General features: G+C 60.8%; 222 protein-coding genes, 2 tRNA genes and 1 other RNA gene (2 of these 225 running past the window's edge). 107 read left to right on the forward strand and 118 right to left on the reverse strand.

What is annotated here, in order from left to right; all coding sequences use genetic code 11:
- Both AC1D17_RS03565 and AC1D17_RS03570 read left to right on the forward strand, forming a co-directional pair.
- Nucleotides 1–2,654, forward strand: partial view of a sarcosine oxidase subunit alpha gene (locus tag AC1D17_RS03565; RefSeq protein WP_477564049.1) — the 3' portion only. The gene continues 340 nt to the left of window position 1, outside the view; 2,654 of the gene's 2,994 nt are visible here — the last part of the coding sequence; the start codon falls outside the window, past its left edge; the stop codon is at nt 2,652–2,654.
- Nucleotides 2,647–3,204 (forward strand): sarcosine oxidase subunit gamma, encoded by a 558-nt coding sequence (locus AC1D17_RS03570; RefSeq protein WP_477564050.1) that lies wholly within the window; start codon nt 2,647–2,649, stop codon nt 3,202–3,204. The genes AC1D17_RS03565 and AC1D17_RS03570 overlap by 8 nt, the downstream gene beginning before the upstream one ends.
- 24 nt (nt 3,205–3,228) lie before the next feature.
- Here AC1D17_RS03570 and AC1D17_RS03575 read toward each other — a convergent pair whose 3' ends face one another.
- From AC1D17_RS03575 to glgX, 3 genes are all read right to left on the reverse strand, one after another.
- Nucleotides 3,229–3,813, reverse strand: a complete 585-nt coding sequence (locus tag AC1D17_RS03575; protein WP_477564051.1) for a hypothetical protein — start codon at nt 3,811–3,813, stop codon at nt 3,229–3,231.
- Nucleotides 3,806–4,294 carry a MaoC family dehydratase gene (locus AC1D17_RS03580; protein WP_264220148.1) on the reverse strand — a complete coding sequence of 163 codons (489 nt, stop codon included), beginning with the start codon at nt 4,292–4,294 and terminating at the stop codon, nt 3,806–3,808. Before AC1D17_RS03580 ends, AC1D17_RS03575 begins: the two co-directional genes overlap by 8 nt.
- A gap of 84 nt (nt 4,295–4,378) precedes the next feature.
- Nucleotides 4,379–6,349: a glycogen debranching protein GlgX gene (gene glgX / locus AC1D17_RS03585; RefSeq protein WP_477564052.1), complete on the reverse strand. Its 1,971-nt coding sequence runs from the start codon at nt 6,347–6,349 to the stop codon at nt 4,379–4,381.
- Nucleotides 6,350–6,592: 243 nt separating this feature from the next.
- On the opposite strand from glgX, the gene AC1D17_RS03590 reads away from it, so the two are divergent.
- The gene (locus tag AC1D17_RS03590) at nt 6,593–7,504 is read left to right on the forward strand and encodes an aldo/keto reductase (RefSeq protein WP_477564053.1); all 912 of its coding nucleotides are present in this window, start codon (nt 6,593–6,595) and stop codon (nt 7,502–7,504) included.
- 11 nt (nt 7,505–7,515) lie between these two features.
- On the opposite strand, the gene AC1D17_RS03595 is transcribed toward AC1D17_RS03590, so the two are convergent.
- From AC1D17_RS03595 to AC1D17_RS03660, 14 genes are all read right to left on the reverse strand, one after another.
- Nucleotides 7,516–7,725 carry a hypothetical protein gene (locus AC1D17_RS03595; protein WP_477564054.1) on the reverse strand — a complete coding sequence of 70 codons (210 nt, stop codon included), beginning with the start codon at nt 7,723–7,725 and terminating at the stop codon, nt 7,516–7,518.
- 88 nt (nt 7,726–7,813) lie between these two features.
- Nucleotides 7,814–9,442 carry an alpha-D-glucose phosphate-specific phosphoglucomutase gene (locus AC1D17_RS03600; RefSeq protein WP_477564055.1) on the reverse strand — a complete coding sequence of 543 codons (1,629 nt, stop codon included), beginning with the start codon at nt 9,440–9,442 and terminating at the stop codon, nt 7,814–7,816.
- Between the two features lie 5 nt (nt 9,443–9,447).
- Entirely contained in the window at nt 9,448–10,887 is a 1,440-nt protein-coding gene (gene glgA, locus AC1D17_RS03605; protein WP_477564056.1) for a glycogen synthase GlgA, read from the reverse strand.
- Nucleotides 10,888–10,889: 2 nt separating this feature from the next.
- On the reverse strand, nt 10,890–12,149 hold the full coding sequence (gene glgC, locus AC1D17_RS03610; protein WP_477564057.1) for a glucose-1-phosphate adenylyltransferase: 1,260 nt from the start codon (nt 12,147–12,149) through the stop codon (nt 10,890–10,892).
- 123 nt (nt 12,150–12,272) lie between these two features.
- The gene (gene glgB, locus AC1D17_RS03615; RefSeq protein WP_477564058.1) at nt 12,273–14,483 is read right to left on the reverse strand and encodes a 1,4-alpha-glucan branching protein GlgB; all 2,211 of its coding nucleotides are present in this window, start codon (nt 14,481–14,483) and stop codon (nt 12,273–12,275) included.
- Nucleotides 14,480–16,945 carry a glycogen/starch/alpha-glucan phosphorylase gene (locus AC1D17_RS03620; RefSeq protein ID WP_477564059.1) on the reverse strand — a complete coding sequence of 822 codons (2,466 nt, stop codon included), beginning with the start codon at nt 16,943–16,945 and terminating at the stop codon, nt 14,480–14,482. Before AC1D17_RS03620 ends, glgB begins: the two co-directional genes overlap by 4 nt.
- Nucleotides 16,946–17,168: 223 nt before the next feature.
- Entirely contained in the window at nt 17,169–18,332 is a 1,164-nt protein-coding gene (locus AC1D17_RS03625) for a VWA domain-containing protein (protein ID WP_477564060.1), read from the reverse strand.
- 249 nt (nt 18,333–18,581) lie between these two features.
- Complete coding sequence (locus AC1D17_RS03630) at nt 18,582–19,460, reverse strand: transglutaminase family protein (protein ID WP_477564061.1); 879 nt, start codon at nt 19,458–19,460, stop codon at nt 18,582–18,584.
- 37 nt (nt 19,461–19,497) lie between these two features.
- Nucleotides 19,498–21,912, reverse strand: coding sequence for a circularly permuted type 2 ATP-grasp protein (locus tag AC1D17_RS03635; RefSeq protein WP_477564062.1), 2,415 nt, complete (start codon nt 21,910–21,912; stop codon nt 19,498–19,500).
- Between the two features lie 7 nt (nt 21,913–21,919).
- The gene (locus tag AC1D17_RS03640) at nt 21,920–25,249 is read right to left on the reverse strand and encodes a transglutaminase family protein (protein WP_477564063.1); all 3,330 of its coding nucleotides are present in this window, start codon (nt 25,247–25,249) and stop codon (nt 21,920–21,922) included.
- A gap of 158 nt (nt 25,250–25,407) precedes the next feature.
- Nucleotides 25,408–26,088 (reverse strand): redoxin domain-containing protein, encoded by a 681-nt coding sequence (locus AC1D17_RS03645; RefSeq protein WP_477564064.1) that lies wholly within the window; start codon nt 26,086–26,088, stop codon nt 25,408–25,410.
- A gap of 214 nt (nt 26,089–26,302) precedes the next feature.
- On the reverse strand, nt 26,303–27,076 hold the full coding sequence (locus AC1D17_RS03650) for a VOC family protein (RefSeq protein ID WP_477564065.1): 774 nt from the start codon (nt 27,074–27,076) through the stop codon (nt 26,303–26,305).
- Nucleotides 27,077–27,135: 59 nt separating this feature from the next.
- Nucleotides 27,136–27,615, reverse strand: coding sequence for a DUF1579 domain-containing protein (locus AC1D17_RS03655; protein ID WP_477564066.1), 480 nt, complete (start codon nt 27,613–27,615; stop codon nt 27,136–27,138).
- Between the two features lie 36 nt (nt 27,616–27,651).
- Nucleotides 27,652–28,383, reverse strand: coding sequence for a DUF899 domain-containing protein (locus AC1D17_RS03660; protein WP_477564067.1), 732 nt, complete (start codon nt 28,381–28,383; stop codon nt 27,652–27,654).
- A 72-nt stretch (nt 28,384–28,455) separates the two neighbouring features.
- Between AC1D17_RS03660 and AC1D17_RS03665 the strand changes: the two genes are divergently transcribed.
- From AC1D17_RS03665 to AC1D17_RS03675, 3 genes are all read left to right on the forward strand, one after another.
- A complete protein-coding gene (locus AC1D17_RS03665; RefSeq protein WP_477564068.1) occupies nt 28,456–28,902 on the forward strand; it encodes a MarR family winged helix-turn-helix transcriptional regulator in 447 nt (148 codons plus the stop codon).
- A gap of 60 nt (nt 28,903–28,962) precedes the next feature.
- Nucleotides 28,963–29,361 carry a VOC family protein gene (locus AC1D17_RS03670; protein WP_477564069.1) on the forward strand — a complete coding sequence of 133 codons (399 nt, stop codon included), beginning with the start codon at nt 28,963–28,965 and terminating at the stop codon, nt 29,359–29,361.
- Nucleotides 29,362–29,520: 159 nt separating this feature from the next.
- On the forward strand, nt 29,521–30,258 hold the full coding sequence (locus tag AC1D17_RS03675) for a class I SAM-dependent methyltransferase (RefSeq protein WP_477564070.1): 738 nt from the start codon (nt 29,521–29,523) through the stop codon (nt 30,256–30,258).
- Nucleotides 30,259–30,514: 256 nt separating this feature from the next.
- Here AC1D17_RS03675 and AC1D17_RS03680 read toward each other — a convergent pair whose 3' ends face one another.
- A complete protein-coding gene (locus AC1D17_RS03680; protein ID WP_477564071.1) occupies nt 30,515–30,970 on the reverse strand; it encodes a MarR family winged helix-turn-helix transcriptional regulator in 456 nt (151 codons plus the stop codon).
- Between the two features lie 84 nt (nt 30,971–31,054).
- Between AC1D17_RS03680 and AC1D17_RS03685 the strand changes: the two genes are divergently transcribed.
- Nucleotides 31,055–31,459 (forward strand): GFA family protein, encoded by a 405-nt coding sequence (locus AC1D17_RS03685; protein ID WP_477564072.1) that lies wholly within the window; start codon nt 31,055–31,057, stop codon nt 31,457–31,459.
- A 180-nt stretch (nt 31,460–31,639) separates the two neighbouring features.
- Here the strand turns inward: AC1D17_RS03685 and ilvD are convergent, their stop codons facing one another.
- The 5 genes from ilvD to cpdR1 all read right to left on the reverse strand — a co-directional run bounded on the left by ilvD (nt 31,640) and on the right by cpdR1 (nt 34,829).
- Nucleotides 31,640–33,484 (reverse strand): dihydroxy-acid dehydratase, encoded by a 1,845-nt coding sequence (ilvD, locus tag AC1D17_RS03690; RefSeq protein ID WP_477564073.1) that lies wholly within the window; start codon nt 33,482–33,484, stop codon nt 31,640–31,642.
- Between the two features lie 142 nt (nt 33,485–33,626).
- A complete protein-coding gene (locus AC1D17_RS03695) occupies nt 33,627–33,875 on the reverse strand; it encodes a hypothetical protein (protein ID WP_477564074.1) in 249 nt (82 codons plus the stop codon).
- A gap of 61 nt (nt 33,876–33,936) precedes the next feature.
- Entirely contained in the window at nt 33,937–34,125 is a 189-nt protein-coding gene (locus AC1D17_RS03700) for a hypothetical protein (protein WP_477564075.1), read from the reverse strand.
- A 171-nt stretch (nt 34,126–34,296) separates the two neighbouring features.
- Nucleotides 34,297–34,371 (reverse strand) — tRNA-Val (locus AC1D17_RS03705).
- A gap of 95 nt (nt 34,372–34,466) precedes the next feature.
- A complete protein-coding gene (cpdR1, locus tag AC1D17_RS03710) occupies nt 34,467–34,829 on the reverse strand; it encodes a response regulator CpdR1 (RefSeq protein ID WP_018327941.1) in 363 nt (120 codons plus the stop codon).
- Between the two features lie 195 nt (nt 34,830–35,024).
- Here cpdR1 and AC1D17_RS03715 point away from each other — a divergent pair, with 195 nt between their 5' ends.
- Nucleotides 35,025–35,909, forward strand: coding sequence for an N-formylglutamate amidohydrolase (locus tag AC1D17_RS03715; protein ID WP_477564076.1), 885 nt, complete (start codon nt 35,025–35,027; stop codon nt 35,907–35,909).
- Between the two features lie 151 nt (nt 35,910–36,060).
- Here the strand turns inward: AC1D17_RS03715 and AC1D17_RS03720 are convergent, their stop codons facing one another.
- On the reverse strand, nt 36,061–36,264 hold the full coding sequence (locus AC1D17_RS03720; RefSeq protein WP_477564077.1) for a hypothetical protein: 204 nt from the start codon (nt 36,262–36,264) through the stop codon (nt 36,061–36,063).
- A gap of 41 nt (nt 36,265–36,305) precedes the next feature.
- Here AC1D17_RS03720 and hisN point away from each other — a divergent pair, with 41 nt between their 5' ends.
- Nucleotides 36,306–37,079 (forward strand): histidinol-phosphatase, encoded by a 774-nt coding sequence (gene hisN / locus AC1D17_RS03725; protein ID WP_477564078.1) that lies wholly within the window; start codon nt 36,306–36,308, stop codon nt 37,077–37,079.
- A 17-nt stretch (nt 37,080–37,096) separates the two neighbouring features.
- On the opposite strand, the gene AC1D17_RS03730 is transcribed toward hisN, so the two are convergent.
- Complete coding sequence (locus AC1D17_RS03730; RefSeq protein WP_477564079.1) at nt 37,097–38,074, reverse strand: alpha/beta fold hydrolase; 978 nt, start codon at nt 38,072–38,074, stop codon at nt 37,097–37,099.
- A 322-nt stretch (nt 38,075–38,396) separates the two neighbouring features.
- Nucleotides 38,397–38,573, reverse strand: coding sequence for a hypothetical protein (locus AC1D17_RS03735; protein ID WP_477564080.1), 177 nt, complete (start codon nt 38,571–38,573; stop codon nt 38,397–38,399).
- A gap of 58 nt (nt 38,574–38,631) precedes the next feature.
- Between AC1D17_RS03735 and AC1D17_RS03740 the strand changes: the two genes are divergently transcribed.
- Nucleotides 38,632–39,108 (forward strand): Hsp20 family protein, encoded by a 477-nt coding sequence (locus tag AC1D17_RS03740; protein WP_264220175.1) that lies wholly within the window; start codon nt 38,632–38,634, stop codon nt 39,106–39,108.
- A 53-nt stretch (nt 39,109–39,161) separates the two neighbouring features.
- Here AC1D17_RS03740 and AC1D17_RS03745 read toward each other — a convergent pair whose 3' ends face one another.
- Entirely contained in the window at nt 39,162–40,160 is a 999-nt protein-coding gene (locus AC1D17_RS03745) for a bile acid:sodium symporter family protein (RefSeq protein WP_477564081.1), read from the reverse strand.
- A 98-nt stretch (nt 40,161–40,258) separates the two neighbouring features.
- Between AC1D17_RS03745 and AC1D17_RS03750 the strand changes: the two genes are divergently transcribed.
- On the forward strand, nt 40,259–41,137 hold the full coding sequence (locus tag AC1D17_RS03750) for a LysR substrate-binding domain-containing protein (RefSeq protein ID WP_477564082.1): 879 nt from the start codon (nt 40,259–40,261) through the stop codon (nt 41,135–41,137).
- Here AC1D17_RS03750 and AC1D17_RS03755 read toward each other — a convergent pair whose 3' ends face one another.
- Complete coding sequence (locus AC1D17_RS03755) at nt 41,138–42,184, reverse strand: threonine aldolase family protein (protein WP_477564083.1); 1,047 nt, start codon at nt 42,182–42,184, stop codon at nt 41,138–41,140.
- Nucleotides 42,185–42,751: 567 nt separating this feature from the next.
- Here AC1D17_RS03755 and gltB point away from each other — a divergent pair.
- Together gltB and AC1D17_RS03765 are read left to right on the forward strand one after the other, a co-directional pair.
- The gene (gene gltB / locus AC1D17_RS03760) at nt 42,752–47,473 is read left to right on the forward strand and encodes a glutamate synthase large subunit (RefSeq protein ID WP_477564084.1); all 4,722 of its coding nucleotides are present in this window, start codon (nt 42,752–42,754) and stop codon (nt 47,471–47,473) included.
- A gap of 183 nt (nt 47,474–47,656) precedes the next feature.
- The gene (locus AC1D17_RS03765) at nt 47,657–49,111 is read left to right on the forward strand and encodes a glutamate synthase subunit beta (RefSeq protein ID WP_477564085.1); all 1,455 of its coding nucleotides are present in this window, start codon (nt 47,657–47,659) and stop codon (nt 49,109–49,111) included.
- Nucleotides 49,112–49,183: 72 nt separating this feature from the next.
- Here AC1D17_RS03765 and AC1D17_RS03770 read toward each other — a convergent pair whose 3' ends face one another.
- Together AC1D17_RS03770 and AC1D17_RS03775 are read right to left on the reverse strand one after the other, a co-directional pair.
- Nucleotides 49,184–50,404, reverse strand: a complete 1,221-nt coding sequence (locus AC1D17_RS03770) for an SGNH/GDSL hydrolase family protein (protein ID WP_477564086.1) — start codon at nt 50,402–50,404, stop codon at nt 49,184–49,186.
- 189 nt (nt 50,405–50,593) lie between these two features.
- Complete coding sequence (locus tag AC1D17_RS03775; RefSeq protein WP_477564087.1) at nt 50,594–51,814, reverse strand: lytic murein transglycosylase; 1,221 nt, start codon at nt 51,812–51,814, stop codon at nt 50,594–50,596.
- Nucleotides 51,815–52,117: 303 nt separating this feature from the next.
- Between AC1D17_RS03775 and galU the strand changes: the two genes are divergently transcribed.
- Nucleotides 52,118–53,005: a UTP--glucose-1-phosphate uridylyltransferase GalU gene (gene galU, locus AC1D17_RS03780; protein ID WP_477564088.1), complete on the forward strand. Its 888-nt coding sequence runs from the start codon at nt 52,118–52,120 to the stop codon at nt 53,003–53,005.
- Nucleotides 53,006–53,070: 65 nt separating this feature from the next.
- Here the strand turns inward: galU and AC1D17_RS03785 are convergent, their stop codons facing one another.
- From AC1D17_RS03785 to AC1D17_RS03795, 3 genes are all read right to left on the reverse strand, one after another.
- A complete protein-coding gene (locus tag AC1D17_RS03785) occupies nt 53,071–54,540 on the reverse strand; it encodes an outer membrane beta-barrel protein (RefSeq protein ID WP_477564089.1) in 1,470 nt (489 codons plus the stop codon).
- A gap of 94 nt (nt 54,541–54,634) precedes the next feature.
- Nucleotides 54,635–55,093, reverse strand: a complete 459-nt coding sequence (locus AC1D17_RS03790) for an NfeD family protein (RefSeq protein WP_477564090.1) — start codon at nt 55,091–55,093, stop codon at nt 54,635–54,637.
- 3 nt (nt 55,094–55,096) lie between these two features.
- Complete coding sequence (locus AC1D17_RS03795) at nt 55,097–56,104, reverse strand: SPFH domain-containing protein (RefSeq protein WP_477564091.1); 1,008 nt, start codon at nt 56,102–56,104, stop codon at nt 55,097–55,099.
- A gap of 155 nt (nt 56,105–56,259) precedes the next feature.
- On the opposite strand from AC1D17_RS03795, the gene queC reads away from it, so the two are divergent.
- From queC to queE, 3 genes are read left to right on the forward strand one after another with little or no spacing between them, the layout of a single operon-like run.
- The gene (queC, locus tag AC1D17_RS03800) at nt 56,260–56,970 is read left to right on the forward strand and encodes a 7-cyano-7-deazaguanine synthase QueC (RefSeq protein ID WP_477564092.1); all 711 of its coding nucleotides are present in this window, start codon (nt 56,260–56,262) and stop codon (nt 56,968–56,970) included.
- Nucleotides 56,970–57,326, forward strand: a complete 357-nt coding sequence (gene queD / locus AC1D17_RS03805) for a 6-carboxytetrahydropterin synthase QueD (RefSeq protein ID WP_477564093.1) — start codon at nt 56,970–56,972, stop codon at nt 57,324–57,326. The genes queC and queD overlap by 1 nt, the downstream gene beginning before the upstream one ends.
- Nucleotides 57,323–58,063, forward strand: coding sequence for a 7-carboxy-7-deazaguanine synthase QueE (gene queE / locus AC1D17_RS03810; protein ID WP_477564094.1), 741 nt, complete (start codon nt 57,323–57,325; stop codon nt 58,061–58,063). The genes queD and queE overlap by 4 nt, the downstream gene beginning before the upstream one ends.
- Here queE and hemH read toward each other — a convergent pair.
- The 9 genes from hemH to hmgA all read right to left on the reverse strand — a co-directional run bounded on the left by hemH (nt 58,060) and on the right by hmgA (nt 68,194).
- Nucleotides 58,060–59,091: a ferrochelatase gene (gene hemH / locus AC1D17_RS03815; RefSeq protein ID WP_477564095.1), complete on the reverse strand. Its 1,032-nt coding sequence runs from the start codon at nt 59,089–59,091 to the stop codon at nt 58,060–58,062. The two genes, queE and hemH, sit on opposite strands and share 4 nt — an antisense overlap.
- Nucleotides 59,092–59,240: 149 nt before the next feature.
- The gene (locus tag AC1D17_RS03820) at nt 59,241–61,115 is read right to left on the reverse strand and encodes a 5'-nucleotidase C-terminal domain-containing protein (RefSeq protein ID WP_477564096.1); all 1,875 of its coding nucleotides are present in this window, start codon (nt 61,113–61,115) and stop codon (nt 59,241–59,243) included.
- A gap of 345 nt (nt 61,116–61,460) precedes the next feature.
- Nucleotides 61,461–61,832: an outer membrane lipoprotein Omp10 gene (gene omp10, locus AC1D17_RS03825; RefSeq protein WP_477564097.1), complete on the reverse strand. Its 372-nt coding sequence runs from the start codon at nt 61,830–61,832 to the stop codon at nt 61,461–61,463.
- A 174-nt stretch (nt 61,833–62,006) separates the two neighbouring features.
- Nucleotides 62,007–63,458 (reverse strand): homospermidine synthase, encoded by a 1,452-nt coding sequence (locus AC1D17_RS03830; protein WP_477564098.1) that lies wholly within the window; start codon nt 63,456–63,458, stop codon nt 62,007–62,009.
- 327 nt (nt 63,459–63,785) lie between these two features.
- Nucleotides 63,786–64,124 (reverse strand): hypothetical protein, encoded by a 339-nt coding sequence (locus tag AC1D17_RS03835; RefSeq protein ID WP_477564099.1) that lies wholly within the window; start codon nt 64,122–64,124, stop codon nt 63,786–63,788.
- 156 nt (nt 64,125–64,280) lie between these two features.
- Nucleotides 64,281–64,928 carry a maleylacetoacetate isomerase gene (maiA, locus tag AC1D17_RS03840; RefSeq protein ID WP_477564100.1) on the reverse strand — a complete coding sequence of 216 codons (648 nt, stop codon included), beginning with the start codon at nt 64,926–64,928 and terminating at the stop codon, nt 64,281–64,283.
- Between the two features lie 10 nt (nt 64,929–64,938).
- Nucleotides 64,939–65,955, reverse strand: coding sequence for a fumarylacetoacetate hydrolase family protein (locus AC1D17_RS03845; RefSeq protein ID WP_477564101.1), 1,017 nt, complete (start codon nt 65,953–65,955; stop codon nt 64,939–64,941).
- Entirely contained in the window at nt 65,952–66,836 is an 885-nt protein-coding gene (locus tag AC1D17_RS03850) for an MBL fold metallo-hydrolase (protein WP_477564102.1), read from the reverse strand. Before AC1D17_RS03850 ends, AC1D17_RS03845 begins: the two co-directional genes overlap by 4 nt.
- Nucleotides 66,833–68,194, reverse strand: a complete 1,362-nt coding sequence (gene hmgA, locus AC1D17_RS03855) for a homogentisate 1,2-dioxygenase (RefSeq protein WP_477564103.1) — start codon at nt 68,192–68,194, stop codon at nt 66,833–66,835. The genes AC1D17_RS03850 and hmgA overlap by 4 nt, the downstream gene beginning before the upstream one ends.
- A gap of 67 nt (nt 68,195–68,261) precedes the next feature.
- Here hmgA and AC1D17_RS03860 point away from each other — a divergent pair, with 67 nt between their 5' ends.
- Nucleotides 68,262–68,723, forward strand: coding sequence for a MarR family winged helix-turn-helix transcriptional regulator (locus AC1D17_RS03860; RefSeq protein ID WP_477564104.1), 462 nt, complete (start codon nt 68,262–68,264; stop codon nt 68,721–68,723).
- On the opposite strand, the gene AC1D17_RS03865 is transcribed toward AC1D17_RS03860, so the two are convergent.
- On the reverse strand, nt 68,720–69,199 hold the full coding sequence (locus tag AC1D17_RS03865) for an Lrp/AsnC family transcriptional regulator (RefSeq protein WP_477564105.1): 480 nt from the start codon (nt 69,197–69,199) through the stop codon (nt 68,720–68,722). The two genes, AC1D17_RS03860 and AC1D17_RS03865, sit on opposite strands and share 4 nt — an antisense overlap.
- A 130-nt stretch (nt 69,200–69,329) precedes the next feature.
- Here AC1D17_RS03865 and hppD point away from each other — a divergent pair, with 130 nt between their 5' ends.
- Nucleotides 69,330–70,445 carry a 4-hydroxyphenylpyruvate dioxygenase gene (hppD, locus tag AC1D17_RS03870; RefSeq protein WP_477564106.1) on the forward strand — a complete coding sequence of 372 codons (1,116 nt, stop codon included), beginning with the start codon at nt 69,330–69,332 and terminating at the stop codon, nt 70,443–70,445.
- 290 nt (nt 70,446–70,735) lie between these two features.
- A complete protein-coding gene (locus AC1D17_RS03875; RefSeq protein WP_477564107.1) occupies nt 70,736–71,644 on the forward strand; it encodes a GGDEF domain-containing protein in 909 nt (302 codons plus the stop codon).
- Between the two features lie 7 nt (nt 71,645–71,651).
- Here AC1D17_RS03875 and AC1D17_RS03880 read toward each other — a convergent pair whose 3' ends face one another.
- The 4 genes from AC1D17_RS03880 to AC1D17_RS03895 all read right to left on the reverse strand — a co-directional run bounded on the left by AC1D17_RS03880 (nt 71,652) and on the right by AC1D17_RS03895 (nt 75,874).
- The gene (locus AC1D17_RS03880) at nt 71,652–71,936 is read right to left on the reverse strand and encodes a YciI family protein (protein WP_477564108.1); all 285 of its coding nucleotides are present in this window, start codon (nt 71,934–71,936) and stop codon (nt 71,652–71,654) included.
- 2 nt (nt 71,937–71,938) lie between these two features.
- The gene (locus tag AC1D17_RS03885; protein ID WP_477564109.1) at nt 71,939–72,667 is read right to left on the reverse strand and encodes an aminotransferase class IV family protein; all 729 of its coding nucleotides are present in this window, start codon (nt 72,665–72,667) and stop codon (nt 71,939–71,941) included.
- A complete protein-coding gene (locus AC1D17_RS03890; RefSeq protein ID WP_477564261.1) occupies nt 72,664–73,821 on the reverse strand; it encodes an aminodeoxychorismate synthase component I in 1,158 nt (385 codons plus the stop codon). The genes AC1D17_RS03885 and AC1D17_RS03890 overlap by 4 nt, the downstream gene beginning before the upstream one ends.
- Nucleotides 73,822–74,011: 190 nt before the next feature.
- Nucleotides 74,012–75,874 carry a M3 family oligoendopeptidase gene (locus AC1D17_RS03895; protein ID WP_477564110.1) on the reverse strand — a complete coding sequence of 621 codons (1,863 nt, stop codon included), beginning with the start codon at nt 75,872–75,874 and terminating at the stop codon, nt 74,012–74,014.
- Nucleotides 75,875–76,078: 204 nt separating this feature from the next.
- Here AC1D17_RS03895 and AC1D17_RS03900 point away from each other — a divergent pair, with 204 nt between their 5' ends.
- From AC1D17_RS03900 to msrA, 4 genes are all read left to right on the forward strand, one after another.
- A complete protein-coding gene (locus tag AC1D17_RS03900; RefSeq protein WP_477564111.1) occupies nt 76,079–77,626 on the forward strand; it encodes a sigma-54-dependent transcriptional regulator in 1,548 nt (515 codons plus the stop codon).
- A 184-nt stretch (nt 77,627–77,810) separates the two neighbouring features.
- Complete coding sequence (locus AC1D17_RS03905; protein WP_477564112.1) at nt 77,811–79,676, forward strand: peptidoglycan L,D-endopeptidase MepK; 1,866 nt, start codon at nt 77,811–77,813, stop codon at nt 79,674–79,676.
- Nucleotides 79,677–79,989: 313 nt separating this feature from the next.
- A complete protein-coding gene (msrB, locus tag AC1D17_RS03910; protein ID WP_477564113.1) occupies nt 79,990–80,436 on the forward strand; it encodes a peptide-methionine (R)-S-oxide reductase MsrB in 447 nt (148 codons plus the stop codon).
- On the forward strand, nt 80,436–80,954 hold the full coding sequence (msrA, locus tag AC1D17_RS03915) for a peptide-methionine (S)-S-oxide reductase MsrA (protein WP_477564114.1): 519 nt from the start codon (nt 80,436–80,438) through the stop codon (nt 80,952–80,954). Before msrB ends, msrA begins: the two co-directional genes overlap by 1 nt.
- Before the next feature lie 124 nt (nt 80,955–81,078).
- Here the strand turns inward: msrA and AC1D17_RS03920 are convergent, their stop codons facing one another.
- From AC1D17_RS03920 to AC1D17_RS03930, 3 genes are all read right to left on the reverse strand, one after another.
- Nucleotides 81,079–81,342 (reverse strand): DUF2312 domain-containing protein, encoded by a 264-nt coding sequence (locus AC1D17_RS03920; protein ID WP_018327905.1) that lies wholly within the window; start codon nt 81,340–81,342, stop codon nt 81,079–81,081.
- Between the two features lie 139 nt (nt 81,343–81,481).
- The gene (locus AC1D17_RS03925) at nt 81,482–81,787 is read right to left on the reverse strand and encodes a DUF1244 domain-containing protein (RefSeq protein WP_477564115.1); all 306 of its coding nucleotides are present in this window, start codon (nt 81,785–81,787) and stop codon (nt 81,482–81,484) included.
- 18 nt (nt 81,788–81,805) lie between these two features.
- The gene (locus AC1D17_RS03930; protein ID WP_477564116.1) at nt 81,806–82,600 is read right to left on the reverse strand and encodes an N-formylglutamate amidohydrolase; all 795 of its coding nucleotides are present in this window, start codon (nt 82,598–82,600) and stop codon (nt 81,806–81,808) included.
- 246 nt (nt 82,601–82,846) lie between these two features.
- Between AC1D17_RS03930 and AC1D17_RS03935 the strand changes: the two genes are divergently transcribed.
- Nucleotides 82,847–83,269 carry a DUF1036 domain-containing protein gene (locus AC1D17_RS03935; RefSeq protein ID WP_477564262.1) on the forward strand — a complete coding sequence of 141 codons (423 nt, stop codon included), beginning with the start codon at nt 82,847–82,849 and terminating at the stop codon, nt 83,267–83,269.
- Nucleotides 83,269–84,708, forward strand: a complete 1,440-nt coding sequence (pyk, locus tag AC1D17_RS03940; RefSeq protein WP_477564117.1) for a pyruvate kinase — start codon at nt 83,269–83,271, stop codon at nt 84,706–84,708. The genes AC1D17_RS03935 and pyk overlap by 1 nt, the downstream gene beginning before the upstream one ends.
- Before the next feature lie 123 nt (nt 84,709–84,831).
- Here pyk and AC1D17_RS03945 read toward each other — a convergent pair whose 3' ends face one another.
- The 5 genes from AC1D17_RS03945 to AC1D17_RS03965 all read right to left on the reverse strand — a co-directional run bounded on the left by AC1D17_RS03945 (nt 84,832) and on the right by AC1D17_RS03965 (nt 87,794).
- Complete coding sequence (locus AC1D17_RS03945) at nt 84,832–85,446, reverse strand: tetratricopeptide repeat protein (RefSeq protein WP_477564263.1); 615 nt, start codon at nt 85,444–85,446, stop codon at nt 84,832–84,834.
- Between the two features lie 149 nt (nt 85,447–85,595).
- Nucleotides 85,596–85,721 carry a type B 50S ribosomal protein L36 gene (gene ykgO, locus AC1D17_RS03950; RefSeq protein ID WP_034855034.1) on the reverse strand — a complete coding sequence of 42 codons (126 nt, stop codon included), beginning with the start codon at nt 85,719–85,721 and terminating at the stop codon, nt 85,596–85,598.
- Nucleotides 85,722–85,960: 239 nt separating this feature from the next.
- Entirely contained in the window at nt 85,961–87,010 is a 1,050-nt protein-coding gene (locus AC1D17_RS03955; protein WP_477564118.1) for a 5-(carboxyamino)imidazole ribonucleotide synthase, read from the reverse strand.
- Nucleotides 87,007–87,471 (reverse strand): 5-(carboxyamino)imidazole ribonucleotide mutase, encoded by a 465-nt coding sequence (gene purE, locus AC1D17_RS03960; RefSeq protein ID WP_112839518.1) that lies wholly within the window; start codon nt 87,469–87,471, stop codon nt 87,007–87,009. Before purE ends, AC1D17_RS03955 begins: the two co-directional genes overlap by 4 nt.
- A 119-nt stretch (nt 87,472–87,590) precedes the next feature.
- Nucleotides 87,591–87,794, reverse strand: coding sequence for a YdcH family protein (locus AC1D17_RS03965; protein WP_264220212.1), 204 nt, complete (start codon nt 87,792–87,794; stop codon nt 87,591–87,593).
- Between the two features lie 211 nt (nt 87,795–88,005).
- Between AC1D17_RS03965 and AC1D17_RS03970 the strand changes: the two genes are divergently transcribed.
- On the forward strand, nt 88,006–88,179 hold the full coding sequence (locus AC1D17_RS03970) for a YdcH family protein (protein WP_264220213.1): 174 nt from the start codon (nt 88,006–88,008) through the stop codon (nt 88,177–88,179).
- Nucleotides 88,180–88,376: 197 nt separating this feature from the next.
- Here the strand turns inward: AC1D17_RS03970 and AC1D17_RS03975 are convergent, their stop codons facing one another.
- Nucleotides 88,377–88,637 carry an ArsR/SmtB family transcription factor gene (locus AC1D17_RS03975; protein ID WP_477564119.1) on the reverse strand — a complete coding sequence of 87 codons (261 nt, stop codon included), beginning with the start codon at nt 88,635–88,637 and terminating at the stop codon, nt 88,377–88,379.
- Nucleotides 88,638–88,753: 116 nt separating this feature from the next.
- Nucleotides 88,754–89,530, reverse strand: coding sequence for a sulfite exporter TauE/SafE family protein (locus AC1D17_RS03980; RefSeq protein ID WP_477564120.1), 777 nt, complete (start codon nt 89,528–89,530; stop codon nt 88,754–88,756).
- A gap of 102 nt (nt 89,531–89,632) precedes the next feature.
- Here AC1D17_RS03980 and AC1D17_RS03985 point away from each other — a divergent pair, with 102 nt between their 5' ends.
- The 7 genes from AC1D17_RS03985 to AC1D17_RS04015 all read left to right on the forward strand — a co-directional run bounded on the left by AC1D17_RS03985 (nt 89,633) and on the right by AC1D17_RS04015 (nt 97,201).
- The gene (locus AC1D17_RS03985; RefSeq protein WP_477564121.1) at nt 89,633–90,286 is read left to right on the forward strand and encodes a thiamine phosphate synthase; all 654 of its coding nucleotides are present in this window, start codon (nt 89,633–89,635) and stop codon (nt 90,284–90,286) included.
- Between the two features lie 9 nt (nt 90,287–90,295).
- A complete protein-coding gene (locus AC1D17_RS03990; RefSeq protein WP_477564122.1) occupies nt 90,296–91,498 on the forward strand; it encodes a tetratricopeptide repeat protein in 1,203 nt (400 codons plus the stop codon).
- Between the two features lie 105 nt (nt 91,499–91,603).
- Nucleotides 91,604–92,167: an elongation factor P gene (gene efp, locus AC1D17_RS03995; RefSeq protein WP_060639376.1), complete on the forward strand. Its 564-nt coding sequence runs from the start codon at nt 91,604–91,606 to the stop codon at nt 92,165–92,167.
- Nucleotides 92,168–92,236: 69 nt separating this feature from the next.
- Entirely contained in the window at nt 92,237–93,037 is an 801-nt protein-coding gene (locus AC1D17_RS04000) for an inositol monophosphatase family protein (protein ID WP_477564123.1), read from the forward strand.
- A 256-nt stretch (nt 93,038–93,293) separates the two neighbouring features.
- Complete coding sequence (locus AC1D17_RS04005; protein WP_477564124.1) at nt 93,294–94,397, forward strand: MotA/TolQ/ExbB proton channel family protein; 1,104 nt, start codon at nt 93,294–93,296, stop codon at nt 94,395–94,397.
- The gene (locus AC1D17_RS04010; RefSeq protein ID WP_477564125.1) at nt 94,397–95,428 is read left to right on the forward strand and encodes a peptidoglycan -binding protein; all 1,032 of its coding nucleotides are present in this window, start codon (nt 94,397–94,399) and stop codon (nt 95,426–95,428) included. The genes AC1D17_RS04005 and AC1D17_RS04010 overlap by 1 nt, the downstream gene beginning before the upstream one ends.
- 129 nt (nt 95,429–95,557) lie before the next feature.
- A complete protein-coding gene (locus AC1D17_RS04015) occupies nt 95,558–97,201 on the forward strand; it encodes an FAD-binding dehydrogenase (protein ID WP_477564126.1) in 1,644 nt (547 codons plus the stop codon).
- Between the two features lie 48 nt (nt 97,202–97,249).
- Here AC1D17_RS04015 and AC1D17_RS04020 read toward each other — a convergent pair whose 3' ends face one another.
- Both AC1D17_RS04020 and AC1D17_RS04025 read right to left on the reverse strand, forming a co-directional pair.
- Nucleotides 97,250–98,233 carry a Bug family tripartite tricarboxylate transporter substrate binding protein gene (locus AC1D17_RS04020; protein WP_477564127.1) on the reverse strand — a complete coding sequence of 328 codons (984 nt, stop codon included), beginning with the start codon at nt 98,231–98,233 and terminating at the stop codon, nt 97,250–97,252.
- A gap of 119 nt (nt 98,234–98,352) precedes the next feature.
- Nucleotides 98,353–100,158: an ABC transporter ATP-binding protein/permease gene (locus AC1D17_RS04025; RefSeq protein WP_477564128.1), complete on the reverse strand. Its 1,806-nt coding sequence runs from the start codon at nt 100,156–100,158 to the stop codon at nt 98,353–98,355.
- A 217-nt stretch (nt 100,159–100,375) separates the two neighbouring features.
- Here AC1D17_RS04025 and rpmE point away from each other — a divergent pair, with 217 nt between their 5' ends.
- The 8 genes from rpmE to AC1D17_RS04065 all read left to right on the forward strand — a co-directional run bounded on the left by rpmE (nt 100,376) and on the right by AC1D17_RS04065 (nt 104,967).
- Entirely contained in the window at nt 100,376–100,597 is a 222-nt protein-coding gene (gene rpmE / locus AC1D17_RS04030; RefSeq protein WP_264220223.1) for a 50S ribosomal protein L31, read from the forward strand.
- A 171-nt stretch (nt 100,598–100,768) separates the two neighbouring features.
- A complete protein-coding gene (locus tag AC1D17_RS04035) occupies nt 100,769–101,098 on the forward strand; it encodes an ArsR/SmtB family transcription factor (protein ID WP_477564264.1) in 330 nt (109 codons plus the stop codon).
- The gene (locus AC1D17_RS04040; RefSeq protein ID WP_477564129.1) at nt 101,095–101,577 is read left to right on the forward strand and encodes an SRPBCC family protein; all 483 of its coding nucleotides are present in this window, start codon (nt 101,095–101,097) and stop codon (nt 101,575–101,577) included. The genes AC1D17_RS04035 and AC1D17_RS04040 overlap by 4 nt, the downstream gene beginning before the upstream one ends.
- A 180-nt stretch (nt 101,578–101,757) precedes the next feature.
- The gene (locus tag AC1D17_RS04045; protein ID WP_477564130.1) at nt 101,758–102,174 is read left to right on the forward strand and encodes a GFA family protein; all 417 of its coding nucleotides are present in this window, start codon (nt 101,758–101,760) and stop codon (nt 102,172–102,174) included.
- Nucleotides 102,175–102,336: 162 nt separating this feature from the next.
- Nucleotides 102,337–102,981, forward strand: a complete 645-nt coding sequence (locus AC1D17_RS04050; RefSeq protein WP_264220227.1) for a lysophospholipid acyltransferase family protein — start codon at nt 102,337–102,339, stop codon at nt 102,979–102,981.
- Entirely contained in the window at nt 102,978–103,928 is a 951-nt protein-coding gene (locus AC1D17_RS04055) for a phosphatidate cytidylyltransferase (RefSeq protein WP_477564131.1), read from the forward strand. Before AC1D17_RS04050 ends, AC1D17_RS04055 begins: the two co-directional genes overlap by 4 nt.
- Before the next feature lie 5 nt (nt 103,929–103,933).
- The gene (locus AC1D17_RS04060) at nt 103,934–104,320 is read left to right on the forward strand and encodes a hypothetical protein (protein WP_477564265.1); all 387 of its coding nucleotides are present in this window, start codon (nt 103,934–103,936) and stop codon (nt 104,318–104,320) included.
- Nucleotides 104,317–104,967 carry a CDP-alcohol phosphatidyltransferase family protein gene (locus tag AC1D17_RS04065; protein WP_477564132.1) on the forward strand — a complete coding sequence of 217 codons (651 nt, stop codon included), beginning with the start codon at nt 104,317–104,319 and terminating at the stop codon, nt 104,965–104,967. The genes AC1D17_RS04060 and AC1D17_RS04065 overlap by 4 nt, the downstream gene beginning before the upstream one ends.
- A gap of 74 nt (nt 104,968–105,041) precedes the next feature.
- Here the strand turns inward: AC1D17_RS04065 and rcdA are convergent, their stop codons facing one another.
- The 3 genes from rcdA to AC1D17_RS04080 form a co-directional block, all read right to left on the reverse strand.
- Nucleotides 105,042–105,560, reverse strand: coding sequence for a protease adaptor protein RcdA (gene rcdA, locus AC1D17_RS04070; protein WP_264220230.1), 519 nt, complete (start codon nt 105,558–105,560; stop codon nt 105,042–105,044).
- A gap of 382 nt (nt 105,561–105,942) precedes the next feature.
- On the reverse strand, nt 105,943–106,134 hold the full coding sequence (locus AC1D17_RS04075) for a DUF1192 domain-containing protein (RefSeq protein WP_477564133.1): 192 nt from the start codon (nt 106,132–106,134) through the stop codon (nt 105,943–105,945).
- A complete protein-coding gene (locus tag AC1D17_RS04080; protein ID WP_477564134.1) occupies nt 106,131–107,411 on the reverse strand; it encodes an MFS transporter in 1,281 nt (426 codons plus the stop codon). The genes AC1D17_RS04075 and AC1D17_RS04080 overlap by 4 nt, the downstream gene beginning before the upstream one ends.
- Nucleotides 107,412–107,590: 179 nt before the next feature.
- On the opposite strand from AC1D17_RS04080, the gene AC1D17_RS04085 reads away from it, so the two are divergent.
- Nucleotides 107,591–107,746 (forward strand): hypothetical protein, encoded by a 156-nt coding sequence (locus AC1D17_RS04085; RefSeq protein ID WP_477564135.1) that lies wholly within the window; start codon nt 107,591–107,593, stop codon nt 107,744–107,746.
- Nucleotides 107,747–107,845: 99 nt separating this feature from the next.
- Here the strand turns inward: AC1D17_RS04085 and AC1D17_RS04090 are convergent, their stop codons facing one another.
- The 6 genes from AC1D17_RS04090 to tkt form a co-directional block, all read right to left on the reverse strand.
- Nucleotides 107,846–108,766: a PhzF family phenazine biosynthesis protein gene (locus tag AC1D17_RS04090; protein WP_477564136.1), complete on the reverse strand. Its 921-nt coding sequence runs from the start codon at nt 108,764–108,766 to the stop codon at nt 107,846–107,848.
- Nucleotides 108,767–108,994: 228 nt separating this feature from the next.
- A complete protein-coding gene (locus tag AC1D17_RS04095) occupies nt 108,995–110,020 on the reverse strand; it encodes a class I fructose-bisphosphate aldolase (RefSeq protein WP_477564137.1) in 1,026 nt (341 codons plus the stop codon).
- Nucleotides 110,021–110,228: 208 nt separating this feature from the next.
- Nucleotides 110,229–111,428, reverse strand: coding sequence for a phosphoglycerate kinase (locus tag AC1D17_RS04100; protein ID WP_477564138.1), 1,200 nt, complete (start codon nt 111,426–111,428; stop codon nt 110,229–110,231).
- A 13-nt stretch (nt 111,429–111,441) separates the two neighbouring features.
- The gene (locus AC1D17_RS04105; RefSeq protein ID WP_477564139.1) at nt 111,442–112,005 is read right to left on the reverse strand and encodes a putative glycolipid-binding domain-containing protein; all 564 of its coding nucleotides are present in this window, start codon (nt 112,003–112,005) and stop codon (nt 111,442–111,444) included.
- Between the two features lie 4 nt (nt 112,006–112,009).
- Nucleotides 112,010–113,020: a type I glyceraldehyde-3-phosphate dehydrogenase gene (gap, locus tag AC1D17_RS04110; protein ID WP_477564140.1), complete on the reverse strand. Its 1,011-nt coding sequence runs from the start codon at nt 113,018–113,020 to the stop codon at nt 112,010–112,012.
- Nucleotides 113,021–113,092: 72 nt separating this feature from the next.
- Entirely contained in the window at nt 113,093–115,075 is a 1,983-nt protein-coding gene (tkt, locus tag AC1D17_RS04115) for a transketolase (RefSeq protein ID WP_477564141.1), read from the reverse strand.
- A gap of 339 nt (nt 115,076–115,414) precedes the next feature.
- Here tkt and AC1D17_RS04120 point away from each other — a divergent pair, with 339 nt between their 5' ends.
- The 4 genes from AC1D17_RS04120 to AC1D17_RS04135 all read left to right on the forward strand — a co-directional run bounded on the left by AC1D17_RS04120 (nt 115,415) and on the right by AC1D17_RS04135 (nt 116,705).
- Nucleotides 115,415–115,687: a DUF4164 domain-containing protein gene (locus AC1D17_RS04120; RefSeq protein WP_477564142.1), complete on the forward strand. Its 273-nt coding sequence runs from the start codon at nt 115,415–115,417 to the stop codon at nt 115,685–115,687.
- 31 nt (nt 115,688–115,718) lie between these two features.
- On the forward strand, nt 115,719–116,096 hold the full coding sequence (locus AC1D17_RS04125; RefSeq protein WP_477564143.1) for a cell division protein ZapA: 378 nt from the start codon (nt 115,719–115,721) through the stop codon (nt 116,094–116,096).
- 60 nt (nt 116,097–116,156) lie between these two features.
- A non-coding RNA gene (gene ssrS, locus AC1D17_RS04130) (6S RNA) lies at nt 116,157–116,316 on the forward strand.
- Between the two features lie 170 nt (nt 116,317–116,486).
- The gene (locus tag AC1D17_RS04135) at nt 116,487–116,705 is read left to right on the forward strand and encodes a hypothetical protein (protein ID WP_477564144.1); all 219 of its coding nucleotides are present in this window, start codon (nt 116,487–116,489) and stop codon (nt 116,703–116,705) included.
- A gap of 236 nt (nt 116,706–116,941) precedes the next feature.
- Here AC1D17_RS04135 and AC1D17_RS04140 read toward each other — a convergent pair whose 3' ends face one another.
- Complete coding sequence (locus AC1D17_RS04140; RefSeq protein ID WP_477564145.1) at nt 116,942–117,814, reverse strand: LysR family transcriptional regulator; 873 nt, start codon at nt 117,812–117,814, stop codon at nt 116,942–116,944.
- A 320-nt stretch (nt 117,815–118,134) separates the two neighbouring features.
- Nucleotides 118,135–118,347 (reverse strand): transcriptional regulator, encoded by a 213-nt coding sequence (locus AC1D17_RS04145; RefSeq protein ID WP_477564146.1) that lies wholly within the window; start codon nt 118,345–118,347, stop codon nt 118,135–118,137.
- 283 nt (nt 118,348–118,630) lie between these two features.
- Between AC1D17_RS04145 and AC1D17_RS04150 the strand changes: the two genes are divergently transcribed.
- The 5 genes from AC1D17_RS04150 (at nt 118,631) to AC1D17_RS04170 (ending at nt 121,923) form a co-directional block, all read left to right on the forward strand.
- A complete protein-coding gene (locus tag AC1D17_RS04150; RefSeq protein ID WP_477564147.1) occupies nt 118,631–119,242 on the forward strand; it encodes a 5-formyltetrahydrofolate cyclo-ligase in 612 nt (203 codons plus the stop codon).
- Nucleotides 119,220–120,044 carry a TIGR00282 family metallophosphoesterase gene (locus AC1D17_RS04155; protein WP_477564148.1) on the forward strand — a complete coding sequence of 275 codons (825 nt, stop codon included), beginning with the start codon at nt 119,220–119,222 and terminating at the stop codon, nt 120,042–120,044. The genes AC1D17_RS04150 and AC1D17_RS04155 overlap by 23 nt, the downstream gene beginning before the upstream one ends.
- Before the next feature lie 96 nt (nt 120,045–120,140).
- Nucleotides 120,141–120,620, forward strand: a complete 480-nt coding sequence (locus tag AC1D17_RS04160; protein WP_477564149.1) for a hypothetical protein — start codon at nt 120,141–120,143, stop codon at nt 120,618–120,620.
- Nucleotides 120,621–120,722: 102 nt separating this feature from the next.
- The gene (locus AC1D17_RS04165) at nt 120,723–121,469 is read left to right on the forward strand and encodes a YebC/PmpR family DNA-binding transcriptional regulator (RefSeq protein ID WP_477564150.1); all 747 of its coding nucleotides are present in this window, start codon (nt 120,723–120,725) and stop codon (nt 121,467–121,469) included.
- 97 nt (nt 121,470–121,566) lie between these two features.
- Complete coding sequence (locus AC1D17_RS04170) at nt 121,567–121,923, forward strand: cupin domain-containing protein (protein WP_477564151.1); 357 nt, start codon at nt 121,567–121,569, stop codon at nt 121,921–121,923.
- Between the two features lie 168 nt (nt 121,924–122,091).
- Here AC1D17_RS04170 and AC1D17_RS04175 read toward each other — a convergent pair whose 3' ends face one another.
- Complete coding sequence (locus AC1D17_RS04175; RefSeq protein WP_477564152.1) at nt 122,092–123,000, reverse strand: SDR family oxidoreductase; 909 nt, start codon at nt 122,998–123,000, stop codon at nt 122,092–122,094.
- 89 nt (nt 123,001–123,089) lie between these two features.
- Between AC1D17_RS04175 and AC1D17_RS04180 the strand changes: the two genes are divergently transcribed.
- The gene (locus AC1D17_RS04180) at nt 123,090–123,656 is read left to right on the forward strand and encodes a TetR family transcriptional regulator (protein ID WP_477564266.1); all 567 of its coding nucleotides are present in this window, start codon (nt 123,090–123,092) and stop codon (nt 123,654–123,656) included.
- 16 nt (nt 123,657–123,672) lie between these two features.
- Here AC1D17_RS04180 and AC1D17_RS04185 read toward each other — a convergent pair whose 3' ends face one another.
- Complete coding sequence (locus tag AC1D17_RS04185; RefSeq protein ID WP_477564153.1) at nt 123,673–124,674, reverse strand: LLM class flavin-dependent oxidoreductase; 1,002 nt, start codon at nt 124,672–124,674, stop codon at nt 123,673–123,675.
- Between the two features lie 177 nt (nt 124,675–124,851).
- Here AC1D17_RS04185 and ruvC point away from each other — a divergent pair, with 177 nt between their 5' ends.
- From ruvC to AC1D17_RS04225, 8 genes are read left to right on the forward strand one after another with little or no spacing between them, the layout of a single operon-like run.
- Nucleotides 124,852–125,364 (forward strand): crossover junction endodeoxyribonuclease RuvC, encoded by a 513-nt coding sequence (gene ruvC / locus AC1D17_RS04190; protein WP_477564267.1) that lies wholly within the window; start codon nt 124,852–124,854, stop codon nt 125,362–125,364.
- 55 nt (nt 125,365–125,419) lie between these two features.
- Complete coding sequence (locus tag AC1D17_RS04195) at nt 125,420–125,686, forward strand: AbrB/MazE/SpoVT family DNA-binding domain-containing protein (RefSeq protein WP_477564154.1); 267 nt, start codon at nt 125,420–125,422, stop codon at nt 125,684–125,686.
- A complete protein-coding gene (locus tag AC1D17_RS04200) occupies nt 125,664–126,083 on the forward strand; it encodes a type II toxin-antitoxin system VapC family toxin (protein WP_477564155.1) in 420 nt (139 codons plus the stop codon). Before AC1D17_RS04195 ends, AC1D17_RS04200 begins: the two co-directional genes overlap by 23 nt.
- Nucleotides 126,084–126,096: 13 nt before the next feature.
- Entirely contained in the window at nt 126,097–126,714 is a 618-nt protein-coding gene (gene ruvA, locus AC1D17_RS04205) for a Holliday junction branch migration protein RuvA (protein WP_477564156.1), read from the forward strand.
- Entirely contained in the window at nt 126,711–127,073 is a 363-nt protein-coding gene (locus tag AC1D17_RS04210) for an AbrB/MazE/SpoVT family DNA-binding domain-containing protein (protein WP_477564157.1), read from the forward strand. Before ruvA ends, AC1D17_RS04210 begins: the two co-directional genes overlap by 4 nt.
- The gene (locus tag AC1D17_RS04215; protein WP_477564158.1) at nt 127,070–127,474 is read left to right on the forward strand and encodes a PIN domain-containing protein; all 405 of its coding nucleotides are present in this window, start codon (nt 127,070–127,072) and stop codon (nt 127,472–127,474) included. Before AC1D17_RS04210 ends, AC1D17_RS04215 begins: the two co-directional genes overlap by 4 nt.
- Nucleotides 127,471–128,511 (forward strand): Holliday junction branch migration DNA helicase RuvB, encoded by a 1,041-nt coding sequence (gene ruvB / locus AC1D17_RS04220; protein ID WP_477564159.1) that lies wholly within the window; start codon nt 127,471–127,473, stop codon nt 128,509–128,511. The genes AC1D17_RS04215 and ruvB overlap by 4 nt, the downstream gene beginning before the upstream one ends.
- The gene (locus tag AC1D17_RS04225) at nt 128,512–129,384 is read left to right on the forward strand and encodes a metallophosphoesterase (RefSeq protein WP_477564160.1); all 873 of its coding nucleotides are present in this window, start codon (nt 128,512–128,514) and stop codon (nt 129,382–129,384) included. It abuts the gene before it with no gap.
- A gap of 18 nt (nt 129,385–129,402) precedes the next feature.
- Here the strand turns inward: AC1D17_RS04225 and AC1D17_RS04230 are convergent, their stop codons facing one another.
- From AC1D17_RS04230 to AC1D17_RS04240, 3 genes are read right to left on the reverse strand one after another with little or no spacing between them, the layout of a single operon-like run.
- Complete coding sequence (locus AC1D17_RS04230) at nt 129,403–130,290, reverse strand: NAD-dependent epimerase/dehydratase family protein (protein ID WP_477564161.1); 888 nt, start codon at nt 130,288–130,290, stop codon at nt 129,403–129,405.
- A 13-nt stretch (nt 130,291–130,303) separates the two neighbouring features.
- Nucleotides 130,304–131,176, reverse strand: coding sequence for a glycosyltransferase (locus tag AC1D17_RS04235; protein WP_477564162.1), 873 nt, complete (start codon nt 131,174–131,176; stop codon nt 130,304–130,306).
- Nucleotides 131,173–132,393, reverse strand: coding sequence for an NAD-dependent epimerase/dehydratase family protein (locus AC1D17_RS04240; protein WP_477564163.1), 1,221 nt, complete (start codon nt 132,391–132,393; stop codon nt 131,173–131,175). The genes AC1D17_RS04235 and AC1D17_RS04240 overlap by 4 nt, the downstream gene beginning before the upstream one ends.
- A gap of 126 nt (nt 132,394–132,519) precedes the next feature.
- On the opposite strand from AC1D17_RS04240, the gene ybgC reads away from it, so the two are divergent.
- The gene (gene ybgC / locus AC1D17_RS04245; RefSeq protein ID WP_477564164.1) at nt 132,520–132,963 is read left to right on the forward strand and encodes a tol-pal system-associated acyl-CoA thioesterase; all 444 of its coding nucleotides are present in this window, start codon (nt 132,520–132,522) and stop codon (nt 132,961–132,963) included.
- A gap of 35 nt (nt 132,964–132,998) precedes the next feature.
- On the opposite strand, the gene ligD is transcribed toward ybgC, so the two are convergent.
- Both ligD and AC1D17_RS04255 read right to left on the reverse strand, forming a co-directional pair.
- The gene (gene ligD, locus AC1D17_RS04250) at nt 132,999–135,593 is read right to left on the reverse strand and encodes a DNA ligase D (protein WP_477564165.1); all 2,595 of its coding nucleotides are present in this window, start codon (nt 135,591–135,593) and stop codon (nt 132,999–133,001) included.
- A 238-nt stretch (nt 135,594–135,831) separates the two neighbouring features.
- Nucleotides 135,832–136,104, reverse strand: a complete 273-nt coding sequence (locus AC1D17_RS04255) for a hypothetical protein (RefSeq protein WP_477564166.1) — start codon at nt 136,102–136,104, stop codon at nt 135,832–135,834.
- A 308-nt stretch (nt 136,105–136,412) separates the two neighbouring features.
- On the opposite strand from AC1D17_RS04255, the gene tolQ reads away from it, so the two are divergent.
- The 5 genes from tolQ (at nt 136,413) to pal (ending at nt 140,767) form a co-directional block, all read left to right on the forward strand.
- Complete coding sequence (tolQ, locus tag AC1D17_RS04260; RefSeq protein ID WP_264220267.1) at nt 136,413–137,132, forward strand: protein TolQ; 720 nt, start codon at nt 136,413–136,415, stop codon at nt 137,130–137,132.
- A gap of 46 nt (nt 137,133–137,178) precedes the next feature.
- Nucleotides 137,179–137,640 carry a protein TolR gene (gene tolR, locus AC1D17_RS04265; RefSeq protein WP_477564167.1) on the forward strand — a complete coding sequence of 154 codons (462 nt, stop codon included), beginning with the start codon at nt 137,179–137,181 and terminating at the stop codon, nt 137,638–137,640.
- A gap of 10 nt (nt 137,641–137,650) precedes the next feature.
- Nucleotides 137,651–138,718, forward strand: a complete 1,068-nt coding sequence (locus AC1D17_RS04270) for a cell envelope integrity TolA family protein (protein WP_477564168.1) — start codon at nt 137,651–137,653, stop codon at nt 138,716–138,718.
- Between the two features lie 38 nt (nt 138,719–138,756).
- The gene (tolB, locus tag AC1D17_RS04275; RefSeq protein ID WP_477564169.1) at nt 138,757–140,061 is read left to right on the forward strand and encodes a Tol-Pal system beta propeller repeat protein TolB; all 1,305 of its coding nucleotides are present in this window, start codon (nt 138,757–138,759) and stop codon (nt 140,059–140,061) included.
- Between the two features lie 181 nt (nt 140,062–140,242).
- Entirely contained in the window at nt 140,243–140,767 is a 525-nt protein-coding gene (gene pal / locus AC1D17_RS04280; RefSeq protein ID WP_264220271.1) for a peptidoglycan-associated lipoprotein Pal, read from the forward strand.
- A gap of 85 nt (nt 140,768–140,852) precedes the next feature.
- On the opposite strand, the gene AC1D17_RS04285 is transcribed toward pal, so the two are convergent.
- Nucleotides 140,853–141,698 carry an alpha/beta fold hydrolase gene (locus AC1D17_RS04285; protein ID WP_477564170.1) on the reverse strand — a complete coding sequence of 282 codons (846 nt, stop codon included), beginning with the start codon at nt 141,696–141,698 and terminating at the stop codon, nt 140,853–140,855.
- A gap of 320 nt (nt 141,699–142,018) precedes the next feature.
- Between AC1D17_RS04285 and ybgF the strand changes: the two genes are divergently transcribed.
- The 9 genes from ybgF to AC1D17_RS04330 all read left to right on the forward strand — a co-directional run bounded on the left by ybgF (nt 142,019) and on the right by AC1D17_RS04330 (nt 153,835).
- A complete protein-coding gene (gene ybgF / locus AC1D17_RS04290; RefSeq protein WP_477564171.1) occupies nt 142,019–143,014 on the forward strand; it encodes a tol-pal system protein YbgF in 996 nt (331 codons plus the stop codon).
- Between the two features lie 76 nt (nt 143,015–143,090).
- Nucleotides 143,091–144,395 carry a tRNA lysidine(34) synthetase TilS gene (tilS, locus tag AC1D17_RS04295; protein ID WP_477564268.1) on the forward strand — a complete coding sequence of 435 codons (1,305 nt, stop codon included), beginning with the start codon at nt 143,091–143,093 and terminating at the stop codon, nt 144,393–144,395.
- Nucleotides 144,396–144,496: 101 nt separating this feature from the next.
- Nucleotides 144,497–146,437, forward strand: a complete 1,941-nt coding sequence (gene ftsH, locus AC1D17_RS04300; protein WP_477564172.1) for an ATP-dependent zinc metalloprotease FtsH — start codon at nt 144,497–144,499, stop codon at nt 146,435–146,437.
- 370 nt (nt 146,438–146,807) lie between these two features.
- Nucleotides 146,808–148,160, forward strand: coding sequence for a phosphoglucosamine mutase (glmM, locus tag AC1D17_RS04305; RefSeq protein ID WP_477564173.1), 1,353 nt, complete (start codon nt 146,808–146,810; stop codon nt 148,158–148,160).
- A 232-nt stretch (nt 148,161–148,392) separates the two neighbouring features.
- Nucleotides 148,393–149,211 carry an outer membrane protein gene (locus AC1D17_RS04310; protein WP_477564174.1) on the forward strand — a complete coding sequence of 273 codons (819 nt, stop codon included), beginning with the start codon at nt 148,393–148,395 and terminating at the stop codon, nt 149,209–149,211.
- Nucleotides 149,212–149,448: 237 nt separating this feature from the next.
- Nucleotides 149,449–150,213: an outer membrane protein gene (locus AC1D17_RS04315; RefSeq protein WP_477564269.1), complete on the forward strand. Its 765-nt coding sequence runs from the start codon at nt 149,449–149,451 to the stop codon at nt 150,211–150,213.
- A 153-nt stretch (nt 150,214–150,366) separates the two neighbouring features.
- Nucleotides 150,367–151,545 carry a phosphoserine transaminase gene (locus tag AC1D17_RS04320; protein ID WP_477564175.1) on the forward strand — a complete coding sequence of 393 codons (1,179 nt, stop codon included), beginning with the start codon at nt 150,367–150,369 and terminating at the stop codon, nt 151,543–151,545.
- Between the two features lie 78 nt (nt 151,546–151,623).
- Nucleotides 151,624–153,219 (forward strand): phosphoglycerate dehydrogenase, encoded by a 1,596-nt coding sequence (gene serA, locus AC1D17_RS04325; RefSeq protein WP_477564176.1) that lies wholly within the window; start codon nt 151,624–151,626, stop codon nt 153,217–153,219.
- 88 nt (nt 153,220–153,307) lie between these two features.
- Entirely contained in the window at nt 153,308–153,835 is a 528-nt protein-coding gene (locus AC1D17_RS04330; RefSeq protein WP_477564177.1) for a GNAT family N-acetyltransferase, read from the forward strand.
- Between the two features lie 8 nt (nt 153,836–153,843).
- Here AC1D17_RS04330 and AC1D17_RS04335 read toward each other — a convergent pair whose 3' ends face one another.
- A complete protein-coding gene (locus tag AC1D17_RS04335; protein ID WP_477564178.1) occupies nt 153,844–154,755 on the reverse strand; it encodes a DMT family transporter in 912 nt (303 codons plus the stop codon).
- 459 nt (nt 154,756–155,214) lie between these two features.
- Between AC1D17_RS04335 and AC1D17_RS04340 the strand changes: the two genes are divergently transcribed.
- Nucleotides 155,215–156,513 (forward strand): adenylosuccinate synthase, encoded by a 1,299-nt coding sequence (locus AC1D17_RS04340; protein ID WP_477564179.1) that lies wholly within the window; start codon nt 155,215–155,217, stop codon nt 156,511–156,513.
- 62 nt (nt 156,514–156,575) lie between these two features.
- Nucleotides 156,576–158,864, forward strand: coding sequence for a hypothetical protein (locus AC1D17_RS04345; RefSeq protein WP_477564180.1), 2,289 nt, complete (start codon nt 156,576–156,578; stop codon nt 158,862–158,864).
- Nucleotides 158,865–158,954: 90 nt separating this feature from the next.
- On the opposite strand, the gene rpoH is transcribed toward AC1D17_RS04345, so the two are convergent.
- The 5 genes from rpoH to AC1D17_RS04370 form a co-directional block, all read right to left on the reverse strand.
- Nucleotides 158,955–159,860 (reverse strand): RNA polymerase sigma factor RpoH, encoded by a 906-nt coding sequence (gene rpoH / locus AC1D17_RS04350; RefSeq protein ID WP_477564181.1) that lies wholly within the window; start codon nt 159,858–159,860, stop codon nt 158,955–158,957.
- Nucleotides 159,861–160,164: 304 nt separating this feature from the next.
- Nucleotides 160,165–160,497 carry a DUF1127 domain-containing protein gene (locus AC1D17_RS04355; RefSeq protein WP_477564182.1) on the reverse strand — a complete coding sequence of 111 codons (333 nt, stop codon included), beginning with the start codon at nt 160,495–160,497 and terminating at the stop codon, nt 160,165–160,167.
- A 67-nt stretch (nt 160,498–160,564) separates the two neighbouring features.
- Nucleotides 160,565–160,726 carry a hypothetical protein gene (locus tag AC1D17_RS04360; protein ID WP_477564183.1) on the reverse strand — a complete coding sequence of 54 codons (162 nt, stop codon included), beginning with the start codon at nt 160,724–160,726 and terminating at the stop codon, nt 160,565–160,567.
- A 105-nt stretch (nt 160,727–160,831) separates the two neighbouring features.
- Nucleotides 160,832–161,662: a helix-turn-helix transcriptional regulator gene (locus AC1D17_RS04365; protein WP_477564184.1), complete on the reverse strand. Its 831-nt coding sequence runs from the start codon at nt 161,660–161,662 to the stop codon at nt 160,832–160,834.
- 62 nt (nt 161,663–161,724) lie between these two features.
- Nucleotides 161,725–162,747: an RluA family pseudouridine synthase gene (locus AC1D17_RS04370; protein WP_477564185.1), complete on the reverse strand. Its 1,023-nt coding sequence runs from the start codon at nt 162,745–162,747 to the stop codon at nt 161,725–161,727.
- Between the two features lie 31 nt (nt 162,748–162,778).
- Between AC1D17_RS04370 and AC1D17_RS04375 the strand changes: the two genes are divergently transcribed.
- On the forward strand, nt 162,779–163,162 hold the full coding sequence (locus tag AC1D17_RS04375) for a hypothetical protein (protein ID WP_477564186.1): 384 nt from the start codon (nt 162,779–162,781) through the stop codon (nt 163,160–163,162).
- Nucleotides 163,163–163,174: 12 nt separating this feature from the next.
- Nucleotides 163,175–163,996: a TrmH family RNA methyltransferase gene (locus AC1D17_RS04380; protein WP_477564187.1), complete on the forward strand. Its 822-nt coding sequence runs from the start codon at nt 163,175–163,177 to the stop codon at nt 163,994–163,996.
- 9 nt (nt 163,997–164,005) lie between these two features.
- On the opposite strand, the gene AC1D17_RS04385 is transcribed toward AC1D17_RS04380, so the two are convergent.
- Nucleotides 164,006–165,208 (reverse strand): hypothetical protein, encoded by a 1,203-nt coding sequence (locus AC1D17_RS04385; protein WP_477564188.1) that lies wholly within the window; start codon nt 165,206–165,208, stop codon nt 164,006–164,008.
- 273 nt (nt 165,209–165,481) lie between these two features.
- On the reverse strand, nt 165,482–166,072 hold the full coding sequence (locus AC1D17_RS04390) for a DUF1134 domain-containing protein (RefSeq protein WP_477564189.1): 591 nt from the start codon (nt 166,070–166,072) through the stop codon (nt 165,482–165,484).
- A gap of 268 nt (nt 166,073–166,340) precedes the next feature.
- Between AC1D17_RS04390 and chpT the strand changes: the two genes are divergently transcribed.
- The gene (gene chpT, locus AC1D17_RS04395) at nt 166,341–166,988 is read left to right on the forward strand and encodes a histidine phosphotransferase ChpT (protein WP_477564190.1); all 648 of its coding nucleotides are present in this window, start codon (nt 166,341–166,343) and stop codon (nt 166,986–166,988) included.
- Nucleotides 166,989–167,152: 164 nt separating this feature from the next.
- Complete coding sequence (locus tag AC1D17_RS04400; RefSeq protein ID WP_477564191.1) at nt 167,153–167,515, forward strand: response regulator; 363 nt, start codon at nt 167,153–167,155, stop codon at nt 167,513–167,515.
- 219 nt (nt 167,516–167,734) lie between these two features.
- On the opposite strand, the gene ctrA is transcribed toward AC1D17_RS04400, so the two are convergent.
- On the reverse strand, nt 167,735–168,433 hold the full coding sequence (gene ctrA, locus AC1D17_RS04405) for a response regulator transcription factor CtrA (RefSeq protein ID WP_037163974.1): 699 nt from the start codon (nt 168,431–168,433) through the stop codon (nt 167,735–167,737).
- A gap of 441 nt (nt 168,434–168,874) precedes the next feature.
- Between ctrA and AC1D17_RS04410 the strand changes: the two genes are divergently transcribed.
- Complete coding sequence (locus tag AC1D17_RS04410) at nt 168,875–169,225, forward strand: hypothetical protein (RefSeq protein ID WP_037099811.1); 351 nt, start codon at nt 168,875–168,877, stop codon at nt 169,223–169,225.
- A gap of 122 nt (nt 169,226–169,347) precedes the next feature.
- On the opposite strand, the gene AC1D17_RS04415 is transcribed toward AC1D17_RS04410, so the two are convergent.
- Together AC1D17_RS04415 and sciP are read right to left on the reverse strand one after the other, a co-directional pair.
- Nucleotides 169,348–169,629, reverse strand: coding sequence for a GNAT family N-acetyltransferase (locus tag AC1D17_RS04415; RefSeq protein ID WP_477564192.1), 282 nt, complete (start codon nt 169,627–169,629; stop codon nt 169,348–169,350).
- Nucleotides 169,630–169,765: 136 nt separating this feature from the next.
- A complete protein-coding gene (gene sciP, locus AC1D17_RS04420; RefSeq protein WP_004430042.1) occupies nt 169,766–170,041 on the reverse strand; it encodes a CtrA inhibitor SciP in 276 nt (91 codons plus the stop codon).
- Between the two features lie 514 nt (nt 170,042–170,555).
- On the opposite strand from sciP, the gene AC1D17_RS04425 reads away from it, so the two are divergent.
- From AC1D17_RS04425 to AC1D17_RS04435, 3 genes are all read left to right on the forward strand, one after another.
- Entirely contained in the window at nt 170,556–171,302 is a 747-nt protein-coding gene (locus AC1D17_RS04425; protein WP_477564193.1) for a helix-turn-helix transcriptional regulator, read from the forward strand.
- Nucleotides 171,303–171,491: 189 nt separating this feature from the next.
- Nucleotides 171,492–172,715: a tRNA 2-thiouridine(34) synthase MnmA gene (mnmA, locus tag AC1D17_RS04430; RefSeq protein WP_477564194.1), complete on the forward strand. Its 1,224-nt coding sequence runs from the start codon at nt 171,492–171,494 to the stop codon at nt 172,713–172,715.
- A gap of 170 nt (nt 172,716–172,885) precedes the next feature.
- A tRNA-Met gene (locus AC1D17_RS04435) sits at nt 172,886–172,962 on the forward strand.
- Nucleotides 172,963–173,239: 277 nt separating this feature from the next.
- On the opposite strand, the gene AC1D17_RS04440 is transcribed toward AC1D17_RS04435, so the two are convergent.
- Both AC1D17_RS04440 and AC1D17_RS04445 read right to left on the reverse strand, forming a co-directional pair.
- Nucleotides 173,240–174,598, reverse strand: coding sequence for a calcium-binding protein (locus AC1D17_RS04440; protein WP_477564195.1), 1,359 nt, complete (start codon nt 174,596–174,598; stop codon nt 173,240–173,242).
- 167 nt (nt 174,599–174,765) lie between these two features.
- Nucleotides 174,766–175,788: a glycosyltransferase family protein gene (locus AC1D17_RS04445; RefSeq protein WP_477564196.1), complete on the reverse strand. Its 1,023-nt coding sequence runs from the start codon at nt 175,786–175,788 to the stop codon at nt 174,766–174,768.
- 143 nt (nt 175,789–175,931) lie between these two features.
- Here AC1D17_RS04445 and AC1D17_RS04450 point away from each other — a divergent pair, with 143 nt between their 5' ends.
- Complete coding sequence (locus tag AC1D17_RS04450) at nt 175,932–177,623, forward strand: O-linked N-acetylglucosamine transferase, SPINDLY family protein (protein ID WP_477564197.1); 1,692 nt, start codon at nt 175,932–175,934, stop codon at nt 177,621–177,623.
- A 133-nt stretch (nt 177,624–177,756) separates the two neighbouring features.
- Here the strand turns inward: AC1D17_RS04450 and AC1D17_RS04455 are convergent, their stop codons facing one another.
- Nucleotides 177,757–178,692: an AraC family transcriptional regulator gene (locus AC1D17_RS04455; protein ID WP_477564198.1), complete on the reverse strand. Its 936-nt coding sequence runs from the start codon at nt 178,690–178,692 to the stop codon at nt 177,757–177,759.
- A gap of 237 nt (nt 178,693–178,929) precedes the next feature.
- Here AC1D17_RS04455 and AC1D17_RS04460 point away from each other — a divergent pair, with 237 nt between their 5' ends.
- On the forward strand, nt 178,930–179,970 hold the full coding sequence (locus AC1D17_RS04460; protein ID WP_477564199.1) for an NAD(P)-dependent alcohol dehydrogenase: 1,041 nt from the start codon (nt 178,930–178,932) through the stop codon (nt 179,968–179,970).
- A 66-nt stretch (nt 179,971–180,036) separates the two neighbouring features.
- On the opposite strand, the gene AC1D17_RS04465 is transcribed toward AC1D17_RS04460, so the two are convergent.
- The 3 genes from AC1D17_RS04465 to AC1D17_RS04475 all read right to left on the reverse strand — a co-directional run bounded on the left by AC1D17_RS04465 (nt 180,037) and on the right by AC1D17_RS04475 (nt 182,196).
- Entirely contained in the window at nt 180,037–180,399 is a 363-nt protein-coding gene (locus AC1D17_RS04465) for a hypothetical protein (protein ID WP_477564200.1), read from the reverse strand.
- A 135-nt stretch (nt 180,400–180,534) separates the two neighbouring features.
- On the reverse strand, nt 180,535–180,999 hold the full coding sequence (locus AC1D17_RS04470; RefSeq protein ID WP_477564201.1) for an Lrp/AsnC ligand binding domain-containing protein: 465 nt from the start codon (nt 180,997–180,999) through the stop codon (nt 180,535–180,537).
- 33 nt (nt 181,000–181,032) lie between these two features.
- Entirely contained in the window at nt 181,033–182,196 is a 1,164-nt protein-coding gene (locus AC1D17_RS04475) for a M20 aminoacylase family protein (RefSeq protein WP_477564202.1), read from the reverse strand.
- 142 nt (nt 182,197–182,338) lie between these two features.
- Here AC1D17_RS04475 and AC1D17_RS04480 point away from each other — a divergent pair, with 142 nt between their 5' ends.
- The 3 genes from AC1D17_RS04480 to AC1D17_RS04490 are packed head-to-tail and all read left to right on the forward strand — an operon-like array spanning nt 182,339 to nt 185,413.
- Entirely contained in the window at nt 182,339–183,466 is a 1,128-nt protein-coding gene (locus AC1D17_RS04480) for a D-alanyl-D-alanine carboxypeptidase family protein (RefSeq protein ID WP_477564203.1), read from the forward strand.
- Nucleotides 183,467–183,494: 28 nt separating this feature from the next.
- The gene (locus AC1D17_RS04485; protein WP_477564204.1) at nt 183,495–184,655 is read left to right on the forward strand and encodes a CobW family GTP-binding protein; all 1,161 of its coding nucleotides are present in this window, start codon (nt 183,495–183,497) and stop codon (nt 184,653–184,655) included.
- Nucleotides 184,656–184,675: 20 nt separating this feature from the next.
- Nucleotides 184,676–185,413, forward strand: a complete 738-nt coding sequence (locus AC1D17_RS04490) for a DUF930 domain-containing protein (RefSeq protein ID WP_477564205.1) — start codon at nt 184,676–184,678, stop codon at nt 185,411–185,413.
- 14 nt (nt 185,414–185,427) lie between these two features.
- Here AC1D17_RS04490 and AC1D17_RS04495 read toward each other — a convergent pair whose 3' ends face one another.
- The 7 genes from AC1D17_RS04495 to AC1D17_RS04525 all read right to left on the reverse strand — a co-directional run bounded on the left by AC1D17_RS04495 (nt 185,428) and on the right by AC1D17_RS04525 (nt 191,482).
- A complete protein-coding gene (locus tag AC1D17_RS04495) occupies nt 185,428–186,690 on the reverse strand; it encodes an RNA polymerase sigma factor (RefSeq protein WP_477564206.1) in 1,263 nt (420 codons plus the stop codon).
- A gap of 174 nt (nt 186,691–186,864) precedes the next feature.
- Nucleotides 186,865–187,287 carry a YciI family protein gene (locus AC1D17_RS04500; RefSeq protein ID WP_477564207.1) on the reverse strand — a complete coding sequence of 141 codons (423 nt, stop codon included), beginning with the start codon at nt 187,285–187,287 and terminating at the stop codon, nt 186,865–186,867.
- A gap of 169 nt (nt 187,288–187,456) precedes the next feature.
- Nucleotides 187,457–187,687: a sulfurtransferase TusA family protein gene (locus AC1D17_RS04505; protein WP_477564208.1), complete on the reverse strand. Its 231-nt coding sequence runs from the start codon at nt 187,685–187,687 to the stop codon at nt 187,457–187,459.
- On the reverse strand, nt 187,687–189,150 hold the full coding sequence (locus AC1D17_RS04510) for a L,D-transpeptidase family protein (protein WP_477564209.1): 1,464 nt from the start codon (nt 189,148–189,150) through the stop codon (nt 187,687–187,689). Before AC1D17_RS04510 ends, AC1D17_RS04505 begins: the two co-directional genes overlap by 1 nt.
- Before the next feature lie 196 nt (nt 189,151–189,346).
- The gene (locus AC1D17_RS04515; protein WP_477564210.1) at nt 189,347–190,300 is read right to left on the reverse strand and encodes an acetyl-CoA carboxylase carboxyltransferase subunit alpha; all 954 of its coding nucleotides are present in this window, start codon (nt 190,298–190,300) and stop codon (nt 189,347–189,349) included.
- A 79-nt stretch (nt 190,301–190,379) separates the two neighbouring features.
- Nucleotides 190,380–191,336: a site-specific tyrosine recombinase XerD gene (gene xerD, locus AC1D17_RS04520; RefSeq protein ID WP_477564211.1), complete on the reverse strand. Its 957-nt coding sequence runs from the start codon at nt 191,334–191,336 to the stop codon at nt 190,380–190,382.
- A complete protein-coding gene (locus AC1D17_RS04525) occupies nt 191,333–191,482 on the reverse strand; it encodes a hypothetical protein (RefSeq protein WP_477564212.1) in 150 nt (49 codons plus the stop codon). The genes xerD and AC1D17_RS04525 overlap by 4 nt, the downstream gene beginning before the upstream one ends.
- A 156-nt stretch (nt 191,483–191,638) precedes the next feature.
- Between AC1D17_RS04525 and AC1D17_RS04530 the strand changes: the two genes are divergently transcribed.
- The 3 genes from AC1D17_RS04530 to AC1D17_RS04540 are packed head-to-tail and all read left to right on the forward strand — an operon-like array spanning nt 191,639 to nt 194,686.
- The gene (locus AC1D17_RS04530) at nt 191,639–192,217 is read left to right on the forward strand and encodes a shikimate kinase (protein ID WP_477564213.1); all 579 of its coding nucleotides are present in this window, start codon (nt 191,639–191,641) and stop codon (nt 192,215–192,217) included.
- A 4-nt stretch (nt 192,218–192,221) separates the two neighbouring features.
- Entirely contained in the window at nt 192,222–193,355 is a 1,134-nt protein-coding gene (aroB, locus tag AC1D17_RS04535; protein ID WP_477564214.1) for a 3-dehydroquinate synthase, read from the forward strand.
- Nucleotides 193,352–194,686, forward strand: coding sequence for an HlyC/CorC family transporter (locus AC1D17_RS04540; protein WP_477564215.1), 1,335 nt, complete (start codon nt 193,352–193,354; stop codon nt 194,684–194,686). Before aroB ends, AC1D17_RS04540 begins: the two co-directional genes overlap by 4 nt.
- A 24-nt stretch (nt 194,687–194,710) precedes the next feature.
- Here AC1D17_RS04540 and AC1D17_RS04545 read toward each other — a convergent pair whose 3' ends face one another.
- Entirely contained in the window at nt 194,711–196,273 is a 1,563-nt protein-coding gene (locus AC1D17_RS04545) for a caspase family protein (RefSeq protein ID WP_477564216.1), read from the reverse strand.
- A 141-nt stretch (nt 196,274–196,414) separates the two neighbouring features.
- Entirely contained in the window at nt 196,415–196,696 is a 282-nt protein-coding gene (locus AC1D17_RS04550; RefSeq protein ID WP_264220313.1) for a BolA family protein, read from the reverse strand.
- Between the two features lie 151 nt (nt 196,697–196,847).
- Between AC1D17_RS04550 and AC1D17_RS04555 the strand changes: the two genes are divergently transcribed.
- The 4 genes from AC1D17_RS04555 (at nt 196,848) to AC1D17_RS04570 (ending at nt 201,630) form a co-directional block, all read left to right on the forward strand.
- Nucleotides 196,848–197,483 (forward strand): J domain-containing protein, encoded by a 636-nt coding sequence (locus AC1D17_RS04555; protein WP_477564270.1) that lies wholly within the window; start codon nt 196,848–196,850, stop codon nt 197,481–197,483.
- 92 nt (nt 197,484–197,575) lie between these two features.
- Nucleotides 197,576–198,571 carry a cobaltochelatase subunit CobS gene (gene cobS / locus AC1D17_RS04560; protein WP_477564217.1) on the forward strand — a complete coding sequence of 332 codons (996 nt, stop codon included), beginning with the start codon at nt 197,576–197,578 and terminating at the stop codon, nt 198,569–198,571.
- Between the two features lie 3 nt (nt 198,572–198,574).
- Nucleotides 198,575–200,479, forward strand: coding sequence for a cobaltochelatase subunit CobT (gene cobT / locus AC1D17_RS04565; RefSeq protein WP_477564218.1), 1,905 nt, complete (start codon nt 198,575–198,577; stop codon nt 200,477–200,479).
- A 95-nt stretch (nt 200,480–200,574) separates the two neighbouring features.
- Nucleotides 200,575–201,630, forward strand: a complete 1,056-nt coding sequence (locus tag AC1D17_RS04570; RefSeq protein WP_477564219.1) for an esterase-like activity of phytase family protein — start codon at nt 200,575–200,577, stop codon at nt 201,628–201,630.
- A gap of 36 nt (nt 201,631–201,666) precedes the next feature.
- Here the strand turns inward: AC1D17_RS04570 and AC1D17_RS04575 are convergent, their stop codons facing one another.
- Both AC1D17_RS04575 and rpmB read right to left on the reverse strand, forming a co-directional pair.
- Nucleotides 201,667–202,305, reverse strand: a complete 639-nt coding sequence (locus AC1D17_RS04575) for a queuosine precursor transporter (RefSeq protein WP_477564220.1) — start codon at nt 202,303–202,305, stop codon at nt 201,667–201,669.
- 163 nt (nt 202,306–202,468) lie between these two features.
- Complete coding sequence (rpmB, locus tag AC1D17_RS04580; protein ID WP_037099739.1) at nt 202,469–202,771, reverse strand: 50S ribosomal protein L28; 303 nt, start codon at nt 202,769–202,771, stop codon at nt 202,469–202,471.
- 353 nt (nt 202,772–203,124) lie between these two features.
- Here rpmB and AC1D17_RS04585 point away from each other — a divergent pair, with 353 nt between their 5' ends.
- Both AC1D17_RS04585 and yddG read left to right on the forward strand, forming a co-directional pair.
- Nucleotides 203,125–203,901 carry a DUF3108 domain-containing protein gene (locus AC1D17_RS04585; RefSeq protein ID WP_477564221.1) on the forward strand — a complete coding sequence of 259 codons (777 nt, stop codon included), beginning with the start codon at nt 203,125–203,127 and terminating at the stop codon, nt 203,899–203,901.
- A gap of 42 nt (nt 203,902–203,943) precedes the next feature.
- Nucleotides 203,944–204,834 carry an aromatic amino acid exporter YddG gene (yddG, locus tag AC1D17_RS04590; protein WP_477564222.1) on the forward strand — a complete coding sequence of 297 codons (891 nt, stop codon included), beginning with the start codon at nt 203,944–203,946 and terminating at the stop codon, nt 204,832–204,834.
- Nucleotides 204,835–204,869: 35 nt separating this feature from the next.
- On the opposite strand, the gene AC1D17_RS04595 is transcribed toward yddG, so the two are convergent.
- Complete coding sequence (locus AC1D17_RS04595) at nt 204,870–205,313, reverse strand: cupin domain-containing protein (RefSeq protein WP_477564223.1); 444 nt, start codon at nt 205,311–205,313, stop codon at nt 204,870–204,872.
- Nucleotides 205,313–206,083 (reverse strand): hydroxyacylglutathione hydrolase, encoded by a 771-nt coding sequence (gene gloB, locus AC1D17_RS04600; protein ID WP_477564224.1) that lies wholly within the window; start codon nt 206,081–206,083, stop codon nt 205,313–205,315. Before gloB ends, AC1D17_RS04595 begins: the two co-directional genes overlap by 1 nt.
- A 352-nt stretch (nt 206,084–206,435) precedes the next feature.
- Here gloB and AC1D17_RS04605 point away from each other — a divergent pair, with 352 nt between their 5' ends.
- The 3 genes from AC1D17_RS04605 to AC1D17_RS04615 all read left to right on the forward strand — a co-directional run bounded on the left by AC1D17_RS04605 (nt 206,436) and on the right by AC1D17_RS04615 (nt 209,314).
- Nucleotides 206,436–207,206: a class I SAM-dependent methyltransferase gene (locus AC1D17_RS04605; protein ID WP_477564225.1), complete on the forward strand. Its 771-nt coding sequence runs from the start codon at nt 206,436–206,438 to the stop codon at nt 207,204–207,206.
- Nucleotides 207,207–207,284: 78 nt separating this feature from the next.
- The gene (gene hisC, locus AC1D17_RS04610; protein ID WP_477564226.1) at nt 207,285–208,391 is read left to right on the forward strand and encodes a histidinol-phosphate transaminase; all 1,107 of its coding nucleotides are present in this window, start codon (nt 207,285–207,287) and stop codon (nt 208,389–208,391) included.
- A complete protein-coding gene (locus tag AC1D17_RS04615) occupies nt 208,388–209,314 on the forward strand; it encodes a prephenate/arogenate dehydrogenase family protein (RefSeq protein WP_477564227.1) in 927 nt (308 codons plus the stop codon). Before hisC ends, AC1D17_RS04615 begins: the two co-directional genes overlap by 4 nt.
- Nucleotides 209,315–209,465: 151 nt before the next feature.
- On the opposite strand, the gene AC1D17_RS04620 is transcribed toward AC1D17_RS04615, so the two are convergent.
- Nucleotides 209,466–210,509: a DUF2125 domain-containing protein gene (locus tag AC1D17_RS04620; RefSeq protein WP_477564228.1), complete on the reverse strand. Its 1,044-nt coding sequence runs from the start codon at nt 210,507–210,509 to the stop codon at nt 209,466–209,468.
- A 204-nt stretch (nt 210,510–210,713) separates the two neighbouring features.
- Between AC1D17_RS04620 and AC1D17_RS04625 the strand changes: the two genes are divergently transcribed.
- Nucleotides 210,714–211,253, forward strand: a complete 540-nt coding sequence (locus AC1D17_RS04625; RefSeq protein ID WP_264220326.1) for a gamma-glutamylcyclotransferase — start codon at nt 210,714–210,716, stop codon at nt 211,251–211,253.
- On the opposite strand, the gene AC1D17_RS04630 is transcribed toward AC1D17_RS04625, so the two are convergent.
- The 4 genes from AC1D17_RS04630 to ftsE all read right to left on the reverse strand — a co-directional run bounded on the left by AC1D17_RS04630 (nt 211,250) and on the right by ftsE (nt 214,582).
- On the reverse strand, nt 211,250–212,035 hold the full coding sequence (locus AC1D17_RS04630) for a lysophospholipid acyltransferase family protein (RefSeq protein ID WP_477564229.1): 786 nt from the start codon (nt 212,033–212,035) through the stop codon (nt 211,250–211,252). The genes AC1D17_RS04625 and AC1D17_RS04630 overlap by 4 nt on opposite strands.
- Before the next feature lie 92 nt (nt 212,036–212,127).
- On the reverse strand, nt 212,128–212,826 hold the full coding sequence (locus tag AC1D17_RS04635) for a YdcF family protein (RefSeq protein WP_477564230.1): 699 nt from the start codon (nt 212,824–212,826) through the stop codon (nt 212,128–212,130).
- 93 nt (nt 212,827–212,919) lie between these two features.
- On the reverse strand, nt 212,920–213,930 hold the full coding sequence (locus AC1D17_RS04640; protein ID WP_477564231.1) for a cell division protein FtsX: 1,011 nt from the start codon (nt 213,928–213,930) through the stop codon (nt 212,920–212,922).
- Nucleotides 213,923–214,582 (reverse strand): cell division ATP-binding protein FtsE, encoded by a 660-nt coding sequence (ftsE, locus tag AC1D17_RS04645; RefSeq protein WP_477564232.1) that lies wholly within the window; start codon nt 214,580–214,582, stop codon nt 213,923–213,925. Before ftsE ends, AC1D17_RS04640 begins: the two co-directional genes overlap by 8 nt.
- A 107-nt stretch (nt 214,583–214,689) precedes the next feature.
- Here ftsE and AC1D17_RS04650 point away from each other — a divergent pair, with 107 nt between their 5' ends.
- From AC1D17_RS04650 to AC1D17_RS04660, 3 genes are all read left to right on the forward strand, one after another.
- Nucleotides 214,690–215,532: a hypothetical protein gene (locus AC1D17_RS04650; RefSeq protein ID WP_477564233.1), complete on the forward strand. Its 843-nt coding sequence runs from the start codon at nt 214,690–214,692 to the stop codon at nt 215,530–215,532.
- 68 nt (nt 215,533–215,600) lie between these two features.
- Nucleotides 215,601–216,146 (forward strand): hypoxanthine phosphoribosyltransferase, encoded by a 546-nt coding sequence (hpt, locus tag AC1D17_RS04655; protein WP_264220331.1) that lies wholly within the window; start codon nt 215,601–215,603, stop codon nt 216,144–216,146.
- Nucleotides 216,147–216,306: 160 nt separating this feature from the next.
- Nucleotides 216,307–216,666: a response regulator gene (locus AC1D17_RS04660; RefSeq protein ID WP_477564234.1), complete on the forward strand. Its 360-nt coding sequence runs from the start codon at nt 216,307–216,309 to the stop codon at nt 216,664–216,666.
- Nucleotides 216,667–216,810: 144 nt separating this feature from the next.
- On the opposite strand, the gene AC1D17_RS04665 is transcribed toward AC1D17_RS04660, so the two are convergent.
- The 5 genes from AC1D17_RS04665 to argH form a co-directional block, all read right to left on the reverse strand.
- On the reverse strand, nt 216,811–217,401 hold the full coding sequence (locus AC1D17_RS04665) for a hypothetical protein (RefSeq protein ID WP_477564235.1): 591 nt from the start codon (nt 217,399–217,401) through the stop codon (nt 216,811–216,813).
- A gap of 16 nt (nt 217,402–217,417) precedes the next feature.
- A complete protein-coding gene (locus tag AC1D17_RS04670; RefSeq protein WP_477564236.1) occupies nt 217,418–220,051 on the reverse strand; it encodes a TIGR02302 family protein in 2,634 nt (877 codons plus the stop codon).
- Between the two features lie 144 nt (nt 220,052–220,195).
- Nucleotides 220,196–221,464: a diaminopimelate decarboxylase gene (gene lysA, locus AC1D17_RS04675; RefSeq protein WP_477564237.1), complete on the reverse strand. Its 1,269-nt coding sequence runs from the start codon at nt 221,462–221,464 to the stop codon at nt 220,196–220,198.
- Between the two features lie 12 nt (nt 221,465–221,476).
- Nucleotides 221,477–221,671, reverse strand: coding sequence for an LPS translocon maturation chaperone LptM (gene lptM, locus AC1D17_RS04680; protein ID WP_477564238.1), 195 nt, complete (start codon nt 221,669–221,671; stop codon nt 221,477–221,479).
- Between the two features lie 94 nt (nt 221,672–221,765).
- Nucleotides 221,766–222,944: the 3' portion of an argininosuccinate lyase gene (gene argH / locus AC1D17_RS04685; RefSeq protein ID WP_477564239.1), read on the reverse strand. Its footprint extends 225 nt past the window's final position; only the last 1,179 of its 1,404 coding nucleotides appear in the window; its start codon lies beyond the right edge, outside the window — the gene reads right to left on this strand; it ends in the stop codon at nt 221,766–221,768.

The following is a 222,944-nucleotide window of genomic DNA, read 5'->3' on the forward strand; positions in this document are numbered from 1 at the left end:
TCAACAATCTGCTGGCGCCGTTCTTTGCGGCCGGCTTCTACTACAAGACCTTCATGTGGCCGAAGCAGGCCTGGAAGCATGTCTATGAACCGCAGATTCGGGCTGCTGCCGGTCTCGGCGTCTCGCCGACCGAGGACGATACCGACCATTACTCCAGCCGCTACGCCCATTGCGACGTGCTGGTGATCGGCGCCGGTGTTGCCGGACTGTCTGCAGCACTTGCCGCTGCCAAGACCGGTGCCCGCGTCATCATCTGCGACGAGCAGCCGGAAGCCGGCGGTGCGCTGCATTACGACAAGAGCGTCACGATCGATGGTCAGGACGGCTTCACCTGGGCGCAAGCGACGGCCGCCAATCTGGCGAAAATGGACAACGTTACCGTTTTGCCGCGCACGACGGCATTCGGCTACTACGCCCAAAACTTCGTCGGCCTCAACGAGCGCGTCACCGAACACCTGGCCAAGCCTGACAAGAAGCTGCCGCGCGAACGCCTCTGGCAGGTCCGTGCCAAGCGCGTCATCATCGCCACCGGCGCTATCGAGCGCCATATGGTGTTCGCCAACAACGACCGGCCCGGCATCATGCTGGCGTCGGCGGCGCGTACCTTCCTGAACCATTTCGGCGTCACCGTCGGCAAGAAGATCGGCGTCTATACGGCCAACGATTCGGCTTACGAAGCCGCCTTCGACCTGAAGCGCGCCGGCATCACCGTCGCCGCCATCGTCGACAGCCGCGAGAAGCCGGGCGAGGCGGTTCTTGCCGAGGCACGCTCGCTTGGTATTGAAGTTCTGGCTGGTCATGCAGTCGTCGATACCGGCGGCAAGCTCAGGGTCTCGTCCATGTCGGTTGCCCGCAATGGCGGCGGTTCGGCTCGCAAGATCGCCATCGATGCGCTGCTGGTGTCGGCCGGGTGGACGCCGTCGGTGCACATGTTCTCCCAGTCGCGCGGCAAGGTCGCCTACGACAACGAGACGCAGCGCTTCCTGCCCGGAACCTATGCGCAGGATTGCCTGTCTGTCGGCGCCTGCAACGGCACCAATGACCTGCAGGCCACCATCGAGGAATCGCTGGCGGCAGGCGAGCTGATGTCGAATGCATCCGGTTTCACGGCCTCAGAAAAGGTGGCCCTTCAGGGCGTGAATGCCTTTTCCTGGACCGGCGGGATGGCTGGAGCCGCCGAAGGTGCCGGTGCCGATACGACGGTCAAGGCCTTCATCGACTTCCAGAACGACGTTTGCGCCAAGGATATCCGCCTTGCCGTGCGCGAAGGCATGCACTCGATCGAGCATATCAAGCGCTTCACCACGAACGGCATGGCGACCGATCAGGGCAAGCTGTCCAACATCCACGGTCTGGCGATCGCTGCCGAAACGCTCGGTCGCGAAATCCCGAAGGTCGGCCTCACGACGTTCCGCGCGCCCTATACGCCGGTAACTTTCGGAACGCTGATCAACCATTCGCGCGGCGAGCTGTTCGACCCGACCCGCAAGACGCCGATGCATGCCCTGGAAGAAGCCCAGGGCGCGGTGTTCGAGGATGTCGGCCAGTGGAAGCGGGCCTGGTACTATCCGCGCGCCGGCGAGGACATGCATCAGGCGGTCAACCGCGAATGCAAGACCGTGCGCGACGTCGCAGGCATCTTCGACGCCTCGACGCTCGGCAAGATCGAAGTGGTCGGCCCGGATGCGGCGCAGTTCCTCAACCTGATCTATACCAACAGCTGGGACACGCTGAAGCCCGGCCGCTGCCGCTATGGCATCATGCTGCGCGAGGATGGTTTCGTCTATGACGACGGGGTCGTCGGCCGCATGGCGGAGGACCGCTTCCACGTGACGACGACGACCGGCGGTGCTGCCCGCGTCATGAACCACATGGAAGATTATCTGCAGACCGAATTCCCGCATCTGAACGTCTGGCTGACCTCTGCCACCGAACAGTGGGCCGTCATCGCGGTACAGGGACCGAAGGCCCGCGAGATCATCGAGCCGCTGGTCGAAGGCATCGATCTTTCGAACGAGGCGTTTCCGCATATGAGCGTCCGTGAAGGCAAGATCTGTGGCGTGCCGACCCGGTTGTTCCGCATGTCCTTCACCGGCGAAACCGGCTTCGAAGTGAACGTGCCCGCCGACTTCGGCCCGGCCGTCTGGGCGGCGATCTATGAGCGGGCTGAAGCACTTGGCGCTTGCGCCTATGGCACCGAGGCGATGCATATCCTGCGCGCCGAAAAGGGCTATATCATCGTCGGACAGGATACGGACGGTACCGTGACCCCGGACGACGCGTCGCTCGGCTGGGCTGTCGGCAAGAAGAAGACCGACTTTGTCGGCATTCGCGGCCTGCGCCGTCCCGACCTGGTGGCTGACGGCCGCAAGCAGCTCGTTGGTCTTTTGACCAAGGATCCGAACGTGGTGCTGGAAGAAGGCGCGCAGATTGTTGCCGATCCGAACCAGGCGTTGCCGATGACGATGATCGGGCATGTGACTTCGGCTTATTGGTCGGAAAACTGCGGCCGCTCCATTGCTCTGGCGCTGGTTGCCGGTGGCAAGGCGAAGATCGGGCAGACGCTCTATGTGCCGATGCCCGACAAGACGATTGCCGTCGAGGTGAGCGACATGGTGTTCTTTGACAAGGAAGGAGGCCGCATCAATGGCTGATCTGATTGAAGCGGCAACCCGCACTCTGCCGTTGTCCGGCTTCCACGGCGGTTCCGCTGCTGCAGTGCTTTCCGTTGCAACGCCTGCAACCCGGATTTCGCTACGGGCCAAGCCTGATGCCGTTTCGGCGCTTTCGGGCGCCCTTGGCCTGTCGCTCCCGATGAAGGCGAAGACATCGGCCTCCTTAAACGGGCGCCATGCGCTGTGGCTCGGCCCCGACGAGTGGCTTGTTATCGATGAGAACGAGGCCGACCTGATGGCGGCTGTGGCGTCGAGCAATGTGCTGCATTCGGCCACCGACATTTCCCATCGCAACACGGCCGTCCTCGTCAAGGGCCGCGGTGCCGAAGTGGCTGTTAACGGCGGGTGCCCGCAGGATCTGTCTCTGGCGGCCTTCCCGGTCGGCGCCTGCTCGCGCACCGTTCTGGCCAAGGCCGAAATCGTGCTTCTGCGTACAGCCGAGGATGCGTTCCGGGTCGAATGCTGGCGTTCGTTTGCGCCTTACGTTTCGGGGCTTCTGAATGAGGCTGCCGAGGACGCGGGGAATTGATCGTCACGCTGGGAACCATGAGGATCACCCAGCTGTGAAACATAAGGGTGGTTCAGATTCTGAATCACCCATTATTACAACGACAAAAGTATCGCCTATTTTCACTTGGTGAACTTTTGTCAGTGCCTTGAGCATCGTGACGGCGTTGCTTAGTGTTTCTTTTGGGTTGTTTTCTGCGGTGACATTATTGTTGTGTTTGAACTCGTGTAATAACGGATGACAGCTTCTGTAGGCTTCAAAAATTTCCGCTGGTGTGGGGATTCGACCCTCGACAGGACGTGATTGATGAAATCTGGTCTCTGGGTTTATCTCTATATGGATGGGTGTTGGAAAACAGTTTCTATCGATTCTTACAACGTAATTTATGATCTTATCTGCCGAGTATTCTTTTAAATATTTTTTTACGACGCCATTCTCTTTGAAGTTGAGCGCCAAAAGACAGGCGTAAGCTAAAGCCTCACATATCTTCCTGATCTGAAGTGCAATAGTTTCGGTTTCAAGAATAGATATCTCTTTCTTTGCTAATATTTTCTCAGATTGCACTAGTCGCTGTTTTATTAATCCCATGTAGAAATTGTAATCTTTTCCCAGTTGTGTCGCGTCAGGCATCGGCCGGCCGGTCCTTCGGGTCGAACTGGATGATGGTCAGCCAGTTGGCGGTGAGGGCAGGCTTGCGTTCGCCCTCGATATCGACGGTGACGTCGTAGGTGACCATCAGCATGCCGGCGCCGCGGAAACGGGCCTCGGCCATGGTGAAGCGGCCGCGCACCTTGGCGCCGCTTTTCACCGGCGTCATGAAACGCACCTTGTCGAAACCGTAGTTGATGCCCATCGTCTGCTCGCGCACCCGCGGCAGGCAATTGTAGTTCATCGCCGAGAGGAGAGACAGCGACAGGAACCCGTGCGCAATGGTGCCGCCGAAAGGGGTTTCGGCTGCGGCGCGGACCGGGTCGGTGTGGATGAACTGGTGATCATCGGTGGCGTCGGCAAAGCCGTCGATGGTCTTTTGCGTCACCGTGATCCAGTCGGAGATTCCGATCTCCTTGCCGACCAGATCCTTGACGTCAGACAGCGAAATTTCCTGCGGCATTCTCTTTTCCGATCAAAAACATCCCCCCTGCGTCTCTATATGCCTCTCTTGAGAAAAACGGCAATCAGGCAGGGTAGTCTGGGCTCATAAAATTTCGACGTGGAAACCGACACTTCGCGCGGCGGCCATGCCGATACCGGCATTGGACGAGGCAAGCAGGCTCTGCCAGCCGTATCCCTGCCGGACCGGCAGATGGACCGGATGCGGAGCGTGACTTCGGTTGATCGCGACGGCAAGCCGGGTGCGCCTGTTCTGCACAGCGTCGCCGGTTGACAGCAGCATCACCAGATGGTCGGTCGTGGCGCCCTCCCAGTCGCTGGCCGTCATCGGCTGACCGTCGAACCGCAGCCACTCGACATCGCCGTTTCCGGTGAAGAACACGGTTTCACTAAAAACATCGAAACGGGTGCGGATTTGCGACAGTGTTGCCGTATGGGCAATCAGCGTATCGTCAAGCGCCGCCCAATCGACCCAGGTGATGGCGTTGTCCTGGCAATAGGCATTGTTGTTGCCGCGCTGGCTGCGGCCGCCCTCGTCGCCGGCAGTCAGCATGATTGCACCGCGCGTGGCAAACAGAGTGGACAGCAGAGCCATGACATCGCGGCGGCGGAAGGCCTGCACCTGCGGGTCGCCGGTCGCGCCTTCAACACCATTGTTCCAGGAATGGTTTTCGTTATGGCCGTCGCGATTGTCCTCGCCATTCGCCTCATTGTGCTTGCCGGCATAGGAGACGAGATCCATCAGCGTGAAGCCGTCATGGGCAGCGATGAAGTTGACGCTGCGGGTCTGCTGAGCGCCATTGCGGGAAAAAATGCTGGACGAACCGGCCAAGGCCGTCGCGAGGTCGCCGATGGTATGGCTGTCGCCGCGCCAGGTGCGGCGCAGGTCATCGCGAGCCCGGTCGTTCCATTCGAGGAAGTCGGCCGGGAAATTGCCGAGCTGGTAGCCGCCGGGGCCGATATCCCAGGGTTCGGCGATCAGCAAGCGGTCTTTGAGGACGGGATCGGTGCGCATTTCGGTGAGCAGGGCGGCATCGCTGCTGAAGCCGTTGATGTCGCGGCCGAGGATCGAGCCGAGATCGAAGCGGAAGCCGTCGATGCCTGCGGAGAGGACGAAGTGGCGCAGGCTGTCGAGGATGAGCTGGCGCACAGCCGGATGATCGCAGGCGATGGTGTTGCCGCAGCCGGTGTCGTTGACCAATACGCCGGATTGGCCGGTGGCGTAGCGGTAATAGGTGTGGTTGTCGAGGCCGCGCATGGAAAGCGTCGCGCCGAAGCGGTCGCTTTCGCCGGAATGGTTGAAGACGAGATCGAGAATGGTGCCGATGCCTTCGGCATGAAGCGCTGCAACGGTTTCGCGCAGCTCGGTCATTCCGCCCGGGACAAGACGCGGGTCGAGCGCCATGAAGGCGATGGGGTTGTAGCCCCAGCCGTTGGAGAGACCGAGCGGCGGCAGATGGCGCTCGTCGATCCAGGCGGTGATCGGCATCAGCTCAATGGCGGAGACGCCGATGCGCTTCAGATGGGCGATGACTGCGGGATGGGCGAGTGCCGCGACGGTGCCGCGCTGGTTTTCGGGCACATTCGGATGCAGCATGGTGAAGGGGCGCACCGCGACCTCGTAGATCAGGCCGCCGGTCCGGAAAAGCGGAGCTTGATGCTGCGCGCTCTGCGGTTCGGTCACGATCGCCTTGGGGACAAGATCGGCGGTATCGTCGCCGAAGGTCGACAGGCGGGGATCATGGCGAAAGGGGCGGTCGAGTTCGCGGGCGTAGGGATCGACAAGCAGTTTGGCGGGATCGAACCAGAGGCCCTGGCCGGGGTCATAGGTTCCTGAGGCGCGAAAACCGTAACGGGTGCCGGCGGGCGCATCCGCGACGGTCAGGCTATAGATGCCATCCTCGCCGCGCTGCATCGGCAGACGGCGCAGTTCGCGGTTGCCGGTCGCATCGTAGAGGCAGAGCTCCATGTTGCCAGCGCTGCCGGACCGGACCGAAAACGTCGTGCCGCTTTCGTTGAGCGTGGCGCCGAGGAGGGAAGCGGGCGGGTTCGGCATCGAGGTCACCTTGGGATGAGCGGGGGAGGCGCAGGCGGTTTCGTATCAGATTGGTTTGACAGTGATTTGTCTCTGCTTTCGGGTGTGTTGCAAGCGGTAATCTTCTACCCTCCCCTTGAGGGGGCAAGGGTGGTTTCGTGTCCGACCGTTGTGCCGGGTTTCCCGGGCCTCTATAGGTTAGGGACTGCGGCCGTGAACTGGCCATCGCCCATTTCAGAAAAACCGCCAAGTGAGTGCCTTATCATGTCATCCCGCATCAAGATTCATCGTGACGGCCCGGAATTTTCGCGGCTGGTCTGGGGCGCCTTTCGCATTGCAGACAACCCGGAAACGAGCACGGTCGCCTCGATCGCCCGCACGGTCGACATGTGCCTCGATGCCGGGATCACAACAATCGATCATGCGGATATCTATGGCGGTTACCGCGTCGAGGCGCTGTTCGGTGAGATGCTGGCCAGCCGTCCTGATCTGCGCAACCGGATCGAACTGGTGACGAAATGCGGCATCGCGCTGACCGGCCCGGCGCGGCCGGAGCACCGCGTCAAGCATTATAACAGCACGGCTACTCATATCCGCCGGTCGCTGGAAAACTCGCTGCGCAATCTGAAGGTCGATCATGTCGATCTGCTTCTGCTGCACCGGCCCGACCCGCTGATGGATGCCGCCGAAGTGGCCGAGGTTTTGGAAGCGCTGGTTGCCGAAGGCAAGACGCGGGCTGTGGGTGTTTCGAACTATACGCCCTCGCAATTTGTAATGTTGCAGTCGAAGCTTCCCATTCCGCTAATGGCAAACCAGATCGAGCTTTCGGTTACGCATACCGCGCCGCTCTATGATGGGACGCTGAACGAATGCGTCAATTACGGGATCGCGCCGATGGCCTGGTCGCCGCTGGGTGGCGGGCGCCTGTTCGACAAGGAGAAAGGCAATCCGCAGCTCGTCGACCTGTTGACCAGTCTTGCGACCCAATATGGCGTGCCTGGTGCTGGAACGGTCGCGCTTGCGTGGCTGCTGCGCTTGCCGTCAAAACCACTGCCAATCATCGGCTCTACCGATCCTGCGCGGGTGCAGGCGCTGGCGCGGGCAACGGAGATCGAGTTTGATCTGCAGGACTGGTTTCAGGTTCTGGAAGTGGCGAGCGGGCGGCCGGTGCCGTAAGGCCGGTTACTTCAGCCGAGCAGCTTTACCAGCTGCCAGTCGCCGTTGGCGTCCTTCTCGACGCGCTTGTTGCCGCGATAGCAGCGCAGCTTGCCGGCCTGCTTGTCCATGACGAGGCGGGTCGGTGTGGATTTGGACTTGCCGTTTTCGCCGATGGCGGCGGCAAGTGCTTCCTTGAATTTACCGGCCTTGTAGAGGGCGACAAGATCGTCGTCTGTCATTGTCGCGTTTCCTTGTGTGTCTCCGGCAACCATTGAGCCGGATCGGGAGGGCGCAGCGAGTCACCACGCCCTCCCTTAGAGCATTCGGTCAGGTAATGACAGTCGGTTCGGTGCGGCCGGTGCGGGACTTGATGCCGGCGATCTGGTCGGCAACCGCGATCAGGTCGGCAAGGGCCTCCTGGGTGTCGAAGTCGTGGCGCGAGGCGTCGGGCTCGTAGCGTTCGATATAGACGCGCAGCGTTGCCCCCGAGGTGCCGGTGCCCGACAGGCGGAAGACGACGCGGGAGCCGCCTTGGAACAGGATGCGGATGCCCTGGTTGTTGCTGACCGACTTGTCGATCGGGTCGTTGTAGGAGAAGTCGTCGGCGGCGGCGACCTTGAGCTTGCCGAAGGTCTTGCCCGGCAGGGTGGCGAGCTGGTCGCGCAGCGCCGTCACCAGGCCGTTTGCCGCATCCGAATCGACTTCTTCGTAGTCGTGGCGGGAATAGTAGTTACGGCCATAGGTGGTCCAATGCTGGCGGGCGATATCCTGGACGCTTTCCATGCGCACGGCGAGGATGTTGAGCCAGAGCAGGACCGCCCAGAGGCCATCTTTTTCGCGCACGTGGTTGGAGCCGGTGCCGGCACTTTCCTCGCCGCAGATGGTAACGAGGCCGGCATCCATCAGGTTGCCGAAGAACTTCCAGCCGGTCGGCGTTTCGAACATGCCGATGCCGAGTTTTTCGGCGACCCGGTCGGCGGCGGCACTGGTCGGCATCGAGCGGGCGATGCCGGCAAGACCCTTGGAATAGCCGGGCGCGAGGCTGGCATTGGCAGCGAGCATGGCAAGACTATCGGACGGGGTGATGAAGATGCCCTTGCCGATGATCAGGTTACGGTCGCCGTCGCCATCGGACGCAGCGCCAAAGTCCGGGGCGTCGTCGCTCATCATTTCTTCGTAAAGCGCGCGCGCATGGACGAGGTTCGGGTCGGGATGGTGGCCGCCGAAATCGGGCAGCGGAATGAAGTTCAGCACCGAGCCCTTGGCCGCACCCAGCCGGTTTTCGAGGATTTCCTTGGCATATGGGCCGGTGACGGCGCTCATGGCGTCAAAGACGATGCGGAAACCGCCGCCGATCAGATTGCGGATTGCGCGGAAATCGAACAGCTTTTCCATCAGTTCGGCATAGTCGGCGACCGGATCGATCACCACGACTTCCATGCCTGCGACGTCCTGGCTGCCTTCCAAATCGAGATTGATGTCGGCGACCTCGGCGATCTTGTAGGTCTCGATCGTGCGGGTGCCGGCATAGATGGCGTCGGTGACTTTTTCAGGGGCCGGGCCGCCATTGCCGATATTGTACTTGATGCCGAAATCCTCGGTCGGGCCGCCCGGATTGTGGCTGGCCGACAGCACGATGCCGCCGAAGGCCTTGTACTTGCGGATGACATTGGAGGCGGCCGGTGTCGACAGGATGCCGCCACGGCCGACGAGGATGCGGCCGAAGCCGTTGGCGGCGGCCATCTTGATGGCGATCTGAATGACGTCGCGATTGTAGTAGCGGCCGTCGCCGCCGATCACCAGGGTTTCGCCCCTGAAGCCGTCCAGACTGTTGAAAATCGACTGAATGAAATTCTCGGCATAGTTCTTCTGCTGGAAGACCGGCACCTTCTTGCGCAGGCCCGAAGTCCCGGGCTTCTGGTCCATATAGGGGGTGGTCTGAACGGTTCTGATCATGGGTCTTAGCCTTTCGCAAGAAGACTGGAATAGAGATCGGCATACCGATGCGCGCTCATATCCCAGGAAACGTCTGATTTCATACCCTGGGCCTGAAGGCGAGCCCAGACTTTCGGTTGCCGGTAGATGGCAAAGGCGCGCCGAATCGCCTGACGCAAACTCGCAGCCGAAACCGGCGAGAATTGGAAGCCGGTAGCGACTTTTGCAGCAAGAGCCGCCTCGTTGGCGTCGATGATCGTATCGGCAAGTCCGCCGGTATGGGCAACGATCGGCACGCAGCCGTAGCGCAGGCCGTAGAGCTGGGTGAGGCCGCAGGGCTCGAAGCGCGACGGGATGAGGATGGCGTCGCTGCCTGCCTGCATCAGGTGTGATAAGGGTTCGTTATAGCCGATCACCATGCCGACGCGGCCGGGATGGCGGGCAGCGGCAGCGATGAAGGCGCTTTCGAGCGACGGATCGCCGGAGCCGAGCACGGCCAGCTTGCCGCCATTGTGGACGATGTCGTCGATCACCTCTGCGAGCACGTCCATGCCCTTCTGCCAGGTCAAACGGCTGACGACGCAGAAGATCGGGCCGGGCGCATTGTCGAAGCCGAATTGGGCCGACAGCGCCTTGCGGTTGACCTCGCGCTTCTTCAGCGAGCTCGCCCCGTAGTTTTCGGTGACGTACTTGTCCGTCTGCGGATCCCAGACATCGGCATCGATGCCGTTGACGATGCCGTGCAGGCTGGACAGGCGGGCCGTCAGCAGGCCGTCGAGGCCCATGCCGAATTCGGGGGTGAGGATTTCCTGGGCATAGGACGGGCTGACGGTGGTGATGACACTCGCTGCCTGCAGACCGCCCTTGAGGAAGCCGACATCGCCGAAATATTCGACATAGCTCATCGAAAAGGCTTCCGGCGGCAAAGCCAGCTCCGGAAAGATATCCGGGCCGAACTGCCCCTGGAAGGCGATGTTGTGGATAGTCAGTACTGTCGGGGTCGCATGCGCCGCGCCGAAGCGCATGTAGACCGGTGTCAGCGCCGCCTGCCAGTCATGGACATGGACGAGATCCGGTTTCCAGCTCGGCAGAAGCCCGCCGGCGATCTCGGCGGCCGTCAAGGACAGGGCTGCGAAGCGGCGGAAGTTGTCGGTGTAGTCCAGCCCCGCTTTGTCGACATAGGGGCCGCCGTCACGATCGAACAGTTCCGGTACGTCGAGCACGAGAAGGTCGAGCCCCTCGTGTTCGACGGCAAGGATCGAGGCGGGGTTACCGAAGAGATTGTCGAAGCCGCCGATCTTCTGCGGCTTCTTGATCTTCTGCATCACGCCGGGATAGCCGGGCATGAGGGTGCGCATGCGGACGCCGTGCGGTTTCAGGGCCGCCGGCAAGGCGCCCGCCACATCGGCGAGGCCCCCTGTCTTGATCAGCGGAAAGACTTCCGATGCGACGGACAGAACCTCCATTCTCACATGCCCAGCTTGTCGATCATCGTCTGGGTGATCAGGCACACGCCGTTTTCCGAACGGCGGAAGCGTTTGGCATCGAATTCCGGGTCTTCGCCGACGACGAGGCCTTCCGGGATGACGACGCGGCTGTCGATGACGACATTGCTCAGCTGCGTATGCCGGCCGATCCTGACGTTCGGCAGGATGACGGCGCCATCGAGGCGGGAATAGGAATTTACCCGCACGCCGGTAAACAGCATGGAGCGGTTGAGCGAAGCGCCGGAAATGATGCAATCGCCGGAAACGAGCGAGGAGGTGGCCGACCCGCGGCGATCTTCGTCGTCATGGACGAATTTTGCCGGCGGCTTGATCTCGGCGAACGTCCAGATCGGCCAGGTGCCGTCGTAGATGTCGAGTTCCGGCGTGACGTGGGTGAGGTCGATATTGGCCTGCCAGTAGGCGTCGATCGTGCCGACATCGCGCCAGTAGGCTTCGCGCTCGAAATCGGAACGAACGCAGGACCGGTTGAAGCGGTGGGCGACGGCTTTGCCATGCTGGACGATATAGGGGATGATGTCCTTGCCGAAGTCACGCGAGGAGGACGGATCGGCGGCGTCGCGGCGGAGCACATCCATCAGGAACTTGGTGTGGAAAACGTAGATGCCCATCGAGGCCAGCGCCATCTCCGGATTGCCGGGGATGCCCGGCGGGTCGGCAGGCTTTTCGACGAAGGCGATGATCTGGTCCTTTTCATCGACATGCATGACGCCGAAGCCGGTCGCTTCCATGCGCGGCACTTCCAGGCAGCCGATGGTGACGTCGGCACCGGAATCGACATGCTGCTGCAGCATGAGCTCATAGTCCATCTTGTAGACATGGTCGCCGGCCAGGATGACCATGTATTCGACGCCGTGATCCTCGATAATGTCGATGTTCTGATAGACGGCGTCGGCGGTGCCTTCGTACCACTGGGTCTCGGAGACGCGCTGGGAGGCGGGCAGGATATCGAAGCTTTCGTTTCGCTCGGGACGCAGGAAGTTCCAGCCGCGCTGCAAGTGGCGGATCAGCGAATGCGCCTTGTATTGCGTCGCGACGCCGATGCGGCGGATGCCCGAGTTCAGCGCGTTGGAGAGCGCGAAATCGATGATGCGGGCCTTGCCGCCGAAATAGACCGCGGGCTTGGCGCGGCGATCGGTCAGTTCCTTCAGGCGGCTGCCGCGGCCGCCGGCAAGGACATAGGCCATTGCATCACGGGCGAGGGGCTGGGTGCGTTTTTCCATTGAATTTCCTCCCGATAGTATGGTTCCCCGGAGCGCTATGGCCGCTCGTTCGGAACTGTGTCCTCTCCAATATTCTTCTGACGCACGACTTTGGCAGGTCTTGGGAGCCCGCCTTGCCGTGCGCTAATCCTGCTCCAGCATCAATGTCGCCAGGGGCGGCAAGGTGATGGTGGCGGTCGTGATGCCTGCACTGTTTTTCTTTGCCTGAACGGCTCCTCCGTTGCCTTTGCCGCTGCCGCCGTAGATCTCGGCGTCGCTGTTGAGGATTTCCTTCCACCGCCCTTCCACCGGCAGCGGTATCGTGTAGTTTTCCCGGTAGACCGGGGTGAAGTTGCTGATGACGGCAATGGTTTTTTCGCCCGGCGCCTTGCGCAGCCAGGCAAAGACCGAATTCTCGCGGTCATCGGCGATCAGCCATTCGAAGCCGTCGCCCTCGCAGTCGCGCGCATGCAATGCCGCCTTGTTGCGGTAGGTACCGTTTAGGTCCCGCACCAGCCGGCGCATGCCTTCGTGAAGAGGATATTCGAGCAGGTTCCAATCGAGCGACCGGTCTTCCGCCCATTCCTGCCACTGGGCGAATTCCTGGCCCATGAACAAGAGCTTCTTGCCCGGATAACCCCACATGAAGCCGTAATAGGCTCTGAGGTTGGCGAATTTCTGCCAGTCGTCGCCGGCCATCTTGGCAATCAGCGAACCCTTGCCGTGCACGACCTCGTCATGGGAAAGCGGCAGCACGAAATTTTCGCTGAACGCGTAGAGCAGGCCGAAGGTCAGGTCGTTGTGGTGGTGCTTGCGATGGATCGGCTCGCGCTGCAGATATTGCAGCGTGTCATGCATGAAGCCCATGTTCCACTTGAAGCCGAAGCCGAGGCCGCCAGCATGGACAGGAGCGGAAACCTTCGGCCAGGAGGTGGATTCCTCGGCAATGGTGATGATGCCGGGATGGCTGCCGTAGACTTGCTTGTTCATCGTCTGCAGGAAGCGGACGGTATCGAGGTTCTCGTTGCCGCCGTACTCGTTCGGCACCCATTCGCCGTGCTTGCGCGAATAGTCGAGATAGAGCATCGAGGCGACCGCATCGACCCGTAAACCGTCCAGATGGAATTTTTCAGCCCAGTAGAGCGCATTGTTGACGAGGTAGGAAAACACCTCGGCGCGGCCGAAATTGTAGATCGCGGTGTTCCAATCGGGATGGTAGCCCTGACGCGGGTCCTCATGCTCGTATAACGCGGTGCCGTCGAACCAGCGAAGGCCGTGGGCATCGGTCGGGAAATGCGCAGGCACCCAATCCAGAATAACGCCGAGACCGACTTTGTGGGCGCCGTTGACGAAGCGGGCAAAACCTTCCGGTTCGCCGAAGCGGGCGGTTGGCGCGTAGAGGCCCGTGGTCTGGTATCCCCAGGACGGATCATAGGGATATTCGGTAATCGGCAGGAATTCGATATGGGTGAAGCCCATGTCGATGCAGTAGGGGATCAGGCGTTCCGCCAGTTCGTCCCAGGTCAGCATGTCGCCATTGTCGCGGCGCCGCCAGGAGGCGGCGTGAACCTCGTAGATCGAAATCGGCTGTCGCCGCGCATCGACGCCGGCCCAATGCGCACGGTGTGCCTCGTCCTGCCAGACCTGCTCGATCTCTCCCGTCGTCATCGACGCATTCTGCGGTCGCAGTTCCGAGCGGCGGGCAAAGGGATCGGCCTTCAGGGGCAGCAGTTCGCCGTTCTTGCCGACGATCTCGTATTTGTAGATCGCGCCGGATTGGACGTCGGGCACGAAGATTTCCCAGATGCCGGTGTCCTGGCGCAGCCGCATGACATGGCGGCGGCCGTCCCAGTCGTTGAAATCGCCGACGACCGAGACGCGCTTGGCGTTCGGTGCCCAGACGGCGAAATGAAAGCCATCGGCGCCGTCATGCCTGATCGGATGCGCGCCCATCTTGTCGAACAGCCGCAAATGAGAGCCTTCGCGGATGTAGTAATCATCCATCGGCCCAAGCACCGGGCCGAAGCTGTAGGGATCGGTGACGGCCCATTCGCCGCCGCCATTGCGGGCGCGGTAGCGGACCGGCTGGATCTTCTTGACGGCGATCTGGCCTTCGAAGAAACCGGCATCGTCACGCCGTGTCAGTGTGCCGATCTCCTTGCCGGCCAGTGTTTCGGCGGTCACAGCTTCGGCGCCGGGGATGAAACAGCGGGCGACGAACTCCTTTCCCGCCGGATGGACGCCGAGGGCGGCGAACGGATTTGCATGAGTGCCAGCGAGGATCGCCGCAATCTCTTCCGCCGACAGACTGGCTGGCGCAACGGCAGGCGTGGCGTCTTTCGGCACTGATGTCATCCGGCTCTCCAAATTTCCCCGGCATATTGCCGGATTGTACGGTCAGAGGAGAACCAGCCCATGCGCGCGGTGTTGCGGATGGTCTTGGAATACCAGCTGGCCGTGTCCGTCCAGATTGCGTCTACCTCACGCTGCGCCTTGGCATAGGCATCGAAATCGGCCGCCACCATGAACCAGTCGTGATTGTAGATGCCGTCGATCAGGCCGGTGAAGCGGTTGCGGTCATCGGGGGAGAACACGCCGGAGGAAATCGCATTGAGGGCCTGCGACAGTTCCCGCGATTGCTCGATGATGGCACGGGGATTGTGACCCTCGGCGCGCACCTTGGCGACTTCGTTCGCCGTCATCCCGAAGATCTTGATGTTCTCCTCACCGACCCAGTCACGCATTTCGACATTGGCGCCGTCCAACGTTCCAATGGTCAGCGCACCGTTCAACGCGAACTTCATGTTCCCGGTTCCAGACGCTTCCATGCCGGCGGTCGAAATCTGTTCCGACAGGTCGGCGGCCGGCACCATGATCTCGGCCAGCGAGACATTGTAATTGGGAATGAAAACGATCTTCAAAAGGCCGCGCACCGACGGGTCATTGTTGATGACCCTGGCTACGTCATTGGCCAGCTTGATGATCAGCTTGGCATTGTGATAGCTCGGCGCCGCCTTGCCGGCGAACAATTTGACACGCGGTACCCAGTCCAGCTCCGGATGCGAGCGGATCTGGTCGTAGAGCGAGATCGCCTCGATGATGTTGAGGAGCTGACGCTTGTATTCGTGGATACGCTTGATCTGGATGTCGAACATCGCCGACGGGTCGAGCCGGATGCCCATGCGGCTCTGTACCAGCTGGGCAAGCTTGACCTTGTTGGCGCGCTTGATCCCGGCAAATTTTTCCTGGAAATCCGGCTTGTCAGCGAAGGGATCCAGCGCCTGCAGGGCTTCCGTATTGTCCATGAACTCATCGCCGATCGCATCGCGGATCAGCGTGACTAGTTCGGGGTTGCACTGCATCAGCCAGCGGCGCGGCGTGATGCCGTTGGTCTTGTTGTTGATGCGCTCAGGATAAAGCCGGTGCAGGTCGGCAAACACCGTTTCCTTCATCAGCTCGGTGTGCAGGGCCGACACGCCGTTGATCGAGTGGGAACCGACAAAGGCAAGGTTGCCCATGCGCACGCGCCGGTCGCCGCTCTCGTCGATCAGCGAAATATTGCGGACTTCCTGATCGGTATGGGCCTTCTGCTTGCGGGCCTCGAGCAGGATCTTGGCGTTGATCGCATAGACGATCTGCATATGGCGCGGCAAAAGTCGCTCGAACAGCGGCACCGGCCAGGTTTCCAAGGCTTCCGGCAGAAGCGTGTGGTTGGTGTAGGAGAACGTGTGACGGGCGATATCCCAGGCGGCCTCGAAATCCATGCCGTGAACGTCTGTCAGGAGGCGGACCAGTTCGGCGACGGAGACGGCGGGATGGGTATCGTTAAGCTGGATCGCCACCTTGTCGGCGAGCGAGGTGAAATCCGGATATTGCTGCAGATGACGGCGCAGGATGTCCTGCAGCGAGGCCGACGAGAAGAAGAACTCCTGGCGCAGGCGCAATTCCTGACCAGCAGGCGTCGCATCGGCCGGATAAAGCACGCGGGCAAGGCTTTCGGCCTTGTTGCTTTCACGCAGCGCGCCAATGTGGTCGCCGGCATTGAAGGCGTCGAGCAGGATCGGATCGATCGGGTGTGCGGTCCACAGGCGCAGCGTGTTGACGCGCTTGGCGCGCCACCCGACGACAGGCGTATCGCAAGCGGTGGCGATAACGCGCTCGGCCGGCTTCCAGACGTAGCGGGTGACTTCCTCATCGACGTTGACAGTTTCAACCGAACCGCCGAAGCCGATTTCGTAGGAGCTTTCACGGCGTTCGAACTCCCACGGATTGCCGTGGGCAAGCCAGGTTTCCGGAAGCTCCACCTGCCAGCCATCGGCCATCTGCTGGCGGAACAGGCCGTGGACGTAGCGGATGCCGTAGCCATAGGCGGGGATATCGACGGTTGCCATGCTCTCCATGAAACAGGCAGCAAGACGCCCGAGGCCGCCATTGCCAAGAGCCGCATCCGGCTCAAGCGTCGCAATCACATCGAGATCGACGCCGAAGGAGGCAAGCGCTTCACGCAATTCGTCCATCAGGCCGATATTGGTGACGGCATCACGCATGAGGCGGCCGATGAGGAATTCGAGCGACAGGTAGTACACGCGCTTGGCATCGGTGGCGTAGGTCTTGCGGGTCGATTCCATCCAGTTGTCGGTGATGCGGTCGCGCACGACCAGGATGGCAGCCGTCAGCCAGTCATGCGGCTTGGCGACCTTTGGGTCCTTGCCGATACGATAGGTGAGACGTTCGATGATTTCCTGGGCGAGGACTTCAGAGCTCGAGGCGCGGGGAGCAGCGCTCGGAATCTTTTCGTTGGACAAACGATCGATCATGAAAAAGGCTTACCCTCTGCTTGCGGTTTGGGAGACCGGAGGCGAACACCAACGGGGCATATGAGCGATTTATGCACCGATACGAAGCGCTTGCAATAGCGTTTTCAATAAGATGAAAATTGCAGGAGAGGGTGGCTTCGAAACGGCTTGCGAATTGCCGAATGAGACGAAAAAACCCGCCCCGATGTCTCGGAACGGGTTTTCGGTTGTCGCGGGAAAGCGGCTACTGCGTCAGGCGAACGGTCATTGCCGAGGCTTTTTCGCCGATATATTTGAACGCGGCGTTCAACTGGTCCGCATTCTCGGCCGCGAAGTAGTGCCCGGTTGTGGTCGCGCAGTAGCTCAGCAGTGCCTGACCGCGCGAAGGCGCCATGAAGGCAACCGTAAAGACCTGAATGTTGGCTGTTCTGGCATCGTCACACCATTTTTTCGTCTCGGTGTCGGCCGACGTGTAGTTATTGTCACCGTCCGTCATGAAGACGATATATTTTGTCGGGACCTGCTTGTTTTTGACAAAGTGGGCGGCGTTCTCGACCATTTCCGTTTCATTTTTTTTCAGGACCAGCTTCTGGTAAGCGGTCTTGAAGGCGCTACCGGAATCCGTGCCGCCGGTTGCCGTAAGCGCATTGACGTAGGTCATGACGCTATCGGTACCCCATACCAGGTCGGTCTGTGTCTGCATCGAGGCGTTGTAGGAAACTGCGCCGGTTCTCACCAGTGAGTTGCTTGGGTCGGCGGTCTTCAAATAGGTGGTCAGGCTTTCGGTGGCGTCCTTCAGCGCTTCGATCTTGGTGGTGTAGTTGGGAACATCGCGCTGGCATTTCCGCTTTTTACCGCAGTCGTAATTTTCAACCTTGGTTGGATTGTCCTTATCGACGGTCGCCGTGTCTTCGGCCATGGAGCCGGAACGGTCCAGCACCAGGAACATCGACAATGCATTCTTCGTTTCCGAAGAACTCAGGGACTTGCTGACCGCGCTGATTTGGGCGGTCTCCTGGCCGAGAAGCCGGGTCAGAGGGTTGAGCGGAAGTTTGTAGTTCGACGATATATCGACGGTATAGGCCTTGCTGTTGCCGACGGTGTTGGTCGCCTGCTTTTCAACAATGTTGATCTTGGTGTTGTTGATAAATGCCGCGTCGAAGGCAGCAAGCTCCTCGGGGGTCATGTCGGCCGTCCGGGAGTTTTTCAATTGGGACTTCAGAAAATCCTGGGCGAGTTTCGTTGCATTTTCGATGCTCATTCCTTCATTGATGAGCGCGGACGATGCGGCAAGGGCTGCCGTGTCCGTTGCGTCCTGCAGCTGGTTCTTGGCCACCATCATGTTTGCCATGTCGATGGCGACGCCGCCCGCAGCGAACAGGACCGGAATTACCAGTGCTCCCATCATGGCAAAATTGCCGCCGCGGTCGCTGATGAAATTTGAACAGGACTGAAGGAATTTCGATCGCTTTATCATTTTCGCCACTCGAAACAGAGGTTGCCATCTTTTGATGGAGCGGTTTCTATTCCGTAAGCATTACGAACCCGTTCAGCTTATGGGTTGCAATTAAGTACAATTCTAATTGCCCCGCGAAGGCAGGCGGTTCATCCTGTTTTAGGTGTGCGAAAAAGACACGGCGGGCTTTCCCGTTCCGGGTCATTGCAGCGGAATGACGTCCACAGCCTGCTCGGTCTTGTGCGAACCGTAGCTTTTCAGGACACCGATGACAGGGGCGACGTCGCTGTAGTCGCGGCCATGGCCGACGACGATATGATCCAATCCGGCAAAAATATTGTTGGTCGGGTCGAGTTCGAGCCAGCCGGAGGTGTTTCCGCACCAGAAACGGACCCAGGCATGCATGGCATCGGCCCCTTCCAGACGCTCCTTGCCCGGCGGCGGGATGGTTCTGAGGAAACCGCTGACATAGCCGGCGGGGATGCCAAGGCTGCGCAAGGCAATGATCATCACATGGGTGAAATCCTGGCAGACGCCGCGTTTCAGCGTGAAGGCCTCGCGCGGCGTGGTATCGACGGTGGTCGCCTTCGGATCGTAGACGAAGTCCTTGTGGATCTGAGCGCAAATAGCGGTGGCGATCTGGCGGATCGTCATGCCCGGCCTGGCGATGCCACGGGCATAGGCCGATATCGCCGGGTCTTCGGGAAGGCGGGGGCTTGCACCGAGGAAATGATGCGGCGAATTGGCGTCGAGCGACCAGACATTGGCAAGCTCGGCGGGAACGCCGGCAAGGCCCGGCGAAAAATCGGCGGTCAGCAGCTGGGCTTCAAGCTGGACGCGGGCCTGCATGCGGATCACCAGCTTTTCATGTTGCTTGCGAAACAGGATCGAGGTCGAGGGATTGGCGAAGAAATCGACGCTGTCGCGCCGTTCCTCGGGCGCTGGTGTGCAGGTAACGGTGCCGGCAATGAGGCGCTGGCGATCGGGAAGCGACGGGGGCAGGACGCGCACGACATGCCGGCCGCCGGAAACCGGGACTTCGTAGGTGTAGGTGATCCGCAGGTTGATGTCGTAGAGCATGGAACTCTCAGTTTCGGCGCAAGAGGTGTGTCATATCCTATCCAAGATAGGTTTGCGCGAGGATGTCGGAGAAGCGTCCGAGTTCCTGTTCCAGATTGTTGTAAACAGCGGAGTTCATCGCTTCGGGTGTCATGACGGCAAGGCCGGCGTGCAGCCGCATCGCTTCGCGATAGAAGGGCGACATCTGGCCGTTGCGATAGGCGTTCGGCAGTTGCTCGACCTCCGTCTTGATCTCGTTCAGCTGGTAGAGGATCGAGCGCGGGTTGAGCGGGTCGAGCGCCAGAAGGTCGGTGACCGTCAGCGAGGCCGTGTTGACATTGTAGCGGCGGCGATGGGTCATGACGCTGTCGCCGATTTCCAGGAGCATGTCATAGGCGCCATCCGGCGCGTCCTCGCCGGACAGATGGCCGAGCAGCCTGGTCATGTGCAGGCCGCGTTCGAGGTAACGGCCGATCGAGAGAAACCGCCAGCCGGTGAAGCGGTACATGTTTTCATGGACGAGACCGGCAAAGCCTGCGAGCTTGCGCAAGAGCACCGTCATCGCATGGGTGGCATCGTCGCCGGCCTGGACTGTCGACTGGAATTTGCGCGCGGTCTTGGCGAGATCGTTGAGCGCCAGCCAGCCATCGGCGGAAAAGCGGTCGCGGATATTGCTGGCGGAAAAAAGGGCGCTGTTGATATTGGCCATCAGGCTGTCGGGAACCGGCTGTCTGGTATCGATGTCGAGCACGGCCAGATAGTCGGTGATATCCTTCAGCAGCGGCATTTCGGTATTGGCGGTTTCGGCAAAGCGGCCGTGCCAGGCGCGCAGGATGCGCAGCGCGCCTTCGGCCCGCTCGATATAACGGCCGAGCCAGAAGAGATTGTCGGCCGCCCGGCTCGGCAGGCTGCCGGGCATGATGCGGATGAAGCTTTCCTCGGCCGGCAGAAGCGTCATCTGCTCGACAGGCTTCTGGCTGACGATCCAGACGTCTGCGGCAGACCCACCGGCCTGCATAGCGATGGCGGCGGCATCGGCGCCGGAACCGATGCGGGCAAATCCGCCCGGCATGACCTGCCAGCCGTCGCGGGTGCGGGCGACATAGACGCGCAGGCTCATCGGCCGCGGCGTCAGCTTGCCGTTGATCCAGGCGGGCGTGGTCGAAAGGGTGACGACTTCCTGCCCGACGAGTTTTGGGCCTTCGGTCTGCAGCCAGTCGGCCACCGATGTCCTTGCCGTATCGCGCAATGACGAGCCGAGCACGGATAGGCCGTTATCGTCGAAGAAGGGCCTCGTGGAATAGGCTGGGCCGATGACCATTTTCTCGATATTTTGGGCGACCTGATCGCGTTCCGGCTGTTGACCGCACCACCAGGTGGCGATGCTTGGCAAGACAGGGTCTTCGCCGAGCAAACGGCGGCAGATGGTCGGCATGAAGGCGAGGAAGGCGCGGGTTTCGAGAATGCCGGAGCCGAGCGAATTGACGATGGAGAGCGAGCCGGAACGCAGCGCCTCGACAATGCCGGGGGTGCCGATATGCGAGCTCTGATTCAGTTCCAAGGGATCGGCAAAAGCGGCATCGAGACGGCGCCAGAGGACGCCGACGGGCTTCAGGCCAGCCACGGTTCGGACCATGACGCGGCCATCGACAACGGTCAGGTCTTCGCCTTCAAGCAGCATGAAGCCGAGATAGCGGGCGATATAGGCATGTTCGAAATAGGTCTCGTTGGCAACGCCCGGCGTCAGGACGGCGATGCGATCGTCAGGCTGCTTCTTGCGCGATTGCAACTCGTCGCGGAAGGCGCCGAAGAAGCCGGCGAGGCGATGGACATGGGTTTCGGCATAGAGATCGGAGAAGGCACGGGTGGTGGCGACGCGGTTTTCCAGCGCAAAACCGGCCCCTGACGGTGCCTCGGTACGGTCCGACAGCACCCACCAATTGCCATCCGGACCACGGCCGATTTCGAAGGAGCAGAAATGCAGGAAATGACCGTCGGCAGGCATGACGCCGACCATCGGGCGCAGGAATTCCGGATTGGACGCAACCAGCGACGGCGGCAGGAAACCTTCGGCGACCAGCCGGTTGGGGCCGTAAATGTCGGCGGCGATGTGCTCAAGCAATTCGGCGCGCTGGATGAGGCCTTTCGAGACGGCCTGCCATTCGGTGTCGTCGATCAGAACCGGTACATGGGAAAGAGGCCAGTTGCGCTCCGAATTCTCCTTGGTGCCATAGGCCCGGTAGAACACGCCGGCATCGCGCAGATAGCGGTCGGCGCGGGCGAAGCGGTTGGAAAGCTCGGTCTCGTCCATGCGGCCGATGGAGGAGAGAAAGTGCCGCCAGACCGGCCGGACATTGCCATGCGTATCGAGCATTTCATCGGCAATACCGGGGAGCGCGCGATAACCGAAGACCGGATCGTCGCCGATCCGGTCCTCGCTGCGTTTCACCTGTGCCGTCTGCTTCTTTGACATCGAAGTCCTATATGCCTGCCGGACGCCGTAAATCGCGCGTCAGGGGAAATTCTGCCGATGGGGCTTCCGGCGTGAGCGCGTAAGCGCCGGCCGTGTGCCCCCACGGCTCGAAACGTGCCAGCCTGCGGGCCTCCGCCTCGTTGCCGTTCACCGGAAACGTGTCGTAGCTGCGCCCGCCCGGATGGGCAACATGATAGATGCAGCCGCCGATCGAACGTTTCGACCATGTATCATAAATGTCGAATGTAAGTGGCGTGTTAACCGGCAAAACCGGGTGCAAACCCGACGCCGGCTGCCAGGCCTTGTAGCGCACGCCGGCGACGGCGACGCCGTTGAAGCCGGTCTTGGTCAGCGGCAGCGCCCGGCCGTTGCAGGCGACGGTATAGCGTTCCGGATTGGCGGTTTCGAGCTTCACCTGCAGCCGCTCGACGGAACTGTCGACATAACGCACAGTGCCGCCGGGTGCCCCTTCCTCGCCCATGACATGCCAGGGCTCCAGCGCCTGGCGCAGTTCCAGCTTGGCGCCTTCGTATTCCACCTCGCCGCAGAACGGGAACCGGAACTCCAGCTGGGCTTCGAACCATTCCGGGCGGATGTCAAAGCCGTTGGCGCGCAGGTCATTGAGAACGTCGAGGAAATCCTGCCAGACATAATGCGGCAGCATGAAGCGGTCGTGCAGCGCCGTGCCCCAGCGCACCAGCTTGCCTTCGGCCGGATTTTGCCAGTAGCGGGCGATCAGCGCCCGTACCAGAAGCTGCTGGGCAAGCGACATGCGCGCATTCGGCGGCATCTCGAAGCCGCGGAATTCGACGAGACCGAGGCGTCCGGTCGGACCGTCCGGGGAAAACAGCTTGTCGATGCAGATTTCCGCGCGATGGGTATTGCCGGTGACGTCGGTCAAAAGATTGCGGAACAGCCGGTCGACCATCCAGGGCAAAGGCTGCTCAGCCGTGCCCGGCAACGGCACCTGCGCCATGGCGATTTCCAGCTCATACAACGTGTCGTGCCGTGCCTCGTCGATGCGCGGCGCCTGGCTGGTCGGGCCGATGAACATGCCGGAAAACAGGTAGGACATCGACGGGTGGCGCTGCCAGTGAAGGATCAGGCTTTTCAAAAGATCCGGCCGGCGCAGGAAGGGGCTGTTGTTGGGATTGTCGCCGCCGACCACGACATGGTTGCCGCCGCCGGTGCCGGTGTGGCGGCCGTCGATCATGAACTTGTCGGCGCCAAGACGGGTGAGGCGGGCTTCCTCATAGATCGCCGTGGTGATGGCGACGCAATCGGCCCAGTTGGAGGCCGGATGGATGTTGACCTCGATGACGCCCGGATCGGGTGCGACGCGCATGACGTTGATGCGCTCGTCCTGCGGCGGCGAATAGCCTTCGATATGGATCGGTAGTCCAAGATCGGCGGCTGCCTTTTCGGCTGCTGCGATCAGGTCGAGATAGTCCTCGATCCGCTCGACCGGGGGCATGAAGACGCACAGACGGCCGTCGCGCGGCTCGACGCTCATGGCGGTGCGCACGGCGCCGCGGATGTCACCGGCGGAGCCTGCGATATTCTGCTCGTTGCGGTCCTGCTGCGGTTCGCTCGCCTTGCGCGATGCCTGCGCCAGCGTTCGGGCCGGTGCGCTGTAGTCGGGCAGCGGGCTACGCGGGATCGATGGATCGGCCTGGTGGATATAGGGATACTGCGACGGGGGCACATAGGGCAGGGTGCCGAGCGGCATGCGGAAGCCGATCGGGCTGTCGCCGGGGATCAGGAAGATCTTGCCGCGGCGGGTGCGCCAGCGCTCGCTGACCCATCGGCGTCCATCGGCCTTGGCGTTCCATGCCTGGACGGGAAGAATATAACCGGTTGCGGTCGTCAGGCCGCGCTCGAACACCTTGGCGATGCGGGCGCGTTCTTCCGGGCTTTCCAGCTTGGAGTTGGACGGGTCGACATTTTCCGGCAGGCTGCCTTCCTTGATGATCCATTCTGCCGGATCCTCGAAGGCGGGAATGATCATGCCGGGCTCGATATCAAGCGCGGCGGCGATGCCCGTGAGAAGTGCCTCAGCCTCCTTGTCGGTGACCTCGGTGTCATGCCCCTCGGCGGCGATCAGTTCCGGATTGTGCCAGATTGGCATGCCGTCCTTGCGCCAATAGAGCGAGAAGGTCCAGCGCGGCAGGCTTTCACCCGGATACCACTTGCCCTGTCCGTAATGCAGGAAACCGCCCGGCGCGAAACGTTCGCGCAGGCGCCGGATCAGTTCGTCGGCCTTGTCGCGCTTGGTCGGGCCGACGGCGCCGGTGTTCCATTCCTCCGATTCGAAGTCGTCAATCGACACGAAAGTCGGTTCGCCGCCCATGGTGAGGCGGACGTCGGCGCTATTCAGCACCTTGTCGACATGCTCGCCGAGCGCATTCAACGCCTGCCAGCTTTCCTCGGAAAACGGCTTGGTGATGCGCGGATGTTCAGCCACACGGCTGACGGTCATGGCGAAATCGAATTCGGTATTGGCATCGCCATAGAGACCGCCGGAGATCGGCGCCGCATTGCGGTAATGCGGGGTGGCGGCCAGCGGAATGTGGCTTTCACCGGTGAGCAGGCCGGAAGTGGGATCAAGCCCGACCCAGCCGGCGCCGGGAATATAGACTTCGCACCACGCGTGCAGGTCGGTGAAATCGACCTCGGTGCCGGACGGACCGTCGAGCGCTTTCAGGTCCGGCGCGAGCTGGATCAGGTAGCCGGAGACGAAGCGGGCGGCCAGCCCGAGATTGCGCAGGATCTGGACGAGCAGCCAGCTGGAATCGCGGCAGGAACCGAGCGCCAGTTGCAGCGTCTCCTCCGGCGTCTGCACGCCGGGCTCCATGCGGATGACGTAGTTGACCTTCTGCTGCAGGCGGGCGTTCAGCCCGACGATGAAATCGATTGTGCGCGCCGGCGTCAGGTCGATCGTGTCGATATAGGCCTGCAGTGCCGGGCTCATCGGCTCGGGCTGCATGTAGATCTTCAGGTCGTCGCGGATGTCTTGCGGATAGGTGAAGGGGAAGGTCTCGGCCTCTTCCTCGATGAAGAAGTCAAAGGGATTGTAGACCGTCATGTCGGCGACGAGATCGACCTCGATCTTCAACTCCGTGACCGGATCGGGGAAAACATAGCGGGAGAGGTAGTTGCCGTAGGGGTCCTGCTGCAGCGTGACGAAGTGATTTTCCGGAGTGACCTTGAGCGAGTGGCTGATGACCTTGGTCTTGGAGTGAGCCGCCGGCTTCAGCCGGATGATCTGGGGACCGAGCCGTACCGGCTTGTCATATTTGTAGTGGGTCAGGTGATAGATGCTTGCTTTGATCGCCATGCGGATTTTTATCCCCTCGATGGTAGGTCTTTGCCACCATTGGGGGGATTTTGTGCAATGCGAAGTAAGATTGCAAGGCGCAATTCCCGGCGGGAAGATTCATTTCCTCTAAGGGTATTGAATGCGCGGTGTAAGGGCAGGGGGCGGTGCACGGCTGGTCAGTGTCCAAGACTGGCAACGGCGGCGATGATCTCCGCTGCGGCCGGGAAGGTGCCGAGACTATTCGGCCCGTCGCGCGCCTCGATTTGCGCCCAGCCGACGATGCCGGCCGCATCGACCAGGAAGTGCCCGACGAGCTGCGTACCGTGGTTCGCAAGGATCGCATGATCCGCTTCGTCAAGCTCGAAGCCGTCCTTGGCGTTGAGGACGACGTTGGCTTCCATCGGGTGTAAGGGTTCCGGCAGTTCGCCGGTAGGGTTGATGCGTGCCGCCTTAAATTGCGCCATGGTCGTGCTGTGGGGCCATTCGGGCCGCTCACTGCTGTCATTTGGCAGGAACTCGCCGCGCGGCACGCCGAAGGCGCGGTGCGTGCGACAATCGGGGTCGCACAGAAGCATGACCGGCGTCGGCTGGTAGCGGAAATACAGGCGGGCGCGTTCCACCGGCGTGTTGATCACGGCCAGGATCTCTACGCCTGCGGCGCGCAGGGCAGGCTGTAGGCCGGCAAGCTGCCCAAGCTGACGCCGGCAGAACGGGCAGTGCAGGCCGCGAAAGAAGCCAATCAGGAACGAGCGGCCAAGCAGGCTGTCGAGTGAGACCAATCCGTCGAAGTTGGCCGCGGGAAGGACGAATGCCGGCGCCGGCTCACCCGGCTGCAGCGGGCGCATCTGGTCTCCCATGGGACATTTCCCTTTTTGTGCCGTTCAAGTGAACGACGGAAATTCAACCATATCACGTGTTGCAGGTCGGCACCGCGCTCAATGTTGATGCCGCCAAGTGTGGTTCAGCGCTGCACTCCTGGGTGACATGCATTCGCCAGTGGCTTTAACCCATTAGCGCGAAGACGCACCGGCAGTGATCTGCCGGTGCGCGCAGAGACATGGGAGCGGCGTTTCAGCGCTTCGTCGCCACAAGATTGAAATGGGCGCCTTGCGGATCGACGCAGTTGACCACCCAGGAGCCGCCGGGGACTTCCATCGGGCCGTTGACGACTTTGCCGCCCTTTGCGGTTGACCGTGCGATGGCGGCATCGAGGGCGTCGACGTTAAAGTAAAAGCCCCAATAGGGCGGTGCCGGGACGGTGGCGGGCTTCGTCATCATGCCGCCGATCTGGGCGCCGCCGTGGGAAAAGATCTGGTAGACGCCCATTTCCCCCATATCCATCGCCTCGTCCTTCCCCCAGCCGAACATCTTCTGGTAGAAGGGGAATTCCACTGCGAGGTCGCCGGCCATCAGCTCATGCCAGCCGATATTGCCATTGGCATTCTGCGCCAGCTCGGGCATCTCGCCGCCGGCGCCCTTGAACAGGGCGAATACCGCGCCGTGCGGATCGGCGACGATGGCGAAGCGGCCGATCGTCGGAATATCCTCGGGCTGGCGATGCACCATGCCGCCCAGTTCGGCGATCTTCCTTGCCGCGGCATCGACATCATCGACGCCGATATAACCGACCCAGGCGGGCGGTGCGTTCATCTTCAAGGCGCCCTCAGGCATCGTCATCAGACCAGCGACGCGCACGTCACCCGCCTTGAACAGCGTGTAGTTGGCGTCGGGCATGCCGGAATCGACGGAGCCCCAGCCCACGACGTTGTCGTAGAATGCTTCCGCCGCCTTGGTATCGGTGGTCATCAGTTCGTACCAGACGAACGCGCCATGTCCCTTGCTCATTGAACTTCTCCCTTTTGATGTTTGTGGCCATCTGGCCGGAAAAACGCGGTTCTGAATGCTCAAATACGGCTGTAATTGCACGACATGATCGGTTTCCACGTGCCGTCGGCAAGCCGGATGCGGGACGAGAAATTGCGGGTGTTCTCGTCCTTGATCGTGATGATGTCCTGGTAACTAGCGGTCCGCCCGGCATTGTCCAGATCGGGGCCTTCGCAGTCGAGCGTCAGAACCTTGCCGGTCTGATCGAGCGTGCCTTCGTAGACCCAAAGGTTCGCCATGGCGGAACTGATGAAGGATCCGACATATCGCTTCTTTGCCGGGTCGTAGCCCAACGACAGGATATTGGTCGCCGAACTGCCATCCGGCATCGTGCCGGCGGCCTCCGCGACCACCCAGGTGCCACTGAGCGAGCGGGCGATCTCCTCCCATGCGCCGCCTTCGCCCTGATGGCCGCTTCCCTCCGGGGGATCGAAAGTGAGGCGCCACCTGCCCGTCAACTGTTGCAGCCAGCGGTGTTCGTCAACAAGCTCTGCCTTCATCGCCTCTTTCTCCTCGCGATTGCCGGTCAGATCGTGTCAGGCGCAGCAGGATTGCGCTTTGGGCTGCGCATCATATTCATCGTGACGCTTCACGAAACTCAACGTTGACGTTTCGTTGCGGCCCTTTGGTGCCCGGTCGAGGATCATCAGCGTGGTGAGGATTTCCTCACCGCCGCGGGCGTAGTCGGAATAGGTATGATAGACATTGCCGGCCTCGTCACGGATGAAGGCGCTCATGCCCGGCAGTTCGTCATTGGCATCGTCGCCGGACATTTCGCGGAAATTGTAGAAGACCTTGCCGCTCTCCAGCTCTTCCTTGGTGAAGGAGACATGGTAGTCGAAATTGAAATCGCTGCCGAAGGAGGAGACCCAGGGGAATTTCCAGCCCATGCGCTTCTTGTAGGCTTCGATCTTGCCGAGCGGCGCGCGCGAGACGCAGACATAGGTCACGTCGTGATTGTTGAGATGGGCAAGCGTGCCGTCGATATGGTCGGCAAGGAAGGAGCAGCCCGGGCAGCCGGCCTCCCAGTCGGGGCCGAACATGAAATGGTAGATCATCAGCTGGCTGCGGCCGTCGAACAGGTCGGCCAGGGTCTTTTTGCCGGCCGGCGTGTCGAATGTGTAGGTCTTGTCGACCTTGACCCACGGCATTTTTTGCCGTTCGGCGCGGATCTTGTCGCGCAGTTTCGTCTCTTCCTTTTCGGTGACGAGCAGCGCCCGGCGGGCCTCAAGCCATTCATCGCGGGATACAACCGGATTGCTCAACATCGTTCATTCCTCCTCAGAAAATCGTGTTTCATTCCGCTTGACTAAATACGTTGATATCAACATTATTATGACATGTCAAAGCCTGTCGTGATTCCTTTCGAAACCACCCTTCATGTGCGCGACACATGCCTGTGTCTTCATGTGCAGCGCGCGGCGCGGGCATTGGCGCGCAAGTTCGACGAGGCCTTGAGGCCGCTTGACCTGACCAACGGACAGTTTTCACTGCTGATGTCGCTCAATCGTCCGGAGCCGCCGGGCATGGGGCCGGTTGCGCATCTGCTTGCGATGGACCGTACCACGCTGACGGCGGCACTGAAGCCGCTGGAAAAGCGCGGACTTCTGGAAACGATGACCGATGCCAAGGATCGCCGGTTGCGGCGGATGCGATTGACGCCGGCAGGCCATGCCCTACTTTCCCGGGCGATGCCGGTGTGGACGAGGACCCATAAGGACGTCGATGACGCGCTGGGCGAGGGCCGGCCGGACCGGTTGCGATCGGACCTTCTTGCGCTTGCCTGAGCGCCGATTTCCTGTCCGCTCGAGGGCGGACAATCCCCAAAACCAATGAGGAGACTGCCGATGAGGATGATTTTCGTGAACCTGCCGGTCAAGGACGTCTCGCGTTCGAAGGCGTTTTTCGGCGGGCTCGGGTTTCGTTTCAACCCGGATTTTTCCAGCGACGATACGCTGTGCATGATCGTCGAGGAAAACATCTTCGTCATGTTGATGCACGAGGCGCGCTTCAAGGAATTCATCATCGACGAGATCAGCGACACCGGCAAGGTGACGGAAGTGCTGACGGCGCTGTCTGCCGGCAGCCGCCAGGAGGTGGATGAGACGCTGGCCAAGGCACTGTCGCTCGGCGGCAAGGCCTGGCGGCCGGTGATGGACTACGGCTTCATGTATGGCTGCAGCTTCCAGGACCCCGACGGCCATGTCTGGGAACTGGCCTATATGGAGCCGCAAGCTGCGAATTGACGGTGGGTCGGCGTCTTCGATTGCCTCCGAGTGTTCGCGGGTGGTTTGGAGGCGAAAACTCTCCTCCCTCTTCCCGTGCCGGTCACAAAGGGCCGGCATGACAAGGCAAAGCAAAGCGTGTCAGTAACTGTCCGCTGACTGCACAAGAATTGGTGAAGCATGACCCAGAACGTCTACGACAACCCCGAATTCTTCGAAGGCTACAGCCGGCTCGGCCGCTCGGTCGAGGGGCTCGATGGGGCGGCGGAATGGGCGTCAATCCGGGCGCTGCTGCCGGATTTGAAGGGCAAGCGGATCGTCGATCTCGGCTGTGGTTTTGGCTGGTTCTGTCGGTTTGCCTGGGAGGAGGGGGCTGCAAGCGTGCTCGGCTTCGATGTGTCGGAGAACATGCTGGCGCGGGCGCGGACAATGTCCGACCCGGCGATCGGCTATGCCAAGGCCGATCTTGAGGTGCTGGAACTGCCAAAAGCATCCTTGGATCTCGTCTATAGTTCGCTCGCCTTTCACTACCTCAAGGATCTCGATGCGCTGCTCGCCCGCGTCCACGCGGCGCTGGTGCCCGGCGGCCAGCTGGTGTTTTCGATCGAGCATCCGATCTACATGGCACCGGCGCATCCCGGCTGGTCGAAGGATGCTGATGGGCGCGCCACCTGGCCGGTCAACGGCTATCTCGATGAAGGCCCGCGCACGACGGACTGGCTGGCCAAGGGCGTCGTGAAGCAGCACCGGACGATGGGAACGCTCCTCAATATCCTGATCGGCCTCGGCTTCACGCTGCTGCATGTCGAGGAATGGGGGCCGTCGCTTGAACAGGTCACCGTCCATCCCGAATGGGCGGAAGAGCGCGAGCGGCCGATGTTCCTCCTGGTTTCCGCGCGTAATACCAAGTCTCGATGATAGAGACCTATAGGATGGCCGATGGCCGGTCTCTGGCTAGGCGCGGTGGGCAGCGCGATGCCGCCGCATCGGGCAAGCGCCGCAACAACGCCAGTGACCGGCCATCGGCCACCTTCGGCAGGCTTCTCGGCTTTTCTGGCGGCGTCGAGATCCTTGACCGATGCATATGCATCGCTCCGCGGACCTCTCCTAGCCAGAAAAGCCGATCGAGCCTGTCCTATAGGTTTCTATCATCGAGACTTGGTATAAGTAACGGCTAACGTTTGGTCTTGACCAGGCCGTCGAGGATGCGCGTCAGGACCGCCGTCGTAGCCTCTAGATCGCCCGGGCCGATCTCCGCGCCGAGCGCATTTGCCCAGGCTGCCTGCCGGGTCTGGATGTCGTGCAGCACGGCCTGTCCCGCCTCGGTCAGCACCAAGAGCTTGGCGCGCTGGTGGGCCGGGTTGTCCTCGTAGCGTACCAGGCCTTCCGCCTCCAGAACATCGGCAATGCGCTGCACGCCCTGGCGTGCGAGGCCGAGCACCCGGCCGATCTCAGCCACCGGCATACTGGCATGGCTTGCCGCTGCCAGCACCTGCCAGCGGGCGCTGCTCTGGCCGGCCGGTTTTGCCAGCGCGTCACCCGCCGCCGTCAGATGCGAGGCAAGCCGGATGACGGATATCGAGAAAAGGGCGAACGCGTCGCCTGCAGCAGTTCGATCGGTTTTTTTCATATTGACAACATATTGTCATTCTGTAGGATGTGAATATGACAACAGATTGTCATATAGTACGGCTTCAGGCAAGGGAGGGCGGATATGAAAATGACCTATAAGGGAAGCTGCCATTGCGGCGGGATACGCTATGAGGCCGATATCGATCTCGACGCGGGGACCGGCAAGTGCAACTGCTCGATCTGCTGGAAACGGCGCTACTGGGGCGCGATCGTCAAGCCCGAAGACTTCCGCCTGCAGACGGATGAGACGGGGATCGCCGACTACCAGTTCGGCAGCAACAGCGTGCATCACCGCTTCTGCCGGACCTGCGGCATCGCCGCCTATGGCCACGGCTATATCGAGGAAATCGGCGGCGCCTATTATTCCGTCAACGTTGCGGCACTGGATGATCTTGATCCGGCCGTTCTCGCCGCGGCCCCGGTGAAATACATGGACGGACGCAACAACAACTGGTTCCATGCACCCGCCGAAACGCGGCATCTGTAGCGATCGATACCGCCGGGGAATGGGTAACACGGCCCGTTCCATATCTGCGCCCGTCGATTGTTGGCAGGCGGGGCTGGTTTGGGCATGCCAGGACAATTCCCGAGGCAGGAAAAAGAGCACCCCCGGATCCGCCGGGATCCGGGGGTGCGTAGATCGTTGATGAAGGCCTGTCGGCTCTTTTCAGCCGAGGTCGCCGAGATCGCGCACCGCGCCGCGGTCTGCCGAGGTGGCGAAGGCGGCGTAGGCTTTCAGCGCCGTGGTGACCTTGCGCTTGCGCTGTTCGACCGGTTTCCAGCCCTTGGCGTCTTGTTCGGTGCGGCGGGCGGCGATTTCAGCTTCGTCGACGCGCAAAGAGATCGTCCGGTTGGGAATGTCGATATCGATCATGTCGCCTTCGCGCACGATGCCGATCAGGCCGCCATTGGCGGCTTCCGGCGAGACGTGGCCGATGGAGAGACCGGATGTGCCGCCCGAGAAGCGGCCGTCAGTGATCAGCGCGCAGGCTTTGCCCAGCCCCTTCGATTTCAGGTAGCTGGTCGGATAGAGCATTTCCTGCATGCCCGGTCCGCCCTTGGGGCCCTCATAGCGGATGACGACAACGTCACCGGCCTTGACCTCGTTGGCAAGGATCGCCTTGACGGAGGAATCCTGGCTTTCGAAAACGCGGGCGGGGCCGGAGAACTTCAGGATCGATTCGTCCACGCCAGCCGTCTTCACGATACAGCCGTTGATGGCGATGTTGCCCTTGAGGACAGCCAGGCCGCCATCCTTGGAGAACGGATGCTGGGCATCGCGGATGACGCCCTTTTCGCGGTCGAGATCGAGTTCCTTCCAGCGGGCGCTCTGGCTGAAGGCGACCTGCGTCGGCACGCCTCCGGGTGCTGCACTGAACAGTTCCAGTGCTGCCGGATTGTCGGTGACGGCGATGTCCCACTGCGACAGGGCGTCGCCAAGGGTCTTTGCATGTACCGTCGGCAGGCCGGCGTTGAGCAGTCCGGCGCGGTTGAGTTCGCCCAGGATCGCCATGATGCCGCCGGCCCGGTGCACGTCTTCCATATGGACGTCGGCCTTGGCCGGCGCGACCTTGGAGAGGCAGGGAACTTTACGCGACAGACGGTCGATATCGTCCATGGTGAAATCGACTTCGCCTTCGTGGGCGGCAGCCAGGATGTGCAGCACGGTGTTGGTCGAGCCGCCCATGGCGATATCGAGCGCCATGGCATTCTCGAAGGCACCTTTCGAGGCAATGGTGCGCGGCAGGGCGGTTTCGTCGTCCTGTTCATAGTAGCGCTTGGCGAGGCCAACGATGCGGCGGCCGGCTTCCAGGAACAGTTTTTCGCGGTCGGAATGGGTCGCCAGCGTCGAGCCGTTGCCGGGCAGGGACAGGCCGAGGGCCTCGGTCAGACAGTTCATCGAATTGGCGGTGAACATGCCGGAGCAGGAGCCGCAGGTCGGGCAGGCGGAGCGCTCGATGGTTTTGACGTCCTCGTCGGACATCTTGTCGTCGGCTGCGGCGACCATGGCATCGACCAGATCGAGCGCATGGATCTTGCCGTCGGAGAGCAGGACCTTGCCGGCTTCCATCGGGCCGCCGGAAACGAAGATCGTCGGAATGTTGAGGCGCAGCGACGCCATCAGCATGCCGGGGGTGATCTTGTCGCAGTTGGAAATGCAGACCATCGCATCGGCGCAGTGGGCGTTGACCATATACTCGACGCTATCGGCGATGATCTCGCGCGAGGGCAGCGAATAGAGCATGCCGTCATGGCCCATGGCGATGCCGTCATCGACGGCGATGGTGTTGAATTCCTTGGCGACGCCGCCATTGGCTTCGATCTCGCGCGCAACCAGCTGGCCAAGGTCCTTCAGGTGGACGTGGCCGGGCACGAACTGGGTGAACGAATTCACCACGGCAATAATCGGCTTGCCGAAATCGCCATCCTTCATGCCCGTCGCGCGCCAAAGGCCGCGAGCGCCGGCCATATTGCGGCCGTGGGTGGTGGTGCGGGAGCGATAGGCAGGCATGGACGTCTTCCTTGATCTTGTCTGGGGTAACGGCAGATATAGGGTTCACGGGCCGCAAGTGCAGCGGTTCCTATCGCAAAACTGCGCCCGCGTCACGAATTTCGTAACAATATTTCGTGTTTTTTGGACGGCGGTGGCGCGGTCATCCTGTCTGAATTGCGCGCAATAATTGTCTATAGTGAAGTTGCGCACCTTTAAATTGCATATTTGGCCCGATATGCCGAATTTGCCGGGCGCGGTGGCCGGTATTGCTGCTCAACTGATTGATTCCGAAGAATAACGGTGCCTGCCTACCTCGTTTGGGTGATGCGGCGCGCGGCGTTTCATTCTCTATTGTCAGGTGCTGGACACTTTGCAACCCGGCAATTTCATCACGTAAACCATTGTACAAATCCCCTCCCCGGAAACGGGAGGGGATTTTCAGTCTGGACCCTCATTTATCGGACGAGGCTCTATACCAGCGGGCTTTTGCGTCCGGCGAGGTGGTCCCTGTTGAGCGCTTCCATGATGTCCTTCGCATCGTCCTGGTCGAGGCCGGTCAGATCGCGGCCGTCCGAGGCTGCGGGCAGGCGTGTGACGATGTCTATGACGGTCCAGGTGCCGTTCTTTTCCTGGCGAAGATCATAACGTGGTTCGTTCACAGGTAAACGTGTCCTTGATGGCGGCGTTCCATTGAGGGGGCTTCCGGCGCCGCCTCATGATCCGGACGGCCAGCGGCAAAGTCAACCGGCCTGCCGATGTATAGGAAAACGCCGGGTTTGCACCAAATGAAAAAGGCCTTCCGGTTTCCCGAAAGGCCTTTAGAAACTGGATGGTGGGCGTGACAGGGATTGAACCTGTGACCCCTACGATGTCAACGTAGTGCTCTCCCGCTGAGCTACACGCCCATCCGATGTCGGCGCATAGACCATAAACCTCCTGGGGCGTCAATAGGCTTTTTTCGGCTTTTTGACAGGAAGTTTTGCGGCCCTTGCGGCGCAGCCTATGCGGCCAGCATCTTGTTCACTTCGTCCACAAGATCGCGCAGATGGAAGGGCTTGGACAGGACCTTGGCGTCCTTGGGAGCTTTCGAATCAGGGTTCAGCGCCACAGCGGCAAAGCCGGTGATGAACATGACCTTCAGATCCGGATCGAGTTCAGTCGCCCGGCGGGCGAGCTCGATGCCGTCCATTTCCGGCATGACGATGTCGGTCAGAAGAAGCGAAAACGGCTCTTCGCGCAGCCGGTCGTAGGCGCTGGCGCCATTGTCGAACGACAATACCTTGTAGCCGGCCTTTTCCAGGGCTTTCACCAGGAACCGGCGCATGTCGTTATCGTCTTCGGCGAGGAGAATTTTTGGACTCATGGATTAAAGCCGTTGCACCTTACGTGTCGATGTCGGGAATTGCGATCACATCATGAAACCGCATGTGGGTAAATATCCGGTGAAGACCTGGGGACAAGCCCCGTTCACAGGCAGGAAACGACTATGGACATGATTGCTGCCTGCTGGCAACATACACCAAGCATCAAGATTGTGACATGGTAAAAAAGGGCTGCGATGACGCAGAACGTCAGCGAAACCGAACAGTTCGAAGTTCGCGAGCCGGAAATGCAGCGCATTCCCTTTGTGTTCAATTCGCCCCATAGCGGCAGGGTTTACAGCCGTTCTTTTCTTGATCAATCCCGTTTGGACGATATGTCGATCCGCCGTTCGGAAGACCATTTCGTCGATGAACTGTTTCATTCCGTGACGGATCTGGGCGCCCCGCTGCTGCTCGCGCACTTCCCGCGCGCCTTTCTCGACGTCAACCGCGAACCTTACGAACTCGATCCGCGCATGTTCAACGGACCGTTGCCGCCGCATGCTAACATCAGCTCGATGCGGGTGGCCGGCGGTCTCGGTACCGTGCCGCGGCTGGTGGCGGAAAACATGGAAATCTACCGTGGCCGCTTTCCGGTCTCCGAAGCGCTGGAGCGGATCGAAACCATCTACAAGCCCTATCATGCCTGTTTGCGGCGGCTGATTGCCCGCACGCATGTGCAGTTCGGGCTGGCGGTGCTGATCGATTGTCATTCGATGCCGGGCAATATCCGGCTGGCCGGAACGGGCCAGCGGCCGGATTTCATCATCGGTGACCGCTACGGCACCAGCGCCTCGGCCGATCTGTCGCGCGCGGCAGTGTCGCTGCTGGAAGATCTCGGGTTTTCCGTTGCCCGCAACAAGCCCTATGCCGGCGGCTTCATTACCGAGCATTATGGCCGGCCGGCGCGCGGGCTGCACGCGCTGCAGATCGAGATCAATCGCGGTCTCTATGTCGATGAGGCAACGCTTGAGAAGAAGAAGGATTTCCCAATGCTGGCGCAGGCTATCGGGATGTTTCTCGCCGGGCTTGCGATGCATGTGGAAACCTACACGCCCGGCACGTCGCTTGCTGCCGAATAGCGGCCGTCCATTCCCTGACAACATGTACGTGGCGTCAGGTCAAAAAAAACCGCGCTTGTGGCGCGGCTAAGTCTAGGGAGGAAACACCCAAGGAGGGTATTTACAGCCACAAGTGACTGTAGGAAAAAATTAATATTGCAGCGCACAATTGTCAAGCAAGGTTTGGCCATAATTGGTGCGCCGCGTCAAAGCGCAAAGCCGCTGAATGACGCAAAACCTCCTGTTTTGCTGCGGTTTTCTGATTTTTGAGGCGCGTTCTTCGAAATTCCAGGGCAGACTGCCTTCGCATCGGCCAATCCACGCGATTTTCATCGATTTTTTCACCGATGACTTCTTTTTCAAAAAAATGTGCCATAAGCACATCCAGCCTTCATTTCCTGATCTTTGTGAGGTTTCATGCTGCCGGACCGTGAATTTTTCGACCGCCTTGCCGATGCTGCAAAGGCGCAAACCCTGCCGCGCTTTCGCACCGGCATCAGCGTCGCCAACAAAGAAGCTGCCGGGTTCGATCCGGTAACCGAAGGCGATCGCGCCGCCGAGACGGCGATCCGCGCATTGATCGAGGCGCATTTCCCGGATCATGGCATTCTCGGCGAAGAATTCGGCAATGTCGGCCTCGACCGTGATTATGTCTGGGTGATCGATCCGATCGACGGCACCCGCGCCTTCATTTCCGGCCTGCCGGTCTGGGGTACGCTGATCGGCCTCTATCACAAGGGCAAGGCAGTGATGGGGCTGATGGACCAGCCGTTTACCGGCGAGCGTTATTTCGCCGATGGCAAGGCCACGCATTATCGCGGACCGGGCGAAAACAAGGTGATCTCAACGCGACCCTGCGCCGATCTTGGCCAAGCGATCCTGTTCACCACCTCGCCGCATCTTTATACCGGCGACATCAAGACCCGCTTCGAGGCGGTGCAGAGCAAGGTACAACTGGCCCGTTACGGGTGCGATTGCTATGCCTTCGCCCTGCTCGCCGCCGGTCATATCGATCTCGTCATAGAATGCGGCCTGAAGCCCTACGATGTCGGCGGGATCATTCCACTGATCGAACAGGCGGGCGGCATCGTCACCGACTGGAACGGCGGCCCGGCGGAAATGGGCGGCGAAATTGTCGCGGCCGGCAGCGCCGAAATCCATGCGCAGGCTCTTGCCATCCTCAAGGGTTAACAGCTGGAAATTTGGTTCTAGGCCGACAGGTCCTCGTCTTCCATCATCGCCATGTCCGCGGTGCTGCCGGGGACGAATGCCTCGATGGCGGCGATCGCCTGGGCGCGATAATGGTCGGCTTCCTGGAAGAGTTCGTGGCGGGCGCCGTCGATCGGAATCATGTGACCGGCGCGAAAATTGCGGGCGAGATTTTCCACGGCCAGATGCGGCACCAGCCTGTCCTGCGTCGGAGCCAGAATGATGGTCGGCACGCGGATCTGGGTCAGGTGCTCGCGGCTTGCGATGCGTTTGATCGCCTTGAAGGTTTCATGCAGCCAGCGGGCGGTGGGTGGCCCGAGCGCCAGTTCGGGGTGCATGTCGGTCAGCGCCTTGTTGCGGGCAAAACGTTTTGCATCCGATGTCAAAAGGTTCTGTGAGAACGGCAGCGAACTCCTGTCGCGCATCAGCGGCAGGAAACCGAGGCCGCAGACGCTGAAGACTGCCGCCATGAAACTGATCATGCCATGCCCGACCTTCTGGCCGCCGAGTGCCACGAAGGGAGCGGCGATGGCCAGCCGGTCGATTCGGCTGGCGAGCATCGGCGCCTGCGACAAGGCCACCAGTGCACCCATCGAATGGGCCAGCATGAAGAAGGGCAGGCGGGTATCGGGCAGGACGATCTTTTCGAGGAAGATATTGAGATCGCGTTCATAATCGGAAAAGCGGCGGACATGGCCGCGGCGCGGCTGTTTCAACAGGCGCTCGGAACCGGCCTGGCCGCGCCAGTCGAACGTTGCTACCCATAGGCCCCGCGCGGTGAGTTCGCCGATCGTTTCGGCATATTTCTCGATCGATTCGTTGCGTCCCTGCAGCAGCACGACGGTGCCCTTGGCGATCGGCGCATCCGACTTGAAGACCGCATAGCGGATCTTGCGATTGCCCACGCCCTCGAAGAAGCCGACGGTGTGATTGCCGGGGATCGGATTGTCCGGGGTGGAATGAAGCGTCGGCATCATGAGCGGGTCCGTGTCCGGCAAGTCTTTGTGAAGGTGCTATGGGCGGCACAAGAGTGCACCGGCAATGCACCGGATTTGTGATGGCCTATCCTTGAACGATACCGATTAAGGAACGGTGCAGGCCAGACAACAGGGATAGGCGAGGCCGTCCGGCCGGTCAAAGAAAATGGACTGGAAAAGGGACCCGGCAAAAAGGGGCCGGAAACGGTGGGGGACTGATTACCGTTCCCGGCCAGAGACAGTCGGTCAGGCGAGGACAGACAGCGTGTGGGAGAAGGGACGTTCACCGCCGCTGCCTGCCTCGCGGGCCGATGATGGTGTTTTACCGTCCTGAAGCTGAATGGTTGCGGAACCGGCCGTTCATCCTGCGTTTATCGGCGGATGGTTGTTGGCGGGCGGCGTTTCGATCTTGTTTTGCCGGGGTCTTGAAGGCCGCAAAAACAATTCCCATTTCATCGTTACGGGCGCCGAAGCCGGGCTCGTCCACCGGTTCTGCCATCGCCGCTTACGGGATGACAGAACCAAGATCGCACACCAGTTGCTCAAAAGAGGACATCATGCGTCACGTTGATTTTTCCCCCCTTTACCGTTCCACGGTCGGTTTCGACCGTCTCTTCACCATGCTCGACAGTCTCGGCCAGCCGGACCAGTCACAGACCTATCCGCCCTACAATATCGAGCGGACCGGCGAGAGCACCTACCGGATCACCATGGCCGTTGCCGGTTTTGACGAAAGCGAACTTTCGATCGAAGCCCGTGAGCACACTTTGACCGTCAAGGGTGAGAAGAGCGAAGAAAAGGCAAGCGACAACCAGTTCCTGTATCGCGGCATCGCCAAGCGCGCTTTCGAGCGCCGCTTCCAGCTCGCCGACCACGTGGAAATCCAGTCCGCTTCGCTGAAGAACGGCCTGCTTCACATCGACCTCCTGCGCGAGATCCCGGAAGCCGCCAAGCCGCGCCGCATCGACATCGTTGCCGCGCAGTCGGCGCCGAAGCAGATCGAAGCAACCCAGGTCAGCGGCAGCACCAGCTAAGCGCTTGCACCTGATCGAGGATTGCAGAACGGCGCCCGAAAGGGCGCCGTTTCTTATTGTGCGGCTGCCTGAACGATCGCTTCGGCCGCGCGACGCCGGCCGCGTTCGGCATATTTCTGGGCAATCACCGCGCAGGCCATCAGCTGGATCTGGTGGAACAGCATCAAGGGCAGGACGATGCTGCCGATACCCTGGCCGGCGAAGATGACGTTGGCCATGGGCACGCCGCTGGCAAGGCTCTTCTTCGAGCCGCAGAAGGTGATGGCAATTTCGTCTTCCTTCGAAAAGCCGAGCAGGCGGCTGCCATACATCGTGATGACGAGCACAGTTGCAAGAAGCGCGATGTCAACGGTGACGACGACTGCGACGTCGCGGATGGAGAATGTGCTCCAGATATTTTCGGTCACCGCATCGCTGAAGGCGAGATAGACGACCATCAGGATCGAGCCGCGATCGACCGGCATCAAAAGCTTTTTGCGGGCGCGGATGAAATTGCCGATCCATGGCTGGAGCACCTGGCCGAGGATGAACGGGGCGAGCAATTGCAGCAGGATCTGTTCCAGCGCATCGAAGGAAAAGCCCCCATGGCCACCGGTCGCAAACAACAGGCCGACCAGCAGCGGCGTGAGGAACATGCCGAAAATATTGGAGGCGGACGCGGCGCAGATGGCGGCGGGAACATTGCCGCCGGCCATCGAGGTGAAGGCGATCGACGATTGGACGGTCGAAGGCAAGACACAGAGGAAGAGAATGCCGGCATAGAGCGCGGGCGGCAACAGGGTTGGCGGCAGCAAGCCGACGGCAAGGCCGAGCAGCGGAAAGAGCACGAAGGTCGAGGCCAGGATGACGAGGTGAAGCCGCCAGTGCAGCAGGCCTGCGACCACGACGTCACGCGAAAGCCGGGCGCCGTGCAGGAAGAACAGAAGGCCGATGGCGATCTTTGTCGCGAGGCCGAACCATTCGGCAGGTTCGCCCGAAATCGGCAGCAGCGATGCAAGGATTACCGTGCAGACGAGAAGGATGGTGAAGGTATCGGGCAGGAAGCGGCGCATACTGGTCGTCCGGATAATGAATGGAAGCTGATGGCGGCATCATTGTCATTGTGATATCGAATGCAAGAAATAACGATTATCACAAATCAGGATGACCAATGCTCGATCTGGTGCAGCTTCGCAGTTTCCTTGCGGTCGAACAGATGGCCAGCTTCACGCTGGCGGCCGAGCGGCTGGGGCTCGGGCAGTCGACGGTCAGCCAGCATATCCGCCGGCTGGAAGCCGATCTCGGCCGCAAGCTTGTCGAGCGCGACACGCATCGTGTGTCGCTGACAGCCGACGGCGAGGCGCTGCTTGGTCCGGCCAGGGCCATGCTGTCGCTGGATGGACAGGTGAAATCGCTGTTTGCCGAGCGCAGCCTGCACGGCCGGCTGCATCTTGGCGTCTCGGAAGATTTTGTCATGAGCCGTTTGCCGGCGGTTCTTGAGGATTTTACCCGGGCACATGCGTCGGTCGATCTGGAGCTGACCGTGGCTTTGAGCGGCACGCTCTACCAGATGCAGGATGAAGGCGCGCTCGATCTGGTGCTGGCCAAGCGGCGGATCGGCGATGCACGCGGCCAGCTGGTCTATCGCGAGCCGCTGGTCTGGCTGGCGCGGGATCCGGAGCGGGTGATGCGCGGCGATGTCCTGCCGCTCATCGCCTTTCCGCCGCCGAGCATCACCCGCAGCGTTGCGTTGGAGGCGCTCGAGCGAGTGGGCGTGCAGTGGCGGATCGTCTGTACCTGCGGCAGTCTCAGTGGCCTGACGGCTGCTGCCCGCGCTGGAATGGGTGTCCTGGTACAGCCGCGCAGCATGGCGCCAGCCGGTCTGCGGGAGATCGCCTCGGAGAGGCTGCCGCGGCTCGAGGACGTGGAGTTCGTGCTGGTGGCGCGGCGCGGCGCGGACAGGGCGCTGGTGAAGGCCCTGTCCGGCGAGATATTGACCACGGTCGGCGGCCTCCAGGCGACTACCGCGGCAGGCAAAGCGGCGCTCTGATCACAGGGCTTTCAGGAACTGGTTCACGTCATCAGCCGTCGTCGCGAAGCTGGTGACCAGGCGGTAGAGGCCTTCATCCGCAGCAACGGAATTTGACAACGTGTGCGGCACGGGCCAGTCGTAGAAGACGGCGCCATCGGCCTGAAGCTTTGCCGCAGTCTCCTTTTTCAGGATAACGAACAGCTCGTTGGAACCGCTCGGCCAGGCGAGCCGCGCGCTGTTTGATCGCTCGATGCCCCTTGCCAGCTGGTTTGCCATGCCGTTGGCGTGCCGGGCGAGATCGAGCCAGAGACCGCCTTCGAGATAGGCGTCGAACTGCGCGGCGATGAAGCGTGATTTCGAGAAGAGCTGGGCGGAGCGCTTGCGCAGATAGTGCATCTGCTGAGCCTTGGCGGGATCGAACAGGATCAGCGCTTCCGCACACCAGCAGCCGTTCTTGGTGCCGCCGAAGGAGAGAAGATCGACGCCGCGCTTCCAGGTCATCTCGGCCGGCGTGGTGCCGAGCGTTACCAGCGCGTTGGCGAAGCGGGCGCCGTCCATGTGCAGCGGCAGATGGAATTTCCTGGCAATGGCCGCGATCGTGTCGATTTCATCAAGGCCATAGACCGTGCCGGCTTCGGTTGCCTGGGTTATCGTGATCGCCATCGGCTGGCCGCCATGGACGAAGCCGGGCGGGAAGCGCTTGATTTCGGTTTCCAGTTTCAGCGGGTCGATCTTGCCGATGAGGCCATCGACCGGGGCAAGCTTGGCGCCATGCGAAAAAAACTCCGGGGCGCCGCATTCATCGACATTCACATGCGCCTCGCGGTGGCAGAAGACGTGACCGCCGGGACGGTTGGTGCTGGCGAGCGCCAGCGAGTTGGCGGCTGTTCCGGTAGCGACGAAGAACACGGCGACATCGCGCTCGAACACCTCCGACAGCGTCTTCTCGACCTTCTTGTCAAGGTCGCCCGTGCCATAGGCCGACGCAAAGCCTCCGGCCGCCTTGACGAGGCTTTCGGCAATCACGGGATGGGCGCCCGCCCAGTTGTCGGAGGAAAAGATCATCGATGCGGTCCTGTGTTTTCGGGGGAGATGGCGTCCCGTTTGGCTTGGTTCTTGAAGACCATACGGATGCCACGGTGGCAATCAATCCATCCAAGGCGAGATAAGGACAATGTCAGACCAGTTTGAAACCAAATTGAAGAAAAGAAGGCGTTGCCGAAACAAAATTACAAAAACACGAAATTAACCGCAATGTTCGGTAAAATCAGGTCGAATATTTTGCATTAGTGGTCTTGCAGAGGAGGGTGCTTTCTGGCATAGAGCCTATGAAATAGGACAGCAAGACTGTCCTATTTCGGTCTCAAGACCGGAAGGACGCCGGAAAGCCCGCCTGATGCGGCTACTGGCTGACGATTGTAGACCGCGCCGGAGGCTTTCTTGTCCGGGCCGGCGGGACAGTCGCGATGGTCGCGAGCACTCTGTGCCTGATGCAGTCAATGCTTCATTTGCGACCGGATCAGGATCATGCAACGATAATGCCGGTGCCGGCCTCGACGGGTAACTTGCCCGCAAAAGCCTGCCCGGACTGCGGAAATATCCGGCCGTGCCGGGTTAACAGGAGGGAAGACGATGACGGACTTTACGCCATCCACCGTAACTGGTCTCAACATTGCGCGCCAAACGGCGACGGTTGAGAAAAACACCGCATTTCCGGGCCTGCCGAAAAAACAGGGTCTCTACGACCCGAGCAACGAGCATGACGCCTGCGGCGTCGGCTTTGTCGCGCATATGAAGGGCCAGAAGTCCCACCAGATCGTTAAGGACGGCCTGTTCATCCTGGAAAACCTGACGCATCGCGGTGCCGTCGGCGCCGATCCGCTGATGGGCGATGGCGCGGGTATTCTCGTGCAGATCCCAGACCGCTTCTTCCGCGAGGAAATGGCTCTGCAGGGCGTCATCCTGCCAAAGGCGGGAGAATACGCGGTCGGCTACATGTTCATGCCGCAGGACGAGGCGCAGATCGCCCATTTCAAGCAAGTGATCGCCGATGTTGTCGCCGAGGAAGGCCAGACCCTGCTTGGTTTTCGCGAGGTGCCTGTCGATAATGCATCGCTTTCCAAGGCGGAGCATATTGCCGCGACCGAGCCGCACCACGTGCAGGTCTTCATCGGTGCCGGCCGCGACGCTGCGACCAATGCCGAGTTCGAGCGCCGCCTGTTTACGCTCCGCAAGGTCATCTCCAACCGCATCTACGATGCTTTCGAAGGTGCCGAGACCGGTTTCTACCCGGTATCGCTGTCGTCGAAGACCATCGTCTACAAGGGCATGTTCCTAGCCTATCAGGTCGCTGCCTATTTCAAGGATCTGGCCGACCCGCGCTTTGAATCGGCTGTCGCCCTCGTGCATCAGCGCTTTTCGACCAACACTTTCCCGTCGTGGAAGCTGGCGCATCCCTACCGCATGGTTGCCCACAACGGCGAAATCAACACGCTGCGCGCCAACGTCAACTGGATGGCCGCGCGCCAGGCATCCGTATCCTCGCCGCTGTTTGGCGACGATATCTCCAAGCTGTGGCCGATCTCCTATGAAGGCCAGTCGGATACGGCCTGTTTCGATAATGCGCTCGAATTCCTCGTGCAGGGCGGCTACCCGCTGTCGCATGCCGTGATGATGCTGATCCCGGAAGCCTGGGCAGGCAACCAGCTGATGGCGGCCGAGCGCAAGGCATTCTACGAATATCATGCCGCTCTGATGGAGCCGTGGGATGGTCCCGCCGCCGTCTGCTTTACCGACGGCAAGCAGATTGGCGCGACGCTCGACCGCAACGGCCTGCGCCCGGCGCGTTTCCTCGTCACCGACGACGACCGCGTCATCCTTGCTTCAGAGGCCGGCACCTTGCCGGTGAAGGAAGAGAGCATCATCAAGAAGTGGCGCCTGCAGCCGGGCAAGATGCTCCTGATCGACATGGAAGAAGGCCGGATCATCTCCGATGAGGAGTTGAAGTCGACTCTTGCCAACCAGCATCCGTACCGTCAGTGGCTGGCCAATACCCAGCTCATTCTCGAAGACCTGAAGCCGGTCGAGCCCCGGGCGCTGCGCCGCGACGTGTCGCTGCTCGATCGCCAGCAGGCGTTCGGCTACACGCAGGAGGACACCAAGATCCTGATGTCGCCGATGGCGACGACCGGCCAGGAAGCCATCGGCTCGATGGGCACCGATACGCCGATCTCGGCGATGTCGGACAAGACCAAGCTGCTCTATACCTATTTCAAGCAGAACTTCGCGCAGGTCACCAATCCGCCGATCGACCCGATCCGTGAAGAACTGGTGATGAGCCTTGTCTCGTTCATCGGCCCGCGCCCGAACCTGCTCGACCATGCCGGCATGGCCCATGCCAAGCGGCTGGAAGTGCGTCAGCCTATCCTGACCAATGGCGATCTCGAAAAGATCCGCTCCATCGGCCACACGGAAGACCGTTTCGACACCAAGACGCTCGACTTCACCTACGACGTGGCGCGCGGCGCCGAAGGCATGCCGGAAATTCTCGACCGGCTGTGCGAGCGGGCGGAAGCGGCCGTTAAAGGCGGTTACAACATCATCGTGCTCTCCGACCGCCAGATCGGCCCGGACCGCGTGGCGATCCCGGCACTCCTGGCAACCGCGGCCGTGCACCATCACCTGATCCGCAAGGGGCTTCGTACCTCCGTCGGTCTCGTCGTTGAATCCGGCGAGCCGCGTGAAGTGCATCATTTTTGCCTGCTGGCGGGTTATGGCGCGGAAGCGATCAACCCATACCTCGCCTTCGATACGCTGACCGACATGCACAAGCGCGGCGAGTTCCCGAAGGAAGTCGATGGCAGCGAAGTCGTCTATCGCTACATCAAGGCAGTCGGCAAGGGCATCCTCAAGGTCATGTCCAAGATGGGCATCTCGACCTACCAGTCCTATTGCGGCGGCCAGATTTTCGACGCGATCGGTTTGAATTCGGAACTGATCGACAGGTATTTCTTCGGCACGGCAACCCAGATCGAAGGTATCGGCCTTGACGAGATCGCCAAGGAAACCTTCAACCGCCATCAGGCGGCCTTCGGTGCCGATCCGCTGTTGAAGAACACGCTCGATATCGGCGGCGAGTATGCCTACCGCATGCGCGGCGAAGGCCATGCCTGGTCGCCGGATGCGGTTGCTTCGCTGCAGCACGCCGTGCGCGGCAATGCCGAAGATCGCTACCGCGAATTCGCCGACATGGTGAATGGCGCGGCATTGCGGATGAACACCATTCGCGGGCTGTTTTCGATCAAGGGCGCCGATACCATCGGCCGCAAGCCGATCCCGATCGAAGAGGTCGAGCCGGCCGCGGATATCGTCAAGCGGTTCTCGACCGGCGCCATGTCGTTCGGATCGATCTCGCGTGAGGCCCACACGACCTTGGCCGTTGCCATGAACAGCATCGGCGGCAAGTCGAACACCGGCGAGGGCGGCGAAGAGGCCGACCGCTATTTTCCGCTCTATGACGGTTCGCCGAACCCCGAGCGCTCCGCCATCAAGCAGGTGGCGTCCGGCCGTTTCGGCGTAACGACCGAGTATCTGGTCAATGCGGACATGCTGCAAATCAAGGTGGCGCAGGGTGCCAAGCCCGGCGAAGGCGGCCAGCTGCCCGGCCACAAGGTGGATGCGACCGTTGCCAAGACCCGTCATTCGACGCCGGGCGTCGGCCTGATCTCGCCGCCGCCGCACCATGACATCTATTCGATCGAAGATCTGGCGCAGCTGATCTACGACCTGAAGAACGTCAATCCGGCAGCCGACATCTCCGTCAAGCTGGTCTCCGAAGTCGGCGTCGGCACGGTAGCGGCCGGCGTTGCCAAGGCGCGCGCCGATCATATCACTATCTCCGGTTATGACGGCGGCACGGGTGCGTCGCCGCTGACCTCGCTGAAGCATGCGGGCAGCCCATGGGAAATCGGGCTTGCCGAAACCCATCAGACACTGGTGCTGAACGGCCTGCGTTCACGCATCGCGCTACAGGTCGACGGCGGTCTGAAGACCGGCCGCGACGTCATCATCGGTGCGCTTCTGGGAGCCGACGAATTCGGCTTCTCGACGGCGCCTTTGATTGCCGCCGGCTGCATCATGATGCGCAAATGCCATCTCAACACCTGTCCGGTGGGCGTGGCGACGCAGGACCCGGTCCTGCGCAAGCGCTTCAAGGGCGCGCCGGAACATGTGGTCAACTACTTCTTCTTCGTCGCCGAAGAAGTGCGCGAAATCCTGGCGTCGCTTGGCTTTGCCAAGTTCGACGACGTCATCGGCCTGTCCGAATTGCTCGAAAAGGACGCAATGATCTCGCACTGGAAGGCCAATGGTCTCGACTTCTCCCGCATCTTCCACAAGGTCGATGCGCCGAAGGAAAAGACCTATTGGACCGAGAGGCAGAACCATCCGATCCACGACATTCTCGACCGCCAGCTGATTGCGGCAGCACAGCCGGCACTGGAATCGAAGACGCCTGTGACGATCGAGGTCGATATCAAGAACGTTGACCGCTCGGCCGGTGCGATGCTCTCGGGCGAAGTCGCCAAGCGCTACCGCCACAAGGGGTTGAAGGACGATACGATCACGGTGAAGCTCACCGGCACGGCGGGCCAGTCGTTCGGGGCATTCCTCGCCAACGGCATCACCTTTGAGCTCATCGGTGACGGCAACGACTATGTCGGCAAGGGTCTTTCGGGTGGCCGCATCGTCGTGCGTCCGCCGGTAAACTCCAAGATCGTCGCCGCCAAGTCGATCATTGTCGGCAACACGGTGCTTTACGGGGCGATCTCGGGCGAGTGCTATTTCAACGGCGTCGCCGGCGAACGCTTTGCCGTGCGCAACTCGGGCGCCATCGCGGTTGTCGAGGGCGTGGGCGACCATGGCTGCGAATACATGACCGGCGGTGTGGTCGTGGTGCTCGGTGAAACCGGCCGCAACTTCGCAGCCGGCATGTCGGGCGGTGTCGCCTACGTGCTGGACGAGAGCGACGATTTCCCGAAACGCTGCAACATGGCGATGGTCGAGCTCGAGCCGGTTCCGGAAGAGGACGACATGCTGGAGAAACTGCATCATCACGGCGGCGACCTGATGCACAAGGGCATGGTCGATGTCTCCGGCGACATGACGCGTCATGACGACGAGCGGCTCTACCAGCTGATCTCCAACCATCTGCACTATACGGGCTCGCCGCGCGCCAAGGAAATCCTTGATCACTGGGTCGAGTTCCGTCCGAAATTCCGCAAGGTCATGCCGGTCGAATACCGCCGTGCGCTTGAGGAAATGGAGCGCATGCGGATGGGCATCGCGGCGGAGTAACGTCGCGTGGTGCCGTCATTCATCGGGTGATTTCGGCCGGTGTCGCGGTCGCTGTTCCAGCGGTCGCGTTCATGGTGAACGGCGAGATCAATTTGGAATTCATCGTGCTGGGGGCGCTGATCGGCTTCGGCTTCTGGTACTGGGGTCCCACGTGGCCCCCGCTATGAAATAAGGGACGAGTAGATGGGCAAGGTTACAGGCTTCATGGAAATCGACCGGCAGCTGGCAAAGTATCAGCCGGCATCGGACCGCATTCGGCATTTCCGCGAATTCACAATCCCGATGTCGGACCCGGAAGTGCAGAAACAGGCGGCGCGCTGCATGGACTGTGGCATCCCCTATTGCCATGGCCCGACCGGCTGCCCGGTGCACAACCAGATCCCCGACTGGAACGATCTGGTCTATAACGGCAACTGGGACGAGGCGATCCGCAACCTGCACTCGACCAATAACTTTCCGGAATTCACCGGCCGCATTTGCCCGGCGCCGTGCGAGGAAGCCTGCACGCTGAACCTGGAAGACGCCCCCGTGGCGATCAAGACCGTCGAGCAGGCCATCGCCGACAAGGCCTATGAAATGGGCTATATCGTGCCGCAGCCGGCTGTCGTGAAGACCGGCAGACGCGTGGCGGTCATCGGTTCTGGCCCGGCCGGCATGGCCGCGGCCCAGCAGCTGGCCCGCGCCGGTCACGAGGTCCACGTCTATGAGCGGGAGAGCAAGCCCGGCGGCCTTCTGCGCTACGGCATCCCGGACTTCAAGATGGAAAAGAACTTCATCGATCGCCGCGTCGACCAGATGCGCGGCGAAGGCGTCACCTTCCATTGCGGCGTCAATGTCGGGGTCGATCGTACCGTTGATAGCCTGACCGCCGAACACGATGCCGTGCTTTATTGCGGCGGTTCGGAAACTCCGCGCGACGCTGGTATTCCCGGTGTCGAATTTATCGGCGTGCATGACGCGATGCCCTATCTCGTCCAGCAGAACCGCCGCGTCGGCCGCGAAAACATCGACAGCGTCGGCTGGCCTTCGAACCCGATCCTGGCCGGTGGCAAGCATATCGTCGTCGTCGGCGGTGGCGATACCGCGTCCGACTGCGTTGGCACGGCCTTCCGGCAGGGCGCCGTCAAGGTCACCCAGCTCGACATCCGCCCGCAGCCGCCGGAAAAGGAAGACAAGCTCGCCGTCTGGCCGTTCTGGGCCACCAAGATGCGCACCTCGTCATCGCAGGCCGAAGGCGCCGTGCGCGAATTTCAGGTGGCAACGCTCGAGTTCGTCGGCGAGGACGGCGTGCTGACCGGCGTCAAGTGCTGTCAGGTTGACGAGCGCCGCAAGCCGATCCCCGGCACGGAATTCGTCATCAAGGCTGATCTGGCCTTCATCGCCATCGGTTTCAGTGGTCCGTTCACCGACAGCGTCCTGAAGGATCTCAGCGGCAAGCTGACGATCAACACCGACCGCCGCGGTTCGACCAACGTCGTTGCCAACGACAAGGACTACAAGACCTCCGTGGACAAGCTCTGGGTTGCAGGCGACGTCCGCCGTGGCCAGTCGCTGGTTGTCTGGGCAATCCGCGAAGGCCGCCAGGCGGCACGCGCCATCGACGAAGCGCTGATGGGCTCGACGGTCCTGCCGCAGTAAGGCAAGGCTGACATAGGGTTCGATCTGTCACCTAGAGGCTCCGCACGATGCGGGGCCTTTTTCGCGAACAGCTCAATTCCTGATGACGGGATTGCTGATAACCGTCTCCGGTTTTGCCAGCCGGAAGTCGTCCACACGCCCCGGCGGCGCATCCGCGACCTCGCCTTTTTCAACAAGACGGTCACGTGGGCTTTTGCCGTTGCTGGTCAGCGCCGCGCCGCCACCGAGAAGAGCGGCGCTGCCGTCCAGATCGGGATCGTCAAGGCTAATCGGCTGGGTCTGGATGATGTCCTCGTTGGCCGTGGGGACGGCAACGACGAGGTCCTTCATGCCATCAGCGCCGGGAATGTCCTGAGCCGAGGCAGCGGCGTCGCCCAAAAGCTTGCGGATATCCTTTTCGACATAGAAGGCAAGTTTGCGTTTTCCGGCCTTGGTGAGGTTGATACCGTCCGATCCGCGCAGGCGAACCTGCTGACCGTTGATGTCGGAGCCGGTCATGACGAACTTCCCGGCTTCATCGACGAAGCCGTCCCAGATGTCGACGAAGGTGCCGCCGGCCTTCTCCGTTTCGGTGCGGAAGATACCGTTCAGGGTGACCATGTCGGCGGTCATCGATGCAGACTGGAAGGGCGGCATGCCGACCCAGAGCAGCGGCGTCTTGTCCTTGCGGGCCAGTGCTGCGAACGTTTCGGTGCGGCGGGTATATTCGGCAAGCCAGCGGTCGCTGCGGAATTTCTCCTTCAGCCCGTCGATCGACATCTGCTGGCGTTCGTTGGCGCCGAGGCTGATGATGATCAAAGCAGGTTTTGTTTCCGCGACGTAAGCCGGCAGGTTCTCCTGCCAGTTGAAATAATCGGTGCGCACCAGGCCGGATGAGCCGTTGGCGCGGGTTTCAATGACGATGCCGGGTGTGGTTTCGAACGCGGTCTTCAGGCCATCGCCGAGGCTGCCGGCCATGAAGTCGCCGACGACCAGCACCTTCTTGGCCGTCTCCAGCTTTTCGACGACGACGGGAGCTGGCTCGACCCGGGCGGGTTTTGCCTTCTGCTGCGTCTTTCGCGCCTTGGGGCGTTGCTGCGGCTGTCTCTGCCGGGGCTCGTAGATCGGAACGTCGTCATAGACGGGGGGCGGTTGCCTGCGGCCGAACCCGAACAGCATGTCGAGAATGGTCCGGCGCTCCTGCGCTTGCGCCTGGCGCGGCGGTTCCACGACGAACGCGGTCAAGCCGATCGCGATGACGATCAGGCCGTTGAGCAGCCGGTGAAGGCCGTTGCTCATGTCTCTGCCGCTCATGCACCTGTTCCGCACTGTTTTGGCCTGCAGTAAATTTAAAGTGTTACAGCGCCGCGCGTCATGTATGACGCGCGGCGTTGTAGAATGTCTTTCCGCCAGCGCGCAACGTCTCTCTTTGGAAAGGCGTTGCCAGCAAGGATGCATGCGGATTGCGCCGCAATTGAGAGCATCTGGCGCCCCTGATCGGGACTATTTCCGCAAGGCCTTCAGCAGGTTCTGGGTGGGTTCTCCGTCGGGTGACAGGCCATTGCGGTTCTGGAAAGCCTGGATGGCGGCCTTGGAGCCGGAGCCGAAATTGCCATCGACCTCGCCGTCGTAATAGCCGAGTTCCTTCAGGCGGGACTGCAGCTCGAACTTCTGCTTGATATCGAGCGAACCGTCCGGACGGCTCCAGGCCTGCTGCATGCCGCCATAGCCGGCGATCTCGTCTGCCAGAAGGCCGACGCCGAGCGCATAGGAGTCCGAGGCATTGTAGCGCTTGATGACGAAGAAATTCTTGGTCATGAGGAAGCCGGGGCCGGCGCCGCCGCCGGGCATTTTCAGTTCAGCGCGCGTATCGCCGTTGCGGAACGCCTTGCCGTTCGGCCGGGTGAACCCGAGCGCTGCCCATTGGGCGACCGTCTTTGTCTGGCCGGCATACTGGCTGCCGTTCTGCGGCGGCGACACTTCGTAGCCCCAGGTCTGTCCCGGCTGCCAGCCGTTCTTCTTCAACAGGTTGGCCGCTGTCGCCAAGGCGTCCGGCACCGAGTTCCAGATGTCCTTGCGACCATTGCCATCCGCATCGACCGCATAGAGCAGGTAGCTGGTTGGAATGAACTGCGTATGCCCCATGGCGCCGGCCCAGGAGCCGTTCAGGTCACGCGGGCTGATATCGCCGTTCTGGAGGATCTTCAAAGCTGCGATCAATTGCGTTTTGGCATATTTGGCGCGTTTCGGATCGGCATAGGCAAGCGTGGCCAGAGCGCGCGGCACGTAATGCAGGCGCTCGTCCTTTTCCAGGACGGCACCGTAGTTGGATTCCATCGACCAGATAGCCAGGAGCACGCTCCTGTCGATGCCGAAATGGCGCTCCAGGGCAGCGAGGGTGCGCGCGTGCTTGGCCGCCATTTCCTGGCCGACCTTGCGCGTGTAGGGATTGACGCGGCTGTCGATATATTCCCAGATCTTGTGCTTGAACTCGGGCTGATAGGCCGCCTTCTCCAGCACATCCGGATCGGGCGTCTTGACGCCGGCAAAAGCCTGCCGGTAGGTCGCCTTGGTGATGCCGCTCTTGGCTGCGGTCGCATAGAAGCTGTTGATCCAGGTCTCGAAGCCCGCGTCGGCCGAGGCTGTCGACGGGGAAAACAGGGCTGCGGCTGTCATGAATGCGGCGGCAGCACAGCGAAGAAGAGTGTCTCGGGTCTTTGTCATCAGCTGTCGTTTCCGTTGGTCGGCGCTCTGCAGCGATCAGGAGGGCGATCGGCCGTGCGCAAATTTACAGTCTTAGAGCCAGCTTCATGCATGGGGTTCATGCATGTGGTTCCATTTTCGGGCCGTTCAGCCAATGAGGCAACTGCCAGAACCGGAATCTTACGAAAATGAAGTCAACAAATTCTTTACCATGAATGGGTGGTACCGTCTTCCTTTGCAAAAAAATAGCAAATTGACGTTTAATCCCTATTGCTGCAAACCGGTTCCGTTTTAAATCACAGTGCCGTGATCCTGGAGACGTCAATGACTGACAAGCGTAAAGTCCGTAAAGCTGTTTTCCCCGTCGCTGGTCTTGGAACCCGGTTCCTGCCCGCGACCAAAGCCGTTCCCAAGGAAATGCTGACGGTCGTTGACAAGCCGGTGATCCAGTATGTCGTGGACGAGGCACTGGATGCGGGCATCGAGCACCTGATTTTCGTCACCGGCCGCAGCAAGGCGGTGATCGAGGATTACTTCGATATTCAGGTCGAACTGGAACAGACGCTGCGCGAGCGCAACAAGACGGCGGAATTGACGCTTCTGGAAGGCATTCTTCCGGTCGCCGGAAGCACCAGCTTTACCCGCCAGCAGTCGCCGCTCGGTCTCGGCCATGCCGTCTGGTGCGCGCGCGAACTCGTTGGCGACGAACCCTTTGCGCTGCTTTTGCCCGACATGATCATGCAAGCCGAGAAGGGCTGCCTCAAGGGTATGGTCGAGCTCTACGAGCAGAGCGGCGGCAACGTCATCGCCGTGGAGGAATGTGCCCCCGACCAGGCCCACAAGTATGGGATCGTCGGCGCCGGCGAGAAGGTCGGCGACGGGTTCAAGATCACCAAGATGGTCGAGAAGCCGGCACCGGGCACGGCACCGTCGAACTTCTTCATCAACGGCCGCTATATCCTGCAACCGGAAATCTTCTCGATCCTCGCTACCCAGGAGCGTGGTGCCGGCAACGAAATTCAGCTGACCGACGGCATGCTGAAGCTTGCCCAGACACAGGATTTCGCCGGGTACCATTTCCGTGGCAATACCTATGACTGCGGCATGAAAGAGGGCTTTATCCTGGCCAACGTCGCCTTCGCGCTGGCGCGTGGCGATATCCGACCAGGCGTGGAAGGCCCCTTGAAGGCCTTGCTTCAGGGCCTGAAGTAAGCCTGCCGATAGACGAAAAAGCGTCCGCTGACGAAAACCTCAGCGGGCGCTTTTTGTTTTCGGGATCAGCGGCGCAGTGTCAGCCCGACGCCGACGCGCGCGACATTGGTTGCCGGGCCGCTGTCGCGGGTGGTGTGTTCGTAACTGACGTCGCCGGTCAGGGCGAGGTAGCGGTTCAGGTCCCAGGTGAGGCCGGCACCCGTCAGCCAGACCTTTTCGTCGTCCGAACTGCCGCTGGGGAAATTGCGGAGGGTCAGGCTATTGGATAGCCGTGCCACGAGCGCGGTGCGCAGTTCATGGGTTGCCCTGCTGCTCAGCGTATAGACCATGGCGCCGCTTTCGCCGGCGGTCGTCGATGGTTCGATACCAGTCGAGATACCGTAAGCGATATCGGTGCCGCGCTGCGGCGACCAGTTGATCAGACCGTCGATGGTGAATCCCTTCAGCTCGTCGAGGCGATTGTCGTCGAACCGGTAGGTTTGATACCCGAGCGCGATCTCGCCATTGAGCTTTTCGCCGAGATCGGCCTCGATCCCGGCGCGGGCGCCGTAGCTGTCATAGGATCGCTCGAAGCCGAGCGTGTCCCGGCGCAGGTCATAGATCGATTTCCCCGCTGACGCCTCGATGAACGGAACAAGGGCCGGCGACAATTCGTAGCCGACGCGCACGGTGAGCGCGCCTGCATTGCGGTTTCTGTCCTTCATCGACAGCGTGCCGCCATTGTCAAGTTCGGCGTCGCCATAGACGTAGCGGTCGAAATCGATCTTGGCGGAGCCACGCAGGATGCCGAAATCGCGCTCAATACCGGCGCCGAGCGTATATTGGTCGATGCCCGACTGGACGCTGGCATTGCTGATCGCGTTCGGATCGGTCGAATCCTCGCGTTCGAAATGATAGCCGGCCTTCAGCGTCCCGGTTGTCTGTTCGGAGAGATCGAGGCGCAGGGCGGCTTCGACGTCGGCCGTCGGTTCTGTCTCGCCGGTGCCGGAGACATTGTGCTGCCATGTGCCTTCGCCGGTGACCGTCAGCTGGTGGCGGGACCAGTCGGAGGTGAGCGTGCCTTTCAGGCCGGTTTCCAGATAGCTGCGGTTTTCCTTCGAATTGCCGGTCTTGTTGCTTTCGAAATTGTAGCTCTGGCCAAGCGTCGGTTTCAGGGTGAAGCTGCCAAGCCGGATACCTTGAGCCTCGTTGCGGTCGATATCGAGCTGTGATCTGAGCCCATCGACGGTGTTTTCGCGCAGGTTGGTGCGGGCCATGTCCTCGTCGACCGTGGGGTCGTTGAGCAGCGGTTCGCCGGCATCGGTGCTGATCGAGCCGGTGGTGATCGCTGCATCCTGCGCAGGCGCGGCGCCGGGAAGGGTCACGGCATTGGACGTGGCTGTGCCGGTTGCCGTTGCTTCGCCCGATCCGGGAAGAAGCGTTTGGGCGGACACACCATTGGGTAAAACCAGCGCACAGCCGGCCATCAGCCAGGCCGCAGCGGCTACCGGGCGCGCGAGGTTCGTCCTCTTCGTGCGTTGAGTGAATGGCGTCATCTGCCGAATGCCCGGAAATCCGTTTACCAGTGTTGAGCAACCGTAAACGGATGTGGTTAACCATTCCTTTCCGAAACGGCATTCGGCTTTATTTTCAGGCGCTTTCGACGGTCAGCCGATTGCCGTCACTGCCGATCACCCTGACGCGCGCGCCAGCCGGCAGGTCCGGCCCGTTGACAGTCCATGTCGTGTCGTCGAGCCTGATCCGGCCCCGGCCTTCGGTGATTGGCGTTTCAAGCACGGCGGTGCGGCCGACGAGGCGGGCGCCGCGCTGGTTGAGGAGCGGTTCGTCCGATGTGCCGCCGGAGCGAGCAAGCAATCCGCGCCCGACGAAAACCGCGGCGACGGAAAGAACGGCGAAGAGCACCAGCTGTGCCTGCCAGACCCAGAAGCCTGCGTCCCAGAGCAGAAGCGAGACGGCGCCGGTGAGAATAGCGGCAATGCCGATCCAGACGAGGAACACACCGGGCGCCACCACTTCGGCTGCGAGCAGCGCGAGACCAAGCACCCACCAGCTCCATGGACCAAGTTCAAGGATGATGCGCTCGATCATGGATCAGCTTTCCTTCCGGGGCGTCTCGAAAGGGTTGCGGACCGGTTCCGGGCGCGGCGTCGTCTGCCGCACCGGTGCCGGCGAACTGCCGCCATCGCCGAACACTTCCCTTGCGATCGCCCCGATACCCCCAAGCGAGCCTATCAGCGACGAGGCTTCCATCGGCATCAGCACGATCTTCGAGTTCGGCGCGGTGCCGATCGAGGCCATCGCTTCGGTGTATTTCTGCGCGACGAAATAGTTGACGGCCTGCACATTGCCGGCGGCGATCGCTTCCGAGACCATTTTCGTTGCTTTGGCTTCTGCTTCCGCCAGTCGCTCGCGTGCTTCCGCGTTGCGGTAAGCTGCCTCGCGCTGGCCTTCAGCCTGGAGGATCGCCGATTGCTTGGCGCCCTCGGCGCGCAGGATCTGCGCATTGCGTGCGCCTTCGGCTTCCAGTACCAGCGCGCGCTTCTCGCGCTCAGCCTTCATCTGCCGGGCCATGGCATCGACAAGATCCTTCGGCGGCTGGATATCCTTGATCTCGACGCGAGTGACCTTGATACCCCAGGGGCCGACTGCCTCATCGACGACATGCAATAGCTTGTCGTTGATGGCGTCGCGGTTGGACAGAAGCTCGTCGAGGTCCATCGAGCCCATGACGGAACGGATGTTGGTCATGGTGAGATTGAGAATGGCGCTTTGCAGATCGGAGACCTGATAGGCGGCCTCGGCGGCGTTCAGCACCTGGAAAAAGGCCACGGCATCGGCCGACACGCTGGCATTGTCGCGGGTGATGACCTCCTGCGTCGGCACGTTCAACACCTGCTCCATCACGTTCATTCTGGCGCCAATGCCGTCGATGAAGGGGATGATGATGTTCAGTCCCGGCTCAAGGGTTTTCGTATAGCGTCCAAAACGTTCAACAGTGTAGCGATAGCCTTGCGGTACTGTTTTGACACCCTTGAAGATCAGAAGAACGGCTAGAACGACCAGTCCAACAACGGCGATATCCAGTCCGGCCAGAGGCATCCGGTTTCTCCCTTAATGGTTTGTTTCGCCACACTCTACGCAACCGGCGCCAAGAAGCCAGCGGATTTCCCCATTCACAAAGCCTGCTTTTTAGCCTAAAGAGCGCCCATTCGCTTACCGGTCGCAGCCTACCCGGTCAAAACAAGGACTAGAATATGAAAACCATCGTGATCTGCTCCGGCGGATTGGACTCCGTTTCGCTTGCCCACAAAGTGGCAGCCGAACATACGCTTGCTGCGCTTCTCTCCTTCGACTATGGCCAGCGCCACAAGAAGGAACTGGATTTTGCCGCCGCCTGCGCCGTGCGGCTGAACGTGCCGCATCACATCATCGACATCGGTGCGATCGGCGCCCATCTGACCGGGTCGGCACTAACAGACGATATTGCCGTTCCGGACGGGCATTACGCCGAAGAGACGATGAAGGCGACGGTCGTGCCCAATCGCAACGCCATCATGCTGGCGATTGCTTTCGGGGTCGCTGCCGCGCAGAAGGCGGATGCCGTTGCAACCGCCGTGCATGGCGGCGATCACTTCATCTATCCCGATTGCCGTCCGGGGTTCATCGATGCGTTCCAGACCATGCAGAACCACGCGACCGAAGGCTATGCCGCAGTCACGCTCTATGCGCCTTACGTGAACGGATCGAAGGCCGACATCGTCACGGACGGTGCCAAGAACGGTACGCCATTTGCTGAAACCTGGTCCTGCTACAAGGGCGGTGCGCGCCATTGCGGGCGATGCGGCACCTGCGTGGAGCGGCGGGAGGCCTTTCATCTGGCCGGTATTGCCGATCCGACGGACTACGAGGATGCCGATTTCTGGGTCTCGGCCACCGGTGGGTTTGCTGCGGCGGAGGTAAAGTGATGTTTCGCATCAGCAAGGAATTCCATTTCTCCGCCTCGCACCAGCTCACCAGTCTTCCGGCCGACCATCAATGTGCGCGGCTGCACGGACATAATTATGTGGTCGTGGTCGAGCTTGCCGCTGAAGAGCTGAACGAACACGGCTTCGTGCGCGACTATCACGAGCTGTCGCCGCTTAAGCACTACATCGACGAAACCTTCGATCATCGCCATCTCAACGATGTTCTCGGCCATGACCGGGTGACGGCTGAGTATCTGGCGCGGCATTTTTACGACTGGTGCAAGGCGCGCCTGCCGGAGACGGCAGCGGTGAAGGTTAGCGAAACGCCCAAGACATGGGCGGAATACCGGCCATGACGGCGAAGTCTGGAGCCGGCCTTATTCGCGTGTCGGAGATGTTTGGCCCGACGATCCAGGGCGAGGGCGTCTTGATCGGCCTGCCGACCGTCTTCGTGCGCACCGGTGGCTGCGATTATCGCTGCTTATGGTGCGACAGCCTGCATGCCGTGGACAGCCGTTATCGCGACGACTGGGCGCCGATGACGCCACAGGCGGTATGGGACGAGGTGAAGCGGCTTTCGGGTGGCGTGCCGGTGATGGTGTCTCTGTCGGGTGGCAATCCGGCGATCCAGCCGCTTGGCGCCGTGATCACGCTCGGGCACCATGAGGATTACCGTTTCGCGTTGGAAACGCAGGGCTCCGTGGCGAAAGACTGGTTTGCCGATCTCGATGTGCTGGTCCTCAGCCCCAAGCCGCCATCCAGCGGTATGGAAACGGACTGGTCTTTATTTGACAGCTGTCTTGAGGCCGCCCGCGGGCGGCCGGAAACAGTGCTGAAAATAGTTGTCTTCGACGAGGCGGACTATGCCTACGCACGCGCCGCTGCGGCGCGCTATCCGCAGCTGCCGGTCTATCTTCAACCGGGCAATCACACGCCGCCTAATGGCGATGAGGCAGATGCCGGCATCGACATGGATGGCATCGCCGAGCGCATGCTCTGGCTGGTGGACAAGGTGACACATGACCGCTGGTTCGACGCCCGGGTGCTGCCGCAGCTGCATGTGCTTTTGTGGGGCAACAGGCGCGGGGTTTAAACCCAGCCCATCAGTTCCCGGCGCACCACATGTTCCAGCACGGTCATGCCGCCCTCGCTGTCATTCAGGCAGGGTATGTGGGCAAACTTCTCGCCGCCCGCATGGTGGAAGGTCTCCGCGGCTTCCACCGCGATTTCCTCCAGCGTTTCCAGGCAGTCCGAAACGAAGCCCGGATTGATCACGGCGATGCGTTTGACGCCGTCCTTGCCGAGTTTCTCGACGGTCTTGTCGGTATAGGGCTGCAGCCACTCCTCAGGTCCGAAGCGGGATTGGAAGGTGACCTGCAGCTTCTGTTTGGACCAGCCGAGCTTTTCGCGCAGCAGCCGCGCCGTTTTCTGACATTGACAGTAGTAGGGATCGCCCTTGTCGAAATAGGATTGCGGGATGCCGTGGAAGGATGTCAGCACCACCTCCGGCTCCCAGTCGAGCGTTGCGAGATGGCCGGTGATCGAATTGGCCAGCGCCTCGATGTAGACCGGATCATCATGGTAAGGTGCTGCGGTGCGCAGGGCAGGCTGCCAGCGCATTTTCAGCAAAGCCTTGAAGGCCTCGTCGTTGACGGTCGCAGTGGTCGCAGCCGCATATTGCGGATAGAGCGGGAACAGAAGGATTTTTTCGCAGCCGTCCTTCTGCAGCTCTTCCATCTTGGACCTGATCGACGGCTGGCCGTAGCGCATCGCCCAATCGACGCGGACATTCGCCAAGCCAGCGAAGGATTTCGCCATGGTCTCCGCCTGGTTGCGGGTATAGGTGCGCAGGTAGCTCTCGTTCAGCTCCTTGTTCCAGATAGTCTCATAGGCCTTGCCGACCTTGGCGGGCCTGGTGTTGAGCACGATGCCGAACAGGATCGGGTACCAGAACAACGGCGACCACTCGATCACCCGCCGGTCCATCAGGAATTGCTTGAGATAGCGCCGCATCGACACCTTGTCGGTGCCGTCGGGCGTGCCGAGATTGACCAGCAGCACACCCACCTTGCCAGACTTGACGGATGGATGCTTCGGGGCGGTCTCGGTGGCGAGGGTCATGACATATCCTGCAATGGACTACAGCGCCGCGCGTCATGGATGACACGCAAATGTCGCTGTAGCGTTTCAAATTTGCTGCATGCCGTTCTTAAAAAGAAAAACCGGCCCGGGAAACCCCGGACCGGCTGTTTGGCAAGAGACATATTGTCTTATTTGGCCGGAATCGTCAGCTCCCTGCCGATTTCCAGCCGCTTCGGAGCCGGATTGCCGTTGGCCTTGGCAATCGTCTTCCACAGTTCGCCATTGCCATAGACGGCCTTGGCCAGATCCCAGAGCGTGTCGCCCTTGGCGATGACATGCTTGCTTTCGGCGGTTGCCGCTGCGTCCGCAGTCGGCTTGGCTTGGGGGGTCGCCGTGTCTGTCGCGGCAGGCTTGGTGTCGGTGCCTGTCTGCGTCGATGGTTCTGCCGGGGCCGCAGCGGCAATTTCGGTGATGCGGCCGTCGGTCATCGGCTTGTAGGGATTATTGGCGGTCAGGTAGTCGGCAAGAACCGTCTCAAGCCCCGGACCGTAATCATAGGCATTCTCGGCCTTGGTCTTGAAGATGCTGTAGCCGTCGCCGCCATTGCGCATGAAGTTGTTGCTGACGACGTTGTAGGTCTTGGCCGCATCGAGCGGTACATAGGCTTCGCCTTCCTTGACCTCGACGACAGAGAGCCGGCTGCCAACCGGGCGGGATTTATCGAAGGAGAACTTCATGCCGGCCACCTGCGGGAAGCGGCCGCCGGCTTCCTCGATCTGGCTCAGGCCGTTTTCCAGAGCGGCGCTGATGTCGGCACCCTTGATCTGGAAGGTCGCAACCGTGTTCTGGAACGGCAGGACGGTAATCGCCTCGCCCATCGACACATCGCCGGCGTCAATCGAGGCACGCAGGCCGCCGCCATTGGTGATGGCGATGGTCACGCCCTGGCCCTTGACGCGGTCGAGCATGGCGTCCGCCACCAGGTCGCCCATCTCGCATTCCTTGGCGCGGCAGGATTCGCGGCTGCCGTCGATCGGTGCTTCGGTCTTGCCGATGATCTTCGTCTTCAGCTCCTCGATCGGCTTGCCGAGCTCCTTGATACGGGCAAGGATTGTTTCGTCCGGCTTGAACTTGGAATCGATCAAGATCGGATCGCCCTTGGCGGTTTTGACGACGCCGTTATCGTCGAAATTGACGTTGAGATCGCCGAGATACTTGCTGTAGGAACCTGCCTGGACGACCGGAACCTTATAGCCGCCGGGATTGTCGACCATCGTCGGATAAGGGCCTTCGGCCTTCTCGTCGGTGTTGGACAACAGGCTGTGCGAATGGCCGCCGACGACGATATCGACATCTGGAATCTTGGCAATGACGGCGAGATCGCGCGGATAGCCGACATGGGTGAGCGCGATGATCTTGTTGACGCCCTGTTTCTTCAGGTCCTCAACGGCGGTGGTGATGGTATCGACATCAAGCCCGATCAGCACATTGTCGCCCGGCGAGGAGATTTCTGGCGTGTCATTTGTGACGGCGCCGACGATGCCGATCTTCTGGCCGCCAACATCGAGCACCAGCGAAGGCTTGATACGATCAACCAGCTTGGACTTGTAACCGGCGAGAACGTTTGACGAGATGACCGGGAAGGTGACCTTGTCGAGGAAGGGGATCAGGCCCTCTTCACCTTCGTCGAACTCGTGGTTGCCGATGGTCATGGCGTCGAACTTCATCAGGTTGAGGAATTCGGCTTCGGCAGCGCCCTTATAGGTCGTGAAGAACAGCGAACCTTGGAAGTTATCGCCGGCGTTCAGCAAAAGCACGTTCTTGCCGGTCAATTCCTGCCGCTTCTGGTCGATCGCCACTTTCAGCCGGGCCGCGCCGCCGAAGCATTCGTTCTTGCCTTCCTCCTCGGCCGAGCAGGTGGAATCGAACTTGTTGATCGATTCGATGCGCGAGTGGAAATCGTTGATATGCAGGATGTTCAATTCATAATCGGCGAAGGCGGCACCGGACGAAAGCGCAAGGATCGAGGCTGTCATCAGCCCAGCTCGCAATTGTCTGATCATGGATGTCTCCTGTTCTGGCGTTTATTGTCGGCATAATAGAGCATTGTCGTGACACTTGGCGTCAAAGTGGATGGTTTCATTTGGTTGCACCGACATCAAGCCCTAAATCGATCTGGCCCTGCGGCGCCTTCCGGCAAGGTTAAAATTGGTGGCCGCGCGCAAAAACGCCGCTGGAGCACTCCGCGGCGGTTTTCCCGGTCGATGCTGAGACGCCCAAGACAACGGTGGACTTGGCTGCCGCCCGGATCGATGCATCCTGAAAAAGAAAACCCTCCGAGCGCTGGGCTTGGAGGGTTTTGGTGTTCGTGGCCGTGAAACGGTCAACTGGCAGTTTCGAGCCTTGGCTTAGATTTTGCGGGACAGAGAGAACTGCGCGCCGGAATCCGTGGTGCAATTGAGCTGCGACATCGAGACCATGGCGCAATTGACCTTGGACTGGGTGTTGCGGACCATCGAGGTCATGTTGATCTCGACCAGCTTCGGCGACAGATTGATATAATTGCCGGAAGCCAGGACTTGGTTGGTGTCTGTGGTGCGGGTCGTGAAGGTTCCGCCCGAGAACGTCGACACGATGCCGTTCGGATCGACCCATGCGCCTTCGACGCCGGCCGGTGCCACCTGGCCACTTTGCGGCAGCTCGCGCACTTCTCGCGGGCCCATGCAGGATGCCAGCGCCGCTGCTGCGGACAGAAGGGTCAGGATTGCGATCGGCTTCATATGTGTCTCCCGGATGCTGCGCGGAAAGCTGTCTTGCGATTGAAAAAACCATGCCGTGATCAGGAGTTGAATGCAAGAGTGGGGCATGAGCACGGCGGGTATTATTCGATCTTCAACGAAAAACGCCCGGAGATCGCTCCCCGGGCGTTAAATATTGAAGCGTAATCAGTCGGTTCAGCGAACGAGGATGTTCTTGAACTGCCACGGATCCTTGGTGTCGAGCTCTTCCGGGAACAGGCCCGGACGGCCGTCGAGCGGGGTCCAGTCGGTGTAGTGGCCTTCAACCGGACCGAGGTACGGCGTCTGCACTTCGAGGCAACGCTTGTAGTCGATCTCGTCAGCTTCGACGATGCCGGCGGTCGGGTTTTCAAGGGCCCAGACCATGCCGGAGAGAACAGCCGAGGTCACCTGCAGGCCGGTTGCGTTCTGGTACGGCGCGATGCGGCGGGTTTCCTCCAGCGACAGGCGCGAACCATACCAGTAAGCGTTCTTGTCGTGGCCATAGAGCAGGACGCCGAGTTCGTCGATGCCGTCCTCGAGTTCGTCCTCGTTGAGAACGTGATGGACCGGCTGCGAATTGCCGCCATTGCCGAACATTTCATGCAGCGACAGCACCGCGTCGTTGGCCGGATGATAGGCGTAGTGGCAGGTCGGACGGAACGTCACGTCGCCGTCCTTGTCCTTCACCGTGAAGTAGTCGGCAATCGAGATCGATTCATTGTGGGTGACGAGGAAGCCGTATTGCGGGCCCGGGGTCGGGCACCAGGTGCGGACGCGGGTGTTGGCACCCGGCTGCTCCAGATAGATTGCCGCCTGGCAACCCTTCTTGTGCTTCTTGGCGTTCTTCGGCATCCATTCTTCATGGGTGCCCCAGCCGAGTTCGGCAGGCTGCAGACCTTCGGAAATGAAACCTTCGACCGACCAGGTATTCCAGAAGACGTTGAGCGGCTTCGGATGCTTGGTGCGCTGGGTGTCGCGCTCGGCGATGTGGATGCCCTTGACGCCGGTCTTCTTCATCAGCTTGGCCCAGCCTTCGCGGTCATGCTGATCGGGCTCTTCGAACTTCAGGTCAAGATCGTTGGCAAGGTTTACCAGCGCCTGCTTGACGAACCAGGAGACCATGCCGGGGTTTGCGCCGCAGGTCGAAATGGCGGTTGCGCCGCCCGGGTTCTTGAACTTTTCCTTGCGCAGCGTTTCGCGCAGCGCGTAGTTCGTGCGGTCCGCGTTCTTCATGCTCTTGTCGAAATAGAAGCCGAGCCAGGGCTCGATAACCGTGTCGATGTAAAGGACGTCGAGCTTGCGGCAGAGCTTCATCAGATCGACCGAGCCGGTATCGACCGACAGGTTGACGCAGAAGCCCTGGCCGCCGCCTTCAGTGAGAAGCGGCTTCAGGAGATCCTTGTAGTTGTCCTTGGTGACGTATTCCTTGATGTGGCGGACGCCATGCTTGGCCAGGATTTCCATGTCGGCAGCATCGTCGCGCGGGTCGATGACAACCATCCGGCTTTTGTCGAATTTGAAGTGGCGCTCGATCAGGGGCAGGGTGCCGCGGCCGATGGAGCCGAAGCCGATCATCACGATCGGTCCGGTGATTTCGCCGTAAACCGGGTAGGTCGTTTCTGCCATTTTGCTTTTTCTCCTGGGACGGGTTCGTTTGACTGTGTTTAACCGGCTGATTTCGCCCTGTCATTCCTTGAATGGCCCTAGAGCATAGATTTCTGTCACAATAAAGAGCCGGGCTGTGCCAGATTGGGCGGGAGCAACCGGTCGTTGCCACAAGCGACGATATGGCGCAACGCGGATTAAGCCGGCCGGGCTTCAAGATGTTGGGAAGATGGAGCTGGAGCTGCGAGAGCAGCAGGTTGCCTGATTGAAGCCCCGTCCTGCGAGGGGTGAAAATCCATGCAGTTGTTAGGTTCCCATGCTCCGCGGACTGCGGGCCACGGAGCAGTTTCAGCGTGTCTGGCCAAAGTCCGGCACTTCCGTCTTCAGTCCAGGAACGATCGGGAGTGTTTCCCAGGCTTCACCGGCAAAGACCACGCAGCTTTGACCGTTGAGGTTGGTGACCAGCATGGTCCAGGTCCCGCTCTGGGAAACAAAGACCTCCAGTATTGCGGCCTGGTTTATGAGGCCGACCGCCTGAAGGGTCTCGGCATAGTGGGTGCTCAGGCTTTCGACGACTGTGGACCGTTTTGCACAGTTGAGCACCGGCTGCGCTGCCAGCGGATGGGCTGTCATAGCAACAGCAATTGCTGCGGTTCCAACGAGGTTTCGGATCGTGTTGCGTAGCATGACGCACCTCCTTTGCCGGTAACCTGGCCGAAGAGGAGATTGCGTCTGACCTGTCCTGCCGGGGTCGGCACTTCTATGGTCGGAACCTAACGCGACACGCGTAAAAGGTGCCGCCACAACTGCATTATGACAGAAAATACATTATTTTTCAAAATATTAATTCGATCCCGGTGCGCTCCTATCGGGATGGGCTGCCGCAAACGCAGGAAGCGCCTCGCACCGCTTGGCGATTGCCGTGACGCGTCTGCAGGCGGAAAGATCGACCTTCCAGCGGTGGGCATTGTAGAGCTGTGGTACGAGGCAGAGATCAGCCATGGTCGGCTGATCGCCATGACAGAATTCGCCGGTATGCGGGCCGTCGAGCAGGCGCTCGAAGGCAGCCAAGCCTTCGCCGATGAACTTGCGCATCCAGGCGGATCGGGCTGCGTCCGGATCGCTCGATTGCTGCATGACATGAAAGACAACGCCGAGATTGCAGACCGGGTGGATGTCCACGGCGATGGCATAGGACAGTGCCCGGACGCGGTGGCGTCCCAGCGGATCGGAAGGCAGAAGGCCGGTGTTCGGCCGCGTCTCCGAAAGATATTCGATGATGGCAAGGGACTGCGTCAGCATGTGGCCATCGACCTGCAGGGCTGGAACCAGCCCCTGCGGATTTCGCGCGAGGTGCTCCGCCTGCTTGTGTTCCCCGGCCAAAAGATCGACAGGGACGGCGCTATAGGGGATCGCCAGCATGTTGAGGGCGATGCGCACCCGGTAGCTGGCCGAGGAGCGCCAGTAGTCGAATAGAACCGTATCGCTCATCGAAGCCGCCTCAAACTTTTTCATATTTCGCCACGGTCTGCTCGATCGCGCCGAAAATCGAGTGTCCCGTCCTGTCCTTCATTTCGATGCGGACAGTATCGCCAAAATGCATGAACGGTGTGATGGGGGCGCCTTTCTCGATGGTTTCGATGGTGCGGATCTCGGCGATGCAGGAATAACCGGCGCCGCCCTCTAAAACCGTCTTGCCCGGCCCGCCATCGAGCTTGTTGGAGACAGTGCCCGAACCGATGATCGTGCCGGCGCAGAGCGGCCGGGTTTTTGCTGCATGGGCAACGAGCTGGCCGAAATCGAAGGTCATGTCGATGCCGGCATTGGCGCGGCCGAAGGGCTTGCCATTGAGATCGACAAGCAGCGGCAGATGCAGCTTGCCGCCGTCCCAGGCGTCGCCGAGTTCCTCCGGCGTCACGGCAACCGGCGAGAATGCCGAGGACGGTTTGGACTGGAAGAAGCCGAAGCCCTTGGCGAGTTCCGCCGGGATCAGCCCGCGCAGGGAGACGTCGTTGACCAGCATGATCAGCCGGATCGCCCCTCGCGCTTGATCAAGCGTTGCGCCCATTGGCACGTCATCGACGATAACGGCGATTTCGGCTTCCATGTCGATGCCGTAGGTCTCGTCCGCCATGACGATCGGATCGCGCGGACTAAGGAAAGAGTCCGAACCGCCCTGATACATCAAGGGCTCGGTCCAGAATGTTGCCGGCATCTCGGCATTGCGGGCCTTGCGCACCAGCTCGACGTGATTGACGTAGGCGGAGCCGTCCGCCCACTGATAGGCGCGCGGCAGGGGAGAGAGCGCGTCATGTTCGTGGAAGCGCTCAGAAGGCACCGACCCGTGCTCCAGACTCTCGGCAAGCGCTTCGAGATGTGGCGCGATGCGCTGCCAATTGTCGAGCGCCGCCTGGAGCGTGGGGACGAGGAATGACGCCTCGGTATAGCGTGTGAGATCGCGCGAGACGACCGCCAGCTTTCCGTCGCGTGTTCCGTTTTTGAGTGAGGCAAGCTTCATCTGGCGCCCTTTCCTTGCAGTATTCCATTAGGCAATCGGAGTTCGGTCCCGTCGCGAGCGATCGTCAATTCGCCGCCCCAGTTGGTACGCACGGCGGCACGCCAGTCGTCTTCGCTGATCTCGGGATCATCGGCGGGAATAAGATGATGCAGGACGAGATGCTTGACTTCGGCCTGCGATGCGATGCGAGCGGCGTCCTGGGCCAGCGTGTGACTGGCGAAGAGATGCTTCCTCAGACGGGCGCCGTTTCCGGTCCGCTCGACCAGCCTGTCGACGCCCTTCTCCAACATGGCCTCGTGGACCAGAATGTCGGCTCCCACGGCAAACGCTGCGAGGCCCTCGAAATAGGCCGTATCTGCGGAGAAGACCACGCTTCTTCCGCCATGGTCGAAGCGCAGGGCAAAGCACTCGCTCACCGGCGGATGCTCGACCCTGACCGCAGTGACCACAAACCCGCCGGCGTCGAGAACCGCTCCTTCGGTGAATTCCTCGATCCGGACAAGATCGCGGATGTCGGGGCGCCCTTCGTCGTCGATGCGGATTTCGATGTCGAACTCCAGCGACTGGACGAATTTTTGCCAGTAGTGGTCCGTCCCGGCGGGTCCGTAAACCGTCACCGGCCCGGCAAGCCCGGCCGTCCAGGCGGTGTGCACAAGCGGCCCGAGCTCCAGCACATGGTCCGAATGGAGATGGGTGATGAAGACAAGATCGAGCGACTTCAGGTTTACCCCGGCCTCTGTCAACGCCCGGGTCACGCCAAGGCCGCAGTCGATCACGATGCTTCGTCCGCCGATTTCCAGCAGGGACGATGTCGGCCAAGGGCCGCCCGGGCGCAGCGCCGGGCCGCCTTTGGTTCCAAGCAGAACCAGTCTATCGGTCAAGACCAGTCTCCCTCGGGCGTGCCGTTGAAGCGCTTCTTCAGGTCCGTCCAGCATTCGAGATAATTGTCCTGTAGCGTTTCGAGTTCGGCGGCGTAGTGGGTCAGTTGTTGCGGGTAGCGGGTCTCGAACATGAAGGCCATGGTATGATCGAGCTTCACCGGCTTGAGATCGGTGCTGGAAGCTTTTTCGAAGCCCGGCGCGTCCGGCCCATGCGGCAGCATCATGTTGTGCAGGCTCATGCCGCCGGGCACGAAGCCCTCTTCCTTGGCGTCGTACTGGCCGTGGATCAGGCCCATGAATTCGCTCATGATATTGCGATGATACCACGGCGGGCGGAACGTATGTTCGGCCACCAGCCAGCGCGGTGGGAAGATGACGAAATCGACATTGGCGGTGCCGGATTCCTCCGTCGGTGCCGTCAGTACCGTGAAGATCGATGGGTCCGGATGATCGAACAGGATGGCGCCGACCGGCGAGAAGGTGCGCAAATCATATTTGAACGGCGCATAGTTGCCGTGCCAGGCGATCACGTCGAGCGGCGAGTGGCCGATCTCGGTGACGTAGAACTTGCCGCACCATTTCACGTGCACACGGCAAGGCGTTTCCTTGTCCTCGTAGGCCGCCACCGGCGTCTTGAAGTCGCGCGGATTGGCAAGGCAGTTGGCACCGATCGGGCCGCGATCCGGCAGGGTGAATTTGGCGCCGTAGTTCTCGCAGATATAGCCGCGCCATTCGGAGCCTTCGCCGAGGCGCGAGACCTTGAACATCATGCCGCGCGGGATGAGGCAGATTTCTGAGGGCTCAACGTCCATGATGCCCATTTCGGTGAACACGCGGATGGTGCCGAGCTGCGGCACGACCAGCAGTTCGCCATCGGCATTGAAGAAATAGTCGTCGATCATGTCGTCATTGAAGATATAGGCATGGGCGGCCATGCCGACCTGGGTCATGACGTCGCCGGCGGCGGTCATCGTGCGGATGCCGGAGAGGAAATTGAGTTTTTCGGACGGAGCCGGGATCGGGTTCCAGCGCAATTGGCAGAGCGGCAGCGAATGGTCGTCGAGGCAGGGCGCCGATTTCCAGAAGGGATAGCTGGCATTGGAAAAGCGGCGCGTATGGCGCACGCTCGGACGGATGCGGTAGAGCCAAGAGCGCTCGTTGGTACCGCGCGGTGCCGTGAAAGGCGAGCCGGAAAGCTGCTCGGCATAGAGGCCATAGTTGCATTTCTGCGGGCTGTTCTGGCCTTGCGGCAGAGCACCGGGAAGGGATTCCGTCTCGAAGTCGTTGCCGAAGCCCGGCATGTATTGCGGGCTGTTGGCCACCGCATCGACAGCAGTCGTCCGGATTTTCTCCAGCATGGCTTGATCCTCCTCCAGGTATATGGTTACAAATGTAACTGTCTATTTTGTAACTATCAAGGAACCCATGAGCCCCGGGAATGTCACAGGCGATTTCGATCTCGAACAGTTCCTGCCGTTCCGTCTCAATCGCGCGGCGGAGTTCATCGCCCTGCGCTTTGCCGCCGCCTACAAGGCCGAGTATGGCCTGACGCGGCCGGAATGGCGCACGCTGGCCGCCTTAGGCAGTTCCGGCCGGATGACGGCAACCGAGGTCGGCGTCCATTCGACCATGCACAAGACCAAGGTCAGCCGTGCCGTGTTTGCGCTGGAGGAGCGCCGCTGGCTGAAGCGGACACAGGATGAGGACGACCGGCGTTCCGAACATCTGGAACTGACGGCTGCCGGGGCAAAGGCGTACCTCGACCTGACGCGGCTGGCGCGCGACTATTCGGCGGAACTGTCCGAACTTGTGGGGCAGGAGGGTTTGCTCGCGCTTTCCTCAGGGCTGACTGCGGTCGAAAAGGCTATGGCGAAGAAGCCTCGTTAAAGTCTGCTGCGCTGGCGTACCGGCAGTCCTTCAAAATCCTTCAGCGTCGCCAGAACAATCGACGTCTTGACATGCTGCACGCTGTCATGCGGCAACAGCACGTCGTTGACGAAATGGGCAAGCCCGGCCAGGTCCGGCGTCACCACCTTGAGGTGATAGTCCATCTCACCGGTCAGCGCGTAGCACTCCAGCACCTCCGGCAGATCGGCGATCAGCGCTGCGAAACGCTTGGCATTGTCGCGGTTGTGGGTGGCGAGCGTGACGGCGATGACGATCAGCAGATCGAGCCCCAGCCGGCCGCGATCGAGGACGGCCCGGTAGGACTGGATAAAGCCTTCGGTCTCCAGCCGCGCCCGCCGCCTGGAACATTGCGATGGCGACAGCGCGATCCGTTCCGACAGTTCGTTATTGGTCAGACGGCCATCGCCCTGCAGTTCGGAGAGGATTTTCAGGTCATACCCATCCAGCTGTTCCATCTGTGCGCTAATCCTCTAAAATTCGCATGATCCGTGCGTAGATTTTGCCAAATGGCGCAAGAATGCAAGCACAATGCATGGAATTTCCGTCATCATGGCCTTCAAAGTAAGACGTTCAGAGGAGAGAACGATGGGCCCCTTCCCGCATGATGCACCGCCGACCGGCATCACCACCGAAAACCCGGCTGGCACCGACGGTTTCGAGTTTGTCGAATTCGCCCATCCCGAGCCTGAAAAGCTGCACGAGCTGTTCACCCGCATGGGCTATTCCTGCGTTGCCAGGCACCGCACCAAGGACATCAGCGTCTGGCGCCAGGGTGACATCAACTACCTGCTGAATGCCGAGCCCGGCAGCCATGCCATGCGCTTCGTCGGCGATCACGGCCCCTGCGCGCCGTCGATGGCCTGGCGTGTCGTCGATGCGAAGCATGCTTTCGATCACGCCGTCGCCAAGGGTGCGACGCCCTATGAGGGCAACGACAAGGCACTTGACGTTCCGGCAATCGTCGGCATCGGTGGTTCGCTGCTCTATTTCATCGAAACCTACGGCAAAAAGGGCTCGCCCTATGAAGCCGAGTTCGAATGGCTGGGCGAACGCGATCCCAAGCCCGAAGGCGTCGGCTTCTATTACCTCGACCACCTGACCCACAACGTCTATCGCGGCAACATGGACAAGTGGTGGGACTTCTACCGCGAACTGTTCGGCTTCAAGCAGATACATTTCTTCAACATCGATGGCCGCATTACCGGTCTGACGAGCCGGGCGATCACCTCGCCTTGTGGCAAGATTCGCATTCCGCTGAACGAGTCCAAGGACGATACCAGCCAGATCGAGGAATATCTGCGCAAGTACAAGGGCGAGGGCATCCAGCACATCGCCGTTGGAACCGACGGCATCTACGAGGCGACCGACAAGCTGGCCACCAATGGCCTGAAGTTCATGCCGGGACCGCCGGATACCTACTACGAACTGTCGCATGACCGCGTGAACGGCCATGACGAGCCGATCGAACGGATGAAGCAGCACGGCATCCTGATCGACGGCGAAGGCGTGGTGGATGGCGGCATGACCCGCATCCTCTTGCAGATCTTCTCGAAGACGGTGATCGGGCCGATCTTCTTCGAGTTCATCCAGCGCAAGGGCGATGAAGGGTTCGGCGAAGGCAACTTCCGTGCTTTGTTCGAATCGATCGAGGCTGACCAGATTCGCCGCGGCGTGTTGAAACCGGTGGCGGCTGCCGAGTAAATTTGCGCTGTTTATCAAAAGCCTCGCCGATTTCGAACCGGCGGGGCTTTTTCACGTTTGACGTGTGTGGCATCCTCCGCTAGGCGCCCATTCGGCGTCATCGGGACGGCAGAGGATGTTGATATCGATTTCCGGTACCATTGTTTCGATTTGAAGCAGCTGGAAGGATTTCGTTAAGCATGAGGTAAGCATAAGGACCGCCCATAGGGGGCAGTCTTACAATCCGCATTAATTTGGCGTGATAACCGATAGGGCTGGTATCTTGAATGCGGTGATACGGAATCAGTGCGATGGATGACTTACAGGCGAGACTGGCGTCACTGCGGGATGACACTCAAGCCTTTATCGCGCTTTACGATCAGCGGGATCGCCTGCGTTATGCCAACCGGGCTTTTCGCGCGGCCTTTGGGCTGGAAGAGACGGAAACGCCGCTCTGGCCGGACCTGATGCGGCGCAATCATGCTCTCAGCCGCGGCACAGTCATCAGCGTGCCGGATTTTGAGGCCTGGATCGTCTCGGCGCAATCGCGGCGTGGCAAGGTCCCGTTCAGGGCCTTCGAGACCGATCTTGTCGATGGCCGCTGGCTGTGGATGACCGAGACCGTCGACCGCAGCGGCTGGATGCTGTGCATCGCCAACGACATCACCCATCTGCGCGCCGACGAACGCGCCCTCAGGCAGGATCGCGATTTTGCGCTGAAGGCGTCGCAGACAGACGAACTGACCGGCATTTCCAACCGCCGCTACATGATGGCGCAGTTGGAACACATGATCTGCAGCCAGCCGGCAGACGGTCCGGTCAGCGGCTGCATCTCCATTCTCGATATCGATTTCTTCAAGGGCATCAACGATCTCTACGGCCATCAAACCGGTGACGACATCCTTTTGGATTTCGCCCGGCGCCTCCATCCGATCGTCCGGCGGCACGATTGTTTCGGGCGCATCGGCGGCGAGGAGTTCATGCTGATCTTCCCGGAAACGACGCTGGCCGAAGGCGAATGGATCGTCCACCGGGTGCTGGAGGCGGTGCGCACGGCCCGCCCGCTGCTGTCGGTGCCGCTGTTTTCCTATACCTGCTCGGCCGGCATTGCTGCCTTGCAGCCGGGCGAAACGGCGAAGGAGCTCTATGCACGCGCCGATGCGGCCCTTTACAATGCCAAGCATTCCGGACGGGACCGGATGGCGGTTGGCGCGCGCTGATTTGGTATTATTGCGTCAGTTCTTCAAGGCCGGGTGCGGTCCGGGTCACCGCCACCTCGGTGATCTCGTACTTGGCAACACCATGGAGGGTGAATGGGTCCGCTGCCACGATCGCCTCGATTTCGGCCCGGTTGCCGCGCGCAAAGATCACGCCGCCGGTGCGTGGGTTCTTCCGCCCCGATGCAAGGAAAATACCCCTGTCATAGCCGTTCTTTACCCAGTCCATGTGCGGTTCGATATGACGATCCACCTCAAGGAGTTCGGCCGTGTAGGTCAGCGACAGGATGAACATGGTCAGTTCCCCGGTAAGAGTTGGGCGCGGATCAGCCCGCGCAGCGAGTTACCCATATAGAGTGTGCCGGTTTGCAGGTCTGCCAGCGTCAGGCGCTGGACGCGGGCGCGGCGCGCGCAGATCATTTCGGTTCGCAGGACACCCGCCAGCAGACCGCAGGCGATCGGCGGTGTCTTCAGAATACCTGAGCCGTCATCGAGAAAGATCGAAGTAATGGTTCCCTCGCAGGGCTCGCCCTTCTCGTTGAGCAGCAGGACTTCATCAGCCTCTGCCGCCGGATATTCGGCGCGGGCTGCCTCATAGATGTCGCGCCGGGTGGTTTTGTGGCGCAGCAGTTTATTGGTGGAATCGAGACGTGCCGCGGCGATCGCGACGCGCCACACGGTTTCTTCCGGCAACGGGGAGAACGCTGCGGTGGTGATGGCGATTTCGCCGGCGGGGCTGAGCGTCAGTCGGACGCGGAGGGGGGCTCGGTCTCTGGCTGTCTTGCCGGGGTTACCCTCCTCCGTCGGCCGGGCCGATATCTCCCCCTCAAGGGGGGCGATGTCCGAAAGGGCAGAGGGGGGCACGTTTTCCCCAAGCACATCCGAAAGCTTTTCCGCCGCCTTGTCCGCCCCCGCAAACCCCAACCGTCCTGCCGAGCGCTTCAGCCGGGCGAGATGCAGCCGCAGGCGGATGATGCCGGTTCCCGGTTCCCATCGCATCGTTTCGATCAGCGAGAAATCGCTCATCGGTCGATCCAGGTATCGCCGACAGCGAAGCGGGCTTTGAGCAGGCATTCCTCATATTCGGCTTCGGCAGTTGAATCGAAGACGATGCCCCCGCCGACATTGAAGATGGCCTGGCCGTCCGGAAAAAGAGACAGCGTGCGGATGGCGACGTTGAAACGCATCGTACCGTCAGGCGCGATGAAGCCGATCGAGCCGCAATAGGCATCGCGGGGCCCGTCTTCGAGATCGTGCAGGATTTCCATCGCCCGCATTTTGGGCGCGCCGGTCACCGAGCCGCAGGGAAAGAGCGCCTCGAAAATCTCGGCAATGCCGATATCGGGCAGCAGTTTTGCGCGGACATGGCTGACCATCTGGTGCACGGTCGGATAGGTCTCGATGTCGAACAGCTTTGGCACATCGAGTGTGCCCACCTCTGTTATGCGAGAAATGTCATTGCGCAACAGATCGACGATCATGCGGTTTTCGGCCTGGGATTTTGGGTCTTCCCGCATTTCGCGGATCAGGTCCTGATCCTCCGCAGGCGTTGCGCCGCGCCGCGCCGTGCCCTTCATCGGATGCGTCTCGATCCAGCCGTCCTTGTCGATGCGGAAGAACAATTCGGGCGAGCGCGACAGGAGGATAGGCCCCCCGAGCGAAACCAGCGCGCCGTATTTCACCGGCTGCCGTTCGATCAGCGACCAGAACGCGGCCAGCGGATCGCCATTCCAGCGGGCGTTCACCTGCATGGTCAGGTTGGCCTGATAACAATCGCCCTGCCGTAGATGCTGGTGCAGCCGGTCGAAGCGCTTCTTGTAGGCGTCGAAGTTCCAGCTGGCGCGGGGCTCGCTGATGAAGGCTTCGTTCTCGATGCGGCGCCGTGGTTCTGCAAATGCACTGTGTTCAGCGGGGCCATCGAACACGCCAAATGACATCAGCGGCGTGCGGCGGTTTTCCTCGGCGAAGGGGGCGAGTTTTTTCTCGAACAGGTGCCCCGCCTCGTAGCTCATGAAGCCGGCCAGCCATTTGCCAGCCTTGTGGGCGGCTTCCATGTCCTTGAGGCCGCGCCAGAATTCCGCCTTCGTATGCGCCGTGATGACACGCAACGGCTCGGCAAAGACCGTCGTCCTGTCTTCGCTGTCGTCCCGGAACAGGACATAGGGGCCGGTGTCGGTCATGCTTTTCACGCTGGCGTCCGCATGCGTCTTCGGGTCAAGCCCGAGGATGACGGAGAATGAAGGCGCCGATGGGGCTCCGGCAGCAGGTTTCCAGCCAGCCAAGTCCGCGTATCGTCATCCTCGGGCCTGACCCGAGGCTCCATGCCGGCATGCGCAAAGCACCCTGTCATCGTCAGTCCCTGCTTAAAAATTACGCCTGGCTATCAAGCGCTTCCAGCTCGTCGATCAGCCCTTCCAGCATCGACAGGCCCTGTGCCCAGAACGACGGGTCGGTGGCGTCCAGCCCGAAAGGCGCGAGCAGTTCGGAATGATGCTTGGTGCCGCCAGCCTTCAGGAGCTCGAAATACTTCTGCTGGAAACCGGTTTCCGCTTGTCCGTAGACGGCATAGAGCGAGTTTACCAGGCAATCGCCGAAGGCATAGGCGTAGACGTAGAACGGCGAGTGGATGAAATGGGGGATATAGGCCCAGTAGGTCTCGTAGCCCTCGGAAATCCGGATGGCCGGCCCAAGGCTTTCCTCCTGCACCGACAGCCAGAGCTGGCCGATATCCTCGGCGGTCAGCTCGCCTTGCTTGCGGGAGGTGTGAACCTTGCGCTCGAATTCATAAAAGGCAATCTGGCGCACGACCGTGTTGATCATGTCCTCGACCTTCTGGGCGAGCATGGCCTTGCGTTCGCGCTTGTCCTTGGTCTTGTCGAGAAGGGCGCGGAAGGTCAGCATTTCGCCGAAGACGGAGGCGGTTTCGGCCAGCGTCAGCGGCGTCGAGGCCATCAGCGCGCCCTGACCGCCGGCCAGAACCTGATGAACGCCATGGCCGAGTTCATGGGCAAGAGTCATCACGTCGCGCGGTTTGCCCATGTAGTTGACCAGCACGTAAGGGTGCGCCGACGGTACGGTCGGGTGCGCGAAGGCGCCCGGCGCTTTGCCAGGGCGTACCGGCGCATCGATCCAGCTGCCGTCGAAGAAGCGGCGGGCGATATCGGCCATCTCCGGCGCAAAGCCGCTATAGGCCGACAGCACGGTTTCCTTGGCTTCGTTCCACGGGATCAGCCTTGCCGGCGTTTCTGGCAGCGGCGCGTTGCGGTCCCAGAAGTCCATCTGTTCCATACCGAGCCACTTGGCCTTCATCGCATAATAGCGGTGCGACAGGCGCGGATAGGCTTGCCTGACGGCGGCGGCGAGTGCATCGACCACGTCGCGCTCGACGCGATTGGCGAGATGGCGGCTGTCGGCGATGTCGGTAAAGCCGCGCCAGCGGTCGGAGATTTCCTTGTCCTTGGCGAGCGTATTGGTGATCAGCGTGAAGGTGCGGATATTGTCCTTGAAGGTCTTGGCGAGCGCCGCGGCGGCTTTTTTCCGCGTCGCCGGATCGGCTTCCTGCAGCATGCTCAGCGTCACTTCGAGCGGCAGTGCCTCGCCATCGACGTCGAAGGTCAACGACGCCATGGTCTCGTCGAATAGGCGGTTGAAGGCGCTGGCGCCGGTCATGGATTTTTCGAGGAACAGCTGCTCGATCTTGTCGTCGAGCTGGTAGGGCTTGTCCATGCGCAGATCGACGATCCAGGGCTTGTAATGCGCCGCCAGCGCATCGGTTTCGAGCGCTTTATCGATGACGGCGTCTTCGATCCGGTTCATTTCCAGCGCGAAGAACAGCAGGTGGCTTGCCATGTCGGTGAGCTTGGCCTGGGCGTCGCCATAGAGCTTGCCATTGGCCGGATTGGAGGTGTCGGAGAAATAGGTGAGGCCGGCGAAGGAGCCGATCTTGCCCATCAGGTCCTCGAGCACTTCGTATTCCCGCACTGCCGCGCCGATGCCGCCATCACCGGCAAGCGTTGCTGCATTGGCCAGCTTGCCCTTCCATTTGGTCTCGAACGCCTTGGCGAGTGCGTCTGCCTTTTCGAGGTCGCCGAGATATTCCGTTGAGGTCGCCGAGGGGTAGAGATCTTCCAGCTTCCAGGAGGGCAGGTCGCCAAGTTCGGCCGCATGTGCACCGCCCGCCGAAGCGGCCATGGTGATGCGCGAAGATGTCTGGGAGCCGGGAAAATGATGCATGGACGGTCACTCTTTTTGTCGATGCCGGCCCGGATTCGAGCGGCGAAGCAGAGGGCGGATATGGGGCCATGACCTAACGTCGGCAATGGATAAAATGCAAGCATTTCTCAAAAGAGGATTTTCAGGCCTTTCTGACAGGAATGCTTCTCACGATACGGCACATGATGTGGCGATCGGGTTCTACGCGGAAAGCAGGAGGCCTTCATGACATCCCAAATTCTCGTCATCGATGACGATCCGGTCCAGCGCCGGCTGCTGACGAACATGATCGAGCGCCTCGGTCATATAGCCCATCTCGCCGACAATGGCCGCAGCGGACTTGAACTGCTGGAGCGCAAGCGCGGGCTCATCAGCGTCATCCTGCTCGACCTGATGATGCCGGAAATGAATGGCCACGGTTTTCTCGAAGCGATCGCCGAGCGCGGTATCGATACGCCGGTCATCGTGCAGACAGGGCAGGGCGGTATCGAAACCGTGGTTCTTGCCATGCAGGCCGGCGCCTTCGATTTCGTCGTCAAGCCGGTGTCGCCCGAGCGGCTCTCGGTCGCCATCACCAACGCGCTGAAAATGGACCACCGCGAAAGCAGGGGCCGTGCGCCGAAACGCTCGCGCAGCGGTTCCGTCGGCTTCGACGATATCGTTTCGGCAAGCCCGGCGATGATCCGTGTGCTCGATCTTGCCCGGCGCGCGGCGCAGTCCAATATCCCGATCGTGCTTGAAGGTGAATCCGGCGTCGGCAAGGAAATGGTCGCCCGCGCCATCCAGCATGCGAGCGAACGCGCCAGCAAGCCGTTCGTCACGGTCAATTGCGGCGCTATCCCGCACAATCTGGTCGAGAGCATTCTCTTCGGCCACGAGAAGGGCGCCTTTACCGGCGCCACCGAAAAACACGCCGGCAAGTTTGCCGATGCCGACGGCGGCACGCTGTTTCTTGACGAGATCGGCGACCTGCCGCTCGAGGTTCAGGTCAAGCTGCTCAGGGCCGTCCAGCAGGGCGAGATCGAAACGGTCGGCGCCCGCCATCCGCAGAAGGTCAATGTCCGGCTGATCTCGGCCACCAACAAGGACCTGATCAACGAGGTGCGCGAAGGGCGCTTCCGCGAAGATCTCTATTACCGGCTGAATGTCTTCCCGATCGCTATTCCGGCTCTGCGCAGGCGCAAGGAAGATATCCCGGTTCTGGTGCGCACGTTTGTCGAGCGGTTTGCGCTGGAGCAGAGACTTGCGTCGCCGCTTACTGTTTCGAGCGGCGCCATGGCGCTTCTCACCGCCTATGACTGGCCGGGCAATATCCGCCAGCTGGAAAATGCTATCTTCCGGGCCGTCGTTCTTGCCGAAGGTGGCGAATTGACGGTGAAGGATTTCCCGCAGATCGCCACCCAGATCCCCGGCTACGTCGTTGCGGAGAAGGCGGGCTTTACCTGGGAGGAAACCGGGCCGGCAAGAATACCGGCCGCCGAGGCCAGTTACCTGCCGCCGGTCTACCCGCATTTCAGCGCCGCCGACAAGACGGACTTGCGGAATGCGGCGCCGGATCAACATCCCGACAATGCAATTGCGAGCGTCGATGATGGCGGAAATGTGCGAAAACTGGCCGACGTGGAAGAAGAACTGATTCGGTTCGCGCTGAAATTCTACCGTGGACAGATGAGCCAGGTGGCCCGCAAACTCGGCATCGGGCGCTCGACACTGTACCGTAAACTCAAGGATTATGGCATTAATCCGGACGATCCGTTCAGCGAGGCCGCATAAAACTAGGGATAACAATCCGTAACGATCCGTCGCATTTGGCTGTTGTCGTTTAGACCTTGTTAGTGAACCATTCACTATATTATAAGGATAACCGATGACTGTGGCATATTTGCCATGCTGTGACCGCAATTGACAGTCATCTGAGCAGCCACGGGACGCATTGTCCGTCGGACGGGGATTGAGTTTGCAAAATTTGTTCGGATTCAAGAAGCCTGACGGCTCCGTGATAGCCAGCTTTTGCGCCGCGGTTGCCGGTAAAGTGCCGCGTGTTCTCGCATCGCTTCTGATTGCAGCGTCCATGGTCACGCCTGGCTTTGCGCCGCCCGTCGAGGCGGCAGGCCAGACGCGCACGCTCAAGCTCTATTTCATCCATACCCAGGAAAAGGCATCGATCACCTTCAAGCGCAATGGCCGCTACGATGCCAAGGGCCTGCAGGAGATCAATCGCTTCCTGCGCGACTGGCGCCGCAACGAGCCGACGAAGATGGACCCGCGTCTTCTCGATCTCGTCTGGGAAGTCTATCAAAAGAGCGGTTCGCGCGATTATATCCACGTCGTCTCGGCGTATCGCTCGCCGGCCACCAACGGTATGCTGCGGTCGCGCTCCAAGGGCGTCGCCAAGAAAAGCCAGCATATGCTCGGCAAGGCGATGGATTTCTATCTGCCCGACGTCAAGTTGAAGAACCTGCGCGAAATCGGCATGAAGTTCCAGGTCGGCGGCGTCGGCTATTATCCGACGTCAGGCTCGCCCTTCGTGCACATGGATGTCGGCGGCGTTCGCGCCTGGCCGCGCATGAGCCGCACCGAACTCGCCCGTCTTTTCCCCGATGGCAAGACCATGCACGTTCCGGCCGATGGCAAGCCGCTGCCCGGCTACGAACTGGCAGTTGCAGACTACAAGCGACGCGTCGGTGACAGCGCCATCGAAGTAGCAGGCGGCGGCGCCAAGGGCCCTGGCGACAAGGATACCAAGCGCAAGGGCAATCTGTTCGCCATGCTGTTCGGCGGTGGCGGCGACGAGGATGAAGAACCAAACGCAATCGCCAGCGCCGATCTTGAAGGCGCTGACGAGCAGCCGGCGGCCAAAGCCCCGGCGGCCAAAGTCACGCAGGTTGCCGCGACCGAGCAGGCTCTCCCTGGCGTAGACAACTCCATTGCGCAGACGGCCGCCCAACAGGCGGATGCTGCTGCGCCCGTTCCCGGTGTCCGCCCCGCCTTCAAGGATGCCGACGCCGGCATTCAGACGGCACTGGTTGCGCCGACCAAGGAAACCTCGCAGGAGGCTTGGGCCGCGGCTTTGCCGGAACCGGCAGCCACCGAAAGCGAATATGCCGATCTGACCGCCTACAAGATTCCGGTGCCCCAGATGCTCGGCAAGCGCGGTTCCAACGGCGATGCCGGCAGCGATACGCTGATGGCATCGACCGACCCGAATGCGGCGGTGTTGCCTGACGATGTTGCAGCGCTCGGCTTTGTACCCGTGCCCGGCGTGCGGCCCGCAGGTGAGGAAGCGTTGATGGCCGTGGCAGACGCCGATGTGGCCGTCCCGTCTTCTGCTGAACGGGTGCAGCCGCAGGCCGTCGCTCTGGCGCAGCAACCGGTGGAAGCCGTTGCCGAGGCGCAGACGCGGGTAGCCTTGGCGCAGCCGACGGAGCAACAGCAGCCGGTGGAAATGGCTGCGTTCGTGCCGCAATCGGACGCCGCAGCGCGCGCCGCAGTCTTTGACGATGCGTTCGAGGCCAATATCGAAGCGCCGGCCAAGGGCAAGCGCCCGAAGAAGCAGGAGGCCGATGCGGCAACGCGTTCGTCCGTGCGCACCGAGCCGAAGCTGACGCAACAGATCATTTCTTCCTGGGCTTTGACCAACGGCCGCATGGCGACCCTGTCCAAGCCGGTCAAGGCACCGCGCTTCGTCAGCAAGAGCCTGCGCGCTTCGCCAACGACGGTCTATTCTGCCGGATTCACCAACGATGCGGTGGCGGTCGACACGGCCCGGTTCAGCGGCAATGCCGTCAACTTCCTGGAAGTGAAGAAGTTCAGTACCAACTGAAACGACCGGCAAGACAACAAGCAAGGCCCGCTATCGACAGCGGGCTTTTTGCGTTTCTCCACTTGTGCCATGGACCCGCGGCATCACACGCCGGAATCACGCGAATGTGTGCATGATGTGTGGACCGGAAAGGGTTTCCGTCTCTGACGGGTGTGGCAAACGCACATTCACTTTCCTATATGCGCCTCATCTCTTTCGCTGGCCGCGCGTTTCTATCTCGCTGTAGTTCTCTGCACGACGTGTTACGCATGCAATCGAAGCCCGGAAAAGATGATCCCGTTTGTAACGGACAGAACGGACAAGGAGTGTGCGAATGCCGAAGTACAGCAAGACACCGGAAGCGATTTCGAAATTGTCTCCGGAACAGTATCGCGTCACGCAGGAGAATGGCACGGAGCGGCCGGGTACCGGGCTCTATAACGATAACAAGAAGCCGGGCATCTATGTCGATATCGTTTCGGGCGAACCGCTGTTTGCGTCCTCCGACAAGTTTGAATCCGGCTGTGGCTGGCCGAGCTTCACCAAACCGATCGAACCGGCTCACGTTGCCGAGCTGCGCGACGTGTCGCATGGAATGGTTCGTGTCGAGGTTCGCTCCGCGCACGGCGACAGCCATCTAGGGCATGTGTTTACCGACGGTCCGCGCGACCGCGGCGGGCTGCGCTACTGCATCAACTCGGCCTCACTCCGTTTTGTCCCCCGCGACAAGATGGAAGCGGAAGGCTATGGTGATTATCTCGCTCAGGTGGAGGATATTTGATGACAACGGAACGCGCAGTACTGGCCGGCGGCTGCTTCTGGGGCATGCAGGACCTCATTCGCCGTTATGATGGCGTGATCTCGACACGGGTCGGCTACACCGGCGGCGACGTCAGGAACGCCACCTACCGCAATCATGGCAGCCATGCCGAAGGGATCGAAATCACTTTTGATCCGTCACGGATCAGCTATCGGGACCTGTTGGAATTCTTTTTCCAGATCCATGATCCGTCGACGGCCAACCGCCAGGGCAACGACAGGGGCGCCAGCTATCGTTCGGCGATCTATTACACCAGCGACGAGCAGAAGCGGGTTGCCCTGGAGACCATTGCCGATGTCGATGCGTCCGGCCTGTGGCCCGGCAAGGTGGTGACGGAAGTGGAGCCTGTTGGCGACTTCTGGGAAGCGGAGCCGGAGCACCAGGATTATCTGGAACGCATTCCAAATGGCTATACCTGCCATTTCATCCGTCCGGGCTGGAAGCTGCCGCGGCGTGAGAAGAGCAGCGACGCGGCCTGAGGCGTTTGTGGCCGCTCATCTTCCTGTCGTTCCATAATGATAAAAGGCCGGTCGAGACCGGCCTTTTTGATGATCAATGCCCATCAGCCATCTGGATCAGGGCATCATCTGCGGTGATAAAAGTTTATTCCGCTTCCGGCGCGTCGATCATGCCCAGCGCTGCGAGATAGGTGTCGAGGATGGCTTCCTGTTCCATGCGCTCGTCCTTGTCCTGCTTGCGGATCGCGATGACCTTTTTCAGGATCTTCGTATCGAAACCGGTTCCCTTTGCTTCGCCGTAGACATCCTTGATGTCGTCGGCGATGGTCTTCTTTTCTTCTTCCAGCCGCTCGATGCGCTCGATGAACGAACGAAGCTGGTCGCGTGCGACGCCGTGGGCATCCGACATGGTGTTCTCCTTGTTGGGGATATCAATGAGGGTGGGACTGAATTTGCCAGGCTGTGACCTGCCGCGAAGTGCGGTCGAGGTCAAGTGACATTGCGCAACAGCGTGCGGATTTCCGAGCCTGAGCAGGCGGCGGCGGACGTTACTCCTTGGGCTTGCTTGCTTCGAAGGCGGCCTTCTGTTCGCCGGATGCCTCCCGCTGGTTCAGCGTCCGCCATTCCTCGTAGGGCATGCCGTAGATGATCTCGCGCGATGCTTCCTTGTCCATGTCGATGCCTGCAGCATTGGCTGCGTCGCGGTACCAGTTGGACAGGCAGTTGCGGCAAAAGCCGGCAAGGTTCATCAGGTCGATATTCTGCACATCGCTGCGTTCGCGCAGATGGGAAACGAGACGGCGAAAGGCGGCGGCTTCGAATTCAAGCTGTTGTTGTGGCGTAAGGTCACTCATCGTCGTCTCTTTCAGCTGTCAGAACGCATAGGGTCCGGTGCGCGACGGATAACGCCTGATTTCGTGTAATTCGGGGCGGGCGTTCAAATTTTCAAGGATGGGTCCAAGCCGGGCGTCCCATTCAGCGACACCGCTATCGTCGCCGATCAGGTCCTGACGCACCTCGATGAGCGCATGGGCAAGGCCGGTTTCCATGCAATGGCGAAACATCGTGTCACCGCGCAGGGCGCCGTCATAGGGCTCGTTATCGCCAACCAGGATGTCGCCGGCAACCTCAAGCGCTTCGATCAGCGGCGTGACCGCGCGCGGATCGCTGTCCCAGAGGACGGCGGCATGCCAGGGCCGGGGCACGCCTTTCCAGGCGGGCGTGTAGGAATGAATGGAGATGACCAGCGGCGCCTTGCGGCTTGCTGTGCCAACGGCGGCGATGGTCTGCGAAACGGCGCGGTGATACGGGCGGTGGAACCTGTTGAGGCGCGCTTCCCATTCTTCCGGGCTGATCGGATGGTTGCCGGGGATGATGGCGCCGTCGGAAATCTTCATGATCAGCGTCGGATCGTCCTCGCCCCGGTTCGGATCGATCAGCAACCGCGAAAAACAGCTGAGAACGGCGGGAACATTCAATCGCGCAGCCAGACGGCGCACCAGCGCCTCGACGCCGATGTCATAGGCAATGTGACGGCCGAATGCGCTTTCAGGTAGGCCTAGCCGCCCATATTCCGGCGGCAACCGGTTGGTGGCGTGATCGGCAAGAATGACCAGTCCGGTAGCCGGGTCGCCTTCAATGATTTCAAAAGGTGATGTTTGGAGCATACAGTATCAACTTGTTTCATCCTTGACAAAATCTGATGGCATGCTGTGGGCGATATCGCAAGCCAATGGCGGATTTGCGATGTTTCGATCAACAAAAAGCCGGATGTAATCGATTAGAGTCGCGTTGACATTCAAGCCCCACCGTCGCAAGAAAGTCCCTCGACAAATCGCAACGGAGACCCAGTGGAAACCGTGTCCAGATATCCTCTTTCCAGGCTGACTCTGCGGAACTGGTCCTTAAGCACCATTCTCCTCTTCGTTCTAACCGCGTTTTCGCCGGCCCTGATCTCAAGTCAAGCCCGCGCGGAGTTCCGCGTTTGCAATGGCACTCAGAATCTGGTCGGCGTGGCTATCGGCTATCGCGCCAAGGAAGGCTGGATTACGGAAGGCTGGTGGCAAGTCCCCGCGACCACTTGCGCGACCCTGATCGAGGGCGAACTCCAATCACGATACTATTACCTCTATGCTGAAGATGCGGCCCGCGGCGGACGCTGGACGGGTGACGTCAATATGTGCGTTGCCGAAAACGAGTTCAAAGTGACCGGCGTGCAGGATTGCTTCGCGCGCGGTTTTCAGCGGATGGGGTTCAAGGAATACGACACGGGGCGTCAGGGAAGCTGGATGGTTCAGTTGTCCGATACCCCAGGCACCCAGGAAAGCCACAACTGATGAAGCGGAATAGAAAAGTCAAAATCCTCGCAACGCTCGGACCGGCATCGGGCGAAGAAGAGATGATCCAGAAGCTGCACGAGGCGGGGGCTGATCTTTTCCGGATCAACATGAGCCATGCCAGCCACGACATGATGCGCACGCTGATCAAGCGCATCCGCAGTGTCGAGGCGCGCTGTGGCCGTCCGATCGGCATTCTGGCCGACCTTCAGGGACCGAAACTGCGCGTCGGCAAGTTCGCCGCAGGCAAGGTCGATCTGGTCCCCGGCCAGACGTTTACACTCGACAACAAGGACGAGCCGGGCGACGCGACCCGTGTCTACCTTCCGCACCCGGAAATCCTTGAATCGGTCAAGGCCGGCCACCGGCTCCTGATCGATGACGGCAAGCTGCACCTTCGGGCTGACAAGGCCGATGGCAAGAGTATCGTCTGCACGGTCGTCGCCGGCACAAGGATTTCCGATCGCAAGGGCGTCAGCCTTCCCGATACGCTGCTGAGTGTCGGCGCGCTGACGGAAAAGGACCGTGCCGACCTCGACGCCGTGCTCGAAACCGACGATGTCGATTGGGTCGCCCTGTCGTTCATCCAGCGTCCGGAAGATCTTTCCGAAGTGCGCAAGGTCTCGCGCGGTCGCGTCGGCCTGATGTCGAAGATCGAAAAGCCGCAGGCAATCGATCGGATCGACGAAATCATCGAGCTTTCCGATGCGCTGATGGTTGCCCGTGGCGACCTTGGCGTGGAAATGCCGCTTGAAGCCGTTCCCGGCCTGCAGAAGCAGCTGATCCGCGCTGCCCGCCGCGCCGGCAAGCCGGTCGTTGTCGCCACCCAGATGCTGGAATCGATGATTTCGGCTCCGGTCCCGACCCGCGCCGAAGTGTCCGATGTTGCAACCGCCGTGTTCGAAGGTGCTGACGCGATCATGCTGTCGGCTGAATCGGCTTCCGGCGATTATCCGGTGGAATCGGTTGCTACCATGGCATCGATTGCCAGCAAGATCGAAACCGATCCGCACTATCCGGGCATCATTTACGCCCAGCGTACTCCGCCGGAAGCAACCGGCGCCGATGCGATTTCGCTGGCTGCCCACCAGATCGCCGAGACCCTGAACCTTTCGGCCATCGTCTGTTACACGTCGTCCGGCACGACCGGCCTGCGCGCGGCGCGCGAGCGTCCGCAGGTTCCGATCCTTGCCCTCTCGCCGGTGATCCAGACGGCACGCCGCCTGGCCGTGGTCTGGGGCCTGCACTGCGTGGTCACCTCCGATGCGACCGATCTTGACGACATGGTCAACCGCGCCTGCCGCATCGTTGCGACCGAAGGTTTTGGCAAGCCGGGCGACCGGGTGATCATTTCGGCCGGCGTGCCGCTCGGAACGCCGGGCGCCACCAACATGCTGCGCATCGCCTATATCGGCTCTGACGGCCTCAGTGGCGTTTGAGCAGGCCTTGAACGCGAGAAAAAGCCGCCGGAGCGATCCGGCGGCTTTTTTTATCTCTGCGCGTGCAGGTGAGAGGGTGACGCTAACGGGGTACGCGCCCTGCGGTTTCACCGCAAAGCCAAATTATGTGCGATTTCCGGCCAGCTTTTCCTCGAGGTCGCCAAGCTGCTCCTGTGCCTGGCGGTCGGCTGGATAGAGGTCGAGGAATTGCTCCAAGGCGCGTAGCGCCAGCTCATCCTGTCCGGCGGATGTGAGGATCGCGGCCATTCCGGCAAGGGCTCCGAAATGACGGGGCTCGATCGCCAGAACCTGGTTGATGTCGGACATGGATTTGCGGTAGTTGCCCATCCGGAAATGCAGCGTGGCGCGCTGGTTCCAGCCTTCGACATAGTGCGGTGCCAGCGTGATGACCTGGTCGAAAATATCCAGCGCCGTTGCCTGGCGGTTGGTCTCGACGGCCTTGGATGCCCATTGCATCAGGAGATTGACGGTGGCGCTGCCGGAATCCTGCCACTCCACGCGGATCTGGTTGGAAATCTCGCGCGCCTTGTCCGGGTCGCGTTCCCGCTTCAATTCGGCAAAAAGCGTGTCGAGGCGCTGCTTGGGTGTCGTCAACTCGGACGTCACCGATGCCTGGCCTGCGTCGGCGGTAAGCGCGGGCGGAGCGCTGGCGACGGATGCAGCCAGCACGCTGCCGAGAATCAAACACGAAGACATGAGTTTAGCCATGGCAGATATGGTAGTCCGCCATGGCTGAAGATCAAATCAAATTTGAGGCATCAAACGGATGAACCGGGAAGCTGGCTTTCTTCAAAGCAAGCCTGTCCGGACGCACTCAATCCACGCAAGACCGTTCCGAAAGTCAAGACTTCCGGCGCCCGCGTTGATCAGCCCTGACGGGCCTTGAAGCGCGGGTTCAGCTTGTTGATGATGTAGACGCGACCCTTGCGGCGAACCAGACGGTTCTCGCGATGACGGGCCTTCAGCGACTTAAGCGAATTTTTGATCTTCATTTTTCTGATCCGCAGTTTCGGCGACTTTAAATTCGCCGGTCTTTAACAATCAAAAGCGCGCTTGCAGACCGTTAAGGCCGAGCGCGCTCTTAGGGTGGCAGGCAAATAACCCGGCATCGTAAAAGTGTCAACCACAGAGCGCCTGTTTTCGCAGCGGTTGACGGCTTTTCTGTGGGTTAATACCAAGTCTCGACGATTGAAACCTATAGATCTCTATCGTCGAGACTTGATGTAAACCCTCAGGCAAGCCAGGTAACATGGCCCATTTTGCGCCCTGGCCGCGCTTCTGTCTTGCCGTAAAGGTGAATCAGCGTATTGGGCTTGGCAAGCCAAACCGGCAGCTCGTCGATGTCGTCGCCGATCAGGTTCTGCATCACGCAATCCGAGTGACGGGAGCCATCCGACAGAGCCAATCCGGTAACGGCGCGGATGTGCTGCTCGAACTGCGAGACCACGCAGGCGGCTTCCGTCCAGTGGCCGGAATTGTGGACGCGCGGGGCGATCTCGTTGGCGATCAGCGCGCCGTCCGGAAGAACGAAGAATTCCATGCCGATGACGCCGACATAATCAAGCGCCGTCAGAACCGCTGTGGCGGCAAGCCGTGCAGCCTCTGCCGTTGCCCCGTTGATCGAGGCCGGGACGGTCGAGGTGTGGAGGATGCCGTTGCGATGGATGTTTTCGGCCGGGTCGTAGCAGGCGATCGTGCCGTCGGTGCCGCGCGCGGCGATGATCGAGATTTCACGCTCGAACGGCACGAAGCTTTCAAGAATGGACGGAACGCCGCCGAGCGCCAGATAGGCGCCGGCCGGATCGTCGCTCCCGCTGCGGAATACACGCTGGCCCTTGCCGTCATAACCGAGGCGGCGGGTTTTCAGCACACCTTTGCCGGAGAAGTCGGCGAGCGCCTGCTCAAGGTCGTCCTGGCTGTCGATCGCGTGAAAACGCGCGGTCTGAATGCCGCAACCGTTGAGGAACTGTTTTTCGGTCACCCGGTCCTGCGAGACTTCCAGCGCCTTCGGAGGCGGAAAGACGGGGAGGGAGCGGGCAAGACGGTCGGCTGCATCAACGGGAACATTCTCGAACTCGTAGGTGACCACATCGCAGGCGGCAGCGAGCTGTTCGAGTGCTGCTGCATCGTCATAGGCAGCAACGATCTGGCCGTTGGCGACTTGTGCTGCCGGACAGTCGGCCTGCGGTTCCAGAATGATGGTGCGGAAATTCAGCCGCGCCGCGGCCATGGCAAGCATGCGGCCGAGCTGGCCGCCACCGATGATGCCGATCGTTCTCATGCCTTATCCACGGGGTATTCGGCAACTGCAGCGCTCTGCTGTTCGCGCCAGTCGTCGAGGCGGTCAGCCAGATCGGGGTCGCTCAGGGCGAGAACAGCGGCCGCAAGCAGGGCCGCATTGACGGCGCCTGCGCGGCCGATTGCGAGCGTGCCGACGGGAATGCCGGCCGGCATCTGGACGATGGACAGGAGGCTGTCCTGACCCGAAAGGGCCTTGGACTGGACGGGAACGCCGAAAACGGGAAGGGGCGTCATCGCCGCCGTCATGCCCGGCAGGTGAGCGGCACCGCCGGCACCGGCGATGATCACCTTGAAGCCCTCGTCCCGGGCGCCTCTGGCAAAGTTGATCAACCTGTCCACCGTGCGATGTGCCGAAACGATGCGGGCATCATAGGCGATGTCGAGGGCGTCGAGCGTGTCGGCGGCATTCTTCATGGTTTCCCAGTCGGACTGGCTTCCCATGATGATGGCGACGGGCGGGGTGGCTGCTTTCGTCACGTTGTTCGTTCCGCTTTGTTACAAGGCCGAAGGTCCGGCCGGAGCGTTCGCAGCGTATCCTTAGCCAGGACACGCAAAAGGCTTCAGGCGATGATATCGGGAATGATCTGGTCCTCGATCTTGGTGATCTTGTCCTTGATGACCAGTTTCTTCTTTTTCATCCGCTGGATGCGCAGGGCGTCACAGCCTGTCTGGATCATGGCATTGATCGCAACATCATAGTCTTCATGTTCCTGCCTCAGACGCGCTACGCTCAGTCTGAGTTCGGCCTGATCCTGATCTGGCATGCAATGTTCCCCGTCAGTGCCGGCAGCAGATAGTCTGCTATCCGCATAAATCGAGCGTCGCTCTAGCACAGAATTGTTGGTAACGGGAAGTTATCCTTCGCCATGAATTCGCCTTCGACAAATGAAAAATAGCATGGCACACTATCTCGGTTAATACGTGGAACACCCGGCATCTACCGATCGGGTGCAAGCAAAAGGAAGGGACTGCCACATGACCATTGAGGCTCATCTTGCAACGCTTGAGAAAAAACATGGTGTACTGGAGCAGGAGCTCCATTCGGCCCTGACCCAGCCGTCCGTCCAGGATCAGCACATCGCTGACATCAAGCGTCGGAAGCTGCGCTTGAAGGATGAAATCGAAAAGATTCGTTCTTCATCCCACTGATTACGTAAATCCAATCTCATTCATCGGGAGACTTGTGTTCCAGCGCATATATTGATCACCGAAAAGCCAAAAACGAAGGGTGAAGGCCGGTTTCGAGCGCTGTTGATATGTGGAGTTGGTTGGTGCGGACATGACGTTCGCCAAAATTCCGCAAGTATTGAGTTTCCCGATGACTGGCCCTTCGCGGCCGAAATCCCTCACGACCAGAACTGATCCAGCCAGAGATTGACCCGGTCAAAGCCCCGCTTGTTGATGGCGTAAATCCGTTTCGTGCCGCTGGCCGACACGGAAACGAGGTTGGAGTCGAGCAACGCCTTCAGATGCTGCGATACGGCAGGACGGCTGATCGGCAACCCCTCAGCCAGTTCGTTCACCGTGCGTGGCGCGCGCCGCAATTCCTCCAGCAGATATCGCCGGTTCGGATCCGAGATCGCATCGAAGGGATCAGCGTGTGACATAGGCAAAAGCTAGGAGAAATCAGGCCGTCCGGCAAGCAAATTGTGCAATGCGGCATAGAAATTTTGCCTCGCAGTATGCAAGCGCGGCGTGCAGGATTTCAGTCGGCGGTTGGGCGCTATCCCGTGGCAAGCGCGGCAAGTCCGTCATAGACGAGCTTCGACCCGGCCAAGAATGCCATCGTATACATGAACGGATAAAATACCTGCGGCTGCATCCGGCGGACCACCCACGCACCGGCCATGGTTGCCAGCATCGCCAGCGGAAACAGCGTTAGCGACGTCGTCAGGTTGCTGAGATCCAGCTGCCCGAGCGCGAAATAGGGAATGAGCTTGATGGCGTTGAGGATGGCGAAGAACCGGACGATCGTGCCGGTATATTCGCGCGGCGGCAATTTCAGCGGCAGGGCGTAGATTTGGAACGGCGGGCCGCCGGCATGGGCGACAAAGCTGCCGTAACCTGCAAAGGCTCCGAAAAAAGTTGCCTGAACCGGTCTTTGCGGCTTGGCCGGTGTGATGATGCCCCGCCGGGTGCGCCAGATATTATAGACATAGCGCAGCACGAAAAGCATGGTGATCGCCCCGATGATCAACCGCAGCGCATCGCGCGGCACATAGGCTGCGGTTGCCCAGCCGATGACGATGCCGACAAGGGCGCCGGGCAGCAGGATCGTGAGGGTCTTCATGTCGCCGTGCTTTCGCCATGTCCAAAGCGCGACCAGATCTGCGGCAATCAGGATAGGCAAAAGGAGGGCCGCCGCCTGTACCGGCGAGACGGCCAGCGACAGAAGTGGCACGCCCATCAGCGAAAGCGCCTCGCCCATACCGCCCTTACTGAAGCCGACGAGCAGGACCGCCGGAATGGCAATAGCATAGAAGTGGAAATCGGGAAGCATGGGTATCGGTTGATCCTTTTGCTCGCAGGGTCTATCGCTTTTGCAGATCGAAATCGAGTAGGGATGGTGCGCGATCGCGCATTTGCCGGAAACAGAGACATTATGAGCAATACAGACAATCGCTGCCGCCTCGTCCTCATCGTGCCGGATATGGCAGATGTCGACAGCCGCGCGCAAATCTTGAGCGGCGCGCTGCGTGGCGGCGACGTGGCCTCGGTGATCGTGCCGCAATACGGGCTGGACGATCACACCTTCCAGAAACATGCCGAAGTGCTGGTGCCGTTGATCCAGGACGCGGGCGCCGCAGCGCTGATTGCGGGTGACACGCGGGTTGCGGGCCGGGTGAAGGCGGATGGCCTGCACGTCACCGGCAATGCCGCCGATCTTGCTGAAGCGATGGAAAAGTTTTCGCCCAAGCTGATCGTCGGCGGCGGCAATGCGGCCGACCGTCACCACGCGCTGGAAATCGGGGAAATCCGCCCGGATTACGTGTTCTTCGGCAAGCTTGACGGCGATATCAAGCCGGAAGCGCATCCGAAGAATGTGGCGCTGGCCGAATGGTGGGCCTCGATGATCGAAATCCCCTGCATCGTCATGGGCGGTACCGATCCGGAATCCGTGCTCGCCGTTGCCGAAAGCGGCGCGGAGTTCGTCGCACTGCGTCTGGCTGTGTTTGCGGAGCCGGAACAGGCCCCGGCCATTGTTGCGAGCGTCAATGCGCTTCTTGACGAAAAAGCGCCACGGTTTGAAGCTTAAGACATTTTCATGCTCAACCGCCCTTATCCATCGCTGCGCCGAATTCCTCTCCTTTTGCTGGGAGTTGCCCTTCTGGCGTTGCCTTCCGCCCTCCACGCCGACGATGCGCTGCCGGGCGTGAACGACGTTGCGCCGGCCGTTGGGCAGGACGAAAACGACGCGGGCGTGGTTGCCAAGCGTGGCCGCATCACACCGTTCAACGGTGCGGCCCTGCCGGAGGGCGAAGTCCCGCCATTGCAGTCTCCCGAGGAGGCCAGGAAGGCGGATGACGAGGCGAAGAAGGCCGATGCGAAAAAGCTGGAGCCTTCGACCGGCGTCAATGTGCTGGAGCGAATGGGTGCCGAACTGCCGGCCCTGCCGCAGGAAAAGCCGTTTGCAGGCAAGGCCGACGACGCCTATGGCGCGTTCCAGCGCGGCTACTATCTGACGGCGATGGAACTGGCTTTGCCACGGGCGCAGCTGGGTGACGCGGCAGCGCAGACGCTGGTCGCGGAAATCTTCTCGCAAGGGCTCGGCGTGGCCCGCAACAAAAAGGATGCGGCGTTCTGGTATGGCCAGGCGGCCAATTCCGGCGATCCCGCGGCCATGTTCAAATACGCTCTTTTGTTGATGGAAGGCCGCGACGTTGCGCGCGACAAGAAGAAGTCGGAAGAGCTGATGAAGAAGGCTGCCGATCTCGGCAATTCTTCCGCGCAATTCAACTATGGTCAGCTGCTGGTCGCCGACATGCCAGGCGAAAAAGGCTTGAAGGCAGCACTTCCTTATTATGAGAAATCGGCCGAGCAGGGCATTGCCGATGCGCAATATGCGCTGTCGCAAATCTATCTGAATGTCGATGGCATCGATGACAACAAGCGGGCGACGGCGCGCGACTGGTTGCAGAGGGCAGCGAAGGCCGGGTTCGATACCGCCCAGCTCGATCTTGCCATCTGGATGGTCGACGGTATTGGCGGCGACCGCAATCTCGAGGAAGGCTTCAAGTGGATGTCGCGGGCGGCCGGAGGCGGCAATGTGGTGGCGCAGAACAAGCTTTCGCATCTCTATGTCAACGCAATAGGCACGCGGCCCGACCCGATCGAGGCTGCCAAATGGTATGTATTGTCGCGCCGCGCCGGGCTGAAGGACGCGGCTCTCGAGGATTTCTACCTGGGGCTTACGGATGAACAGCAGAAGGCGGCGCTCAGCGCTGCCAACAAATACCGCTCGTCCTGATCCTGTTTTTGCTGCAAGACTTGAACTTTCGGGGGTTTTGTGGTCTTGAAGCGCCGGATTGGCTGGCCGTCAGGGCGGCTCTCGGTTCTTTAGGGAATACTCCCCATGAAAATCAACGGTAACGAAATTCGCCCCGGCAGCGTGGTTGAGCACAATGGCGGCCTTTGGGCTGCGGTGAAGTGCAATACCGTCAAGCCCGGCAAGGGCGGCGCTTTCAATCAGGTCGAACTGAAGAACCTGATCGATGGCACCAAGCTGAACGAGCGTTTTCGCTCGTCGGAAACCGTTGAACTCGTCAGCCTTGAACTCAAGGATTTCCAGTTCCTCTATGAACAGGGCGATGCGCTGGTGTTCATGGACAATGAGAGCTATGAACAGCTGGAGTTGCAGAAGGATTTTGTCGGCGATCGCGCCACCTTCCTGCAGGACGGCATGATGGTGACGGTCAAGCTTTACGACGAGAAGCCGATCGGCATCTCGCTGCCGGACCAGGTGGTTCTGACGATCGCGGAAGCCGATCCGGTGGTGAAGGGGCAGACGGCAGCGTCCTCCTACAAGCCGGCGATCATGGAAAATGGCGTTCGCGTCATGGTTCCGCCGTTCGTCGAGACTGGAGAGCGCATTCTGGTCGATACCAATGAAATTACCTATCTCCGCCGCGCGGACTGATCCGCAGCGGCATATCTGAATTTCTCCGGCCGTTCCTGCGGCCGGTTTTCTGTTCCGAAGGAAAGCCAAATGGCACGCTCAGCTCTTCTTAATGTCATGGTTCAGGCCGCGTTCAAGGCCGGCAAGTCCCTGGCGCGCGATTTCGGCGAAGTGCAGAACCTGCAGGTCTCGCTGAAGGGGCCTGGCGATTATGTCTCGCAGGCTGACCGCAAGGCGGAAAAGCTGATCCGCGAGGAGCTTTTGAAGGCCCGCCCGACCTATGGCTTCCTCGGCGAGGAAAGCGAAGAGATCATCGGCACCGACGGCGCGCATCGCTGGATCGTCGATCCCTTGGATGGCACCACCAACTTTCTGCACGGCATTCCGCATTTCGCGATTTCGGTGGCGCTTGAGCGTCAGGGCGAAGTTGTCGCCGCTGTCATCCTCAATCCGGCGACCGACGAGCTCTATACGGCTGAGCGTGGCGGCGGAGCCTTCCTCAACGACCGCCGTCTGCGCGTCGCTGCCCGCAAGAACCTCTCCGATGCGGTGATCGGTACGGGCACGCCGCATCTGGGCGTTGCCAATCATGGCACCTACCTGGTCGAACTGCGCCACGTCATGGGCGAAGTTGCCGGCGTGCGCCGCATGGGCGCTGCCTCGCTTGATCTCGCCTATGTCGCGGCCGGCCGGTTCGACGGTTTCTGGGAACGCGGCTTGATGCCCTGGGATCTGGCTGCGGGCATCCTTTTGATTCGCGAAGCCGGCGGCTGGGTTGCCGATATCGACGGCGGCAACAAGCCGATGGACGACGGTTCCATCGTTGCGGGCAACGAATATATCCGCAAGGCCTTGCACGACGTGCTGCACCGTCCCCTTCCGGGCAAATAAGCACAGAGCGGTCTGAACCGGCGGCTGTTTCATCCTGTTGATGGCGCCGGTTTGTTTCCCTTTGGCGCAAAGTTCCTCTCCAGCGCCGCGCGTCATTCATGACGCCCAAGGGTCGCTGTAGCACTTTAAATTTGCTGCATAACTTTTCTTAAATCGATTCCGATTTAAGAAATTATGCAGTAGTCTCCGCCCAGCGGCGCCCTACCTGTTTTCACAGGCAAGGCTGCAGCACTGGTGAACCGGAGAGTAGAGCCCCATGGCGAAATTGGAACTGTCGGGATGGGATGCCGGCGGAAGTTTGAACGAGGGGTACAATCCCAATAAGCTGTCGAGCCCGATGGTCTTCTTCTGGATCATGGTGATCTTCCTGATCATCGTCGGGTTCGTGGCAGCCATCCTGTTTCGCCAGGCGCAGGCGGCTTTCCACAGTAACCCGGGTCTGAACGGCCTGATTTTCGGCGTTTTGCTGATCGGCATTCTCCTGGTCTTCAATCATGTTTTCAGCTTGCGGCCGGAAGTCCGCTGGTTCAATTCCTTCCGTGCCGCCGGCAGTGCCGAGAAGGTCGGCCGCGATCCTGTGCTTCTGGCCCCGATGCGGGCGCTGATCGGTCAGCGCCATTCCATGTCGATCTCGACGACGGCGCTGCGGTCTATTCTCGATTCGATTGCCACCCGGCTCGACGAATCACGCGATACTTCGCGATACCTGATCGGCCTTCTGGTCTTTCTCGGTCTGCTCGGCACCTTCTGGGGTCTGCTCGGCACGATCGGCTCAATCAACACGGTCATCCAGTCGCTCGATGCCGGCACGGGAAGCACCGAGGATGTCCTTGCCGCCCTTAAAACCGGCCTGTCTGCGCCTTTGACCGGCATGGGCACGGCGTTCTCGACATCGCTCTTCGGTCTCTCCGGATCGTTGATCCTCGGCTTTCTCGACCTGCAGGCGGGCCGCGCGCAAAACCGCTTTTATACCGAGCTGGAAAACTGGCTGTCATCGGTGACCGATGTCAGCTCCGACCAACTGACGGTTTCGGGGAAACCCGGCACTGCACCTGCCGAGGAGCTTCGCCAGTTGACGGAGCAGCTGGCCCGGCTCAATCAGGACGGCGGCATGAACCAGCGCACGACGGCCGCGATGGCCAGTCTGGCGGAAGGCATTCAGGGCCTGGTGAAAAACATGCGCGGCGAACAGCAGATGCTGCGCGACTGGATCGAAGCGCAGCAGGAGGAAGCAAAGTCGATGCGCAAGACGCTCGACAAGCTTTCGGCACGCATCGGACAAGCGGACAAGATTTCGGCGCATCCGGATAGAACGCCACCCAGGCTTGCCCGCGTAGAAGACACCGGAGGGAATGACTGATGGCACTGGCGCGCAAGGGCCGCAGCCAGAGGACTGTTGATTACTGGCCGGGCTTTGTCGATGCCCTGTCGACGCTGTTGCTGTCCATCATGTTCCTGCTCTGCGTCTTTGTGCTGGGGCAGTTTCTGCTTAGCCGCGAAATCAGCGGCAAGGACGATGTGCTCAACCGGCTGAACAGCCAGATCAACGAACTGACCCAACTTCTGGCATTGGAAAAGGGCGGCAAGCAGGATCTTGAGGATTCCCTAGCCAATCTGCAGGCATCGCTGGCAACGTCGGAAGGCGAGCGCTCGCGGCTACAGGCGCTGTTGGAGCAGGGAGCCGGCAGTTCCGATACCGCAAACCGGCAGATCACGGACCTGACGGGTAAGCTCGATGCCGAAAAGCAGGTGAGCACCCGGGCAATGAGCCAGATCGATCTGCTCAACCAGCAGATTGCCGCTCTGCGCAGCCAGATTGCCGCCATCGAAGGGGCGCTGCAAGCGTCCGAGGCCAAGGACACGGCATCGCAGACGAAGATCGCCGATCTCGGCCGCCGCCTGAACGTGGCGCTGGCGCAGCGTGTCCAGGAACTCAACCGCTACCGTTCCGACTTTTTCGGGCGGCTGCGTGAAATCCTGTCCGACCGCGAGAACATTCGTATCGTCGGCGACCGCTTCGTCTTCCAGTCGGAAGTGCTGTTTCCGTCCGGTGGCAATGAACTGAACCCGGCAGGGCAGGAAGAGATGGCCAAACTTGCCACGGCCCTGCTCGATCTTGCCAAGGAAATTCCCTCCGAGATCAACTGGGTGCTCCGCGTCGACGGGCATACGGACAATGTCCCGCTTTCCGGTACGGGACGTTATATCGACAACTGGGAGCTTTCGTCGGCGCGCGCGACCTCCGTCGTCAAATACCTGATCTCGCGCGGCGTTCCGGCAGACCGGCTGGTTGCCGCCGGTTTCGGTGAGTTCCAACCGATCGCCGAGGGCGACAGTGCGGAGGCGCGCTCCCAGAATCGCCGTATCGAGTTGAAGCTGACCGAGAAGTGATTGCCTTGGCTGCCGGTTAACGCGGCATCCTGCAAGCCCGTGCCCCCTGTTTCCGCCAGCGTTTCATCGTTGCCCTGACGTTTACGTGTGCGTAATCTCCGATGAGGGTGGAATTGCAGGAGGATGACGATGGATTGCGATGTTCTGGTGATCGGGGCAGGGCTTGCGGGCCTTGTGACGGCTGTGGAGGCTGCCGATCGCGGCCTGCGGGTCATCGTGCTTGACCAGGAAGGCGAGCAGAATCTCGGCGGTCAGGCCTTCTGGTCGCTGGGCGGGCTTCTGTTTGTCGATAGTCCCGAGCAGCGCCGGATGCGCATTCGCGACACACTCGATCTGGCGCGCCAGGACTGGATGGGGTCTGCGCAATTCGATCGACCCGAGGATTTCTGGCCGCGCCGCTGGGCGGAGGCCTATCTCGATTTTGCCGCGGGCGAAAAGCGTGCCTGGCTTCATCGGCAGGGCATGCGCTGGTTTCCTGTTGTCGGTTGGGCAGAGCGCGGCGGCGGGCTGGCCGATGGCCACGGAAATTCGGTGCCGCGGTTCCATGTGACATGGGGAACGGGGCCGGGCGTGCTGGCGCCGTTCATCGCACGGGCACGGGCGTTGGAGGCACGGGGGCACATTCGCTTCCGCTTCCGCCATCAGGTGGATGAATTGATCCTGAGCGGTGGCGCTGTTACCGGCGCACGTGGCTCGGTGCTCAAGAACGACGACGTGCCGCGCGGCCAGCGCAGTTCCCGCGAGGTGGTCGACGAATTCTGGTTCGAGGCCGGCGCCGTCGTCGTCGCATCCGGCGGCATCGGTGGCAATCATGATATGGTGCGCCGGCAATGGCCGGTCGATCGCCTCGGTCCACCACCGGACTTCATGGTCAGCGGTGTGCCGGATTATGTCGACGGGCGCATGGTGGAAATCGCCGAGCATGCCCGCGGCTCGGTGATCAACAAGGACCGCATGTGGCACTATACCGAGGGTCTTCGAAATTTCGATCCGGTCTGGCCGAATCACGGTATCCGCATCCTGCCCGGCCCATCCTCGTTCTGGTGCGATGCCGACGGCAACCGGTTTGCTTCACCCGCCATGCCGGGCTTCGACACGCTTGGCACGTTGAAAGCGATCCGCAGGAGTGGAGCCGACTACAGCTGGTTCATCCTGACCAAGGCGATCATCAAGAAGGAGTTCGCGCTGTCCGGCTCCGAGCAGAACCCGGATTTGACGAACAAGGACATTCCGCTGCTGCTGAAGAGGCTCGGCAAGAATCCGCCGGGGCCGGTGAAGGCTTTCATGGACAAGGGCGAGGATTTTATCGTTCGCGATCGGCTGGACGATCTGGTCGAGGCCATGAACACCCTGAGCGGCGAGAGGCGGCTTTCGCTGGAACACCTGCGTGGCCAGATCGAGGCGCGCGACCGCGAGATCGGCAATCCCTTCTCTAAGGATGCCCAGGTCACGGCCATCCGGGGTGCGCGAAACTATCTCGGCGACCGGTTGATGCGGACCGCCAAGCCTCACCGGCTTCTCGATCCGAAGGCCGGACCGCTGATTGCCGTGCGGCTCAATATCCTCACCCGGAAAACGCTGGGCGGTCTGCAGACGGATCTGAATGGCCGGGTGCTGGAGCTGTCAGGCGAGCCGGTGCCGGGGCTCTATGCGGCTGGTGAAGTCGCGGGTTTCGGCGGCGGCGGCATGCATGGTTATAACGCGCTCGAAGGCACGTTTCTTGGCGGTTGCCTGTTTTCGGGGCGAGTTGCCGGGCGCAGCGCCTGCGCCTGATCGGCGCGTGGAAACCGCTCCCCGGATTGACAGGGGAGCGGCTGAGGATCAATCCAGATGGACGTCAGCGTCCTTGACGACCGGACCCCATTTTGCCAGTTCGGCCGTCACATGGGTGGCCAGTTCTTCCGGCGTCGAGGCGACGATGGTGGCGCTGAAATCCTTCATCTTTTCGGCCACCGTCGGGTCCGCCAAAGCCTTTTTCGCCGCAGCATTCAGCCGGTCGATGGCTTCCTTCGGCGTGCCGGCCGGGGCAAATAGTGCATTCCAGGTATAGGTCTCGTAGCCGGGAATGGTCTCGGCGATCGTCGGCACATCCGGGAAGGAGGGGGCACGCTCCTTCGTTGTCACGGCCAAGGCCCGCAAGGTGCCGGACTTGATGTGACCGGAGGACGACGGCAGGTTGTCGAACATGACCGGCACCTGGTTGCCGATGACGTCGTTCAGCGCCGGGCCGGATCCCTTGTACGGCACGTGCTGCATGCTGACACCGGCCATTTTCTTGAACAGTTCGCCGGAAAGATGCAGCGGCGTGCCGTTTCCGGACGAGGCGTAGGAGTATTGGTCCGGCGCTGCCTTCAGCAAGGCCACGAGTTCAGCGACGGTCTTGGCTGGCAGTTCCGGGTTAACCACGAGCACGTTGGGCACCAGCACCAGCAGCGAGACCGGCGCAAAGTCCTTCTCCGGGTCGTAGGGCTTGGTCTTCAAAATCAACGGATTGAGCGCGTGGGTCGCCACCGTTCCCATCAGGATCGTATAGCCATCGGGTTCAGCCCGGGCCACGCGGTCGGCGCCGAGATTGCCGCCGGCGCCCGCGACGTTTTCAACCACGACCTGCTGGCCGAGATCGTCAGACATTTTCTGCCCGATGATGCGGGCAACGACGTCGGTCGAGCCGCCGGCGGCAAACGGTACCACCAGGGTCACCGGACGATCGGGGAATTCCTGTGCCTGTGCCGCCGTACCAAGGGCAAGCGCTGACACTGCCACCACTGCAAGGCCAAGTGCCGTCCGCCGTTTTAAAGACGTCATTCCAATCTCCTCCCAAAGCGTTCCTGTCCGGAAACAACACGAAGGCCGTTTCCGCGGGAAACAATAGGGCGGGATGTCCCAAGAGCAACCTTGGGGCAGGGATTTAACGGTTAAACACGTCAGCCGAGCGTGATGACGTTGCTTGCCTCCGGCGAATCATAGTCGAACTGCAGCCGGGCGAGCTTGGCGTAGAGCCCGCCTTGACGGACGAGGGAGGCGTGCGTGCCTTCCTCGACGATCTTGCCCTGATCCATGACGAGGATACGGTCCGCCTTTAGCACGGTTGCCAGGCGATGGGCGATGACAAGCGTTGTCCGTTCGCGCATCAGTCCATCCAGCGCCTTCTGGACCAGCGTCTCGCTTTCGGCGTCGAGCGCGGAGGTCGCCTCGTCGAGCAGAAGCACGGGTGCGTCTTTCAGGATCGCGCGGGCAATGGCGATGCGCTGCCGCTGGCCGCCCGACAGCGTGATGCCGCGTTCGCCGACCTGCGTGTCGTAGCCGTGGTCGAGCCTGGCGATGAATTCGTCGGCCTGGGCGGCGACGGCTGCGGCCTTTACCATCTCACGCGATGCCGATGGCAGGCCGAACGCGATGTTGTCGTGGATCGAAGCCGCAAAGATCGTCACGTCCTGCGGCACGATGGCGATGCGGCGGCGCAAGGCTTGCGGATCGACGGCGCGGATATCGGCGCCATCCACGCAGATTGCACCCTTTACCGGATCGTAGAACCTCAGAAGCAGGGAGAAGACAGTGCTCTTGCCGGCGCCGGACGGGCCGACGATGGCAACCGTTTCGCCCGGCTTGATAGCAAAGCTCAGACCCTTGACGCTTTTGTAATTGGGTCTTGAGGGGTAGGCAAAGTGAACGTCGTTGAAGGTCACGGCGCCCTGTGCCGGTTCCGGCATCGCAAGCGGATCGGCCGGTGCGGTTATGTCAGGCTGCTCCGCCAGCAATTCGCTCAGGCGCTCGGCGGCGCCCGCGGCCTGGGAGAGTTCGCCCCAGACTTCCGAAAGCGCGCCGAGGCTGCCTGCGGCAAAGACCGAGTAGAGCAGGAACTGGCCGAGTGTTCCGGCCGACAGCGCGCCTGAGAGCACGTCCTGCGCGCCGAACCACAACACGGCAACGACGCTGCCGAAGATCATGGTGATGGCAAAAGCCGTGAGGATGGAGCGGGCCTTGATGGCGGAGCGTGCCGCCTCATAGGCGCTTTCGACAGCGCTGCCGTAACGGGCCTGTGCCACGGCTTCGCCGTTGAACGCCTGGACGGTGCGGGCGGCCGAAATCGCTTCGCCGGCATAGGCCGAGGCGGTAGCCAGCGTATCCTGCGCCTCGCGCGACCGGCGCCGTACCGAGCGGCCAAAACCGACCAGCGGGAAGACGATGACGGGAATGGCTGCGATCACCAGGCTCGACAGTTTCGGGCTGGTATAGACCATCATGCCGATGGCCCCGAGACACAGGATGGTATTGCGCAGCGCCACGGACGCCGTCGCGCCGACGGCGGACTTGATCTGTGTCGTATCGGCGGTCAGCCGCGAGACGATCTCGCCGGACTGGTTGACATCGAAGAAGGAGGGGGAAAGCCGAGTGACATGGTCGAAGACGTCGCGGCGCAGGTCAGAGACGATGCGTTCGCCGAGCGTGATGACGAAGTAGTAGCGGGCCGCACTCGCCAGAGCCAGAATGATCGCGAGGATCATCAGCATCGAAAAGTAGGTGTTGATGAAGCCGGAATCGGAATTCGAGAAGCCGTGGTCGATCATCCGGCGCACGGCCATCGGCAGCGTCAGGGTCGTCACGGCAGCAACGACCAGCGAAATGCCGGCGCCTATGACGAGATTGCGATAGCGCTGGATATACGGCAGCAGCTTGACCAGCGGGCGGACCGACTTCCGTCCCGCCGGTTGAACGACCTCATTCGACACATGACCTCCAATACCGGAAGAAGCTGCAAAACTCGCATGAGTCTTCTCCGGCGGTACTTGTTATCCTAATGACCATCATGTATAGGCACGGCATCAAATTGGGAAGCCGTGGTCCCTTCAGTGGTCTGCGGCTTCATTTACGTGTTCGGTCCCCATGCCGCAATGGCCCGCAAATGGCTTGCGACAATTGGACCCTGGAACTTGCAGGAAGATTGTTATGAAGGCTGATATCCATCCCGCTTACCACATGATCAAAGTCGTCATGACAGACGGCACCTCCTACGAAACCCGCTCGACCTGGGGTTCGGAAGGTCAGACCATGAACCTCGAAATCGACCCGAAGTCGCATCCGGCATGGACCGGTGGCAACCAGCAGATGATGGACCGCGGCGGCCGCGTTTCCAAGTTCAAGAAGCGCTTCGAAGGCCTCGGCCTCTAAGCTTTTCCTGCTGGAACATGACTTTGAGAAGCCCGGTTTTCCCGGGCTTTTTTGCGTTTGGGGCCGACGTCACGCCCCTCCTGAGCGGCAGTACTTTCCAGCCGCAGTGTCCCGATCCCAAAAAAAACAATAGTGTTGACTAATCAATTAGTGTCGGCTATTTGAATGGGCATGTTAGAAGCTGCCCACATCACCACTGTCCTGCGCACCCTCGCTGATCCGACGCGGCGCGCCGTTTTCGAGCGGGTCGTCGGTTGCGACGAAATAACCGTGGTCGAGCTGACGCGCGGCAGCGGCGTGACGCAGGGCGCCATCTCGCAGCATCTCAAGTCGCTGAAGTTGGCCGGCCTTGTCGTCGAGCGTCCGGAAGGCCGCAACGTCTATTATCGGGCCCGGCCGGAAGGTCTCGAACCGCTTGCCGATTGGATGAGCCATTACGGCGTCTTCTGGCGCGACCGCTTTGCCAATCTTAGAACCTTGCTCAAGGAGATCGATCCATGAACGATGCTGCGTTGAAATCCGATATTCAGGATATTGTCGTCGATGAGGTCTTTCCGCATGCGCCGGAAACGATCTGGAAGGCATTGACATCAGGCGACCTGATCGCCCGCTGGATGATGCCGCCGACGGGGTTCGCTGCGGTTGAGGGTACGCACTTTACCTACCAGACGACGCCCGCCGGTGAATGGGACGGTATCATCCGTTGCCAGGTATTGCAGGTGATTCCGAACCAGCGCCTGGCTTATGCCTGGAAGGGCGGGCACGCCGGAAACGCCGGCTACGGCTCGCTGCTCGATACCGTCGTTACATGGATGCTTACCAAAGCTGAAAGCGGCACCCGCGTCCGCCTTGTCCACTCCGGCTTTGTGCTGCCGAAGAATGATACTGCTTACCAGCACATGAGCAACGGCTGGAGGAAGGTCGTCAGAAATCTGGATGCTGTTGCCGCTGAACAGGATGGTACGAACCCCCTGCAGTGACAGTGTCGCGGAGTAACCGCGCCTTGGGCAGGTCTGGCTGCTGACGTTTCGTCCTGCGCGCTTCGCTGAAATCATAATACCGCTGCCGAAACGAGGCTTCCCGGTCTGTCCGGAAGCCTCGAATGAGAACCTGTGCGCGGGCAATATTTACTTTCCAACTGCATCTTGAGGAGAAGAGAGATGAGCAAGGCTTTTAAGGGTGGATGCGCGTGCGGCGCGATCCGGTATGAAATCACCGCAGAACCGGTTTTCATGAACGAGTGCCAGTGCCGGGACTGCCAGCACAGGAGCGGAACGGGACACGGCTCCTACCTGACATTCGCCGGCAGGAAGGATGTAAAGCTTGAAGGGGAGGCGACAGAATGGGAGGTCGCCGGCGATAGCGGCGGTATCAAGAGCCACGCCTTTTGCCCCACCTGCGGCGCGCCGGTCTATCTGACCTTCGCAGCGATGCCGGATTTCTTCACGGTTCATGCGGCAAGCCTTGACGATCCAGGCCGGTTTAAACCGCAAGTGGTGACTTACAATCTGCGCGGTTATGCGTGGGATCATCTCGATCCGGCTCTGCCGAAATTCGAAAAAATGCCACCGGCCTAAAATCACTCGGCTTCGGTGGCAGGTGGGCGGCGGGCTTGAGGTTTTGCCCGCCTGCCCGGCTTACCATGCGTTGCATCTGAAGCATGAAAGAGTGCTTCCCTCACGGCGCAACCGCCGCTAGAGTTCCATCAGCGTCACTAAGTTGACGGGGGTGGGGTCCGGATGAAGATTTTGTTTGCGGAGATCGCTGCGGCGGCCTTCGTTCTGTTTGCCCGCGCGATCACTGCGGTTCGTGCCATCTGGCCGGAGCATGGATTGCCGTCGCGGCCATGCGTCTATTTTGCCAATCATTCCAGCCACGGCGATTTCGTCCTGGTCTGGGCGGTGCTGCCGCCGAGACTGCGCAATCAGGCCCGTCCGGTGGCCGGGGCTGAATACTGGCTGAAATCCAAGGTGAGCACATTCATCGGCCGGGATGTCTTCAACGCCGTGCTGATCGAGCGTGAGCGGGAGAAGCGGACGCAGGATCCGATCGAGCTGATGACCACGGCAATCGATGACGGTTCGTCGCTGATCCTCTTTCCAGAGGGCACGCGAAACCTGACCGATGCGCGGCTCCTTCCCTTCAAAAGCGGCCTCTTTCATCTGGTTTCGGCGCGCCCGGACGTCGATCTCGTGCCGGTGTGGATCAACAATCTCAACCGCGTCATGCCGAAAGGCGAGATCGTGCCGATCCCGCTGATCTGCACCGTCACCTTCGGCGATGCCCTGCGTTTGACGCCCAACGAGGGCAAGGACGTCTTTCTTGAGCGAATGCAGGCCGCGCTTTTGGCGTTATCTCCAAAACCATTAGGAAGCGGCGAATGAATACGGCAAGCTCTGACCTTCTCACTCTGGTCCTCGGTATCGTCGGCGTCCTGATCTTCGCGTCTGCGGTCGGCTATATGCTGCAGCGGCGCTTTTCCGCCAATGGGCCGAATGCTGCGGTGGAAAACCTCAACGCCCGCATCAAGGCCTGGTGGATCATGGTCATCCTGATCGGCATCGCTTTCATCGCGGGCCGGATCGGCGTCCTGGTTCTCTTCGCCTTCTGTTCGTTTGCCGCTCTGCGGGAATTCGTCACCCTGATCAATACCCGGCGTGCCGATCATTGGGCGCTGGCCTCGGCCTTCTTCGTCGTCCTGCCGATCCAGTACTACCTGCTCTGGGCGAAAGAGTATGGCATCTTCGCCATCTTCATTCCGGTCTACGCCTTCCTGTTGATGCCGATCATTTCCGTGTTGAGGGGCGATACCGAGCGTTTCCTCCTTCGCGTCGCCGAGGTGCAATGGGCGCTGATGATCTGCGTTTTCTGCGCCTCGCATGTGCCGGCACTGCTGACCCTCACCATTCCCGGCTTCGAGGGGCGCAATGTGCTTCTGATCGCCTTCCTGGTGATTGTCGTGCAGTTGAGCGATGTGCTGCAATATGTCTGGGGCAAGCTGTTCGGGCGCACCAAGATCGCCCCGAACCTGTCGCCGTCGAAGACGGTTGAGGGCTTTGTGGGCGGTGTGGCGAGCGCCACCTTGATTGGTGCATCGCTGTGGTGGATCACGCCGTTTACGCCGTTCCAGGCGGGCCTCCTTGCCCTCATCATCACCCTCATGGGCTTTTTCGGCGGTCTGGTGATGTCGGCGGTCAAGCGTGACCGCGGCGTCAAGGACTGGGGCAATCTTATCGAAGGCCACGGCGGGCTGATCGACAGGCTGGATTCCGTCGTCTTTTCGGCGCCGATCTTTTTCCACATCGTGCGCTACTGGTGGTCGCTCTCGTGACGACGATGCTCCGGCGGTGGGCAGGCAGCGGTGCGGTGCATGCACTCATCGCCTTTCTGGCCATGGGCGGCTGGGCGGTCTTTGCCAACCGCGGTCATGCCATGCCGCAGCCGCTTTATTCCGGGCTTCTGCAGGGCGCGCTGTCGGCCTGCCTGACACTATTCCTGAAATCCGTGGTTGACGCCCTGTCCAAACGCTTCAACGGCCTCGCGCGATTGTGGGCGCCGCCACTCTTGGCCTGCCTCGGCTCTGCAAGCCTGCTTACGGCGCTGCATGCATTGATCGGGACGCCCGAAATTGCCAGCACAATCGCGGTGCCGCTGCTGGTGTCGACCAGCTACGCATCGATCTACAATTATTCGATTTCCAACAGAAAAGGTGCGGGAACATGACGGATACGGGCGACAGGCGGCCTCTGGCAAGCCGCAACACCCGATGGGCCGGTGCCATCGCCCGATGGCTGGCAGCCCGGGCGATCACGCCCAACCAGATTTCCCAGGCTAGCATGGTGGCCGCCGCGCTGGCCGGCGGCACCTTCGTGCTGGCCGGGCAGAGTTCGGGCAGCTTGCGGATTGTTTGCCTGCTCCTGGCGATCCTGTTCTGCCAGCTCCGGCTCTTGTGCAATCTGTTCGACGGCATGGTCGCCGTGGAAGGGGGCAAGGGCGCGCCGGATGGTCCCTTCTGGAACGAGTTTCCCGATCGGGTCGCCGATCTCCTGATTTTTGCCGGCGCCGGCTATGGCATCGGCATGCCGGGGCTCGGCTGGGCGGCCGGTGCCTTTGCCGTCCTCACCGCCTATGTCCGTGAACTGGGGCGCGCCACGGGGCAGCCCAGCGATTTCTCCGGTCCGATGGCCAAGCAGCATCGCATGGCGGCAATCACGGCGGCGGCTGCCATCTCCATCCTGGAGCCATTGTGGGGAGGCCACAACCAGGTGCTGATGGCGGCGCTGTGGGTCGTTGCTGCCGGAGCATTGCTCACGGCAGTCCGCCGGAGCCGGACATTGATCGCTCGGTTGAAAGAGACCGGCAAGCAATAGCTTGGCGATATCGGCAGAAAACAAAAACCCGGCAATGGCCGGGTTTAACGTTTGGACTGCCTGTGGCTCTAGGATCAGTTCGTGCCGAAGGCCGTCTGCAGCAGGGTGAGCTGAGCCTTGACGCCGTTCTGGTTGTCGGGCGTGAAGTTCTGGGCTTCCTGCGGGCGGTAGATTTCGCGGTCGAGCAGAGCGACGCGGTTCTGCAGGCGCAGCGAACGGTCGATCAGGTCACGGAAACCTTCCGGCAGGTCGTTCCAACCCGGTGCGGTGCGATCGACGTTGAAGCTGTCGAGGCGAACCTTGTTCTTTTCCGACAGCACCTGTTCGCGGTTCATCTCGCCATTGTTGACGGCGCGCTGCAGCAGAAGCCAGGAGGCCATCTGCATCAGGCGGGTGGTGAGGCGCATCGATTCAGCCGCATAGAGCACCGATGCCATACGCGGCAGAACCTTGGAGGCGGCACGGCCGGGGCCGTCGAGATAGCTTGCGGTTTCTTCGACCAGGCCCATGCCTTCCGCATAAAGGGTTTTGAACTGCGCCGAAGACGCAGCGTGCCCCGCGAAGCTCACAGTATTCAATCCCCGTTCGGACATGGCTTGATTCCCTGGTTAAACGCATCAACTTGGTCAGGTAACGAACGGGTTAATAAAAAGTTTCCCGCCGCCCGTCTATGTTGGAACATGATCCCATAGCGCATTCCGCGCAAGCCTATTCTTAAGAAAGGGTTAATCTCCACACTTCTTTGCAAATTGTGGAAAAAAGGACAAAAAAAAGAGCCGCAAAAGCGGCTCTCAAGGTAAAACAGGGAGAAAAATCAGACCATTCGCAAATGCGGAAATGCCTGAGTCCAGAGCGATCCGGATATCCTAGTAATACCTTGTAATGCTTAATGATGCGTTACAACGGCCAGCTTTAGACCGCAGTCATGTCTTGTTTCAAGGGGCGGACAAGCGGGCTTTGCTTTGCAAACGGAAACTATGAACGAAATAAGCTTTCCGCGGCTGATTTGCTTGCGGACTTCCTGGCCTTTTCGGCTTCAAGCCGCTCGATCTCCTGCTTCAGCAAGTCAATGCGCAGGGACAGCTCATCGACTGACAGCAATGCCAGATCGCTACCGATCTCATGGGCCAGTTGCTTCTTCGGACGGTCATCATCAAACAAGCTCATTGCGGCCTCCCTGTTGGCTCCTCGCCGTTTGGTTCCTCGTCGAACGGGGCTGCGCGCGGCGAGAGCTGCAGGCTTTCGGGCGTCGTCAGCGTGCCCGGGTTGATGGTCGAATAGGCGTCGCGTTCGGATGCCGGCAGGGCGGCGCGCATGCGGCTGCGGAAGATCGCGTAGGCGGTGATCAGCAGGTGGGCGCAGGCCGTGATCATGAACAGGCCGTAGGGTCCGGTGACGGTCATGATCGGGCCGCCGATGGTCGGGCCGATGATCGTGCCGATGCCGTAGAGCAAGAGCAGTCCGCCGGAAATCTTGACGAAATCCTCGGGCGTCGCAAAGTCGTTGGCGTGCGATACGGCGATCGGATAGAGCGCGTTGGCGGTGGCGCCATAAATCCCGACAAGCGTGATCAGCATGATCACATGCGTTGGCTCGATCAGGAAGATCAGCATGCCGGCGACGGCCGCGACCGCCGCAAGGGCTGCGAGTACGTAGCGGCGGTCGATCTTGTCGGAGAGACGGCCGGCCGGAAACTGCATCACCGCGCCGGCAAAGATCGTCGTACTCATCATGAGCGCGACATTGCTGTCCGTCAGCCCGACCTGGCGGCCGAAGACGGCGCCGAGCGTGCCGTAGGCGCCGTTGGCGATGCCGACCAGCAGGATGCCGAGAAAAGAGATCGGCGAGTTGCGATAGAGTGCGCGAAGGTCGAGGCTTACCTGTTTCAGCGGCTGCGGCGAGGCGGCCGTCGAGAGCAGCGTCGGCAACATGGCAAGGCAATAGACAATGCCGCAGATCATGAAAAATGTCGTCGTCGCGGTATCGCCAAACGGGATCATCAGCTGGCCGCCGACAACGCCCATCAGCGTGATGGCGATATAGAGCGAGAAGATCGCGCCGCGGCTTTCATTGGTGGCGCGCTCGTTCAGCCAGCTTTCGATGATCATCGATGTGCCGGCCGTCGAGAAGCCCGTGAAGGCGCGCAAGACCACCCACCAGATTGGATCGACGAGAAGGCCGGTCAGAAGTGCGATGATCGCCAGAATGGCGGCAAAGCAACTGAAAGCGCGCACATGGCCGGCGCGCTTGACGATCGTCGGCGCCAGCAGGCAACCCAGAACGAAGCCGCTGGCCCAGGATGTGCCGAGCAGACCGAGCAGTGTCGTCGAATATCCTTCCGTCGTGCCGCGCACCGGCAGCAACAGGCTGTGCAGGCCGTTCCCGAGGAAAAGAAACAGCGTTCCAAGCAGGAGGGAGGCAACGGGAAGAAGGTTTTTTCGCATGTGAAATCCGCTGGTTCCGGGCTACGGCAAAACGTAGGGCCATGCCGCCATAATTGCCAGCCGGAATTTTTCATTGAGTGAGCCTGCAAAAGACGCTCTAACCCAGATGGCGCGCAAAAGTGACGCGCGTGTGACGGGCCGGAAGCGCTGCTAAGCTCTTTTCAACAAACGAGAAAACAATGTCGAAAGCGTTAACGGTCATCCTGCTTTTGGCCATGCTGATCCAGGTCCTGAAACCACTCGACCTGCCTGGGCTGCGCCATCGCCGGGATTTCTGGAAAATCGCCGTGTTTGCGATCGCGGTGATGATGGTAACGGTACTGATCCGGCCCTAAAGCGCGCCGCGATCTTTCAGATTCGTGCCGCGCTTCAGGTCTTTGATTTTGCGCGATATCGTTATCGCAAAACCGCTGCTCACATTTGCGCGCCATGCCCTAGAGAAGGATCGAGCCGCTCATGACTGCGGCGCATTGTCCGGCAATCCGGATGCTGTGAACCTCGCCGTTCGACTTGCGGGCGGTCACGCGGATTACACTTCTTCGCCCCATCTCGACGCCTTGTTCAATGGTGATATCGACATTGGCGTCCCTGTCCGGTAGCAGCGATGTCAAAAGCGCTGCGAGTGCGCCCGAGGCGCTTCCGGTCGCCGGGTCTTCGATGACATTGTCGAGCGGCGCAAACATCCGGGCGCGCAAATGCCACGGGCTTTCCGGCCGGCGCGTGTAAAGAAACAGGGCAAACTGGTCGTCTTCCGGCTGATATCGCCGGCCGGCTTCGGCAAAGGCCGCGGTGTTGGGGCAGGCACGGGCGAGCGCTTCGATATCCGCAACCTCGGCGATCGCGAAAGGCAGACCGACAGAGCCGATAACGGGGGCGTGGGTTGTGGTACATATCGCCTGCGCCTCGATCGAGGCGCAGCGCGCGATGGTGTCGCTGTCGACCTGCGGTCCCAGCGATAGCGGTTGCGGGGCGAAAATGCCCGCGCCGATCACATGCCCGCCTGCGTCGCGTGTCAGGGCCGCCTCGACGATACCTGCCTTTTCTTCGAACCGAAGCACGTCGCCGGCCGGTCTGCCGAATATGCCGGGCTGATTGCCGAGAACAAACGCCGTGCCGACATTCGGATGTCCGGCGAACGGGATTTCCATCGTCGGGGTGAATATCCTGACGCGTGCCGTGTTGGCCGGATCTTCCGGCGGCAGCACGAAGGTGACTTCGGAATAGCGGAATTCGGCGGCGATATTCTGCATCTGCGCACCGGACAGGCCGCGTGCATCCGGGATGACAGCCAGCTGGTTGCCGGCAAACCGCTCGCTGGTGAAAACATCCACGGTGACATACGCGACGCTGTGCATTTCGATTACCTTCGCTCCCGTTGAAATCTGTCTTGAGGGATATCGCGGAGCGGCGGGGATGCGAACCACGATCTTGTCACCCTGACAATCAGGGAGCGCACGACAGGCCGGACGGATAGCTGGAGGATGAGGCGCCCGGGACGATATCGGCCTGCTTCTGCGCGCCACGAAAAAAGCCCGGCCGCTTGCGCGTGCCGGGCTTCCTCCTCTCCCTCCGTAACTTTGATATTACGCGGCTTTTTCGAATTCTTTCTTCCATCCGCCCTTGGCGGCAAGGCTGCACATCTCGGCGCGATGGCTAAACGCGCGCTGGCCGGCGGCGACGTTTTCCGGCTTGCCGCTCCAGGCACTGAGTGCCTCGGACTGAAGAGCCCGGCCGTAGGAGAAGGTCATGCCCCAGGGCAGGTCGTAACCGGCATTCATGGCGGAGAGGTGCGCTGTCGCTTCTTCGGTGGACTGGCCGCCGGAGAGGAAGGCGATGCCCGGAACGGCTGACGGAACCGTGCGCTTCAAAACCTTGACGGTGCGCTCAGCGACTTCATCGACCGAAGCCTTGCGGGCCTTCTTGCCGTCGATGACCATGCTCGGCTTCAGGATCATGCCTTCCAGGCTGACGCGGGCGTCGCTCAGTTCTTCGAAGACAATGCGCAGCGTTTCTTCGGTCACCTCTTCCGCGCGCTCGATCGAGTGGGTTCCCGGTGCGCCGTCCATCAGCACTTCCGGCTCGACGATCGGCACGATGCCGGCTTCCTGGCAAAGAGCGGCGTAGCGGGCAAGCGCCTGGGCGTTTGCCTTGATGGCGCCGAAGCTCGGCAGCACATCGGAGACCGAGATCACGCCGCGCCATTTGGCAAACCGGGCACCGGCGTCATAGTAGGTCTTCAAGCGGGCGGCGAGGCCATCGAGGCCCTCGGTGATCGTCTCGCCGGGAAATTTAGCCATCGGCTTTGCGCCGGTATCGACCTTGATGCCGGGTACCGCGCCGGCGGCGCGGATGACATCGACGAGCGGCGTGCCGTCGGCTGCCTTCTGGAACAAAGTTTCCTCATAGAGGATGACACCGGAGATATAGGCCTTCATTGCCTCGTCGGTGCGAAACAGCATCTCGCGGTAATCGCGGCGCGATGTTTCGGTCGATGTCAGGCTGATCGTCTCGAAGCGTTTGCCGATCGTCGCCGTGGACTCGTCGGCGGCCAGCAGACCCTTGCCGGTGGCGACCATGGCTGCTGCGATGTCTTCCAGTCTTTCGCTCATATGCGTTCTCCTTGTCCTGATAGATCGCGGATAGCAGAAGAATACGGCAACGAAAATGGAAATTAAATTGTTTAAAACGATTGAAATAAATTTAATCGTTTGAAAGATTGAGATTATTTTTGCGGTTCGTTCAAATATGGGTGCGCCGCAACGAAAAACCCCGGCACAAGGCCGGGGCTGAAAGAGATGATTGGCGTCAGTTCAGCCGTTACTTCTGCTGGTGCAGGATATCGACGCCCGGCAGCGGTTTGCCTTCCATCCATTCGAGGAAGGCGCCGCCGGCGGTGGAGACGTAGGTGAGGTCATCGGCAACGCCGGCATGGTTCATCGCCGAAACCGTATCGCCGCCACCGGCGACGGAAACCAGGGCGCCGCTCTTGGTGCGGCTGGCGGCATGCTTGGCGACGGCGACCGTGGCCTTGTCGAACGGCGCGATTTCAAACGCGCCGAGAGGGCCGTTCCAGACCAGCGTTTCGGCCCTGCTGACCCAGTCATTGACGGCGGCGATCGACTTCGGGCCGACATCGAGCACCATGGCATCGGCCGGAATGGCTTCGATATCGACCACTTCATTGTCGGCACCGGCCTTGAACTCGCGGGCAACGACGCCGTCGACCGGCAGAACGATGGCGCAACCGGCCGTCGCTGCTTCGATCATGATCTGCTTGGCGGTATCGGCAAGGTCATGCTCGCACAGCGACTTGCCGACATTGGTGCCGCGCGCAGCGATGAAGGTGTTGGCCATGCCACCGCCGATGACGAGGGCATCGACCTTCTTCACGAGGTTCATCAAAAGGTCGATCTTGGTGGAGACCTTGGCGCCGCCGACGATGGCGACGACCGGCCGCTTGGGATTACCGAGGCCCTTTTCCAGCGCTTCAAGCTCGGCCTGCATGGTGCGGCCGGCATAGGCGGGCAGCAAACGGGCAAGACCTTCGGTGGACGAGTGGGCACGGTGCGCCGCGGAGAAGGCGTCGTTGACGTAGATGTCGCCATTGGCGGCCAGCGCCTTGGTGAACTCGGCGTCGTTCTTTTCCTCGCCCTTGTGGAAGCGGGTGTTTTCCAGCAGCAGCACATCGCCGTCATTCATGCCGGCAATTGCTGTTGCAGCCTTTTCGCCGATGCAATCGGCAGAAAAGTGGACGCGCTGGTCGAGAATGTCTTCGACGGCAGGGGCGATCAGCGACAGCGACATGTCGGCGGCCGGTTCGCCCTTCGGACGGCCGAAATGGGCGAGCAGGATGACCTTGGCACCCTTTTCCGAGAGTTCGCGGATGGTCGGCACGACGCGTTCGATGCGGGTCGCATCCGTTACCTGGCCGTCCTTGACCGGCACATTGAGATCGACGCGCACAAGCACGCGCTTGCCGGCGATATCGGTGAGGTCGTCGAGGGTCTTGAAAGTCATGGATGGTCTCCGGTCATAGTCTTAAGAAAAGGGTGGGGTAGTCCATCACCAGCCCGTCGTCGTCCACCGGCAGTTCGGCGGTGAAGGAGCGGTCCTCGGCCTCGTATCGATAAAGGCTGTTTTCTTCCAGGCAGGTATAGTTCTGGCCGTCGGGAAAGGGCTCGAACGTATCGAAGGGGACATAGAGCATGGTGAGTTTGGCGGTGCCGTGCTCAGGCTTCAGGCCGAGGCGGCGGATAGGCAGGGTATTGGTAAAGGGCGTTCCGGCAAGATCGATATCGATGCAGCCGTCAAAGGCGGGCAGGGCCGCGCCGCCGGCATCGCGCCAGTGTCCATTGCCATCGGATGCCAGGGAAAGTCTCTGGCCATCTGTCGTGTCGATGCTGAAGGACATCACGGTCCAGGCCCCATCGCAGTCGATCGTGTAGCGGACGCCGTAAGGGCGGCCGCCGCGTTCGCCGATCAGGACACTTGAAGCGCGAATGCCTGCTTCAGAAGGTCCGATCGTCAGGTGTTCGAGCCCTTCCCCTTCGAGCGGACGCCAGCGTACCGTCTTGAGGGAAGGGCGCCGAAACATGGCTTTAGATCAGCTTGGCCATCGCAACGGCCGTGTCGGCCATGCGGTTGGAGAAGCCCCATTCATTGTCGTACCAGGAGAGGATACGCACGAACTTGCCTTCCAAGACCTTGGTCTGGTCGTTGGCGAAGATCGAGGAATGGCTGTCATGGTTGAAGTCGCGCGAAACCAGCGGCTCGTCGGTGTAGCCAAGGATACCCTTGAGCGCGCCGTCGGCGGCTGCCTTGATCGCGCCGTTGATTTCCGCAACCGTCGTGTCCCGCTTGGCGACGAACTTGAAGTCGACGACGGAAACGTTCGGGGTCGGAACGCGGATCGAGGTGCCGTCGAGCTTGCCCTTGAGGTGGGGCAGGACGAGGCCGACGGCCTTTGCAGCGCCGGTCGAGGTCGGGATCATCGACAGGGCGGCTGCACGGGCGCGGTAGAGATCCTTGTGCATCGTGTCGAGCGTCGGCTGGTCGCCGGTATAGGAGTGGATCGTCGTCATGAAGCCATGGTCGATACCGACGACGTCGTCCAGGGTCTTGACCACCGGAACCAGGCAGTTGGTGGTGCAGGAGGCGTTGGAGATGACCAGGTGTTCCTTGGTCAGTTCGTTGTGATTGACACCGAAGACCACGGTCAGGTCAGCACCGTCGGCAGGGGCCGAAACGATGACGCGCTTGGCGCCAGCCTGCAGGTGCAGGGCAGCCTTGTCGCGGGCGGTGAAGATGCCGGTGCATTCGAGCGCGATATCGACGCCCATTGCGGCATGCGGCAAGGTTGCCGGGTCCTTGATTGCCGTGACCTTGATCGGCTTGCCGCCGGCAACGCTGATCGTGTCGCCTTCGACCTTCACGTCGGCCGGAAACTTGCCGTGGATCGAATCGTAGCGCAGGAGGTGAGCATTGGTCTCGACAGGGCCGAGATCGTTGATGGCAACGACTTCAATATCGGTGCGGCCGGATTCGACGATGGCGCGAAGGACGTTGCGGCCGATGCGGCCAAAGCCGTTGATGGCAACTTTTACAGTCATTTCAGGTCTCTCCCTGTCTAAGGTCTCGAGGTGGAAAACGGAGCGCGTTGGGACGCGCTCCGAAGGGGAAAATCAGCCGAGCTTCTTTTCGGCAGCCGCGACGATGGCGTCCGAGGTGATGCCGAAATGCTTGAACAGATCCTTGGCCGGGGCGGACGCGCCGAAGGAATGCATGCCGACGAAATCGCCGTCGTTGCCGATGAAGTAATCCCAGCCCTGGCGGACTGCAGCTTCTGCGGCGATCTTGACCGGTGCATTGCCGATGACGGCCTTGCGGTAGGCCTCCGGCTGTTCCTGGAAGAGTTCGAAGCAGGGAACCGAAACGACGCGGGTCGCGATGCCCTTGCCGTTCAGTTCGGCAGCAGCCTTGACGGCCAGTTCGACTTCCGAGCCCGATGCGAAGATCGAGACCTTGGCATTGCCGGCGGCGATCAGCTCGTAGGCGCCCTTGGCGCAGAGGTTTTCAGCCGAATAGGTGAGACGCGACGGCGCCAGGTTCTGGCGGGTCAGCGCCAGGCCGGACGGACGATGCTGTTCCTTCAGGGCCTGCTGCCAGCATTCGGCGGTTTCCACCGCGTCGGCCGGACGGAACATCAGAAGGTTCGGAATGGCGCGAAGGGCGGCCATGTGCTCGACAGGCTCGTGCGTCGGGCCATCTTCGCCGACACCGATCGAATCGTGTGTCAGGACGTGGATGACGCGGATGCCCATCAAGGCAGCGAGACGGATCGACGGACGGCAGTAGTCCGAGAAGATCATGAAGCCGCCGGAATAAGGGATCAGGCCGCCGTGCAGCGCGATGCCGTTCATGGCTGCCGCCATGCCGTGTTCGCGGATGCCCCAGTGCATGTAGCGGCCGGAGAAATCGGTCGGGGTGATCGACTTCATCTGGCTGGTCTTGGTGTTGTTGGACGGCGTCAGGTCGGCCGAACCGCCAAGCGTTTCCGGAACGATGCCGTTGATGACTTCAAGCGCATCTTCGGATGCCTTGCGGGTGGCGACCGTCGGCGGAGCCTCGGCCAGCTTCTTCTTGTAGGTGTCGATGGCGGCATCGAGATCGCCCGGCAGCGCGCCGGTAAAGCGGCGGACGAATTCGGACTTCTTGGCGGCGTCGGTCGAAGCCAGGCGGCCTTCCCAGGCCTCGTGCGCTTCAGCCGAGCGGCCGCCGGCCGTGCGCCATGCGTCAAGAACGTCTGCCGGGACGGTAAAGGCTTCGGCGTCCCAGTTGAGCGCCTTGCGGGTCGCTGCAATTTCCTCGGCACCCAGCGGCGAACCGTGAACCTTGTGGGTGCCCTGCTTGTTGGGTGCGCCGAAGCCGATGATGGTCTTGCAGGCGATAAAGGTCGGGCGGTCGGACTTCTGGGCCGCTTCGATGGCCGCCGCGATCTGCTCGGGGTCGTGACCGTCAACACGGATCGTGTTCCAGTGAACGGCCTGGAAGCGGGCGATCTGGTCGGTCGAATCCGACAGCGAGACGGCACCGTCGATGGTGATGTTGTTGTCGTCCCAGAACAGCACCAGCTTGTTGAGCTTGAGGTGCCCGGCAAGCGCGATGGCTTCGTGGCTGATACCTTCCATCAGGCAGCCGTCACCGCAGAGCACGTAGGTGTGGTGGTTCTGCAGGTCGCTGCCGAATTCCTCGGCGAGCTTGCGCTCGGCGATCGCCATGCCGACAGCATTGGCAATGCCCTGACCGAGCGGACCGGTGGTCGTCTCGATGCCGGATGCATGACCGTATTCAGGGTGACCGGCAGTCTTGGAGCCGAGCTGGCGGAACTGCTTGAGGTCTTCCATCGTCATGTCTTCGTAGCCCGTCAGATAGAGCAGCGAATAGATGAGCATGGAGCCATGGCCGGCCGACAGCACGAACCGGTCGCGGTCTGCCCAGAGCGGCGCTTTCGGATCGAACTTCAGGTAACGGGAGAATAGGACCGTTGCCACGTCGGCAGCACCCATGGGCAGGCCGGGATGGCCTGAATTGGCCTTTTCAACGGCATCCATGGAGAGGAATCGGATTGCATTTGCCATCCGGTCGTGTTTTTCGCGAGAGATCATTGTCTGTTCCGCTTGAGTTCGGTGGACAGGGAACGGTCTCTATCCTCCAAAGACCGTATGAGAAGCGGCTACCACATAGCACCTGCTTCGAGGGAGTCAACAAATACGGGCCTTTTGACCGGGGTTGCGGAGACTTTTTGGCCACGCTTTGCCGCCGGCATTTCAAATCTGCACAGATGCGCAAATACCTTTAAAATGCCGGTGATCCACAGCTTCTATTAGCTGGGCAAGTGGTTATCGTTGTAGAGACTTGCCGAATGGGTCTAATAATGTGCTTGGCTTGAAATCCAAGCGCCGGGCGGCGATTCGAGGTTGTCCGGTGTGTATCGGGAAAGCGTGATGGCGGCAGGAAAGACAGTCAAGGCGGCGATCGAAGAGTTGCGTGGAGCCGTCAGCAGCCTCGAAAATGCTATTGACGGGCGCTTCGAGCAGGAGCGCGACCGGAGCGAAATCGAAGGCGAAGTTCGCCGCGTCAATACGGACCGGTCACGGCTCGCGCAGGAGCTCGACCAGTCGCAATTCCGGGCAAACCGCCTCGAGGAAGTCAACCGGGAAGTCTCGCGCCGTCTGGTGACGGCCATGGAAACGATAAGGGCAGTGCTGGACCGCTGAGGCGTGGTCCGCCTGCGGGCAGGTGACGTGTATGGCACAAGTAACGGTGATGATCGACGGCAAGGCCTATCGCATGGCATGCGAGGAGGGCCAGGAAGATCATCTGACCGAACTGGCCACCCGTTTCGACCAGTATGTCAGCCACCTGAAGAGCCAGTTCGGCGAAATCGGCGACCTGCGCCTGACGGTGATGGCCGGCATCATGGTGATGGACGAACTCAGCGAAGTGAACCGCAAGCTGAAAAATATCGAGGAAGAGACCAACAGCCTGAGGCAGGGCCGCGCCGCGACACTGTCGGATCAGCAGAAGAACGAGGAGGCGATTGCCTCGGCGCTGTCCGAGGTAACCTCGCAGATTCACGGGATCGCGCTGAAGCTCAGCGGCAAGGCTGCGCCGGCTTCCAACTGAATTTTGACAAGTTGGCTGCGTGCCACTGGCGCAAGCCGTCGATGCACTCTATATTCCGATTGCGGTCTGCGCTTCCCGACAGGACACCACAATCCCTGGGGCCATACTCGATCCAAAGGGAGCTGTCCCTGACCTGGCCCGTGGGCTAGGTCACATGGCGCCCACCTACGTTTGTAGGCACCCAGGATCGTAAACAGTCCACCGGTTGTGTGGATCGCACTTTTCCCTTGATTTTCAGTGATTTTCGCCTGCGGTCATACCGGGATGGGAATTGGCTTTATATCGGGGGTGCGATCAGGCGAATTGCAATTGTCACCAGATATGCCATGTTGATTAGATATATCTAAAATAACATGCTATTTTTCAAAATCCAATTTGCGGATGCTTCTAATGATAATCGACGTCAACAATCTCAAGCTGAAGAAATCGCATTTGACGCTATTGTCGAAAGAACCCTTGGCGGGTCTGCTGACGTTGGAGACCGACCAAGGGCAGGTGCGCTTTGAAATCAATGAAAACAGCGCAAACGATCTTCTTGACGAGGTCCTGGCACTTTTTGGCGTACCTCGCCCACCATCAGCGGACTCGAAGACCAGCGTGGGCCTTTGACAGCGACAGGCTGATCTCAAAGGTTTTTGGCGTTGTTCAACCTGTTTGGGAGAATAGGCGACGTTGATTTGCGGGTCGACTTCTTGCGCCTCATGAAGATAAGGGGCAGCAAAACGAAATTGCGAACGATCTCTTAAGTGCTGGACACTGTTTGCGCTTTTTGGAAGTAGAATTACGAATACGCAAGATTGTTGTTATCGCGTCGTTTCTTTTTGCCATGCCTAGGGTCTAAGTCTTCAAGCCTGCGTCGGTGGCCGAAAAGCCTCGCGGATGGCGTTGGACATGCTTTCGACGATCCGCATGTTGCCGCGCGGTCTAGTTTTCATCACGACGTTGGAAAAATCGATGATGTCGTAACCGTCCGCGGTTGTCAGTTCGCGGCATCCGGCAGGGATGCTGCTGCGGGTGAGGGGCGCGATGGCAAGGCCTGATGTAACCGCGGCGATCAGGCCGCTGCTGGTGCGGCTGATATAAGCGACGCGGCTTTCCCTGTTGCGCTTCGTCAGGCTCCTGAGCGCCAGTTCATCGCACCATCCGTTTTTCAGATAGGTGTAGGTGGCGATCGGCAACGGGTGCCGTGTATGGGCGCAATGCTGATCGGATGTCACCCAGACCGTCGGGTCCACCATCAGCACCTCGTTGCGGGTCGGCCCGCCCGGCTCGAAGACAACGGCAATATCGATTTCGCCGGCATCGAGCGCTGCGAGGTTGGACATGGAGACGCCCTGCTGCACAGTGACCTCGACGCCGGGATGAACGGCGGCAAAGGCGCCCAGCGCCTTCGGCAGTGTCGAGTTGATATATTCCTCCGAGATGCCGATCCTGACCGAGCCATCAAGGGCGGGAAGCCGGATCGATGCGGCCGTGTCGTCCAACAGCGTGACGATGCGGCGGGCATTGTCCAGCAGCCGAATTCCGTGGCCGGTCATGTTGACACCGCGCGATCCACGCTCGAACAGCGTCTCACCCAAGATATCCTCGAGCTTCTTGATCTGCATGCTGACGGCCGACTGCGTCCGGCCAACCGTCTCTCCCGCCTTGGTGAAATTGCCGCTCTCGGCCACGGCAACGAAGGTGCGAAGGAGGTCGCTTTCGAGAGGAGGAAACATCGTGCAAGCCATCATGTTTTCTGATGATAGGCATGTTCGCAATTCGTTGGATTGATGTCAATGGACGTCCGATACTCCCTGCGAACACATCGGAGTTTCCGGATATGAAGCACGATCACAGAACACGCCGTTGGCCCGGCAGGATGAGCAGATGGACTTGGCGCACGTTGGCGCAATGGCGGCAGAAGCGGCGGGCACGACTGGCCTTCACAGGGATATTACGGCGCAAAAACGCGCATCTGCTTCAGGATATCGGTTTGGCCAGAATGGATGCCGGTCGCGATCCGGCGCATAGCGCCAGGCGGCATCGTTTCTGGATGCTATGAGATCAAGTCCATCCGGGCGGCGCGGAAGATTGCCTCGGCAACGTTGCCCGCCTGCAGCTTGCGCATCGCGGAGGCGAATGCCTGCTCAACCCTCTCATGACAAATATCTGTTTCGCGGGTGATGTCTTCCCGGGTTCTGCCGCGCGCGGCCAGTGACAGGCAGCGCAGTTCCAAAGCGTCGAGTTCCTGCAGCATCTTGTCCTTCATGGACATATCCGGCTCCGTCTGAGAGGCTCTAAAGTTGACCAGTTTTCCCGCATCGCCGGAAGCGGGCACCGAACGGTTTTCCGGTCGCGGCCCTCTCTTGCACGGCGGCAAGAGAGGGCGAAAGGGGAACCGGTTTGCATCATGAACAGACCTCTAAGATCGTGCCAGTTTGGGAAAACGGGCCGGTTTCGTCGCAAAAAGTTGCATAGGCGCCGGCTGCGCGGTTCCCTTGTCCCGGCTTGATGCTCTAGAGATGGAGACTGGCAGACGGGAGAGCATGGGCATGACACCGAGGGAACTGAAAGCCACGTTGCGTTTGGAACGTCTGGCACTGCGCGATTCGATGACGCCGGAGGCGCGTATCGATGGCAGCCTGGCGATGCTTGACCATGCCGGCGACACGATAGAATTTGACCCCGGGCAGGTGATTTCCGGCTTCTGGCCAATCCGTTCTGAGGTCGATATCCGGCCGTTGATGGCGCGCCTGCGCGAGCGCGGCGCCCGGCTTTGCCTGCCTGTCATCCTGGACAAAAAGACAATCGTTTTTCGCGAACTCGTACCCGGCGCCCCTATCGTGGAAACAGGATTTGGCACCACCGGACCGGCTGCGGATGCGCCGGTTCTCGATCCCGACATCATGCTGGTGCCCTTGTCCGCCTTCGACAGGACGGGCCACCGGATCGGCTACGGGGCTGGATATTACGACCGCGCCATCGAGCGCTTGCGCTTGAAAGGCCATATGCCAAGGTTGATCGGGATTGCATTTGACTGCCAGGAAGTGGCATCAGTGCCGGCGGAGCCGCATGACGTGGCGCTGGATGCCCTGCTGACCGAAAGCGGGCTCCGGATTTTCGGGCTAGGAATAAGCAAATATGAGACTTTTGTTTCTGGGTGACATGGTTGGCAAGACTGGCCGGACGGCGGTCTGGGAAAAACTGCCTGGCCTGATCAGCGACCTGAAACTCGATTTCGTCATCGTCAACGGCGAGAATGCCGCCGGCGGGTTCGGCATCACCGAAGATATCTTCCTCGAGACCATCAATGCCGGCGCCGATGTCGTGACCACCGGCAACCATGTCTGGGATCAGAAGGAAGCAGTCTCCTTCTGCCAGCGGCACGACCAGTTCCTGCGGCCCGCCAACTATCCGGCCGGTACCCCCGGGCGCGGCTCAAACCTCTATTTCGCCCGCAACGGCGCCCGCGTCCTTGTCGCCAATGTGATGGGCCGCGTCTTCATGCATCCGGAACTCGACGATCCCTTCAAGGCGGCGGAAAGTATTCTGGCCGCCTGCCCGTTGAAAGAGCAGGCCGACGCGATCGTCTTCGATTTCCATGCGGAGGCAACCAGCGAAAAACAGTGCTTTGGCCATTTCGTCGATGGCCGCGTCAGCTTCGTCGTCGGCACGCATACCCATGTGCCGACCGCCGACGCGCAGATCCTCAATGGCGGCACGGCCTATATGTCGGATGCCGGTATGTGCGGCGATTACGATTCCTCGCTCGGCATGGAAAAGGAAGAGCCGCTCAACCGCTTCATCTCGAAAATGCCGAAGGGCCGTTTCGAGGCCGCCTCGGGGCCTGCGACCCTCTGCGGCGTCGGGGTCGAGATCTCCGATCGCACGGGTTTGGCCGAGAATATCGCACCGCTCAGGATCGGGCCGCGGCTTGCCGAAACGATACCGGCGTTCTGGGGATAGAACGGTACCTTGTGCGCTGTCACCGGGCGATGCGTTCCTTGCCAAGCAAGCCGCTGATTTATATCCTGCAGGGTGTGTGATCCTGGGATTCATGGAATGAAGTTTTTCGCTGCCTGTCTTCTTGCCGTTCTTTCCGTGACAAATCCGGTTCTGGCCGATGGCGCGCCGCCACCGCGATTGCCGGCGGCGGAAGGCGACAAGACACCCGTGACCGTGCCGGAAACCAAATCGTTTGGCCGGCAAGAGGAATTCGTTCTGCCCTCCGGCAATATCGGCTGCGTCTATACGCCTGAAGGCGGGACAGAGGTCTATCAGCCCGCGGACGGCGGTCCGGAACTGTCCTGCGACCGCATCGAGCCCCGTTACGTTCGCACGACCCTTTCCCGCAAAGGGGCTGCCACGCTCTTCAAGGAAGTGAGTGACCAGAGCTGCTGTTCGGCAGGTCCGGTGCTCGACTATGGCCAGACCTGGGCTGCAGGCCCGTTCTCCTGTCTTTCGACCCGCACAGGCTTATCCTGCGAACGAAATGACGGCCATTCCTTCTTTCTCAGCCGCAAGCGCCTCAACGCCAACTAAAAGCCGGTCAACTGAAAAAAGGCGGGCCCTTCTGGACGCAAAGCTTCAATGAAACTATAAGGCGCCCAATTCCAAACATGACTAGCATGAGAAGAGGGCGCCATGGCCGGCCATTCACAGTTTAAAAACATCATGCACCGCAAGGGCCGTCAGGATGCCGTGCGGTCGAAAATGTTCTCCAAGCTCGCGCGCGAAATTACCGTCGCGGTCAAGGGCGGCCTGCCCGATCCGACGATGAATGCGCGCCTGCGTCTGGCGATCCAGAACGCCAAGGCACAGTCGATGCCGAAGGACAATATCGAGCGCGCCATCAAGAAGGGCTCCGGTGCCGACGGCGAGAACTACGAAGAAGTCCGCTACGAAGGCTATGGTCCGGGCGGCGTCGCCGTCATCGTCGAGGCTCTGACCGACAACCGCAACCGCACCGCCTCCAACGTCCGCTCGACCTTCACCAAGGCCGGCGGCGCGCTTGGCGAAACCGGCTCGGTGTCCTTCTCCTTCGACCGCGTCGGCGAAATCTCCTACAAGCTGTCGGCCGGCGATGCCGACATGGTGATGGAAGCGGCAATCGAAGCCGGCGCCGATGACGTCACCACCGACGAGGACGGCCACTTCATCATCTGCGGTTTCGAGGCGATCGGCGACGTTTCCAAGGCGCTTGAATCCACGCTCGGCGAAGCCGACACCGTCAAGGCGATCTGGAAGGCCCAGAACACCGTTCCGGTCGATGAAGAGCGGGCCCAGTCGCTGATGAAGCTGATCGATACGCTGGAAGACGACGACGACGTGCAGAACGTCTACACCAACTTCGAAGTCTCCGACGAAGTGATGGCCAAGCTTTCGGCCTAACCAACCTGCATTGCGCCGGTTCACGTCATCGCCTGTCGGAATTGGCAAGCCAGTTCCGGCAACTGGCCATTAGGCTCCTCCTTATTTCAAGAGGATGTTGACCATGCAGACTGTGACGAAACTTGCGGCGCCTGTGCCTGCGGAGGGTGATCCGGCAACACTGGACGGCTGGGTCGTCGTGGCCGGCACCCCTTCGATGAAGACCTGGGCGCTGCATACATCCTCGGATGGCTCGATGGTCTCCGGTTATTGGGAAGCGACGCCCGGCACCTATCACGCGACCTACACAGCCTATGAATTCGTGCACATGATCGCCGGCAAGATCATCATCACGCCGGATGGCGGCACCCCGGTTACGGTCGGTGCTGGCGATGCCTTCGTCGTCGAGGCCGATTTCAAAGGCACGTGGGAAATCCTTGAAACGGTGCGCAAGCACTTCGATTTCAAGGTCTGAAGCCCTATCCAAGATTGCGTAAAATTGATGCCCCGGAATTTCTCCGGGGTATTTTTATGCCGCCTTCGCCAGTTCCTGCCGTGTTCTCGCAAAAGCAGCACATTTGGGCGGCCGAACATAAAACGTTCCCGCGTGTTGTCCTTTGGCTGCTTTATGATGGCACTCTTGCTACCGATAGCCGGTCGCGTCCGCCGGTTTGCCGGCGTCCTGGACTTCACGGATATAACGCCAGCAGTCGGGCCTCGACCCGTCAAGATCGTTGAACCTGTATAGCTTTGCCAGTTCGCCGCTGGACACGGCAGTGCCATTCCATCGGGCGCGGTCCGGATCTTTGGCGAGTGCTGCAACGGCTCGCCCGATGAAGCTCGGTGTCTCCGATATGATGAAATGCGGCACCTTTTCTGCCGCATCGCGCCAGTTGCCTTCGGTCACGCCAAATGTTTCCAGCATGATTTCCGATCGTAGCCAGCCCGGTGTCATGCAGACCGATGTGGCGCCGTGCGGCGCGAGGTCCTTGGAATGCGCCCATGCCATGCGCGTGATGGCCGTCTTGCAAAGGTCGTAGAAGGGCGAGATTCGGTAGTTCGCTGCGTTATACTCGGGCGTCCCATCGGTGACTTCGACCAGAAGCCCTCCCGGCTGGGCAATAAGCAACGGAAGGGCGTAGTGGGCCGTTATCAGATGCGTGTCGAGTGACAGCCGCAGCATGCGCAAACCCTTTTCCAGGTCATGCTCCCATACCGGTTTGTTCCACTCGATCAGGTGTTCACCGCCCCATATGTCATTGACGAGAATGTCCAGCCGTCCTTCATCCCTTTGGATGCGCGAAACGAGATCGCTCACCTCGGCCGGGACGAGATGATCGACACGCACGGCGACGCCCCGGCCGCCTGCGGCGGTCACCTGTTCGGCAGTCTCTTCGATGGTTTCCGGGCGACCGTATTCAGATTGCTGGGTGCGAGTGGTGCGGCCCGTTACATAGACCGTCGCGCCGGCGGCGCCGAGTTCGACGGCTATGCCGCGTCCGGCACCACGGGTCCCGCCCGCTACCAGGGCGATTTTTCCTTTCAGCGGCATTGGTCTCTCCCTGAACCATTATGCTGTTGCCGGATGCATTGACGTATGTAAATAATAAACGAATATGCATTTATAAACAAGGACCCAAAATGCCGAGGCCAAAAACACTTCCCGACTCGGAAATTCTGGAGGCCGCATTGCGGCATATGCAGCGCGTAGGTGCGGAAAAGCTGACATTCTCCGCCCTTGCCGTCACCACGGGCCTTTCGCCTTCCACCCTCGTCCAGCGCTTCGGAAGCAAGGATGCGATGGCAAGGGCAGCACTCAGTCATGCCTGGGATCGGCTGGACGGCGATACGGCGCGGTTGGCAGCGTCCGTTGGGCGGACGCCGGCCGGATCGGTGGAGCTTCTGGTTCGGCTTTCCAGCAGCTACGGCGATGTAACAAGCTATGCTGAAGGCTTGATGCTTCTACGGGAGGACATCAGGGATCCTGCGCTTCGCCAGAGGGGCGTTCGATGGGGGCAGGCTCTTGTTGATGCGATAAATGCATGCTTTGCCCAAACGCCTGCTGCGCCCGCCAGTATAGGCAGAATGATGATCACCCAATGGCAAGGCGCGCTGTTGTGGTGGAGTTTTCAGCCCGATGAGCCGGTGCCGGTCTATGTCGAGAAGGAATTGACCTCCTTCCTAGAGGCTCTGGCCTTGCCCGTATAACGCTCCGGCTTCTGTGTTATGCCGCCTTCGCCAGTTGCTGCCGTGCTTCGGCGAAAAGCCGGACCGATTTCAGCCGGGCATCCATGTCGTAGATCGGCATGGAGACGATCACTTCATCCGCGTTGGTCTGATCGATGAACCGGTCGAGCTTCGTCTTGATCGTTTCCGGCCCTCCGACCACGGCATAGGTCATGGCGTGATCGACGAAGATCTTTTCATTGTCGCTCCACAGGCTATCCATCGAATCCACTGGTGGCGGAAACTGGCCGCGGGCGTTGCGGCGCAGCGCGACGAAAGATTGCTGCATCGAGGTGAAGAGGTGGTTGGCCTCGTCGTCGGTATCGGCAGCGACGCCCATGATGCCGACCATGGCATGGGGCTTGTCGAGATATTGCGACGGTTCGAAACGCTCACGATAGATTTCCAGTGCAGACAGCAACATGTCCGGCGCGAAATGCGAGGCGAAGGCGAAGGGCAGGCCGAGCATGCCGGCCAGATGCGCGCTGAAATGGCTGGAACCCAGCAGCCAGATCGGCACGTTGCTATCGGCGCCGGGCACTGCGATCAGGTCCTGACCGTCCTTGACCGGACCGAGCAGGGCCTGCAGTTCGACCACGTCGTTTGGAAAGTTGTTGGCGCTGGCCTCCATGTTACGCCGAAGCGCTGACGCGGTCCGCATGTCCGTTCCCGGCGCGCGGCCAAGGCCGAGATCGATGCGGCCGGGATAGAGTGCTGCCAGCGTGCCGAACTGCTCGGCGATCACCAGCGGCGAATGGTTCGGCAGCATGATGCCGCCGGAACCAACGCGGATGGTCTTGGTTCCAGCCGCCACATGGGAAATGACGATGGATGTTGCCGCGCTGGCGATCCCCTTCATGCCGTGATGTTCGGCGAGCCAGAAGCGCTCGTAGCCAAACGCCTCCGCCTCCTGCGCCAGCCGCCGGGAATTCTGCAGGGCTTGGGAGGCGTTCGATCCTTGCGTGATCGGGGAAAGGTCGAGGATCGAAAAGGGCACCATGGGAAAAGCCTTCGATGAATGGAGCTGATAGAAGCCTATGTAAGATCGAATTCTGTAAATCCAAGCCTCAACGGTGAAATGCGACGCCTGAGGCATGGCTCCCAAATAACTGCGGATGTTTTTGTTTTGTTCACATTTTGCTGGCAGCGTCCGGGCATGAGTATTAAGCTTCCCACCATGCACAATACGATTCGTATCATCGGTATCGATCCAGGCCTCCGTCGTACCGGCTGGGGCATTATTGATACGCTTGGCAACTCCCTGCGCTTTGTCGCTTCCGGCACCGTCACCTCCGATGGTGATATGGATCTGGCCTCGCGGCTCTGCCAGCTGCATGATGGCCTGGCCGATGTGATCCACACCCATACGCCCGACGAGGCAGCCGTCGAGCAGACCTTCGTCAACAAGGATGCGGTGGCGACGCTGAAGCTCGGCCAGGCACGCGGCATCGCCATGCTGGTGCCGGCACGCGCCGGTCTTCAAGTGGCTGAGTATGCGCCGAATGCCGTGAAAAAGGCCGTGATCGGCGTCGGTCACGGCGAAAAGCAGCAAATCCATATGATGCTGAAGATCCTGATGCCGAAAGCCGAATTCAAGGGCAACGATGCCGCCGACGCCTTGGCGATTGCCATCTGCCACGCCCATAACCGTGGCGGCGCAAGGATGCGCATGGCGGCGCTGGCGGGCTGATTTGTTCTTGACTTGTTCTGTTTGGGCGGATAAGTAATACTTCAGAGGTATTACCATGCGTGTGACGGAAAAAGGTCAGGTGACCATCCCGAAGGAAATCAGAGACCGCCTCGGCATCGTTCCTGGGTCGGAGGTGGATTTCGTTGCGTCCAGCAAAGGCGCATTGCTTGTGCGGGTGGATGCTTCGGTGGAGGAACCGGCGATCCGGGACTTTGATGACTGGGCAGCCAGCGTGAAGGGAACATTTGACACTGGCGGCATGAGCACGGACGAGTTCATGGTTTGGCTGAGAGGCGAACGTGACGATCTCTACCCTGGTTGATACCAATATCTTCATCGATATTCTCGGACCTGAAACGGCCGTTCGTCCTTGGTCGCTCGCAGCCTTGCGGCAATGTGTGAGCGGCGGAACCCTGGTCCTCAGCCCGATCGTCTGGTCCGAACTTGCGGCATCGCCTATTTCAGAGGGGGACTTGCTGGCCGCCTTGAACTGGCTCGATCCCAAGCGTGAAAATATCCCTTACGAGGCGGCATTCCGTGCGGGAAAAGCGCATCGGGCCTATTGTCTAGCTGGCGGTCAACGGGAGAGGACGCTGCCGGATTTTCTCATCGGCGCCCATGCCGACTGGCGCAGACACCGGCTGTTGACGCGGAATGGGGCCAGATACAGTTCCTACTTTCCCGCCGTCGAACTGATCACGCCGGAAACTCACCCATGAAGGATTTTGCGCCATGATCGGCAAGCTCAAGGGAACGATCGACGAGATCGGTGACGACCATGTCGTCGTGGATGTGCACGGCGTCGGCTACGTCGCTCATTGCTCCTCACGGACATTGTCGAAGATCGGCTCGCCCGGCGAGGCTGTCGTGCTGTTTATCGAGACCTATGTGCGCGAGGATCAGTTGCGGTTGTTCGGTTTCCTCTCCGTGCTGGAGCGGGAATGGTTCCGGCTGCTGCAGAGCGTGCAGGGCGTCGGCTCCAAGGTGGCCCTGGCGGTTCTCTCCGTGCTGACGCCGGGCGAATTGGCCAATGCCATTGCGCTTCAGGACAAGACGGCCGTTTCGCGGGCGCCGGGCGTGGGGCCAAAGGTTGCTGTGCGCATCGTTACCGAACTCAAGAACAAGGCGCCGGCTTTTGCCGGCGAGGCAGGCGCGAATATCGGATTGAAGCAGGAGCTTGGTGAAGGCGTTGCCTCCGCACCGGTTTCCGACGCGGTCTCGGCGCTGAGCAATCTCGGCTATTCGCGCGACCAGGCGGCCAATGCGGTGGCCGCGGCGCTGAAGAATGGCGGCGAGGGGCTGGACAGCGCCAAGCTGATCCGGCTGGGACTGAAGGAACTGGCGCGGTGATCGGGAGGAATTTTGAAAGTTCCGCCAAACCTGATATTGTCAGCCAAATCTGTTTTTTTCCGAAGGATCCGTCGATGCAGTGGGAAATGACGATTTCTGCCAAGGGGCAAGTGACCATCCCGAAAGAGATGCGCGAACTGCTTGATCTGCGGCCGGGGGATCAATTGATCTACAGCATTATCGATGGGCACGTTATCATCACGCCGAAGAATGTCGATTTCAACGATCTGGCCGGTCTTTTGGGCAAGGCTCCAAATGGTCCAGCCACCTTGGAGGAAATTGGCCAGACGGTACTGAAGGCTGCGGGTGCGAATGTGACGGATGTAAAGGACGATGCGGCGACGGGCGTTGCGGCATGAAGACCTTTGGTCTCGACACGAATATCGTTCTGCGGCTCATCGTTGATGATGATCCTGATCAGCGTCGTGCCGCTTTGACCTTTGGCGCTGGCCTCGGCCGGGAACACAACGCTTTCCTGTCGTTGACCAGTCTGCTTGAGCTGGACTGGGCGCTGCGATCACAATACGGCTTTCAGAAAACCGATGTGGCCACGGCGATTGGCAAGCTTTTGCACACGCGCGGATTGACTGTAGAACAGCACAGCACGGTCATTCAGGCTCTCAGGTTGGTGGAGATCCACAATGCGGATTTTGCCGATACTTTGATCGCCTGCCGCTTGCTGGACGAAGGCTGTGTCTCCATCAAGACATTCGACAAAAAGGCCGCCCGCACAATACCCGGAATGGAACTTCTCGCATGACCGATGCCGCACGTTTGATCACGCCTGAAAAGCGCGGTGAGGACCTCGATACAACGCTGCGGCCGCAGACGCTGGACGAGTTTACCGGGCAGGCGGAAGCGCGTGCCAATCTGAAAGTGTTCATCGAGGCGGCAAAGAACCGCGGCGAGGCGCTGGATCATGTGCTGTTCGTCGGCCCGCCCGGTCTCGGCAAGACGACGCTGGCGCAGATCATGGCCAAGGAGCTGGGCGTCAATTTCCGTTCGACGTCCGGCCCGGTGATCGCCAAGGCGGGGGATCTCGCGGCGCTTTTGACCAATCTGGAAGACCGGGACGTGCTGTTCATCGACGAAATCCACCGGCTCAATCCGGCGGTCGAGGAAATCCTCTATCCGGCGATGGAGGATTTTCAGCTCGACCTGATCATCGGCGAGGGGCCTGCGGCACGTTCGGTAAAGATCGATCTGTCGAAATTCACGCTGGTCGCGGCCACCACCCGGCTCGGACTTTTGACGACACCGCTGCGCGACCGCTTCGGCATTCCGGTGCGCCTGAGCTTCTACACTGTCGAGGAACTGGAACTGATCGTCCGGCGCGGCGCCCGCCTGATGGGACTTGGCATCACCGATGACGGGGCGCGTGAGATCGCCCGCCGGGCGCGCGGCACGCCGCGTATCGCCGGACGGCTATTGCGCCGGGTGCGCGATTTTGCCGAAGTCGCCAGGGCCGAAGCCGTCACCAAGCAGATCGCCGACGAGGCGCTGACCCGGCTGCTGGTCGACAATATGGGGCTTGATCAGCTCGACAAGCGCTACCTCACCATGATCGCGCTCAATTTCGGCGGCGGTCCGGTCGGCATCGAAACCATTGCTGCGGGGCTTTCCGAACCCCGCGATGCGATCGAAGACATCATCGAGCCCTACATGATTCAGCAGGGTTTCATCCAGCGGACACCGCGCGGGCGTATTTTGACCGCAAATGCATGGAAACACCTTGGACTGCAGGTGCCAAAAGATCTGGAAGCCACCCAGTTCCGCCTGTTCCAAGAGGATGATTGATTGATTTCCCGGCGCGGCTTTTTAAGGACGGTTGGAAGCCTGATGCTGACCGGCATAGCGACTGGCGCTTATGCCGTCGGTATCGAGCCGGTCCGGCAGCCGCGCGTCCAGCGCTACTCCCTGGTCCCGGACAAGTGGCCGGCCGGATTGAAGCTGAAGCTTGTTGTCCTCGCCGACATTCACGCCTGCACTCCCTGGATGTCGCCCAAGCGGATCGGCGAGATCTGCAGGCAGGCCAATGCGCTGGGCGGTGACATGGTCCTGCTTTTAGGGGACTTTCTGTCCGGCATGCGGATAAGGACAGGGCATGTGCCACCGGAAGAGTGGGCGCGCGAGCTTGCCGCCCTGTCGGCGCCGCTCGGCGTTCACGCCGTCATGGGCAACCATGACTGGTTCGACGATCCCGGTGCGATGCTGGCCGGGAAAGGACCGACGCTCGTTCACCAGGCCCTGTCATCCGTCCATATTCCTGTCTATGACAATCGCGCCAGCCGCTTCGAAAAGGATGGCGAGGGCTTTTGGCTGGCAGGTCTGGCTGATCAGATAGGCCCCTGGGCGGGCCTCGACGACCTGCCTGCCACCATGGCACAGGTCGCCGATGATGCGCCCGTCATCCTGATGGCGCATGAACCGGACGTGTTTCCGCAAGTGCCTGACCGGGTGTCGCTGACGCTTTCGGGACATACGCATGGCGGACAGATCCGCCTGTTTGGCTATTACCCTTATGTTCCTTCACGGTACCACAGCCGTTTCGTCTATGGTCATATCGTCGAGAATGATCGCAACCTGATTGTTTCAGGCGGTCTTGGCTGCTCGGTCCTGCCCATTCGTTTGGGTTCACCGCCGGAAATCGTCGTCATTGATCTTGGATAGTCTCTGTCGCAGGGACTATCAGGCCAGGTTTTCAACGGTCTGCCGCAGCCGTTCCGCGCCGCCCGGCTTCCAGCCCAGCGCCTCGATCTTGGAGGTGCCCATCGGGTTGCAGGCTGCCATATCGCCGGCGGCGGGCAGGGGGTGGGGACAGTGCGTGACCTGCCGCAGGATCGACAGGATTTCCCGGTTGCCGGTCAAACTATCCGAAACGTTGAAAGTCTCGCCATTGACCCTGGCGGCGTCTGATTCAAGCATCAGCCGTACCGCCCGGGCGACATCGTCACCATGCACTTCAGTGCCGGCCCGGGGCGCGATGGGCTTGCCCGCCAGATAGTCTTCGAAAAGCCCGGCCCATTTGTGCCGTCGGCCGGGTCCCGCTGGCCCATAGATGCCGGTTGCCCGCAGGCTTGCGGTGACGAAGCCATGACCGCACAGCGAGAGCAGGCTGTGCTCCGCCTGCAGCTTGACCTCGCCATAAAGCGTGTCTGGCTTACCGGGCATGTCCTCCTTCAGCACGGTGCCTGATGGCTGTGGGCCATAGGCGGCGCGGCTGGAGAGGAAAACGCAACGGCGCACACCGGCATCGCGGGCGGTTTCGAAAAGCCGCACGGTGCCGTCCAGATTGGTCCGCTGAAACCCCTTGGGATCATCGCCCTCGCCGCCGCGATATTTGCCGGGCACGTGGTCGAAGGCGGCATGGACAAAATAATAGACGCGATCGAAGGCCTCGATCTGGTCCGCTTCCGGATCGAGCCGCAGCGGCACGAAAGCAACATCCTTCGAAAAGAAGCCGGGTTTGGGCGCGGTACGGCCGCCGACGGTGACCTTGTAACCGTTGGCCAGCAGGTGCTCGACGATGAAGCGGCCGGCATAGCCTGTGCCGCCGGAAACGAGAACGCTTGTCATGAGCTTCCTGATTTCAGTCCGGATTTGGCAGGCTCGGATTGGACAGATCGGCAATGTCCGGAATATCCTCGCCACTGAAGAAAGCATGCCAGAGATTGATCAGCGGGCGCAGCTTTTCTACTTTCGGATGGTCCTTTTCCCACGGTTTTTCGTATTGATAGTGCAGGATGCCGATTGACGGCCAATCCCAGAGCGCCGGCAGGTTGAACCAGACATATTGCAGCATGTTCATCGTGACAGGGAGGCCATGCCATTCCGGGAAGAAATTCTGCAGAAAAGTCTGGTCGGTTCGCGGCCAGAAGGCATCGGGTGTATCCAGGTGCGCCAGCATGGCTTTGAACGTCTGAAGCGACGGCGTGGCGACAAAGACCCCGGAGTTCAGCCGATGGAAATCGGCAAGGCTCTGATAGACGTTGGGGGCTCCGGAAAACTCGGGATAGTCGAAGTAGCGGTCGATATTTTTCAGCACCAGCGCGTCGGCGTCGATGAAGACGCAGCGTTCGTATTCGGTCAATTGCCAAAGCCGAAGCTTGCAGAAATTGTCGAGCGGTGAATGAAAATCCGGTTTGCGGCCCTTGGTGAAGGGGGCTGCATTGTGAACGTTCTTGCGGGCGTGGCGTTCATTGAACCCGTCCGACAGCGGCAGCAGGCCGGTTGCAACCAGCCGGCAGCCAAATTCGTCAAGCGGTGCAAGAGCGTGCTCGTCGACGCCACCGGTGTGGAGAACGACGATATCGGCCGTGGTCCCGGTCATCCTGATCGAGCGGGCCAGAGCCGTTGCGCCCATCGCGTAATCGGCGTTCGTCACCAGCGTCACGAATGCGTGCCGCGATCCGGCAGGGCCGGAGGGCGCGACACTTTCTGAAGCACAATCGGGATGCGTCATGAAACCGATTTCAGCCTTCTTCCTTCCGGATCGTGGTTGATCTTGGCAGCAATATCCCTGGTCCAGGCCGAAACGGCCGGCACGCGGCTGCGGTCGACGCGATAGGCATATTTCTTGCCGACATCGACGATTTCCGCAAGCAGGCCGTCCTGCAGCGTCGTCGGGTTGAGGCCAAGTTCACGGAATTTTTCGTTACGCACGACCAGGTCGTTTTCCGCTGCTTCCTTGCGCGGATTGGGCAGCCAGGCGATGTCGGAACCGGTGAGGCCGGCAATCATCTCGGCAAGGTCGCGAATCCTGTGCGTCTCGGTCATCTGGTTGAAGATCTCGACGCGGGCACCGCGCCGTGGCGGGTTTTTCAGTGCCAGCTCGATGCAGCGCACCGAATCCTGGATGTGAATGAAGGCGCGGGTCTGGCCGCCGGTGCCGTGTACGGTCAGCGGATAGCCGATGGCCGCCTGGATGAGAAAGCGGTTGAGCACCGTTCCATAGTCGCCGTCATAGTCGAAACGGTTGATTAGCTGCTCGTGGCGGCGGGTCTGCTCGGTGTGGGTGCCCCAGACGATGCCCTGGTGCAGATCGGTGATCCGCATGCCGTCGTTCTTGGCGTAGAACTGGAACAGGAGCTGATCGAGGCACTTGGTCATGTGATAGATCGAGCCGGGATTGGCCGGGTAGAGAATATCCTGCTTCGCCGTCTCGCCGCTTTCGGTCTCGATGCCGACAGGCAGATAGCCTTCCGGAATAGCGGCGCCGACCGTCGAATAGCCGTAGACCCCCATCGTGCCGAGATGAACGAGGTGCGCATCGAGGCCGATTTCGACCAGAGCGTTCAAGAGGTTATGGGTGGCGTTCACATTGTTGTTGACGGTGTAGTTCTTATGCCGGTCGCTCTTCATCGAATAGGGCGCTGCGCGCTGCTCGGCGAAATGGATGACGGCGTCCGGACGATTGTCAGCGAGCCAGTTTTTTAAGAGTTCGTAGTCTCGGGCGAGGTCGATCAGGTGGAAGTGGATGCGGCGGCCGGTTTCGGCATGCCAGATGCGGGTCCGTTCCTGAATGGAGTCCATCGGCGTCAGCGATTGCACACCGAGCTCCGTATCGATCCAGCGGCGCGACAGATTGTCGAGAATGTGGATATCGTGTCCTGAATCGGACAGATGCAAGGCTGTCGGCCAGCCGACAAAGCCGTCACCGCCAAGGACTGCAATCTTCATGCGCCAATCTCCTGTGGGATGGGAAGTCATGCGCTGGTGATAGGAGAACATTGTGACAAGCCTGCAATGCTTGCAAAACCCGTTTGGTTCCTGCACAGGAAAAAGAATAATTTTGCGAGGGCGCGTATGACTTTGATTTCGCTGGCTGGTGAGCTGACGGATAGCGGACACCGGCTCGTTCAACGGGTCTATTACGAGGACACGGACTTTTCCGGCGTCGTCTATCATGCCCGTTACCTGCATTTCATGGAGCGGGGCCGCACCGACTATCTGCGGCTGCTTGGGGTCGAGCAGGCGACGCTGGCAATCGAGGGCGATACGGAAGGCCTGGTTTTCGTCGTTCATCGCATGGAGATCGATTTCAGGCAGCCGGCGCGCATGGACGATATCCTGACCATCACCACGGCAACGGAAAAGGCCGGTGGCGCCAAGATGGTGCTGAACCAGGAAATCCGCCGTGAGGGCACGCTGTTGATTGCTGCCAAGGTGATCATCGCCGTCATCAACGGGCAGGGGCGGCCGCGGCGCTTGCCGGAGACGCTGGGCAAGAAGTTTCTCGGGCAGGGCTGATACCAAGTCTCTATCATCGAGACTTGGTATGAGTCTTAGCCCTTAGCCTCGACGGCTTTCAACATCGCCTTAGTCAGGCTCTGTTTCCAGTCCTTCGCCTCGGCCCAGGGATCGATGCCGCTTTCCAGACGCTCGATGATGTCGGGAATGTGGAACCCATTGGCGGCGTCGAGATCGCCAAGTTCGTCCCAGCTGACGGGCGTGGCGACCGGTCCGCCGGCGCGGGCGCGTACCGAATAGGGCGCAACGGCGGTGGAGCCGCGCTCGTTGCGCAGCCAGTCGATGAAGATGCGGCCCTTGCGCTTGGCCTTGGACATGGTGGCAATGTAATTTTCGGGATCGTTATCGGCGATTTTTGCCGAAAGACCCTTGGCGAAGGCCTTGGCGTCCTCCCACGGCGCGCGCCGCGACAATGGGACGATCACATGGATGCCCTTGCCGCCGGAGACCATGGCTACGGATTTGAGGCCCAGCGTCTTGAGCGCGTCGCGAAGCGAGACGGCGGCCTGTTTGACCGTCTCAAAGGTGACGCTCGGGTCCGGATCGAGATCGAAGACGAGCCGGTCGGCGGCGTCGAGCCTGTCGATGGTCGAGCCCCAGATATGAATCTCGATCGTGCCCATCTGCACGGCTGCAACCAGGCCCTTCGCATCATCGATGTAAAGATAGTTGGCGATATCGCCGTCGGATTCCTTGATCGGCACCTGATGGATTTCATCCGGAAAACCGTCGCCGGCGTGTTTCTGGTAGAAGCATTGATGATCCGGCCCCTGCGGGCAGCGCAGGATCGAGGCGGGGTGCTTGGCAGCAAAGGGCAGCATGCGATCGGCAACGACCCCGTAGTAGAGGGCAAGATCGATCTTGGTAATGCCGGGATTGGAAAAGAGCAGGCGGCCGGCATGGGTGATGCGGATGCCAAGCACCTCACCGTCGGCATCCTTTTCCTTGCGGGAGCGGCCTTTCTTGTCCGCAGCCGGCTCGGATTCTGCGGCGGGCGCCGGTGCTTTCTGGGTCTCGAGTGTCACGGCGGTAGCCTCCTTGTCCTCGCGCAGGCCCTGAAAGGCCCCATGGCGGATATGACCATCATCGGTAAACTCGGCGAAATCGATTTCCGCCACAAGTTCCGGCGTCAGCCAGACCACATCGCGGGCAATGTCGTTCGGAACGGCAGTGAACGGTGACGTCTTGCGTTTCAGCTTGGAAAACCGGCCGGCGAGGTCAGCCATCGTGTCTTCATCAAACCCGGTGCCGGCGCGACCCTGATAGATAAATCTGCCGCCGTCATAGGCGCCGAGCAGCAGGGAGGCGAAAGCGCGGCCGCGCTTGCCGGATGGCGAATAGCCGCCGATGACGAATTCCTGCCTCTTGGTGCATTTGATCTTCAGCCAACTGCCGGCGCGGCCTTCGCGATAGGGCGCATTGGCCTTTTTGGCGATGATGCCTTCCTGCCCGGCCTTGCACATCGCCTGGAATACCTTTTCGCCATTGCCGCGGACATGCTCGCTGTATTGAACCGCGCGGCTTGGGCCCAGCGTTTCCAGCAGGGTTTTCAATGCCTGCTTGCGTTCAATCAACGGTTCCTTGCGCAAATCCCTGCCGTCAAGGTGCAGCAGATCGAAGGCGTAAAACCGGGTTTCAGCGCCGGTCTTGATCGCCTTCTGCAGGGCGGAGAATGTCGAGCCTTTTTCTGAAGCCGCCACGGCTTCTCCGTCGATCAGTGCGCTGTCGCAATCCAGCTCGTCAAAGCCGTGGGCGATGTCGGGGAACTTTTTCGTCCAGTCGAGCCCCGTGCGGGTGTAGCAGGTAACGCCCTCCTTGCCGATGGCGATCATCAGCCGGTAGCCGTCGAACTTGGCTTCGTTCAGCCAGTGGTCACCGGAGGGTGCATCGGCGGTGAGGGTGGCGAGTTGCGGTTCGCGGAATGCAGGCGACTTGCCTTTCCGCGCTGGTCGCGCCTGTTGCACCGGCTTTTCCTTGGCAATGGCCCCTGCCTTGACATTGGCGGCAGCACTTTTCCTGGATTCCCAGATATGGGCCTTCATTTCCCCCTGTCCGGCGGCAATCTCCCGCATCGAGCGGCCGGTTTTCACGCTGGTCAGGTTTTCCGTCAAAAGGCTTTCGCCGTCGTCGCTTGTCTCGCCGTCATGCTCCTTGATCAGCAGCCAGTTCTCGCGCTTTTCGCCGTTGCGCGGCTTCATCCGCACCAGCGTCCAGCGGCCTTGCATGCGCTGACCGTGAATATGGAATTTCAGCTTGCCTTCCTTCAGGCCCTGGTCGGGGTCGTTATCCGGCTCCCACCAGCCGGTGTCCCACAGCATGACGGTGCCGCCGCCATATTGCTTCTTGGGGATCGTGCCTTCGAAGTCGCCATAAGCAAGCGGATGGTCCTCGGTGCGCACGGCAAGACGTTTGTCTTCCGGGTTGATGCTCGGGCCGCGCGTTATCGCCCAGCTCTTCAAGACGCCCTTCCATTCCAGCCGGAAATCGTAGTGCAGCCGCGTCGCGTCATGTTTCTGCACCAGGAAGAGCTTTCCCGCCTTGGACCGCTTTGCCGCGCCCTTCGGCTCCGCCGTCTTCGTGAAGTCGCGCTTGCGGTTGTATTCGGAAAGGGGGGCTTGATGCTCGGCCATGGCGGTGCCTCAGGCGGTTTTTTTCTTCGGGGTGGCTTTCTTCGGGTCCAATTCCCTCGACGTCCTTGTCATCGTGAACGGGCTTGCCGGCGGGGTCGTGGATTTGGCGAAACGCAAAGCGCGCGCCGGTCTTGCTGGCGCTGAACACTTCGATGGGTATGGAAACGAGGGAGAGGCGCAACTGCCCTTTCCACAATGCACGCGATAGCATGTCTCCACCTCTTCCATATGCCGAGTTTTAGTGCGGAATATTCGTTGCGGTCGTGTCGCGGGCAAGCAGGCGCTCCAGCGCCGCCACGTCCTCGCTGGTAATGACCGGGACGGGATCGGACACAATGGCCTGTAGGACGTCCGGCGAGATGGCGCCGTTTTCGATTGCGCATTCCAGCGCTTCGCGGGTTTCGCGCTCAGCCCTCAGCTGCGCGTAAAGCGCAAGGATAAGGCGGTCGCGATGATCGAAATGCGGCCCGGAGGGACGTTTGGACGGTTTCTTCGGCGAGATGGTGCTCATGGCCGCCTAACGCGGCGCGAAGCGGATTGTTCCAGCGAGCAAGTCGTTGGGAAGACTTCATTGCAGTGCAGTATAGTAACACTCCCTTAACCATAATGATGTCTTAATGCCCATATTAGGGTTTTGTGCAGTGCACGTCATCCTTTCACCAAGATTGAACGCAAGAAGGCAGACAGGAAGCTTAAAGACCGGCATGAGGCCGGTTATCGGCAGCTGCCGGGTCAATCTTGCAACAATGACGTTTGAGCACCCTGGCTGTGAGCATGAGACTGCTCTTGCCGGGCGTTTGGATTCGGGGATTTGAGACTATGGAACAGGTTGGATTGGCTGCGGCGACGACAGACGTAACGCTGTGGTCGCTATTCATGGAGGCGGGCTTCGTGGTGAAGCTCGTCATGCTGGGACTGATTGGCGCTTCGGTCTGGACCTGGGCGATCGTCGTCGACAAGACGCTCAAATTCGGCAAGGTGCGCCGCCAGCTGGACGCCTTCGAACAGGTGTTCTGGTCCGGCCAGTCGCTGGAAGAGCTTTACCGGACGCTGTCCGACCGGGCGACATCCGGCATGGGCGCGATCTTCGTCTCCGCCATGCGCGAATGGAAGAAATCCTTCGAGCGCGGCGCCCGCTCGCCGATCGGCCTGCAGATGCGTATCGACCGGGCGATGGATGTCACCCTGTCGCGCGAAGCCGAAACGCTGGAAGCGCGGCTCGGGTCGCTGGCAACCATCGGTTCGGCCGGCCCGTTCGTCGGCCTGTTCGGTACGGTCGTCGGTATCATGACCTCGTTCCAGGCGATCGCCGGATCGAAATCGACCAACCTTGCCGTTGTCGCCCCCGGTATTGCCGAGGCGCTTCTCGCCACCGCGATCGGCCTTCTCGCCGCTATTCCGGCGGTTATCGCCTACAACAAATTCTCCGCCGATGCCGGCAAGTTGACGGCCCGCATGGAAGGTTTTGCCGACGAATTCTCGGCCATTCTTTCGCGCCAGATCGATGAGAAGCTGCAGCCGCGCCAAGCTGCACAGTGATGGCCGCGCAGTAACAGTCTGAGCGGCTCGAAGACGGAGATAGACCATGGGTATGTCAGCAGCAGGTGGATCGAAGGGTGGCGGTAGGCGCCGTGGCGGCCGCGGTGGCCGTGGCGGCAAGGCCGTCATGAGTGAAATCAACGTCACGCCGTTCGTCGACGTCATGCTGGTTCTCCTGATCATCTTCATGGTTGCCGCCCCGATGATGACCGTCGGCGTGCCGATCGACCTGCCGGAAACGCAGGCCAAGGCGCTGAATGCCGAAACGCAGCCGATCACCATTTCCGTCAAGAGCGACGGTCAGGTCTTCCTGCAGGAAACACCGATCCCGGTCGAAGAGGTCGCAGCCAAGCTCGAGGCCATCGCCACGACGGGCTACAGCGAGCGCATCTTCGTGCGCGGTGACGCGACATCGCCTTACGGCGTGATTGCCGATGTCATGTCGCGCATCCAGGAAGCCGGCTTCAAGAATATCGGTCTCGTAACCCAGCCGAAGAAGGGCCAGTAGAGCGCGTCCGATGAAGAGCAGTCTCATCACCTCCGCTGTGCTGCATGGCCTGGTTCTCACCTGGGCGCTGGTGTCGCTTGGCAGCCCCAAATCGTTCGAGGTCTCCAGCATGGAGTCCATTCCGGTCGATATGGTGTCTGTCGAAGAGCTGACCCAATTGCAGCAGGGGGACGAAAAGGCTCCGAAGTCGGAAAAGCCGTCGCCCGTTCCGACAAAAAAGCCGGCCGAAATCAACGACGGTGAAAATATCGGCGACAACAGTGTCGACCTGAAAACACCGCCGAAGCCGGAATCCAAGCCGATCGAGAAGGAATCGACCGGTGCGATAAAGTCTGAAGAAAAGCCTCTGCCAACGCCTGAACCGGTGAAGGAAGACACGCCCGAGGTGACCGAGGAAAAGCCGGCATCCGAGCCTGCGACGGAGGTCGCTGCGCTGCCGGAGCCGAAGCAGGAGGTTCAGCCCGACCCGAAGCCTGCGGAAACCCCTGCCGAGGAGAAGCCTGCGGAGAACCCGGATGCCGAAGCCTTGCCGGACAAGGTCCCGACACCGGTGGTAAAGCCCAAGGTGGAACAGCAGGCGCAGACGGCCAAAACGCCGGATCGCAAGAACGAAGAAAACAAGACGGAAAAGAAGAAGACATCGACAGCCATGAAGTCGGATTTCGACGCCGATCAGGTGGCAGCTCTTCTCAACAAGCAGGATTCGTCGGGCGGCGGCAAGAAACGGTCCACCGAGACGGCTTCGCTCGGAGCGAAGAAAACGACGGGTAACACTCTGTCTGCCAGCGAAATGGATGCGTTGCGGGGCCGAATCGAGAACAACTGGTCCGTTGTTGCCGGCATCTCCGGTGCTGAAGGGCTGACGATCACGGTTACGATGCAGCTCGACAAGAATGGCGAGATCATCGGGCGGCCAGAAGTGGTTGCGTCCGGTGGGACGGATTCCGCGCGGCGAACCTTCGAGGGCAGCGTGCGGCGGGCCATCATGAAATCTGCACCGTTCGATAATCTGCCCGCAGACAAATACGATTCCTGGAGCGAAGTGGTCGTCAACTTCGATCCGAGCTCCATGCTTTAGAACATCACACGAATGAATGGCTGAAAGGCTCCGTTACAATGCTGAAACGCAACCCCTTCCGTTTTTTGATCGCGCTCGCGGCGATGGTCACTCTGGTGATCGCTCCCGCCTATGCGCGCGTGGAAATCAATATCAACAAGGGCAATGTCGAGCCTTTGCCAATCGCCGTCACCGACTTCCTGCAGGGTGAGCTGGGCCAGAAGATTTCCGACGTGGTGGCAGCCGACCTGAAACGCTCGGGCCTGTTCGCGCCGATCGCCAAAAGTGCCTTCATCGAGAAGATCACCAACCCGGATGCCGCTCCGCGTTTTGAAGACTGGAAGGTCATCAACGCGCAGGCGCTGGTCACCGGCCGGGTCACGCAGGAGGGCGATGGCCGCCTGAAAGCGGAGTTCCGCCTGTGGGACTCGTTCGCCGGCCAGCAGATGGCAGGCCAGCAGTTCTTCACTCAGCCGGAAAACTGGCGCCGTGTCGCCCATATCATCGCCGACGCGATCTATGAGCAGATCACCGGTGAAAAGGGCTATTTCGATACCCGCATCGTCTATGTCGCCGAGAGCGGCCCGAAGACGGCGCGCAAGCGGCAGCTGGCCATCATGGACCAGGATGGCGCCAATGCCCGCGGCATTACAAATTCCAACGATATCGTGCTGACGCCGCGCTTCTCGCCGAACAAGCAGGAAATCACCTACATGTCGTTCGAGGGCAACGAGCCGCGCGTCTATCTGCTGCAGCTAGAAACCGGACAGCGCGAAGTGGTCGGCAATTTCCCCGGCATGACCTTTGCGCCGCGCTTTTCGCCGGACGGCCAGCGGGTGATCATGAGCCTGCAGCAGGACGGCAACGCCAATATCTATACGATGGACCTGCGTTCGCGCACCACGACGCGCCTGACGTCGACGGCTGCGATCGACACCTCGCCGTCCTATTCGCCGGATGGCAGCCAGATCGTCTTTGAAAGCGACCGCGGCGGCCGCCAGCAGCTCTATGTCATGAGCGCCGGCGGTGGCGGACAGAACCGCATCTCTTTCGGCGACGGTGCCTATTCGACCCCGGTCTGGTCGCCGCGCGGAGACCTGATCGCCTTCACCAAGCAGTCGGGCGGCAAGTTCTCGATCGGCGTGATGAAGCCGGACGGTTCGGGCGAGCGCATCCTTACGACCGGTTTCCACAATGAGGGCCCGACCTGGGCCCCGAATGGCCGCGTCCTGATGTTCTTCCGCCAGACTGCCGGTGCCGGCGGCCCGCAGCTCTATTCGATCGACCTGACCGGCTATAACGAGCAACTGGTTCAGACAAAAGGCTTCGCGTCTGACCCGGCCTGGTCGCCGCTGCTCGAATAGCATTGTGACAATGCGGCGAGGAATATGGCGAACTTGCCGCTTTCTCGCCGCAAAGGACTGATCTAGCAACCCTTCAAGCCGATTTTGACAAATTGTTAACCATATCCGTTGAAGCGGGATTAACCGCTTCCGGTTACAGTCTGGCAACCCTGAATTTAAGACCATCCAAGGAGACCGGCCCATGAGCCGCATTCACGCCCAGGCCGCAGGCCGCATGCAATCCATCGCTCGCAACCCGATCATGATCGCTCTCTTTGCCAGTCTGGCGCTTGCTGCCTGCGCCAAGAAGCCGATGAACAGCGCAGGTGATCTCGGCCTCGGTGCCAATGCGGCGACCCCGGGCTCGACGCAGGACTTCACGGTCAACGTCGGCGACCGCATCTTCTTCGATACGGACTCCACCTCGATCCGCGCCGATGCGCAGGCAACGCTCGACCGTCAGGCGCAGTGGCTGGCCAAATATCCGAACTACGCCATCACAGTCGAAGGCCATGCCGACGAACGCGGCACCCGCGAATACAACCTGGCACTTGGTGCGCGCCGTGCGGCGTCGACCAAGGACTACCTTGCATCGCGCGGTATCCCGGCCTCCAAGATCAAGACGATCTCCTACGGCAAGGAAAAGCCGGTCGCCGTCTGCGACGACATTTCCTGCTGGTCGCAGAACCGCCGCGCCGTTACGGTTCTCGGTGGCGCGGGCATGTAAAAACTGTCGGCCTGTGTGAAGGCCGCAGAATTCTCCAGATCTGAAACGGGCCGTGTGAATGTTCTTCACGCGGCCCGTTTTTATATCACGGGGCTCCGACGTGCGCAGCGATCGCGCCTGTGATCTGCGACCAGTCGTTCCTGTGCAACTCGTGACCGCCGCCGACGATACGTTGCAGTTTCGCGCCCTTGACGGCGTTGGCGAGAGCCTCGCCGTGGGCGATAGGAAAGATCGGGTCTGACGTTCCATGTATCACGAGGAGAGGAACCCGCAGGTCTGCCGCGGCCAGGCGGTCGCCGTCGTCGCCGCCCGCGACCATGAAATGGTTGGTCGCGCTTGCAAAGGAGCGGGAGCGATCGAGATCGCGATCCAGCAACAAACGAGCGGCGGCTGGATCATGCGGATGGGCGGTGCTGGCTGTCATGCGCGCATCACGCAGCATGAAATCGATGATGCTTGCACGATCGCTCCAATCGACCGCCTCGCCCGTCGCCGCATGTTCGCGATAGGCATCGGTGAACGGCGGCAGGCCGTCGATCCCCAGAGGACTCGAACTCATCACCGTGAGCGTTCTGACGCGGTCGGGATGGGTGAGGGCGAGGCGCTGGGCCAGGAATCCGCCCATTGAAATGCCGACAACATCGGCAGTCTCTATACCGTAGCCGTCGAGGATCGCCATTGCATCCTCTGCCATGTCCGCAAGCGTATAGCCTGGTTCGCCCGGCGGATAGGTTGTCGACAACCCGGTATCGCGGTTGTCGTAGCGGACGACGAAACGGCCGCGAGCTGCAAGCTGCTCACAAAACTCTTCCGGCCACCAAAGCATTGAGGCCATTGCCCCCATGATCAGCAGCAAGGCCGGGTCGGAAGGATGGCCGAATGCCTCGGTGGCAAGCTCCACTTCGCCGCGCCTGATCGTCAAATCTGCCATATCATGTCCTCCTTTTGCACAAGACATCATTGTCTCGGTCGGCAATGCCGGCGCCACAATGACGCAGCATGTGATTGCAAAATAAAACTAGTTTTATAATGAATTTGGTGATTGACTTTGGCAAGAGGATTTTGCCCGTTGCGGCGGTTGAGGCAAACGCGCAGCGAAAAGACGGTCATTCGGGCCGCCTTTTCTTTTTTGTCACACTTTGACCGAACTCCGTTGCTTTTTGGGGCCAATTGGAAAACTGTGCGGCAATCATCCAAAGACCGATTTGAACCGGTTCGGGTGAGAGTGGATATACAAACAGGACACATGACATGAAACATTTTGTCGTGGCGGGATTGATCGGCCTGACTGCCTTTGCGGGGTTTGGACAGACAGTGACCGCCATGCCGCTTTCCGCGCTTTTTAACCGCGCAATTCACGGCGAAGCCCAATCGCCGGGCAAGGCGCCGCTGCTCAAGGTCCAGTCGAATGAGGTTGGACGTATCGGGCAGCTCGAGGAACAGATCCGCTCGCTCAACGGGCGTATCGAGGAAATGAGTTTCCAGCTTTTGCAGATGCAGGAGCAGATCCGCAAGTTCCAGGAAGACAACGAGTTCCGCTTCCAGGATCTGGAAGGCGGCAAGTCCGGTTCCACCAAGAAGAGCCAGCTGGAAACACCGCGCACCAACGATCAGGCATCCGGCACTGCACCGGCAACGACTGATCAGGCAACGGCAACCGATCCCAACGCAGGTTTGGGATCGGATGCTGCTGCCGGTGCCAATACCGGCGCGCCGGCATCCACGCTTGGCCAGATCGTTTTCGATGAAAACGGTAATCCTATCGCTGCGAACCAGGATACCTCGAGCCTCGAGTCAACGCTTCCCCGTAATGATCAGGGCATCAACCAGACGCCGGACAGCCAGCAGCAGACGGCAGCACTCGACAATCCCGGCGATCTCTATCAGTCGGCCTATGGCCATGTTCTGACGGGCGATTACAGCCAGGCCGAAAACGAATTCCGCAGCTATCTCGAAGCATTCCCGAAGGGCGAGAAAGCCGCGGATGCAAGTTTCTGGATGGGTGAGGCCCAATATTCCCAGGGCAAGTTCAACGAGTCCGCCAAGACATTCCTGAATGCACACCAGACCTACGGCAAGTCGCCCAAGGCCCCCGAAATGCTCTTGAAGCTGGGCATGTCGCTGGCCGCTCTCGACAACAAGGACACGGCCTGCGCCACGCTGCGCGAGGTCAACAAGCGCTATCCGAAGGCTTCGCAGGCGGTGAAGACCAAAGTTGCCAGCGAACAGGGTCGCCTTGCCTGCTGAGGCGGACCGCGCCGCGCCGCCGCACGCCGCTGTCGAAGCGGCAAAGCAGTTTCTCTCCACGTTCAAGTCCCCCGGCATGATCCTTGCCGCCGTCTCCGGCGGCAGCGATTCAAAAGGCCTGCTTCTGGCGCTTGATGAGGCGATCACGCGTGGCGGCTTTCCTGCTTTTTCCCTGTCAGCCTGCACTGTCGATCACGCACTGCGACCTGACTCCGCTGCGGAAGCACGCTCGGTCGCCGCGTTTTGCGCGCAACGAGGCATTCCCCATATCATCCGCAAGTGGCAGGGCGACAAGCCGGCGACCGGCATTCAGGCTGCTGCGCGCGCCGCCCGCTATGGCCACCTGGCCGATGCGGCAGAGCAGGTCGGCGCGACCTGCGTTGTTACCGCCCATACCGCCGACGACCAGGCTGAAACGATTGCCATGCGGCAGAGCCGCTCCGAGCCGGATGCCCTTGGGCTCGCCGGCATGGCCGCGGGAGTGCTTGTCGATCGCCGCGCCTGGGTGCTGCGGCCGTTTCTCTCCCTTAGCCGGAGCGATATCCGCGACTATCTGTCCGTTCGGGGCGAGGGGTGGTTCGACGATCCAAGCAATGCCAATACTCGTTTCGAGCGCGTGCGTGTGCGCCACGCCCTCAGCGGCACGGCTCCCTCGGCCGCCGATGTCTTCGCTGCCGCTGCCAATGTGCGCCGCCGCTCGAGCGAGCATGTCGCCGGTCTGCTTGGCGCGCAGGTCAGCGTTTGCGAAGGTGGTCTTGTCGCGCGGCTTGAACCGGCGCTGGCCATGAACATGGCCGATGCGGACAGCCGGCGGGCCGTTCTTTCCGTCGCTGCGGTCATCGGCGGTCGCCAGCATCTGCCCGGCCGCGAAACAACCGCGCGGCTTGCAGCGTTTCTCAACGCTGGCGAGAGCGGCCGTCTGACTGCCGGCCGCGTGGTTTTCGATTGTCGCCGCTCGGGTCTCTACCTTTATCGCGAGGCGAGGGGGCTTCCGGAAATGATCGTTGAGCCCGGGGGGCAAGCGATGTGGGACGGCCGCTTTCTCGTGACAAACGACAGCGCAGAGCAGATCGCGGTCCATGCCGGCGGCGAAACGGCGGATTTGTACGCGAGACTGATTGCCGCAGGACTGCCGGAGCCTGTGGTCAAGCGCGCCGTCCGATCGGCTCCTGTCTGCTCGCGACTGGCCTCTTTGGGCGAACGCGCAGATATCGCAGCGCAGGTGGCGCCAAAGCCTTGTTTTGAAGCCAGTATCGGCCTTTACGACACCTTTTTGCCGTGTTTCGACCTGATGATGGCCAATAGTATCGCTGCGCTCTTTGGCCGTGACCGGTATCTTGCTCCTCCGGTTCACGATGTTTTGACGGAAAAGACAGGTTGATCCTGAGTCTGCCTTGGCAAGCCGCTTACGCAACCCTATGTTAGGCGCAAGAATGCAGCCACAAATCATTGCAGGTTGCGACAGAGGTTCCGGGGAGTTCGATGAACCCTAATTTCAGAAATTTTGCCCTTTGGGCAATCATTGCTCTACTGCTGATCGCGCTGTTCAGCATGTTCCAGCAGCCGACCGAACGTACCGGATCGAAGGATGTTCCCTTTTCCCAGTTCCTGAAGGACGTTGACGGAAGTCGCGTCAAGGAAGTGGTGATTACCGGCAACAAGGTGATCGGCTCCTATGCCGAGAGCGGCGCAACATTCCAGACCTATGCGCCTGCGATCGACACGGCGCTCACCGAGCGCATGGAAGCCAAGAACGTGACCGTGACGGTTCGCCCCGAAACCGACGGCTCCTCCGGCTTCCTCAGCTATGTCGGCACGCTTCTGCCGATGCTTCTTATCCTCGGTGTCTGGCTGTTCTTCATGCGCCAGATGCAGGGTGGCTCCCGTGGTGCGATGGGTTTTGGCAAGTCCAAGGCCAAACTCCTGACGGAGGCCCATGGCCGTGTCACGTTTGACGACGTTGCCGGCGTGGACGAAGCCAAGCAGGATCTTGAGGAAATCGTCGAATTCCTGCGCGATCCCCAAAAGTTCCAGCGCCTCGGCGGCCGCATTCCGCGCGGCGTGCTGCTCGTCGGCCCTCCCGGTACCGGTAAGACGCTGCTCGCGCGTTCCGTCGCTGGCGAAGCCAATGTTCCGTTCTTCACGATCTCCGGTTCCGACTTCGTCGAAATGTTCGTCGGTGTCGGTGCATCGCGTGTGCGTGACATGTTCGAACAGGCCAAGAAGAACGCGCCCTGCATCATTTTCATCGACGAAATCGATGCGGTCGGCCGTCATCGTGGCGCCGGTCTCGGCGGCGGTAACGACGAGCGCGAACAGACGCTCAACCAGTTGCTTGTCGAAATGGACGGCTTCGAGGCCAATGAAGGCATCATCCTGATCGCCGCGACCAACCGTCCGGACGTTCTTGACCCAGCGCTTTTGCGTCCGGGCCGCTTCGACCGTCAGGTCGTCGTGCCGAACCCGGATATCAACGGCCGCGAGCGCATCCTCAAGGTTCATATCCGCAATGTGCCGCTGGCGCCGAATGTCGATCTCAAGGTTCTGGCCCGTGGTACGCCTGGCTTTTCCGGTGCCGACCTGATGAACCTTGTCAATGAAGCTGCCCTGATGGCTGCGCGCCGCAACAAGCGCGTCGTCACCATGCAGGAATTCGAAGACGCCAAGGACAAGATCATGATGGGCGCGGAACGCCGTTCGTCCGCCATGACCGAAGCCGAAAAGAAGCTGACCGCCTATCACGAGGCCGGCCACGCCATTCTGGCGCTGAAGGTTCCGGTCGCCGATCCGCTGCACAAGGCGACGATCATTCCGCGCGGCCGTGCACTTGGCATGGTCATGCAGCTTCCCGAAGGCGACCGCTATTCGATGAGCTACAAGTGGATGGTTTCGCGTCTTGCGATCATGATGGGTGGCCGCGTTGCCGAGGAAATCACCTTCGGCAAGGAGAACATCACCTCCGGCGCATCCTCCGATATCGAGCAGGCAACCAAGCTTGCCCGGGCGATGGTCACGCAGTGGGGTTTTTCCGATCAGCTTGGTCAGGTCGCCTACGGCGAAAACCAGCAGGAGGTTTTCCTCGGCCATTCTGTTTCGCAGTCGAAGAACGTTTCCGAGGCGACGTCGCAGAAGATCGACAACGAAATCCGCCGCCTGATCGACGAAGCCTATCTTGAGGCCAAGCGGATCATTACCGAGATGCATGGTGAGTTCGTTGCCATCGCCGAAGGCCTGCTCGAATACGAAACGCTGACGGGCGACGAGATCAAGGCCTTGATCCGCGGCGAAAAGCCGGCGCGCGACCTCGGCGACGATTCCCCGCCGCATCGCGGTTCGGCCGTACCTTCGGCTGGTACCAAGAAAGACGGTTCCGTCGGCAAGGGCGATGAAGCCGAAGGCGGGTTTGAGCCGCAGCCGCAATAGTCTTTACGGAAAATAGAAAACTGAAATCCAGCCGCCGCGCCTTGATGCGCGGCGGTTTTTGTTTGTGTCCAACGGCTTCGGCTACCTCCGGCTTGGTAACGCGCTGTAATGAATTCTGATGATACAACGGGATGCTGTTGCAGAAGATTTATGGCATGACGTAGCGCAGGCCGCCCAAAGGGATGCATCGGACTTTGGCGCAACTGCAGTCATGACTGAGAACTTGAGTGCTGCCGAACAACGGTCGTTAAAGACCTCGGCGACGGTTTTCTGGCAATGACCCGTTGGGCTCGAGGTGAAATGCAAGGCGATGCCGCTGGACGCGCTCTATGATGAGCTGCCGGCACCCTTGATAGGAATTGGAGTTTTTATGGCGCGTAAATATTTTGGAACGGATGGCATTCGCGGACAGTCGAACGTGTTTCCGATGACGCCGGATCTTGCCATGCGTGTCGGCATCGCAGTCGGCACGATCTTTCGCAACGGCGGGCACCGTCACCGGGTTGTGATCGGCAAGGACACGCGGCTGTCGGGCTATATGCTGGAGAATGCCATGGTGGCCGGCTTCACCGCCGCTGGGCTCGATGTTTTCCTGCTGGGTCCTATTCCGACCCCCGGTGTCGCGATGCTGACGCGCTCGCTTCGCGCCGACGTCGGTGTGATGATTTCGGCCTCGCACAATCCGTTCGAGGACAATGGCATCAAGCTGTTCGGCCCGGACGGCTACAAGCTCTCCGACGAGATCGAAGCGCAGATCGAGGAGCTTCTCGACAAGGACATGACGGCGCAGCTCGCCAAGTCGCACGAAATCGGCCGGGCCAAGCGTGTCGAAGGCGACATCTACCGCTATATCGAGCATGCCAAGCGCACGTTGCCCCGCGATGTCACGTTGCAGGGCCTACGGGTTGCCATCGACTGCGCCAACGGCGCTGCCTACAAGGTCGCACCTTTGGCCCTTTGGGAACTCGGCGCAGACGTCGTGACCATCGGCAACGAGCCGAACGGTACCAATATTAATCTCGAATGCGGCTCGACCCATCCGGCGGCGCTCTCGAGGAAGGTGCACGAAGTGCGCGCCGATATCGGCATCGCGCTTGATGGCGATGCCGACCGCGTATTGATCGTCGATGAGAACGGTACGGTTATCGATGGCGATCAGCTGATGGCGGTGATTGCCAACAGCTGGGCTGACGACGGTGTGCTCAAGGGCAATGGCATCGTCGCGACGGTGATGTCCAATCTCGGCCTGGAGCGTTACCTCAACGGCCGTGGCCTTGATCTCCATCGCACCAAGGTCGGTGACCGTTATGTCGTCGAGCATATGCGCCAGCACGGCTTTAACGTCGGCGGCGAACAGTCCGGGCATCTGGTTCTCTCGGATTTCGGCACCACCGGTGACGGTCTGGTCGCTGCACTGCAGATCCTCGCCTGCGTCAAGCGTCAGGGCAAAACCGTCAGCGAAGTTTGCCATCGCTTCGATCCGGTGCCGCAGGTCTTGAAGAACGTCCGGGTATCGGCCGGCAAGCCGCTCGAAAATGCCGTCGTGCGACAGGCCATTGCCGATGCGGAGGCCGAGCTTGCCAAGAATGGCCGCTTGCTGATCCGGCCATCCGGCACCGAGCCGTTGATCCGCGTCATGGCGGAGGGCGATGACCGGGGCCAGGTGGAGCGTATCGTCGACGAACTGATCGGCGTGATCAGCGGCATGCGCAACGTCGCCTGATCGGCTCCATTTGATGAGACTTGAAGAAGGCCGGGTTTTACCCGGTCTTTTTTGTGCGTTGCTAAAGAACATTCTCACGTTGCTTGGCGATGAATTCAATTTATTAACAGTTACGGTAAATTTTTGTAGTTAATCAGACCTTAACCTTTCCTATCCATGATCCGTTCCAACACGATTTATTGGAAGCCGGTCTTTCGGCTGACCAAGCAACAAGAAATATTGGAGTGTGGCCATGAAGTCTATTTTGATTGGCGTTGTTGCGGCTATGCTCGGCAGCACCGCGACCTTTGCAGCGGATCTTTATGAGCCGCCTATCGAGCCGGTTGCCGAGCCGGTTCAGCTCGTCGAAGCTAGCGGCTGGTACCTGCGCGGCGACGTCGGTTATGCCTTCACCAATCTTCGCGGTGCTCATTTCTACCAGGGCCCCGGCCGCTTCGTCCGCGACTTCGACGATGCCGATCTCGACGACACCTGGACCGTTGGCGTCGGTGTCGGTTATCAGATCAACAATTATCTGCGCACCGACGTGACGCTTGACTATCTCGGCAATGCGGATTTCGAAGGTTCGACGACGGGCGGCTGCGGTGTCGCCGTCGCCTGCACCTCGCGCGACGTTTCGGCAATTGCCGCCTGGAGCCTGATGGCCAACGCCTATGTCGATATCGGCACCTATGGCTCATTCACCCCTTACGTCGGCGCCGGCATCGGTGGCACGCAGGTTCGGTGGGACAATCTGCGCAATACCAGCTGCGAAACCGGCAATCCGGCCAATTGCGATCCGAGCTTCGAGCATGATGGCCGCAGCAAGTGGCGCTTCACCTACGGCCTGATGGCCGGTACGGCGATCGACCTGACCTGCAACCTGAAGGCCGATGTCGGCTATCGTTTCCGCCACGTGCTGGGCGGCGACATGTTCGGCTACAATGCCAATAGCGGTCCAGGCTCCGACGAAGGCATCTATGTTCACGAAGCCCGCGCCGGTCTGCGCTATTCCTTCGGCGGTTGCCCGGAAGCCTACGTTCCGCCGGCCGAGCCCGCGGTCTACAAATAAGAGCCTCGCGCTTCGCGTTTCGAAAGGCCGTCCGGTTTCGGGCGGCCTTTTGGTTTTGTGGGGTCCGATTGGTTAAGAAGCATGCTTAACCTGAGGTTAACCGGTGGATGCGATATTGCCGCCAATATACGCGGGCGACGGGGTTCCTGTCGCCGCACATGGTTTTCCAAGGACAGCAAAATGAAGTTGCGGCACACTCTCCTCAAGGCATCTGCCCTCAATGCATCTGCGCTGATCCTGGTGTTTGCCGCCGGTCAGGCGATGGCTGCGGATCTTCTCGAAGCGCCGGAAGTCAGCATCTCGACCGTGGAGACGGGCGGCCAGGGCTTCTACCTGCGTGGCGATCTCGGTTATGCCGGTTGGACGCGCGGCGGTGACCCGTCCCTGCGCCTGTTCGATGCCGGAACCGGCGCCACCAACGCTGCGTCCTTCGATAATGATTTTGACGAACCGTTTTCCGGAACCCTGGGCGTCGGCTATCAGTTCAACGACATGTTCCGGGCCGATTTGACCGGTGACTATTTCGAAGGAGACGTTGGGGGCAGCGGCGAAGCGAGCATTCCGTGCAGCGGCGAAGCTGCCGGAACATCCTGCGCCGGGCGTCTCAATGCCGACTACAAGGCGATCGGCCTTATGGCGAACGGCTATGTCGACCTCGCGACGGTGGCCGGCTTGACGCCCTATCTCGGCGCCGGTCTCGGTGTGACGCAACTCCGCTGGAACGACGTTGCCCTGCGCACCAGCTGCGTGCCGGGAGCAGCCGGCTGCTCGGGTGCCGCCCCCGTCAACCAGACCTTTGACGGAGACAGCAGCTGGCGCCTGACCTATGCGCTGATGGCCGGTGTCTCCTACAATATGACCGAACAGCTGAAGCTTGATGTTGGCTACCGCTATTCGCAGATCACCGATGGCGACATGTTCGGCAGCAGCGATATCGACGGCCTCGACGACGGCCTCGGCCGTCACGAAATCCGCGCGGGTCTGCGGCTGTCGCTCTGGTAGGTGAAAGGGCATTCGCTTCGGCAGTGCCCCACAACGCCAAAAATCTTTTCAGAAACGACACATCATTCTTGACTTCCTGGCCTGTCCACCCTATTCACGGCGGCAGGCCACCTCTCCCTAACGAGAGGCTTTCTATCTGGAAGGATAGCTTTGATGACGACCCCTGCGACACCGGAATTGCGTCCGGTCAATACCCATTTTTCTTCTGGTCCCTGCTCCAAGCGCCCCGGTTGGTCGCTTGATGCGCTCTCCGATGCGGCCCTTGGGCGCTCGCACCGTGCCAAGGTTGGCAAGAGCAAGCTGAAGCAGGCGATCGATCTCACCCGTGAAATTCTGCAGGTGCCGGCGGACTACCGCATTGGCATCGTGCCTGCCTCCGATACCGGCGCCGTCGAAATGGCGCTCTGGTCGCTGCTTGGCCCCCGTGGCGTCGACATGGTCGCCTGGGAAAGCTTCGGCTCCGGCTGGGTTTCCGATGTCGTCAAGGAGCTCAAGCTTCCCGACACCCGCAAGTTCGTTGCCGACTACGGCAAGCTCGTCGATTTCAGCCAGGTCGATTTCGACCGTGACGTCGTCTTCACTTGGAACGGCACCACCTCTGGCGTCCGCGTTGCGAATGCCGATTTCATTCCGGCCGACCGCAAGGGTCTGACAATCTGCGACGCGACATCGGCTGCATTTGCGCAGGACCTTGATTTTGCCAAGCTCGATGTCGTCACCTTCTCCTGGCAGAAGGTTCTGGGCGGAGAGGGCGCGCATGGCATCCTCATCCTCAGCCCGCGCGCTGTCGAGCGTCTGGAAAGCTATGAGCCTTCCTGGCCGCTGCCGAAGATCTTCCGCATGACCAAGGGCGGCAAGATCATCGAGGGCATCTTCCAGGGCGAGACAATCAACACGCCGTCGATGCTCTGCGTCGAGGACTATATCGATGCGCTCAACTGGGCAAAGTCGCTCGGCGGCCTCAAGGCGCTGATTGCCCGGGCCAATGCCAATGCGCAGGCCATTCACGATTTCGTCGCAAAGACGGACTGGATCGCCAATCTTGCAGTCGATCCGGCAACGCAGTCGAACACCTCGGTCTGCCTGAAGATCGTCGACAAGGACATTGCAGCACTCGACGCTGCCGGCCAGGACGCCTTTGCCAAGGGCATGGTGGCGCTGCTCGAAAAGCAGGGTGTCGCCCACGACATCGGCGCCTATCGCGATGCGCCGTCCGGTTTCCGCATCTGGGCCGGCGCGACGATCGAGACATCGGACCTCAAGGCGCTGATGCCCTGGTTCGACTGGGCGTTCGCGACCCAGAAGGCGACGCTTTCCAAAGCTGCCGCCTGACCGGCATTTGGCCGCGCCAACAGGGCGCGGTCCTTCCCATACCATTTCAATTTTTGACGAAACCAATGGAGGCCTCTCATGGCACCTCGCGTACTCGTATCCGATGAACTGTCGGAAACTGCCGTCCAGATCTTCCGTGATCGCGGCGTCGATGTCGATTTCCAGCCGCAGCTCGGCAAGGACAAGGAAAAGCTGGCCGCGATCATCGGCAACTATGATGGTCTTGCCATCCGCTCCGCGACCAAGGCCACCGAAAAGCTGATCGCTGCCGCGACCAATCTCAAGGTGATCGGCCGTGCCGGTATCGGCGTCGACAATGTCGATATCCCGGCCGCTTCGCGCCGCGGCATCATCGTCATGAACACGCCGTTCGGCAACTCGATCACTACGGCCGAACATGCCATCGCACTGATGTTTGCTGTTGCCCGCCAGCTGCCGCAGGCCGATACCTCGACCCAGGCCGGCAAGTGGGAAAAGTCGAAGTTCATGGGTGTCGAAATTACCGGCAAGACGCTCGGCGTCATCGGTGCCGGCAATATCGGCGGCATCGTCTGCGCCCGTGCCATCGGCCTGAAGATGCATGTACTGGCCTACGACCCCTTCCTGTCGAAGGAACGCGCCGAGGAAATGGGCGTCACCAAGGTCGAACTGGACGAGCTGCTTGCCCAGGCTGATTTCATCACCCTGCATGTGCCGATGACCGACAAAACGCGTGGCATCTTGAACCGCGAGGCCTTGGCGAAGACCAAGCCCGGCGTGCGCATCATCAACTGCGCCCGCGGCGGTCTGGTGGACGAGCATGCGCTCGCCGATGCCATCAAGTCGGGTCATGTCGCCGGTGCCGGTTTCGATGTGTTCGAAGTCGAGCCCGCGACGGAAAGCCCGCTGTTTGGCCTGCCGAACGTCGTCTGCACGCCGCATCTGGGCGCCTCCACCACGGAAGCGCAGGAGAACGTCGCGCTGCAGGTGGCCGAGCAGATGTCGGATTACCTCGTCAAGGGTGCGGTTTCCAACGCCATCAACATGCCGTCGATCACGGCTGAAGAAGCACCGATCCTCAAGCCCTTCATCCGGCTTGCCGATGTCCTCGGCGCCTTTGTTGGCCAGGTAACGGAAAGCGCGATCAAGGAAATCGAGATCCTCTTTGACGGATCGACCGCCTCGATGAACACCAAGGCGCTGACGAGTGCAGCGCTTGCCGGTCTCATCCGTAGCCAGGTTTCCGACGTCAACATGGTTTCGGCGCCTGTGATGATCAAGGAAAAGGGCATCATCCTGTCCGAGGTCAAGCGCGACAAGTCGGGCGTCTTCGACGGCTATATCAAGCTGACGGTGACAACGGCGAACCAGACGCGTTCGGTCGCCGGTACGGTGTTCTCGGACGGCAAGCCGCGCTTCATCCAGATCAAGGACATCAACCTCGACGCCGACGTCGGCAACCACATGGTCTACATCACCAACACCGACGTTCCCGGCATGATCGGCTTCATCGGCATGACGCTGGGCGATGCCGGCGTCAACATCGCCAACTTCCAGCTCGGTCGCCATGGCGCGGGTTCGGATGCCATCGCGCTGCTGTATGTCGATGGCGCGGTGTCTGAAGACGTGCTCGACAAGCTGCGCGCCAACCCGGCCATCAGGGCTGCCAAGCCGCTGGTCTTCAACGTCGACTAATTCTCAGGGGCCTGATAGCTCCGAACAATTGACAGGCAAACGCGCCGGATGACCTCCGGCGCGTTTGCCGTTGATGACGGTGGATGGAATGAACGCGAAAGATCGCATCTATCATTGGCGGCCGGCCGATATCGGCGACATTGAAGTCATCTATGGCATTCAATGCATTGCCCATGCCGACCATCCTGAAGCGCGCGAGGTCTTGCTCGAACGGCTTGAACTGTGCCCTAGCGGCTGTTTCGTACTCGAAAGGCATGGCGTGGTTTCAGGCTATGTTCTCAGTCACCCCTGGCGCCGGTTTTCGCCGCCACCGATTGACACCAAGCTCGGGGCAATCCCGGCAGAGGCTGATGTCTGGTATCTCCACGATCTCGCCCTTTTGCCCGGAACGCGCGGCTCCGGCGCTGGAGCAAAAGTGTCGAAACTGCTTGCGGATTTGGCCCGGCAGACTGGTTATCGAACCGTCGCGCTCGTCTCGGTCAACGGATCGCAGGGTTTTTGGGAGCGGCAAGGCTTCTCGGTGCGCAGGCATGATGCCCTTGCTGCAAGGCTCGCCGGTTACGGCAGCGCTGCCATCTACATGGAGCACGCTTTGGTTGGTGCGGACGGGCGGTAACGCTCTCTCTACTGCGTCCCGGCCTGTGCGGCCGGGCGAGGACGGCCGCGCTCCGCCACCGCGATGCCGCCCAAGACCAGCGCCATGGCGACGATATGGAATGTCTGCAGCGCCTCGCCGATCAAGGCGATCGACAGCAGCGTGCCGAAGATCGGAATGGTGTTGATGAACAGGCCGGCTCGGTTGGGGCCGATCAGTTCGACGCCGCGCACGTAGAGGATCTGCGAGACCAGAGAGGGCAGGAGACCGGCATAGGCGACGATGACCCAGCCTTGCGTGTCGGGCCAGATCATCCGGCCGGTGGAAAGCTCCCAGATAACCAGCGGAATGCTGCTGACCAGCGCACCGAAGGCGGAGATCGCAATCAGGCTCTTCCAGTGGATTTCCGGTTTCCAGCGCAGCGCCACGGTATAACCGGCATAGACGAGAACGGCGGCCATCATCAGCGCATCGCCCTGATTGAGATCGAGCGCGAGCAGGGTGGTCAGGTCGCCATGCGATGCGGTCAGCGCCACGCCGAACAGCGTCAGCGTGAACCCGGCGATCTGCGCCATCGAGAAGGCGGTGCGGAACAGCACGTAGTTCATGACAAAAATCACCATCGGGATGCCGGCCTGCTCGATCACGGCATTGATGGCGCTGGTATATTGCAGCGCAGAGTAGAGAAAAGCGTTGAAGGCGGTGAAGCCGACGGTGCCGTAGCCGAGCAGCAGCAGCCAGTTCTTGCGGATCGCTGGTAAATCCCGGCGCACCTGCGGGGCTGCGAAAATCAAAAGCACGATGCAGGCGATCACCCAGCGCATGCCGGTCAGCATCATCGGGCTGACATGGCCGACCGCCATTTTTCCGGCCACGGAATTCCCGCCCCAGATCAGGGTGGTGATGCAAAGGATGATATAGGCTTGGAGATTGACGGGCACGGTATTCCTGGGCGATAAAAGACAGGGCGCTGTCCTGTCGGCTTTTGCCGGCGCAGCGTTGCCCGTGCATTGAATCAACCCGGATCGCAGAAGGCAAGCCCGCATTATTGGCCCCTGGCGGTCTTGCCTGCGCAACGGGGGGGCGTGACAGGCCCGAGCCGGCGGGATTGGATGCTGGCCGCCTCGCAGCCTATGGGCTTCAGGTGACCTGACGGTGCAAGGGGTGTACGATCAGGCACGAATATCCGGCCGATCCCGGCCGTTATATCAGTATCCAGGGCTAAATCCGTCTCGCCGAACAGCGTGCCGATGCAATCCCTGAGTGCTAAATGCTGTCTTTACCATGCAAAAACCCCGAATCCCGGCCTAAACAGGGTCGCTTTCCAAAAAACAAAACAGTATAGATGCGCGGGTTTGAAGACAGCGCATGACTGGCGCCAAGGAAACAGGAAATCTGAAATGACGAATGTCGTGGTGGTCGGATCGCAATGGGGTGATGAAGGCAAGGGCAAGATTGTCGATTGGCTCTCCGAGCGCGCCGACATCGTTGTGCGCTTTCAGGGCGGGCACAATGCCGGCCATACGCTGGTGATCGACGGCACCAGCTACAAGCTGTCGCTGTTGCCTTCCGGCGTCGTGCGTCCGGGCAAGCTTGCCGTCATCGGCAACGGCGTGGTCATCGACCCGCATGCGCTGATCTCGGAAATCGAGAAGCTCGACAAGCAGGGCGTGGCGATCACGCCGGAAAACCTGCGCATCGCCGACAATGCCACGCTGATCCTGTCGCTGCATCGCGAGCTGGACGGCATCCGCGAGGATGCTGCCTCCAACAGCGGCACCAAGATCGGCACGACGCGCCGCGGCATCGGCCCGGCCTATGAAGACAAGGTCGGCCGCCGCGCCATCCGCGTCATGGATCTCGCCGATCTCGACACGCTGCCCGCCAAGGTCGATCGTCTGCTCACCCATCACAATGCGCTGCGCCGTGGTCTTGGTGAAGCCGAGGTCAGCCATGAGGCGATCATGACCGAGCTTTCCTCGATCGCTGCCCGCGTTCTGCCCTTCATGGAAACGGTCTGGCTTTTGCTCGATCGCCAGCGCCGCAAGGGTGCGCGCATCCTGTTCGAAGGTGCGCAGGGTACGCTGCTCGATATCGACCACGGCACCTATCCATTCGTCACCTCGTCGAACACGGTGGCAGGTCAGGCAGCTGCAGGCTCCGGCATGGGCCCTGGTGCACTCGGCTATATCCTCGGCATCACCAAGGCCTACACGACCCGCGTCGGTGAAGGTCCGTTCCCGACCGAACTGCACGATGAAGTCGGCCAGTTCCTCGGCGAAAAAGGCCATGAATTCGGCACCGTGACCGGCCGCAAGCGCCGTTGCGGCTGGTTCGATGCGGCCCTCGTGCGCCAGTCGGTCGCCACCAACGGCATCACCGGCATCGCGCTCACCAAGCTCGACGTGCTCGATGGTCTCGATGAGCTGAAGATTTGCGTCGGCTATACGCTGGATGGTGTTGAGATCGATCATCTGCCGGCAAGCCAGGCGCAGCAGGCGCAGGCCAAGCCCGTCTACATCACGCTTGAAGGCTGGAAGGAATCGACCGTCGGTGCCCGCAGCTGGGCGCAGCTTCCGGCCCAGGCGATCAAATATGTGCGTCAGGTTGAAGAGCTGATCGGTGCGCCGGTCGCCCTGCTTTCCACCAGCCCCGAGCGCGACGACACCATACTTGTGACGGACCCGTTTGAGGACTAGTCTCACGTTTACGACTAGGGAAGAGTTTGGCGTAAACACGCCGATGGTATGAGAAAGTTCTGATGGCGGATTTTGTTGCAGTTATTCGAAGGACCGTCGATGGTCTGTCGGACAATGTTCCCGAAATGCGGGCCAAGGTCTATGACAAGGCCCGCGGCGCCGTCCGCCGTCAGCTTGAAAGCATGAAGCCGCGTCCTTCGGACGAGATGATCGAACGCCAGATGGTCAAGCTCGAGGCGGCGATCAACGAGGTCGAGGACGATCACGCCGAGGCGCTTCCGCCGCTAGACGAGCAGCTGACTGATTCGGTCCCCGAAGCGGCCGGGGCGGAGGACCAGGTTGCCGAGCCGGCGGTACTGGAGGCGGAAGAGTTTCCTGCGCCTGCTGCCGAACCCCAGTCAGCCGTCGAACCGGCAGAACAGCCCGACGACCATGTGACCGCCGCTGCGCCCGTCGAGGTTGCCCAGCTGCCAGTGGAAGAGGAGCACGTGGCTCCCGAACCGGAGACGGTTGCGGAGGCGGATAGCGCGATCTCTTCCGAAGAGGACGATGCCCAGGCTGAGCCGGCTCATCCGGTAGAGCCTGAACAGCTCGAGCAGGACGCAGTCGCGTCCGATGAGGCGGAGCATCCGGCCGCCGTGGCTTTCGAGCCTCAAGAGGAAAGCGAAGCAGCGGCTGAGGAAACGGCCCAGGTTCCGGATGCCGTCGCTGAACCGCATGACGAACCGGCCGAAGAAAAGCCGGTCGAAGAAAAGCCCGCACTTGCGGCCTCCAGCGAATGGGAATTGCCGGAATGGAACGATCCGGTTCCGGCGACCGCCCATAGCGAGCCGGTCTGGACCGAAGCTGCGGAAGCCGCGCCGGTTGCCGATGAAATCCCCGACCTGACGCAGTACGAGCCTGTCGAAACGGTGACGCCGCGCAGCGACGCCGCCGGTGGCAAGGATCAGGGCGAAGCAGCACAGGCCTGGGCCTGGGACGATAGCGATCCTTTTACCCAGGCTCCCGCGCCTTCTGCCGATGAAACGTCGGAACCGGCAATTGCCGATTGGTCCTGGCCTGTCGAGAAGACGACTGCCGCTGAACCCGAACAGCGGACAGCTGCCAATGACAGCTGGAGTGAGATCGACGAGCTTCTCGCACATGGCGGCACGGTCGCAGCCGTTGGTGCCGCGGCCGAGGCTCAGGCCGGCAAGGCTTCCGCTGCGGTGGATGAAAACGTCGAAGTGCCGGCGCGGCCCGTTTCTTATCGGGTTGAGCCGAAGCGCTCGCGATTGAATGTGAAGGCTGTCGGGCTTGGCGCGGTGCTGCTCCTCATTCTGGGCGGCGGCGGTTATGCCTATTGGCAAAATCAGACCACGGTGAATTCATGGGTCTCCGGCATGCTGGCATCCATCACTGCCAGGATACCGGGCCAGACGACGCCGGAAGCATCCGTGCCTGAAGAGGGCAACAAGGACCTGACCGCGCCGGAAACCAACAACCAGACACAGACGCCGGCCAATACCGACGTCGCAGCGGTCGAAGGCAGCGGCAAGTTTACCCAGCGCCTGCAGCAGGACGGCTCCGAGATCGATCAAGGTCCGGCGGTAGCACCTGCAGGTGCGAATGCCACCGAGGAAGGCAAGTCCGTGGCGGCGCAGACGGAGGCGGGCAAGCCCGTCGATACCGCGCAGGCAACGCAGACCACCCCGGCTGGCCAGACGACGAATGGCACGCAGCCTGCTCAGCCGGTCCCCGGACAGCAAACCGCGGCCGACCCGGCAACGCAGCAGGTGCCAGCCGGCGCCCAGAAGATGTTCCTCTATGAGGAGCGGCTGGGCCAGTCGGCGCCAACGGCAATCGAAGGCAACGTCGCTTGGTCGGTCAAGGAAGAATCCCCCGGTGGCGACGCCAAGCCGGAGCCGGTCGTGCAAGCGCAGATCAATGTACCGGAGCGTGGCCTGACGGCGTTGATGACGGTCAAGCGCAATGCCGACTCGTCGTTGCCGGCCAGCCATGTGATCGAGTTCGTCTTCTCGCTGCCCGAGAATTTCGAAGGCGGCAGTATCGATAGCGTGCAGCGCGTGTCGATGAAGCGCAACGAGCAGGATCGCGGCGATGCACTGATCGCGGTTCCTGCCAAGATCACCGAAGATTTCCACATGATCGCGCTCAACGACTTCCCCGAGGCCGTCGCGACGAATATCGAGCTTTTGCGCACGCGCAGCTGGATCGACATTCCGTTGACCTATCGCAACGGCCGCCGCGCTCTGTTGACGCTGGAGAAGGGTGCTGCCGGCACCGAAGCCTTCACCAAGGCCATGCAGGCCTGGAGCCTGGCTGCAAAGCCTGAGCCGGCCGGCCAGTAGCCGGCCCGCCAGTCACCGCCGGCAAGACGGCAAAAAGAAACCCGGCTGGATCGCTCCAGCCGGGTTTTTGTTGTGCAGCCGGCGCCGGGGTCAGGCGTCTTCGACGACCCGAAGGGCGTTCAGACGATCCTGCGCCGCCTTGCGGACGGCGTCCTGAACCTTTTCGAAGGCGCGGACCTCGATCTGGCGAACGCGCTCGCGGCTGATGTCGAACTCGGTCGACAGGTCCTCGAGAGTGACTGGATCTTCCGTCAGGCGGCGGGCCTCGAAGATGCGGCGTTCGCGGTCGTTCAGGACCTTCATCGCGCTCGACAGAAGGTTGCGGCGGCTTTCCAGTTCGTCCTGCTCGATCAGGATGTCTTCCTGGCTGTCATGGTCGTCGACGAGCCAATCCTGCCACTGGCCGGATTCGCCTTCACCCGCCTTGATCGGCGCATTCAGCGAGGCGTCCCCGGACAGGCGCTGGTTCATCGAAATCACTTCGGCTTCCGACACCTTGAGGGTCGTGGCGATATGCGCGACCTGGTCGGGCTTCAAGTCACCCTCGTCGAGTGCCTGGATCTTGCCCTTGAGACGGCGCAGGTTGAAGAACAGCCGCTTCTGGTTGGCGGTCGTACCCATTTTCACCAGCGACCACGAGCGCAGGATATATTCCTGGATCGAAGCCTTGATCCACCACATGGCATAGGTGGCCAGGCGGAAGCCCCGTTCGGGGTCGAATTTCTTGACGGCCTGCATCAGGCCGACATTGCCTTCGGATACGACTTCGCCGATCGGCAGGCCATAGCCGCGATAACCCATGGCGATCTTCGCCACGAGGCGCAGATGGCTGGTGACGAGCTGATGGGCGGCCTTGCGGTCGTCATGCTCCTGATACCGCTTGGCGAGCATGTACTCTTCCTGCGGTTCAAGCATGGGAAATTTGCGGATTTCGTCAAGGTAACGATTGAGACCGCCTTCTCCGGCGGTAATGGACGGTAACGTACTGCGGGCCATAATGCACCCCCCTTTCGCGTTCCGGCCTCCTTCTGGCAAGCCGGGCTTGTGGGTCTGTCCGACCCCACATGCTCATAGATAAGTGCGGTGAAAGCATGATTCAAGCACTCCGGTTTCACAGAGATGTGAAGCCAGAGAAGCGCATGCTCCAGTTGGGTTACAGCCTGTAAATTGTGTCCGCCCCCGAAATATCAAGGGCGGAATCGGCATTTGTAACACTTTGTGTTGCGGCTCAATGGATCGGCGAGTTGTCCTGTTCTTCATCATCAACCCCCCTCCAGATACCAATCCGGAAATCCTGCCGTTACCGGGGCTCTGCGCCCGCTTCGTCAGCGTTGGTGACACCCCGGCGATAGCGGCTATATCCGTCGCCATAGGCCTGACACCGTGACACGCCGATGTCTTTCAACTGCTCGTCGTTGAGTTCCAGCAATGCCAGCCGGTTGTGCCGTTCCCGCAAGGCCCTGACGGCAAATCCAAGGATCGCACGCAGCAGCGGAAAACGTGGCAGGGCGCTTGTCCGCGCCGCAGCATCCGCTTGCCCGTCTGAGGCACCCCGCGGCGCAAGCTTCAACTCGGCGATCAGGTCGTGTTCGTTCGGCACGCGATCGCCGATCACATGAGGTTCGTTCTTCATGATGTTGCTCCGGAAAAGGCCGGCCCCTTATCGGGCCGGCGCGGCAGGCAGGAGACCGGTTCCGGTCCTATCCCTGCGATGCCTGAGTGACGTGGATTGCAGCGTCTGCTTCGCGCAGCGCCTGCGCGCATTCCTCGCAGCAGACCTCGACGGTCTTGCCGCCGATCTTGACGGCGATGCGGCTTGCATCGAGCTCGCAGTCACAGGCGGCGCATGTGTTTTCCTGCATGATCATTCCTCCGGTTGGTGTGTTCTACCAGGAGAGAAGACCATTTTGGCTGATGCGGCGCTGTCAGAATCTTTAGCGATCTTGTTCGCCGTCAAACCGGCAAGATCAGCGCAGTCCGGCGAAGCGCTGGAATTCGGCCGGGGTGCGGCCATAGGCCTGGCGGAAGGAGGAGGAGAAATGGCTGTGGCTTGAAAAGCCGAGATCGAGGCCAAGGCCGGTCAGGTCGTCGTAACTGCCGAGCAGGTCGAGTGCCTTGGCCAGTCTCAGCCGCAGATGATAGCGATAGAGCGGCGTCCCCTCCACCTGCTGGAAGACCTGGGTCAGGTAAACCGGCGAGACGCCGGCTTCCCTTGCTATCTCCGCCAGGGTCCAGCGCCGGGCAAGGTCGGAGGAGAGGATGAGCTTGGCCCGGTCCACCAGCTTTTGCCGGCCGATGCTGGCGGTCGCGGCACGGGCCGTCCTTTCACCAACGGCGCGGCGCACGAGCGTCATTGCCAGCGTTTCGGCCTCCAGCGTTTCCGCGGTACCTCTGAGCAGGCTGTGGCGTAGCAGTGCCACGAGTGCCTGCGCGCGGGCATCTATGCGCAGGCGCTGCTTGTTGAAGACGAAAGGGCTTGTCTCTGCCCGGTGAACCTTGGGCACGAGCTCTTCAAGTGCTGCCTCATGCACGGCCATGCTCAGGCATGCATCGCCGCCTTCCACCGGGTGGCTGATGCGGTAGTCCTCATCGCGGTTGAAGAACAGCACCTGATTGGCCTCAGCAACCGTATCGTTGCTGCCGACGTGACGCAGGAAGACACCGCGATAGGGAAACACCAGGCTGGTCACGCGCGAACATTCCTCGTCGCTCTTGTGCCGGCATTCGCCGGTGCACAGCACGTCGTGGACGCTGACCATCTCGGTATCGAGAATCTTCCTGGCCGAAAACTGGCTCATGGACGCTCCGTGTTTCGAGGAGGGTTATACGCCTCGAAGCGGCGCTTCGCCAAGTCCCCGTGTCAGCCGCGCAGTGCCTCGACCAGTTCCTGCATGTCGTCTGGAACCGGCGATTCGAAATGCATGGTCTTGCCGGTCGATGGATGCTCGAAGGCGAGCATGAAGGCGTGCAGAGCCTGGCGGGGAAAACGGTTGACGACCGCCTTTGCCGCATCCGGCAGCAAATTGGCTTTTGTCTTGAAGGCGGCGCCGTAATCCGGGTCACCGATCAGCGGATGGCCGATATGGGCCATGTGGACGCGGATCTGGTGGGTGCGGCCGGTTTCGAGGTTGCACTTGATCATCGCGGCAAGTGCGGTCGCGTCCGGTTTCTCGTGGTAGCGCTCCATCACTTCGTAATGGGTGATCGCCTCGCGGGCGTCATCGGACCCTTCCTGCTTGACGGCACGCTTGACGCGGTCGCCGGCGCGGCCGAGCGGCGCGTCGATCGTGCCCTTCAGGCCACGCGGCCGGCCCCAGACGATTGCCATGTAGGCGCGCTCCAGCGGGCCGGTGCGGCCGTGGTCGGCGAACTGGTCGGAAAGGTGGCGATGGGCGATATCGTTCTTGGCGACGACCATGACGCCACTGGTGTCCTTGTCGAGCCGGTGGACGATGCCGGGGCGCTTGACGCCGCCGATTCCCGAAAGGCTTGCGCCGCAATGATGGATCAACGCGTTGACCAGCGTACCCGTCCAGTTGCCGGCGCCCGGATGAACGACAAGGCCCGGCGGCTTGACCAGTACGATGAGATCGTCGTCCTCATAGAGCACATCGAGGGGAATATCCTCGCCTTTGGGTTCCGGGTCTTCCGCTTCCGGCAGGCCGATCTCGAAGACGTCGCCGGGCTGCACCTTCTTCTTGGCTTCCTTGACGATCTTGCCGTTGGCGGAAACCTCGCCCTGTTCGATCAGGCTCTTGATCCGGTTGCGCGAAAACTCGCCGCCCAGTGCTTCCGTGAGGTAGGCGTCCATGCGCCCGGACGCATCCTCATTTGCCGTGAGGACTTTCCTAATCGCCGGGGCTTGTTTAAAGGGGTCGTTCATTCTCGTTCCATTCCGCAAGGTAAGGCCAGCCATGTCCAATCAGAAACCCGTCGAACAGGAAGACAAGCCGCTCGATCCGGTGATGGAGAACGTGCGCCGCAAGATGATCAAGCTGCAGCTGGTCTCGGCCGGTGTCATGTTGGTGATGCTTATGGTCGTGCTGGGCGCGATTGTCTATAAGCTTACGCGTCCGGGCAAGACGGATGTGGCGCAAAGCGCCGCCGTCGCAGTGCCGGGCGAGGCCCCCGTGACGGCAATCGCCGCGCTGCCTGCCGGGTTCGAAGTTTCCAACGTTGCCTTGTCGGGCGGCCAGATCCTGTTCTACGGCGCGGTTGCCGGTGGAGATCGCAAGGCGATCGTCTTCGATATCGCTGCCGGCCGCATCGTTGCGGATGTTGCCGTCAAGACGAACTGAGAAGGCCTGGACGTGATCCCGCTGCGCATCGACGACCCGGCTGATCCGCGCATCGCCGGTTTTGTCTCGATCAAGGAGCGTGACCTGACCGGCCGTCATGGCCGGTTCATCGCCGAAGGTACGGTTGTGCTGCGGATGCTGGCTGCCGCCCATAAGGCGGGCCGTGGCATTGAGGCTGAAGCTATCCTGCTGCTCGAAAACCGCGTCGATGGTGTCAGCGGCATCCTCGCCCAATTCCCGGCGGACGTTCCGGTCTATGTTGCCAGTGCTCCGGTCTTCGATGCCATTGCCGGTTTCAACATGCACCGGGGCGTGCTGGCGCTGGGCAAGCGCCAATCCGCACCGCGCCTGGATGCGCTGGTTGGCAGCCTTCCCAGGAAAGGCCTGGTTCTGGCCGCCTGCGGCATATCCAATCACGACAATATGGGCTCGATGTTCCGCAACGCCGCTGCCTTTGGCATCGATGCCATCCTGATGGACGAGACCAGTTGCGATCCGATGTACCGCAAGGCGATCCGGGTATCGGTCGGCGCGGTGCTCAGCGTGCCCTTTGCCCGCGAGGGCTCGGTGACGGCGCTTGTCGGGCGTCTGCAGGCGGAAGGTTTTGCGATCTGGGGACTGTCGCCGCGCGGCAAAACCGAACTGCACGACATTCCGCCTTCGCCGCGCACCGTGCTTCTGGCGGGAACCGAAGGCGAGGGGCTGCCGGAGACACTCATGGCGTCGATCCAGACGGCCCGCATTCGCCAGCGGCCGGGTCTCGACAGTCTCAACGTCGCGACAGCGACAGGCATCGCGCTGCATCAGGTGGCGATGATCAACGGCTTTATCTGACGTCAGAGGTTACCGATGTTGCGGCGGCAGCATGTCGCGGGCGCGGGCGGCGAGACTTTTGTCTGTTTGATCGGGCTGCGTGCCTGTCGCCTGGAGAAGGGCGGGTATAGGTGATCCCTGGCCTTCCTTGGCCGCTGTCAAAGCCACCATGGTTGCTGCAATATCGGCAATTTCGTCGCGCAAGGCGTCGTCGTGCGCTGCCGATGCCGAAGTGATCAGCTGCTCCGAAAGCGCCGCCGCCCGGTTACGGGCATATTCAGCCGGCACCGATAGATCGATGGCTGCTACGGAAGGCATGGCGTTTTGCCCATCGGCGTTGTCCTGTGTTCCCGTCAGCAACGTGCCGCCTGCTGCCGGATCCGTTGCCGGTTTTTTCTCCCGGCGCACGGGCATGGTCAGGCCGGCTGCCCGCAGCGCCTTTGACGCATCGCGCAGGTCTGTGCCCGCATCCCTGACCTTGACCTTCAGGCGTTCGATCTCGCTGCCCCTGCGCTCAAGGAAGCTGTCCTTGTCGGCATTGGCGGCCATCTCCCTGGCAAGTTTTGCCTCCAACTGACGAAAGCGCGTTTCGTCGCGGGCAAGCCGGACTTCCAGTTCCCGCGCCTTCGTGCTTTCCGCTTTCAGTTCATTGCGCAGTATCTCGCGTTCGTCCTTCAGGCCGGCAATGCGGCTTTTCAGGCTCTCGGCCTCCGCGTCATGGGCGGCAACGTCGATTTTCAGGCTGTCCATGTCTCCGGTAAGATGGTCCACCTGTCTGCTCAGTGTTTTGATATCGATGTCCTTTTTGACGCTGTCGCGCTCGACATCCACGAGAGTCGCCTTCAGCCGCTCGATGTTCTGCTCGAGCTGGCGGGCCGACGAACGCAGGTCCGCCGCTTCGACATTCATGTCGGCAAGTTGCGTATGCAGGTCGGCGTTTTCACCGGCAAGGCGCTGGGTTTCCTTGAGCGTCGAGCCATTCTGCAGCAGCAGGGCGACGTTCTTGTCGCGCTCGCGTTGCAGCGTTTGGCTGGTGCGGGCGTTTTCGGCGGCATAACCGGCGCGGGCCGCATCCTTCTGGGCCCGAACTTCCTGCGGCGACAGCGGCATCGTTGCCTTCAGCCGGTCCTCGGCAAAGCGGATGATGCGCCTGTAGACGACCGGTGCCGCCAACAGGCCGAGGATAGCCGCGGTGAGGAAACCCAGGGCAAACAGGAGTGCGAATTCAATCACGGGCTGGCCATTTCAATTCAAAACACACGGCGGCACACTATAATCTAAAGCATGTCGCGCAAAAGTGTGTAGCGGTTTTGCGATGACGACATGCGTGAAATCGAAGACCTAAAGCGCGAGAAGCGAATCTGAAGGTCGCGACGTGCTTTAGGGTTTTTGTTACATTCGCCCTAAAGCAGAACGACAATATCACTTCACCTATTTGCGCACGCGTATTTTTTCAAGTCACGGCGGCGTCTGGAAAGACTTTCGGAAAACAGCGACCCCCTTGCCTCAGAAGGGGTTCCAGGTCGGCTGTTGGGTGAGCTTCAGATAGCCGACATTGATACCGAGACGGGCGCCAAGGCCGGTGCGGATCGGCACCAGAACGATGTTGTCGTCGGTGAGCACCGTCATGCCGACACCGGCGACCACGTAGGCCGAGCCGGAGACGCCGCCGAAGCGCTTGTAGAGCGAGGGAACGGCCGGCAGGTTGTAGACCAGCATCATCGCGCGGCTGCCCTGGCCGCCCCAGTCGAGGCCGAGAGACGGCCCCTGCCAGAACACGTCATGCTGGCCGGCATTCTTCGTATAGAGGTCGCCTTCGCCATAGGTGAGGCCAGCCACGAAGGCGCCTGATCCTTCCTGGCCGAGAATGTAGCCATTCGGCAGGCCGTATTTGGAAAATGCGTTTTCGACCACTTTGGCAAGGCCGCCCGATGTCGAGCCGAAGAAGCCGTGACCGGCATCGACGATTTCCTGCATCGTGTACTGGCCGCCGTTGGCATTCTGCGCCGATGCCGCCGGCGTGAGGCTGAAGACAGCCAGAACGGTCACGAGTGCGCGCAGGAAGGGGGATTTAACGGCATTGACGATCCGCTGCATGTTCTTCTCCGTAAATTCAGGAGCGCCTGCGACGTCATTCGCGGGCCGCTGTCCTGCCCCGTACCAGACTGTCACGGGGTTCGGACTGATTGCCAGCAATTTGAACCGATGATCTTAACAATCGGTTTACCAAATGTGGTGTCTTTATGATCTTCGCCCTGAGGCTATGCCCGCGCAATGTTCGCGGACTAGACAATTGGGCAAAGGGAATCGCGGAAGGCCGCCTGATCTCGCTTGTGCGCCGCTCGAAGGCATTGAGGATACGACCATGGGAAAGAACCCGAACCTGACCTTGACCGGTCCCGATCTCGCAGCGCTTCTGTGCAGCCGTGTCTGCCACGACATCATCTCGCCGGTCGGCGCGATCAACAACGGTCTCGAACTGCTCGACGAGGGCGGGGCGGATGCCGATGCCATGGATCTCATCCGCACCAGCGCGCTCAATGCCTCTGTCCGGCTGAAGTTCGCCCGGCTGGCGTTTGGCGCTTCCGGCTCGGTCGGCGCTTCTATCGATACCGGTGAAGCGGAAAAAGCCGCGAAAGATTTCGCATCCGTTGAAAAGAAGACGGAAGTCACCTGGACCGGACCGCGCGTCATCATCGCCAAGAACCGGGTCAAGCTTCTGCTCAACCTGTTCCTGATTGCTTACGGCGCCATTCCCCGCGGTGGTTCGATCGATGTCGTCCTGGAAAATCCGGAATATGACGCGGTCTTCAAGCTGATCTGCAAGGGCCGGATGATGCGCGTGCCGCCGAAGCTGGTCGAGCTTCTCTCCGGTACGCTCGAAGAGGCCGTCGATGCCCATACGATCCAGCCCTACTACACGGTCCTGCTTGCCGAGGAAGCCGGCATGGAGATCGAGGTCAACTCGACGTCCGAGGAAATCGTGTTTTCCGCAAAGATGATTGCAGCCTGAGGTGGAGAAAAATCGGCTTTTGGGTCTCCGCGGTAACTGATTCTTTGCCAAAGCGGCCTACCGTTGTCGATAGGGCCTAAATTCCCGCTACAGCGCCGCGTGTCATTCATGACGGGCAAAGGCCTGTAGCACGTATGTAGTAGGCCGCAGAGAAGGAGCTTGAGATGCAACGCTTGATGATTGCCGATGATTCAGACGTCGTGCGCAAGGTCGGGAAGCGTATCCTCTCCGGCCTGAATTTTCTCGTCTCTGAGGCTGCAAACGGTCTTGAAGCGCTGGTGCGCTGCGAAGCCGAACTTCCCAACATCCTCATCGTCGATGCGGGCCTTGATGGCGCGCTGGACCTGATTGCCAATATCCGCAATCTGCCGGATGGCAAGGCTGTGCGCATCTACTACTGCGTCGTCGAGGCGGATTTGAAGAAGATGATGGCCGGCAAGCGCGCCGGTGCCGACGATTTCCTTTTGAAGCCGTTTGACCGCAAGATCCTGACCAGCGTTTTTGCCAGCCTGTCGATCGCCGCCTGATCCTTGATCCAACCGATATTGCTTCCAATAAGCCGTTGCCTTTCAGGCTGCGGCTTTTCTGTGCGCCTCCGAGAGAGGTGTTGCCGTATCCTGCAAAGTTCGGAAACGCAAAAGCCCGCCATCATCGGCGGGCTTTGACGAAACGTTCGGCACGATCAGCCGTGGCGTCCCTGCATTATGCGGGATGCGAAACACCGCCGGCTGGAATGGCCGGTGGTATCAGGCGCTTTCTGCGAAATCGCCTTCCGGCTCGCGCAGCACATAGCCGCGGCCCCAGACGGTTTCGATATAGTTCGCACCGCCGGCCGCATTTGCGAGCTTCTTGCGCAGCTTGCAGATGAACACGTCGATGATCTTCAGTTCCGGTTCGTCCATGCCGCCATAGAGGTGGTTGAGGAACATTTCCTTGGTCAGCGTCGTACCCTTGCGGAGCGAAAGCAGCTCCAGCATCTGGTATTCCTTGCCCGTCAGGTGAACGCGCTGGCCGCCGACTTCAACGGTCTTGGCATCCAGGTTGACGATCAGTTCGCCGGTCGAGATGACCGACTGGGCATGACCCTTGGAACGGCGCACGATCGCATGGATGCGGGCAACCAGTTCGTCCTTGTGGAAAGGCTTGGTCATGTAGTCGTCGGCGCCGAAGCCGAGGCCCCGTACCTTGTCCTCGATGCCGGCCATGCCGGAAAGGATGAGGATAGGTGTCTTGACCTTGGACAGGCGCAGGGTTCTCAGAACCTCGTAACCGGACATGTCCGGCAGGTTGAGATCGAGCAGAATGATGTCGTAATCATAGAGCTTGCCGAGATCGACGCCCTCTTCACCAAGATCGGTGGTGTAAACGTTAAAACTTTCCGACTTGAGCATCAGTTCGATGCTCTGCGCTGTCGCGCTGTCGTCTTCGATGAGTAGAACCCGCATAATTGTCCCCTTTTCCGCCGCCGAAAGGTCGTTGATGGCCCCCTTACGCGATACGGATCCAGTCGTTGCCTGATTTGGAGGCTGCCAGCAAATGGTTAACAAATTCTGATTCACTCTGGCAAGGTGTATCGGAAATGTTAAATATTTTTTGCAGTCCTCTGATTTTGCATGTGAATCTAGAATGACATCCTTAATGCGCCACATTAAGGAAATCGGCTATCTGACTCATCTGACTCAATCTATGCCCACCATCAAAATTAACGTGCGGCATTTACTGACCCTTAAATGATCGTCTCTATGATTAACGATGCCCGTAAACGAAAGGTTACCAGCGGTAGGATTTTGTTAAGATCGCTGTAATTTTTTTGTTTCCGACGCCGTAAAGTCGGTTGAACGGGTCAAATCCAGTAACCGGGGTCTCGCATCACGGGAGTATTGCGTATGAAGTCACGTGAGAGCCTTGTTCGCCTGAAGGAATTTCAGGTGAAGGAGAAACAGCGTCAGTTGAGCCAGCTGCAGCTGATGATGTCCGAATTTGAGCGGATGACCAAGGAATTGGAAAACCAGATCACGTTCGAGGAAAAGAAGTCCGGGATCACCGATCCCACCCATTTCGCCTATCCGACGTTTGCCAAGGCTGCGAGACAGCGGGCAGACAATCTCCAGGTCTCGGTCCGGGAACTGAAGGTACAGCAGGATGCGGCGGAGCTTGCGCTGGAAGAGGTTCAGGCGGAGTTCGCCAAGGCCGCGGCGCTCGAAGAACGCGACAGCGGTGCCCGCATGCGCGCTTAGGCGCGCGAAGTGGGCGCTTGAGGCTTGGCCAAGAGGCCCTTCTCACGGACTTAACTCAAGTCCGTGAGAAGGGCCTTGTGCATTTTTGGGTCGTTTTTTTTGGGCAGAGCTGCGGGCGTGGTCTACGCCTGGATCACGTCCTGCCAGTCGGGATGGCGCTGAACCTGGGCGCGCATGAAAGGGCAGAGCGGGATGATTTTCCAGCCGCCTTTTCGCGCCTCTTCGATGGCATGTGCGGCCAGCGCCTGGCCGACGCCTTTGCCGCGCAGCGCATCCGGAACGGCGGTATGATCGATGATGATCAGGTGTGGTGATGACCGGGAATAGGTCATTTCGCCCGTATGGCCTTCGACGACTGTACTGTAACGGCCATGCGAGCCGGTTTCTTCTAATTGTATATTCATGGAACACCCCCTGATCGCGGACCTGTGCCACCATGATATGTGACAAAGTGGGTGCGAAGGGTAGGGCGGGTCAGAAATATTTCGGGCGGCTGCCGGTTCACGGCAGCCGCCCGAAAAAATCTCTGAACAGGTTCGATCAGTGGCGATATTGCTGGATGCGGGTCGTGCGCAGCCCGGCAAGGCCATGGTCGCTGATCGAAGACTGCCAGGACAGGAATTCTTCGACGGTCAAGGTATAGCGTTCACAGGCTTCTTCCAGGCTGAGAAGTCCGCCGCGCACGGCGGCGACGACTTCGGCCTTTCTGCGGATCACCCAACGGCGTGTATTGGCCGGTGGCAGATCAGCAATTGTCAAAGGGCTGCCATCGGGTCCGATGACATATTTCACGCGGGGTCGTATCATTTCGGTCATTGGACTCTCTACACATACTCAAGACCATATGGGTTCAACTTACCCTGCCACATTTAACATTTGCCTAAACGCACGGTAACAATTTGCTAATAATTTTAGAGACTTCCGGGGCTAGCCTCAACTAATCCCGAACCAGCAGAGATTTTGCGGCGATGATGCCGCAGGCGATAGCCCATTGTCTTGTGCTGCTATGCTTATTTCCTGCATCGGGAAGGGTAGATGCGTTAAAATTGGCATCTGCATAGGAGTTATGCAAATATAACGGTTCATTTTTCCTAAAATTGTTGATATATCGCCGCTGTAACTGAGCACAAGCGTCATATTGATGCGCCGGAATGCTCTCGCTGCATCACATTATTTCAAAAGTCCCGTAATTTTGCTTCGATTGCGTCCTTTTATGGTGCTTTCGGTGTTTCGCCGGTGGTGGATTTAATCGTGCTGTTTCCGAAAAAATCCGGAATGTGAGTTTTTTGGGAACGCCGGCACTTTGGCTGGCAAGCTGGTGATCAAAAATATGAGAGACCCTGACAAGCTGGCCTTGCGAAGCGAGGCTTATGCTGATTTCCTTTCGGGCATGAACAGTTCCACAGTCCAGACGGAGTATGAAGTGCTCCACCTGATGCGCCAGTGCACGGCGCGATTCGGTTTCAGCCACTTCATGATCGCCCGTATACCGTTCGGCGAGCAGCAGCGTTTTGCCGAGCGTCTCGTTTTGAGCAGCTGGCCATCGGAGCTTGTGCGGGAATATGATACCGCCACGGTCTTTCAGGCCAGCGCGCTGATTGAGCGCCTGCGCCATACGAAGCTGCCGATCTTCGGTGAAACGAAATCCCTGCTCAACGTGAAAGGGGCTGGCTCCCTCGATAGTGTCAATGCGCTGTTTGCCGGTCAGGCGATGGGCAATACATTTGCCGTTCTGCTGCACACCACCCACGGGGAAGCTTTTGCCGTCCTGCTGTCTGGGCCGCGTGGCGAACCCGACAGGACCGAGACGGCCGATCTCTACCTGACGTTGCTGCAACTGTTCGAGACCCTCGAGCGCACCTTCGAAGTCGGAGCCTCGGCGCGCGACAAGCTGTCGACGCGCGAGATCGAGTGTCTGCGCTGGGCTGCGGCCGGCAAAAGCAGCGACGAGATCGCCATCATTCTCGGCATTTCCGCCTATACGGTGTCCAGTTACTTCAAGACAGCGACCCGCAAGCTCGATTCCGTCAATCGCATGCAGGCGATCGCCCGTGCCATGCGAATGAAGCTGATCTGAGCCGCAAGGGCCATTCGCCCTTACCCTTAACGCTTGCCCTTAAAACCCTGGCCCTTGTCCAACTCCGAGCGACTTTCTATATAGCGGCCTTGCGGCATGTCCGGTCCCGGCCGGAACCCGCTTCGCTGCGGCGTTGGCCGTTTGCTGAAAACAGGGTATGGTCGCGCGAAAATGCCGAAAAACCCGCCGATGGACCGGAATACCGGATTGGATGCCGTGAACAGTCTCGATTTTGATCGCAAGCCCGAAGATACGCGCGTCGTCGTTGCCATGTCCGGCGGCGTTGACAGTTCCGTCGTGGCCGGCATCCTGAAACGGCAAGGCTATGACGTGCTCGGCATTACCCTGCAGCTCTACGATCATGGCGCCGCCGTCCATCGCGCCGGTTCCTGCTGTGCCGGTCAGGACATCGACGATGCCCGCCGCGTCTGCGAGGTGCTGGGCATTCCGCATTACGTGCTCGACTATGAACAGCGGTTTCGCGAGACGGTGATCAACCCCTTCGCCGAAAGCTACGTGGCCGGCGAAACGCCAATCCCGTGCGTTGCCTGCAACCAGACCGTCAAGTTCGCCGATCTCTTGGCAACCGCCCGCGATCTCGGCGCCGATGCGCTGGCGACCGGCCATTACATCCGCTCGAAGGCCAACCCGCAGCCAGGCGCCCCCGGCCGCCGTGCGCTGTTCCGGCCGACGGATGCCGACCGCGACCAGAGCTATTTCCTGTTTGCCACCACGCAGGAGCAGATCGATTATCTGCGCTTCCCGCTCGGCAACCTGACCAAGGCGGAAACCCGGCAGCTTGCCGAAGACATGGGTCTCGTTGTCGCCAAGAAGGCCGACAGCCAGGACATCTGTTTCGTGCCACAGGGCAAATATGCCGACATCATCAACAAGCTGAAGCCGAATGCGTCTCTGGCCGGCGATATCGTCCACCTGGACGGCCGCGTGCTCGGCAGCCATGACGGCATCCTGCATTACACCATCGGCCAGCGCCGCGGCATCGGGGTCGCCACCGGTGAGCCGCTCTATGTCGTGCATCTTGATGCCCGTTCGCGCCGCGTCATCGTCGGTCCGAAGGAAGCGCTGGAAACCCGCCGCGTCTATCTGCGCGACATCAACTGGCTGGGCGACGGCGATATTTCCGATGTGGCGGCGGATGGTTTTGCCTGTTTCGCCAAGGTCCGCTCGACCCGCCAGCCGGCGCCTGCGATCCTGCGCGCCGATGCAAGCGGCGTCTCGGTCGAGCTTCTGGAAGGCGAGGCGGGCGTTGCCCCCGGTCAGGCCTGTGCGCTCTATTCCGGCATCGGCGAAGACGCCCGCGTCTATGGTGGCGGTTTCATCCTGCGCTCCGAACGCGAAGCCTCAGCCGAAGCCGCCCTCAAGGACTTGCTGCAGGGCGTGGTTGCGGCCTGACCCCGGGCAGGGGCCATCTATCGCGTCCGTCGTCCGGCCATTGTCCACCACCGCTTGAAAAACTTCCGGTTTTTTGAAACGGCTCGGCTTGACACCGGCATGAACCGCACCTTATAAGCCGCCCCACTGACGGTGACGACAGCGGCCAAGAGCCCAAGTCACTGTCCGATGGCGGGGTAGCTCAGGTGGTTAGAGCAGCGGAATCATAATCCGCGTGTCGGGGGTTCGAGTCCCTCTCCCGCTACCACATCTTCTCTTGTCCGATCCGGAGACATTGGTAACAGTTTGTACCCAAGACATGGGTGACAACCTCGTACAGAACGCGTTGTCGATGGTTTGCAAGGTCCTCTGTTCCAGTCGATATATCCCAGATCACAGATTTAGCGTGTGCCGTTGTCGCTTGCCGCGCGGGTCTTTTCGGTTCGTCTCCCTACAGGAAAACACTCAAACTCTTTCAGGTCTTTTCAAGGGGGCTGCGGAACGCCGGGCAGGTGTCCGGCGGTCGCTTTTGCGAACTAGGTGTCTTAAATGACAAAGAAATCCGCGTTGGTCAGTGCCAGTCCTGCTGCCAGTTTGGCGAACTGGACACCGGCAAAGGCCGCGCCGTTTCCATCCTGGTCGTAAAACAGCTTGCCGGTATCGGTTTCATAGACGATCCGGTCGGAGGAATCGGCCGCCAGGCCCGTCGCGTTTTTGACAAAGGCGGTGGCGGCGAGAACGCCCGTGGCCGTCAGCGTGGCAAATATGGCATTCTCAAGCTTGATGGTGTCGGCCGCCACATTGTAGTCGGTGATGGTATCGACATTGGTGGCGGCGTCTAGCGCCGTGTCGAACACAAACGTATCGTTGCCCGAACCGCCCGTGAGTTTATCCAGGCCGGCATAGCCCTTGATCAGGTCATTGCCGCCGCCGCCGTTGACGGCGTTTGCCACCGTATTGCCGAAGAGGGAATCGTTGTAGTTGGAGCCGGTCAGGTTTTCGATCGCGGTGTAGATGTCGCCCTTTGCCTCGCCGGTATTGAGCGACGCGGCGAGCAGGCTGGCGGTAAGCCCTGAGGTTGCCGCTGAGTAGGATACACGATCGGTTCCCAGGCCGCCGTCAAGCGTGTCGGCGCCTGCGCCGCCTGCCAGCAGGTCGTTGCCGTTGTCGCCATACAGCTTGTCATCGCCGGCATAGCCGGAAATGGTATCGTCATCGTCGCCGCCGTAAAATGTGTCTGCAAGCGCACTGCCGTAGACCTTGTCGGTGCCCGTGCCCGCGGTGAGCGTTCCCGACAGCGTGCCAAGCCGGGTGTCGAAAATATCATTGCCGCCGTTCAGAATGACAGTGCCGATCATCTTGCCGGTATTGGTGATCTGGTCGATGGAATTGCTGTAATCGTAATAGGCGTATTTTCCGGATTTGATCGTGCCGCTGTTTTCCAGGATCAGGGTTTCACCGCTGCCTTCATGGCTGATGCCATACACCGTTCCGTCCATAATGCCGGTGTTGGTGATCGTTGAATGTGTGATTGCGCTCGTACCGCTCATTATAAGGGCAACGCGCCCGCTCCAGATCGTGCCATTGTTTTCAACGACAGAATTGTAGGCGGTAATCCAAGCGCCAGCGCCGGCGGTATTAACAAGTCCCACATACCCATTTGTGCCGACGATCAATTGCTGATCGTGATCCACTGAGCCGTCATCGCCGAGAAGAACGCCGCGGGTTGCTCCCACAACCGTACCCTGAATGTTGACGATATGATAACTTCCCGTTCCACTGATCGCGATGCTATCCGTTGATCCCAACGTGACGCCTGCGGCAACGAAGACGCTGTCTGCCGTTCCCAGGTTGGCACGGATGCCTGTGCCGGTAATGCTGAATCCAAATATCTGCAATGCCATGCTTGTAATCTCCCATTAGACAATGGGAATACAGTACGTTGAAATATGACCGTTGTCTTGCGTCCTCTACAACCAGTGCCGGTGCTGCATCTGTTTGCTACCAGTGGGAGCGTTTTGACGGGAAAGAGAGCCGGCGTCACGGAGGGATGCTTGCGCCCGAGTGGCGGCTAACCGCCAAACACGCCGCCTGCTGCCTTCGCGAACCGCACATATTTCTCAGCCAAACCATCCTGCAGCCGGTCTATGATCAAAAGCGAGATCTGGAAGGCAGTGTCGAGATCCGGGGTCTGGCCAGTCAGTTCGGCCAGATAAACCACTTCGGCATCGTATTGATCCGGCGCCCTTGCGACCTCGTGCAGGAAGGTCCGGAGGGCCAGCCGGGCATTGATCATCTGCGCATTCCGGCGCTCGGCGTCTGGAAGGGGCAAGCTGATCAGGAAGACATGGACATCTATGAACCGCAGAAGGGCCGAGAAGTGTTCTGCCGTGTCCGGCAAGCCTGCTTGAAGATAGAGGCTGGTTTTTGCGGCTTCCAGCCCGCTACGGCCCGCCCAGCGGCCGAGGTCGTAGCGGTAGATTGTTGAGGCATCGGAGAGAAACTTTCCGGCGGCACACAGCGCAAAGCTCAGGGCCCAGTCACAATAGCCGCCGCGCGTCGGATGCGCTTGCGAGAACAGCGAAAACTGGTCTTTGAACAGGTCAGAGCGGTAGATGCTGTAGTAGAGCCCGTTATTGCCGTTGGCCTTGCCGTTATATTCGAGCAGCCGGGCGCCGGCATCATCGGCAGTGATCGAAAATCGGTCAACCTGCTGTACCCCCTTTTCGTTTGTCCAGACGAATGTTTGCGGGCGAACCCCGATCACGTCGTCGGGCAGATCCGAAAGGTCGAGCGGAGGCTTGTCGTCGAGACCATAGATCTCGTCATCATCGCCCATCGGCATCAGGAAAGGTGTGTCGACCTGCGAGAGAGCATAGGCCATGTTCTGCAGGCCGTTATCACCGTCCGGGACGACATAAGTTAGGCGTGGATGGCTGTTTTCATAGCGTGCGCGTTTATCCGGATCGCCGGAATTGTCGGATAGGACCAGTCGGCAATCTCTTTTGTCCGCATAGATAAGCGCCGTTTCGATCGCGCTGGCGGAGTGCCGGAGATCGCGGTTGCTCGGCATGCAGAGGGTGAGCTGTGTCATCGGGCGCATCCAGGCGGATTGAGTTCTCCCGCTGTAGGCCGCGTCGGCTGCGCGAGGCTTGCGTGGCCGATTTCGTCCGATCCAGCCTTGCACCAGCCGGTTTCGTTAGCGATGGTCTATCAGTGGGTACGTCTGGAACGTCGATGTCGGCATCATTTTCAAAAGCGCTCGGTTACTACAACGCAAGTGACTATGACAGGGCATTGAGCATTCTGTCGCCCGCCCGCCGGCAACCCTTGGCGCTCAACGAACTGCTGCTGATCGCCCAATGTTATGCCAAGACCGAGAAATTCGCTGAAGCGGCTGCTTTCTACATCAAGGCGGCGGAACAGGGTGGTCCCAAACAGGCAATGCTGCGGGCACTTGCGGCCAATATGCTGCAGGAGGCGGACGATTCCTTTGCATCCCTGAACGTCGCCCGGCTCGCCGCCAAATCTGGCGCATTCGATACCAATGCCGAGGAGACCTATCGCCGCTATCTGCATGAGTTTCTGTGCCTTGACGAGGCGCTGATGGATGACCAGCGATTTCTGGACCGGTTGAAAGCTGGCGATGAACGGTATCTGGCCACGGAGTTTCCCCACCGTCATGTCGGCTGGTGCGGCGACGAAGGCATCAATGCGCGACAGACGAAGGTCTATGACGCCATTGCCTTCACGCAGGCATCGAGGGCCGCAAGGCGGGCCGTGCCGCACCGGTTTTCCGACAGGATCAGGGTTGGGTATCTATCGGCGGATTTCAGCGATCAGCATGCCACGATGCGCCTCTTTCAAAGCGCGCTGCTCCAACATGACCGGGAGCGGTTCGACATCGCGCTTTTCTGCTGCACCGGAGATGACCTGATTAAGCTCGACAAGGGGTCCCGTGGCACCTATCCCAACCTGCAACAGATTGGACACCTCTCGGACCAGGATGCGGCGGCGCTGATCCGCCGTTCCGGCATCGACATTCTCGTTGACCTCAAGGGGCACACGAAAGGTTCCCGGGCCGGAGTGCTCAATCATGGTGCCGCACCGATCCAGGTTGCGTATCTCGGCTTTCCCGGATCGGGAACAGGTATTGATTGCGACTATATCCTCACGGACGACATTGTGACGCCGGAAACGAGCCGGCCGTTCTATCACGAAAAATTCTGCCTGCTTCCCGACAGCTACCAGGCGAATGACAATGTCACCCGTCCGCTGCCGCCGGCCACGCCGCGCAGCGCCCTTGGCCTGCCGGAGGGCCGTATCGTCTTTGCCTCGTTCAACGCCCACCGCAAGATCAAGCCGGCGACGGCGGAGATCTGGGCGGACATCCTGAGGCGGGCGGACGACAGCCTGTTGTGGATAATGTGCTCCAATCGTTTTGCGCGCGACAATCTGGTGCGCTGGATGGAAAACGCAGGCATCGCCGGCAACCGGATCATCTTCGCCGATCCGGTTGCCTATCCGGATCACATTGCCCGCCTTCAGGCGGCGGATATCGGGCTGGATACTTTTCCCTGCAACGGCCATACGACGACCTCGGACAAGTTATGGGCAGGCCTGCCGGTGCCGACTTTCAAGGGCACACACTTTGCCTCGCGTGTCACCGAGAGCCTACTGCGTGCGCTTGGGGTCGGCGAGCTGGTTGCGGATACTGCGGTACTTTACGTCGAGCTTTGCGTGTCGCTGGCAAAAAATCCAGACCAACTGCGTGCCGTGAAAGACAAGGTTGCCGCGCAGCGCACGGTCGCACCGCTATTCGATACGACGCGCTTAATACGCCATCTGGAAAAAGCGTTCGAGCTGATGATCGAGCGTGCCCGCAATGACCAGGAACCGGACCATATTGCAGTGCCGGTCATAGCCTAGAAACCTCTGCGTGGCCGGGGCACCGATTGCTCTCCCGGTCACGCTGTGGAGTTCGTAGGCACCGGTTTGCGCAGGACGCCGCTTCCGCGCGATGAACCCAGGCGTGCGGTGACTGGCGTCCACGGAGCGATGATCATCCCTCGCTCAATATTTCCATGCCGCCGGTCAGACGGTCCATCAGGCTGCGTCGCACACGGCCGACATCGCGCAGCGGCGGTTCGCCGAACTGGCGGGCATATTCGCGGCTGAACTGCGACTGGCTCTCATAGCCGACCTGATGGCCGGCGGAGCCTGCGTCCAGCATGTCCTCCAGCATCAGCCGGCGGGCCTCCTGCAGCCGCAGCTGTTTCTGGTACTGCATCGGGCTCATGGCCGTGATCGCCTTGAAATGATGGTGCAGAGAGGAGACGCTCATGCTGACCCGGCTGGCCAGATCCTCGATCTTCAGGGGCAGGGCGTAGTGCTCCTTCAGCCAGACGCAGGCGCGGCTGATCTGGTGGGACTGGCTTTCGGTGACCGCCATCTGGCGCAGACGGGCGCTCTGCGGACCGGTCAAAAGCCTGTAGATGATCTCCTGCTCTATCAGCGGCAACAGAGCCGGAATGTCGTCCGGCCGATCCAGCAGCTTGAGAAGCCTTATGGCTGCGTCTTCCAATTCTGCCGTCACCGAACTCACGGTCATGCCGCGTGCCGTTGAGGCAGGGACGCCGCCGCCGGCATGTTCGAGAAGCGATGCGATGCGTGTGGTGTCTATGCCGAACGTCACGCTCAGATAGGGTTTTTCCTCTGAAGCTTCGACGATCTGCGTGGTGACCGGCAGGTCGATCGAGGTCAGCAGATAATCAGCGCCGCCATAGCGGTAGATGTCGTCGCCGAGCACCACCTGTTTTGCGCCTTGTGCAATCAGTGCCAGGCTCGGCTTGTAGGCACCGCAGGACTTCGTGCCCGTTCCTGAACGCCGGTGGACGCTGACTCCTGGAATGGCCGTTTGATGATCGCCATCTTCCTTGGCGAAACGGGCAATTAGATCAATCAGTTCCTGGCTGCGCCAGTTTCGTGAATCTGTCATAATCGAAAGTCTTTCCAGTTATTTAGATTTCGTCTCGCGAACCGAAAGTTAGTCTCTTGAGTGGCTTTTGCAAAATGCCGACGGCACCTTTTGCAGGATCGTACAATAATCTTGCAGGATTGCTCTAACGTTCCGCCGGCGTGATCTGCAAGTATGCATCCGGGGAGAGGCCTTTTGTGTTTCCATCGCAATCCCGCTTCATCAGATACCCCGCTTCATCAGATAAAGGAGTGACCCATGGCCCTGGCAAGAGGATATGCGGCGACGGATGCGTCCAAGCCGCTGCAGCCCTTCACATTCGAACGGCGCGAACCCCGCGAGGACGACGTCGTCATCAGCATCAAATATTCCGGCATCTGCCATTCGGACATCCATCAGGCCCGCAACGAATGGGGCAACTCGATGTTTCCGATGGTTCCCGGCCACGAGATCGCCGGCATCGTCACGGCGGTCGGCTCCAAGGTGTCGAAGTTCAAGGTCGGCGACCGGGTCGGCGTCGGCTGCTTCGTCGACAGCTGCACCACCTGCGCCACCCGCGACGTCGATCTCGAGCAGTACATGCCAGGCCTCGTGGTCACCTACAATGGCATGGAAGCCGACGGCAAGACACCGGCACAGGGCGGTTATTCCGATCACATCGTCGTCAAGGAAGGCTATGTCCTCTCCATTCCGGAGAACCTGCCTTTCGAGGCCACGGCGCCGCTTCTGTGCGCCGGCATCACGCTTTATTCGCCGCTGCGCAACTGGGGCGCTGGCCCCGGCAAGAAGGTGGCGATCGTTGGCATGGGCGGCCTTGGCCATATGGGCGTCAAGCTTGCCCATGCGATGGGTGCCGACGTCACCGTCCTCAGCCAGTCCCTGTCGAAGAAGGAAGATGGCCTGAAGCTTGGCGCCGACCACTACTATGCGACCGCCGATGCCGAAACCTTCACGGCGCTTGCCGGTACGTTCGACCTCATCTTATGCACCGTCTCGGCTGAAATCGACTGGAACGCCTATCTCGGTCTGCTCAAGGTCGATGGCACAATGGTGCTGCTCGGCGTTCCGGAAAAGCCGGTGCCGGTGCATGCCTTCTCGCTCATTCCGGGCCGTCGTTCGATTGCCGGCTCGATGATCGGCTCGATCAAGGAGACCCAGGAAATGCTCGATTTCTGCGGCGAGCACAACATCGTCTCGGAAATCGAACTGATCCGTATGGACCAAGTCAACGAAGCCTATGAGCGCGTCATCAAGAGCGATGTGCGCTATCGCTTCGTCATCGACATGTCGACGCTGTAAACTGTTTGACGAAAAGGCCGGCAGGTACGCTTGCCGGCCTTTTCGTACTTGTCTGGCGCGAGGGCTTTATTTTACTTCGGTCAGCGTTTCGGTGCCGGAGCCATCCTTGCCGGTGATGGTCCATTTGCCTTCGAGGGTGCCGTCACCATTCACCTGATAGACGACCAGCCCCATGGCATCGTCAAGCACATAGCCGGCAGCAAAGGCATTGCCGTTGAGCATGCAGACGCCGCTCGACTTGACGCCGGCGGTTTCCCATTCGATGACGCAGGTGGTTTCACTGGCGAGCGTTATCTCAGCCGTGCCGGAATAGCTCGACCCATCGAGATTGGTGCCTTCGACGGTGTATTTGCCGGCATTGACGGTTTGCGCATTCGCAGTGGATGCGGCCGCGAGCACGAGTGCTGCGGCGAAAATGACCTTCTTCATTGGACCCCTCAAAATAAACGCTCGACGATCGAGCTGCGCCGGAGCGTAAGCAGATTCTCGATGGTTTGAAAGGGGATGCCGATGTACCGAGCGCGCCACCGGATACGACAGGTTCGGCCCGGTTGCCTGCGCTCCTCAAGCCAGTGGCAGCGGCCCGTCGTTCTTGATCTCTTCCATCACCGCGTAGGTTCGCGTTTCCTTGACGCCGGGCAGCGTCCAGAGCACCTGGCCAAGGAAATTGCGATACGCGTTCATGTCCTCGAACCGGGTCTTGACGAGATAGTCGAAACCGCCGGCCACCATGTGGCATTCGAGCACGGACGGGGCCTGTTTCACGGCAGCGGCGAACTTGTCGAACACTTCCGGCGTCGTCTTGTCGAGCATCACCTCAATGAAGACGAGAAGGCCGAAGCCAAGCTTGTGCGGATCAAGCCGCGCGCCGAAGCCGGAGACATAGCCTTCCTTGAGCAAGCGGCGCAGCCGCTCGCTGGTGGCTGTGGGAGAAAGCCCGATGCGGTCGGCCAGTTCCAGATTGGTGATCCGGCCGTCCGCCTGCAGGATGTTGAGGATCCGCCGGTCGATTTTGTCTATCTCATGCATCGGATTCCCCAGTCGTTCAACGCTTAAGGCGGCTTAGGCTGCCAGCCGCATTTCGGCGAGTTTCACCCAGTAGGAGATACCGTGCGGGATCGCCTCGTCGTTGAAGTCGTAGGCCGGATTGTGCAGCCCGGCCGTGTCGCCATTGCCGATGAAGATGAAGGCGCCCGGACGGGCAAGCAGCATGTAGGAAAAATCCTCGCCGCCCATCATCGGGTCGAGATCGTCCGATACCTGGTTTTCCCCGGCGATGTTGGCTGCCGCCGAAAGGGCGTGGCCGGTTTCCTGGCGATGATTGACGGTGACCGGATAGTTGCGGCCGTACGAAACCTTGATCTTGGCGCCAAAGGCCGATCCAAGGCTTTCGGAAATCTGCTTGATGCGTTCCTCGGCGAGATCGCGCACCTCCGGCATCAGCGTGCGAACCGTGCCGGCAAGCACGGCCTGTTCCGGAATGATGTTATGGGCAAAGCCGGCATTGAACTTCGTCACCGAGACGACGACCGAGGACAACGGATCGACCGTGCGCGAGGCGATGGTCTGCAGCGCGTTGACGATCTGCGAGCCGATCACGATCGGGTCGATCGTCTTGTGCGGCTGGGCGGCGTGACCGCCGCGGCCGTCGATGGTGATGGTGAATTCATCGGTCGAGGCCATGATCGGGCCGATGCGGCTGCCGAACTGGCCGACCGGCATGCCCGGCATATTGTGCATGCCGTAGACTTCCTCGATGGCAAACCGCTCCATCATGCCGTCCTTGACCATTTCGTTGCCGCCGCCGCCGCCTTCTTCAGCCGGCTGGAAGATCACGGCGACCGCGCCTTTGAAGTTGCGCGTTTCGGCGAGATATTTTGCAGCCCCCAGAAGCATGGCGGTGTGGCCGTCATGACCGCAGGCGTGCATCTTGCCGGCTGTCGTCGAGGCCCAGGGCTTGCCGCTCGTTTCCGTCATCGGCAGGGCATCCATGTCGGCGCGCAGGCCGATGGTGCGGCCTTCGCCGAGATTGCCCTTGATCAGGCCGACGACGCCGGTGCGGCCAAGACCGGTCACGATTTCGTCAACGCCGAATTCCTTCAGTTTATTTTCGACGAAAGCTGCCGTATTTTCGACCGCAAACAGCAGTTCCGGTTTCGTGTGGAGGTGGCGCCGCCATTCCGTGACTTCGGATTGGAGCTCTGCTGCGCGGTTCAGAATTGGCATTTTGGCTTCCTGTGGGTCCATTGCGGGCATGGGATAGGAGATATTTGGCATCGGCGCAAAAGAATGGTCTTTGCCATCTCCTCGCCATATAGGTTAAATAGCCGGACGATACGAGGCAATTCCCGAAATTTCGAGGTTTGATGTGGTGACAACTGGAATTCGCAAGAGTGGCGCGTTGAAGCTATTCGCAGTCCTGACGGGCGCCTGCGCGTCGCTGCTTTCGGCCACCCTGCCGAGCGCTGCCAATCCGCAGCTGGTTGTCGATGTCAGCTCACTCAAGGTTTACGAGCAGCAGGAAATCTATCAGAAGTGGTATCCGGCGTCGCTGACCAAGCTGATGACGGCCTATACGACCTTCCGCGCCTTGAAATCCGGCCAGCTGACGCTGGAAACGCCGGTGGTGATGACCAAGAACGCCGCAGGCGAGCCGCCGAGCAAGATGTTCTACAAGCCCGGCCAGGCAGTGACACTCGACAGCGCGTTGAAGATGATGCTGATCAAGTCTGCCAACGACATTGCGGTTGCCATCGGGGAGACCGTTGCCGGCTCCGAGCCTGCCTTCGTCGACAGGATGAATGCCGAGGCCGTGCGGATCGGCATGTCATCCTCGCATTTCGTCAACCCGAACGGCCTGCCGGCGCCGGGTCAGTACACCACGGCCCGCGATCTTGCCGTTCTGGCAATCACCATCAAGCGCGAATTTCCGCAATACGCCGCCTATTTCGCCTATGAGGGGTTTACCACCGGCAAGAGGAACTATCCGAACCTCAATATGCTGATTGGCCGCTTCGACGGCGCCGACGGCATGAAGACGGGCTTCATCTGCGCTTCGGGCTTCAACCAGGTTTCCTCGGCAACGCGCAATGGCCGCGCCGTCGTTTCGGTCGTCCTGGGCGCAAACAGCCTTGGCGGCAGGGCGGACGAGTCGGCGCGGTTGCTGCAGCTCGGCCTGACATCGAGCGGTGCCGGCAAGCCCGGCCTGGGCCAGATCGCGCCCTATGGCGAGACCCGCGACATGGTTGCCGATGTCAGCAAGGAAATCTGCAATCCGAAGGCGGCCAAGGTCCGTTCGGAAAACCGCGATGAGGCCGGCCGGCAGAAACTGCTGTCGCCCTATATTCACGAGATCAACCGCCCGCTCAACCTCGTCGCCGCCGGGCTTATCCCCGGCACCGAGAAGGTGGCCGATGTCAAGGGCAAGGGACAGACGGAGACCGCACAGGGCGATGTCGCCAATGTGCCGATCCCGGTTCCGCGTCCCGTTTTTTAAAGCTTCCCGCCTGCTGATCGGATAAACCATGAGCCCTGTTCAGAACGCCGTGCCGGTGTCGATCCTCACCGGCTTTCTCGGTGCTGGAAAGACATCCCTTCTCAACAGGCTGCTGAAGGATCCCGATCTCACCGATACCGCCGTGATCATCAACGAGTTCGGTGATGTCTCGCTGGATCATCTTTTGGTCGAGGCATCGAGCGACGGCATCATCGAGCTGTCGGATGGCTGCCTCTGCTGCACGGTGCGCGGCGAACTGGTCGATACGCTGGCCGATCTGATGGACCGGATGCAGACCGGCAAGATCAAGCCCTTGAAGCGCGTGGTCATCGAAACCACCGGCCTTGCCGATCCGGCACCGGTTTTGCAATCCGTCATGGGCAATCCGGTCATCGCCCAGAGCTACCGGCTCGACGGCGTCGTCACCGTCGTAGATGCGGTCAACGGTTTATCGACGCTCGACAATCACGAGGAAGCTGCCAAGCAGGCCGCGATGGCCGACCGCCTTGTGATCAGCAAGATGTCGCTCGCGACGCCGGATGCGGTAATTGCCCTGAAAGCGCGGCTGCGGGCGCTCAATCCGCGCGCGCCGATGATCGATGGCGATCTGCCTGAGGCTGGCAAGGCCGAACTCTTCCATTGCGGGCTTTATGATCCGGCAACCAAGATCGCCGATGTCGGCCGCTGGCTGCAGGACGAAGCGGCCGCGGATGATGATCATCACCATGATCACGACCATGATGGCCACCACGATCATGACCATGCGCATTGCAGCCACCATGATCACCACCATCATGACGAAAACCGGCATGGTACCGATATCCGCTCCTTCGGCCTTGTCCACGACAGGCCGATCGATCCGATGGCGCTGGAAATGTTCGTCGATCTCCTGCGCTCCGCCCATGGCGAAAAACTGCTGCGGATGAAGGCGATCGTCGCGATGTCCGACAATCCGGACCGGCCCTTGATCCTGCACGGCGTGCAGAGCGTATTCCATACGCCGCAGCGCCTGGCTGGCTGGCCTGACCCGTCCGACCGGCGCACCCGTATGGTGCTGATCACCAAGGATTTGCCGGAAGCGTTCGTGCGCGATCTCTTCGACGCCTTCACCGGCAAGCCGCGTATCGACCGTCCGGACCGGCAGGCGCTGGAGGACAATCCGCTGGCTGTTCCCGGGCTCAGGCTGTAGCGCACCGGCAAGGGGCTGGCATGTTTCTCGGTGCGGGCGATGTCATCGGCAACATGCGGGCGCCGGCCTATCCCGGAAACCGTCCCGGCGGCTGGAGTTTTGGCGCCTCGCTGGGTTTCCATATTCTGATCGGGCTTGCCCTTCTTTTGGCCGTGACGCCACGCCGGCAGGCCCCGTCGTCGGAGGACAGCGTCACCGTCGATGTTCTGACGCCACAACAGTTTGAAGCCGCAAGCAGGCCATCGGTACCTGAGACCCAGGCCGATGCCTTGAACGATGCGCCATCCAGGCTATCGAGCGAAAGTTCGGTGCCGGATTTTACCAAGCTGCCGACAGACCGGCGACGCCCGGCAGAAAGCGTCACGGTGCGGGCGACGCGCCTTCAGTCGGCAAAGGTGCTGGCCGATCCGCGCAGCGCCAAGGCACGCAAGGCGTTGCAGCGACTGGCGCCCCTTGAGCGCATCGTCCAGCTCTGCAACATCGAGGCGATGGAGCAGATCCATATCTGGAAAACCGCGTTCAGGCCGGATTTCCTGGTGGCCTACGCCATGGCCGATATCGAATTGTCGGGGCAGAAGCTCAAGGCTGATGGCGGCGCATTCCGCAGCAAGCGCCTCTGGTACAACATCGGCTTCACCTGCGAGGTGACGCCGGATCTCAAGCAGGTCGTGTCTTTCGCCTTTGCCGTCGGCACAGAGATCCCGGAAAGCGACTGGGCCGGTCACAATCTGTCGGCGGATGACGGTCCGGCGGATTAGAAGGCCCGGGTGGATCAGCTGGCGCAGGCCGCGGCACGGGCGAGGAAGAAGGCCTTTTCGCGGGCGTTGCGGGTGAGGTCCGCCGCACGTTCGAATTCCACCCTGGCTTCCGCCAACCGTCCGGCACGAAACAGAAAATCCCCCCTTGCGGCCGGCAGAGGCACATAGTTTTGCAAACCCGCAGCCGGATCGATCTCGTCAAGGCGTGCGAGCCCCGCCTGCGGACCGAAGGCCATGCTATGGGCCACCGCCCGGTTGAGATCGACCACCGGCGACGGCATTATCGCGCGTAGCGTATCGTAAAGGTCAGCGATTTTCTGCCAGTCGGTATCTTCCGCGCGGCGGGCTCGGGCGTGGCAGGCGGCCAGTGCCGCCTGCAGGGCATAGGGCCCGTTGGCGCCGCCGAGTGCTTGCGCGCGCTGCAGGGCCGCAAGCCCACGGCGGATCAGAAGCTGGTCCCAATGGGCGCGGTTCTGTTGCGTCAGGAGTATGGGCGAACCGTCCTGGGCAACGCGGGCGTGGAGCCGGGAGGCCTGGATTTCCATCAGCGAGAGCAGGCCAAGCACCTCCGGCTCGCCGGGGAGCAGGCCGGCGAGAATGCGGCCGAGGCGTTGGGCTTCCGAGCACAGGGCCGGGCGGATCAAGTCCTCGCCAGTGGTGGCCGAATAGCCCTCGTTGAAGATCAGGTAGATCACCTCCAGAACGGATGCGAGACGTTCCTTGCGTTCGGCCCCGCGCGGCACGGCATAGGTCAGGCCGGCATTGCTAAGTGTCTTCTTGGCGCGGACGATCCGCTGGGCGATGGTTGCCTCGTTGGAGAGAAAGGCGCGGGCGATCTCGTCGGTCGTCAGTCCGCCGATCAGCCGCAGGGTCAGCGCGGCACGCGCTTCCGCCGACAGGAGGGGATGGCAGGCGGTGAAAATCAGGCTAAGCAGCTCGTCGCCGAGATCGTCGTCCAGTGCTTTCTCGACGTCCTCGACGCTGGTATCGCGTTCGTCTTCGAGGTCGCGGCCGATTTCGGCATGCTTGCGGGTAAGCATCTTCTTACGGCGGAAGCCGTCGATGGCGCGGCGTTTGGCGGCAGCCATCAGCCAGGCGCCCGGATTTTTGGGCACACCGGTCTTCGGCCATTCCGATAGGGCGGTCACCAGAGCGTCCTGCGCCAGCTCTTCGGCCAGCCCGACATCCCGGACCATCCGTGCCAGGCCACCGATGAGCCTGGCCTGCTCGATCCGAAAAACCGTCTCAATTGCCTGATGTGTTTCGCTCGCAGCCATGCGTCCGGCTTACTGCATAATTCCTGAAATCGGAATCGATTTAAGGAAAAAATTATGCAGCAAATTTAAAGTGCTACAGCAACCTTTGCGCGTCATGAGTGACGCGCGGCGCTGTAAGCGAGCAGCAGTAGCAGCGTCAAGCCGCTGCGGCGGCTTGACCTTGGTGGAGCGATTTTAGCGCTTGGCTGCCTTTTCGCGCAGCCGTTCTTCCTGCTCGGCCAATTCCGGCGTAAATGCTTCGCCGAAGTCCGCAGCTTCGAACACCGGACGGATTTCGAGTTCGCTTGGCCCTGGCATCGGGTTGGGGCAACGCTTCGCCCATTCGATGGCTTCGGCCATGTCCTTGACTTCCCAGAGCCAGAACCCGGCGATCAGTTCGCGGGTTTCGGCAAAAGGGCCGTCGATGACGGCGCGGCCCGGACCGTCGAAAGCGATCCGCTTGCCCTTGACTGAGGGGTGCAGTCCTTCGCCGGCCATCATGATGCCGGCGTTGACCAGCTCTTCGTTGTACTTGCCCATTGCTTCCAGAAGCTCGGTCGTCGGCATGATGCCTGCTTCGCTGTCTTCCGTCGCCTTTACGATAACCATGACACGCATTGTCTTCTCCTCTGGTTTTTGAAAGCCAGACTGGCCTTCCTGATCATACGACGAGCGAGTGTCAGTGATATCGACAGCTTGCCGAAACTTTTTTGAGATTTTTTAGACGAGGAACTGCGGGCTGAACAGTGGGACGGCGAACGGCTGGCGGTAGCGATACCTTTGAACTCTACGCCTTCTTGCGGATGACGAAACGATGCCCGCCTGCCAGTGCCTCGGATCGCTCCAGGCTGTGGCCGTCTTCGTTGCAGAAATGCGGAATGTCGATGATGGCGAGCGGGTCAGTGGTCTCGACCGTGATCAGCGTGCCGGGAGCAAGGGTGAGCATGCGCTTGCGTGTTCTCAAAACCGGCAAGGGGCATTTCAGCCCCTTGAGGTCATAGACCAGACTGTCAGGCATCAATTGCCCCAGATTTTCCAGAACGGCCGCTTCTTCGGCTGCTGTTCGGCAACCTCGGCGACTGGCGCAGTTTCGGTTGCCGTCGTTGCCTGTGCCGGCGCATCGGCCGGATTCTTTGCCGTCGCGGAGGCAACGGGCTGGGCGGTCGCCGTTGGCGCCGGTTGCTGCACCGCTTGTTTCTGATCAGCCGGTTGCTGCTGTTGAGCCGCATCGAGGGGAGCTACGGCTGCGGGCTCCAGCTGCTGCGCATCGGCGCCGCCTCTGGAAAACAGGCTGCCCCAGAATCCTTTGCGCGCCGGGCCTGTCTGTTCGACCGCGGCCTGCTCGACCGGCTTGGGCAATGGGTTCTCCACTGGCACCGGTACGTTTTTGCCGTTACGGGTGGATTTTTCGAGTTCGGCCTTCTGGATCTCGATCGCCTTCTTGGCTTCCTCAAGTTCGGCGCGATGGGCTTCCTGCTTTTCGAGGTCGGCGACCTTCATCAGCTTGCCGGCATCCAGCGAGGTACCGGTCGGCGCATAAGCCAGCTCCTTGCCGACGCGCTGCTTGGCAACGATCGCCTTGCGCTCGGCCTCGGTCGGCTCGTACCAGACCAGGCCGTCGAGCTTCTTCGTCGCCTTGGCATAGTCTTCGTTGTATTTGCGATTATAGGATTCCAGCGCCAGCTGCATCACCGCCGGCGTCGACATGGCCGGGCATTGGCCGGTCGGCGAGAATTTGCCGTCGGTCTGCTGGTTGAAGACGTATTTCTTTTCGCAGATGTTCACTTCCGGCGGGCGCTTGGTGATCTCGAACTGGTCGTAGCCGGGCTTCAGCATGTTCCAGAAGTCGATGTTCGGACTGTTGCGGTGCCGCGCCATGTTTTCCGCAGTCATGCGGAAGGGCAGGGCCTGCAGCTGGATCGCCTGCTGGCCGCCCTTGTAGGCGTCGCGCGACAGGGCAAAGATCTCCTGCATCTGCTCGTCGGTCATCGAATAGCAGCCGGACGACGAGCAGGCGCCGTGGATCATCAGATTGGTGCCGTAGCGGCCGTTGGCCTGGTCGAAACGGTTGGGGAAGCCGGTATTGATGGCCAGATAATAGCTGGAGTTCGGGTTCATCTGGCCCGGCGAGATCGGGTAGAAACCTTCCGGCGCCTGCCGGTCGCCTTCCTTGACCTTGGGGCCGAGCTTGCCCGACCAAGCGCAGATCTTGTACTGGCGCAGCATTTCGAAGCGATTGGAGGCATTGGCCTTCCAGACTTCGAGAACGCCTTCCTCCTTGAAAATGCGCAGCATGATCGGCGAGGTCGTCGCCATGCTCATCGCCTGCATCTTCTGGACGATCTTGCCGGAGAGCTGGTAATTGACCTTGCTGGAAACTTTCTTCAGATCGACATCGACCGTATCCATCGCCTCGTTGGCGGTGCAGCTCGAAAGGAGCGCGGCGATGGCAGCGGTGGCAACAAGATGTGTCAAACGCATCGGCAAAGGTCCATCAAGAAAACTGTCGAACGTGGCGTTCCCATGCAGGCGGACCACAGGGAATCAATATGCCCTTATACTTCACAAAATATTAACCTTACAGAACCGCCTTGCCCCAACCGTTCCAGACGCCAAGAATATGGCCAAGGTAGGACCGCGCGCTCCATTTATCCCCGGAACGCGCTCGAGATTGTGGTTAAAGCTGGCGGCCGATGGCCAGATATTTCTGGCGGCGGTCCAAGCGCAGCTGGTCGCCGGTGCGGCCGGAAAGATCCTTCAGCGCGTCTGCGATCACCGTGCCGGTCTTTTCGATCACGGCATCCGGATCGCGGTGCGCGCCGCCGACCGGTTCGCCGATGATGCCGTCGATGATACCCAGCGATTTCAGGTCTTCGGCGGTGATCTTCATGTTGGTCGCCGCTTCCTTGGCGCGCGTCGAGTCGCGCCAGAGGATGGAGGCTGCACCTTCCGGCGAGATCACGCTGTAGATCGCATGCTCGAGCATGTAGACGCGGCTGCCGGTGGCAATGGCGATAGCACCGCCGGAGCCGCCCTCGCCGATGACGACGGAGACGATCGGAACGCGCATGTTGAGGCACATTTCCGTCGAGCGGGCGATGGCCTCGGCCTGGCCGCGCTCTTCGGCGCCGATGCCGGGATAGGCGCCGGCGGTGTCGATCAGGGTGATCAGCGGCAGGCCGAAACGATCAGCCATTTCCATGACGCGGATCGCCTTGCGGTAACCTTCCGGCCGGGCGCTACCGAAATTGTGCTTGATGCGCGACTTGGTGTCGTTGCCCTTTTCCTGGCCGATGACGGCGACAGGCGTGCCACGGAAGCGCGCAAGGCCGGCCTGGATCGCCTCGTCATTGGCAAACTTGCGGTCGCCGGCCAGCGGCGTGAACTCGGTGAAGAGATTGGCAGCATATTCCTGGAAGTGCGGGCGCTGCGGATGGCGCGCGACCTGCGTCTTCTGCCAGGGGTTCAGCTTGGAATAGATTTCGGCCATCGCCTCGCGGGCGCGTACTTCAAGGCGCTCGACCTCGTCGGTCGTGTCGATGCTCTCGTCCTCGCTGGCAATCTTCTTCAGCTCGTGAATCTTGCCTTCGAGATCGGAGATTGGTTTTTCGAAATCGAGATAATTGTGCATGTGATGCGTTTCCGATCATATTGCGCCAGTGGCCACGGGTCTGACGTTTCAGCCGTCCCGGCCAAGTGTTCTGGCGCTCCTAATCCTGTTTTTTCGCCTGTTTGGCAAGAGGGTGATGGTTCTGGACCAGCTGATGCAGCCGTTCTTCCAGCACATGGGTATAGATTTGTGTCGTTGAAATGTCCGAATGTCCGAGAAGTTCCTGTACGGCGCGCAGGTCCGCACCATTGGCCAGAAGGTGGCTGGCAAACGCGTGGCGCAGCACATGCGGCGAGATCGCCGCAACGCGGATGCCGGCGCGGGCGGCGAGATCCTTGAGGTCGCGGGCAAAGACCTGGCGCGGAAGATAGCCGGCCTTGCCGGAGGAGGGGAACAGCCACGGGCTTTCGGGCGGCGGGGTTTTCTGCGCGGCATTGTCGCTTGCCATCGCCGCGCCATAGACCTGCATCGCCCGGATCGCCGAATGCGACAGCGGCACCATCCGCTCCTTGTTGCCCTTGCCGCGAACAACGAGAAAGCGGCCGTTCTGGGCCAGCACCGAGGCCGGTAGCGAGACAAGTTCGCTGACCCGCATGCCGGTGGCATAGAGCAGCTCGATCAGCGCATGCATGCGCAGCCGCGCCACGGGGTCGCTGCCGCCCTGGGCCGCCTCCTGTTCCGCCTGGCCGATCAGCTTTGAAACGTCATCGATGCTCAGCACCTTGGGCAGCGAGCGGCCTTTCTTCGGCGCGTCGAGAATGCCGGTCGGGTCGTCCGTGCGCAGGCCTTCGGCATAGAGAAACTTGTAGAACTGCCGCAGCGCCGACAGCCGGCGCGCCTGCGACGAGGCCTTGAAACCCTGCTGTGCAAGGTGCGAGAGATAGGCGCGCAGATCTTCCGATACGGCCTCCACCGGCTTGACGCCCCGCTGCTTCAAGAAGGAGTAGGCGTCCTCCAGATCGCGTTCATAGGAGATCAGCGTGTTGTTGGCAGCACCCCGTTCGGCGCTCATCATCTCCAGGAAGGATTCCATATGGGCGGCGGAAAGATCGATCATTGCGGCTTGTTGATCCGCTCGGAGGGAATGCGGATGGTCACGTCGCGCTCCACGGGATTGACGAAGGTCACCAGTGCCACCATCGTTCCATAGATCCCCCCGGCGATCAGGGCGCAGATGAACAGGAACCGGAACAGGGTGGGCATTTTCAACTCCTAGGGTCAGGGGTCTATATGACCATGCCTGTTTGCAAGTGCAAGAACCGTGGTATCGCACGGGATTCACGCCGCCGTATGTCGTGAAGTCTTGACGCTTCCGGCTGATTTGTCGATACCGGAACGGAACGGGGAAGTTGAAACTGCATGAGCGACGTGATTGAACCGGTTTCCGAAGCGCTGATCGAGCGGGCGAAGGCCGCGCTCGGGCGACGAAACCTCGTCTTCGTCGGTCTGATGGGGGCCGGAAAGTCGGCGATCGGCCGGATGACCGCATCGGCGCTTGGGGTTCCCTTTGTCGATTCCGACCATGAGATCGAGCGCGTTTCGCGCATGTCGATCAGCGAGCTGTTCGCAGCCTACGGCGAGGACGAGTTTCGCGCGCTGGAGGCCCGCGTCATCAAGCGGCTGCTCAACACCGGTCCGCGCATCGTTTCCACCGGCGGCGGCGCCTACATCAATGAGCGCACCCGCAAGCATATCAAGCGCCACGGCTTGTCCGTCTGGCTCAACGCCGAACTCGATGTTCTGTGGGAGCGTGTCAACAAGCGCGATACCCGCCCGCTGCTGAAAACCGAAAACCCCAAGCAGACGCTCGAAAACCTCATGCACGCCCGCTATCCGATCTATGCGCAGGCGGATCTGACCGTGCTTTCGCGTGATGTGAAGAAAGAGGTGATGGTGGAAGAAGTCCTTTCCGCTCTCGCCGCAATGCCGAAGAAGTGAAGCCATGACCAGTGCCAGCCTGTCCGCCGCCCGCAAAACCGTTCGCGTCAATCTCGGCGATCGTTCCTACGATATCCTTATCGGCCCCGGCCTGATCACTACTGCGGCCGCCGAGATTGCCGGACGGCTGAAGGGCCGGCGCATGGCTGTCATTACCGACGAGCATGTCGCACCGCTCTATCTCGAGCCTTTGATGGAAAGTCTGAAGGCGAAGGGCATTGCGGCGGTGTCGCTGGTATTGCCGGCCGGCGAAAAGACCAAGAGTTTCGAACATCTGATCCCGGTCTGCGAGGCGATCCTCGGTGCCCGGATCGAGCGCAACGATGCGGTGATCGCGCTCGGCGGCGGCGTCATCGGCGATCTCACCGGCTTTGCCGCCGGCATTGCCCGGCGTGGATCGCGGTTCATCCAGATCCCGACGTCGCTTCTCGCACAGGTGGACTCCTCCGTCGGCGGCAAGACCGGCATCAACTCGCCGCACGGCAAGAACCTGATCGGCGTTTTCCACCAGCCTGATCTGGTGCTCGCCGATACCGATGTGCTCGACACGCTCAGCCCGCGCGAATTCAAGGCCGGTTATGCCGAGGTCGCCAAATACGGCCTGATCGACAAACCGGAGTTCTTTGCCTGGCTGGAAAACAACTGGCAGGCGGTATTTGCCGGTGGCGATGCCCGTATCGAGGCGATCGCCATCAGCTGCCAGGCCAAGGCCGACGTGGTTGCGGCCGACGAGCGGGAGAACGGCCGGCGCGCTTTGCTCAATCTCGGCCACACATTCGGGCACGCGCTGGAAGCGGCGACGCAGTATGATGGTACGCGCCTTGTGCACGGCGAGGGCGTGGCGATCGGCATGGTGCTGGCGCATCAGTTTTCGGCGCGCATGAATCTGGCAAGCCCCGACGCTGCCAAACGTGTCGAAGCGCATCTGAAGACGGTAGGCCTGCCGACCCGCATGGATGACATTCCCGGCACCTTGCCGCCCGTGGAAAAGCTGATGGATGCGATAGCCCAGGACAAGAAGGTTAGCGGTGGCAAGCTCACTTTCATTTTGACACGCGGGATCGGCCAGTCGTTTGTCGCTGATGACGTTCCGGCATCGGAAGTGAGCGCATTTCTCAAGGAAAAACATCCGGGATGAGCAACGAGACATTCACGGTTTTCCTGGCGGATTACGGTCCGGGCATCTTGATCATCCTGGCGATGATCTTGCTGTCGGCCTTCTTTTCAGGCTCGGAAACCGCGCTCACGGCTGCGTCCCGGGCCCGCATGCATACGCTGGAAGGCAATGGAGACGAGCGCGCCGGGCTGGTCAACCGGCTGATCGAGCGCCGCGACAGGCTGATCGGTGTGCTGTTGATCGGCAACAACCTCGCCAACATCCTGTCTTCGTCCATAGCCACCAGTCTCTTCCTGCATTTCTTCGGTGCGTCCGGCGTAGCCTATGCGACGCTCGCCATGACGATCATCCTGGTCATCTTTGCCGAAGTGCTGCCGAAGAGCTGGGCGATTGCATCGCCGGACCGGTTTGCGCTGGCGGTGGCGCGGGCGGTCAGTATCGTCGTTCTGATGGTCGGCCCGGTCTCCGGCCTGGTGAACTGGATTGTCCGGCGTATCCTTGGCCTGTTCGGCATCAATCTGTCCTCGGAAATGCCGATGCTCACCGCACATGAGGAGCTTCGCGGTGCCGTCGATTTCCTGCACCGCGAAGGTTCCGTCATCAAGGCCGACCGCGACCGGCTCGGCGGCGTGCTCGATCTCGGCGAGCTTGAAGTCTCCGACATCATGATCCATCGCACCTCGATGCGCGGCATCAATGCCGATGATGCGCCGGAAGTGGCGGTTCGTGCCGTTCTCGAAAGTCCCTACACGCGCATGCCTGTCTGGCGCGGATCGACCGACAACATCATCGGCGTCGTTCATGCGAAGGATTTGTTGCGGGCGCTTGCCGAACCGGATGTCGAGCCGGAAAATCTCGATATCGTCCGGATTGCACAGAAGCCGTGGTTCGTGCCGGAAACCACCAATCTGAAAGAACAGCTCAACGCCTTCCTGCGCCGCAAGGGGCATTTCGCCATCGTCGTCGATGAATATGGCGAAGTCCAGGGACTGGTGACGCTGGAAGACATTCTGGAAGAAATCGTCGGCGATATTTCCGACGAGCACGACATCGATATCCAGGGTGTGCGCCAGGAGGCCGACGGCTCCATCGTGGTTGACGGCAGCGTTCCGATCCGCGATCTCAATCGCGCACTCGACTGGAACCTGCCGGACGAGGAGGCAACGACAGTCGCCGGTCTGGTCATCCACGAATCCAAGACGATCCCCGAAGAGCGGCAGGCATTCACCTTTTATGGCAAGCGCTTCATCGTGATGAAACGGGTGAAGAACCGGATCACGCGGCTCAGGATCAGGCCGGCCGACGATGTGACAATGCCTCCGCTCTCGATGAAGAGCGAAGGCAGTGAATAACGAATAGGCTTGGTTGGTTCAGTCTTAGCGGCTGCTGATGATGCCGCCGAGAGCGCCGCCGAGCAGACCCCCGGCGAAGGCTGCACCTGCCGGATCCACTGCGCCGCCGCTGCCCCTGTTTTCGACCGGGCCTTCCAGCGTATCTGCCCGATATTGCCTGTTGACGCGCTGTCCTGCGACCTTCTGGGCCTTGCGAATGGCGACTTTCTGGGCCTCGTACTGGGCGCGCACCTGCGGCATCATCGGATCGGTCTGAACGACAAGGAACATATGCTGTTGCAGCGTCAGGTAGGTTGTCTCAACCATGCCGTTCTGCTGCTGCCATGCGCCGATTGCGGTACGTGACTTGGCGCCAAGCGCACCATCCGCACCGCCCGTGACATGGCCGAGCGCGCCGAGCCGCAGTTGCAGATCGACCCGGCCTTCCTTGTCGAGATTCAGGGCAGCTTCCGTTTCAGGCGTTCCGACGCTGAGCTTCACGTCATCGGGCATGGCGACGGCGGTGCGAACCTGCGACGCTGCGGCGGTGGCTTCGCCAGCTGGAGCAGCCGAAGCGACTTCAGTGGTCGCCGCGGTTTTCATCTGGGCGAGATTGAGCTTGGCAAGCGTGGCAAAATTGCCGTTCGGATATTGCTGCAGGTAAAGCTCGTAGTGGGCGACAGTGTTGCGCTTGGAAGCCTCTTCCCACAGTTTCTGTTCGACGGTCCAATTGATCTCGTTCTTATCGGCCGAAGGGGTATCACCCGTAGGCTTGACGTCTAAAGGCGCGGCTACAGCCTGAGCCGCGGACTCTCCGCCGATGAAGACTTCGCGGGACAGCGAGGCATTGTGCCAGGGGTGTTGCGCCCCGCCGGTCGCTTCCGAGACGTCGGCGCGAACCCTCGTCAGGGCGCTCTGGATTTCGAGGCCAGGCGTCGTCAGATGCCGCGCGAGTGCTGCCGTATAGGGGCTGTTGATGCCCTTGCCGTCATAGGCGACGGCGCCGGGATCGGTCGCATAGGCGATCAGCAGTCCGCCCGCTCCGGCTGTCTCGCTGTTGGCCTGCACCGGCGCCAAGCCGGCGCCCATCGAGGCGGAGCGGCTGGCCGGCATGACCTTTGCCAGCGAACGCGCCAGCGGATTGTCGCGGCAGGCATCCAGAATGATGATGCTGACGGCCGGATCCGGCGGCAGGGCTGCAAGGAATTTTTCGGCGGGCACGGTGCGCGTCTGCAACTGCGCGGCCTTTTCCAGCTGCGCGTCGATCGGCACGAGATAGTTACGCCCGTCGACCTGCAGGCCGTGGCCGGCATAGTAGACGACGGCAATATCTGCGTCATAGGCGATCTCGGTGAATTGATCGACCAGTGCGCTCATGGCCGTCTTGTCGAGATCTTCGCCCTCGATGACGGTAAAGCCTGCCGTGCGGAAGGTCTCCGCCATCAGCTTGGCGTCGTTTTTCGGGTTCGGCAATTCAACGGCGTGCTTGTAGGCACTGTTGCCCATGACAAGCGCGACTTTCTTTCCGGATGGCGTTGCTGCCGATACCTCACTGATTGATAGAAACGCAGCGCTGAACGCCGCGACAAGCCCAAGCCACCTGAGCATCGTTTTGACCCCGAAATAGAGGCTCCCCGGATAACCTTGAACCGGCTCCGCCTATGATGAAAATTTTCCGTATGCCGTCGTTCGGCAGGAGCTGAACCCTTGGGTCTGCACTCGTTGCTTCAATGCAAGCTACCTCTGTCCCTACCAGCGGGTTGTTTCCCCGGGAACAGCCGGCTCTAGTGCCAGTGCATGCAATCCTGCGTCGATTTCGGCTTTCAGAACATCATTGATGGCGCGGTGACGGGCGATACGGCTCATGCCGATGAAAGCGCTGGAGACAATCCGCACCCGCATATGGGTTTCGCCGCTGCCGTCGATATCCGGATGATGGCCGGCATGCAGATGGCTTTCGTTGACAACGATCAGCCGTTCGGGCGAAAAGGCCGCGTTGAGTTTTGTTTCGATGCGGCTTTGAAGCGACATGTTTTAGCCCCGTTTGTCTGGCTTTTCCGTAGGCATCGATCTCAAACGAACGACCTGTCCGGGATTGCGTTTTGCGCGTGCAAAATGGGTTCACAAAGCCTGCAACATTCCCATTTGTCAATTCTTGTTGTGGCGCCCGCCACGCCCCATAATTAGCGCCATGAAACTTGATTCAAAATACTTCGACGGGATCCGGACGCGCCGCAAGGTGAACCAGAAGCCCGAGCCGATGGCACCCAAGTGTCAGTGGGACGGGTGCGAGGAGAATGCTGTTCATCGTGCGCCCGTTGGCCGCAATGCCGAAAATGAATTTTTCATGTTCTGCTTCGAGCACGTCAAGGAATACAACAAGGGCTACAATTACTTCTCCGGCCTGTCCGATGCCGAGATCGCCCGCTACCAGAAGGAAGCCATCACCGGCCACCGTCCGACATGGACGGTGGGGGTCAACAAGAACGCCAAGAATGCGCCGCAGCAGTCGCAGCAGCGCTCCGGTTCCGCCGGCGCGCAGGCCCGTATGCGCGATCCCTTCGGCTTCGTCGAACAGGCCCGGGCGCGGGCACCCAGGCAAGAGCCACGGCTGCGCAAGCTGAAGACATTGGAGGCCAAGGCCTTCGAAACGCTCGGCCTGCATGCCAATGCCACGCCGGCTGACGTCAAGACAGCCTACAAAGAGCTTGTAAAAAAGCATCACCCCGATGCAAATGGCGGGGACAGGGGATCGGAAGAGCGTTTTCGTGCCGTGATCCAGGCATATCAATTGTTAAAACAGGCTGGCTTCTGCTAGGAACCCGTTTTATTACGGTCACACATTTATAAAGGCATAGACGGGACTGCCCCCGCCAAGCGAGTCAAGGGGCTTTCCGTGCTGGAGACATGATGAGCAAGGTAGACCTCGACATTTCCAACCTCCCCGATACGACAGTTTCTGTCCGCGACGTTTTCCGTATCGATACCGATCTGCGCGTGCCGGCCTATTCGAAGGCCGATGCCTATGTGCCGGATCTCGATCCCGACTATCTCTTCGATCGCGAGACGACGCTCGCCATCCTTGCCGGCTTTGCCCACAACCGCCGCGTCATGGTGTCCGGTTATCACGGCACCGGCAAGTCGACCCATATCGAGCAGGTTGCTGCCCGTCTCAACTGGCCCTGCGTGCGCGTCAACCTCGATAGCCATGTCAGCCGTATCGATCTCGTCGGCAAGGACGCCATCGTCGTCAAGGACGGCATGCAGGTCACCGAATTCAAGGACGGCATCCTGCCCTGGGCCTACCAGCACAATGTCGCGCTCGTTTTCGACGAATACGACGCCGGCCGTCCGGACGTGATGTTCGTCATCCAGCGCGTGCTTGAATCCTCCGGCCGCCTGACGCTGCTCGACCAGAGCCGTGTCATTCGCCCGCACCCGGCTTTCCGTCTGTTTGCGACCGCCAACACCGTCGGCCTCGGCGATACGACCGGGCTCTATCACGGCACGCAACAGATCAACCAGGCGCAGATGGACCGTTGGTCGATCGTCACCACGCTGAACTACCTGCCGCACGACAACGAAGTCGATATCGTCGCCGCCAAGGTCAAGGGTTTCACCAAGGAACGCGGCCGCGACACCGTCTCGAAGATGGTCCGCGTTGCTGATCTGACCCGTGCAGCCTTCATCAACGGCGACCTGTCGACCGTCATGAGCCCGCGTACCGTCATCACCTGGGCTGAAAACGCGCATATCTTCGGCGATATCGCCTTTGCCTTCCGCGTCACCTTCCTCAACAAGTGCGACGAGCTTGAGCGGGCACTGGTGGCCGAACACTATCAGCGCGCCTTCGGTATCGAGCTGAAGGAAAGTGCTGCCAATATCGTGCTCGAAGCCACGGCCTGATCCATGGCAGGCCGGGGCGACAATTCGAAAGCAAGGCCGGCCGGTGTCGTGGACGTGGAGCCGTTCCGCCGCGCACTGACCGGCTGCATCCGTTCGATTGCCGGGGATTCGGAAATCGAGGTCGTGTTTGCCAACGAGCGTCCGGGGCTTGCCGGAGAGCGCGTGCGGCTGCCGGAAATCTCCAAGCGGCCGACACGCCAGGAACTGGCGATCACCCGCGGTCTCGGCGATTCGATGGCGCTGCGCAAGGCCTGCCACAACCCCCGCATTCATGCGACCATGTCGCCGCAGGGGGCGGACGCAAGGGTGATCTTCGATGCCGTCGAGCAGGCGCGTGTCGAGGCGATCGGCGCGCTGCGCATGACCGGCGTGGCCACCAATCTGACGTCGATGCTCGACGACAAATATGCCCGCGCCAATTTCGGCACTATCGACCGGCAGGCGGATGCGCCGCTGGAAGAAGCCGTGGCGCTGATCGTGCGCGAAAAGCTCACCGGCCAGAAACCGCCTGCCTCCGCCGGTCAGGTGCTGGACCTCTGGCGTGATTTCATCGAGGAAAAAGCCGCCGGCGACATGGCCAACCTGTCGGCCGCCGTCAACGATCAGCAGGCGTTTGCCCGTGTCGTGCGCGACATGCTGACATCGATGGAAGTCGCCGAGAAATATGGCGATGACGATGTCGAGCCCGACGACCAGGACAGCCAGACCGACGAGGACCAGCCGCGCAGCCAGGAAGAGGATGAAAACAGCTCCGACGAGGATGCCGGTTCCGACGCTGCCCCCGCCGACGAGAACGAGACCGCCGACGAGCAGATGGACGAAGGCGAGATGGACGGCGCCGAAATCTCCGAAGAGGAGATGTCGGATGACGGCGAGGACGACAGCGAGACGCCCGGCGAGGTCAAGCGCCCGAACCATCCCTTCGACGATTTCAACGAAAAGGTCGATTACGGCGTCTTCACCGAAGAATTCGACGAAACCATCACGGCCGAGGAACTCTGCGACGAAGCCGAACTCGAGCGCCTGCGTGCCTTTCTCGACAAGCAGCTGGCCCATCTGCAAGGCGCCGTCGGCCGGTTGGCAAACCGGCTGCAGCGCCGCCTGATGGCGCAGCAGAACCGTTCCTGGGAATTCGACCTGGAAGAGGGCTATCTCGATTCGGCGCGGTTGACGCGCATGATCATCGATCCGATGCAGCCCTTGTCGTTCAAGCGCGAGAAGGACACCAACTTCCGCGATACGGTCGTGACGCTTTTGATCGACAATTCCGGCTCGATGCGTGGCCGGCCGATCACGGTCGCCGCCACCTGCGCGGACATCCTTGCCCGCACGCTGGAGCGCTGCGGCGTCAAGGTCGAGATCCTCGGCTTCACCACCAAAGCCTGGAAGGGCGGGCAATCGCGCGAAAAGTGGCTGGCCAGCGGCAAGCCGCAGACGCCGGGCCGCCTCAACGACCTGCGCCACATCATCTACAAGTCCGCAGACGCCCCCTGGCGCCGCGCCCGCCGCAATCTCGGCCTGATGATGCGTGAAGGCCTGCTCAAGGAAAATATAGACGGTGAGGCGCTGATCTGGGCGCATAACCGGCTGCTTGGCCGCTCCGAGCAGCGCCGTATCCTGATGATGATCTCGGATGGTGCGCCGGTTGACGATTCGACCCTGTCGGTCAATCCGGGCAACTATCTCGAGCGGCATCTGCGCGCCGTCATCGAACAGATCGAAACGCGTTCCCCAGTCGAATTGCTGGCCATCGGCATCGGTCATGACGTGACGCGTTACTATCGCAAGGCCGTGACCATTGTCGATGCAGACGAGCTCGCCGGCGCGATGACCGAGCAGCTGGCCTCGCTGTTTGACGACGAGAGTTCCCGCCGCCGGGCCGCGCCCGCGCGCCGGCGGGCGAGCTGACAATACTGTCGGGCCGGGGCGCTCAGTGCCGCCCCGGTCTTGCCTGCCATATTGCGTGTTGATTTTGCCGGAGCCGCTTTGCGCTCCATGCCGGCATGCCGGAAGGATTTCCTTTGAACACGACACTGATTAAGGCTGCCGCCTTTTCCCTGACACTGGCCACCATGCCGTCGGTCGCGGCAACATTGCCGGTGTCGGAAGTCGTCCCGGTGAAAAGCCGGCAGATCGACAACTTCAAGATCGGCTCGGACCAGAAACTGTTCGGCAAGCTGGAATTCATCGGTGGCATCGAGATGTCGTCGTCGAACGCTCTGCTTGGCGCGATCTCGTCGATCCGCTTTCGCCCCGACCGGAAATCCTTCCTCGCGGTCATGGATACCGGCCATTGGGTTGAAGGGAAAATTGAGCGCGACCAGGCGGGCCGGCTGGCGGGCGCCAGCGATCTGACGGTCACCTCGATGATTGATGCCAATGGCCGGTCCGAACAGGTCAAGGAGCGGATGGATTGCGAGGGCTTGGCGCTGCGCGACGGCGCGGTGCTCGCCAGCTATGAGGGACTTCACCGCGTTGATGCCTATCCCGATCCCGGCTTTGCCCAGTCCGGGCCTGTCGCGACCTTGCCGCTTCTCATTCCCGAGCAATCACTGGGCGGCAATCGCGGGCTTGAAACCATCGCCGTTTCGCCGAAGGACAGCCCGCTTGCCGGCGGCGTCACTGTTGTGGCCGAGCGGAGCTTCGACCCGGCCGGCCATCTCCTGGCCGCCGTGCTCGATGGCCCCCGCAAGGGCATTTTCGGTGTCGTTCGGAAAGGGCCGTTCGCGGTGACCGACGGTGCGTTCCTGCCCAATGGCGACCTGTTGATTCTGGAGCGTCGCTTCAGCTTTGCCGAGGGTATCGGCATGCAGATACGCCGTATCAAGGGGGGCGACATCAAGCCCGGCGCGGTGGTCGATGGCGAAATCCTTTTGAACGCGGACATGGGCTACCAGATCGACAATATGGAAGGTCTGGATGTCGTCATTGAGCCCGGCGGCGACATCCGCATCATCATCGTTTCCGATGACAACCACTCCATCCTCGAGCGCAACCTGATGCTGGAGTTCCGGCTGGTCGAAATAGAAACAGCACAGGAAAAAACCCGCACCATGTAATGATGCGGGTTCCACGTCTTTATTCCGTTTTCGAAATCAGGCTCCGGCCTTCACAGTCGGCATCGGCTTGATCACGTTCATCAGTGCGCCATAGGGCAACAGCATCACCAGGCCGACAATGATCTTGACGCTGAGATCGCCGAGCGCCCAGGAGATCCAGCGCGGCGCTTCTGCCGTCAGGACGCCGAGGATCGGGGCGCTTTCGAGCGCGAACGGATCGTTGGGGCCGAAGAAGACGAAGAAGGCGGCGAAGGCGAAGGAAAAGAAAATCGCCGTATCGAGGAAGGATCCGAACAGCGAGCCGACCAGCGGCGCGCGCCACCAGCTCTGTGCCCGCAGCTTGTTGAACACCGAGATATCGAGAAGCTGGCCGAGCAGGAAGGCAGAGCCGGACGCGATAGCGATGCGCGGTGTTGCCACCAGCACCGACAGGACGACGGCAACGGCAAAACCTGCGACCACGACCTTGCGGGCGGTGCGCGGTCCGAACTGGCGGTTGGTGAGATCGGTAACCAGAAAGGCGACTGGATAGCTGAAGGCGCCCCAGGTCAGAAGGTCACCCAGCTGCATGCCGGCGATCGAGCCGGGCAGGGGGTACTGGACCAGGACATTGGAGGCTACGACCACCAGGGTCATCAGCGCGACATAGGTCATGAACGTGCGGTTTGTCAGCATTTTTTTATCCTGGGGTATGCCACCAGTTGGAGTCATCTGAATCCGCTGTTCACCGTGCTTTAAGCCAGGCAAGCCGCGAACGGTTCACTGCAAACGGCACACGAGAAAAAGGCCCGCCGGTTGCCCTGGCAAGCCTTTTAATCAGTGTAGCCAAGTGTGCCGATTAAGCGGCGACAGCGACGGCTTCAGCCGTCTTCTTGACGATCTGGCGGCGCAGCAGGCGAGCGCGCATCGACAGCTCGACTTCGTCAGCCTTGATCAGGAATGCGTCGAGACCACCGCGATGTTCAACCGAACGCAGGGCTGCGGCCGAAACGCGCAGACGGTAACGCTGGCCGAGCACGTCGGAAATCAACGTAACCTGGCACAGGTTCGGAAGGAACTTGCGCTTGGTCTTGTTGTTTGCGTGGCTCACATTGTTGCCCGACTGGACGCCCTTGCCGGTCAATTCGCAACTACGGGACATGATGCACCTATTTTTCTTTTCGCCTTCGGTCCATGCGTTGGCGGGCCATAAGCCCAGGCCGCATTCCGTTGGCCATGATTGGAAAGTTGCGGTTCTATAGTCAGCGAGAGCCGCGGCGTCAAGCCAAACCTTCGTTTTCCGGGAAAAACTCTTGGGAAACGTCGAGTCTTTCAGGCCGGAGAAGCCGATCTGTTTGGATTCTCTTCGCCCGTATACATCTTTGCAGCAGCGAATTCCAGTTTATATAGCCTTGGATTAATGCTTGTGGCGAAAGCCGGGGCACGGCGCAGAAATGCCGTAAACCGGCCGTATCGGCTAATGTCGCGTGAACGGGAATGGGAAGGGCATCTGCAATGAACTGGCGCATCGGTGTCTTCGCGCTTCTGGCGTTTGCCACGGCAACGTTTTCCACAGGCACGGTTTATGCTGTCGAAGTGACGCATAATACCGACTACAGCATTTCGCTGGCCGGCTTGCCGATTGCCCGGGCGTCGTTCCATACCCAGCTCAAGGCCAACCGCTATACCATTTCCGGCACCATGAACTCGGCCGGGCTCGCCGATATTTTCGCCCAGACGTCGGGCGAGACCTCGGTGTCGGGTGTCGTCGGCCGCGACCGGTTGAGCGCCTCGGAATATCGGGTCCGCTACCAGAGCGGCAAGAAGGGCCGGGCGATCGACGTCCAGTTCCGCGACGGCGATGTCATGTCCGCCTCGATGAAGCCGGCGCGCCGGATCCCGAAGAACTGGGTGCCTGTGACCAAGGCGGATATGCGCAATGTCGTCGATCCGCTGTCCGGCCTGATCTTTCCGGCCGATACGCGGGTCTGCCCGAAAAGCGTGCCGATCTTCGACGGCGAATCGCGCATGGACCTGAAACTCTCGCCGAAGGGCACCAAGCCCTTCAAGACGGAGGGCTTCCAGGGCGATGTCATCGTCTGCGGCATCAAGTTCGTGCCGAAATCCGGCTACCGCAAGGGACGCGACGACGTCGATTATTTGCGCAAGCTGGAAACCATGGAAATCTGGTTTGCCAAGGCCGATGCGGTCAACGTATATGCTCCGGTCTATGTCAGGATTCCGACCAGTCTCGGCCCGGTGACCATCTGGGCGACGCGGTTCGGAAGCTGACGATCCATATGGTCGGGGTCAAGTGCATGAAAGTTCAAGCGCATGAAAGTTAAGGCGACGCTGATCGGTTTTTCGGCGATCCTGATGTGGTCTCTGCTGGCCCTGTTCACGGCCGCATCCGGCACCATGCCGCCCTTCCAGCTTTCGGCCATCTGCTTTTCCATCGGCAGCATTCCCGGCCTTGTGGTGCTGACCCTCAAGCCGGAACGGCTGGCGCTTCTCAAGCAGCCCGCAAAGGTCTGGATCGTCGGCATTGCCGGCCTGTTCGGCTATCATTTCCTCTATTTCACGGCGCTTCGCAACGCGCCTGCGGTCGAAGCCGGGCTGATCGCCTATCTCTGGCCGCTTTTGATCGTCGTCGGTTCGGCATTGCTGCCGGGCGAACGGTTGCGCTGGTATCACGTTGCCGGTGCCATCTGCGGTCTTGCCGGCACGATCCTGATTGTTGCGCGCAACGGCGTTCAGTTCGATGATGCCTACGTCATGGGCTACAGCGCGGCTCTGGCCTGCGCCTTCACCTGGTCCGGCTATTCGCTGCTGACGCGGCGGTTCGAGGCCGTCTCGACGGATGTCGTCACCGGCTTTTGCCTGGCCACGGCGGCGCTGTCGTTCCTGTGCCATCTTGGGCTAGAAACGACGGTCTGGCCGGAAACGGCAACGCAGTGGATCGCCGTTGCGGGTCTCGGCCTCTTGCCGGTCGGTGCTGCCTTCTATGCCTGGGATTATGGCGTCAAGAACGGCAATATCCAGATCCTCGGCGTTGCCAGCTATGCCGCGCCGGTTCTCTCGACGCTGGTGCTGATCGCTTTCGGCTTTGCCGAGCCATCCTGGCGTATCGCGCTCGCCTGCCTGTTCGTGACCGGCGGCGCGGTTCTTGCGGCCAAGGACATCATTTTCCGTAATCGCTCTGTCGAGACGCAGCCCGCCGAGTAGGGCTAATACCAAGTCTCTATCATCGAGACTTGGTATTACGCTTCGGGCGGTTGCCAATCCGCTGGCGCCATCTCGAAGGCGGAAAAATCGAAACCCGGCGAAACGGTACAGCCGACCAGCGTCCAGGCGCCGAGCGAGGCCGCCGATTGCCACCAGTTGGCCGGCACGACCGCCTGTGGCAATTCGCCAATCAGGAGGTTTGAGCCGAGCTTGACGGTCGTGGCCGGCTTGCCATCCTCAGCGATGCTGAGCGCCAGCGGTGCGCCGGCATAGAAGTGCCAGACTTCGGCCGCATCGCGCACGCGGTGCCAGTGCGAGCGCTCGCCGCGCTCCAGAAGATAGTAGATGGCGGTGGAATGGCCGCGCGGGCCGCCCGCCTTGTCCTTGAACGTCTGAATATACCAGCCGCCTTCCGGATGGCGCTCCATGTTCAGCGTTTCGATAATGGCTTGCGCCGACAGCGGCAGTTGCACGTCCATCAGAAATTGTCCTTGCGTTTGCGGATTTCGGCAAAGACCTCGGCATCCGATGCTTTGTCCATCCTGAGATGCGCCCTTATCCCGGCGTCATGCGGCCGCAGGAAGGGGTTGGTGGCTTTTTCCAGCCCCAGTGTCGTCGGGGCGGTAAAGATCCCCTTGGCGCGCAGGGCGTCGATTTCGGCGGCCCGGGCTTTCAGGGCCGCGTTGTCCGGATCCACCGTTACGGCAAAGCGCGCATTGGCCTGCGTGTATTCGTGGCCGAAATAGACCACCGTGTCGTCCGGCAGCGCCATCAGTTTTTGCAGCGAATTCCACATCTGCGCCGGCGTGCCTTCAAACAGGCGGCCGCAGCCAAGTGCAAACAGCGTGTCGGCGGAAAACAGCAGCTTGTCGTCGGGGAAGTAGAAACAGATATGCCCGGCCGTATGCCCCGGCGTTTCGAAAACACGCACCCTGTGGCCTGCAAAATCGAATTCACCGCCGTCGCCCACGGTCGTGTCGATACCCGGAATTTTCGACGCCTCGTTTTTAGGGCCGATGATCGTCGCGTCGTAGCGCGTCTTCAGCGTCAGGTTGGCGTCCACATGGTCGAGATGGTGGTGGGTGGTCAGGATATGGGTCAGCGTCCAGCCACGGCGCTTCAGCGCCGCCAGGATGGCCGCTTCCTCAGGAGCATCGACAGAGGCGGTGGCGCCGCTTGCCGGATCGTGGATGAGCACACCGAAATTATCGGTGCGGCACGGGAAGAGTTCGATATCGAGATTGGCCATGGTGGTATTCCTGCAGACGGAATGTCGTTGTGGCGAATGTAGTGACCGCCGCCTTGAAGTCCACCCGTTCCAGTCTGATACCAAGGATCAATGATGGAAATCCATAGGATGGCTCATACTGGCCTTTCGGCTAGGCGCGGGCCGAAGAGCGATGCGTCGCATCGGTCAAGGGACGCAACGACGCCGAAAGGCCAGTATGAGCCACTTTCGGTCGGCTTCTCTTCGTCTCCGGCGGCGTCGAGGCTCTTGCACGATGCTCTTGCATCGTGACTGCGACCCACTCCTCGCCGGAAACGAAGATCGAGCCGATCCTATGGGTTCCCATCAGTGATCCTTGGTATAACATGAAGGCATGCACGCAGATATCGTCGACCTTCGCCAGTTCTATCATTCCCGACTCGGGCGCTTTGCCGAACAATCGATCAGCATGGCGCTGTCGTCGGTCTGGGCACGCTTGCCGGAGGAGCGGCTGGTCGGGCTTGGCTATGCCGTCCCTTATCTCGATCGCTTTCGCGCCGATACCGAGCGCACCTTCGCCTTCATGCCGGCGGGCCAAGGGGCGGTGAATTGGCCGGTGGCCGAACTCTCCACGACAGCGCTGATCTTCGATGAGGAGCTGCCGCTCCCCGATTCGTCTGTAGACCGGGTACTGATGGTGCATTCGCTGGAATTCGCGGAAAACCCGCGCGAAACGATGAAAGAGCTCTGGCGTGTTCTGGCGCCTGGCGGCCGTCTGGTGATCGTCGTGCCGAATCGCCGCGGCGTCTGGGCCCGCATGGAGCACACGCCCTTCGGTTCCGGCCGGCCCTATTCGCGCGGGCAGCTGACTGCCCTTTTGCGCGAAACCAATTTTACGCCCGGTGCTTCCGCCGATGCGCTGTTCTTTCCACCCTCCAAGCTGAAATTGATCCTGAAGATGCGCCAGGCCTTCGAGCGGCTTGGCCGCTCGCTCTGGCCGGTCTTTTCCGGGGTCATCATCGTCGAGGCGCAGAAACGGCTCTATCAGGGCCTGCCGGTCGCGGCCCGCGCCTCGCGCCGCGTCTTCGTGCCGGTGCTGGCACCGCACGGCGTGCCGACGACGCGGGAAAAGCCGTTTGGGCAGGCGCATCGAATCGATTTGTGACTTAGCGCCACACTCGACAAAAACCCTCTGCCCCGGTATTGGCTGAACGTCATTTTCCCCGCCGTGAAAGCTGATCCCATGAGCACAGACACCAAGAGCCCAACGCCACGCCCCGGTATTCTCGATATTGCCGCTTACGTGCCGGGCAAGGAACATGCGCCGGGTGTCGCCAAGGTCTATAAGCTGTCCTCGAACGAGACGCCGCTCGGCCCAAGCCCGAAGGCGATCGAAGCCTTCCAGAAGGCGGCGGCCAAGCTTGAAATCTATCCCGATGGTCAGGCGATCGAACTGCGTGAAGCGATCGCCTCCGTCTATGGCCTGAACATTGCCAACCTGATGTGCGGCAATGGTTCCGACGAACTGCTGGGTCTGCTCTGCCACGTCTATCTCGCCCCCGGCGATGAGGCGATCATCACCGAGCATGGCTTCCTCGTCTACAAGATCCAGATTATGGGGGCCGGCGCGACACCGGTCACGGTCCCGGAAAACGAGTGCCAGGTGACCGTCGATGCCATCCTGGCCGCGGTGACGCCGAAGACCAAGATGGTGTTCCTTGCCAATCCCGGCAATCCGACCGGCACCTATGTTCCGGTCGATGAAGTGCGCCGCCTGCAGGCCGGCCTGCCGAAGAACGTCATTCTGGTTCTCGACGCGGCCTATGCGGAGTATGTCCGCCGCAACGATTATGAGGCGGGCCTTGAACTGGTGTCGTCCAACCAGAACGTGGTGATGACCCGCACCTTCTCGAAGATCCACGGGCTTGCAGCGCTCAGGATCGGCTGGATGTATGCGCCGCTTGCCATCATCGATGCGCTGAACCGGGTGCGCGGGCCGTTCAACATGAACGCGCCAGCGATTGCCGCCGGTGCCGCCGCGATCCGCGACCAGGCTTTTGCGGCGACTGCCGTCGAGCACAACCAGCTTTGGCTCGGCAAGCTCACCGGCGCGCTCTCTGCGCTGAACCTGCGCGTCACGCCGTCGGTCACCAATTTCGTTTTGATCCACTTCCCGGATATCGACGGCAAGCGGGCGCGGGATGCCGACGAGTTCCTGACCAGCCGCGGCTTCATCCTGCGGGCGGTTCGCGGCTATGGCCTGCCCAATGCGCTGCGCATGACCATCGGCTCGGCGGAGGCCAATGAGGGCGTGATCGCCGCGCTCACCGAGTTCATGGGCCGGGCGTGATGGCAAAGCAGTTTAAAACCATCGCACTGATCGGCATCGGCCTGATCGGCTCGTCGATTGCCCGCGAGATCAAGGACAAGGGCCTTGCCGGCTCCGTCACCGTCTCGACGCGCAGCGAAGCGACATTGAAGCGGGCGCAGGAACTGAACCTCGGCGACCGCTACACGACATCGGCCGCCGAGGCGGTCAAGAATGCCGACCTGGTCATCGTCTCGGTGCCCGTCGGTGCCTCCGGCGCCGTTGCCGCCGAGATCGCCGCCAACCTGAAGCCGGGGGTGATCGTCACCGATGTCGGCTCGACCAAGGGCTCGGTGATCGCCCAGATGGCGCCGCACATGCCGCCGGGCGTACACTTCATTCCGGGCCATCCGATTGCCGGTACCGAATATTCCGGCCCGGATGCGGGCTTCATCGGCCTGTTCAAGGGTCGTTGGTGCATCCTGACGCCGCTGCCGGATACCGACGAAACGGCCAAGGCCAGGCTGCGCACCTTCTGGGAAACGCTGGGCTCGATGGTCGATGACATGGACCCGGAACACCACGACAAGGTTCTGGCGATCGTCTCGCACCTGCCGCACATCATCGCCTACAACATCGTCGGCACGGCCGACGATCTGGAGGCGGTGACCGAATCGGAAGTGATCAAGTATTCCGCTTCCGGTTTCCGCGATTTCACGCGTCTGGCGGCTTCAGACCCCACCATGTGGCGTGACGTCTGCCTGCACAACAAGGATGCGATCCTGGAGATGCTGGCACGGTTTTCCGAGGATCTCGCCTATCTGCAGCGGGCGATCCGCTGGGGCGACGGCGACAAGCTGTTCGACCTCTTCACCCGCACCCGTGCCATCCGCCGCTCGATCATTCAGGCCGGTCAGGACACCGAGATGGCCGACTTTGGCCGCCACGCAATGGATCAGAAGTAACCGGCCGCAGTGTCTTGCGCAGCCCCACCTAACCCTCTCTCCGTAAACGGGGGAGAGGGGACTGGCTCGGAGGCTGCCGCCTATCCCTTCGCCCCGCTTACGGGGAGAAGGTGCCCGACAGGGCGGATGAGGGGCCTTTAGCCGAACACCCTCAAAGCTGCGGCAGTTCGCCGATCGGGAAGAAGGCGAGGAAGGCGATCCCGTCGCGGACGTTGAGCTTGACCGTCGCCTCGTTCTTGCCGTCGGCCAGCGCCGTCAGCATGTTGGCGATATTGTTGACCATGACCGTACCATCTTCGTCGGTGAACACCTTGACGAGGTTTTGACGCCAGCCCTCGATATTCTTCATGGTGACGCTGAATTCTCCCGAGATCAGCCCCTGGCCGTTGACGCTGAACGGGCCTGATGCGGTGGTGACCATGCCGTTGCCGAGGTCGAGCGTCAGGTTGCGCATCTCGCCCTTGCTGTTGCGCAGGGCCTCAGGCTTCCATCCGCCCCTCTGCATCAAGGTGGCGCGATCGACGAGTGTCATGTCGGTGCTGGCGTTGACGGGCGGCAGCAAGCTCAATCCGTTGTCCAGTTTCAGATCGAATGTGTCGACACTCAGGGCTGCATCGAGATCCGGTCCGTTCTGGCGCAGATGTGCCTCGCCATGCCCGGCATTGAATATCACTTTATGTGTGTCGCCCGGTGCCGCATCGTCCTCGAAAGCCGGCAGCATGGCCGTGCCGGCCAGTCGGTCGTAGGTGATCGAGGTGCGGTTCAGGCCCGATAGCGTTGCCTGTATGCTCGCATGCATCAGCGCCCAGTCGGCAGAGACCGTCAGGCCGGGCGAGACGCGAATTTCCGCGGGGCCGTCGAGTTCGATGACGGCATGTCCCGGCCGATAGACCTGGGCTGCCGAGCGCAGCGCGCCGAAGGACGCGGAAGCGCCGCGTGCGATGTCATCGAGGCGCACGCTGTCGCAGAACAGGCCGACGCGGAACGGAAAGCCGCGCACGCTCATGGCGTCGCATTCCGCCGATACGCCGCCCTTCCTTTTCTCGGTGAGAAACGCCGCCAGCCGTGTCTCTATCTGGCTGGCCGCCAGAAACCATGCACCGGAATAGACGATCAGGAACAGCACGATGCCGATCGCCAGCCGTTTGATCTTGCGGCTACCGGTAGAGGCTTCGGCAATATCTGCTGCGGTCATGGTCTGCTCCGGGTCTGTCGTTCGTTCGCGACGTTGCGACAAGGGAATTTCGGTCTGCTGATCTGGCGATCCGCTGTTGCATGCGCTCCAAAATCGTTCAGGAAATCGATTCCGATTGCCGGGCGGATGCGTTAGAAAAGCACCAGGATGATCTATCCGCCGCTCCTGGCCCTGGTTTGTGGCGCCGGGATGGCATGGATGTGAATGGCAGTGGATATGGACGATTTTTGGGTGTTTGGCTATGGTTCACTGATGTGGAACCCCGGCTTTGCCTTCGAGGACAAGATGACGGCCCGGGCCTTCGGCTACCGGCGCTCGCTCTGCGTCCGCTCCTGGGTGCATCGCGGAACGCAGGAACGTCCGGGCCTTGTGCTCGGTCTCGATCGCGGCGGCTCCTGCCGGGGCATGGCGTTCAAGGTGGCCTTGAAGGACAAGGATGACGTTGTCGGCTATCTGCGCGAGCGTGAACTGGTCACCCATGTCTACCTGGAGCGCACCATGCCCGTGCTGCTTGCCGATGGCCGCCGCGTGCCGGCGCTGACCTACATCATCGACCGTGGCCATACGCAGTATGCCGGTGCGCTGAGTACCGAGGACGCGGCTGCGACCGTCGCGGTTTCCCACGGAAAATCGGGACCCAATACTGACTATGTGGTCAACACGCTTGCCCATCTGAAGGAGATGGGCATTCGCGATCACTGGCTGGAAGAAGTGGCAACGCTCGTTGAACGAATGAGGCTCTAAGCCTGAGCGTTCAGCTCCTTCAGCCGCTGCGCGGCCGTTGGCGGCAGCGGCACATGCGGATTGTTCTTCACCGTCTCCAGCAAGAGTGCATCGCTGGCGGTTTCCATGACATCGACCAGCGTTTTCAGGAAGACATCGGGATCGAGGCCGGGGCCGATCGGTGGCAGGATTTGCACCTTGAAATGACCGGGATAGCGCAGGAACTTGCGGCGCGGCCAGAACAGGCCCGGATGCATGACGACGGGGATGACCGGCATGTCGAGATCGCGATAGAGCCTTGCGATGCCGTATTTGTATTCCGGCGGTGCGCCCGGCGGCCGGCGTGTGCCCTCGGGATAGATGATCAGCTGGCGGCCCGTTGCCAGTTCATCCTTGGCGCGCTGCATGACCGCCGCCATCACCTTGCCGCGTGCGCCGCGATCCACCGGCACCATGCGCTGCTTTTTCACATACCAGCCGAACAGCGGGATCCAGACGAGTTCACGCTTCAGGATGAAGAAGGGGTCCGACAGCCACGGCAGCAGCGCGTAGACGTCCCAGAACGACTGGTGCTTCGGCGCAAAGATGTAACCGCCCTTGGGGATGTTCTCCAGGCCCTCGATTTCGAACGTCGTGCCGACGATGACCCGGAACAGCCAGTGATTGCTGCGCGCCCAGTTTTTCGGAACGAACCAGGCCGTCTTGCGCGGCGCCAGGAAGTAGAACGGCGTCATCACGACCATCTGGGCGATCAGGTTGATGTAGAACACGATGTTGAACAGGACTGAACGCAGGATGATCATCGGCAAGCTTTCACAGCGAAAAGGGTGATCCGCTGCCTACACGAATATTGGCGCAAGGAAAACAATTTCGCTTGCGAGACGTTTCGCTGCGGCTAATTGCCGGTGGCCACGGCGCCCGTCTTTTCTGTCCGCAGGCCGCTTGCCGGATGAGCGCCGAGAGCGTTGCGCACCGAGGCGATGGTCAGCTTGACGTATTCCGACAGGATGGTCTTCAGCACCATCGGGTTTCTCAGCCAGTTGGTGCTCTTCAGGTCTGAATTGACGACGGGATAGGCGATGAACTCGATCCCCGGGTTGGCACGGCGCAATTCGAGCAGGCTGCGCGGCATGTGGTAGTTGTTGGTAACGACGAGAATGCTGCGGTAGCCGTTGTCGCGGATCCAGCTGGCGGTCTCGTTGGCATTGCCGATCGTATCGATCGCATCGTGGCCGATATCGACGCAGCATTTGAACAGATCGGCCGAACTCTGGGTGTTGCGGCGAATTTGGCCGCCCGTCGTCGAGGGGTGGACGCCGGAGATCAGCAGCCGTTTTCCTGCTCCGTTTTTCAAGAGATCCACAGCCTGGTCGATCCGCTGGAACCCTCCGGTCAGGACAACGATCGCGTCTGCCTTTGGGTTGGCAGGTGGCTGAAGAGACGCAACGGAATCGGCGAAATAGAGGAAGCCGGCCGCCGCAAATCCGGCAATCAGCAGCAGCACATAGAATGTCAGGCGCACCAGCCGGCGGCGGACACTGACGTGCCGTCGCACCAGCGTCCCCTTCCGCCGCGTTTCGCCGTTTTCATTCATGGCAGGTCCTGCTGCTTTGCCAGCGGTCTTGATTCTCTTCAATATAGACAGATTGCGGCAAGGAATGGATGCAAGGCAAAGCAATCATGATGGTCAGGTCTGGTTGCCGTCGATGCGTGCCGGGTCGGACCGGATCAGATCGATTTCATAGATCGTGCGCATCACGGTGAAGCGGGCAGTCAGCGTCGTCAGAAGCGCGATGACGATCATGATGGCGGCAATGCCGAGATAGCCGGAATAGCCGATGGAGAAGCTGCCGAACATGGCTGTCGTCTGGTCGCTCTGGGGGGTTGCCAGTGACCGCGATTGCCAGAAGCCTGCGATCGCAAAGCAGGCCGCCGCCAGAAACCCGCCGGCGCCGGCGCCCTTCAGGCTGATTTTCAGAAAATGTTTCTGGAATTCCGAAGCGACAAAGCCCGCCTCGGCACCGACGAAATGCAACACCTCGACAATGTGACGGTTGCCGGAAAGCGTGCCGCGCGTCGCAAAGATCACGGTCAGAACCATGGCGGAAAACACCAGCACCAGGACGCCGGTGCCGATCAGTGCCGTCGTATGCGCCATGGCCACCAGCCGGTCGACCCAGGTCCGGTGGTCGTCGAGAAAGGCCTGCGGTATGGTTTCCGTCAACATCGCCCGCATGGCGGCGAAATCGGGCGGGTTCTGCTCGTCGATGGTGATGATGACGAGGCGCGGCACCGGCAGGTCGTCGAGATCAAGGCCGGCCCCCAGCCATGGCTCCAGCAACCGGGCGGTCGCCGCCTTGTCGACGATTGTGCCATCGGTGGTGCCATTGAAGGTCAGGGCGAGATCGCGCGCGTCGGCGAGCGCCTTTTCCATGTCGAGTTTTTCGTCCGGCTTGATCTGGATGGTGATCTCGCGGGAAATCTGGCTCTCCCAGCTTTGCGCCGTCGAACGCACCATGCTGACGGCGCCGAGCGTCAGGCAGGCGAGGAAAGCCATGATGGCGATGACCAGCACCAGCGCATTGCCGGAGACGTTTGCGGGCGGCACGATCGGCGCCGTCGGGCGCACGCGCAGCGAAGCCTTGCGCTCCTGCGGCGCGTCCTGACCGGCGCGATTGCTGACGGGCGCTTCACTCATAGATGTCGAGCCGCCCTTGCGAAAGAATCATCCGCCGTGCCTCGACCTGGTCCATCAGCGAGAGATCGTGCGTCGCGATGACGACGGCGGTGCCGAGCCGGTTGAGTTCGAGAAACAGGTTGAGTAGCCGCCGTGCCATCGGCGGATCGACATTGCCCGTCGGCTCGTCGGCAAGCAGGATCTCGGGCCTGTCGATCAGGGCGCGGGCGATGGCAGCGCGCTGCTTCTCGCCGCCTGAGAGAACCGGCGGCAAAACGTTGATGCGTTCGCCAAGGCCGACCCAGCCAAGCAGTTCGAGCACATCGGCGCGATAGGACGATTCGTCCTTGCCGCGCACGCGCAGGGGCAGGGCGACATTCTCGTAGGTCGTCAGATGATCGAGCAGCCGGAAGTCCTGGAAGACGATGCCGACACGGCGGCGCAGCATCGGGAATTCGTCGCGCGGGATGGTCGAGATATTGCGGTCGAACATGCGAATCAGGCCGCGCGTCGGCTGCAGCGACAAGAACAGCAGCCGCAGCAGCGTAGTCTTGCCGGCACCCGAAGGGCCGGTCAGGAACTGGAACGATTTTCTGGGAATGTCGAAGGTCAGGTCGCGGAGGATTTCCGGACCCATTCCATAGCGCAATCCGACATTTTCAAAATGAATCAACGGTCAGTGTCCAGCTTCTCTTCTTCGGTCCAGGATGCCATGTTTTCGCGGCGGGCTGATGGCCCAGCTTTCAGAATACAACGTAAGACCGCTGTTACAGCGCCAACATGGTTAAACAGTGGTTAATTTTGCCTGAAAGCGAGCCGTTTCCGCGGCGTCATTTTCGAAGCATTAACCATTTAGGTTTACGTCTGGGAAAGGTTTGTTTCAATGCCTTGATCGTTGCCTTTTGGGGCCAAGGGCATTCTGGTGCGGCCGGTAGGCCCTGCAAGGGAGAGACGATGAACGCTTTCCGTTCCAACGGCGCTGCCAGCCGCATGGATCTGCTGCCTCCGGAGCGCCGCGAGCGAACGGTTCCAGCAGGCGCCATGCCGCGTCGTGCCGATATCGTCGACGCCGAGTTCGAGATCGTCCCGCCGCACAGCCGGCGCAACGTCTACCCGGTTTTCAACGACAATCGGGTTCGGATGGTGGTCTCGCCGGCGCAGCCGCCGCGTCATGTTGCATCGCCGTTCGGACGGGCGGTCAACCATTTCGAGCGCCTGCTCCAGACGGCTTCTCCTAAGGCGTTTGCCGTTCTCGTCACATGCCTTTGCGCTCCGGTCTTCCTGTTGTTTGCCAGCCTTTCCAAGGATCAGCCCGCCATTGCCTCCGTGCCGGCATTGTCGATCAACGATGTCACCACCTCGCTGAACGACGCCAACGGCATGAAGGTGCTTTCGGTCTACGGGTCGGTCAAAAACCATTCAGATACGCCCAAAGTGGTTCCGGCCATACTTGTCGATGTGATTGCCAACGGCCACCGGCGGACCGCCACCCGAATTGACGCGAGGCAGCCCGCGCTGGCTCCGGGAGAGAGCCGGGCCTTTTCCGCACGTCTTCTACACACAGGTGGAAAACTGCCCGACGTTGCGGTTTCCTTCGGACAACCGGGTGATTCGGCGCCCTGACTGTGCTATGCGGCTGGCTTCCGGAGGCATAAAACGCAGTCTCCATTGTATTTCTGGAGACCATTCGCATGCCCGTTGTTCGTGGAAAAAATATTGACCCGCTTTATACCGCCGAGCTGATTGCCGAGCGGAACATTGCAATGGCCGAGCAGATCGCCAAGGGGCCGCTCAACGACCTTCTGGTCATCGCCGTGCTCAAGGGCTCTTTCATCTTCGCCGCCGACCTGATCCGCGCCATGCACACCGTCGGTCTTGCGCCGGAAGTCGAGTTCATCACGCTGTCGAGTTACGGCACCGGCACAGTGTCGCAGGGCGTCAGGATCATCAAGGATATCGATAGCGACGTGCACGGCCGCGACGTTCTCCTGATCGACGACATCCTGGAATCGGGCCGCACCCTGCGCTTTGCCAAGGAGCTGATGCTGGAGCGCGGCGCCAAGTCGGTGACGATCGCGGTTCTTCTCGACAAGAAGGTCAAGCGCCAGACCGATCTCGAAGCCGATTATGTCGGCTTTGAATGCCCTGACTATTTCGTCGTCGGCTACGGCATGGACGTGGCCTATGCGTTCCGCGAGCTGCCCTTCGTCGGCATTGTCACCGGCGACGCCGAATAGCCATTTGGCTGTGCCAAACCGCTGATCTGGTCATCCGCGTTTACGGAAAACAAACAAAACTCTGTTGGTGTTGATCCGCAGCAAACCGTGCTGCGGATCAGGGACCGGATGCCGTCAAGGCAAATGTCCCGGCGGAGTTGTTGCCGAAACGGAGGCCATGATGGCGAAAATCCTGATTACCGAAGATGAGGACGGCCTGCGCCGTTTCGTTGCCCGCGCCTTACAGCTCGATGGTCATGAAACCGTCGAGGCGGCCGATGGCGCCGAGGGCCTCGCCTGCCTTCAGCAGGCAAGTTTCGATCTTTTGCTTTCCGATATCCGCATGCCGGTGATGGACGGCATCGAGCTCGCCCATCAGGCATCGGCCGCCTTTCCGGCACTGAAGATTCTTCTGATGACAGGTTACGCCGAGCAGCGCGAACGGGCCGACAACCTCAACGGCAAGGTCATCGACGTCGTCTCCAAGCCGTTCACGCTGCCGGATATCCGCAAGGCTGTTGCCGTGGCGTTGGCGGCGTGAGCGGCGCACCCTTCAGACTTTCAAGCCATTCTGAAAGTTTGACGACAGTGTTCGACGCTTTAGGTTTTCTCCAGCCGCACAACGTCTTGATGTCGCGAGAGGCGAGGCCACCCCGTGGATTGACCTCCCAATTTGAAGCAACCCTTATTTACCAATCCCGATCTGCTTCATGAAAGCGGCGTTATCCCAAAACAGATATTCTTCATCCATCGTGCCCTCCTTGTTCCAATGCCCTAAGGTCGCCATCGGTAAATGGTAGGTTTTATGTGTCGGCTGAATAACCGTTCCATCCGCCAGAGCCATAGGCTTGGTAAAGGTGCCGTCAAGAAATCCCATCACAGCAGTCCATTCGCTGTCTGCTGTGCCAAACCTTACTGGATGTTCGGTAATTCGGTTATCTGGAGCAAAGGTCCATAAGAACTCCAACTCCTTGATGTGATCCGGAATGCCCTTGGTGGTGTGGCCATCCGGATAGTGCACGATGATGTCCTTGGCGTGGCTCTTATGAAGGTCCTCCCACTGCTGGCCGGTGTAGACATGGAAATCGAGATCGTCAAAGTTAGCCAGGCGCTTTGCCAACTCGGCCGGCATGCCCTCGACTTTCGGGGTTGGCTCTCCAACTTTGGTGCCCGGCCACCGCTCCTGATCGGCAGCGACCAGAGGTTTGACGAAAATAAGACAGGCGCTCGTGAGGCCAATGGCGATCGCGAGAGCCAAGGGGTGACTTTGCAACATTGATTCCTCTCCTCCCTCACCTTATATCCAGCAACCGTTCCAGATACCGACGCTCCGTCTCCGGCGATGAATTCGTGCCGAGACGCCGGCGGATTTCTTCGAGGATTTCGCGCGCCCGCTGGGTATCGATCTCGTCCGGCACCTTGACCTGATCGCCGAAATCCGGCCCGGCATTCTGCTGGCGGCGGCCGAGCGGGTCGCGGCCGTTCTGGCCGAATTGCGGCACGCCCTGACCTTGTCCCGGGCCTTGGCCCTGGCTTTGCATCTGCTGCATCATGTCCTGCGCACCGTCACGCAGGGCCTGCAACGCGCGGCCCTGGCTGCCGACGGCCTGTTCGCCCTGTCCCTTGCCAAGGGCGCCTGAAGCCCCCTTCATCTCGCGGCCGGCCTCGCCAAAACCCTTGCCGGGCTTGATGCCCATGCCTTCAAGGCCTTTCTGCAACTCGCCGAGCTGCTTGCCCAGCTGGTCCTGCTGGGCCTGCATGTCCTTCAGTGCCTGCTTCAGCTCTTCCGCCGTCATGTTGTCGAGCGGGCCGGGCTCCTGGGCATTTTCGTCCTGCTGCTGGCCGGGCTCCTGCGGCATCTCCTGATCGAAGAGCTCTTGGTCTTCTCCATCCAGCGGGTCGCCGCGCTGCAGCCGGTCGCGCAGCGCCTGATCGAATTTGAACGTCTCGTCCATCAGCTGCTGCTGCTGCTGCATCAGCTGGCCAAGCTTGTCCATCTGCTTGCGCATCTCGCTGTTTTCCTGGCCCTGCTGCTGTTGCTGCATGCGGCCGGCCTGGAGATTGTTCATCATGCGCTGCATCTCAGACAGCATCTGGCGTGCCTGATCCTTGGCGCCGGATTTTGCGAGGTTCTCGATCTGGTTCATCATCTTTTCCAGATCCTGCTGACGCAGCACGTTGTTCTGGTTCGGATTGGCCGCCACCTGCGGGTTCTTTGCCGCCTGCTTGGCCAGCGCCTCCATGTAGTCCTTCATGGCATCGCGCAGTTCCTGCATCAGCTTGGCGATCTCCGCGTCGGAGGCGCCTCTTTCCAGGGCTTCGGACAGCTTCTGCTGGGCGTCGCGCAGCCGCTTGTCGGCCAGCGCCATGTCGCCGTCCTCGATGCCGAGCGCGATTTCCCAGAGATAGCTTGCCGCATCGCGCAGCATGTCGTCATTGCGCGCAAGCGCCATGCGTGTACGGGCCGATTGCAGAAGCAGGAAATGCGTCAGGTTCGGGATCGTTTCATCCGGGCGCACCGACAGCGCGTCGTTGAGATCGATGGCGCGCGGCAGGTCGTTGGCATTGAGGGCAAACACCTGGCGCTCTTCGGCTACGGCGCCAGCGAGCGGTTCGAAGAACGGGCGGGCGGGCAGGATCATGTCCTGCGGCACGCTGCGCCCTTCCTGGCCGGCTGCATCCTTGGCAACCAGCGTCACACGCACACGCTTTCCCGACAACGGATGTTCGCTCAAGTTGCGGCTGGTCAGGCCCTTTGCCTCGCGCGCATTGCGCTTGGGCAGGTCGAGGCGATATTCCGGAAGGGGATAAAGCGGCCGTGCGTTCGCTTCCGGTTTGTCCAGCGGGACGATCTCGGCCCAGGCGTCCTGAATGCCGTAGTCGTCCTTGGCTGCAAAGCTGATTTCCAGGGCGGCATTGACCGTCGTGCGCGGAATGCCGTCGAAGGCGATATCCGGAACGCTGTCCGGGATTACTGTGAAGGCCCATTGTTCACCGCCAACGGAGAGCGAACCGTCCTTGGTGATTTTCATCATATGGGTGTTGCTGCCGGGCTTTGCCGGATCAACGGACGCTGCTTCGGCGGCAGTTTTCCCATCCTTGCCGGGCTTTGCGGCTTGCGCAGCGATAACGAGCGGCTGGGCCGCGCCGTTTTCCAGATAGGTCACCGGTGTCTCTTCGCCGCCGCTGGTGATGCGCACCGTCAGTTCGCTGAACTGCGGGATGCGCAGCGGCTCCGCACTGGCGGCAACCTGTTCCGCACCCAGCCGGCCGGTGAGGAAAACCGGCGCCCGGCCGGTATAGGCCGGCGGCGTCACCCAGGCGTCGATGCGGACATCCGGCGCTGACGCGATCTGCTGCGGCGGATGAAAGGCATCGGAAATCAGGCCGGCCTTGTTCGAATAGGAATAGGCAAAGGCGATACAGGCAAGCAGGACCGGAACGGCGCGCAGTCCGTAGCTGTCGGTGCGGGCAATGTCCGGTTTCGGCAGGCCTGTTTCCAGCCCGCCGATCATCCGCGCCATGCGTGCCTGGTGCTCCTGCCACAGCGTCCGGCCGAAGGCGCCGCTGGTGGCCGGCTGATCGTCCTGCACGCGGATTGCCTGATGCGGCAGGTCGTTGCGCTCCTCCAGCATCCTGTCGGCGTCGGCATTGCCGGGGACGCGCAGGCGCAGCAGCGGGATCAAGAAGACGATGAGGGCAGCTGCGAAGGCAAGAAGCGCTGTGGTATGAAGCCAGCCCGGCGCTACGCGGAAAAAGCCGAACCAGGTAACGGAGAGAAACAGAAGCACGGTGGCAAAGAGCGGCAGGGCGCGGGGTGCAGCCTGCTCGGTGACGAGAACAAGGCGCGCAAGCGCCCGCTTGACCGCGAGACTTCTCATAAAGCCTGCCGCCGCCGTCGCGCTGTCCCGCCGGATTTCCGTCATCCGTTCCCTTTCAACGTTCAAAACGTAGTGCGAAGGATAACACTCTTTGTGGCGAAGACGAGGGCGGCAACGCAATCGTGATCGATTTCAACGCTCGATGGCGGCGCTATCAACAGCGCCGGATCGGGAACTGTTGAGGTCGCGTCAATCGAGCCAGTCGGGAACCGAATCCAGCCCGATCAGGTCTTCATAGGACGTGCGCGGCCGAATCACATGAAAGCGATCGCCGTTGACCAGCACTTCGGGCACCAAGAGGCGGCTGTTGTAGGTGCCGGCCTGCACTGCGCCATAGGCGCCGGCGGTGCCGACCGAGATCAGGTCGCCAGGCTTCGGCATGGCCATTTCCCGGTCGAGCGCCAGATAGTCGCCGGTCTCGCAGACGGGGCCGACGATGTCTGCCTTGATGCGCGGCGCGTTGGCGGCGGATATGCGCACCGGCTGAATCTCGTGATAGGCCTCGTAGAGTGTCGGGCGGACCAGGTCGTTCATGGCGCCGTCGACGATGACGAAGGTCTTGGAGCCGCCATCCTTCACGTAGATGACTTCGGTGACCATGATGCCGGCATTGCCGACGATCAGCCGGCCGGGCTCCATGACGATCTTGCAACCGAGTTCGCGCAGCTGATCCTTGACGATCACGGCATAGGCGTCGGGCAAAGGCGGCGGGCTGTTGTCTGTCTTGTAGGGCACGCCAAGGCCGCCGCCGACATCGACGTGATCGATGCTGTGGCCGTCGGCGCGCAGCGTATCGACCAGTTCACGCAGCAGCTTGAAGGCATCGGCGAAGGGCTGCAGCTCGGTGATCTGGCTGCCGATATGCATGTCGATACCGGTGATCTGGATGCCGGGCAGGGTCGCTGCATGGGCATAGACCGCGCGGGCGCGCTCATAGGCGATGCCGAACTTGTTTTCCTTCTTGCCGGTCGAAATCTTCGCATGGGTCTTGGCATCGACATCCGGGTTGATGCGGAAGGAGACGTGCGCCTTCTTGCCTTCGCGCACGGCGCGGGCATTGAGCACTTCCAGTTCCGGCTCGGATTCGACGTTGAAGCAGTAGATGCCGGCGTCGAGCGCCAGGTCCATTTCCTGGGCCGTCTTGCCGACACCGGAAAACATGATGCGGTTGGCTGGAATGCCGGCCGCAAGAGCGCGTCGCAGTTCGCCGCCCGACACCACGTCGACACCGGCGCCCAGGCGTCCGAGCGTCTTCAGTACTGCCTGATTGGAATTCGCCTTCATCGCATAGCAGACCATCGCGTCGATATCGGCGAAGGCCTTGGAGAAGACCGAATAGTGCCGTTCCAGCGTTGCGGTGGAATAGCAGTAGAACGGGGTGCCCACCGCCTTGGCGATGTCGATGACGGAAACGTCTTCCGCAAAGAGAATGCCGTCACGATATTCGAAATGGTTCAAGGGAGTGCTCTGCTACAAGAGGGGATCGAGGAGGAAGGGCTTGCCTTGCGCTTCGTCCTTTTTTTCGACGCTGCCGGGTACCGCTTTGGTGTTGATCGGCGCGGACGAGCCCGGACGATCGAGATCGCCCTTGCGGCCGCAGCCGGACAGCGTCAGCCCGGTTAAAGCAAGGGCTGCAATCAGATAAGTGGTGTTTCGCAGATGCATGGATGCTTCCCGGTCCGGGCAATCAAGCCCTTCGTGCAAATTCGTCAGAACTCATATCGAGTTTTTAAGGCGCTGTGCACCCTGAATCTCGTACTCAGTTGCGGGTCCGCCACCAGGCGATCTGTTTCCTCACTTCGCTGGGTGCCGTGCCGCCGAAGGATGTGCGGCTGGCAACGGAGGCCTCGACGGTCAGCACGTCGAACACCTTGTCAGTGATATCCGCATGGATCGCCTGCAGGTCTTGCAGCGACAGTTCGGCAAGCTCGCAGGCCTTCTGCTCAGCCAGCGCCACGGCCCGGCCGGTCACATGATGGGCGTCGCGGAAGGGCAGGCCCGCCTCGCGCACCAGCCAGTCGGCAAGGTCGGTGGCGGTGGAATAGCCGGAGCCGGCCGCCGCCTTCATCCGGTCGGCGCGGATGGTCATGTCGCGCACCATGCCTGTCATCGCGGCAATGGCGAGCTCCAGGCTCTCGGCCGAATCGAAGACCTGTTCCTTGTCTTCCTGCATGTCCTTGGAATAGGCGAGCGGCAGGCCCTTCATGACAGTCAGGAGTGCGATGAGCGAACCGTTGATACGGCCGGTCTTGGCGCGCACCAGTTCGGCGGCGTCCGGGTTCTTCTTCTGCGGCATGATCGAGGAGCCGGTGGAAAAAGCGTCCGACAGCCGCACGAAGCCGAATTGCGGCGTCGACCAGATGACGATTTCTTCAGCCAGCCGCGACAGGTGCACGGCGCAGATCGAGGCGATCGACAGGAATTCCAGCGCGAAATCACGGTCCGACACGGTGTCGATCGAGTTGCGGGTCGGCTCGCGGAAGCCGAGCGCCTTGGCGGTCATGTGGCGATCGATCGGAAAGCCGGTGCCGGCAAGGGCCGCAGCACCGATCGGGCTTTCGTCCAAATGCTCGATGGCATGGCGAACACGCTGCCGGTCACGGCCGAACATCTCGACATAGGCCATGCAATGATGGCCGAAGGTGACGGGCTGGGCCGTCTGCAGATGGGTGAAGCCGGGCATCACCGTTTCGGCGTGTTCTTCGGCGCGGTCGAGGAAGGCGGCGATCAGGCTCGTCAGCATGCCCTCGCACTTCTGCAGCTCTTCCTTCACCCAGAGGCGGAAGTCGAGTGCTACCTGGTCGTTGCGCGAGCGGGCGGTGTGCAGGCGTCCGGCGGCCGGGCCGATCAGGGTTGCAAGTCGCGCCTCGACGTTCATGTGAATGTCTTCGAGGCGACGGGAGAATTCGAACTGCCCGCTTTCGATCTCTGACAGGAT

The sequence above is a fragment of the Pararhizobium sp. P1_E7 genome, from assembly GCF_056405855.1.

Bases quoted from the DNA above. Each gene is read 5' to 3' on its own strand.
- AC1D17_RS04500 (WP_477564207.1), bottom strand. From the start codon at position 187,287: ATGCGTGTCATGGTTATCGTAAAGGCGACGGAAGACAGCGAAGCAGGC.
- AC1D17_RS03595 (WP_477564054.1), bottom strand. From the start codon at position 7,725: ATGACAGACGACGATCTTGTCGCCCTCTACAAGGCCGGTAAATTCAAG.
- AC1D17_RS04540 (WP_477564215.1), top strand. From the start codon at position 193,352: ATGAGCAACGAGACATTCACGGTTTTCCTGGCGGATTACGGTCCGGGC.
- AC1D17_RS04465 (WP_477564200.1), bottom strand. From the start codon at position 180,399: ATGAAGAAGGTCATTTTCGCCGCAGCACTCGTGCTCGCGGCCGCATCC.
- ybgF (WP_477564171.1), top strand. From the start codon at position 142,019: ATGAAACATTTTGTCGTGGCGGGATTGATCGGCCTGACTGCCTTTGCG.
- AC1D17_RS03860 (WP_477564104.1), top strand. From the start codon at position 68,262: ATGAGCCCCGGGAATGTCACAGGCGATTTCGATCTCGAACAGTTCCTG.
- serA (WP_477564176.1), top strand. From the start codon at position 151,624: ATGGCACCTCGCGTACTCGTATCCGATGAACTGTCGGAAACTGCCGTC.
- AC1D17_RS04620 (WP_477564228.1), bottom strand. From the start codon at position 210,509: ATGACCGCAGCAGATATTGCCGAAGCCTCTACCGGTAGCCGCAAGATC.
- chpT (WP_477564190.1), top strand. From the start codon at position 166,341: ATGGGAAAGAACCCGAACCTGACCTTGACCGGTCCCGATCTCGCAGCG.
- AC1D17_RS04530 (WP_477564213.1), top strand. From the start codon at position 191,639: ATGAGCGACGTGATTGAACCGGTTTCCGAAGCGCTGATCGAGCGGGCG.
- AC1D17_RS04635 (WP_477564230.1), bottom strand. From the start codon at position 212,826: ATGAATGAAAACGGCGAAACGCGGCGGAAGGGGACGCTGGTGCGACGG.
- AC1D17_RS03955 (WP_477564118.1), bottom strand. From the start codon at position 87,010: ATGAGAACGATCGGCATCATCGGTGGCGGCCAGCTCGGCCGCATGCTT.
- AC1D17_RS04235 (WP_477564162.1), bottom strand. From the start codon at position 131,176: ATGACGCATCCCGATTGTGCTTCAGAAAGTGTCGCGCCCTCCGGCCCT.
- sciP (WP_004430042.1), bottom strand. From the start codon at position 170,041: ATGACCGAAATGATACGACCCCGCGTGAAATATGTCATCGGACCCGAT.
- AC1D17_RS04650 (WP_477564233.1), top strand. From the start codon at position 214,690: ATGGTTAAACAGTGGTTAATTTTGCCTGAAAGCGAGCCGTTTCCGCGG.
- maiA (WP_477564100.1), bottom strand. From the start codon at position 64,928: ATGAGCGATACGGTTCTATTCGACTACTGGCGCTCCTCGGCCAGCTAC.
- AC1D17_RS03745 (WP_477564081.1), bottom strand. From the start codon at position 40,160: ATGCGCCGCTTCCTGCCCGATACCTTCACCATCCTTCTCGTCTGCACG.
- AC1D17_RS03770 (WP_477564086.1), bottom strand. From the start codon at position 50,404: ATGAGCGGCAGAGACATGAGCAACGGCCTTCACCGGCTGCTCAACGGC.
- AC1D17_RS04085 (WP_477564135.1), top strand. From the start codon at position 107,591: ATGTCGAAAGCGTTAACGGTCATCCTGCTTTTGGCCATGCTGATCCAG.
- gap (WP_477564140.1), bottom strand. From the start codon at position 113,020: ATGACTGTAAAAGTTGCCATCAACGGCTTTGGCCGCATCGGCCGCAAC.
- AC1D17_RS03655 (WP_477564066.1), bottom strand. From the start codon at position 27,615: ATGAAGGCAGAGCTTGTTGACGAACACCGCTGGCTGCAACAGTTGACG.
- AC1D17_RS03740 (WP_264220175.1), top strand. From the start codon at position 38,632: ATGCGTCACGTTGATTTTTCCCCCCTTTACCGTTCCACGGTCGGTTTC.
- AC1D17_RS03920 (WP_018327905.1), bottom strand. From the start codon at position 81,342: ATGTCGGATGCCCACGGCGTCGCACGCGACCAGCTTCGTTCGTTCATC.
- gltB (WP_477564084.1), top strand. From the start codon at position 42,752: ATGACGGACTTTACGCCATCCACCGTAACTGGTCTCAACATTGCGCGC.
- AC1D17_RS04510 (WP_477564209.1), bottom strand. From the start codon at position 189,150: ATGCGTTTGACACATCTTGTTGCCACCGCTGCCATCGCCGCGCTCCTT.
- xerD (WP_477564211.1), bottom strand. From the start codon at position 191,336: ATGATCGATCTTTCCGCCGCCCATATGGAATCCTTCCTGGAGATGATG.
- ykgO (WP_034855034.1), bottom strand. From the start codon at position 85,721: ATGAAGATCAAAAATTCGCTTAAGTCGCTGAAGGCCCGTCATCGCGAG.
- AC1D17_RS04670 (WP_477564236.1), bottom strand. From the start codon at position 220,051: ATGACGGAAATCCGGCGGGACAGCGCGACGGCGGCGGCAGGCTTTATG.
- AC1D17_RS04120 (WP_477564142.1), top strand. From the start codon at position 115,415: ATGGCGGCAGGAAAGACAGTCAAGGCGGCGATCGAAGAGTTGCGTGGA.
- AC1D17_RS04445 (WP_477564196.1), bottom strand. From the start codon at position 175,788: ATGACACAGCTCACCCTCTGCATGCCGAGCAACCGCGATCTCCGGCAC.
- ybgC (WP_477564164.1), top strand. From the start codon at position 132,520: ATGACTTTGATTTCGCTGGCTGGTGAGCTGACGGATAGCGGACACCGG.
- AC1D17_RS04450 (WP_477564197.1), top strand. From the start codon at position 175,932: ATGTCGGCATCATTTTCAAAAGCGCTCGGTTACTACAACGCAAGTGAC.
- ruvB (WP_477564159.1), top strand. From the start codon at position 127,471: ATGACCGATGCCGCACGTTTGATCACGCCTGAAAAGCGCGGTGAGGAC.
- AC1D17_RS04095 (WP_477564137.1), bottom strand. From the start codon at position 110,020: ATGAGCGAAAGACTGGAAGACATCGCAGCAGCCATGGTCGCCACCGGC.
- AC1D17_RS03890 (WP_477564261.1), bottom strand. From the start codon at position 73,821: ATGACCGACACCGGCCCCTATGTCCTGTTCCGGGACGACAGCGAAGAC.
- AC1D17_RS04595 (WP_477564223.1), bottom strand. From the start codon at position 205,313: ATGGACGTGCAACTGCCGCTGTCGGCGCAAGCCATTATCGAAACGCTG.
- AC1D17_RS03965 (WP_264220212.1), bottom strand. From the start codon at position 87,794: ATGCCAGATCAGGATCAGGCCGAACTCAGACTGAGCGTAGCGCGTCTG.
- AC1D17_RS03715 (WP_477564076.1), top strand. From the start codon at position 35,025: ATGACGCAGAACGTCAGCGAAACCGAACAGTTCGAAGTTCGCGAGCCG.
- AC1D17_RS03685 (WP_477564072.1), top strand. From the start codon at position 31,055: ATGAAAATGACCTATAAGGGAAGCTGCCATTGCGGCGGGATACGCTAT.
- AC1D17_RS03795 (WP_477564091.1), bottom strand. From the start codon at position 56,104: ATGCCTCTGGCCGGACTGGATATCGCCGTTGTTGGACTGGTCGTTCTA.
- ligD (WP_477564165.1), bottom strand. From the start codon at position 135,593: ATGGCCGAGCATCAAGCCCCCCTTTCCGAATACAACCGCAAGCGCGAC.
- AC1D17_RS03675 (WP_477564070.1), top strand. From the start codon at position 29,521: ATGACCCAGAACGTCTACGACAACCCCGAATTCTTCGAAGGCTACAGC.
- AC1D17_RS03635 (WP_477564062.1), bottom strand. From the start codon at position 21,912: ATGTCAAAGAAGCAGACGGCACAGGTGAAACGCAGCGAGGACCGGATC.
- AC1D17_RS04165 (WP_477564150.1), top strand. From the start codon at position 120,723: ATGGCCGGCCATTCACAGTTTAAAAACATCATGCACCGCAAGGGCCGT.
- AC1D17_RS03600 (WP_477564055.1), bottom strand. From the start codon at position 9,442: ATGATCAGAACCGTTCAGACCACCCCCTATATGGACCAGAAGCCCGGG.
- AC1D17_RS04585 (WP_477564221.1), top strand. From the start codon at position 203,125: ATGAACTGGCGCATCGGTGTCTTCGCGCTTCTGGCGTTTGCCACGGCA.
- AC1D17_RS04285 (WP_477564170.1), bottom strand. From the start codon at position 141,698: ATGGCAGATTTGACGATCAGGCGCGGCGAAGTGGAGCTTGCCACCGAG.
- AC1D17_RS04000 (WP_477564123.1), top strand. From the start codon at position 92,237: ATGGCACGCTCAGCTCTTCTTAATGTCATGGTTCAGGCCGCGTTCAAG.
- AC1D17_RS04160 (WP_477564149.1), top strand. From the start codon at position 120,141: ATGAAGTTTTTCGCTGCCTGTCTTCTTGCCGTTCTTTCCGTGACAAAT.
- AC1D17_RS04575 (WP_477564220.1), bottom strand. From the start codon at position 202,305: ATGCTGACAAACCGCACGTTCATGACCTATGTCGCGCTGATGACCCTG.
- AC1D17_RS03625 (WP_477564060.1), bottom strand. From the start codon at position 18,332: ATGATGGGAGCACTGGTAATTCCGGTCCTGTTCGCTGCGGGCGGCGTC.
- AC1D17_RS03735 (WP_477564080.1), bottom strand. From the start codon at position 38,573: ATGGCAGAACCGGTGGACGAGCCCGGCTTCGGCGCCCGTAACGATGAA.
- AC1D17_RS03985 (WP_477564121.1), top strand. From the start codon at position 89,633: ATGAGCAATACAGACAATCGCTGCCGCCTCGTCCTCATCGTGCCGGAT.
- rpmE (WP_264220223.1), top strand. From the start codon at position 100,376: ATGAAGGCTGATATCCATCCCGCTTACCACATGATCAAAGTCGTCATG.
- ctrA (WP_037163974.1), bottom strand. From the start codon at position 168,433: ATGCGGGTTCTACTCATCGAAGACGACAGCGCGACAGCGCAGAGCATC.
- AC1D17_RS04230 (WP_477564161.1), bottom strand. From the start codon at position 130,290: ATGACAAGCGTTCTCGTTTCCGGCGGCACAGGCTATGCCGGCCGCTTC.
- lptM (WP_477564238.1), bottom strand. From the start codon at position 221,671: ATGCATCTGCGAAACACCACTTATCTGATTGCAGCCCTTGCTTTAACC.
- AC1D17_RS04625 (WP_264220326.1), top strand. From the start codon at position 210,714: ATGGCAGTGGATATGGACGATTTTTGGGTGTTTGGCTATGGTTCACTG.
- AC1D17_RS03765 (WP_477564085.1), top strand. From the start codon at position 47,657: ATGGGCAAGGTTACAGGCTTCATGGAAATCGACCGGCAGCTGGCAAAG.
- hisC (WP_477564226.1), top strand. From the start codon at position 207,285: ATGAGCACAGACACCAAGAGCCCAACGCCACGCCCCGGTATTCTCGAT.
- pyk (WP_477564117.1), top strand. From the start codon at position 83,269: ATGAAGCGGAATAGAAAAGTCAAAATCCTCGCAACGCTCGGACCGGCA.
- AC1D17_RS03590 (WP_477564053.1), top strand. From the start codon at position 6,593: ATGTCATCCCGCATCAAGATTCATCGTGACGGCCCGGAATTTTCGCGG.
- AC1D17_RS03865 (WP_477564105.1), bottom strand. From the start codon at position 69,199: ATGGAACAGCTGGATGGGTATGACCTGAAAATCCTCTCCGAACTGCAG.
- AC1D17_RS03670 (WP_477564069.1), top strand. From the start codon at position 28,963: ATGAGGATGATTTTCGTGAACCTGCCGGTCAAGGACGTCTCGCGTTCG.
- AC1D17_RS03570 (WP_477564050.1), top strand. From the start codon at position 2,647: ATGGCTGATCTGATTGAAGCGGCAACCCGCACTCTGCCGTTGTCCGGC.
- AC1D17_RS03580 (WP_264220148.1), bottom strand. From the start codon at position 4,294: ATGCCGCAGGAAATTTCGCTGTCTGACGTCAAGGATCTGGTCGGCAAG.
- AC1D17_RS03755 (WP_477564083.1), bottom strand. From the start codon at position 42,184: ATGATCTTTTCCTCCGACAACTGGGCGGGCGCCCATCCCGTGATTGCC.
- AC1D17_RS03885 (WP_477564109.1), bottom strand. From the start codon at position 72,667: ATGAGCGATTTCTCGCTGATCGAAACGATGCGATGGGAACCGGGAACC.
- AC1D17_RS03930 (WP_477564116.1), bottom strand. From the start codon at position 82,600: ATGCTCCAAACATCACCTTTTGAAATCATTGAAGGCGACCCGGCTACC.
- AC1D17_RS04345 (WP_477564180.1), top strand. From the start codon at position 156,576: ATGGCGGATTTTGTTGCAGTTATTCGAAGGACCGTCGATGGTCTGTCG.
- ftsH (WP_477564172.1), top strand. From the start codon at position 144,497: ATGAACCCTAATTTCAGAAATTTTGCCCTTTGGGCAATCATTGCTCTA.
- AC1D17_RS04665 (WP_477564235.1), bottom strand. From the start codon at position 217,401: ATGTTGCAAAGTCACCCCTTGGCTCTCGCGATCGCCATTGGCCTCACG.
- hisN (WP_477564078.1), top strand. From the start codon at position 36,306: ATGCTGCCGGACCGTGAATTTTTCGACCGCCTTGCCGATGCTGCAAAG.
- rpoH (WP_477564181.1), bottom strand. From the start codon at position 159,860: ATGGCCCGCAGTACGTTACCGTCCATTACCGCCGGAGAAGGCGGTCTC.
- AC1D17_RS03575 (WP_477564051.1), bottom strand. From the start codon at position 3,813: ATGCCTGACGCGACACAACTGGGAAAAGATTACAATTTCTACATGGGA.
- AC1D17_RS03660 (WP_477564067.1), bottom strand. From the start codon at position 28,383: ATGTTGAGCAATCCGGTTGTATCCCGCGATGAATGGCTTGAGGCCCGC.
- AC1D17_RS03720 (WP_477564077.1), bottom strand. From the start codon at position 36,264: ATGGCACATTTTTTTGAAAAAGAAGTCATCGGTGAAAAAATCGATGAA.
- AC1D17_RS04515 (WP_477564210.1), bottom strand. From the start codon at position 190,300: ATGCACAATTATCTCGATTTCGAAAAACCAATCTCCGATCTCGAAGGC.
- glgB (WP_477564058.1), bottom strand. From the start codon at position 14,483: ATGACATCAGTGCCGAAAGACGCCACGCCTGCCGTTGCGCCAGCCAGT.
- AC1D17_RS04415 (WP_477564192.1), bottom strand. From the start codon at position 169,629: ATGAATATACAATTAGAAGAAACCGGCTCGCATGGCCGTTACAGTACA.
- pal (WP_264220271.1), top strand. From the start codon at position 140,243: ATGAGCCGCATTCACGCCCAGGCCGCAGGCCGCATGCAATCCATCGCT.
- AC1D17_RS04065 (WP_477564132.1), top strand. From the start codon at position 104,317: ATGACGGATACGGGCGACAGGCGGCCTCTGGCAAGCCGCAACACCCGA.
- AC1D17_RS04175 (WP_477564152.1), bottom strand. From the start codon at position 123,000: ATGCCGCTGAAAGGAAAAATCGCCCTGGTAGCGGGCGGGACCCGTGGT.
- AC1D17_RS03750 (WP_477564082.1), top strand. From the start codon at position 40,259: ATGCTCGATCTGGTGCAGCTTCGCAGTTTCCTTGCGGTCGAACAGATG.
- AC1D17_RS04310 (WP_477564174.1), top strand. From the start codon at position 148,393: ATGAAGTCTATTTTGATTGGCGTTGTTGCGGCTATGCTCGGCAGCACC.
- queC (WP_477564092.1), top strand. From the start codon at position 56,260: ATGAAAACCATCGTGATCTGCTCCGGCGGATTGGACTCCGTTTCGCTT.
- AC1D17_RS04150 (WP_477564147.1), top strand. From the start codon at position 118,631: ATGACACCGAGGGAACTGAAAGCCACGTTGCGTTTGGAACGTCTGGCA.
- AC1D17_RS04490 (WP_477564205.1), top strand. From the start codon at position 184,676: ATGTTTCTCGGTGCGGGCGATGTCATCGGCAACATGCGGGCGCCGGCC.
- AC1D17_RS04505 (WP_477564208.1), bottom strand. From the start codon at position 187,687: ATGCCTGACAGTCTGGTCTATGACCTCAAGGGGCTGAAATGCCCCTTG.
- AC1D17_RS04055 (WP_477564131.1), top strand. From the start codon at position 102,978: ATGAATACGGCAAGCTCTGACCTTCTCACTCTGGTCCTCGGTATCGTC.
- AC1D17_RS04240 (WP_477564163.1), bottom strand. From the start codon at position 132,393: ATGAAGATTGCAGTCCTTGGCGGTGACGGCTTTGTCGGCTGGCCGACA.
- AC1D17_RS04015 (WP_477564126.1), top strand. From the start codon at position 95,558: ATGGATTGCGATGTTCTGGTGATCGGGGCAGGGCTTGCGGGCCTTGTG.
- AC1D17_RS04340 (WP_477564179.1), top strand. From the start codon at position 155,215: ATGACGAATGTCGTGGTGGTCGGATCGCAATGGGGTGATGAAGGCAAG.
- aroB (WP_477564214.1), top strand. From the start codon at position 192,222: ATGACCAGTGCCAGCCTGTCCGCCGCCCGCAAAACCGTTCGCGTCAAT.
- tolB (WP_477564169.1), top strand. From the start codon at position 138,757: ATGCTGAAACGCAACCCCTTCCGTTTTTTGATCGCGCTCGCGGCGATG.
- galU (WP_477564088.1), top strand. From the start codon at position 52,118: ATGACTGACAAGCGTAAAGTCCGTAAAGCTGTTTTCCCCGTCGCTGGT.
- rpmB (WP_037099739.1), bottom strand. From the start codon at position 202,771: ATGTCCCGTAGTTGCGAATTGACCGGCAAGGGCGTCCAGTCGGGCAAC.
- AC1D17_RS04045 (WP_477564130.1), top strand. From the start codon at position 101,758: ATGAGCAAGGCTTTTAAGGGTGGATGCGCGTGCGGCGCGATCCGGTAT.
- hpt (WP_264220331.1), top strand. From the start codon at position 215,601: ATGCCCGTTGTTCGTGGAAAAAATATTGACCCGCTTTATACCGCCGAG.
- AC1D17_RS04360 (WP_477564183.1), bottom strand. From the start codon at position 160,726: ATGCAGGAAAACACATGCGCCGCCTGTGACTGCGAGCTCGATGCAAGC.
- AC1D17_RS04185 (WP_477564153.1), bottom strand. From the start codon at position 124,674: ATGGTGCCCTTTTCGATCCTCGACCTTTCCCCGATCACGCAAGGATCG.
- AC1D17_RS03845 (WP_477564101.1), bottom strand. From the start codon at position 65,955: ATGAAGCTTGCCTCACTCAAAAACGGAACACGCGACGGAAAGCTGGCG.
- AC1D17_RS04255 (WP_477564166.1), bottom strand. From the start codon at position 136,104: ATGAGCACCATCTCGCCGAAGAAACCGTCCAAACGTCCCTCCGGGCCG.
- AC1D17_RS04640 (WP_477564231.1), bottom strand. From the start codon at position 213,930: ATGAGTGAAGCGCCCGTCAGCAATCGCGCCGGTCAGGACGCGCCGCAG.
- AC1D17_RS03790 (WP_477564090.1), bottom strand. From the start codon at position 55,093: ATGATCGAGCGCATCATCCTTGAACTTGGTCCATGGAGCTGGTGGGTG.
- AC1D17_RS04400 (WP_477564191.1), top strand. From the start codon at position 167,153: ATGCAACGCTTGATGATTGCCGATGATTCAGACGTCGTGCGCAAGGTC.
- AC1D17_RS04105 (WP_477564139.1), bottom strand. From the start codon at position 112,005: ATGTTTCGGCGCCCTTCCCTCAAGACGGTACGCTGGCGTCCGCTCGAA.
- hmgA (WP_477564103.1), bottom strand. From the start codon at position 68,194: ATGCTGGAGAAAATCCGGACGACTGCTGTCGATGCGGTGGCCAACAGC.
- AC1D17_RS04550 (WP_264220313.1), bottom strand. From the start codon at position 196,696: ATGTCGCTTCAAAGCCGCATCGAAACAAAACTCAACGCGGCCTTTTCG.
- AC1D17_RS04135 (WP_477564144.1), top strand. From the start codon at position 116,487: ATGATAATCGACGTCAACAATCTCAAGCTGAAGAAATCGCATTTGACG.
- AC1D17_RS04410 (WP_037099811.1), top strand. From the start codon at position 168,875: ATGAAGTCACGTGAGAGCCTTGTTCGCCTGAAGGAATTTCAGGTGAAG.
- AC1D17_RS04605 (WP_477564225.1), top strand. From the start codon at position 206,436: ATGCACGCAGATATCGTCGACCTTCGCCAGTTCTATCATTCCCGACTC.
- purE (WP_112839518.1), bottom strand. From the start codon at position 87,471: ATGGGAAGCCAGTCCGACTGGGAAACCATGAAGAATGCCGCCGACACG.
- AC1D17_RS04470 (WP_477564201.1), bottom strand. From the start codon at position 180,999: ATGCATGAGATAGACAAAATCGACCGGCGGATCCTCAACATCCTGCAG.
- glgC (WP_477564057.1), bottom strand. From the start codon at position 12,149: ATGGAAAAACGCACCCAGCCCCTCGCCCGTGATGCAATGGCCTATGTC.
- AC1D17_RS03820 (WP_477564096.1), bottom strand. From the start codon at position 61,115: ATGATCAGACAATTGCGAGCTGGGCTGATGACAGCCTCGATCCTTGCG.
- omp10 (WP_477564097.1), bottom strand. From the start codon at position 61,832: ATGAAGCCGATCGCAATCCTGACCCTTCTGTCCGCAGCAGCGGCGCTG.
- AC1D17_RS03990 (WP_477564122.1), top strand. From the start codon at position 90,296: ATGCTCAACCGCCCTTATCCATCGCTGCGCCGAATTCCTCTCCTTTTG.
- AC1D17_RS03835 (WP_477564099.1), bottom strand. From the start codon at position 64,124: ATGCTACGCAACACGATCCGAAACCTCGTTGGAACCGCAGCAATTGCT.
- gloB (WP_477564224.1), bottom strand. From the start codon at position 206,083: ATGGCCAATCTCGATATCGAACTCTTCCCGTGCCGCACCGATAATTTC.
- AC1D17_RS04660 (WP_477564234.1), top strand. From the start codon at position 216,307: ATGGCGAAAATCCTGATTACCGAAGATGAGGACGGCCTGCGCCGTTTC.
- AC1D17_RS04485 (WP_477564204.1), top strand. From the start codon at position 183,495: ATGAGCCCTGTTCAGAACGCCGTGCCGGTGTCGATCCTCACCGGCTTT.
- AC1D17_RS03900 (WP_477564111.1), top strand. From the start codon at position 76,079: ATGACATCCCAAATTCTCGTCATCGATGACGATCCGGTCCAGCGCCGG.
- AC1D17_RS04375 (WP_477564186.1), top strand. From the start codon at position 162,779: ATGTCCAATCAGAAACCCGTCGAACAGGAAGACAAGCCGCTCGATCCG.
- AC1D17_RS03680 (WP_477564071.1), bottom strand. From the start codon at position 30,970: ATGAAAAAAACCGATCGAACTGCTGCAGGCGACGCGTTCGCCCTTTTC.
- queD (WP_477564093.1), top strand. From the start codon at position 56,970: ATGTTTCGCATCAGCAAGGAATTCCATTTCTCCGCCTCGCACCAGCTC.
- AC1D17_RS04060 (WP_477564265.1), top strand. From the start codon at position 103,934: ATGCTCCGGCGGTGGGCAGGCAGCGGTGCGGTGCATGCACTCATCGCC.
- AC1D17_RS04080 (WP_477564134.1), bottom strand. From the start codon at position 107,411: ATGCGAAAAAACCTTCTTCCCGTTGCCTCCCTCCTGCTTGGAACGCTG.
- rcdA (WP_264220230.1), bottom strand. From the start codon at position 105,560: ATGTCCGAACGGGGATTGAATACTGTGAGCTTCGCGGGGCACGCTGCG.
- glgA (WP_477564056.1), bottom strand. From the start codon at position 10,887: ATGGAGGTTCTGTCCGTCGCATCGGAAGTCTTTCCGCTGATCAAGACA.
- AC1D17_RS04495 (WP_477564206.1), bottom strand. From the start codon at position 186,690: ATGGCTGCGAGCGAAACACATCAGGCAATTGAGACGGTTTTTCGGATC.
- AC1D17_RS04270 (WP_477564168.1), top strand. From the start codon at position 137,651: ATGAAGAGCAGTCTCATCACCTCCGCTGTGCTGCATGGCCTGGTTCTC.
- AC1D17_RS04005 (WP_477564124.1), top strand. From the start codon at position 93,294: ATGGCGAAATTGGAACTGTCGGGATGGGATGCCGGCGGAAGTTTGAAC.
- cpdR1 (WP_018327941.1), bottom strand. From the start codon at position 34,829: ATGAGTCCAAAAATTCTCCTCGCCGAAGACGATAACGACATGCGCCGG.
- queE (WP_477564094.1), top strand. From the start codon at position 57,323: ATGACGGCGAAGTCTGGAGCCGGCCTTATTCGCGTGTCGGAGATGTTT.
- AC1D17_RS04155 (WP_477564148.1), top strand. From the start codon at position 119,220: ATGAGACTTTTGTTTCTGGGTGACATGGTTGGCAAGACTGGCCGGACG.
- cobT (WP_477564218.1), top strand. From the start codon at position 198,575: ATGGCAGGCCGGGGCGACAATTCGAAAGCAAGGCCGGCCGGTGTCGTG.
- msrB (WP_477564113.1), top strand. From the start codon at position 79,990: ATGCCGAAGTACAGCAAGACACCGGAAGCGATTTCGAAATTGTCTCCG.
- ruvA (WP_477564156.1), top strand. From the start codon at position 126,097: ATGATCGGCAAGCTCAAGGGAACGATCGACGAGATCGGTGACGACCAT.
- AC1D17_RS04040 (WP_477564129.1), top strand. From the start codon at position 101,095: ATGAACGATGCTGCGTTGAAATCCGATATTCAGGATATTGTCGTCGAT.
- AC1D17_RS03645 (WP_477564064.1), bottom strand. From the start codon at position 26,088: ATGGGAGACCAGATGCGCCCGCTGCAGCCGGGTGAGCCGGCGCCGGCA.
- AC1D17_RS03650 (WP_477564065.1), bottom strand. From the start codon at position 27,076: ATGAGCAAGGGACATGGCGCGTTCGTCTGGTACGAACTGATGACCACC.
- msrA (WP_477564114.1), top strand. From the start codon at position 80,436: ATGACAACGGAACGCGCAGTACTGGCCGGCGGCTGCTTCTGGGGCATG.
- mnmA (WP_477564194.1), top strand. From the start codon at position 171,492: ATGGACCGGAATACCGGATTGGATGCCGTGAACAGTCTCGATTTTGAT.
- AC1D17_RS04010 (WP_477564125.1), top strand. From the start codon at position 94,397: ATGGCACTGGCGCGCAAGGGCCGCAGCCAGAGGACTGTTGATTACTGG.
- AC1D17_RS04100 (WP_477564138.1), bottom strand. From the start codon at position 111,428: ATGACTTTCAAGACCCTCGACGACCTCACCGATATCGCCGGCAAGCGC.
- AC1D17_RS04630 (WP_477564229.1), bottom strand. From the start codon at position 212,035: ATGATCATCCTGCGTTCAGTCCTGTTCAACATCGTGTTCTACATCAAC.
- ruvC (WP_477564267.1), top strand. From the start codon at position 124,852: ATGCACAATACGATTCGTATCATCGGTATCGATCCAGGCCTCCGTCGT.
- yddG (WP_477564222.1), top strand. From the start codon at position 203,944: ATGAAAGTTAAGGCGACGCTGATCGGTTTTTCGGCGATCCTGATGTGG.
- glgX (WP_477564052.1), bottom strand. From the start codon at position 6,349: ATGCCGAACCCGCCCGCTTCCCTCCTCGGCGCCACGCTCAACGAAAGC.
- AC1D17_RS04355 (WP_477564182.1), bottom strand. From the start codon at position 160,497: ATGAAGAACGAACCTCATGTGATCGGCGATCGCGTGCCGAACGAACAC.
- AC1D17_RS04425 (WP_477564193.1), top strand. From the start codon at position 170,556: ATGAGAGACCCTGACAAGCTGGCCTTGCGAAGCGAGGCTTATGCTGAT.
- AC1D17_RS04180 (WP_477564266.1), top strand. From the start codon at position 123,090: ATGCCGAGGCCAAAAACACTTCCCGACTCGGAAATTCTGGAGGCCGCA.
- AC1D17_RS04440 (WP_477564195.1), bottom strand. From the start codon at position 174,598: ATGGCATTGCAGATATTTGGATTCAGCATTACCGGCACAGGCATCCGT.
- AC1D17_RS03620 (WP_477564059.1), bottom strand. From the start codon at position 16,945: ATGATCGATCGTTTGTCCAACGAAAAGATTCCGAGCGCTGCTCCCCGC.
- AC1D17_RS03875 (WP_477564107.1), top strand. From the start codon at position 70,736: ATGGATGACTTACAGGCGAGACTGGCGTCACTGCGGGATGACACTCAA.
- AC1D17_RS03895 (WP_477564110.1), bottom strand. From the start codon at position 75,874: ATGCATCATTTTCCCGGCTCCCAGACATCTTCGCGCATCACCATGGCC.
- AC1D17_RS04365 (WP_477564184.1), bottom strand. From the start codon at position 161,662: ATGAGCCAGTTTTCGGCCAGGAAGATTCTCGATACCGAGATGGTCAGC.
- tolQ (WP_264220267.1), top strand. From the start codon at position 136,413: ATGGAACAGGTTGGATTGGCTGCGGCGACGACAGACGTAACGCTGTGG.
- glmM (WP_477564173.1), top strand. From the start codon at position 146,808: ATGGCGCGTAAATATTTTGGAACGGATGGCATTCGCGGACAGTCGAAC.
- AC1D17_RS03830 (WP_477564098.1), bottom strand. From the start codon at position 63,458: ATGGCAGAAACGACCTACCCGGTTTACGGCGAAATCACCGGACCGATC.
- AC1D17_RS04140 (WP_477564145.1), bottom strand. From the start codon at position 117,814: ATGTTTCCTCCTCTCGAAAGCGACCTCCTTCGCACCTTCGTTGCCGTG.
- ilvD (WP_477564073.1), bottom strand. From the start codon at position 33,484: ATGCCTGCCTATCGCTCCCGCACCACCACCCACGGCCGCAATATGGCC.
- AC1D17_RS04390 (WP_477564189.1), bottom strand. From the start codon at position 166,072: ATGCAGCGGATCGTCAATGCCGTTAAATCCCCCTTCCTGCGCGCACTC.
- AC1D17_RS03970 (WP_264220213.1), top strand. From the start codon at position 88,006: ATGACCATTGAGGCTCATCTTGCAACGCTTGAGAAAAAACATGGTGTA.
- AC1D17_RS04320 (WP_477564175.1), top strand. From the start codon at position 150,367: ATGACGACCCCTGCGACACCGGAATTGCGTCCGGTCAATACCCATTTT.
- AC1D17_RS04475 (WP_477564202.1), bottom strand. From the start codon at position 182,196: ATGCCAATTCTGAACCGCGCAGCAGAGCTCCAATCCGAAGTCACGGAA.
- cobS (WP_477564217.1), top strand. From the start codon at position 197,576: ATGAGCAAGGTAGACCTCGACATTTCCAACCTCCCCGATACGACAGTT.
- AC1D17_RS04075 (WP_477564133.1), bottom strand. From the start codon at position 106,134: ATGAGCTTGTTTGATGATGACCGTCCGAAGAAGCAACTGGCCCATGAG.
- tilS (WP_477564268.1), top strand. From the start codon at position 143,091: ATGATCCTTGCCGCCGTCTCCGGCGGCAGCGATTCAAAAGGCCTGCTT.
- AC1D17_RS04035 (WP_477564264.1), top strand. From the start codon at position 100,769: ATGTTAGAAGCTGCCCACATCACCACTGTCCTGCGCACCCTCGCTGAT.
- AC1D17_RS04460 (WP_477564199.1), top strand. From the start codon at position 178,930: ATGGCCCTGGCAAGAGGATATGCGGCGACGGATGCGTCCAAGCCGCTG.
- AC1D17_RS03975 (WP_477564119.1), bottom strand. From the start codon at position 88,637: ATGTCACACGCTGATCCCTTCGATGCGATCTCGGATCCGAACCGGCGA.
- AC1D17_RS04090 (WP_477564136.1), bottom strand. From the start codon at position 108,766: ATGCACAGCGTCGCGTATGTCACCGTGGATGTTTTCACCAGCGAGCGG.
- AC1D17_RS03785 (WP_477564089.1), bottom strand. From the start codon at position 54,540: ATGACGCCATTCACTCAACGCACGAAGAGGACGAACCTCGCGCGCCCG.
- AC1D17_RS03925 (WP_477564115.1), bottom strand. From the start codon at position 81,787: ATGAGTGACCTTACGCCACAACAACAGCTTGAATTCGAAGCCGCCGCC.
- efp (WP_060639376.1), top strand. From the start codon at position 91,604: ATGAAAATCAACGGTAACGAAATTCGCCCCGGCAGCGTGGTTGAGCAC.
- hemH (WP_477564095.1), bottom strand. From the start codon at position 59,091: ATGACCCTCGCCACCGAGACCGCCCCGAAGCATCCATCCGTCAAGTCT.
- AC1D17_RS04330 (WP_477564177.1), top strand. From the start codon at position 153,308: ATGAACGCGAAAGATCGCATCTATCATTGGCGGCCGGCCGATATCGGC.
- AC1D17_RS03775 (WP_477564087.1), bottom strand. From the start codon at position 51,814: ATGACAAAGACCCGAGACACTCTTCTTCGCTGTGCTGCCGCCGCATTC.
- AC1D17_RS04125 (WP_477564143.1), top strand. From the start codon at position 115,719: ATGGCACAAGTAACGGTGATGATCGACGGCAAGGCCTATCGCATGGCA.
- AC1D17_RS03730 (WP_477564079.1), bottom strand. From the start codon at position 38,074: ATGATGCCGACGCTTCATTCCACCCCGGACAATCCGATCCCCGGCAAT.
- AC1D17_RS04050 (WP_264220227.1), top strand. From the start codon at position 102,337: ATGAAGATTTTGTTTGCGGAGATCGCTGCGGCGGCCTTCGTTCTGTTT.
- AC1D17_RS04455 (WP_477564198.1), bottom strand. From the start codon at position 178,692: ATGACAGATTCACGAAACTGGCGCAGCCAGGAACTGATTGATCTAATT.
- AC1D17_RS04195 (WP_477564154.1), top strand. From the start codon at position 125,420: ATGCGTGTGACGGAAAAAGGTCAGGTGACCATCCCGAAGGAAATCAGA.
- AC1D17_RS03665 (WP_477564068.1), top strand. From the start codon at position 28,456: ATGTCAAAGCCTGTCGTGATTCCTTTCGAAACCACCCTTCATGTGCGC.
- AC1D17_RS03880 (WP_477564108.1), bottom strand. From the start codon at position 71,936: ATGTTCATCCTGTCGCTGACCTACACGGCCGAACTCCTTGAGGTGGAT.
- AC1D17_RS04545 (WP_477564216.1), bottom strand. From the start codon at position 196,273: ATGCTCAGGTGGCTTGGGCTTGTCGCGGCGTTCAGCGCTGCGTTTCTA.
- AC1D17_RS04570 (WP_477564219.1), top strand. From the start codon at position 200,575: ATGCCGGAAGGATTTCCTTTGAACACGACACTGATTAAGGCTGCCGCC.
- AC1D17_RS03640 (WP_477564063.1), bottom strand. From the start codon at position 25,249: ATGGCGATCAAAGCAAGCATCTATCACCTGACCCACTACAAATATGAC.
- AC1D17_RS04215 (WP_477564158.1), top strand. From the start codon at position 127,070: ATGAAGACCTTTGGTCTCGACACGAATATCGTTCTGCGGCTCATCGTT.
- AC1D17_RS03980 (WP_477564120.1), bottom strand. From the start codon at position 89,530: ATGCTTCCCGATTTCCACTTCTATGCTATTGCCATTCCGGCGGTCCTG.
- AC1D17_RS04525 (WP_477564212.1), bottom strand. From the start codon at position 191,482: ATGCCCACCCTGTTCCGGTTCCTGTTCATCTGCGCCCTGATCGCCGGG.
- AC1D17_RS04020 (WP_477564127.1), bottom strand. From the start codon at position 98,233: ATGACGTCTTTAAAACGGCGGACGGCACTTGGCCTTGCAGTGGTGGCA.
- tolR (WP_477564167.1), top strand. From the start codon at position 137,179: ATGGGTATGTCAGCAGCAGGTGGATCGAAGGGTGGCGGTAGGCGCCGT.
- hppD (WP_477564106.1), top strand. From the start codon at position 69,330: ATGGGCCCCTTCCCGCATGATGCACCGCCGACCGGCATCACCACCGAA.
- AC1D17_RS03630 (WP_477564061.1), bottom strand. From the start codon at position 19,460: ATGCTCTACGACATCAACCTGCGGATCACCTACACCTACGAAGTCCCG.
- AC1D17_RS04145 (WP_477564146.1), bottom strand. From the start codon at position 118,347: ATGAAGGACAAGATGCTGCAGGAACTCGACGCTTTGGAACTGCGCTGC.
- AC1D17_RS04370 (WP_477564185.1), bottom strand. From the start codon at position 162,747: ATGAACGACCCCTTTAAACAAGCCCCGGCGATTAGGAAAGTCCTCACG.
- tkt (WP_477564141.1), bottom strand. From the start codon at position 115,075: ATGATCTCTCGCGAAAAACACGACCGGATGGCAAATGCAATCCGATTC.